Genomic DNA, 230,686 nt, shown 5'->3' on the forward strand with positions numbered 1-230,686 from the left:
GATTGAACTCTCCTGAATCTTGGGCCGGGAGCGCAAGCGCGATCAACGCGTTTCCTCTCTGCAGTGTCCATCATTGGGCGTTGGTCGAGGACCCGCGGAATTGTGCTCCGCAGCTCCCCCTGTGAAATTATTTGGCATTTGTGTTTCCGTCCGCGGACGGGCCGCTGTCTGCGCTGCTCTTACCGGCCGTGGTTCTGGAACTGGTAAGGCCATGCATGTGGGAAAGATAGAATCCTCCGAGAGCTCCAAGCAGAGCGCCTGCGAGCACGATCCAGCGGGTTCCCCACAGATAATCCAGACCCCACCCTATCAAACTCCAGACGATGATTCCGCCAATAATGTAGCTAAAGACGGCCATTCCAGCGTTGTATCCGCCGTTGTTGTTTTCGGCCGACACCCCCGGCGTGGACGCAGCGTTCTTGGGCACGGAGGAACCGTTTTTCGCTGCTCGTTTCCGGTCAGACATCGTTCGGTTCCTTCGGCTCGGGGTCGTTGTAAATCTGAATTCGCGCCTTGCTGAAGCCATAGATCTCGGCGGCCTGCCAGAAGACAACAGTGGCAACGGCACCGATCAGGAACCAGCGTCCGTGAAGCCAGGCGGGTGCTCCGATCACAAACAGGACAACTGCGAAACCCACGACCTTGACAAAATAGGTGGCCACGAACATTCCGATGGCACCGGAGGGGTTGTTGCGGCCCATGAAGTGGCCCACAAGGAGACTGATGGCGAAGAAGAGCATCACCAGGAGGCCGCCCAAAGTACTGGACAGGACGCCGCTGGGGCCGTTCAGGATCACAGCCGGGATACCCGCCAGGATCAGTGCCCCCGCACCGGCAGCTGAACTGAGTGCGAGGAGGCGAAGCCACAGGGACCGTGTGGGACCGGAAACACCAACGGGTCCGCTGCCGGACGCACGTCCGGATTCGGCGTTGGAGGTCATAAGATCCCAATCGTGGGCGCCCTGGGGCTGGGTGGAGGGGCAGCTTGGGCTGCCCCTAAATTCTACACGAGATAGAAATAAATCCGAACGCCGTTACGCGGGCGACTGGTCGCTGTGGCGGCGCAGGTATGGCCAGGCCGTAATCAGGCCCATGACCAGCGTGGCGAAGATGTCGACGGCCAACACAACTTGCCAAGGGAAGACTGCAAAAGCCAATCCCCCGAAGGACAGGACGGCGGTCCAGAGGTACATCAGGATCACGGCCGTCCGGTGCGAGTAGCCGATGTCCAGCAGTTTGTGGTGGAGGTGGCCGCGGTCTGCGGACCATGGCGAACGTCCACGTGCTGTCCGGCGGACGACGGCGAGGCCCAGGTCAAGCAACGGCAGGAACAGCACGGCGAAGGGCAGCAGAATCGGTATGACGGTGGAGATACCGTTGGCGCGGTCGTACAGCCCTGAAGTGATCTGGCCCGTGGAGACGATGCCGGCGGCCGCCATCAGCAGGCCGATCAGCATGGCACCGGAATCGCCCATAAAGATCTTGGACGGGAACCAGTTGTGCGGCAGGAAGCCGATGCAACTGCCAACAACGATGGCGGTGAGGAGGGTGGCCAGGTCCGAGTAGTCCAACAGGACGGCGTTCCGGTGCACCCAGTACGCCGTGAAGAAGAAGGCCGTTCCGCCGATGATGGCCACGCCGGCGGCAAGCCCGTCGAGGCCGTCAATGAAGTTGAAGGCATTCATGGTGGTGACGATGAGCCCGGCCGTCAGCACGACGCGGAGCAGTTCGTTCTCCAGGTAGATCGGCTCCGGAACCCACGGGACAATGGTCATCCGGACGCCCCAGATGGCAACCACGAGTGCCGCGGCGCTCTGGCCGATGAGCTTCACCCACCAACGGATGTCCAGGAGGTCATCCGCGATCCCCACGAGCACGATCAGTGCCGCGCCGGCCAATACGCCCCATGGCGAGAAGTTGTTCCGGTAGATGTCCTTGACGAAGAAGGACTGGCTGGCCACGAGGAGGGCCACCAGCACGCCGAGGAAAATGGCCACACCGCCCAGCCGGGACACGGGCGTCGTATGCATGTCACGGCTGCGGATGGGGGCGTGGAGTTCAAGCCGGTGCCCGATGACCCGGGCCCCCCAGGTGGCTCCGTAGGACACGACGGCAGCCGTCAGCCCCATAAGCAGGTACATAATCATGCGATAGCGGCCGTTTCGTCGGTGTGCGGCGCAACCCTGCGGGTGCGCACGGGCATGGACAGCAGCCCGAACAGGTGGTCCTCGGTCGATGGGCTCACTGGCGGGGAATCTGACTTTCGATAAATGAAACTTCTCCGTCGCCGGGCGCGCAGCAGGCAGTGCTTGGTGCCTTACAGGGCTGTATTACAGTGGACTCTAGTGAAGATACTAGCGCCAACGGCTCCATGGCTTCGCGCCACACTGGCGCATTGCGAGCGGGGAATCCCCTGAAAGCCATGCTGAAAGGAATCCCCATGACCGTCCGGGTTGCAGTTGCCGCCGTGACATTTAACCGTCATAAAGAACTCTCCGTCCTGCTGGACGCCATCAATGCGCAGTCCGCGGCCGTGGACACCATCTGCCTTGTCGACAGCGGCACGGACCCTGCACGCGACGTTGCCGCGCGGCACGGAAATGTCGATTACGTCCGTTCCGAAGCGAACCTCGGCGGGGCGGGCGGCTTTGCCCTCGCCGCGCTGAAGGCCGTGGCCAGCGGCGCCAAATGGGTCTGGATGATGGACGACGACGCCGAGCCGGCAGATCCCGAATGCCTCGCCACGCTGCTGCGTGAGGCTGAGGCCCGCGACCTTGACGCCGTGGTCCCGCTGGTGGTTGCCCCGGGCCATCCCGACCGGTTGTCCTTCTTCTTCCGGCTGGACGGAAAAGTCACCCACGATCGGGCCGAACTGGAAAAAGTAGGCTTCCTGCCCAACGACGGACACTTCTTCAACGGTGCCCTGATCAGGTCCGACGTGTTTTTCAAGGTGGGCCTGCCGGACATGCGCCTGTTTATCCGCGGCGACGAGGTGGACTTCACCATCCGCCTCCGCAAGGCGGGCATCCGGTTCGGCACGGTGACCACCACCGCCATCACCCACCCGCATGCGTTTTCCGAGACGCAGCACGTCTTTGGTGCACGTTGGCATGTGATCGTGCCGGATTCGGCGTTCAAACGTTACTACTACTACCGCAACCGCGGGTACCTGATCCGGCGGTATTTCCGGGTTAAGTCGCTGGTGGCCGACGTCGGCGGCTACCTTGGCTATTTTGCGCAGCGCCGTGACCTGCCGGGACTGCTCGCCTGGGCAAGTTCCTTCACGAAGGGGCTGCGTGCCAAGGGCTTCGCGCCGCTGGAGGACCAGAAGTTCTAGGACACGCGCCGCAGCCGGCGGCGGGCCAGCAGCCACAGCAGCACCCACGGCTCGCCAAACACGCGGTACGCCACGCGGCGGGGATGCAGCAGCAGGCGCCATGCCCACTCAAGCCCGAGCCTCCCGAGCCAGCGAGGTGCAAGCTTCTGGATTCCGGCCAGCTGTTCGATTGCGCCGCCCACCGTGCAGTAAATGGCCGGCGGGAGGGTGGCGAGCCGGCGCTGCAGCACTGATTCCTGCAGCGGCATGCCCAACCCAAGCAGGACGAGCTGGGGCTGCTGCTCCGCGAGCCAGCGCACAGCGGCCGTTTCGACGTCGTCGTTCCAGCCTTCGCCGGGCAGGCCCGCTACCGTGGCACCGGGAACAATGCTCCGGAGTTTTTCGACGGCCAAGGCGTTCGCCTCGGCGCCGGCGCCAACCACCGCAATCCGCTTCAGGCCGGCAACCTTGCCCAGTGACGGCAACCAGTCCGTGGAACCCAGCCGGTACTCCATGACCGGACCCACGGCTTTGCCCGTCCGGCTCCACAGCCAGAGCACCGGCGCCCCGTCGAGGAGCACTACGTCGCTGTCCTCATAGACGGAACGGAAGCCGGCGTCGGAATGTGTCAGCGTGACACTGTGCAGGTTATGTCCGACGACGGTCCGCTTGGTTCCGTCGGCGACGAACCGCGCCAGCACCTCCAGCAGTTCGTCCACCTTAAGCGGTGTGGCGTCCACGCCCAGGACGGGGATGTGCTGGCGTGCCAGGCTCACCCGTCAGTCTCCCGAACCGGCCCGGCCGGCTCTTCAGCGGCCGGCTCTTCAGTTGCTGATTCGGGCGGCAGAGCGACTTCTTCAGATTCTTCCTCGGGCTCAGCCATCGGAATTTCGCCCAGGCCCAAGACGCCCGGAACGTGCTCCCGGAGCTGCTCCAGGGACACTGCGCCGTTGCGCACCACGCGCAGGAGCGGCCCGGTGGTGTCCACGATCGTGGAGGGCACGGCGTCGGTTCCTTCCACCGGCCGGAAACCGCCTTCGAGGTAGACCTCCACGGACTCCGCGAGCTGGGCACGTGCCTCGGCGGCGGTCTGCGCCGGCGGCTGGCCGGTCCGGTTGGCGGAGGACACAGCCAGCGGACCGGTCAGCGTCAGGAGTTCCTGGGCCACCTCGTCGGCGGGCATGCGCAGGGCCACTGTTCCCTGGGTCTCACCCAGGTCCCAGTCCAGTGACGGCTGGGCGTGCAGGATCAGGGTCAATCCCCCCGGCCAGAACGCCTCTGCGAGCTTACGGGCATCAGCGGAAACATCTGTGGCCAGGCCGTCCAGCGCGTTGATCCGGGGAATCAGTACCGGTGGCGGCATGGTGCGGCTGCGCCCCTTGGAGGCCAACAGCATGGTGACGGCCTGCGGCGAAAAGGCGTCGGCGGCAATCCCGTAGACCGTGTCCGTGGGGAACACCACGCACTTCTTTTCGCTGATGGCACGCTGGGCATGCTCCAGGCCAAGGGCGCGCTGATCCTCTGACGTGCAGTTGTAGGTTGTGGTCACTGGCCTATTCTTTCATCACTCGTGGTGCGGACCGGCAAGGACGGCGCTGGTGGCGCGTTCCTTGCCGTTGAGGTCCAGGTGCGTGGTGATCTCCGACCAGGCACCCGTCCGCTGCATCATGCCGGCGATCCAGCCGGCCTGGACTTCCGCGTGTTCCATCACGAAGTAGCCGCCGGGAACCAGCAGCCGGGCGGCCGAGGCAGCCGCCGCCGTCGGAAGTTCCATGCCGTCCGCTCCCCCGCCGTACAGGGCTTCGGGCGGATCGTGCAGGGCAACTTCGGGTTCATTCGGAATGGCTTCGGCGGGAATGTAGGGCGGGTTGGAGATGACGACGTCGAAGGTTCCGTTGAGTTCCGGCAGCGCGTTGCGGAGGTCCCCCAGCACCAGATTGACGCCCAGGGGCGCCAGGTTCCTGGCTGCCCACGCGTGCGCGAACGGGCTGTACTCCACGGCGTGGACTTCGGCGCCGGGCACCTCGTGGGCGATGGAGCCGGCGATCGCGCCCGACCCCGTTCCCAGGTCCACAATCCGGGGGTGCGCCATCCCCTTGACGTGGTCGATGACCAGTTGCACAACGGACTCTGTTTCCGGCCGGGGGATAAAGACCCCGGGCCCGACAGCAAGCTCCAGGTACCTGAAATGCGCCACGCCGGTGATGTGCTGCAGCGGGATCCGTTGGGCCCGTTCAGCGACAAGTTCGGCATAGCCAGCCGGTGCTGGGGTGTCCCCCAGCATCATCGCCCGGAGCCTGCCGAGCCCTACACCGAGCAGGTGCTCCGCCAGGAGTTCCGCATCGACGCGGGGGCTGGGGACCCCGGCGTCCCGGAGGACCACCGTGGCCTCGCTGACGGCAGCCGCGAGGGACTGCTCCGACCCGAGTGTCATGGGCTCGTTTGTCACAGTAACTCTGTTATCACAGGATGCGGCTAGTCGCCGATGGCGTCCAGGCGTGCCTGTTCGTCCATCTCGATGGCGGACTGGATGACCGGTTCCAGGTCACCGTTCATGACCTGGTCCAGGTTGTACGCCTTGTAGCCGGTGCGGTGGTCCGCGATCCGGTTTTCCGGGTAGTTGTAGGTGCGGATGCGTTCCGAACGGTCCATGGTGCGGATCTGGGACTTACGCTGGGCCGAGTTCTCGGCGTCGATGATTTCCTGCTGGTGCGCCAGGATGCGGGCGCGGAGCACGCGCATGCCTGCTTCGCGGTTCTGCAGCTGGGATTTCTCGTTCTGCATGGCCACGACAATGCCGGTGGGAAGGTGCGTGATACGGACAGCGGAGTCCGTGGTGTTCACGGACTGGCCACCGGGACCGGACGAACGGTAGACGTCGATCTTGAGGTCGTTCTGGTTGATGTCCAGCTCTTCAGGCTCGTCAACTTCGGGGAGGACCAGGACACCGGCGGCAGAGGTGTGGATACGGCCCTGCGATTCGGTGACGGGCACACGCTGCACGCGGTGGACGCCGCCTTCGAACTTCAGCCGCGCGTAGACGCCCTCGGCAGGATCGTTCGAGCTGCCCTTGACGGCCATCTGGACGTCTTTGTAGCCGCCGAGATCGGATTCGTTGGCTGAGATGAGTTCAGTCTTCCAGCCGCGGGACTCCGCGTACCGGGTGTACATCCGCAGGAGGTCACCGGCGAACAGTGCGGCTTCGTCGCCACCTTCGCCGCCCTTGACCTCGAGGATTACGTTGCGGGCGTCGTCAGGGTCCCGCGGGATGAGGAGCCTGCGCAGCTTCGCAGAAGCCTGCTCCAGCGCTTCCTCCAGCACGGGGACCTCGGCAGCAAACTCAGGGTCCTCCGAGGCCATTTCCATCGCAGCGGCGAGGTCGTCCTCGAGGGCATGCCACTTGTTGTATGCCTCCACGATGCCATTGAGCTGTGCAGAACGCCGCCCCAGCTTCCGGGCCAGCCGCTGGTCAGCATAAACAGCAGAATCACCAAGCTGCGCCTGGATAGCATCATGCTCATCAAGCAGGCCCTGTACGGACTCAAACATTTCAAAACCTCTTTCGACTCTTACAAGTCTAGTTTCACGGGACTTAACGACGAACCGCCCAAAACATGCCGGCCATCAGGCCGGCATGTCTTGAGCGGTGAGCGCAGCTACTTGTCGAGGTCCGACTTTGCACCAAGCGTTGTCTTCTGGACCTGCATGAGGAACTCGACGTTGCTCTGGGTCTCCCGGATCTTGTTGGTCAGCAGCTCAAGGCTCTGCTGCGTTTCGAGTCCGGAAAGGACGCGGCGCAGCTTCCACATGATCTTGACTTCCTCGGGGGAAAGCAGGTTTTCCTCACGGCGGGTACCGGACGCGTTGACGTCCACGGCCGGGAAGATGCGCTTGTCCGCCAGCTGGCGGGACAGGCGGAGCTCCATGTTGCCGGTGCCCTTGAACTCTTCGAAGATGACCTCGTCCATCTTGGAACCGGTCTCCACGAGCGCGGTTGCCAGGATGGTCAGCGAGCCGCCGTTTTCGATGTTGCGGGCTGCACCGAAGAAGCGCTTCGGCGGGTACAGCGCGGCAGAGTCGACACCACCGGACAGGATACGGCCGGAGGCCGGTGCTGCCAGGTTGTAGGCACGGCCCAGGCGGGTCATGGAGTCCAGGAGGACCACCACGTCCATGCCCATTTCCACGAGGCGCTTGGCGCGTTCGATGGAGAGCTCGGCCACGGTGGTGTGGTCATCGGCGGGCCGGTCGAAGGTGGAGGCAATGACCTCGCCCTTGACGGTGCGCTGCATGTCCGTGACTTCTTCGGGGCGTTCGTCAACGAGCACCATCATGAGGTGGACCTCAGGATTGTTGGTGGTGATGGCGTTGGCGATGGACTGCAGGATGAGCGTCTTGCCGGCCTTCGGCGGGGAGACGATCAGGCCACGCTGGCCCTTGCCGATCGGGGCAACCAGGTCGATGACGCGGGGGCCGATCTTCTTGGGATCCGTCTCCAGGCGCAGGCGCTCGGACGGGTACAGCGGAACCAGCTTGGCGAATTCGACGCGGTCCTTGAGCTCTTCCGGCGTTTTTCCGTTTACGGAGGTGACGCGGACCAGGGCGTTGAACTTCTGGCGGGCGGTCTGCTGGCTGCGGTCTTCGCCGTCACGCGGTGCACGGATGGCACCGACGCAGGCGTCGCCCTTGCGCAGGTTGTACTTCTTGACCTGGGCCAGGGAGACGTAAACGTCGTTCGGGCCCGGCAGGTAGCCGGAGGTGCGGATGAACGCGTAGTTCTCCAGCACGTCCAGGATGCCGGCGACGGGCAGCAGGACGTCGTCCTCGGTGACCTCGACGTCGTCGACGTCCGGTCCCTGGGCGCGTCCCCGACGGCGGTCGTTGCGGTCGCGGAAACGGTCGTTACGGGAGTTGTCCCGGCTGTCCTGGCCGCCACCGGAGCGGTCATTGCGGTCGTTCCGGTCGCGGCGGTTGCGGCGGTTCCGGCGGCTGCCGCCGTCGGAATCGTCGTCGCGGGTGTCCTCGCGGCGGGCACCTTCACGCTGGCCGGCGTCACGGCTGCCTGCGTTGTCGCGGCCACCGTCAGTGGTTTCGCGGGTGGTGGTGTCACGGGCGGTCGTGTCACGGGCACCCCGGGTGCGGCCGCTCTCGCGGCGGTCAGCACGCTGGCCGTCGCCGGACTCGGCACCCTGGGTTTCAGTGCCCTGGGTTTCGGTGCGCTGGGTTTCGGTGCGGTCAGCCTGGCGCTGTTCAGCGGCAGGCTGCTCGGCCGGAGCCTCAGGGGCTTCTGCCTGCGTTGATGTGGCGGCCGCTTCGCCGCGGCGGCGGTTGCGGGTACGCGGCTGGCGGCGTTCGCCGTCAGCTGCTGCGCCGGCCTCAACGGGCGCTGACGCCGGAGCCTCAACGGGTGCGGCGGCCGGAGCTTCGGGGGCTGTTGCCGCGGCGGGGGCCGCGACCACTCCGTCGCTGACAGCGCGGCGGCTGCGTCCACGGCCACGGGCCCGGGTCCCCTCAGCGGCCGGGGCCTCCGAGGTTTCGCTGGCGGCAGCCACCGGTGCGGCAGCGGCCGGGGCTACGTGGTTTTCGGTCGCCCTCTGGGCAGCCTTGGCCGGGGCCTTGCTGGCTGACGTGCCTGCGCGATGGGCGGAAATGGCGGTGACCAGATCCCCCTTACGCATGCGGGATCCACCGGAAATCCCCAGCTGGCTGGCAAGGGCCTGCAGCTGGGCGAGCTTGAGGCCGGCGAGGCCACTGCTCTTGGCGGGTGCGGCCGTTGACGATCCGGCAGCAGAAGTTGATGGTTCCACAGCTGAAGACAGCTCAGTGGTTTCGGTCACGAAGGATCCTTCCCCCTCGACGGCGTCCAGACTGGGAGCTGGACGCGATGATTTTGATCTGGGCTGCAGTTCAGATCTGCAGCCGACATTTTCGGTCTTGCCGGTTGGATTTCGGCCAGCAGGGCCGGATACTGATTCACCTCACGCACCGATTAATGGCGGGGCGCCGGGCTGACGGTTCAGGGGCAGGCAATTCAGCTGCAGATTCCTGCGACAGACCAAGCAGGTGACACCGGAAAATATTGCGCGGTCAGGAGATCACTAACAACTGAATGCAGCTGCCGATCAGATAGGCGGAATTACCGCCGGTGCAAGTCCACCTTAGCACCTTCGACGTCCACTGCCAGCTTCAGCACGCGCCAGCCGATGCCGGGCGTGTTCGCCTCCGTAAAGGACTCAATAAACCCAAGCACCTCGGCGGCTTCGGCTTCGCCGTCGGCGAGAACCAGGACCGTAGGTCCGGCACCCGAAACCACTGCCGCGTGGCCCGCGTTGCGCAATGCCCTGATAAGGGCCGCGCTGGGGCGCATCGCCTCGGCCCGGTAGCTCTGGTGCAGGTAATCCTCCGTGCCGGCGTGCAGAAACTCGGGCTTCTGGGTCAGCGCATGGATCAGGAGCGCAGCCCGGCCGGAGTTCATGGCGGCGGCGTGATGACCCACAGAGGCCGGCAGCAGGGCGCGCGCGGCCTCGGTGGACAATTCGAAATCGGGGACGGCCACGATGGGAATCACTGAACCTGCCACGGTGGCGCACGTGCTGCTGTACCGGTCACTGTCCTGCCATGACAGCGCCAGTCCGCCGAAAATCGCGGGCGCGACGTTGTCCGGGTGGCCTTCCATCTCGCTGGTCAGCTGCAGGATCCAGTCCCGCCCGCGATGCGCCGCTTCGGGCACCATGGCGTTGGCAGCCGAGACGGCCGCCACCACGGCCGACGCCGATGATCCGAGGCCCCGGCCGTGGGGGTTGACGTTCGTCGCCGTGATCCTGAGGCCACCGTGCCGGTAACCGAGCCGGGAAAAGGCAGCCTCCATCGCCCTGACCACCAGGTGGCTGGCGTCGCGCGGCAGCGTGTCCGCCCCCTCGCCGCTGAGCTCGAAGACGAGCTCAGCGGATTCGAGGGTTTCCACCGTCAGGGTGTCATGCAGTGCCAGGGCGAGGCCCAGGCTGTCGTAACCCGGTCCAAGGTTGGCACTGGTGGCCGGGACCCTGACGGTGACGCGCTGGCCTGCTTCGATGACGGGCAGGTCAACGGCGGTGGGCGAGGTGGTTTTCAAGGCTACTTTTCTTCCAGTCCCAGTTCAGCTGCGACTGTCACGACGTCGTTGGAGACCTTGACGGGCTGCACTTCGCTGCCGTCCTCGGTCCGGAGGGCCCACTGGGGGTCCTTGAGGCCGTGGCCGGTCACGGTGATGACGATGGTCTTGCCGGTTGGAACTTCACCGGCAGCGTGCTTCTTGAGCAGGCCGGCCACACCGGCGGCGGAACCGGGCTCCACAAAAACGCCCTCGCGGGCGGACAGCCAGCGGTGGGCATCGAGGATCTGTTCGTCAGTCACGGCGTCGATGAATCCACCGGACTCGTCACGGGCCGCGATGGCACCGTCCCAGGATGCCGGGTTGCCGATCCGGATGGCGGTGGCGATGGTGTCCGGCTCCGTGATGGGGTGCCCCGCCACGAACGGTGCTGCACCGGCGGCCTGGAAGCCCCACATCTGGGGGGTTTTCGTGGACACGGCAGGCAAGGTTCCGGCTGTTTCGGATTCGAACGGCGCCGAGTACTCCTTGTAGCCCTTCCAGTACGCCGTGATGTTGCCGGCGTTGCCGACGGGCAGGACGTGGATGTCCGGAGCATCGCCGAGAGAATCGACAATCTCAAACGCGCCCGTCTTCTGGCCCTGGATGCGGGCCGGGTTGACGGAGTTGACCAGGAACACCGGGTACGACTCCCCCAGCTTGCGTGCAATGTCCAGGCAGTTATCGAAGTTGCCGTCCACCTGCAGCAGCGTGGCACCGTGCGCGATGGCCTGGCTCAGCTTGCCCATGGAGATTTTTCCTTCGGGGACCAGCACGGCGCATTTCAGTCCCGCTGCAGTGGCGTAGGCCGCGGCGGAGGCTGAGGTGTTGCCGGTGGACGCGCACACCACGGCCTTGGCACCGGACGCAACGGCGGCCGTCATGGCCATGGTCATGCCGCGGTCCTTGAACGAACCGGTGGGGTTCATTCCCTCGACCTTCAGGTACACCGTGGAACCGGTGAGCTCGGAGAGCTTCTGCGCGTGGACCAGCGGAGTGCCGCCTTCGCCCAGCGTGATGACCCTGGTGGATTCCGTTACGGGCAGACGGTCAGCGTATTCGCGGATAACGCCGCGCCATTGGTGAGCCACTTAGACTCCTTCTACCCGCAGAACGGATGTCACTGAATTGATGACGTCCAGGCCCTTGACGGCCTCGACGGTGGCTGCGAGGGCAGCCTCGGATGCGCGGTGGGTAACGATCCGCAGTTCGGCAGACTCCACGTTGGACTCTGCGTCCCGGTGGATGGTCTGCCGCATGATTTCGATGGACACGCCATGCTCCGCAAAGAGCTGGGCGATCCTGGCCAGCACGCCGGGCTGGTCAGCGACGTCCAGGCCGATGTAGTAGCTGGTGATGGCGGAGTCGATGGGCAGGGCCGGGACGTGGCCGGTGGTGGTCTCCGTCCGTCCGGGTCCGCCCAGCACAATGCGGCGGGCTGCAGAAACAAGGTCACCCAGGACGGCAGACGCCGTCGGGGTTCCCCCGGCACCCTGGCCATAGAACATCAGCTCGCCGGCGTTTTCCGCCTCGATGAAGACCGCATTGAACGCGCCGCGGACGGCGGCCAGCGGGTGCTCGCGCGGCAGCAGCGTGGGGTGCACGCGCACGGAAACGCCTTCGCCGCCGTCGGCATCCGCGAGCTTTTCGGCGATGGCCAGCAGTTTGATGACAAAACCGGCGTCCTTGGCTGCGGCGATGTCCGCCGCGCTGACGGAAGTGATGCCTTCACAGTGGACGTTCTCCAGGGCGAAGCGGGTGTGGAAGGACAGCGACGCGAGAATGGCAGCCTTGGCGGCGGCGTCGTGGCCCTCGACGTCGGCCGTGGGGTCCGCTTCGGCGTAACCGAGGCGCTGGGCTTCGGCGAGGGCGTCCGCGAACTGGGCGCCGGTGGAGTCCATCTGGTCCAGGATGAAGTTGGTGGTGCCGTTGACGATGCCCAGGACGCGGGTGATGCGGTCGCCGGCCAGGCTGTCCCGGATGGGGCGCAGGATGGGGATGGCACCGGCGACGGCGGCTTCGTAGGACAGCTGCACGCCGGCCTTGTCGGCCTCTTCGTAGAGGGTGGGGCCATCCTGGGCGAGCAGGGCCTTGTTGCCGGTGACTACACAGGCGCCGTTGCGCAGCGCGGAGAGAATCAGCGTGCGTGCAGGCTCGATCCCGCCCATGAGCTCGATCACGAGGTCGGCATCCTTGACCAGGGTGTCGGCGTCGGTGGTGAAAAGGTCCTGCGGCAGGTCCACGTCCCGCTTGGCATTGACGTTGCGTACGGCGATGCCGCTGAGCTGCAAGCGTGCACCGGTACGGGCGGCCAGGGCGTCGGCGTCCTCAATGAGAATCCGCGCAACCTGGGCCCCAACGTTGCCACAGCCCAGCAGGGCTACTTTCAGGGTTCGCAATTCAGTCATTCGGCACTCCCATGTCGCGGTTAAGCAGATCTTCTTCGGTTTCCCCGCGGACAATCAGCCGGGCAGATCCGCCGCGCACCGCGACAACGCCGGGCCGGGCCAGATAGTTGTAGTTGCTTGACAGGGCCCAGCAGTAGGCGCCGGTCCCCGGTACAGCAAGCAGATCACCGGCTGCCACGTCCTCGGGCAGATATACATCTCTAACAACTATGTCGCCGCTCTCGCAATGTTTGCCCACCACGCGGGACAGCTGCGGGGACGCCGCGGACGTACGGGAGGCCAGAATCGCCGAATAATCCGCGTCGTAGAGCACCGGGCGGGCGTTATCGCTCATGCCGCCGTCCACTGACACATAGCGGCGCGGATGCGTAACGTTCTCCTGGCCCGCTTCGCTGGCCGGAGCGTCCACGCGCACGGTTTTAAGGGTGCCCACCTCGTACAGCGTGAAGGTGGTGCTGCCCACGATCGCGCGGCCGGGTTCGATGGAAATCCGGGGAGCGGTGATGCCCAGTTCAGCACACGTGGAACGCACGACGGCGGCCATCGCCTGCGCGACGTCGGCTGCGGGGCGGGGGGTGTCCACCGGGGTGTAGGCAATGCCGTAGCCGCCGCCAAGGTCCAGCTCGGGCATCACGATGGAGTACTTTTCCTGCATGGCGGCGTGGAAGCGCAGGAGCTTCTGCGCAGCGAGTTCAAAGCCGTCCGGCTCGAAGATCTGCGAGCCGATGTGGCAGTGCAGGCCCAGCAGTTCGATGCTGGCGTAGTGTGTGGCCGCAGCCACAGCTTCCTCCGCCGCTGATAGTCCGGCCTGCTCAGTGGAGTCCCCGGCCATGGAGAGGCCGAACTTCTGGTCCTCGTGGGCGGTGGCGATGAACTCGTGGGTGTGCGCGTGGACGCCGGGAGTCAGGCGCAGCATAACGTTGGCAATTTCGCCGCGGGCGGAGGCGATTTTGGCGACGCGGTCCAACTCATCGAGGCTGTCCACCACGATTCTCCCCAGCTTCATATCCAGCGCGCGGTTGATCTCGGCGTCGGACTTGTTGTTGCCGTGCAGGCCCAGGTTTTCGCCCTTGATGCCGGCCCGGGCGGCCACGGCGAGTTCGCCGCCGGAGCACGTGTCCAGCCGGAGTCCTTCGTCTGCCACCCAGGCGGCTACGGCGGTACACAGGAAGGACTTGCCCGCGTAGTAGACGTCCACTCCCCCGCAGATGTCGGCAAAGGCGGCATCAAAGGCGTCTTTGAAGGAACGTGCGCGGGCCCGGAAGTCTGTCTCGCTCATCACAAAGAGCGGCGTGCCGAACTGTGCCTTGAGCTCACTGACGGCGATGCCATCGATGGCGAGCTCACCGGCGTCGTTCTTCCGGACATCTTGCGCCCACATAGGCTCATGGAGCGCGTTCAGGTCCGTGGGAACGGCGAGCCACTCGGGAGCCAGCGGGGATCCGGTGTTGGTGTCCTGTACCGACATCAATTTCACATCCGTTCCGGCGCGGAGACGCCCAGCAGGTCCAGGCCGTTGGCCAGCACCTGGCTGGTGGCGTCGTTCAGCCACAGGCGGGTGCGGTTGACGTCGGTAACCGGCTCTTCGCCCATGGGCGCGATGCGGCAGGCGTCATACCAGCGGTGGTAGGCGCCGGCAATCACTTCCAGGTGGCGGGCAACGCGGTGCGGCTCACGCAGCTCCGCTGCCTTGGCCACAATCGAGGGGTAGCTGCCCAAATAGGAAAGCAGCTCATTTTCCGTGGCGTGGTCCAGCAGGGAGGCGTCAAACGCGCTGCGGTCCACGCCGGCGGCCACAGCGTTGCGGGCCGCGCCGCGTGTACGCGCGTGGGCGTACTGGACGTAGAACACAGGGTTCTCGTTGCTGTGCTTCTTCAGCAGGTCCGGATCCAGGGTGAGCGGGGAATCCGCCGGGAAGCGGGCCAGGGAGTAGCGCACGGCGTCCTTGCCCAGCCAGTCGATCAGGTCCTTGAGCTCGATGATGTTGCCGGCACGCTTGGACAGCTTGGCGCCGTTGACGGAAACCAGCTGGCCGATCAGCACCTCGATGTTCACGTCGGGATCATCGCCCGCGCAGGCGGCAATGGCCTTGAGGCGGTTGATGTAGCCGTGGTGGTCCGCGCCCAGGAGGTAGATCTTTTCGGTAAAGCCGCGGTCCTTCTTGGAGAGGTAGTACGCGGCGTCCGCAGCAAAGTAGGTGGGTTCGCCGTTCGCGCGGATCATCACGCGGTCCTTGTCGTCCCCGAAGTCGGTGGTGCGCAACCAGACCGCACCGCCGTCGTCGAACACGTGGCCCTGCTCGCGAAGGCGGGCGACGGCACTTTCGATGTGGCCGGCGTCGTGCAGTTCCTGCTCCGAGAAGTAGACGTCAAACGCAACGCCAAAGTCGGCGAGGGTGTCCTGGATGTCCTTCATCTGGGCCTTGTAGGCGGCGGCGCGGATGACGGGAAGGGCGGCGACCTCGGTGAGTTCGCGGATATCAGGATGCGCGGCCAGGACGTCATGGCCCAGGTCTGCGATGTACTGGCCCGGGTAGCCGCCCTCAGGCACCGGAAGCCCGTGCAGCCGCGAGTAAACAGAGTTCGCGAACGTGTTCATCTGCGAACCGGCGTCGTTGATGTAGTACTCGGCGGTGACCTCCGCGCCCGAAGCACGCAGCACACGGGCGATGGCATCGCCCAAGGCGGCCCAGCGGGTGTGGCCGATGTGCAGCGGACCGGTGGGGTTCGCCGACACAAATTCCATGTTCACCACGTGGCCGGCGAGCGTGGTGGTGGTGCCGTAGTCCCGTCCGGCTTCCACGATGACCTTCGCCAGCGCACCCGCTGCTGCGGCATCCACGGTGATGTTCAGGAAGCCGGGGCCGGCAATCTCCACGGCAGAGACGCCGTCGATGGACTTCAGGTGGGCGCTCAGGACGGTGGCGAATTCGCGCGGGTTGGTGCCGGCCTGCTTGGACAGCTGGAGGGCGATGTTGGTGGCCCAGTCGCCGTGCTCCCGGTTCTTCGGTCGCTCCACGCGCACCTCATCAGGGACAGCTGATGCGGAAAGCGCGATTTCGCCAGCGGCGACGGCGTCTTTCAGGCAGGCGGATATGGCGAGGGAGAGTTCTTCGGGAGTCACACCTCTAGCCTACCGGGGGCCGCCACGTGGACGAATTTTGGCATGGTGCATGACTGTTTTTCCTCACAGCGGACGCACTGCTGATTCACAGGGTGAACCGTTACGCTGAATCCGACGTTGAGTACACCGTAAGCACCCAGCCCACGAAACGAGCCCCAATTTGAGACCGTCAGTCCGCAAGAGTGTTTTCGTCGGCATCGCCGGCCTGTCCCTCGCCGGAACGGTGGCCGGCTGCGCACCGTCGGCCACGCCCGCGGCGCCCGCCGCGACTTCCGGCAGCACGTCCGGCGCCTCCACTGCCCCTTCCGGCACGGCATCATCGCTGGCCAGCAGCGGCTCCCTCTACCAGGACGGCACCTACAGTGCCGACGGCACCTATGTCTCCCCCAACGGCACCGAGACCGTGGGGGTTGAACTGACGCTCGCCGCAGGCGCGGTCACGGCCGTGAACATCACCCAGCACCCCTCGAACCCGAACACGCGGAAATTCCAGGGCGAATTCGCCGGCGGGATTGCAGCGCAGGTTGTGGGTAAAAGCATCGACGAACTCAATGTCTCCAAGGTGGCCGGGTCCTCTCTGACCAGCGGCGGCTTCAACCAGGCTTTGGACAAGATCAAGGCCGAGGCCCAGTAGGCCGTGCCGGACCCGGAGGATTTCCGCTTCGACGGGATCGGTACCCGCTGGGAAATCTCCACGCCCCGTCCGCTCGATGCCAGTGTCCGCGCCCGGCTGCTCGCCATGGTGGAGAGGTACGACGGCGGCTGGTCCCGGTTCCGGTCCGATTCGACCGTCAGTGCCATGGCCCGCGAGCCCGGGCGGTATGAGCTGCCGGCCGAAGCGGCAGACCTTGGCCGGCTGTACCGCTCGCTGTACGACATCACCGGCGGTGCGATGACACCCCTGATCGGCGGCAGCCTGGAGCGCCTCGGGTACGACGCCGCCTATTCCCTGCGGCCTGCCAGGTCCGCACTGCCGGCACCCCGCTGGGAGGACGTCCTGGCGTGGGACGGCAGTGTGCTGACCACCTCCGCTCCCGTGGTCCTGGACATCGGTGCCGCCGGCAAGGGGCAACTGGTGGACCTTCTCGCTCAGGAGTTGCGCTCCTGTGGCCTGGACTCCTTCGTGATTGATGCCAGCGGCGACCTGCTTCACCGCGGGCCTGATCCGGTGTCCGTGGCCTTGGAGCACCCGTACGATCCGGCGAGGGCCATCGGGACCGTGCCGCTGGCAGGCGGCGCCTTGTGCGCGTCAGCCTCAAACCGACGGGCATGGGGTGACGGCCTGCACCATGTGCTCGATGGCACCACGGGGCTGCCTGTCAGCACTGCGGTAGCCACGTGGACCATGGCGGAAAGCACCATGGTTGCCGATGCTCTGGCCACCGCCCTGTTCTTTGTCCCCGGCAGCGAGCTGGAACGGAGCTTCGACTTCTCCTGGCTGACGGTCTTTTCTGATGGAAGTGCTGCCTACTCAGCCGGATTTGAAGGGACACTGTTCTCATGAGCCCCGTTGATGCCCCCAAGGCAACCGCCGTTTTCGCCGCCGGCCGGCTGGACACCATGTTGGGCAAGTACACGATGTACCGGCTGATCCTCCTGGTGCTGGGGACCCTTGCCGCATACAGCCTCCTGCTGAATGCCCTTGGCTGGCTGACGTTCGGCATCCCGCAGATGCTCGTCCACCTGGCGCTGTGTCTCGGCCTGACCTACGCATCCAACCGCGGGCTGGCTGCCCTTTTCCATGTCCGCCCGCATTCCGAGTCGTCGCTGATCACCGGCCTGCTGCTGTATTTCCTGTTCTGGCCTTCCTTTGTGCCCCTGGATGTGGCCGGAGTTGCGCTTGCCTGTGTGCTGGCCTCTGCGTCCAAATACGCGCTGGCCTGGCGTGGCCGCCACATCTTCAACCCCGCCGCTGCGGGAGCTTTTGTAACCGGGCTGACGGGCCTGAACATCGCGACGTGGTGGGCGGCGACCCCTGCCATGCTGTGGCTGCTGGTCCCGGGCGTCCTCCTGGTGCTCTACCGGACGCGGAAGTTGCTCATGGCGGCCGTGTTCCTTGTGGTTGCCACATCAATCGTTAGCGCTGAGCTGCTGCAGGCAGGGCTGACCCTGGGCAGCGCACTCTGGCAGGCCCTGGCCCAACGGCCCCTGCTGTTCTTCGTCGGCTTTATGCTGACGGAGCCACTCACCCTCGCGCCGCGCCGCTGGCAGCAGCTCGCACTCGCAGCACTCGTTGGTGTGGTCTTCGCGGTGCCGTACAACTTCGGTTTCATCGCCAACTCGCCGGAACTGGCCTTGCTGGTCGGCAACCTACTGGCGTTTCTCATGGGCCAGCGCGGCGGGCTCAGGCTCCGGTTCGCTGGCTCCCGCCCGCTGACGCCGAGCACCACAGAGTTCGTCTTTGAACCGTCCCGTCCCGTCCGCTTTGTGCCGGGGCAGTTCATGGAACTGGATCTGCCGCACGCCAAGTCTGATGGTAAAGGCCGACGGCGGGTGTTCAGTTTGACCAGTGCCCCCGGTTCGGAGACGGTGACGTTTGGCGTCCGAACGGCGGAGCCACTGTCCGCGGCGAAGAAAGTCCTGCTGGACCTGAAGCCTGGCGATGAGGTGGCTGCCACATCCGTGGGCGGAGATTTTGTCCTTCCCCGCGATCCCCGGGCCCCCGTCCTCCTGATCGCCGCGGGCATCGGCATCACGCCCTATCTGGCCCACCTGGCTTCCGGCGCCGCGCAGGACCGGGACGTGGTTCTCCTGCTGCTGGCGCGTAACCCTGCGGAAATTGCGTACGCGGCCGAGCTGCAGGCGTCCGGGGCGCGCATCCTTGCACGCCTCGCCGACGGTGCCGCCCCGCCGTCGTTCATCACCGATGCCGGGACCCTGGAGACGGGCGCTGCCGCCGGCGCCCGGCTGGACGGAGATTCCCTGCAGGCCCTCGTCCCCGACATCGCCGGCCGCGCTGTCTACATCTCCGGGTCACCGGCCAGCGTCGCTTCGCTGCGCCGTGCAGCCAGGAAGGCGGGCGCACGGCGCGTTCACGTGGACTCCTTTTCGGGCTACTGAAGCGGGCCGTTTTTCCTTGCAGGCACCTTCCTGCTAAGCTCTAGGACGTCCCGCTGGCAACGGCAGGATCCCTGAATTGCCCTCGTAGCTCAGGGGATAGAGCGTCTGCCTCCGGAGCAGAAGGTCGTTGGTTCGATTCCAATCGAGGGCACCGGCAAAAACCCCGCCGCTTGCAAAAGCGGCGGGGGTTTCTGCGTTCGTGCCCCGGGTGCGCGCGAACGGACACTTGAGGCCCCAACGAGCTCGCGCGAACGGACACTTGAGGCCCCAACCAGCTTGCGCGAACGGACACTTGAGGCCCCAACGAGCTTGCGCTGGCGGACGCTTGAGGCCCTATGGAGCTTGCACTGGCGGACACGGACCGCATGTGCACAGCGGCGCGTTTGCCGCACGCTGACACTTCAGACTCCGCGGCTGGTGCGTTGCCTCACCACGCAGCCCAGCTACGGTGGCGTGGTGCTCGATGCCCCGGTTGTTTCCAGCGCTGGCCAGGCCGGTGGTTCCCAGTCGGGGTGTTCGCTGGCGTAGTGCCGTCCTGTGGGTGATATCCAGCCCGGTGGTTGATCTTTGGTGGCTGGGGTGGGTGTCCAACCGGTGGTGTGGCGGAGCCTGTGGTGTAGGGGCACGGCGAACCGAGATTTGAGATCCCGGTACCGCCGCCGTGGGCCCAGGCGAGGAGGTGGTCGGCTTCGTTGTCGAGGGAGTGGTTGCTGCAGCCCGGGAACGGGCACTTTCCGTCCCGAAACCGCAACCATTGGCGCTGGGCTTTCGTGAGCCGGTAGCTGGTCCGCCCGATCTCCAGCGGTGCACCGTCGCGCGGGTCGATTGGGACCCGGTGGAAGGATTCGGCGCCGTCGGCGACGAGTTGCCGGGCCATGGACGGCGGGATCGGGCCGTATCCGTCGAGCATGGCTGGCTCCTCAGTGAGGCCCAGCAGCGACATTACCGGAACCGTGATCAAGACCTGCGCCCGCGGCGAGGGAACACCATCAGCAAGACCGCTGCCCATTTCACCACTCCCATCACCGGTGCCGCCGAGGAGCCAGGCGGCGGCGGTGTCGGCGCGGAGTTGGCTGAGGGTCCGGTCCTCATGTGGCCCCTGCAGGGCTCTCGCGGCCGCGGTGGTCCGGTCCCAGATCCCGGCAGCCTGATCGGCGGGAAGGTACGCGGAGAGCCAGGCCATTCCGTCGCGGTCCGGGGCATACTCCACCCGCCGGTCGGCAATGCTGCGGGTGTGGCGCTTCTCGATGCTGACGGGGTGGTGGCGTTCGCGCCAGGTCCGGGCCTTGTGCCGGAACCGCCCGGGAATGAGCTCACCGGCCAGGCACGAACGCGCCGCATTCTCGAGGCCGGGATCCAGGAAATGCGCTTCCAACGCCTGCGCCCCGGCGGGGTCGAGGTTCAGGGTTTCGTCGACCATGATCCGGGCGTGCTGCCACGAAATCTGTCCCGCCTCCAACGCGGACATCGTCAACGGTAGCGTCGATGTAAGAGCGTGTGCCTCCGTGAGCAGGGCACCCGCGGAGCGTTCGCTGACGGTCAGGGCACAGGCGACCTCGGCGACAACGGCCATCTCCTGCCCGCGGTGGTCCTGCGGCGACTCGGCCGGGCCCGCCAGAGCCTCGGCAGCGTCGCTGTAACCGGCAGCCAGCCAGACCTTCAAGGCGGCACTTTTCGCCTCCAACCGTGAGATCTCGGCCAGCCCGTCCAGGAAACCATCCGCCACCCGGCGCAGCGGATCAGCATCCCAGGAACCGGAAGCTTCGACAGCTTCACGGATCACAGAAGCCAGCCCAGCGAAAGAAGCCGCAAGGGCCTCCGCCGTCGCCACAGCTCCTCTGCCATCCATACCCAAATCCTCCCAGCAGGGTCTGACAATGACCGTGAGGATGAACGCCTATGGGTGTGCGTCAGATTTGTAGGTAGCTGGGGGCTGCGGCATGTTTGGGGTCGTGTGTGGCGGTTAGGCGGCTGTGGTCTGGTTGTGGTGGGTGCTGGCGTTTTGGCAGCGCAGGGTGATGATGCTGGTGGCTCCGGGGCTGGACCAGCGCATGCCGGAGAGTTTGAGGCGTTGGCCAACGATTGCTTTGCAGCCGGCTTCGACGGTGCCGGAGCCGACGAACATGCCCAGGCTGCGGAAGCGGGCGTAGCGCATGCGGTGGGCGTTGGTTTGGAAGTAGGCCAGTGCTTTGCGCCGTTCGGTGGCCCTGGGGCCGATCAGTGGATAGATCATTGCGGCGTTGACGATGGCTTCGATGTCGCCGTTGTCCAGTTCGGTCCGTCGTGCCTGGTACCAGTCGTTGGGGTCCTCGGTGATGATGAACGCGAGCAGGTCGGCGAGTCCATGCAGGTGCTCGCGGGCGTGGAAGAGATCAACGATTTGGGTGGCTTCGGGGAAGCGGGCGGTGGCCAGGTTCCAGATCCAGTGCGCCCCGTCGCCGAGCACGACGAGCTGGCGGATGTGCTCGGACCCGCGGCGGCGAGCCTCGGCAGCAACGAGATCGGAGAATTTCTCCACTGGTTCCAGGGTTGCCAGATAGCTCGTTGAGTCCGTGTCCCTCACCGGTCGGTTCTCCCGGTCGAGGCCGGTTTGGGTGAACAGGCAGGCCAGTTTCGCCTCGCGGGTGCGGGCCCGCCCGTCCGGGCCCTTGCCGGCCCGCCCGGCCGTTTCGGCCGGTGTCATCGGCACCCCGGTCCCGTCCACGGCGATGTACAGAATTTCCGGTTCCGGCACCGGCGGCAAGGGCACCACCTTCCTGGCAAGCACCGCCTTTGTGTCGGCGTCCAAGGCGGTGGTGGCCTGGGCCCCGACTGCCTCAGCGGCACGCTCGACCCGTTTGGTGCTCAAGGTAATCCCGGCCAATTCCTTGATCAAGGAAGCGGCCTGGGCGAACGGCACCGCGGCGCCAGTGGTGGCGATCATCGCCCGCAACCCGCCCGAAAGGGATGCTCCGTCCACATCGAGTTCAACATCCCTGGGCACTACCCCTGCCCGGCATACCCGGCAGTGGTAGTACGCCCGCTGCACCCGGACCGGACCGAGCACGGTGTCGATGACCTTGGCGCGGTAGGAGACAAAATCGGCCATATGCCCGGCCCCGCACGGGATGCAGGGGCCGCGGTGGCCCAGGTCTGTGCCCAGCAAGCCCTCCAGCAGGGACGCGCCCAGAGCGGTCATTGCCGTACGGATCGCCTCCTCCAACACGGGCAGGCCGCCGCTGGCACCGGCACCCACACTGCGGGCCGCCACCGCCGCCAGGGACTCAACCTCACGGGCGAAATCGTCCCGGACCCGGCTCAAGAGCCCCCTTTTTCCCCGTCCGTCGCGGCGGGGTCCTGGAGCGGGCCCGCACCCGGAGGCGATGCCGCGGCCGCCGCCGTGACCGGGCGGGCCTCGCAGATCGCTTCATTCACCTCCACGATCGCCTCAGTCAACGACGCGAACCTGGCGTAGGCATCCAGCTCGGCACGGACCTTATCCACCTCCAACGCCGCCAGCTGCCTGCCGCGCCGCTTGCCGCCCGGGCCCGTGCGCGTCCATAACTGCCGTGGCCCATGCCCGGGATGCCCCGGCGCCGCGCACGCACAATTAGGCTTCCCACACCGCCGGTAGTTCTCACTCACGCTGCCCCGGCGGAAATCACCCGTCGCCGCCAGCTGCTCATAGAGCCCGGCACGCTCCGCCTCCATCTCATCCAACGAACCAACCACCACAACACCTCCAGATCTGGTTGTTATATTCACAACCAGACTAGCGCCGCAACGGACTCAAAAGCGATCACCTACATTCCTGACGCACACCCAACGCCTATGTGGATAACTCCGCTGACATCATTCTTGAAGTGCCGGAGCTGGGCGGAACTGGGCGGGGCCTAAGTGTCCGTTCGCGCAGAGGCGTGGGGCTTAAATGTCCCCTCGCGCCCCGGGCCTCAACTGTCCGTTCGCGCTGGATTCAGTGCGCCTTCGTCGGATTGTCGGCGCCCCCTCGTAGGCTGATTCAACGAACTCGAGGGGGTAGACCATGCACATTCCAGCCACATTCTGTTCGATCATTCCGCCTTACTTGCTGCGGCGGTTGGCCCGCCTGGACGAACCGCAGTTTTCAGCCGCAGCGCGGGCAGCCAAGGAAGCGCTGAGCCACGTCCGGTCCGTCCAGTCAGCCCGTGCCCAGCCGGCTCCAGCCGCTCCCCCGGCACTGCGGGACGTCCGCCCGGGCCCGCCCAACAGGAGCGTCTACGATGCCGGCGGTTCCGAGAACCTGCCCGGAAAGCTTTTGCGCAAGGAAGGCGAACCGGCCTCCGGCGATCAGTCCGCTGATGAGGCGTACGACGGCCTTGGGCACACGCATCGCCTGTTTGCCGACGTCTTCGGCCGCAACTCCATCGACGGCGAAGGCCTGCCGCTCGATGCCACTGTGCACTTTGGCAAGCTCTACGACAATGCTTTCTGGGACGGCCGGCAGATGGTCTTCGGCGACGGCGACGGCGAAGTTTTCGAGGGTTTTACGCGGTCGTTGAGCGTCATCGGGCACGAACTCACGCACGGCGTCACCCAGTACTCGGCTGGCCTGGCTTACCGTAACCAGGCAGGTGCCATCAACGAATCCATGTCTGACGTTTTCGGCGCGCTCGTGGAACAGTACCTTAACGGCCAATCCGTGACCGAAGCCAGCTGGCTGATCGGCGAAGGGCTCTTCACGCCTCAGGTTGAGGGATCGGCTCTCCGCTCGCTGAAGGCTCCGGGCACAGCGTACGACGACGACGTGCTGGGTAAGGATCCGCAGCCCGATTCGATGGACTCGTACGTGCGGACCAGCGCGGACAACGGCGGCGTCCACATCAACTCCGGCATCCCCAACCGGGCCTTCTATCTCACGGCAGAGTCCCTCGGCGGCAACGCTTGGGAGGCGCCGGGACGGATCTGGTACGACGCACTGACCGGCGGCTCGCTGCCTGCCACCGCCACTTTCCGGGTCTTCGCGAGGGCGACGGCGGCATCCGCCGTCGACCTGTTCGGCGCCGATTCGCCGGAGCATGACGCCGTGCGGCAGGCGTGGGAAACTGTGAAGGTCAAGCTTTAGTTGAACGCCTGCCTGCCGCGAGCCGGCGGCCAGGCTGCAGGAAAGCCCAGGACCAGCCATGAAGATCAGTGTGGAGCGCAGTGGCGGCATCGCAGCCCTGACCCGCGTCTGGACAGTGCACGCCCAGACCGCGAGCGCCAAAAGCCAGTGGCAACCCATTGTGGAAGCATGCCCTTGGGACGCGGTACCCAAGACTGTCAGGGCTGCAGCCGCGGAAGCGCAAGGAAACCAGCCCGACCGATTTATCTATTCGATCCGGGCCGGCCAGCGCCGGGCGGCGCTGCCGGAGCAGGCTGTCACAGGACCATGGCGCGTGCTGGTGGACAGCACCCGGGCGGCTTCCGAAGACCAACCAGGGCGGCAGGGTCCCGTGCAGGCTTAGCTGTGCTGCCAGCTAGCCTGCCGTTACGAGTTGCCCCCGGAAGGCCCGACGGTAGGACTGCGGGCTGGTGTCCAGCACCTTGGCAAAGTGATGCCGGAGCAGGACGGGGTGGCCAAAGCCGGATTCCCGCGCAACTTCGTCGATGTTCAGGTCAGTGGATTCCAACAGCTCCTGCGCCCGGAGGACCCGCTGCGAGTTCAGCCAGGCAGCAGGTGTCGCCCCGGTTTCGGACCGGAAGCGGCGGGCGAAAGTCCTGGCTGACATGTGGACGCGGGACGCCAACTCAACGACGGTGTGTTCCTGTTCCAGGTTCTGGACCATCCACCGCAGCAACTCTTCCATCGGCGCCGATCCACAGGTAGGCACGGGCCGGTCTATGAACTGCGCCTGGCCGCCGTCGCGGTGTGGCGGAACCACCATGTCCCGCGCAATGGCGGCGGCTACATTGGCGCCCAGCTCAACGCGCACCAGATGGAGGCAGGCATCAATGCCTGCCGCGGTTCCAGCACTGGTGATCAGGTTGCCGTCCTGCACATAGAGCACATTTTCATCGACCAGCACTTCCGGGTACCGGCTTGCGAGCTCCTGGGAGTGATGCCAATGCGTGGTGCAACGCCGCCCGTTCAGAAGACCGGCGCGGGCCAGGGCGAAGGCTCCGGAACAGATGGACATCACCCAGGCTCCACGGGCGTGCGCGGCGCGTAATGCCTCCAGCACGGATTCCGGAACGTCGTCGTCGTTTCCGAACGGGGTCATGATCACGAGGTCCGCGTCCGCGGTGGCATCGAGCCCCAACGGGACATTCATGGAGAGGCCTGATTTCATCCGGACGTTTCCGGGTTCCGGCGTGCAGGCCCGGAAATCGAAGGCCGGAACACCACTATCGCGCCCGGACCCGTCGAAGCCGAACACCTCGTATGCGGTGGCGAACTCGAAGATCGAGAAGTTGGGAACCACGATGACTGCCACTGATTTCAGCATGCTTCCATTGTGGCAGAAATTAGAGCTTTTTGGGCATTTCTGCCACTGTTTCCTGAACATGCACCGGAGCAGCATTGAGTCATGGAAATCTTCGGAATCGCCCTAGTCGTACTGCTCCTCATCGTTCTGGCCGCCACCATCTCAGCGCTCCTGCGTGATGGCCGCGGCCATATCCCTCCAGTCACCTCCGAACAGCCTTGGTCCGCCCTGGACCTGCCCAGCGTCAACTACACACTCCGCATTTTCTGACCCGCAGGCATGCCTCAGGCCGCCATTATTAAACCCATCAGTAGTAACACCAGAGGACCCGGCTCATGAGAGCCGGGTCCTCTCCTTATGTACTGATTTGAGCGGGGCTGACGGCGGGATCAACAGCGGGGCCGACAACGGAGTCGCCAGCAGCAAGCGCGGGAAACAGGCGCCGCCCCAGTAGACTGGCTGCAGCCATGACATTTCATATCTCCTACCCTGCTGAGCTGCCCGTTTCCGAGCGCCGCGAGGACCTGAAGGCCGCCATTGCAGCGAACCAGGTGACCATCATCGCCGGCGCGACCGGCTCCGGCAAGACCACCCAGATCCCCAAAATGTGCCTCGAGCTGGGTCTGGGCGACAACGGCCTGATCGGGCACACCCAGCCGCGGCGGCTCGCGGCCCGCACGGTCGCTGAGCGCATCGCCGAGGAACTCGGTGTGGAGATCGGCCAGGAAGTCGGTTTCCAGGTGCGGTTCACCGGCGAAGTCAGCCGCGCCACCAAGGTCAAGCTCATGACCGACGGCATCCTGCTTGCAGAGATCCAGCGGGACAAGCTGCTGCGCAAATACAACGCCATCATCATTGACGAAGCGCACGAGCGCAGCCTCAACATCGACTTCATCCTGGGCTATCTCAAGCGCATCCTGCCGCAGCGGCCGGACCTGAAGATCATCATCACCTCGGCCACGATCGATCCGGAGCGCTTCGCCAAGCACTTCGGGTCCGACGAGGGGCCCTCCCCCATCATCGAGGTGTCCGGGCGCACGTTCCCGGTGGAGATCCGCTACAGGCCGCTTTCCCAGCCAGCCGGCGGATCGTCCGCCGATGGCGAAGACGCTGAGGCCTCCGACGACGAACTCGAAGAGGACCGCGATCCGCTCGACGCCGTCTGCGACGCCGTTGACGAACTCGCCACCGAGGCCCCCGGCGACATCCTGGTCTTTTTCTCCGGCGAGCGCGAAATCCGCGACGCAGCAGAGGCACTCAACGCCAGGATCCAGTCCAACCGGCGCCTGGCCGGCACCGAGGTGCTCCCGCTGTTCGCGCGCCTGAGCCTGCAGGAACAGCACAAGGTGTTCCACCCCGGCAAAAACCGCCGGATTGTGCTGGCCACCAACGTGGCCGAGACGTCCCTGACGGTCCCCGGCATCAAGTACGTCGTCGATACCGGCACGGCCCGTATTTCCCGCTACTCGCACCGCACCAAGGTCCAGCGGCTGCCCATCGAGCGGGTGTCGCAGGCTTCGGCGAACCAGCGCTCCGGCCGGTGCGGCCGCGTGTCGGACGGCATCGCCATCCGGCTCTATGCGGAAGAGGACTTCGAGTCCCGGCCGCTGTTCACGGATCCGGAAATCCTGCGCACCAACCTGGCCGCAGTCATCCTGCAGATGACGGCCATGGGCGTTGCCCGTGCGCCCAAGGACGTGGAGAACTTCCCGTTCGTCGAACCGCCGGACTCACGGGCAATCAACGACGGCGTGACGCTCCTGCGCGAACTCGGCGCCTTGAATGCCGTAAAACCAGGTGACGCCAGGAGCGGCGGGCTGACCGCCGTCGGACAGCAGCTTGCCCAGCTGCCGGTGGATCCCCGTCTCGGCAGGATGATTGTGGAGGCCGGCAAGCGCGGCTGCGTCCGCGAGGTCATGATCCTGGCCGCGGCACTGACGATCCAGGACCCCCGCGAACGTCCAACGGACAAGCAGCAGCTCGCCGCCGAGAAGCATGCCCGGTTCCTCGATGAGAACTCTGACTTCACCGGCTTCCTGAACCTGTGGAACTACCTGCAGGAGAAACAGCAGGAACTCTCCTCCACCCAGTTCCGCCGCCTGTGCCGGACCGAGTTCATCAACTACCTTCGGGTCAGGGAATGGCAGGATCTCTTCGCCCAGCTCCGCCAGATGGCCCGCCCGCTCGGGATCAGCCTGGACAACAAGCGCCTGGCCGATCCCGTGGGCAACCACGACGGCATCCACATGAGCCTGCTGTCCGGCCTGCTCAGCCACATCGGCATCCTGGACGAGCGCAAGCGCGAATACGCGGGCGCCCGCGGCAGCCGCTTCGCAATCTTCCCCGGCTCGTCGCTCTTCAAGAAGTCCCCCACGTTTGTGATGGCTGCCGAACTCGTGGAGACGAGCCGCCTCTGGGCCAGGGTCGCAGCCAAGTTCGATCCCGTCTGGGCAGAACAGGTGGCGCCGGACCTCGTCAAGCGCAGCTACAGCGAGCCGCACTGGTCCACCAAAATGGGCGCGGTCATGGCGTACGAGAAGGTCACCCTGTACGGAGTGCCCATCATCCCGCAGCGCCGGATCAACTACAGCCGGGTGGATCCTGCGCTGGCCCGAGAGCTGTTCATCCGGCACGCCCTGGTGGAAGGCGACTGGAAAACGCACCACAAGTTCTTCCACCGCAACCGCGCCCTCCTCCTGGAAGTCGAGGAACTCGAAGCCAGGATGCGCCGCCGCGACCTGCTGGTGGACGACGAAACGCTGTTCGAGTTCTACGACGCCAGGATCGGCCCCGATGTTGTTTCCGAGCGGCATTTCGACAAATGGTGGAAGGAGGCCCGGCAGCAGAGCCCGGACCTCCTGGACTACGACAAGTCACTGCTGCTCAACAACGACGCCGATGACCTGGACGAAGCCGCGTATCCGAAGACGCTGCTGCACAAGGGCTTCGAGCTGCCGCTCAGCTACGAGTTCCACCCGGTAGCGCCCGGATCTCCCCCCAACCCGTCCGACGGCGTCACGGCCGAAGTCCCGGTGCTCTTCCTGAACCAGCTCGATGACGCAGCCTTCCGCTGGCTGATCCCCGGCCAACGCGCCGAGCTTGTGGCTGCCCTGATCAAGTCACTCCCCAAGCAGGTCCGCAAGAACTTCGTCCCCGCTCCGGATGTGGCCCGGCAGGCCGTTGCTGCCCTGGATTCGGACTTCGATCCGGCCCACGATGAGCTGGAAGCCTCGCTGGAACTGGCCCTGCGCCGGATCCGCGGCCACGTCATCCCGCCAGGATCCTGGAACTGGGACGCTGTGCCGTCCCACCTGCGGGTGAGCTTCAAGGTTGTCGATCCCCAGGGCAAGGTCCTGGACGAGGGCAAGGACCTCACTGCCCTGCAGGAGCGGCTGGCCCCGGCAACCCGCCGAGCCATCGCAGAATCCCTGGGGGCGACGCCCGGAACCACCGCGCCGCAGGCTCTTGGACAATCTGGAAAAGCCGGCGGGACAGTACCCGTGTCATCGGCAGGCGGAAATTCAACCGGCGGCGGCACAGGCTTCAGGGAGCAGACCGGCCTGACCGAGTGGGCCTTCGGCACAGTGCAGCGGCAGGTCAGCAACACGGTCAAGGGCCACACGGTCACCGGCTATCCAGCGTTGGTGGATGAAGGAACATCGGTGGCGCTGCGCGTCTTCCAGACCTCGTCGGAGCAGCTCGAGGCCATGCGCGGCGGTGTGATCCGGCTGCTCGCCCTCAGGGTACCGGCACCGGACCGCTACGTCCTAGAGCATCTGAACAACACCGAAAAGCTGACGTTCAGCCAGAATCCACACGGTTCCGTATCAGCCCTCATCGCCGATTGTGCCCTGGCTGCCGTGGACAAACTGACCCCGGCGGAACTCCCGTGGGACCGCGAGTCCTTCGACGCCCTCTACGAGCAGGTCCGCGCGGAGCTTATCGATACCGTCTTCAGTGTGACGGCCGTGGTGGAGCGCGTCCTGGCCAGTACCCGGCGGATTGAGAAACAGCTGAAAGGGACCACAAGCCTGGCGCTGATCAGCGCCCTGAACGATGTCAGGAGCCAGCTCGAGCAGCTCGTGTTCCCGGGATTTGTGGCCCGCACCGGCTACAAGCAGCTGAGCCAGCTCCCCCGCTACCTTGCCGCCATCGAGAAACGCCTCGAAAAGCTCCCCGGCAACGTCCAGCGGGATGGCCTGAGCATGGCCGCGGTCCAGCGGCTGGAAGACGATTACGACGACGCCGTGTCGGCCCTGCTGCCCGGGCGCCGGGTGGGTGCCGAACTGACCCAGGTCCGCTGGATGCTCGAGGAGCTACGGGTGAGCCTCTTCGCCGTCGAACTCGGAACGGCCTATTCCGTCTCCGAAAAGCGGATCAGGGCTGTCCTTAATAAGGCGCTCGCGCCGGCGTAGGCCGGCCAGGCAGAGGCCTGCCAGGCAAAGACCTGGAAGGCCGCGCCGGCGCGAGCATCGCGTTCAGCTTGCGGGAACGAACTCCGCGTAGCCCGCGGCACGAAGCCCGGCGCGCAGCATTTCGGCGTTCGCGTCCAGCACTGCGGGGTCCGGGTGCTGGTCCGCCGAGGCGAAATCGAAGTCCGCCATGGTCCTGGACGGCCACACGTGGACGTGCAGGTGGTTGATCTCGTATCCGGCCACAATCAGCCCCGCCCGCTCGGCGGGGAAGACGTCCAGCTGCACGGCACCGATGCGCCTGGCCACTTCCATCACCTTCGCGAGGGTTTCCGGGGACGCATCGGTCCAGCGGTCCACCTCCTCGGTGGGGACCACCAGGGTGTGCCCGTCCGCCAGGGGACCCGTGGTCAGGAAGGCTGCAACGTCAGCCTCCCGCCAGACAAATCGTCCGGGGATCTCGCCGTTGATGATTTTGGTAAACAGGGTGCTCATGCGTCTGCCTTCTTGGCCGGGGTCTGCAGGGTGCTGGTGTCCAGCACAAACCGGTATTTGACGTCGCCTGCCACCATGCGGTCGTAGGCCTCATTCAGCTGGTCTGCGCGCACCAGTTCGATGTCCGCCACCACGCCATGCTCGGCGCAGAAGTCGAGCATCTCCTGCGTTTCGGCGATGCCGCCGATCAGTGAGCCCGCATACGCGATCCGTCGCCGGATCAGGGCCCCCGGATTCACCGGCGGCATGGCGTCGGAAGGCAGGCCCAGCTGGAACAGCGCACCGTCAACGCGCAGCGTGCGGAAGAACGGATTCAGGTCGTGCGGAGCGGCCACCGTGTCGATGATGAGGTCGATAGTGCGGTCCGCGGCGGCCATGGCGTCCTTGTCCCGGGACAGGATCACTTCGTCGGCTCCGAGTTCCAGCGCGGCCGGCACCTTGCCTTCGGAGGTGGTGAAGACCACCACCCTCGCCCCCATGGCCTTGGCGAGCTTCACGGCCATGTGTCCGAGGCCGCCGAGCCCCACGACGCCCACCACGTCGCCTTCCTCCACGTCGAAGTGCCGCAGGGGGGAGAACGTGGTGACACCCGCGCAAAGCAAGGGGGCGACGGCGGCCGGGTCCAGGTTGCCGGGCACACGCACCACGTATCGCTTGTCCACCACCACGGCGGACGAGTAGCCGCCCTGTGTGACGGCATCGCCGTTGCGCGGATCCTTGGCGCCGTAGGTCCCGGTCAGCCCGTTTTCGCAGTACTGTTCCAAGCCGTCCAGGCAGCTCTCGCATTCACGGCAGGAATCAACCATGCACCCGACGCCCACGCGGTCCCCCGGGGTGAAATCAGTCACGGCCGAGCCGACGCGGCTGACAATTCCGACGATTTCATGGCCGGGGACAAGCGGAAATTTCTGGCTGCCCCATTCGCCGCGCGTCGCGTGCACGTCCGAGTGGCACAGGCCGCAGAATTCGATGGCGATCTCGACGTCGTCCGCTTTCGGGGCACGCCGCGCAATAGTCAGGGGTGCCAGGCCGCTAGCAGGGGAAAACGCCCCATAGGCGGCTGCCAGGAGGCCGGTGCCGGGATCGGTGTCCGGGCGTGCGTCCAGATCTGCAGCAGGTGCGGAAACAGCATCGTTCGGCAATACGGGGCGGGCAAGGGGCGGCGGTACGGGGCGTCCTGGGGTCATCCTTCGACGCTACCCCCGCGGGCCGCCGCATCGCCACTCGGCCCGCTGCCCGTCGCCACCGGCAGCGCGGGATTGTTCGACCATTCCGAGAAGGATCCCGGATACAGGGCGGCACGGAATCCGGCGATTTCGAGGGCGGCCACCTCATGGGCGGCGGTCACCCCCGAGCCGCAGTACACGGCCACCGGGACGTCGTCGCGGACACCGAGGTCCTCGAACCGGCGCCGCAGCTCGTCCGCCGGCCGGAAATGCCCGGCCCCGTCCACGTTCTGGGTTGTGGGTGCGCTCCGGGCGCCCGGAATGTGGCCGGCGCGGGGATCAACGGGTTCAAATTCGCCCCGGTACCGTTCGCCGGCCCGGGCATCCAGCAGGACGCCCGTAGCGGGCCAGGCCGCCGCTCCGGCCGCGTTGATGCTGGGCATCCTTCCTCCGGCAGGGGAAACGTCAAAGGAAACATGCCCGACGGCGGCATCCACGGGTCCGCTGTCCAGCGGCAGTCCGGCGTCCCGCCAGGCAGCCAGGCCGCCGTCGAGCAGGTACACGTCCTGGAACCCGGCGTTGCGGAGCATCCACCAGAGGCGGGCGGCGGCCATGTTGCCGCTGTTGTCATAGGCCACCACAACGTCGCCGTTGTTGATTCCCCAGCGCCTGGCAGTTTCCTGGAATTCCGCGTCGGTGGGCAGCGGGTGCCTGCCGCGGGAGGGGGTGGCCGGCGTCGCAAGTTCGGTGGCAAGGTCCACAAAAACTGCCCCCGGGAGGTGGCCCCCAAGGTAGTGTTCGCGGCCGTGCGGATCCCCCAACGCCCAACGGACGTCCAGCACCACGGTGTGCTGGCCGGCGTCGAAGCGCGCCGCCAAAGCAGGGACAGCCATCAGTGGACCCATCGTTCTCCTTGGCAATTGTGGGGTGTGCAGTGCCTGATCCAACTCTAGCTGCGGCAGGGCGCCTGAGACGGAGGGCCGCCGGTAGGCTGGTCCGGTGAAGAACGCGAGCGCGGACCGGGCCTGGGCTGACGAGGCCATCAGAAAAGTCAACGCAGAAAACAACCGGTCCGCCGATACCCATCTCTACTCGGTACCGCTCCCGCAGCACTGGGGCGTCCAGCTTTACCTCAAGGACGAATCCACGCACCGTTCGGGGAGCCTCAAGCACCGGCTGGCCCGTTCGCTGTTCCTCTTCGGCCTGGTCAACGGCTGGATCCGCGAAGGTACCACCATCGTGGAGGCGTCCAGCGGCAGCACCGCGGTCTCGGAGGCATATTTCGCGCAGCTCCTGGGGCTGCCGTTCGTCGCGGTCATGACCCGCACAACGAGCCCGGAGAAGATCGCGCTGATCGAACGGTTCGGCGGCTCGTGCCTGTTGGTGGACCATGCCTCAGAGGTTTATGCCGCGGCGGCGGAAGTCGCGGCCACGTCCAACGGCCACTACATGGACCAGTTCACGTACGCGGAGCGGGCAACGGACTGGCGCGGCAACAACAACATCGCGGAGTCCATTTTTGGGCAGCTGGCGCTGGAGGAACACCCCGTCCCCCGCTGGATCGTGGTGGGTGCGGGCACCGGCGGCACCAGCGCGACCATCGGCCGCTACCTGCGCTACCGCGGCCACGACACCCGCCTTGCGGTAGTCGACCCGGAGAATTCCGCGTTCTACCCCGGCTGGCTGAACGGTTCGGGTGGAGCCAGCACGGGCCTGCCCTCACGGATCGAAGGCATCGGCCGCCCGCGGATGGAACCGAGCTTTGTGCCCGCCGTCATCGACCACATGATCCAGGTTCCCGACGCTGCCTCCATCGCGGCCATGCGGCACCTGCACACCCTCGCGGACCTGCACGCCGGACCGTCCACCGGCACCAACCTGTGGGGCGTCTGGCAACTCGTGGCGGAAATGGTGGCCGCGGGACAGCGCGGCAGCATTGTGTCGCTGATGTGCGACGGCGGCGACCGCTATGCGGGCAACTACTACAATCCGGCGTGGCTCTCAGCCCAGGGCCTGGACCCCGAGCCGCACGAGGAAGTCATCCGCCGGTTTTTCGAGACCGCCAGCTGGAACGCGTAGCGGCTCAGACCTCCACCGATTCCCGCGGGGCAAGGCGGGTGTACTCGGTGCCGTATTTCCGGCCCAGCCGGGCAACATGGGATTCCGCGACCTTCAAGCCTGTTTCGTTGAGCAGCCCATCGTGGATCTGGAACGCACGCGGGGCCCGGACGGCGATGACAAAATCCACCACCTCGCTGACCTTGCTCCACGGCGCGTGGAGCGGAACCAGCAGCGTCTGCACACTGAGACCGTCCGGGACGATGAAGGAGTCCCCCGGGTGGTACACGTTGCCGTCCACCAAGTAGCCGATGTTGGCGACGACGGGAACCTGCGGGTGGATCAGCGCATGCTGTCCACCGAAGCTGCGGACGCTGAAGCCGGCCGCGTCAAAACTGGAACCGGGTTCAACCGTATGGATCTGGGCCGCAGCCTGCGGCGCCTCCTCCCGCAGGTGGGCGGCCACGCCGGCCGGCGCGAAGACCGCCAGGACGTCCGAGCCGCGCAGTGCGTTGACCATGGCCGGCACATCCACATGGTCGCCGTGCTCGTGCGTGATCAGCACGGCCTGCGCCCCCGCCAGCGCTTCGGCCGTCTCGGAGAATGTACCCGGATCCAGCACCAGCACCCGGCCGTCCTTCTCAAGCCGGACGCACGAGTGGGTGTATTTTGTCAGCTTCATAGCGCCAGCCTAGGGTCCGGCCCCAGGCCTGTCCAAGGCTCGCCCGTCGGGGCGCTCCCGGCTGGTAATCTTGATGATTGCCACCGTCCCTCAGGGAAGCGAGTACCTTCATGCCGTTCGGCACCAAAGCTGACGCGACGCCGTCGAACGCTGCATCCGGGGCCGCAACCGGCACCGGCACCGCCAGTGTGCCCGGCAAGGAGCAGCGCGTCACCAAGCAGCGGGTGGCCGTCAGCGCTGCCCTGGACGAACTGGATGACTTCGTCAGCACGCAGGAGCTCTACCGCATCCTGCAGAACAAGGGCGTCTCAGTTTCCCTGGCAACGGCGTACCGGATCCTGCAATCCCTCGCCGACGACGGCCTCGTGGACGTTCTGCGCATCGGCGAAGGCGAAGCCGTTTACCGGCGCTGCGCCGTGACTGGGCACCACCACCACCTGCTGTGCCGCAACTGCGGGAAGGCCGTGGAGGTCGAAGCTCCGGCGGTGGAAACCTGGGCCGCCCGGATCGCCACCGAACACGGCTACACGGAGGTGGCGCACACCGTGGAGATCTTCGGCCTGTGCCCGGACTGCACAGCCCTCAGGGCCGCCGGCAAGCTCTGACGGCCTGCGCCGCCGCGGCCTAACCCGAAGTTACGTCTGTCGTGACGTGCGAAATCCCCGCGTTGGCGGGGATTTCGCTGTTTCCGGGGTTCCTCCTTCTGTCTACTTCAGTGTCAGCGGGACGTTCTGGCCGATCAGGTCGAAGGCCTTGTGCTGGGTGGGGGTGGGCACGGCCAGGGTGGGGATCAGGGGCGCGGTCTCCTCGGCACCGTAGCGGATGTCGTTGCGGGTCAGGGTTCCCAGATGGTCCAGCAGGGAGCGGAAGCTGTAGGCGGGTTCCCCTGTGCCGGTGGTGCGCCTGGAGGCTTTGAGCGCGGCGGCCTCGGAGCGTCGGGCGGGGGCGACGGGATCGGCCGGCTCCGGTCTGTTCTCGTCGGTGAACGTCAACGGTGCCCAGGCTTTCCGCAGGTGCCAGGTCAGGTAGGCGGCCAGCATGCAGATGAACACGTGCGCCCGTACCCGGGTTTCGGTGTAATGGTGGATCGGGCGCAGATCCAGGTCGATGGACTTGATCGAGCGGAAGTCGCGTTCGACGTTCGCCAAGGACTTGTAGGTCGCCACGACCCTGGCCGCGTCCATCCGGGTGTCCGGGATGGTGGTGCGGATGATGTAGATCCCGTCCAGGGCTGCTTCGGCGGTGATTTGTTTCTCGTTGCGGGCGTAGGCGAACGAGGTGTCGCCGATGGTCAGGGTGTAGTGCTTTTCCATCTTGTATCTACCGATGACCTTGCCGGCGCGCACGCCGATCTTCCCGGCGTCCTTGATGCGCCCGGCTTCGGCGGCGGCGGTGATCTTGGCCAGCTCCGCATCGGTGGCTGCGAGCAGTGCGGTGCGTTTGCGGGCCCGTTCGGCGGCCAGGAGCGGGTTGCGGCAGGCGATGAGGCGTTCGCCCGGATAGTCCGGGTGGGTGATCTCGGCCAGGTTCTGCTCGTCGAACAAGCTCATCTGCAGGGGCCCGTCGTCGGCGGCGAGGGCCTGGATCGCCGGGGCGCGCAGCGCGGTGACCCAGCCGAGGCCGCCGAGTTCCTTGAGCTGTTCGATCCGGGCGGAGGTGATCATGCCGCGGTCTCCGACCATCACCATGTCCGCCAGTCCGTACCGGGTTTTGAAGTCCGTGGCGAGGGCCTCGAACGCGGCCGGGTCCGCGGTGTTCCCGGGCACGACGCGCACGGACACGGGCCGGCCGTCCGGGTCGGTGAGCAGCCCGTACTCGATCTGTTCGAGGCCTTTCTTCCCGTCCCGTGAGTAGCCGCGGGCCGCGAGCGGGCAGTGGTGCCCGGTGACCCAGGACGAGGACAGGTCGAACAGCGCGAGCTTCTCCGGGTTGGCCTCCGGGGAGAGGTGTTTTTGGGCCAGGGCCTTCTCGATTCGTTCCTGCCGGCCGGAGAGCCAGTCCATAGCGGCGTATACCTCGTCCGTCGTGGCGCCGGCGACGCCGAGGTCTTCGGCGAGGGTCGTGTCGGCCCACCAGCGGGTGGTCGCCAGCTTCGAGCCCGGCCGGCAGACCCGGGCAATCACCAATGCCAGGGCAAGATCCCGCTGCCCGGACGCCGGCCCGAGCAGAGCAGGCAGGCCGAGGGCTTTGGCCTGGGCGTACACCGCGGCGACGTGGCCGTGCGGCAGGGACCGGGTGATGGTGGCCACGGCGTCCGCGGGCACCAGCTGCCGGCCCTTGAGTCCGGCGTCGATGAAGTCGACCACATGCTCGGGCAGGGCCGAAAGGTTCGCGACGGTTTCGTTGCGGACTTTCCCATCCTCGCGGTAGGTCCGGCGCAGGTACGCCGACCGGTAGGCGCGCTCCTGGCCATGCTTGTCCGTATGGGACTTCGTCACTCTGACTACATGAACCGCTCCGCCTCGCTTCGCCATGACAACATTTTAGAGCGATTTGTACTGCCAGCCTGAAACGACACGACAATTATTCTGACTACACGAAACGGCACAAAACGGGCCTCTCGCCCGGAAACTCAACGAGTCCGGACGAGAGACCCACGTAACTTCGGCCTAACGCATCCCGCTTGACAGTGTCAGCGGGCGTGCACCAGCCGGCCGTTGATGCCCTTCTTGGCCCGGACACTGCCCACGATGCGGCACACCACGTAGATCAGGAATGACAGCGTGGTGACGTAGGGGCTGATGGGGATCCGCCCGCCCAGGGCCAGCAGGATTCCGCCCACCGTGGCAGTGACGGCGAAAACAACGCTGAGCGCCACCACCGCCACCGGAGCGGACGTCACCCGGAGCGCAGCCGCTGCCGGCGTGATCAGCAAGGCGAGCACCAGGAGCGCCCCCACCACCTGGATGGACAGCGCTACGCTGACTCCCAGCAGCACCATAAAGATCAGCGCGAGCGTCCGGACAGGCACGCCGCGGGCTTCTGCCAGTTCGGGATCAACGCTGGCAAAGTTCAGCGGGCGCCAGATGGCTGCCAGGGCTGCGATGACCAGCACGGCGGCGCCGGCGAGGACCTGGAGCTGGACCGTGTCCACGGAGACGATCTGCCCCGTGAGCAGGCCGAATTTGTTGGCGGCACGGCCTTCGTACAGCGACAGGAACAGGATGCCGAGCCCCAGCCCGAACGGCATGATCACCCCAATGATGGAGTTCTTGTCCCGGGCCCGGACGCCCATCAGGCCCAGGAGCAGCGCCGCCGCCACCGAGCCGATCAGCGAGCCAAACACGATGTCCGCGCCGATCAGGAGCGCAAAGGCCGCACCGGCGAAGGAAAGCTCGGAGATTCCGTGGACGGCGAAGGCCAGGTCCCGTTTCATCACGAAAGTGCCCACCAGCCCGCCGAGCAGGCCCAACACGGCCCCCGCCCAGATGGAGTTCTGGACCAGCACCAGCAGCTCGCCGTAGTTCTCGAAGCTGAAGATCGCTCCGATGATGCTGTCCGCATCCATCAGGCCACCTCCCCCACCGTTACGTGGACATCGGCATGGTGGTGCGTGGTTGCGTCGGGCAGGCCGACGACGACGATGCGCCCGTTCGCGTGGATGACCTCCACGTGGCTGCCATAGAGCTCAGACAGGACCTCGGTGGTCATGACCTCTTCCGGGGTCCCCACCCGGAACCGCCCGCCGGCCAGATACAGCACCCGGTCAACGTAATCGATGATGGGGTTGATTTCGTGGGTGACAAAAACCACCGCGCTGTTCTGGGCGTGGCACTGCTTGTTAATCAGCGCGCTGACGGCCTGCTGGTGGTGCAGGTCCAGGGACAGCAGCGGTTCGTCGCAGAGGAGGACCTGGGGGTCCGTGGCCAGCGCCTGGGCCACCCGGAGGCGCTGCTGCTCGCCGCCGGAGAGCTGGCCAACAGGGACTTTGGCGTAGTCACTGGCGCCCACGAGTTCCAGGAGTTCATCGATCCTGCGGTTTGCCCGGGACATGCCCAGCCGCAGGCCCCAGCGGTGGCCGTCCACGCCGAGCCCCACCAGGTCCCTCGCACGCATGGGGGTGTCCGGGGCAAAGGATTTCTGCTGCGGAATGTAGCCGATCAGATTGCTGCCCCGCTCCACCGGACGGTCGCCCAGTGTGGCCCGGCCGGACTGCAGTTCCTGCAGGCCCAGGAGAACCTTGAGGAAACTGGTCTTACCGCTGCCGTTGGGTCCCAGGACGGCGAAGAACTCACCGGGCCTGATGTCCAGGTCGAGATCCTCCCAGAGCAAGCGTTTGCCGAACTGCAGGGACGCCCCACGGAGGCTGACCACCGGTTTCAACTATTTTTCTCCAAAACTTTGCTGACGTTGTCAACATTGTCCGTCATCCACTGCAGGTACGTCTTGCCTTCGGGCAGGGTTTCGCTGAAATCAATGACGGGAACGCCGGCAGCCTCGGCTGCCTCTTTCAGCGCCTGCGTCTGCGGTCCCTCTGTCTGCGCGTTGTAGGCCAGGAACCTGATGTCCTTGGATCCCGCCAGTTCAGTGGCTGCCTTCAGAACGGCTGGCGGCACGTCCGAGCCTTCCTCGATCGCGGCGGTGTAGTCCGCCGGAGTCCGGTTCTCCATCCCTGCCGCCTCGAGCAGGTACAGCGGCACCGGTTCGGTCACCGCAACGGATGCGCCTGTTCCGTTGGCCTTCAACGCGGCGAGCTTGCCGGCCAGGCCGTCCACCCCGGCTTTGAAGGTTGCCGCGTTGGAAGTGAACAGGGCGGCTGAGCCCGGTTCGAGTTCACCCAGCTTGGCCGCCAGTGAATCAGCGAGCTTGCCCATGGCCTCCAGGCTGTACCAGGCGTGTTCGTTGAACTCACCGTGCTTGTGCGCGTGCGCGTCGGCTGACTCGCTCGCCGCCGCCGGGGACGATTCGGCGTGGGCTTCCTCCGGCGCCAGGCCGCCTACCTCCATGGCAGTGAGGATATTGCCGTGCGCAATGTTGCTGTCATCGGCCATCTTGTGGAGGAAGGCGTCGTAGCCGCCGCCGTTCTCGATCACCAGTTCCGCTTTGGAGACCAGCAGCCGGTCCTGCGCGGTGGCTTCGTATGAATGCGGGTCCTGGCTGGTCTTGGTGATGATGGAGGTGACGTTGACTTTGTCCCCGCCGATGATCGTGGCGATGTCCCCGTACACGCTGGTGGACGCCACCACGTCGACGACGCCGGCGGATGACTCCGTGCCGGACGTCGCCGACGGCGCACCGCCTCCGGAGCCGCAGGCGGTGAGCAGCAGGCTCACGCCGGCGAGGGCTGCGAGGGACGTTCGGATGGCGGCGGGGTGGCGCACGGGAACCTCAGTTCAGTACAGGGATGGACTTTTGCGTCTCCAAAAAGCTTACCCCTAAATGTGAATGATTCCTATTTAGGATAGCCCTGCCTGGTCGCCGTTCGGCTCGCCCAGCCTCCTGATGCCGGTGGCCTGGGTGGCGTCGCGGATCTCTCCCACGAGCTGCTCGATCACGTCTTCCAGGAAGAGGACGCCCTGGGTCTGCCCGTCCGCGCCGATCACGCGGGCGAGGTGTGAGCCCGTGCGCTGCATGACGGACATTGCCGTTTCAACTTCGTCGTCCAGCGCGAGGTTGGCGAGCGAGCGGATCCTGCTCTCGGCGATGGGGTGCTGATAGTCCGACTCGGGAATGGACAGCACATCCTTCACGTGGAGGTAGCCGGACAGCATGCCGTCATCGTCCAGCATGGGGAACCGTGAGAACCCTGTCCGGCTGACGGCTTTTTCAAACTCCACCGGTGTGGTGGCCGCCTTCAGCATGACCAGATCGTCCAGCGGAACCATGATGTTCGAAGCCGTGTACTCGGAGAACTCCAGGGCGCCGGTGATCAGGCCCGCATCATCATCCACCAGCCCGTGGCGGGTGGATTCCTGCACGATCGACTGGACTTCTTCGAGCGTGAAGGACGAGTTCACCTCATCCTTGGGTTCAATCCGCAGGAGCTTGAGGATGTGGTTGGCGGACCAGTTCAACGCGACGATCACCGGATTGACCAGTTTGGCAACGAACATCAAAGGCGGCGCCAGCAGCAAGGCAGCCTTGTCCGCCACCGATACCGAGATGTTCTTCGGCACCATCTCGCCGAACGTCACATGGAGGAAGGTCACCACCATCAGGGCAATTGCGAAGGCTGCAACATCGGCAGCCGCCGTCGGCAGCCCCACGGCTTCCAAGGGGGCCGCCATCAGGTGGTGGATGGCCGGTTCGGCCACCTCCAGGATCAGCAGCGAGCACACGGTGATGCCCAACTGTGCGCAGGCCAGCATCAGCGAGACGTTCTCCATGGCGCGCAACGTGGTCTGCGCCCGCTTGGAACCTGCCTCGGCGAGCGGTTCGATCTGGCTGCGGCGGGCTGACATCACCGCAAACTCGGCGCCGACAAAAAACGCGTTGCCCAGCAGGAGCACAACCAGCCAGGCAATTCCCGCCCAGTCGCTCATCGTCCGTTCCTGTCATCCGGAGCGGGCTCCGCCTCAGGCGCCGCCGGATGGAAGCAGATCCGTTCGATCCTTCGGCCGTCCATCCTGGTCACGCTCAGGGTGCCGCCGCCTACCTCGACGGTGTCCCCCACTGCGGCGATCCGGCCCAGTTCGCTCATGACGTACCCGCCCACGGTTTCGTAGGCGGCTTCGTCCGGAACAGTAAGCCCCGGGATCTGTTCGGAGAGCTCGTCGGGGCGCAGCAGCCCGGGGAAGTACCAGTCCCCGGAGGCGCTCTGGAGCAGTCCCGGGCGTACCTTGTCGTGCTCGTCGGACACTTCACCGACGATTTCCTCCACCAGGTCCTCAAGGGTGGCGATGCCGGCGGTTCCGCCGTATTCGTCCAGGACAATCGCGAGTTGGAGGTTACCCTCGCGAAGCTCGGCCAGGAGGGCATCGAGGTGGATGGTCTCCGGCACGCGGAGCACATCGGTCATGATGGCGCCGGCTTCCAGGTTGGCCCGCCGGTCCCATGGGACGGCAACGGCCTTCTTGACGTGGACCAGGCCCTTGATGTCGTCAGAGGAATCCCCGATGACGGGGAAGCGGGAGTACCCGGTGCGCCGGGCGGCGTCCAGGATGTCAGAGACAGGCTGGTCGGCGTCGATGGTTTCCACCCGGATCCGGGGCGTCATGACATCGGCGGCCGTCCGGGCCGAGAAGTTCAGGGTCCGCGCCACAAAGTTGGCGGTCCCGGCGTCGAGCGTTCCCATGGCGGCGGAGCGCCGCACCAGGGAGGCAAGCTCGGCCGGTGTCCGGGCACCGGAAATCTCTTCCTTGGCCTCCAGGCCAAAGACGTTCAGTACCTTGTTGGAGAAGCCGTTGAGCACCACGATGGCGGGTTTGAAGATGGCGGTAAAGACCAGCTGCGGCCGCGCCAGCGCCTTGCCCACTTGGAACGAGAGCGCAATGGCCATGTTCTTGGGCACCAGTTCGCCAAGCAGCATGGACAACAGCGTTGCCAGCGACATGGCTATGACCAGGGAAACGGACGCGGCAGCCGCTTCCGGAATTCCGACGGCGGCCAGCGGGCCCTCGAGGAGGCGTCCTACCGACGGCTCCATCACGTAACCGGTCAAAAGGGTGGTGAGGGTGATGCCGAGCTGGCAGCTGGAGAGCTGGGTTGAAAGGGATTTCAGGCACTTGAGCAGCGGGACGGCACCGGTGTCACCGTTGTCGACGGCACGTTGGACCGTGGGCTGGTCAAGGGCAATCAGGGAAAATTCGACGGCGACGAAGAAGCCGGTGCCGGCGATCAGCAGGAGGCCTGCCGCGAGGAGCAACCACTCCATTCAGCATCCCGCCCGAGAATCGGGAGAAGCGCGGTGATGCCGGGGGAAACTGACCGGCGGAGGATGATCGGCCGAAGCCGATGCTGTTTCCATAGGGGCTCCGGCGGGGCGGCCTGACGGAGAGTGATGGGCGCGTGTTCGGGGTTTGCCGGCTCTGCGGGTGGACTGCGCGGTGCTGTACTTCATGCTCCGCTGACACCCCCCAGGCCGGCACCTAGATTTACTGTCCATAAGAATTTCAGTCTACAGGAGCAGATTGCGCCTTTCGGATGGCCGCCCGGAGGTCCCGGCACACCCGCGCCGGGACGGCTTCCGGACGCCACAATCGGTGATCTCCACGTCATCGCCATGATTTGGGTCACCGTTATTGGCAGTTAACACAGAATGCTCATTAGACTGGCAAAGGTCCGGGTTCAGGACGCAGAGACTGGTTCGAATGTTGTGCTGCGGCACCGTGGCGGCCAGAGAGAAATCAAACTCATGGAAGAGGCGTATTTCAAGTGCCAGAGCAGCCAAGCCACCGTCTACCAGAGGAATTTGGCGGAAACGAGTGGCTCGTTGACGAACTGTACGAGCAGTATCAGAAAGACAAGAACACGGTGGATACCAAATGGTGGCCCCTGTTCGAGTCCTTCGATTCAGGCAGCGGTTCTTCTTCCAACGGAAGCACGGCGGTAGCCGTGGCCCACCCAGCAACCCGCGAAATGCCGGCTGTACCGCCGGCACCTCCGGCTTCTGCAACTGCTGCACCGGCAACGTCGCCGGCCGCACAGCCCGCAGCACCGACCGCCGCCCCAGCGCCGGCAAAGAAAGCTCCCGCTACGGTCGCCCGCGATGGCGCGAAGAAGACCGAGCCCGGAACCGGCGCCCAGCCGATTCCCGCCCAGCTTCCCAAGAACGTCAAGGCACCCACGGCTCCGGAAGAGGACGTGGTCTCCGTTCTTCGCGGCCCGGCCAAGGCCATCGCCACGAACATGGTCACCAGCCTTGAGGTCCCCACGGCCACCAGCGTCCGGGCCATTCCGGCCAAGCTGCTCATCGATAACCGCGTGGTCATCAACTCCAACCTGGCCCGTGCACGCGGCGGCAAGGTTTCCTTCACGCACCTCATCGGCTACGCCGTGATCCGGGCACTCGCCCAGTTCCCCTCGATGAACGTCTACTACGACGAAATCGACGGCAAGCCCAGTGCTGTCCAGCCGGCCCACGTCAACTTCGGCATCGCCATTGACATGCCCAAGCCGGACGGCACCCGCCTGCTCATGGTGCCCAACATCAAGAAGGCGGAGACCCTCAACTTCTCCGAGTTCTGGCACACCTATGAAGACCTGATCAAGCGTGCCCGCGCCGGCAAGCTGACCGCTGACGACCACTCCGGCACCACGGTCTCCCTGACCAACCCCGGCGGCATCGGCACCGTTCACTCCGTGCCGCGCCTGTCCAAGGGCCAGGCTGCCATCATCGGCGTCGGCGCACTGGACTACCCCGCGGAATTCCAGGGCGCCAGCGAGAAGATCATCGCGCACAACGCCATCAGCAAGGTGCTTACGCTGACGTCCACGTATGACCACCGCGTCATCCAGGGTGCAGGCAGCGGCGAGTTCCTCAAGCTGGTCCACCAGCTGCTGCTGGGCGCCCAGGACTTCTACGACGAAATCTTCGAGTCCCTGCGCATCCCGTACGAGCCCGTGCGCTGGAGCCCGGACCTGCAGGTGGACCCTTCCGACCAAATCAACAAGGTTGCCCGGATCCAGCAGCTGATCCACTCCTACCGTGTGCGCGGCCACCTGATGGCGGACACCGATCCCCTGGAGTATGTCCAGCGCAAGCACCCGGACCTCGACGTCCTCACCTACGGGCTGACCCTGTGGGACCTGGACCGCGAGTGGCCCACCGGCGGTTTCGGCGGCGCACCCATGCTCAAGTTCCGCGACATCCTCGGCGTCCTCCGTGACGCCTACTGCCGCACCACGGGCATCGAGTACATGCACATCCAGGAGCCGGAGGAACGCAAGTGGTTCCAGGACCAGCTGGAGCACGCGTACTCGAAGCCCAGCCGCGAAGAGCAGCTGCGCATCGTGTCCCGGCTCAACGCGGCCGAGGCGTTTGAAACCTTCCTGCAGACCAAGTTCGTCGGCCAGAAGCGCTTCTCCCTGGAAGGCGGCGAATCCCTGATTCCGCTGCTGGACGCCATCATTTCCGATGCCGCCGACGACGGACTGGACGAGGTTGCGATCGGCATGGCCCACCGCGGCCGCCTGAACGTCCTCACCAACATCGCCGGCAAGACTTACGCCCAGGTGTTCCGCGAATTCGAAGGCACCCAGGATCCCCGCTCCGTGCAGGGCTCCGGCGACGTAAAGTACCACCTCGGTACCGAAGGCACGTTCACCTCGGAAAACGGCAACGAGACCAAGGTTTACCTCGCCGCCAACCCGTCCCACCTTGAGGCCGTCGACTCGGTGCTCGAAGGCATCGTCCGCGCCAAGCAGGACCGCCTGGACCAGGGCGAGGCCTTCCCGGTCCTGCCCCTGATGGTCCACGGCGACGCTGCGTTCGCAGGCCAGGGCGTGGTTGCCGAGACGCTCAACCTGTCCCAGCTCCGCGGCTACCGGACCGGCGGCACCATCCACGTGGTGGTCAACAACCAGGTGGGCTTCACCACGGCTCCGTCGTCGTCGCGTTCGTCCACGTACTCCACGGACGTCGCCAAGATGATCCAGGCGCCGGTGTTCCACGTGAACGGCGACGATCCCGAGGCAGTGGTGCGCATTGGCCAGCTCGCCTACGAGTTCCGCCAGCGGTTCCACAAGGACGTTGTGATCGACATGGTGTGCTACCGCCGCCGTGGCCACAACGAGGGTGACGACCCCTCGATGACCCAGCCCATGATGTACAACCTGATCGAAGCCAAGCGCTCCGTCCGCAAGCTGTACACCGAGGCACTGATCGGCCGTGGCGACATCACCGAGGAAGAAGCCGAGCAGCTGCTCCGCGACTACCAGGAACGGCTGGAACGGGTCTTCGCCGAAACGCACGCGGCCCAGACCTCGCCCATCCCGATCATCACCGCGGACTCCGCCGCCGTCTCCGACATTGAGCGTCCCATCGCCCAGCAGGCTGACTCCGGCACCAACGCCCCGGCGTCCACTGCCATTTCGCCGGAGACCCTGGCGCACATCGGCAAGGCCCACGTCCAGATCCCCGAGGGCTTCACCGTCCACGCCAAGCTCAAGCAGCTCCTCGAAAAGCGCGAGCAGATGTCCCGCGAAGGCGGCATCGACTGGGGCTTTGGCGAGATCGCGGCCTTCGGTTCGCTGATCATGGAAGGCGTACCCGTCCGGCTTGCCGGCCAGGATTCGCGCCGCGGCACGTTCGTGCAGCGCCACGCAGTGTTCCACGACCGCGCCAACGGCAGCGAGTGGCTGCCCCTGGGCCACCTCTCGGATGACCAGGCCAAGCTATGGATCTATGATTCCCTGCTGTCCGAATACGCGGCCATGGGCTTCGAATACGGCTACTCGGTGGAACGCCCGGATGCCCTGGTGCTGTGGGAAGCGCAGTTCGGTGACTTCGTCAACGGCGCGCAGACCATCATCGATGAGTTCATCTCCTCGGCCGAGCAGAAGTGGGGCCAGCGCTCCTCCCTGGTCCTGATGCTGCCGCACGGCTACGAAGGCCAAGGCCCGGACCACTCGTCGGCACGCATCGAACGCTTCCTGCAGATGTGCGCCGAAGAGAACATGATCGTCGCCAACCCCACCACGGCGGCATCGCACTTCCACCTGCTGCGCCGCCAGGCGTACAGCAGGCCTCGGAAGCCGCTGATCATCTTCACGCCGAAGCAGCTGCTGCGCCTCAAGGCAGCCGCGTCGTCCGTCGAGGACTTCACCACCGGCGCCTTCCGCCCCGTCATCGGTGACCACCAGCAGCTGGCGGCAGACGCCGTCGAACGCGTACTGCTGGTCTCCGGCCGCCTGTACTACGATCTCCTGTCCACCCGGCAGAAGACCGATGACAAGACCACCGCGATTGTCCGCGTGGAGCAGCTCTACCCGCTGCCGCACGAAGAAATCGCCGCGGAACTGGCCAAGTACCCGAACGCGGAGGTTGTCTGGGCACAGGACGAGCCCGCCAACCAGGGACCGTGGCCGTTTATGGGCCTGAACCTGCCGGAGGCGCTGGACCGGCGCGTCCGCCTCGTGTCCCGTCCTGCATCGGCCTCCACGGCAGCCGGCTCCATGAAGCGACACGCAGCCGAGCAGGATTCATTGCTGAAGCAGGCATTTGCACGGAAGTAGTCCCAGTGGCTGCCCGGCCGGACGTCGAAATACCAGACTCCGGCCGGGCAGTTCTGTTTAATGAAGATGGATCATAGCCACGCCGATTGGCCTGAATCGGCACGGACGTAAAGAGGGACTTGTGGAAGACAGGAAGCTGCGGATCGCAGCTGTTGGAGATGAACTGCTGGCCGGGCTGGGCGATCCCAGGGCCCTCGGCTGGCTGGGCCGCGTGTTGGCCCGCACTCCGCAGGACGGCATGGCCATGGAAGCGTATGCCCTCCCCTGTCCCCAGGAAGGAACGGAAGGGCTGGCTGCCCGCTGGCAGGAGGAGGCCGGGCGGCGGTTCGGTGACCAGCACGAGAACCGCCTGGTGATCGGCCTCTCGGGCCGGGACATCGAGTTCGGCCTGTCCACCGCCCGGAGCCGCCTGAACCTGGCCAACATCCTGGATACCGCCACGCAGAACCGGATCGAGGTGTTTGTGGTGGGCCCGCCGCCCACGCTGGACCCGGTACAGAACCGCCGGCTCGCCGATCTGAACACGGCCTTCGCTGACGTCACCACCAGGCGCAAGCACCTCTATGTGGACACGTTCTCCCCGCTGCTGAACCACGAACAGTGGCGCCAGGACCTTGCGGCCAACACCGGCACGCCCGGGCAGGCGGGCTATGGCCTGATGGCCTGGCTGGTTCTCCACCGCGGCTGGTTCCAATGGCTGGGCATGGACGCCCCCGAATAGACCCAACGCTCTCTCACTTAATGCAATAAATCCGCCAACGCTCTCTCACTTTCACCAAGCGCAGAGCGCGGCGAAGAAACTGCGTGGCAACGCCCCGGGCAGGCCCGACTGAGAGAGCGTCCCGGGAAAACCCACATCAAATGAGAGAGCGTCGAAAGTTGTCAAGCTGTGTGGAGTCACTGGGCTAGTTTTTGGGGTTTTTTGGTCTCGGGCAGGTTGATCCCGACGTATTTGGCGGGGGCCGGTGTGGTGGGTCGTTGGCGGAACCTTCCTGGGTGTCGTTCGTAGTAGTCCTGGTGGACTCTGTCTCGCTTGTCCCAGAGCTCTTTCCAAGAGCCGTCGTGGACTTGTGATGGTGAAAACAGTGCGATACCGGAGTGTTTGTGATCGGTGCTGTACCAGTGCACATAGCCGGTGAGGTACTCCCTGGCGGCCTCGAGATCGTCAAAGATCCGGGGGTAGCCGGGCCGGTATTTCATAGTGCGAAAGCCTGACTCCGAGAAGGGATTGTCGTTGGAGACGTACGGGCGGTTATGGCTGAGTTCCACGCTGTGGGCGGTGAGGGTGTCACGGAGCAGGTTTGATTTCATGGCCGGGCCTGAATCGGCATGCACCATGCGCGGGGCACCGTGCCGGGCGATGGCTGTCTCGAACATCTCCGCGGCGAGGTGGTCGGACTCGCGTTCCTCCACCCGCCAACCGACGATCTCCCGGGAGAAGATGTCCATGATGGAGTACACCTTGAAAACCTTCCCCTGCCACTTGGAATAGACGTCGGTGATGTCCCAAGACCAGACCTGGCAGGGTCCGGTGGCCTTGACCACCGGCTTCTCAACCGAACCACGCTTGCCCCCACGCTTGCGCGGGAAGGTTGGGCGGGCCTGCTGATCCTCGTACCCTGCCGCGATCCGCCACCAAGTGCGGTTGGAGGCGAGCAGCACCCCGTTGTCCCAGGCTGTGGCGAAGGCATGGTCAACGGAGTTGCCCTTCTCCCAACCGGCCAGGATGAGCCCCAGGATCCGGTCGTGATGCGCGGTGCTGATCCGGCATTCGTAGGCCCGGTCGGCCTGGTGGATCGGGTCCTGCACCGCAGGACGGGGATTGAACCGGTAATGCCAGGTCCCGCGCGACACGCCCGCCAGCTCGAGCGCTGTCCGCTGGGAGCCGGTGATCACATGCAGCGCCAGGACAAGACTGTTCTCGGCCGCTATGAATCGTTCTGAGCGCTCGTCGGGGTTGTATCGGGCTCTGGCGCGCTCAACTCGTGCAAGAGCCCTATAGCTTTTCCCAGCGCGGAATTCGTATCCTCCAGCTCCTGGACCCGCTTCCGGAGTTTTTCGACTTCGGCACGGTGGCCAGCCATTTCCTTCGCGCGTGCCTTTTCAAACGCGGAGAGCTCACGATTTGTAGGGACCATGCCTCCATGCTCTCGCGGAATCAGGCCACGGTCGATATCGCCCTGGACCATCATCGTGCGCCACCTGCGGAACGTCCAGTCGGAAATGGACTTCGAGGCAAGCCACTGCTTCCTCGTCCCGTGCGGCTGCAAATAGTACTCATGCATGAACTCACGGATCTCTTCACGCGTAAAACCCTTGTTATCAACGGCCATCGCCGGCTCCTTCAATCAACGGTTAATGAATGACTCACAACCAGCTTGACGGAGAGGGCGTTGCCGGAAAACGCACATCAAGTGAGAGAGCGTTTGAGACGGTGCGGTGGGGGCGCATCGGGGATCGGCCCAATCGCGATATATCTTGACGGGTCCAGCGGTCCGTTATATCTTGGGATATCAGTCACGATATATCGCGGTTTTGGAGGATTCATGACAGAGGACAGCTGGACCGTCACAGGTCCGCAAACCATCGATATTGACCACGTCAGGTCGCTGAAGCTGGGCATGGTCCGCGGCAGGTTCGACGTCGTGACCCACGCCGACGCCGTTGCCCGCGTGGAGATCAACGACGTCCAGGGCGATCCCGTGTCGGTGACACTGACCGACGGCAGGCTTGAGGTCCGCCATCAGCTGCACGGCCCCCAGGGCTGGTTCAAGAACCTGATGGGCACGGTCAACCACAACAGCAACAACTCAGCGGTGATCAGCATCGCCCTGCCGGCCGGCGTCGAGGTGGAGGCCGGCACGGTCAGCGGCGATGGCCTCGTCTCGGGAATCAGCGGGCACACTCGGCTCAACACCGTCTCGGGTTCTGTGATGGCAGACGGAACGTCCGGCGAACTTCACGTCAACACCGTCAGCGGCGAGGTCATCGCGCGCAACCACGACGGCGTCCTGACCGCCAAGAGCGTCTCCGGCGAAGTCACCGCATCCGGCCGGTTCAGCAACATCCGGGCTCACACGGTCAGCGGCGACATGAGTTTTGACCTGCTTGGCTTTACCCACGACTTCGGTGCCAATTCAGTCTCCGGCGACCTCACCATCAGGCTGCCCCACGACGTCGGCGTGGACATCGTGGCGAAATCCGCCAGCGGCGTTGTGGTGATTGATGACCAGCAGTACTCCCAGCCCGGCGGCAAGGTGGAAACCATTGCCGGGCCGGACGGCCAGCTGATGCTGGTCCGGACCAACTCGGTGTCCGGCAAGACGTCCATCTTCCATAGCCAGCCGGCCCGCAACGACGACGCTATAAGCCCGGAAGCAGGGCACTGATGCCTCCGGTGTTCGCCCACGGTGCGCTCCGGCTGTACCTTCTCGCACTGCTGGAATCAGGGCCCAAACACGGCTATGAACTGATCAAAGCCCTCAGCGAACGGTTCGGCGGCACGTACTCCCCCAGCGCGGGAACCATCTATCCGCGGCTGGGGAAGCTGGAGGAAGAAGGGCTCGTCGCCACCGAATCTGTTGGCCGCCGCACCAACTACCGCATCACCGCGGCAGGGCTTGCCGAACTCAACAAGCGCCGGGAGGAACTCGCCGGCGTCGAGAACGACATTTCCGCTTCCGTCCGCCGCCTCGCGGACAACCTGCGGGCGGATATCCGCGCCAACATGCGCGGGTTGCGGGCAGACCTGGCGGCCACGGCGGAGGCGGCCCGTTCCACGGCGCGGGCCGCCGATTTCCGGAAAGCCGGCCGCCAGCCTTCGGAGGGGTTCCGGGAGCTGAAGGAAGCGGAGATGCTGCTGCAGGCGTTCCGGGACGATCTGCGCGTGGAACTACGGATGCACGCCACGCGGCAACCGCTCAGCGCCGTCACCCTGGAAACCGTCAGGACCGTGCTGGACCAGGCGCGCATCTCCATCCGCAACTCACTGCCCGGCTGAACCGCCGGGCTCAGCCGGCAGACTGGGCCGCCGGTTGGTATTGCCCCCGGTCACAGCCCGTTTCGGTTTCGCGGCGTGTCCCATGGTGTGCGAGACTTGAGGGCAGCTCTTTTGAGTACCAACATTTAAGGAGGCCAGCTATGAGCAAGCGTGCACGTAAACGTCGTGACCGTAAGCGTGGCGGCGCGAACCACGGGAAGCGCCCCAACACCTAAGCTAAAGCTTGGAAAACGGTTTAAGCGAAGGACCCCGGAAGCCACACGGCTTCCGGGGTCCTTCGTCTTTGCGCAGGTCTTTGGCGCCTGCAGTACTTCTTACGGAATCCCCAGTCAAGCGTCCACGCGGTCACGTGTCCCTGCAGTGCCAGGCGTCCCTTGCGTCAGGCGTCCACCGGGCGGATGGAGTGGATCCGGTCCAGGATGGCGTTCTTCAGGTTTTCCGGAGCGGCCTCCGTGCACGAGCGCTTCACCATGGTGCGGATCACGCATTCGAGGTCGTACTGCTCGGTGCACTCAGGGCACTCATCAAGGTGGGTCTTGATTTCCGTGATGTCCTCGCGGGTCAACGCCCCGTCGAGGTATTCGTAGATGCGTTGCATCCGGGCGTCATCGCAGTCGCCCAATCCCTGGCAGTCGCTCATTTCCTGTTCTCCTGTTTTGTGCTCGCGGCCGTGTCCTGTGATTCGACGGCGCCTTTGAATCCTCGTTCGGCGGCATAATCCGCCAGCATGTCCCGCAACATTTTCCGGCCGCGGTGGAGCCGGGACATCACCGTCCCGATGGGCGTGTTCATGATGTCCGAGATTTCCTTGTACGCGAAGCCTTCGACGTCGGCGAAGTACACCGCCAGCCGGAACTCCTCGGGGATGGCCTGGAGCGCCCGTTTGACGTCCGAGTCCGGCAGGTGGTCCAGCGCCTCAGCCTCGGCCGAGCGCAGGCCGCGGGACGTGTGCGACTCCGCCCTCGCAAGCTGCCAGTCCTCGATGGTGTCCGAGTTCGACTGCAGCGGTTCACGCTGCCGCTTGCGGTAGAGGTTGATGTACGTGTTGGTCAGGATCCGGTACAGCCAGGCCTTGAGGTTGGTACCGGGCTTGTACTGGTGGAACGCTGAGAAGGCCTTGGTGTAGGCCTCCTGGACCAGGTCTTCAGCATCCGCGGGGTTCCTGGCCATCCGCATGGCGGCCGAGTAGAGCTGGTCCACGTACTGCATGGCATCACGCTCAAAACGGACCCGGCGTTCTTCCGCGGACTCGGTGGCCACGTCCACGGGTTGTTCAGCGGGCACAGACTCAGCAGGCACAGACTCAGCAGGCACAGGGACGTCCGCTTCAGGCTGCGTATCGCCGCCTGCCTGCGCGTCGCTGCTGGCGTTGGCTTTGCTGCTTGTTTTGGCTTCGTGTTCGGAGGCCTCATACATGGCCTCGACGGCCGGATCCAGGGTGCTCATTGCGTTCAAGTCTACTGTGACGGCCTTGGCGCGCGGCGTTCCGTACTCCGGAGGATCGGATTCCAGAGTCTGCAGTGCTACGGGTCCGGCGGGCTCAATCCCGTCTTTCAGTAACCTCAAGGGCAACTCCACTCTGTGTCAGGCCATGGTGTTCCAGGCAAATACCTGCCGGGCAATCCGTGGTGAGTCAATTCGTCCGGTGTTCAGCGGACCCGCAATCCATAACCGCTGGCGGCAGGCAAATATTCCCCAAAAGTGCAAGACTAGAACGGACTCCGCCGCATCCGGTGCGGTTCGTCCAGCCAGGAGGAAACCCATGTCCTTTGTCCGTACTCTCGCCCGCCCCATGCTGGCCTCCAGTTTCGTAGTCGCCGGACTGGACAAGCTGAAGAACGCCGATGACACCGCCACCCAGCTCTCGCCGCTCCTGCAGAAGGCAGCCGCGTCGCTGCCGTTCCAGGCCGACGAAAAGATGCTGGCACGCGTGATCGGCGGAACGCAGGTGGGTGCCGGCGTACTGTTCGGCCTGGGCAAGTTCAGCCGCCTCTCGGCAACACTGCTGACCGTCATCTCGCTCCTGAACACCTTTGTGGAATGGCGCAGCGCGGACATCACCACCAAGGAAGGCCGCGAGGCCCGCCGGAACCAGCTGCTCAAGAATATTTCCCTCAGCGGCGGCGCCCTGCTGGCCTCCGTGGACACCGCCGGAAAGCCGGGCCTCGCCTGGCGTGCCGAGCACCTCGCTGCGGACGCAAGGAAGACTGCCGCCGGTGCCCGGAAGACCACCGGACAGAAGCTCCACAAGGCGGACAAGGCCGTGCGCCGCGCGGTGGAACACGCAACGGGGGCGTAAGGACGGATGACCGGTTCCACCCCGCCCGCAGCCACCGACCCACCCAACTCCACGGACGCTGTTCCGCACTGGCCGGCCCCCTTTGCTAGCCGGCCCATCAACGCCACAGTCACGGTGCCTGGCTCAAAGTCCCTCACCAACAGGTTCCTGGTCCTGGCCGCACTGGCTGACGGGCCGTCACGCCTCCGTGCACCCCTGCACTCCCGGGACTCTTCCTTGATGATCGAGGCCCTCCGCCAGCTGGGAGCCACCATCACGGAGGTGCCCGGCGACGGCGCGTTCGGGCCGGACCTTGAGGTCACGCCCCTGAGCCAGGAGGCGCCGTCGTCACGGACGCAGATTGATTGCGGCCTCGCCGGAACAGTGATGCGTTTTGTTCCGCCGCTTGCGGCGCTGCGCAACGGTGTCAGTGTTTTCGACGGCGACCCGCACGCCCGGAAACGCCCCATGGGCACCATCATCGAGGCGCTGAAGGCTCTCGGCGTGGCACTGACCGCGGACGACGGCGGGACCCCCTCGTCGCTGCCGTTCACCGTTGAAGGTACCGGGGAAGTCCGGGGCGGCCACCTGGTTATCGACGCCAGTGCGTCGTCACAGTTCGTCTCGGCCCTCCTGCTGGTCGGCGCCAGGTTTACCGACGGACTCCACCTGGAGCACGTGGGCAAGCCCGTGCCGAGCCTGGACCACATCAACATGACCGTTGCCGTGCTCCGCGGCGTCGGTGTATCAGTGGACGATTCCCTGCCGAATCACTGGGTGGTGGCACCGGGCCCCATCCGCGCTTTTGATCAGCGCATAGAGCAGGACCTCTCCAACGCCGGGCCTTTCCTGGCCGCGGCGCTGGCCTCGGGCGGCACTGTCCGGATTCCGGACTGGCCCACTGGCACCACGCAGGTGGGAGACCTTTGGCGCAGCATCCTGGCGGACATGGGCGCGGACGTCAGCCTGGCTAAGGGCGTCCTGACCGTCACCGGCGGCCCCGAAATCAAGGGCGCGGATTTTGACGAAACCAGCGAACTGGCCCCCACTGTGGCGGCCCTTTGTGCCCTTGCCAGCGGACCTTCACGGCTGACCGGCATCGCGCACCTGCGCGGCCATGAGACTGACCGGCTGGCCGCGCTGGTCACCGAAATCAACCGGCTCGGCGGCGACGCGGAGGAAACCAGCGACGGCCTGGTGATCCGGCCGGCGAAGCTGCACGCCGGCGTCGTGTACAGCTACGCCGACCACCGGATGGCCACCGCCGGCGCCATCCTCGGCCTCGCGGTTCCGGGTATCGAGGTCCAGGACATCGCCACCACGGCCAAGACCATGCCGGAATTCCCGCAGATGTGGGCCAACATGCTCGCCCAGGGCGCGGCTGCAGACGACGCCACGGAAGGTCCCACTGGTGGCACGCAGCACTGATTCCTGGGACGAGTCCGATGTCCGGATCCGGCCCAGCAAAAAGGGCTCCCGGCCGCGCACGAAGGACCGCCCCAGCCACGACGACGCCGTCACGGGCCGCATCATCACCGTTGACCGCGGCCGGTACACCGCCGTCGTCGGCGAAGACTCCGGCGACGAGCGGATCATCATCGCGGCCAGGGCCCGCGAACTCCGCCGCTCCCCCGTGGTGGCCGGCGACTTCGTCTCCCTCGTTGGAGATGTCTCCGGAGAGCCCGACACCCTGGCCCGCCTGGTCCGGATCCAGGACCGCCGGACCCTGCTGCGCCGCAGCGCCGACGACACTGATCCGATCGAGCGTGCGGTGGTGGCCAACGCCGATCAGCTGGTGGTGGTGGTGGCCGCCGCAAACCCTGAGCCGCGCACCGGCTTCATCGACCGTGCCTTGGTGGCCGCCTACGACGCCGGCATCGAGCCGCTGCTGCTTGTCACCAAGGCCGATGTCAAGGATCCCGCGGAACTGTTGTCCAACTACGAGCACCTCGACTTCCCGGTGATCATCAGCCGCACCTCGGACTCAGAGGCCTCCGGTATCGATGCCCGCTCCGACGACGGCCTCTCGGCCCGCCTGGACAGTGACGCAGTTTCGCAGCTCCGCGCCTACCTCGAGGGCAAAGTCTCGGTGATGCTGGGGCATTCCGGCGTGGGCAAGTCCACCATGGTCAATGCGCTCACCGGGGCCGAACGGGCCACCGGTGGCGTGAACGCGGTGACCGGCCGCGGCCGCCACACGTCGTCGTCGGCCCTTGCCCTGAAGCTGACCGGAGCCCCCGCCGGAAGCTGGATCATCGACACCCCTGGCATCCGCTCGTTCGGCCTGGCCCATGTGGACCCGGACCGGATCCTGCGATCCTTCCCGGACCTGGAGCCGGGCACGGATGCCTGCGAGCGTGGCTGCAAGCACAACACCGCGGCCGTCAACTGCGGAGTGGACGCCTGGGTGACTTCTGGTCAAGCGGGCCCCACCGGCCCGGCCCGGCTCGCGTCGCTGCGGCGGCTGCTGGGCTCTGATCCCCGCTTGGTTGGCCAGGAAACCAAGGAACTGGGCAGCATAGGCTAGCGGCGGAACGCCGACGTCCCCAACCCCGCCGCCCCGAGGCGGTAGTTTGGAACCATGATCCAACCCGCTTCGAGCTACAACGATGACCTGCGCCTCGCCCATGTGCTGGCCGATTCCGTGGACGACCAGACCATGAGCCGCTTCAAGGCCCTGGACCTCCACATCGAGACCAAGCCGGACCTGACGCCGGTCACGGACGCGGACAAGGCCGCGGAGGAAGCCATCCGCGGCCAGCTCTCCCGCTCACGTCCCCGCGACGCCGTGCTGGGTGAGGAATTCGGCAGCTCCGGCCACGGTTCCCGCCGCTGGATCATTGATCCCATCGACGGCACCAAAAACTTTGTCCGCGGCGTCCCGGTCTGGGCCACCCTGATCGCCCTCGTGGACGAAGGCGAACCCGTGGTGGGAGTGGTCAGCGCGCCCGCACTGGGCAAACGCTGGTGGGCCGCCAAAGGTTCCGGCGCGTACATGGGCAAGTCCCTCGCCGCCGCAACACGGCTCCGCGTCTCGGACGTCTCCAAACTTTCGGATGCCTCCCTGTCCTATTCCAGCCTGGGCGGCTGGAAGGAACGCGGCAACCTGGATGAGTTCCTGGGCCTGACCGAGGACGTGTGGCGCACGCGCGCCTACGGTGACTTCTGGTCCTACTGCATGGTGGCCGAAGGCTCCGTGGACATCGCCTGCGAGCCCGAACTGAACCTCTACGACATGGCTGCCCTGGTGCCCATCGTGGTGGAAGCCGGCGGCCGCTTCACATCTTTGGAGGGGCAGGACGGGCCGTTCGGCGGCAACGCCCTGGCCACAAACTCCATCCTGCACTCAGAGGTGCTCAAGCGGCTGAACCCGGACCTGGACGATCTCCTCTAGGCACTTTTTGCGAATTATCGACGGCGGACGCCTCCTCAAAGGGGGCGTCCGCCGTCGTATCTTCGACAAATACGCCGTTCCTCAAACGCGCGTAACAAAGTCCTTAACATTGGGCCGGGCTTCTTTTCTGCAGGGCCAGATGTTCTACGCTCTTAACAGGTCACGAGTGCCAGCGCTAAACCCCGGTTTGCTGGCCGGCAACCCTCCATTCGCGGTGGGGTGCCCCGGGTGACGACCAGGCCGGTCCGGAATGGACGCGGCAAGCGCGGATTCCCCGTACCGGGAGTCCTTTTAGAGTGAGGTCTCCGTGACAACTGCCACCGTCTCCCCCGCCAGCGTTTCTCCCAACAACGACGCCCCCGCCAACGCCGCTGCGCTGTTCAACGATGCCGCCGCCATCGCCGGGCGCCCCCTTTCCGCCGTCACCGGCGCGGAAATCCAGGCCCCGCTGATCCAGGGCGGCCATGTCCGGTACGCAAACCTGGACTATGGCGCTTCCGCCCCCGCCCTCTCCGTGGTGTCCGCCTACCTCAACGAGATCCTGCCGTTCTACGCCAGCGTCCACCGCGGCGCCGGCTACGCGTCGCAGATCAGCACCTCGGTGTACGAGAACGCCCGGAACGTCGTCCGCGACTTTGTGGGCGGGCGCCCGGACGACTCCGTCATCTTCACCCGGAACACCACCGATTCGCTGAACCTGCTGGCGGGTTGCCTGCCGGCCACGGACGGGCGCCCGAATGGCGATGTCCTGTACCTGGACATCGAGCACCACGCCAACCTCCTGCCGTGGCAGGGCGTCCCGCACCGCAGCGTCGTCGCCGCGGACACCATCGCGGGGACCATCGAGGTCCTCCGCGCCGAACTTGAGCAGGGCAACGTCAGCCTCCTCGCAGTCACAGGAGCCTCCAACGTCACCGGCGAAATCCTCCCGGTCAAGGCCCTGGCCGGACTGGCCCATGAGTACGGCGCGCGGATCGTGGTGGACGCCGCGCAGCTCGCGCCGCACCGGCGCATCAATATCAGCACCGACGACGTCGACTACCTCGCCTTCTCCGGCCACAAGCTCTACGCGCCGTTCGGCTCCGGGGTCCTGGTGGGCCGCACAGACTGGCTCGACGCCGGCACGCCGCACCTGGCCGGCGGCGGCGCCGTCCGCGAGGCAAGGCTCGACGGCGTCAGCTGGGCCACCGGTCCGGCCCGGCACGAGGGCGGCTCCCCCAACGTCCTGGGCGCGGCCACCCTGGCGCGCGCCACCCAGGTGATCGCGTCCCTGGACCAGGACCGCTGGCACGCCCACGAAGCGGCCATCAGGGCATTCCTGGTGGACGGGCTCGGGAAAATCGACGGCGTCACCGTGCACCAGATCTTCTCGGACACGGACGCTGAAACCGGCACCATCGGCGTGGTCAACTTCTCCGTGGCCGGATACGACGCCGGCCTCGTGGCCGCCTACCTATCCGCTGAGCACGGCGTTGGCCTCCGGGACGGCCGCTTCTGCGCGCACCCGCTCCTCAAGCGCCTCGGCCTTCCTTCCGGTTCGCTGCGGGCCAGTTTCGGCGTGGGTTCCCGGTTGGAGGATGTTCAGCGGCTCCTTGCTGGCCTGGAGCAACTCCGCCAGACCGGACTGGGCTGGGACTACGTGGTGGACGCGGGCCGCTGGGTTCCGGCCAACGACACGCGCACCTACCCGCACTGGGCGCCCAACACCCCGGGCACTGCCGGCGCGGCTCCGTGCCTTGACGACTGACTGACGCTTTCCTTCTCTGATTCCTGACCAGGCGGCTGCCCTGATTCCTGACCGGACCTGAAGTCTGACGAGGCGGCTGCGGCCCATGCGGTAAATTCGAAGGATACCGATGGGCACAGTTGAAGGAGGCCGCACGTGGCACGGGGTGGCCCCAGGCTTGAGCACGGACGCCGCCTGGAACTCGGACAGAGTTTCCAGGACGGCGGCGAACATTACCAGCGTGTACGCCCTGGCTACCCTGCCGAATCAGCGGACTGGCTGATCCCTGCCGGAGCCAGGGACGCGGCGGACGTGGGCGCCGGGACCGGCAAGTTCACCGCCCTGCTGCTTGAACGCGGCCTGGCGGTTTCCGCCGTGGACCCGTCGCCGGACATGCTTGAACAGCTGCGGGCCCACTACCCGGCGGTGGACGCGACACAGGGCACCGCGGAGGCGACAGGGCTGGCCGACTCCTCGTTCGACGTCGTGAGCGTTGCGCAGGCCTGGCACTGGTGCGATCCAATACCCGCGAGCACCGAACTGGCGCGGATCCTGCGGCCCGGCGGAACGCTGGGGCTGATCTGGAACCAGCTGGACACGTCTGTTCCGTGGGTCCACCGGCTGTCCCGAATCATGCACGCGGGCGACGTCTACAAGCCCGGGTTCCGCCCGGTGGTCGGGCCGGAGTTTGAAGGCCTCGAGAGCCATGTGACGCGGTGGGAGGACAGCCTCAGTACGGAAGACATCTTGGAACTGACAAAGTCCCGCAGCTACTACCTGCGCGCCGGCGAAGCCACCCGAAGCAAGGTCCTGGCCAACCTGGACTGGTATCTGCACGAGCACTTGGGGCACGCCGTGGAAGAGGACATCAGCCTGCCGTACCTGACGCTGACGTGGCGGGCCACGAGGGCGTGAGGGGCGCGGACCACCGGGTAGGCTTGGAGGCGTGAAGACCAGCGCGCCCTCCTCCTCGATCGAGGACTACGTCAAGGTCATCTACGGCTTCACGGAGTGGCAGGACAAACCCATTACGTCCTCGCAGCTCGCGCAACGCCTGGGGGTGGCAAACTCATCGGTCTCGGAGATGGTCCGCAAGCTCAAGGACCAGGGCCTGGTGGACCACAAGCCGTACAGCGCCATCACCCTCACGGACTCCGGGGTCCGGCTGGCGTTGTCCATGGTGCGCCGGCACCGGCTCATTGAGACCTACCTCGTGCATGAGCTCGGTTACCGCTGGGACGAAGTCCACGACGAAGCCGAACTGCTGGAGCACGCAGTGTCGGACACGTTTATTGAGCGCATGGCGGCAAAACTCGGCAACCCGCAACGTGACCCGCACGGTGACCCGATCCCCGCCGCGGACGGCACGGTGCTGCTGCCCGAGGCCCACCTGCTCGGCCAACTCGATCCCGGCCACACCGGCCGGATCACCCGCATCAGCGACGAGAACCCTGATTTGCTGCGGTATCTTTCCGCCGAGGAAATCGCTCTCGACGCCGAGGTGGAGGTTGTAGGCCGCAAACCGTTCGGCGGCGCGCTGGTGGTGCGGATCAGCAATGCCGGCCGGAAGCAGGACTTCGATCTCGCGGATGAAGTCACCGCTGCACTCTGGGTCCACAGCGACCACCCCCACGCGGGCTGCACGCTCAGCGACAGCTGAATGACGAACGCCCGCGTGCCGCACTGGCGGGCCTGGCTGGCCGTGGCGGTGGGCGGCCTGGCCGGAACGGAACTCCGGTACGGCCTGGGTCTCGCCTTTCCAGAAACCGCTGGGGCAATGCCGTGGACCACCCTGGCCATCAACGTCACCGGAAGTTTTGTGCTGGCCAGCCTAACCACAGTCTGGATGTCCCGGCCGCAGACTGCATTCTGGCTACGCGCCGGCCTCGGGCCAGGACTCCTGGGCTCATTCACCACGTTCTCTGCGGTGGTTTTCTCGATTGACCAGCTGGCCAGGGGCGGCGAACATTCCGTGTGGATTGCGTACCTGGGGCTGTCCCTGCTGCTGGGCCTGGGCGCCGCGGCCGGTGGCTGGCGGGCCGGGCGGCTGCTCGCCGACCGGCTGCAGGGTGACCGGGCGGGGACAGCGCCGTGATGGGCGCGGTCCTGGTGGGAGTGTTCGGCATGGCGGGCGCCCTGCTGCGCTTCGCCGTCGACAGCTGGTTCGCCCACCGCGAGGGGCTCCGTGCCGCCGTCGGGCCCAGTGGTACGCCGCGGCACTGGCCGTGGGCCACGCTCACTGTCAACGTGGCCGGGTGCCTGATTATGGGGCTGTCCATAGGCATCACCGGACGGCTCGGACTCGCACCCGAGTGGCAGACCGCCGTCGCCACAGGCCTGGCAGGCGGGCTCACCACGTTCAGTTCGTGGACCACCGCCACCGTGCGGCTCCTGAGCGAGTCGCGGTTCGCGGTGGCATCCCTGAACATCGGCGCCAACCTGGCCGCCGGATTTGCCGCTGCGGCTGCGGGCATCGCCCTGGCGTCGTAGGAGACTCTTTCGGGTTTGGCCCGGTCCCGTATCGTTGACTCTGATGATTAGCAGACGCGACGCGGCAATTGCCCTTGATGTACCGATGGAAATGGCCCAGCGCCATGGCATCCCAAAACGACTGACCGAGGCGGAGCTGGGCGAAATCCTCGACAACCCGCCGGCTTGGCTGATCCAGTCGCGGGCCAACCGGACCGGCAAGCGTCCTGTCTGGGTGCACCTGGAATGCGCCGTCTGCGGCTACGAGGAAGCGGCGCGGCCCAAAAAATGGTGGCCGGAATTCACGTATGTGGTGTGCGAGCACCATGCCCCGGATGAGGTGCCGCCGCTGCGGCCGGGCCTCATCAGGAGCGAGTTCGACGGCGTCGGGACCCGTTTTGTGGGAATCGCGGACGTTGCAGTTCCGGACTGAATCGGGGCATTTCATTCGGGGCTGAACAGGCGTATTTTACGAAGTGGGACGCAGCCCGTCCCCCTGTTGTAAGGAGCACGCCATGCCGGACAAGTCACCACACCAGCAGCTGCACAAGAAGCCGGTCAAAACCATCAAGGAAAAACGCGCGGAGAAGAAGGCCAAGAGCCCGATTGAAGGCCCGCAGGACCCGGTAGCGCACCTGAAGAAGCGCCGGTAGCGGTTTACCCGTTCCCGGCCATCTCTTCGGGCACTGCCACAATGTCCACTTCCTGACCGTCCCTCAGCACTCGAATAGGCAGCGGCCGGCCGATCGCATCGGCGAACAGCAGCTTCTGCAGGCTCTCGGCGTTGCTGACGGGGCGGCTTCCGGCTGTCAGGATGACGTCACCTGCCCGCAGGCCCCCACGATCTGCAGGCGAGCCAGCCAGGACCTCCACCACGCGCAGCCCGTCCCGTTGTCCCGTCCTGATCACCGCGCTGGCATTGAGCCGGAAGGGTGTGCTGACAACCCCGAGATAAGCCCGCCTGACACGGCCGTCCTTCAGCAGCGCCGAGATGATGCGCCGCGTGGTGGTGTTGATGGGCACGGCCAGGCCCAGCCCGGCGCCAGCCACTGCGGTGTTGATTCCCACGATGCGGCCGTGGGTATCGGCCAGGGCTCCGCCGGAACTGCCTGCATTGAGTGCCGCGTCGGTCTGGATGACGTCCTCGATCACGCGCCGGTTGCCGCTGGACCACACCGGAATGGCGCGGCCCAGGCCGCTGACTACACCCGCCGTGACTGATCCGGCCAGGCCCAGCGGGTTTCCCACCGCGATGACCAACTGGCCCACCCGGAGCGTCTCGGCATCGCCGAACTGCGCCGGGGCCACTTTCGGTGCCCTGCCGTGGACCACCGCGAGGTCGGACAAGGGGTCCGCCCCCACCAGTTCAAGATCGGTCCGGCTGCCGTCCGCAAAGGACGCGTGGCCTTGCTGCGTCCCGGCCACCACGTGTGAATTGGTGAGGAGGTAGCCGTCTTCCGTGAAGAGCACCGCCGAGCCGGCGCCCATACGGAAACGGCCGTTGCGTCGGTTGCCGGTCATTTCAATGGCCGCAACATGCGGGGTGACTGTCTCAGCCACGCGCATGACGGTCTCCGAATACGAGTCCAGCGGACCGTCGTCGGCCGCTGCTGAGTTGGGTTCCCGCGCCGGGTCCATGGCGCACCTCCTGGCTGGCGTTGCTGCCTCCGGCTTCCAGACCTTATGCTGCGCCGAAGCTTATTGGCGACAACCACGCGGTGGCGCCCCGTAGTCCCGGAACGGCTACGCCGTGGGTGAACAGGGCGGCAAACGCTTAAATGCCAGAAGACCCGGACGCGGGGTCCGGGTCTTCTGGCAATGTCTTGCGACATTCAAAATGTGGAGATGGGGGGAATTGAACCCCCGTCCGATGTTGTGTTAACAGGGCTTCTCCGGGCGCAGTTTGCGTCGGATTTTCTCGGCCCCAGCCCTCCTGCAAACAGGTGGCTGATCCGGGCCCAGTCATCTAAGAGTCCCGTTTGCCCCGATGACGGAGGCAAGCAGCAGTGGCTATCTAAATGACGCCAGGATCCGGGGCAATAGCAACCTCGGGCTGACGGACTGTCTTACTGCTTAGGCAGCGAGAGCGAAGTCAGTGCGGTTTGATTTGGCACTTATTGGTTTGCAGACAGCGTTTACGAGATAATTCTGCATCCTCGGCCCGCTTCACCTGTCGCGACTAACATCGTCGAAACCGATCATCCCCGTATTTTGTTATCAAACCGGCCAGGCTGTGCAGGCACAAATCCCTGCCGGACTATCTAGCATAACGCATGCCCGGCGGAAATCATTCCTACCGGCGGTTGCGTTCCCGGACCTCGCGAAGGGCTTCGCGGTTGTCCTGCTGCTCACGCAGGGTCTGGCGCTTGTCGTACTCCCGCTTACCGCGGGCGATCGCGATTTCCACCTTGGCCCGGCCATCGAGGAAGTACAGCTGCAGCGGAACCACGGTGAAGCCGGACTCCCGGATCTTCACGGAGATCTTGTTGAGCTCCTCACGGTGCAGCAACAGCTTCCGACGGCGGCGTGCGGAGTGGTTGGTCCAGCTCCCCTGGTTGTACTCCGGGATGTGGATGCCCTCCATCCACAACTCGTCGTTGTAGAACGTGCAAAAACCGTCCACCATGGACGCGTGTCCTTCGCGCAGCGACTTGACTTCGGTCCCCATCAGGGCAATGCCGGCCTCATAAGTGTCCAGCACATGGTAGTCATGCCGGGCCTTGCGGTTGGTGGCCACAACTTTACGGCCACTTTCTTTGGGCACGGTGGAACTCCTAGTTCTTGGATCCTGGCTGGCTCCGGCCGGTCCGGCGCGGATTCATACCAGTCTACGGCAGGCGCGGACCGGCGTTACAGCAGCATCATCGGGTCCACGGCAGCCCCGTTGAGCCAGGTTTCAAAGTGTGCGTGGCACCCCGTCGAGTTACCGGTGTTGCCCGAGTACGCGATGAGCTGACCGGCGGAAACCTGCTGGCCGTTCGAGACGACGACGCTGCTGTTGTGGTAGACGATGGTGGTCAGGGAGTTGCCCTGCACCACGCCGTGGGAGAGCTTCACCCGCCAGCCGCCGCCGTCGGCGGAACTCCAACCTGAGGAGAACACCTCGCCGGCTGCCGCAGCGTAGACCGGGGTGCCGCAGGCTGCGCCGAAGTCGATGCCGGTGTGGAGGTACCCGCCGGTGCCATAGAAGTCGATGCTTCCCGGCGGCGTGGCACGCCAGCCGAAGCCTGACGTGATTATCACGTCACCGGAGAAGGGGTGCCGCAGGCCAAAGGCCGACGGCGATCCCGTCACCGGAGCGTACGGCTGGACGGCCTGGCCCTGTGCACGGGCGGCGGCAGCGGCTGCCTCCGCGAGCCGGCGCTGCTCTGCTTCCCACTGCTCGCGGAGCCTCCGGTCACGTTCGGCGATTTCGTTGGCTATTGCGTTCTGGCTTGCTGCAACAGCGGCCATCTGGCTCTGGATGCCTGGTTTCGCTGCCTGGAGTTCAGCGTCAAGGCGGATGGTGTCGGCGATCAGCTGGTCAACCTGGGCCTTCTTCGCAGCCGCCTCGTCACGGGCAGCCTTCTCACGCTCCAAAGCGGCGTCTGCCTTGGCCTTAAGGTCCCTGATCTCCGCCTCAACAGCTTCAAGCCGGGCCTGCGAGTTCACATTGGTGGCGCTTTGCTGGGACAGCTTGTCCATAGCCGCGTTCTGGCTGCGCATGGCCTGGTCCGCGAGGTCCATGGTGTCGGTCAGGCTGCCGCCGTTATTTGGCCCGAAGAACAGGGTCAGGTTCGACGGGACGCCGCCGGACTTGTAAGCCTGGGTGGCGATCTGGCCGATCAGCTTCTTGGTGTCCGCGATCTTCTGCTTGTCAGCCTCAAGTTGCTGGGTAATTTTGGCTTTATTCTGCTGCGCAAGATCAACCCTCGCCGTCAGCGCTTCAACTTCCTTAACCGCACTGGCCACGCGCCCCTGTGCCTCAAGGAGTGCCTGCTGGGCGCCGGGAAGCTGGCCCTGGTAGATCACCAGGTCGCCGGCGGCCTTCGCGATGCGCGAGTCCACGAATTCAAGCGACTGCTGGACCCGGGCGGCCTCAGCCTCAAGGGCTGCCTTCTTGTCGTCGAGCTCATCGGCGTGCGCCATGGGGGCTGACGCACCCATGCTGGCGGCGAGGAGCAGTGCCAGGACGCCGCTGATCAGGCCGGCGCGGCGGCCTAGAGGTCGTCGGCGTTCGGCCCGGCGCCGGGGCGCAGTTCGGTGCAATTCGTTCATCAGGATTCCTTGTTCGGTTTGCACAGCCTAGACCTTCAAATATCTGCGTAAGGTCAAGAGAGACGAAATTCCTGCCAAGGATCCGCCAAGGATCAGCAAGGCAGGCGCAAGAATAAGCGTCTGCCCCGGCGAGATAAACGCCGTGTCCGGATACTGCTTGGAGAGGAATTCGCCCAGGAAGAAGTGCGACACTGCCCACAGCGTGCCCGAGGCCAGGGCGGCGCCGATCACCGCCGCGATCACGCCTTCAAGGATGAACGGCAGCTGGATGACCACCTTGGAAGCGCCCACCAGGCGCATGATCCCGGTCTCGCGGCGGCGGCTGAAGGCCGAGAGCCGGATAGTGGTGGCGATCAGGAGGATGGCGCAGACAATCATCACGCCGGCGATGCTGACGGCCACGAGCGAGGCTGCGTTCATGGCGGAGAAGAGCCGCTCCAGCAGCTGGCGCTGGTCGATGACCGTTTCGACGCCGGGCTGTGAGGAGAACGTCTCGCTGATGATCTGGTATTTTTCCGGATCCTTCATGTTGATCCGGAAGGACGAAGGCAGCTGGTCCGGCGTGACGGAGTCGACGATCGGAGAATTGGAGAACTGGTCCTTGAAGTGCTTGTAGGCCTCTTCCTTGGACTCGAACTGGAAATCGTTGACGTACTGGACCACGGCCGGTGATTCCAGCAGGGTCAGCAGGTTGTCCTGCTGCTCCGGGGTGACCGGCCCTGTGGCGCAACCGGCCGCCGTCGAACCGTCACTGCAGAGGAAGATGGCAACCTGGACTTTGTCGTACCAGTAGCCCTTCATCTGGTTGATCTGGAGCTGCAGCATGCCTGCGGCACCCACGAATGTCAGTGAGACAAAGGTGACCAGGATGACCGAGACCACCATGGAGACGTTGCGGCGCAGTCCGCTGCCGATTTCACCGAGGACAAAGGCGAGCCTCATCGCTGTTCCTCCCCTGCGCCGGGATTGCGCTCCCCGGATGCTTGCGGCACGGTTTCGTCCCGGCCGCTGGCGTCCTTGAGCCGGCGGGACTGGCCCACCACGGGGATCATCGAGGTATACAACGCCTTGGCCTCGTCGCGGATCACGATGCCGTTCTTAAGCTCCACCACACGCTTGCGCATCTCGTTGACGATGTCGTCGTCGTGCGTGGCCATGACCACGGTGGTGCCGTTCTGGTTGATCTTGTCCAGCACGCCCATGATGCCCATGGAGGTGGTGGGGTCCAGGTTGCCGGTGGGTTCGTCGGCGAGGAGGATGCCGGGGCGGTTGACTACCGCGCGGGCAATGGCCACACGCTGCTGCTCGCCGCCGGAAAGCTCATGGGGAAGGCGGTTCTCCTTGCCTTCCAGGCCCACGGTCTTGAGGACTTCAGGAACGGTGTCGCGGATGACGCTGCGGCTCTTCCCGATGACCTGCATCGCGAACGCAACGTTGGCGAACACGCTCTTCTGCGGAAGGAGCCGGAAGTCCTGGAAGACCACACCGATGCCGCGGCGGAGCCTGGGCACGCGCCAGCTGGAGATCTTGGCGACGTTCTGCCCGGCCACGTACACCGCGCCTGAGGAGGCCCGGTCTTCCTTCAGCACCAGCCGCAGGAACGTGGACTTGCCGGAGCCGGAAGCACCGACGAGGAAGGCAAATTCACCACGGTCAATCTCAAGGCTGACATTGTCCAGCGCAGGCCGGGCCGACTGGTCGTAGACCTTGGTGACATTTTCGAATCGGATCATGGCCCTAAGTACCCTGCAGGGCACGGCTGATACAGCCCAGATCTGCAGCCGGCGCGCGGGCATTCGTTTGGGGGAAGTAGAGCCCCGGCTCCTCGACTATACGCAGCCTTTTGGCCGGATTTCGGGGGCTTCGGGGGTGTGTCGCGGGATAGGGCCTACCGGGTAGGCACAGCGGCTACGACTTCTCGGCGTTGCGGTTGTCAGTGCGCCAGCGGATCCCGGCGTCGATGAAGTCGTCAATTTCGCCGTCGAACACTGCGGACGTGTTGCCCACCTCGTGTTCGGTGCGGAGGTCCTTGACCATCTGGTAAGGGTTCAGGACGTAGGAGCGCATCTGATCTCCCCAGGACGCCTTGACATCGCCGGCGAACGCCTTCTTTTCAGCGTCTTCCTGCTCCTTCTTCAGGAGCAGCAGGCGGGACTGCAGGACGCGCATGGCTGCCGCCCGGTTCTGGAGCTGCGACTTTTCGTTCTGCATGGACACCACGGTGCCGGTAGGGATGTGGGTGAGGCGGACGGCGGAGTCCGTGGTGTTAACGGACTGCCCGCCCGGGCCTGAGGATCTGAACACGTCCACCCGGATCTCGTTGTCCGGGATGTCGATGGAGTCCGTGGATTCGATGAGCGGTATGACCTCGACGGCGGCGAAGGATGTCTGGCGGCGGCCCTGGTTGTCGAACGGGCTGATTCTTACCAGTCGGTGCGTTCCGGCTTCAACGCTCAACGTACCGAAGGCATACGGTGCTTTGACTTCAAAGGTTGCGGACTTCAGCCCCGCCTCTTCGGCGTAAGAGGTATCCATCACGGTGGTGGGGTACCCGTGGCGTTCGGCCCAGCGCAGGTACATACGCATCAGCATTTCGGCGAAGTCTGCCGCGTCAACGCCGCCCGCCCCTGCCCTGATGGAAACCACGGCTTCACGTTCGTCGTATTCCCCAGAAAGAAGGGTCACTACTTCGAGGTCTTTCAGCGATTTCCGGATCGACTCGAGTTCGGCGGCCGCTTCGCCCATGGAGTCGGCGTCGTCCTCGTCCTGGCCGAGCTCAACCAGCACTTCGAGGTCATCGATCCGCGACACCAGCCTGTTCAGCCGCTCCAGCTCGGACTGGCGGTGCGATAGGCGTGAGGTGATCTTCTGCGCCGCGGCGGGGTCATCCCACAGGTCCGGCTCGCCGGCGCGTTCGCTCAGTTCGGCGATGTCTTCCTTCAGAGCCTCAACATCACTGACTCGCTCGATGGAGGTGTAGGTGGCGCGAAGAGCGCGGATTTCTGCGGAAAAATCAATATTGGCCATGGTTGTTTAAGCCTACGCTATCCGGCCGGAGTGCCTGACTTCTCCTGACTTCTACGCATCCTGTTAGCGCGTGAGCCGGGAACGGGCCGTGGAGGCAGCTTCGATTCTGATGCCATCAGGCACCAGGAAGTTCACCATCGGCGGGTGGACAACCGCTGAGAGAACCACGACGGCGGTGGACCCGTCAGGGCTGCCGGTCGCCGCTGAAACGGCTAACCCGTCGAACCGGTCCGAGGACGGGCTCCGGGCGATGAAGTCGGCCGCGACAGTGCGGACGCGTCCAGAACCCAAGACGGCTGAGGGGCTCCCGCCCTCTCCCCCGACTTCGCCCAAGGTGTAGCTGTCGGCGGCCGCCAGCGAGGCGCCGTCGGCCAGTGACAACAGCCGCTTGTGTTCGAGATAGACGCTGGAAATGCCGATGACCACTGTGACCACCAGCGTGGCCAGCAGGACGTAGCCGATAATCATGACGATCATCTGGCCGTCCTCGTCCGGTTCCTTGGGCCTGGTTTTTGGGGTCACCGGAACCTGCCCACGAGTTGAGTGGAGGAGGCTTCAACTTCGCTGGCCTGGAGCCTGAAATCGTCGTTGAACGGCACGAAGGGCAGCGGAACTGTGAGGTTGACGGTGACGGTGACGGCCGTGCCCGCGGCGTGGCAGTCGGCAGGGTCGCAGCGGGTGGAGACACGTGCCTGCCCGGCATCGTGGCCGAAGTCCGCGAGGGCGATGAGAGCTGCCTGCTCGGCGGCGGCCTGGGCAGACCCTGCATCCGGCTGGGCCACGAACACCTTCGCAGCCTGGTCAGCGGCGCCGACCACGGCAAAGGACCCACCCTGGATCTGGCCCACGGTGATGATGAAGTAGACCAACGGGACCATCAGGAGCAGCGCGAGGAAGGTGAATTCGACCACCGCACTCCCCTCTTCCCTGCGCTCGTTGCAGAGCGCCTCGCTGAACCTGTTCTTGAGGCGGACGCTGATGTCGAGGCGGGTCCGGAAGGTGTTACGGCTGGATTGCCGCATGGCCCTTCACCTCTAAGACGTCCCGTGGGCCGATGAGCCCGATGACGGGCATGGGAGCCTTGATGGTCACTTCCAAGGTCCGCAGGCCCTGGAACGTCGCTTCGGTAGTACTGATGTCCTGTGCGAAGTCAGCGTTCAGCGTGGTTCCAATCAGCATTGCCGCTCGTTCTTCGGCATCTGACGCTCCCCGGTCCGCGAGCGTTCCATAGCGCGCCCCGGAGGCGGCAGCGTCGATCAGGGTGTTCCGGACGTGCAGAACAAGGGTCAGCTGGATGATCGCCAGGAAGAACATGGTGAGCAGGCCGCCCACCATGACGAAGTCCACCACGGCGGAGCCACGTTCATCGCGGCGACAGCCCAGCTCAGCGCCGATCCGGGACCGGCGCGGTTCCCGGCTGGACGTGCACTGGCTGGCGCCCTGCATGTCTTACTTTCCGACCTTGTCCATGGCCTGGTTGAACATCGTTTCGAGGGCCGGGCCAGCGAGGGCCAGCAACGCCGCCACCAGGACTGCGGACATCAGGGTGATCATTACCCAACCCGGCACGTCGCCACGCTCCGGGTGGTCCTGGACAGACGCGTCGGAGCCCTTCCGGGCGTAACTCCGATCCGACTTGGTACTACTCGCCCATGACCACAGGCCGGCCAGCAACGCAAGGAGCCAGACGCTGCTCGAGATTCCCATGTTTTTCATTTCGGTCCCAATCGTTGTTGAAGTGAAGCGGCGTAAGTGACGTGGTCGTTAAGGGATATGAGAGCTGTGGACATGGTCATGGCTACAGTCCGAGGCTGATGGCCGCGATGCCGGGGAACACCGCGAACACCACTGTCAGGGGGAGGACACCAAAGACCAAAGGAACCATCATGGCGATTTCTTTCTTGCCGGCCGATTCCATGAGGTCCCGTTTTGCCGTGTCCCGGACGTCCTGGGCCTGAGCCCTCAGCACATCTGCCAAGGGCGTGCCCCGCTCGACCGCGACGATGATGCCGTCAACGAACCTGACCAGCGGGCCAAGGTCTGTCCTGGCGGAGAATTCCTGCAGCGCTTCCACCAGCGGTTTCCCTGCCCTGGTCTCGGCAAGAATCTTGGAAAACTCCTTGGCGAGTTCCCCACTGGCACTGCGACAGACCCGGTCCAGTGCACCGGTGGCACTTTCACCGGCACCGACAGCCAGTGCCATCAGCTCGGCAAGGCTGGGGAATTCCGCCATCATCCGGGATTCCCGCCTAGTTATCTGTACACCCAACCAGAAGTCACGGAACAGAAACCCGCCGAGCGCGCTTCCGAGGACGGCCACAACCGCGAGGAAGGGACTGAACCGGCCGGCTACCGCGCCCAGCACCACCGCGGCCAGTGCGGCGGCGAATCCCGCGGCGGCCCAAAGGAGCTGCTCGGCCCGGAAATCTATGGGTGATTTGTTGATGCCGGCTTGGGCGAGCCTGCGGGTCAGCGCCTTTGACCCGAGGTTCAATCTCCCCAGGGCGGCGAGCCCGTCGTGAAGCAGGGGACGCACGATCCGTTCCAGCGGTCCGAATGGCGTGGCGTTCTGCCCGCTGGCCCGCAGCAACCGCGATTCAAGGTTTTGCGATTTCAGCTGCGCCTCGATGCGCTCGACGAATGTGAGCGGCCGCATAAAGGGCAAGCGGACGAAGAGCAGCCACAGGCCCGTCCCGAGGACGATGCCGCACGCAATCGCAGCCGCAGAGATCCCGTTCATCGCAGCACCCGTTCGTCCTGCGGAAGGGCGCCAATGCGGAGCATGATGGAGTAGCAGACCAGCGACACAACGAGCCCGCCGAGGAGGACGCCGGCGCCCATGGGCGTGTTGTAGGCATTCACGGCTTCAGGCCTGGCGGCCAGGAGGAGCATAACGATCCAGGGAGCGGCAACTGCGAGCCTGGCGGCGTTGACAGTCCAGGACTGCCGGGCCTCGAGCTCGCTGCGGGTCCGCGCATTTTCCCGGAGAAATTCCGCGAGCGTGCCCAACAGTTTCCCCAAGTCCGAACCTCCCACTTCACGGGTCAGTCTGAGTGCCTCGACAATCCGGTCGGCTACCGGGTCCGCCAGCCGGTCCTTGAGCTTGTTAAGGGATGCATCGAACTGCCCGCCGGCACGGTAGTCAGCTCCGAAGTCCCGGAAAACATGCCGGAGCTCCTCTGGGCCCTTCTCCCCCAGCTGGATCAGGGCCTCCGGCAGTGAGAGCCCGGCGCGGATGGCTGAGCGCAGGTGGTCCACCACGTCCGGCCAAAGCTGGCGTAGGACGGCGGTTCTCCTGTTCGCCCGCCACCGGACAATGCTGACGGGCAGCCAGGCGCCGAACAGTCCGAAGCAGACGGATATCGGCCATGACCGGCTGACCACAAAGAAGATGAGAGCCACAAATATGCCCAGTCCCAGGCATGACGCGACGAGGCCGGTTCCGGTGACTTTTTCGATTCCGGCAGAGGCCAGCAGGTCCTCGAAGCGGCTGGTCCTGGGCCGGCGCTTCTGCGCCGCCGGCTTTTCCCAGAACGACCACCAGATCAGGAAGAGCCCGGCGCCCGCAAGCACCCCTAAGAGCGGCGCCATCAGCGCGGCTCCAGCAGCGCCGCGACGTCGTACCCTGCGCGGGCAAACTTCTCCGCCGCGGGCATGGAGTTGGCCCGCGGCTGCAGCTGGCCATCCTCCATGGCGAAAACCATGGAGGACTCAATGATGCCGTTTTCCACCCGGCGGCCAAGGGAAAGGATCTCGGTTACCTGGCGGCGGCCGTTGGCGAGCCGGCTGCAGTGGACCACGAGGTCGATGCAGGACGCTACGGTGGGAACCACGAACGCAGACGAGATGTTTTCGCCAGCGAGCAACGGAAGCGTGCAGATCTTGGTGACGGCGTCGTGAGCTGAGTTTGCGTGAACCGTGCACATCCCCGGCATGCCGGAATTTAGGGCGATCAGCATGTCGAGGCTTTCCGCTTCCCGTACTTCGCCCACGACCAGTCGGTCCGGGCGCATCCGGAGGGCTTCCTTGACAAGCCTGCGCAGTGGGATCTCGCCTTCGCCTTCGAGGTTGGGCTGCCGGCACTGGAGGCCCACCACATCCCGGAGCGGGAACTGGAGCTCAAAGATTTCCTCAACCGTAATGACGCGCTCACGGCTGCCGATGCTCGCAGCCAGGCAGTTGAGCATGGTGGTCTTGCCCGCCTGAGTGGAGCCCGACACGAGAATGTTCAGTCCGCTGGATACCGCAGCGCCGAGGAACCGTGCGGACTGCGATGTCAGCGTGCCCAGTTCGACGAGGTGTTCAAGGCGGCTGGCCTTCACCACGAACTTGCGGATATTCACAGCCCAATGACGGCGGGTGACATCCGGAATGACCACGTGAAGCCTGGAACCGTCGGGGAGGGCTGCATCCACAAAGGGCGATGACATGTCCAGTCGGCGGCCGGAACTCTTGAGCATGCGTTCCACGAGATCGCGAACTTGCTGGTCAGTGAGGCTAAGGGAGGTCAGTTCCGACTCGCCGTTCCTGGCGACGTAGATTTCGTTGGGCGCGTTGATCCAGACTTCCTCGATGGTCGGATCGTCCAGCAGCGGCTGAAGGACACCGAACCCGGCCACCGCGTCAAAGACGAATCTGCGCGCGGCCTCCAGCGGACCAATCGGAGGGAGCGGCCCCATGAGGGCGCGTTCGTCGTAGTCGCTGACAGCCGCCTCAACGAGACGACGGACCTCGCCCGCCTGCCGCAACGGATCAAGACCCCGACGGCGGATCAGCTCGCGGACTTCGTCTTCAACGATTCGCACGGCGTCCATATTGTTCCCCAATACAACTGCCGCCCCCGGCGGAGGCAGTTCAACTGGGTACAGCCTAGGGAGCGTACAGCACGCCGCCAAGTCATATGGAGCGGGCTGTGGATAACAATTGGGGACGGGCCCGTCGTAGCAAGTCTCGGAGCGCGCCGGCCTCAACCGACCTGGATGTAACCCATTGGGTTTGAATTCTGCCAGCGCCAGTGGTCTTCGCACATCTGACGCAGGTCTCGGCGAGCAGCCCAGCTCAGATCGGCCAACGCCGCCGACGGATCGGCGTAGCTGACCGCCGAGTCCCCCGGGCGTCGATCTGCAAACTCATAGGGGATGGGCCGGCCGACAACGGCGCCGAAGGCCTCAATCACTTCCAAGACGGACGACCCCTTGCCGGTGCCGAGGTTCCAACGGAATACGCCCTTTTTGTTCGCCAAGTAGCCAAGTGCGGCCAGGTGGCCAGCTGCCAAGTCCATGACGTGGATGTAGTCGCGTACACCGGTACCATCGGCCGTGGGGTAGTCATTACCAAAGACCAGAACCTTTTCCCTGCGGCCCACGGCAACCTGTGCAACGAACGGCAGCAGGTTGTTGGGGATGCCACTGGGATCTTCGCCAATCAAGCCAGATTCATGCGCACCCACCGGGTTGAAGTAACGGAGCAAAGCGATACTCCAGCTCGGGTCAGCAGCTCCCAAGTCAGAAAGGATGTCTTCGATCTGTTCCTTGGTGCGGCCATAGGGGTTGGTGGCGTCCAAGGGCGCTTTTTCGATGAGCGGCACTTCTTCGGACGCGCCGTACACGGTGGCCGAGGAGCTAAACACTAACTGATGGACACCGTGGGCATCCATGCTGTGCAGCAGGTTCAGCGTTCCCACAACGTTGTTCTGGTAATACCAGAGCGGCTTCTCGACCGACTCCCCCACGGCCTTCAACCCGGCAAAGTGGATGACTGCTTCGAAGCCACCCTCGGCGAAGAGTTTGTCGACCGCCTCAGCATCAAGAAGGTCCAATTTCCTGAAGTCGACAGCCCGGCCCGTCAGATGCTCCACTCTCCGCAGTGACTCAGGGTTCGAGTTCATCAAATTGTCGAGCACCACGACGTCGTGTCCTTCTTCGAGGAGACAAAGCGTGGTGTGCGATCCAATGTAGCCGGCGCCGCCGGTGACCAATACCTTCATGCATCACAGCTTATGAGCATCCACCTACCACTACGAATATGGCGGCCCTTCACCTCAACGCGTTCGCACCGGGTATAAGCATTCACATCGGTCACACCGGAAACTCTGGTTGCAGCAGACACAGCAGTGCTAGGGTAAGCGCATTAAGTCCCGATATTCCCAGTTCAGTGTCTCCTGAACTGCAACCCCTAGTGATGCGCCGACGGCAGCGTCTCACTGTCCCCGGAGTCAAAATGAAGCGGAAGCAGTCAATCCATCACCGTCCCCTCCTGCAAATCCTGGGGACAGCAGTCTTGGCTGCTGCTCTCGTGGCGGCCCCAGGGCTGGCAGGCATCGCCGTCGCCATTGATTCAGGTCCGACTCCGACGCCTGACTCGAGTGCCACAGCTTCGCCCAGTCCGGCTCGGGAAGTGACTCCTACCGTCGCCGTTAAGATAGCACCGACCACCGCACCTCCCTCGGCGGACCCGTCCGTTGCTCCGACTACAGTGACTCCCCCTGTACCGCACACGGAATCCGACGCTGCCAAAGCCGCTATGGCTGAGGCTGTGGGCATTGGCGGTGCAGAAATGGGACAGCGGTCCGCCCGGGTGACAGCCTCGTCCCCGTCGGCAAGCCTGAAGAAACTCAGCACCGAGGCCCTGTCCGCGGAGGGAACCTGGATGCCGACATTTGGCGTCCAGGGGCTTGATGTCAGCAGCCACCAGCCCAGCGTGGACTGGCAGCAGCAGTGGAACATGGGTGCGAGGTTCGCCTACGTCAAGGCGAGTGAAGGTAATTACTACACGAGCCCCACCTACGCATCCCAGTACCAAGGCTCACGGAACGTTGGCATGATCCGAGGGGCCTACCACTTCGCCATCCCCAACTGGTCCTCCGGCGCGGATCAAGCACGCTACTTCGTTCAAAACGGTGGGGGCTGGACCGCCGATGGATACACATTGCCGCCAGTGCTGGACTTTGAGTTCAACCCCTACGAGGGCCGTACCATCAACGGCTTCTATTTCGGCAACACGTGCTATGGAATGTCGCCTGCCCAGTTGACGTCTTGGGTCCGTGACTTCGGTTATACCATGCTGTCGATGACGGGTCGCTTGCCCGCAATCTATACCAACACCTCGTGGTGGAGGCAGTGTCTTGGCGACCCTGCAGGATTTGGGGATTACCCACTGTGGGTAGCAGCCTACCCGAGTTCGCCGACCAACAATGCAGGCCCCGTACCGTCCAGCTGGAGCGACTACAGCATCTGGCAATACAGCAGCACCGGCCCGCTGGCCGGTGATTCCAATGTTTGGAATGGCGACTACATGAGCCTGAAGTTGTTCGCGTCGGGGTATGCAGTCGACATGAACGGACCAATTGGTGCCGCGTGGACTGCCAACGGACGTGGCGACGGAAAACTCGGCTATCCCACCAGCGTCGAATTCTGTGGCCTCACGGGAGGCGGCTGCTACCAGTCGTTCCAAGGCGGTGACATCCACTTCAGCCCTGCAACAGGAGCCCAGGCCACATGGGGTGGAATCCGCAGCAAATGGGGCAGCCTGGGCTATGAAAGGGGCAAACTCGGCTACCCCACCAGCGGCGAATTTTGCGGCCTCACGGGAGGCGGCTGCTACCAGTCGTTCCAAGGCGGCGACATCCACTACATCCCTTCGACAGGAGCCCAGGCCACATGGGGTGGAATCCGCAGCAAATGGGGCAGCCTGGGCTACGAAAGGGGCAAACTCGGCTACCCCACCAGCGGCGAAATCTGCGGCCTCACCGGAGGCGGCTGCTACCAGTCGTTCCAAGGCGGCGACATCCACTACACCCCTGCAACAGGAGCCCAAGCAACATGGGGAGGAATCCGCAGCAAATGGGGCAGCCTGGGCTACGAAAGGGGCAAACTCGGCTACCCCACCAGCGGCGAAATCTGCGGCCTCACCGGAGGCGGCTGCTACCAGGCATTCCAAGGTGGAGCGGTCCACTCCACCGCGGGCACTGGTGCCCGCGGTACCGTTGGGGAGATTTTTGCGACGTGGCGCACCCTCGGGTATGAAACAGGCAAACTCGGCTACCCCAGCAGCGATGAAACATGCGGCCTTACTGGCGCTGGCTGCTACCAAGCATTCCAAGGTGGAACAATCCACTACACAGCGGAAACCGGCGCCCATGCCACGATGGGCACAGTCCGGGCTGCCTGGGGCAACCTCGGCTACGAAAACGGGAAACTCGGCTACCCGACAAGCAGCGAAAAATGCGGTTTGAGCGGAGGGGGCTGCTACCAAGCGTTTCAACATGGCACTGTCCACTACATCCCCGGCAGCCGAGGATACGCAACTTGGGGAGGCATCCGCGAGGCCTGGGGCAGCCTCGGGTATGAAAACGGCAAACTCGGCTACCCAACAAGCAACGAAATTTGTGGCCTATCGAGGAGTGGTTGTTACCAAAACTTCCAGGGCGGCGATATTCACTATTCGCCAGTTGTAGGCGCTTATGCCACGGCTGCCGCAATCCGAACGACTTGGGGATCGTTGGGGTATGAAAACGGTAAACTTGGCTATCCCACCAGCAACCAAATTTGTGGCCTGAGCGCTGGGGGCTGTTATCAAGCTTTCCAGGGCGGCACCGTCCATCACATCCCCGGTAGCCCCGCGTACGCTTCGTGGGGGGAAATCCGTGCGGCTTGGGGCAATCTAGGCTACGAAAACGGCAAACTCGGCTACCCAATAAGCAACGAGATTTGTGGCCTTGTAGACGACGGATGCTATCAGGGATTCCAAGGCGGAGCCATTCACTATTCTCCCGGCATCGGCGCGTTTGCAACTTGGGGAGGCATTCGAGCAACTTGGGCAACCTTGGGGTACGAAAACGGTAGACTCGGCTACCCTACGGAAAATGCCCGGTGCAAGCTGACGGATTCCAGCTGTGAACAGAACTTTCAACACGGTTCTATAAGTCATAACGCTACGACGGGGTCTGCTATCACGTTCCGCTAGCTCCAGCCGCGACACCAAGATGGATACGAAGAGGACGGACTACTTTGCAGCAGCAGTCGCAGAGCGACGACAATGCAATTGGGGGCGTCGTTATGTTGGCTGAGGCTGCTAGTGTTCCGTGTTTATGGTTTGTTTACGTTTCATTTTGCCCAATAGATACTCCGCGGATTTTGTCCAGGTGAACGGCTTGGCGTCCTTGTTGTAGTTCTCGATGTACCGCTCCATGGTCTCTTCCAGGTCCTTCACGGAGCTGAAGGTTCCACGGGACGTAACCTTGGCGGGTGATGATCCCGAAGAAGATCTCCACCGTGTTCAGCCAGGAACAGCTGGTCGGAGTGAAGTGCATGGTCACCCGCGGGTTGGCCGCCAGCCAGTCCTTCACGTTCTGATGCTAGTGAGTATCCGCTTTACTCAGGTAAATTTGACGAATGTCGAGGCCGGACTTTCCGCGGACGATTTTGGAGTTCCAGGTACGGTTCGGAGATGAACAGGCATGTCTGGGCTACCTGTTCGAGTGCCGCTGGCCGGATGGCTTCGTGTGCCCCCGGTGCAAAGGGCGCGGTGCTTGGCCGATAGCCACGCGGAGGTTATGGGAGTGATCCGGATGCCATTACCAGGTGTCGCTGACGGCCGGCACGGTGCTGCACAAGACGCATACGGCGCTGCATCTGTGGTTCTGGGCCGCTTACGTGATGACGACCGGCACGCCGGGGATCTCTGCCGTGCAGCTGCAACGGCAACTGGGGCTGAGCCGGTATCAGACGGCCTGGATGATGCTCCACAAGCTGCGCCGTGCCATGGTCAATCCCGGGCGCGAGATGCTGACCGGCGAGGTCGAAGTCGACGAATGCGAGGTCGGCGGCCGTGAGGTCGGGCGGCGTGGGGGCAGGCAGACCGCGGCCAAGGCAAATACTCAGTCGCCGTGGAAGTGCGCGGCCAAGGCTCGGGACGGGTCCGGATGAGGGTCATCCCCGATGCCTCCGGCGAAACACTGACCGCGTTTATCACCGACAACGTGGAGCCGGGGGCCGTCGTTCACACCGACGGCTGGATGGGGTACGCCCGTTTGACCAGGAAGGGCTACATCCATCGTCGCGCTCCCAGCGGGCCGCGAAACGGACCGGAGATCCCGATCCCGTCCTGCCCCGCGTACACCGGGCGATCAGCAACTTTAAGTCCTGGCTGCGCGGAACTCACAGATCTGTGAGCAACGAACATTTGCAGGTCTACATGGATGAGTTCATCTTCCGTTATAACCGGCGCAACACGCCGATGGCGGCGTTCCAGCGGGTGCTCGGACTCGGCACGGAACAGTCTCCGACCACTGACCGCCAGATCATCGAACAGGTCACAGAATCCGAACGAACGACCTGAGCAAAGCGGATACTCACTCTGATGCTTATGGGTGCCGTAGTTGTCGCAAATAATGTGCAGGTGCACGCCGGGGTGGGCATCGGCGACCCCGGCCCAGGAAGTCAACGAACTCGATGTTGGTGTGCCACCAACACCGGCTACGCCCGCGCCACCCAGGAAGCCCACACACTGGCACGGCAGGCCCTGACGGGCAGCGGCGACATCGACCCCACCACCCCCGGCTGCCTCACGATCGCCTGGACCCACTCCCCACGGCGCGGGCCACCGCCGCAATCGGCGAGCTCTGCCAGCACCTCACCATCACCCAAACCCGCTACCCCGGCACCGGCCTCACCCTGCGCTACGAAATCAAAAACCACCCCTGACCCCACACGAAATACCTCACCGTCAGGAGCCCTGAACCCGGACGCCAGAAAGCACAACCACGTCCGCCAACTCGAAGCCCTCGGCTACACCGTCACCCTCACACCCGCAGCCTGACACCCCAGCTTCATACCGCCGCCAACCCGCCAGACCACGGCGGGCCCGTCAGTGGGAGCCCGCCGCAGTCAGGTCACCTCATTTTCGGATTAGGGTGCGGCGTCGGGCCGTGGTACCTCATCTATCGCGATGCGACGAGCCAGTTTGGTCATTGAAATCTCCATATGGCGAAAGCGCTGGTAAGTCGTAGACATGAACACCAGCACCGAAACTATTGTGCCGTAGAGCACCAGGTCAGTCCCCCGGCCCACTCCTAGGAAGTTTGCCACACTGGATAGCAAAGCGGGAAAGAATACCGAAAGAATGGCAACCGCAGCGAAAATAATCAGAAGAATTCGACGGATAGCGAGGTGACGAGCATTTGATCCACCGCGCATTAGGGCAACCGAAACTATTATTACGGCGAGGACTAGGGCGATTTGGACGACTATCAACATGTCAAGAGACCTTACTACTTACTTGAAGAACAGTTCGAAGACGATGTTGACGGCATTCAGGAGGGATTGCCCTTTGGCCTTGGAGTAATCAGTGTAAATGATCTCCACAGGATGCTCAACGTACCGCGGCCGCAATTTCGCCAACTGATGCACGAGTTCGGACGCGTGGGCCATACGGTTCTGAGTTAAGTGAATCTGTCGTGCCACCGTCGGGCTGATCGCCCTTAAACCATTGTGTGCATCGGTGAGGTCCAAGCCAGTAGCTAGTCGCGATTGAATAGCAGCGGTCTTTAGAACTAGTCGCTTAGCTGGCGATAGCTTTGTCCGTTTGTCGAGGAAACGGGATCCGAGGACGATGTCTGCCTCACCGGTCCGGATCCGATTTACCATGGCCCTTGCGTCTTCGATTCGGTGCTGACCATCGGCATCAAATGTGACTATGCAGTCGAGCTCTGGATCCTGTAGCGCGTATTCGAAACCTGTCTGCAACGCGGCGCCTTGGCCCAGATTGATCGGGTGCTGAATGACTACAGCCCCTGCCGTCCTTGCTACGTGCTGGGATCCATCTGAGCTACCATCGTCGATACAGACGACGTTCGGGAACTCCTTCCGAAGTTCCGCTACTACCTCGCCTACGACGGTAGCCTCGTTGTACATAGGGATGACAAACCAAGTGCGACTCACAAGATCTCAGTATTCCACACCCCCAGTCGCAATGAGTGCAGAAGGCGTCGGTAGGCTCGGTTACGATTGTCAAGACGGTCGCGGCAGGCCTCGGCCGTTCCCAGCAAAGCCTAAGGGCGGCAGTCACGCTGCCATCGGAGGTAAACGTCTTCGCACGCCGCAGCCTCAGAGTGCCAGCCGCGGGGATCCAGCCATCCAGTGGCCGCCAGGTTTTCGAGATGTTGGACGAACGCTGACGCATGCAAAGACGGCACTTCGAAGGCACGTCTCGTCCTATGGCAAGCCGCCATGCCAAAGTCCTGTTTGATTCATCGCTATTTGGGCTACATGACCAGCCCGCGACGATGTTCTAATGGACGGGACTAAGGGACCTCAGCAGCGATAGTGAAGAACAGGATGCATATTTTATGAGTTGGTGGGACACCATACCCGCATTTGTACTGACTTTTGTCATTGTCTTCGCCCCCGGAGGCGTGCTGGCGTACTTCATCGGAGCACGTGGTGTGGCCCTGGCGGGGACTGCACCACTTATGAGCGTATCCATCGTCGGTGTGGCAGGTGTTGCGTCTGGACTAGCTGGAATGACATGGAGTGTGGTTCCCGTGCTCCTCACCACCGCCGCAGCAGCCTCAGTTGCTTGGTTGCTCCGTCGTTTCGCCTTTCGTAGCCCCGTTCCCGCGCATGGGTGGGGCGCTTGGCCCGTTTGGGCTGGGGCAGTTTTGGGACTGGCCGTTGGTGCGACCCTCACTGGTCGGCGCCTTCTGCAAGTCATAGGAAATCCAGAGAATTTCGCACAGCGGTTTGACAACGTCTTTCACCTTAACGCCATTCGATTCATAATGGACTCCGGAAACGCTTCATCCCTAACACTTGGCTCCATGACTGGTGCCGAGGGGGGCGGCGCCATTTATCCCTCTGCCTGGCATTCTGTTGCCGCCCTGATCGCACAGCTTTCCGGATCGGACGTAGTTGTGGCGGAGAATGTATTCAACGTTTTCGTCGGCTCCGTGATTTGGCCCGTCGGGACAATCTTTCTCGTGTACCAGATCGTCGGTTCCCGTCCTCTGGCCTTGGCCATTGCGGGCAGCCTTAGTGCAGGATTCGCAGCCTTCCCAATCTCCATAATGGACTTCGGTCCCCTTTACCCCAACATTCTCTCGTACGCTTTGGTCCCCTCAGCAGTGGCCATCGTTATTGGGTTGTGTCGCCTTTCCTACAAAGCGGAATATGACCTTCCCACCTTGTGGTTTCTTATGCTCGTTGCCGTCCCGGGGTTGGCGCTATCGCAAACCAATGGGCTCCTATCCCTGGTCGCCTTCTCTCTTCCGCTAGGCCTCTGGGCTGCGGGGAGAGAGTTTCATAGGACCCGTACGAATTCGGACGGTTCACCTCGGATGGCTGTTGTGGTTACCTTGGCGATTCTCGGGATCATGGCTTTTGTCCTGATATGGAAGTTGCTGCGGCCGTTAGAGAACTATGACGGTTGGGCGCCTTTCACCACGCAGGCTGGCGCAATCGGCGAAGCCGTTACTAACGCCCCAATCGGGCGATCCGTAACGTGGGCCGTTTCATTCTTGGCGATAATCGGCATCTACAGAGTGGTAAGGACTAGAGAGCGCGTTTGGATATTCCTATGTTGGCTTATTCCGGTCGTCCTGTACGTCACGACCGCTTCGTCGCCTAAGGGCCAATGGAGAATGCTCTTAACTGGCGGCTGGTACCAAGACAGCTATCGACTGGCTGCGCTGCTACCCATATTTGCCATTGTATTGGCTACAATCGGAAGCCTTTTCATTTGGGACAGGACAAAAATACCGTCCATTGAGCTCCTCCATCGCCTCGGATTCGAGGGCAGTAAGGGCGGTTCCATTCGCCTTATTGCGCTCCCCGGGACCGTATTTCTTACGTTCGTGGTCGCGGCGACCCAATACGGAACCATGGGTCCCATAACTCTGGAGGCGGCCAAGGCGTACGTCATGGATGCTCAGGCTCCGATAGTTGACTCAGACGAATTGGCTGTTATTCGCCGCCTTCCTTCGACAGTCCCCGCGGATGCAGTGATAGCCGTTAACCCTTGGAACGGTAGTTCTCTAGCCTACGCACTGTCAGGGCGGAAGGTTACGAGCTATCATATGTTCTCCGGAGAAGACCCTCATCGGCGGGTGCTTGAGGAGGGAATTGGCAGCGCGGCATCCGGATCTGCGATATGCGCAATCGCCCAAGAACGACGGGTCGGTTATATTCTAGATTTTGGTTCAACTTTTCTTGCGAATTCTGCTGTATCGAAAGAGTACCCAGGTGTCGTTGACGTCAATCCATCAGGCCCCAGTGAAGTCATCGACAGCCAGGGTCACGCCCGCCTCCTGCGTGTGGCTTGCTAACAGTTTCATAAGCCTTGATCCGGTGGTTTGCCGAGTGTAGCGTATCGTTGATTCCTTCTGGTCTGATTGGTTGGCAGACTAGGCTGTCACCGCCGCCGCCTGCCTGACCGTTTGGTCCCATCACGGTCGGGTCCAATCGGAAGCGGCGTACGCGTCCCTGGCCGGGGTGAACCCAATCCCGGCTTCATCAGGTAACACCGTCCGTCACCGGCTCAACCGCGGTGGGGACAGGAGCCTCAATAGAGCACTCCACATGGTCGCGGGCACTCGGATGACGCATGATGAGGAAACCCGCAAATACGTGGAGAAACGAGAGGCCGACGGACGCACCACCAAGGAAATCCGCCGCACCGCTGCATCAAACGCTACCTCGCCCGACGCGTCTACCGAACCCAGTCCCGACGGGGACCTCGACGGCCGTTTCGGCCGCTTCCCATGCCCCAGGACTCAGGACTCCTGACATAGCCATTTAATTTGTGGGTGACGTTTCCTTGTTTTTGATTTCGAATCGTAGGATTCGGTCGGTGCCGGGGTATCGGGTTTGGGTGGCGGTGAGGTGGGTGCAGAGTTCACTGATCGCGGTGGTTGCCCGTCGGGTCGGGAGCGGATCGAGGCGGGTGGTGAGGTAGCCGTCCTCGCGGGGGTCGATGTCGCCGCTGTGCGTGAGGGCGTGCCCAGGACTCCTGACATAGCCATTTAATTTGTGGGTGACGTTTCCTGGTTTTTGATTCCGAATCGTAGGATTCGGTCGGTGCCGGGGTATCGGGTTTCGGTGGCGCTGAGGTGGGTGCAGAGTTCACTGATCGCTGTGGTGGCCCGGCGGGTCGGGAGGGGATCGAGGCGGATGGTGAGGTAGCCGTCCTCGCGGGGGTCGATGTCTCCGCTGCAGGTGAGGGCCTGCCGGATCAGGGCGTGGGCTTCGTCTTCGCCGCGGGCGTAGCCGGTGTTGGTGCGGACCTCCCTCGCCAGGGTTGACGCGGTGTTGAACGCGGCCATCCGGATCGCGTGGCTGAGGAGTTTCGTTTCGGTCTCCAGGACCTGCTGTCCCGGGGCGATCTCGCCGAGGGGGACCCGGGCCGGGATCTCCCGGTGCGCTGCCTGCACTGCCTCGAAAGCGGTTTCGGCGGCCAGGAGGTCCGCGGTGATCGTGTTGTGCATGGTGTTGGTGAACAGTAGCGTGGAGGTTCCCGGCGGCGGGGTCCGGGCCGCGAGCATCGCCGCGTCGGTGTCTGCCAGGGTCTTTTCATACCGGGTCCTGGCGGCCAGGACTTGCTGGTAGGCCTTGCGTTTGGCCGGGTTCGGTACCGACCGTTCCGGATCATCATCGCTACTGGTGTAGGCGTCGTGGGAATCGAGGGCGAACCGGATCCTGGCGTAGCGGAAGTAGTTTTCCTGCCGCCACCTGGCGCCCATCCGGTAGATGATTTCCCCGGCGGGCATGTCGGTGTTCGTGGTGAGGATATGGATCTGCCGTGACCCGCCGCCGGTGGTGTTCACCTGCCGGCTGAGCTGGCGCATCCCAAACACTTCCCCGGTGGTCCCGACGGGGACCCCGACCTGGGTGTCGGCCGCTTCCCAAGCCCGGGTTTGCCCGTGAGCGTCGGTGTGGGTGACCTCGGTGAACAGGGAGGCTCCGATGTCCTCGGTGGTGCCTTTGCGCCAGGTCAGCACATCAAAACCAGCTGAGCTCATGTGTTGGAAGAGGGCCGGGGACCAGCAGTCGCGGTCAAAACCGACCAACACCCGGCGGTCATCACCAATGATCCGGCGCAGGGCTGGCAGGAGCCGGCGCAGTTCCCCGGTCAGTGCGGCCCCGGGCTCGGCCATGACCACCAGCACCGGGGATCCGGTGGCGTCGGCGACCCAGGTTTCCTCGGTCGCCGGGACCGGGAATTTGAACCTCGTGGAGTGGACCTTCCCGATCTTCCTCGTTCCTTGGTAAGCGCGGACATGCCCGTCGACGTAGAGCACCGCGGCCAGATCCCCGCCCTTGTCACCGCCGGCGTGGAGGTGTCTGGCGGCCATCGCGGTGAGCAGTTCCCCGGCCTTTCCCTGGGTGGCGAGGGCGGCGGTTTTGCGGCGGAGGGTTTTCACTTCCGGGGCCCGGTCCAGGCCCAGGACCCTGCCCAGTGCTGCCGGGTCGATCCGGCTGATCCCCTCGGCGCGTGGTTCCCCCGCCAACGCCTGGAACACGGCGCCTGTGAGGATGCTCTCCAACCCGTAGAACCCGTTCGGTAGCGCCCCGAAGGTCGCCTTTGCGCACTCCAGCAGCCCGGTGTTCTCCAGGGCGGGTAAGGCCAGGAACAGCCCGGCCAACGGCACCCGGGCCGCGGGTGCGAACACCGGGGCCGCGCACTCCAGCAACCCGGTCCGGGCCCAGGCCCGCTCCCCGGACCGGTCCACCGGCGCCGGCAGCACCGGCAGGGTCTCAGCCAGGGACCGGGCAGCGGCGGCTCCGGGTGCTTCCTTCGGGACCGCTGACCGGTCCGGGATGGCATCCGCAGGCCTATCGACGCTCTCGACGGTATCCATGGTCAGCGCCCTGTGGATACTGAAGACGGATACGCCAACCGCGGCGGCAATAGCGCGGAACGAGTCCCCGCCGGCGCGGCGGGACCTGATCTCCGCCACGACGTCCGGGGTCAGTTTGCTCGCCCCGCGCGGGCCGCGCTTCTCCGGCACGAGTCCGGCCACTCCGGAGGCGTTCAGATCCCTGCGCCACAGCCACAAAGTGCCGGGATCGATGCCGAACGCGGCAGCAACGTCCGCCACCGAGGCGGCCTTCATGTCCGCCAGTTTCGCAGCCGCGAACCGCCGCGTGGCCGTGTCCCCCTCGACCCAGGCGTAGATGAGTTGGCCATGGAGGAACACGCGTCCGCCATCGTCATCCTCGATCAGCGACGCCGCCGCGCCAATCGAAACGGCGCCCTGCTCAACAGTTACGGGAAGGGGTGGCTGGGCAGTCATTACACTCATGATCCCACCCTCCCGCAGCCGCATAAATTCTCGTGTTAATTATATAACGAAAAGGGCGAAATGAGACAGTTGCCGGACGTCGAAAACCCTAAGATTCCAAGGTCGGCTGTGCAGCTATCGATCCCATGTCAGGAGTCCTGGGCTCCGGGTCGGAACGCTTCAACGTCCGAGCGATCGCGCAGGTCAAAGCGCCGTGGCGGTCAGCGGGCTGGTAACACGAGATTGTGTGTAGGTCGTTTTAGCGTCAATAGAAATACGCTAATACCGGTGAGCGGTCCTAGCGACAGGCTAAGCACGCATTTCACCTCTAGTCCAACTGGAAGCAACAAAAGGGCCACCGCAACGACGGTCGATGAAAGCCAACCTAAAGAGTACGACCTATGCTTCCCCACAGCGAGCACAGCTGTGCCTAGTAGCGTCAAGATCGAGATGAGGCCGGCCGAAAGTGTCAGGCATGACAAAATGAGCCCATCAACGCGATATCCAGATCCAAAAATTGTCATTATTGAGGGACCGATTGGCCACGCAGCTATGGCGCCGACGAGCGCCAGCGCCATAATCATGAATACAGGTCTCCTTAGTGCCGCGGCGCCTCCACTTCCGGATCTGACCAAGTGCGCGATAGCAACGCCTTGGAAGGCTTGCATTGGCAGCATTATCGGGGCGCGCGTCAGAGATATTGCCAGCAAAAGCGGAGCAGCCGTCTCGTATTGGTCACTTGTCGCCGTGATACGGACAAGCAATGGATAAGAAACAATGAGGGCAGCAGAAGACCCTGCCGAAATCAGAGCATGCCCAGTTTGCCTGAGCAATACGGTCCTGGGAACGTCCGCTCGAGCCTTAGCCGCTGAACGAGCAGATTTTGACACCAACAGCCATCCCAACCAAACCAGAACGGCCGCCAGACTGGCCAACTCCAGCCCCAAAAGGGACGCCCCAATTACAGCGGCAACAGCGATAGCACAAAGTCTGACAAGCGCCTCACCTGTGATGAGTCCGGCGTAGCTTCGCCAGTGCCGCCTGCCCTGGATGGATCCTGCCAAAGCCGCGTGGCCAGAATACACAACTGCCGCACCGGCCAGCGTCAGGACCATGACCAACGAATCCTCAGTAAAAACAAACTGTCCGAATAGCAATCCCAGTACGATTATCACGGTCGCGGTGATGAATCCAACTGTAATGCCGCTCCGCAACACTCCAGCCCCGGGGGACGATAACGACTCTTGGTTCAAGTCTGCAGCCCGGACAGCTCGCGTGGACTCCGCTTGAACGCCACCCAGTATTCCGTAGACCCCGAAGAGCGCGCCCCAAAAAACCAGAAATTGAGAATTCTCTTCTATGGATAACGCACGGGCGGCAATGAAAAGGATGACTAACCCGGACAGCCCAGCGACGATTGATGCAACGCCGATCCCGGATGCCCCCCGCGAATTAATGGTTCCGTCGGGCCGGTCCTTCGCGGGCGGATTTTGTAGTCGGCGTCTCTGGCCCATGGCGTCTTTCTTGTTAACGCGAGAGTGCTGATCGTAGCGCCCGGCTTGCAGGCCCGGGAAGCACGTACATAAGGATGAGACCAATGCTCCATGTAACGTTCTTCCATCGTTGCCGGCTGTCCGTAACACCTAAATGTCCAGCCAACACGTAGCGCTCGCCAAGCACTACACGCACGTAGTTGCTCCAAGGGCGTACGCCTCGGCTGACCTGCTGTGGGTGGATTCTGTATTGGCTAACCAGCGTATCTGCTATCGCTATCCGCCCGTAGCACGCCATTCGCAGCCATAGCGAGTAGTCCTCCATCTGACGCATGTCCGAGTACCCTCCTGCCTTCTGGTAAACGGACTTTCGAAACATTATCGCCGACTGAACCAAAACGTTCTGTCCAAGGAGCTTCACTCGGACGTCTTCCCCTGAATCATGAGCGAAACGACCGATCACGCGGCCACTCTCGTCTATCCATTCCGCTGCGCCTGTTACTGCCACTGCGTCTTTATGATGCTCCAAGTAGTCAACCTGGGACTTCAAGCGGCCAGGAAGAGCAATATCGTCCGAATCTAGCCGGGCGACAAACTCACTTTTGACAGACAGCATGGCCTGACAAAGAGCAAATCCCACCCCTCGAGGCGTACTGTTATGTATCAGCTTGACCCGCGGATCGTGGGCCCAAGCTGGAGTGGGCAGCAGCTCCACTCCGTCGAGCAGCAGGACAAGTTCAACATCGACATCAGTCTGAGCAAGCACGGATTCAACTGCTGACGACAGCCAGCGGTGGATCCGGTTAGTTGGAATTACTACTGCTACTGAAAGTCTTGGGGCCTCGGTCATAAAGCGTCTTTCCTTCGAGATCGAACTGTTACTATAGACGACTCGGAACCGAGCATCAGACAGCCGAACAAGTTTGGTCGTCTAACAATTTGAGACCGATCACAGCATTGCCTCGATCATCGGTCCCAAAAGGCGGCTGAATTCAACGTTAAGATGATTCGCGTCGTAGTAGACGACGACGCCGCCGACCACGCTGTAGCATTTTTGCGCGTCGCAAAAGTAATCGGTTAGATCCACAAGTGTTAAGAGCGAATTCGCATTTCTCTCCGCCGCAAGAACCATTGGATCCTCCGGAGCCGCTAACGTGCGCTCTACCGCGCAGGTTTGAGGACTCTCGGCGTTTAGGAGTACACAATCAGGTGCCCTCACGTCTACGTTATAAGGCGGATCCGCCAAGACGACCACCTCACTTCCGCCCGCCATCCAGGTCTGCCAATACTTACCGAATCCGTCTGCGTACTGTTCGCTTTGCGACCGCCCTGTTCCATCGTCGACCAGCTCTTTGCGGGCAAAAGAAGACGTAAATACATATGCAGGAGCGTCTTTGGCGACGACCTCCTCCAAGGAGCGGCCCCAGGCCCGGCATTCGTTAATACTCTGCTCGTCCCCAACTGCGCCGTAGCCCACATAAGAGACAGCGGCAGGGGGACAGCCCCCCAGGAAACTGATTTTAAGTAGCCATCCGCTCCGCTTGGCCAAATCGAGAATAGGAGCCTGCCATTGTTGGGCGTGCGAATCCCCCACCAGCCACACTGTCGTTGGATTTTCCGCCCCGCCCGTAAAGTCACAAAACTTTGTGGTCCTCTTGTCACCAGCCAAGAGGACTTCTGTGTCTTTTCCACACTCGCTCGGTGTCGTGTAGTAATTGTTTGCCTCGCTCATGGTCGGGGCAAGAGCCGCAGCAAATCTGTCGACGCAGGTGTCTGCTTGTTCCATAGCCTTTGGACCGTAACAGGGCGATTCCTCTTGGTCCCGCATGATCTGCTCAGCCTCGGCGACCTTAAATTGCTGGCCCAGCCAAAGCCCTGCTCCAGCCCCACCCACTAAAGCCATGCCGACCATCATGGCAACGATAGACTTCAGCGCCTGCCTCGACTGAGGGCGATATTGAATACCTTTGTCCTCGACATGTATTTTGGTTGCCCAAGCTAAGGCCACCGATACACCAAGGAGTATCAGTTTGCTCGGCGTGTTCAACTCGTCGTTGAAGACAAAGGGACCGATTACGATCAACGGCCAATGCCACAGGTAGAGAGAATACGATATGTTTCCGAAAAACTGCACCGGCCCCAACGAAGTGAACGGGCTATGCCACTGGCGCGTTCCGGACATACCGCCAGCGATGACCAAAGCTGTTCCGGCAACGGGGAGGAGAGCGGCTATGCCGGGAAAAGCAGTTTCCCCGGTGAAAAGAACTGCACTTCCGAGAATGCCTGCAAATCCCATGAGGGATGCAGCATTTGCCGCCAGTCCGGTAAGTTGAACTCGGCGGGCAGCTAGTGCCAGGCCAGCCCCAACGCCAAATTCCCAAAGCCGCACGGGGGTGTAAAAGTAGGCCTCATGGCGTCCCACCTCTGCTAGATGCGCAGACAATACGAGCGATACCGCCGACAACGCGCAAATTCCGACCGCCAGAACAACCTTGGGGTGGCGCCCGATCCGCACAGCAAGCACTACCAGCGCGACAAGGAGGAGGGGCCAACCGAGGTAGAACTGTTCTTCCACTGACAGCGACCAGAAGTGCTGGGCCACAGTGGCAGTAGCCGTTGACGCCGAATAGTCCACCGCGTTTGCAGCGAGCACCCAGTTCTCCACATAGAGAGCACTTGCAATCGCCTGCGTGGCGGTGTCCGCCCAGCGAGAGAAGGGCAATACGTACCAAGCGGCCACTAGGGAGACAAGCAGGACGAGAAAGGCTGCCGGAAGGAGACGCCTAATCCGTTTGGTATAGAAAGCGGTCAAATTCAGTCGGCCAGTGCCCAGAATTTCCTTCAACAAATGCGTGGTGATGAGGAACCCGGAAATTACGAAGAAAACATCAACCCCGACGTAACCACCCGGGAGGGTTCCTGGCCAGAAGTGACCAAGCACGACGAGGCCCACAGCTAAAGCACGGAGCGCTTGAATATCCGGCCTAAATCCCGCGACTTTCTTGACGGGGCTGGTGGAAGGAGAAGCATCTAAACGCGAGACAGCCCCACTGCCATGCTGAACTGCTTGACTAAGTGTCACGCCTAACGAATACTCCTCCGGGTTCAGTGCGGCCAGCGCACTGCCCGGCCCCCGACATTCTATGTCATCGTTAAGCTCCATCCAAGTCGCCCAGCGCTTTCTCCCCATGTGGGCGGAACACTTTTCCGCCAGACCAAGACGGCGCGAACTGCCTCCCTGTGGCGCCCAGTCCGTCCTTGTATGGTGCTGGTGTCACGCGAGATGGGCATGGAAATTGGCGACAGATCTGACGGGCGATGAAACTCTGGAGGTAACGGCGAAATTCGCTGGCATTTCCCGTTCTGCAGTACGGTGCTCGATATGGGCAGCGATGGAGGGACAGAGCAAACCTCGAGTCCTAGACGTCGAGTTGGCGACTGAGCTGGTGATTCAAGGGCATTTCCGTTGGCGCCTCGTGGTGTTGTAAGGGGGTGCCGGATGAGGGCCGGCGTGGACTGTGGCTGAGGGGCTCTGCCGTGGCCACCAACACCGGTGAAGGGGTCGGCTACCCGCCCTTTGGGCAATAATCGCCAATACTTGGGTCGCCAGGACAGCTTCCTGCGGAGCTTCTTGAATATGCCAGCTGGCAACTGAAGTGTTAACCTTTACCGATGACTGAAAACATCTATCTCGTTGCTTCGGGTGGAAATCCGAACTATGGCGACGAGCTGATTGTCGCGTCCTGGCTACAATTCCTTGCCCGTGTGCGGCCAGGTGCAAGGGTCTGGTTGGACTGTCCTCAGCCAGGTACCGCAAGCGCGCTGTTCTCCGAGTTTCATCCCGATTTACTCACCACAAACACACTGTGGCGCGCCTGCGCCAGTGCCCCTGATCAGTCTGCCCAAGGGGTGTGGGACTACGTCAGCAACATCGTCGCAAACGGCGGCACTCCCATGTACGACGTCGGGCTTATGGCCTTGGGGCGGGCCGATACCATACACCTTCTGGGCGGCGGCTATATCAACGGCGTCTGGCCTGACCATGTTGGGCTTGTTGCGGGAATGGCGGCCGCGCACAAGATTCACGGCTGCAAGCTCTTGGGTTCGGGACTCGGATTAATGCCACTGCCTGAAAACGCGGAACTTTTGGCCAAGACGTTCGCGGACTTCTCCGCAGTCAGCGTGCGCGACAACTTAAGCGCGGATTTCCTCGGAGTCGAGGCTGGCCTTGACGATGTCTTCCTAGGGCTCCTTGCTGAGCTCCGCCGGAGTAGGGAGGTCCGAGTTCAGTCACGTGCAAAGGATGTAATGTTGTGCATCCAAAGCGATATGACTGATGAAGTGACGTTCATGAACCTGCGGGAGAAACTGCGGGTTGTCATCAACGACTCGCTCGAGAACGGACTCTCAGTCGGCTATGTTGAGGCGATTCCGGGGTCGGACCGTCGAATGTACGACGCGCTTGATGGCCTCATCCCGGAGGAAAACTTCGTTCCATTTACACAGGTCTGGAGCGATGGATTGCCCGTTCGCCGTGGACAACAGTGGTACACATCCAGGTTCCATCCACATATGGTCGCGGCGGCCGCGGGTGCGAAGGGCGTGGCCATCGGTATCCTTGACCACTACTACGACATCAAGCATCGCTCATTAATGGATCTTGGTTCCGGCTGGGCCTACGCCGCCGCAAGCAGCGGCGCCGAACTTCCGGAACCCACCGGCTCGCCCGATTTCGAAGCTACGGCGACCCTGTTGGCGGGCAGCAAGAGAACCGAAGCGCTGACTTTGTATCCAGTCCGCTAAGCCGCTAAGTCGGCGCAAAACAAGTAAAGGGGCCCACGGGAGCCCCTTTACTTGTTATGCGATCTAAATTGTTCAGCGAACTGTCCGCGCCATTTTCGGCTTCGGGTCGAACTTGATGCCAGCAAGGATTTGCTTGGCAACCCGAAGCTGCAGACGGCGTCCCACGCCGCCTTTAACCATCCATGCATACGTTGTGACCAAAAACTGCAGCCAAGCGAGCTTGTCATCGTGGTGCCAGCGGTATGACGACTCGTTCCGCGCTCCGTAGAGGAACTTCCATGCATTGGTGGGATTCAGATCACCGAAGTTAACGCCGCGGTTCGTCGGCATGTCGTGGGTGACAAGGCTGTCGAGAATCTGGACACCGGGTCCTTCTGCACTGATCCGGAGGGTGTATTCCATGTCGTCGAACCAGATGAAGTACTCGACCAAGGGCAGTCCGTACTTGGCGATGGACCGGCGGGGAATCAGGACTGAGACGAAGGAACAGTTGGTGATGAGGACCGCCCGCTGGCCCTGGGCGATCAGACGTCCCCAGTCCCAGGTGGCGCCGGCGTTGTTCATTTCGCAAATGGAACCGTCGGTGTAGCGGACCAGCGAGCAACTGTACGGTACGTTGCGTCCTAGCCCCTTCTCAGCTTCCGAGTGCCCGGCGAGAAGCTTCTCCAAGGCGCTTTCCTCGGTGTAGCAGTCATCGTCCATGATCCATACCCAGTCGGCACCGCGCTCGTAAGCACGCTCCATACCGGCAGCGAAACCGCCGGCACCGCCCGTGTTCGAATCCAGGCGGACGATCTCCACCCGCGGATCGTCATTGTAGACAGCGAGCAACTGTGGTGTGGAGTCCGTACTGGCGTTGTCGATGACGATCAGCCGGTCAACGGGCCGGGTCTGGGCGAGGATCGAGTCGAGAACCCTTCCGAGCTTGTCAACACGGTTGTAGGTGACGACTACGGCTGCGACCTGGTCGGTCATGCTTTCCATCCTTCGTAAAGTCCTGTGGTCCATTCCCGCGCTTCCGGGAGTTCCTTCAGAGCGGCGATTTTCTGCCTTTGTTCTTCCACGATCTGTTCACGCAATTCCTCCGAGGCCATGATCGCCTTGGTGCGCTGGACAGCCTCCCTGATAAACGCGAGAGGTTGCCTCGGCACCAGGACCTTGTCCGACACAAGGGAAGCCTGCGAGCCGACGTCGGTCGACAGTACTGCCACGTCCTGGGCTGTCGCTTCAAAGGTCGTGAGTGTGAGCCCCTCATTGTCCGAGGAAATCACCAGGAGGTCTGAGTCGGCCAGGGTGTCGTCCACGGAACGCGGCGGCTGACGCAGCTCAAGACAGTCCGAAAGCCCGTACTTCGCAACAAGCCGCGAGGTCTCTTCAGCCAGGGCCCCTGATCCGTGCAGGATGAAGCGCACGTCCTGTTCGGTGGAGCGCCGGAGCTGGGCGGCATAACGGAGGAAGAGATAAGGGCGTTTCTGCTGGCTGAGCCGCCCGACGAAGGACACCGTAAAGGGCCGCTCCGGGTCCTTCTCGGCCTTCGGGGCAGCCGACACCTCACTGAGTCCGTACAGCGGAGCGAGGGAAACCCGTTCCTTCGGGACGTCCCGCTGCAGGACCATGTAGTCCCTCAGCTGCGGCGAAATGACGTGGTGCATGTCAATGGCGTTGGACAGCTTGACGGCCAGTTCGACGAAGCCGCCGGTCCGCCACTCGATGACGTGCAGCGAGTCGACCGTCCGGATCCCCGGATCCATGGCCTTGAACCACGGGAGGCGGTGGTACAGCCACCCGTTGTGGTGGACGTGGATACCGCGAACCGAGAACTTCGTCAGCAGTGCCAACAGCAGTTCGGATTCTTCCTCGTCTGAAATGGGAAGGTTCACCGGCAGGACCAGCGCGCCGTCCAGTTCGGGGCGCACAATCCAGGGCTGGGCCGACTCACGGTCAGTCAACACGATGGGCAGGAAGCCGGCCTCGCGGGCCAGCGCGATGGTTTCAATGGCCCATCGTTCCGCCCCTCCCATTTCCAGCCAATGCAGCCCGAAGATGATTGCCGGCTCGCCGTCTTCGGACGGGCTGCGCAGCGGCGCGGTGGATTCGATCGGAGCCATCCGCTGCGGCCGGCGGTTCGGTGTGAGGCGTATTTCGTGGTAGTCAGTCAGTCCCTGGCGCAGGGCGTCGAAGGCGATCGGCGCGCCAAACCGGGCAAGACGAAGCACTTTGGCTTTTCGGCCCGGGCGGTCGTAGAAGGTTGCTCCCCCTTCGGCGCGTTCCCCGCCCAAATCGATGACGAGGGGAACGACCGGCGAATCGGCAGACGCCGTCGTCGGAACCGTGCTTTTGACGCCAACCGTGCAAACGACGGTACGGTTCGGTTCCCACTCGTGCCGGTGGCAGGCGTAGCCGGTCAGCCGGGGAAACTCGCCGTCCGGTGCTCGGAGGACTATGACCTTGAATTCCCGGCCGGGCTGGATCAGTGAGTGATAGTTCAACCCGCCAACAAGCAGGCCAATTTCCCGATCGGAGAGTCGGGCCTCTCCGCCTGCCAGGCCAGAACCGCCGTCGTCCAAAACTTCGAAGAGCTTACGGGCCCTACTCATCTGCACTCCCTACTGCAATCGTGTTCATGTCAGCCTCGTATCAGCTTTCCCGGAGAAGGCGGACGGCTTCCCCGATTGGCCCGTCTGCAACCTTCTTGCCCTGCCGCAGCACGACGCCTCTGTTACATACCTTGCTCACCATATCGAGGTCATGACTGACGACAACGAGGGTACAACCGGACTCTCTCAGTTCCTGGATGCGTGCCAAGCACTTCTTCTGGAAAGGCTCGTCTCCCACGGAGAGGATTTCGTCGATCAGGAAGACATCCGGGTTGGTGTGGACAGCGACAGAAAAAGCCAGGCGCAGGAACATGCCGGATGAGTAGAACTTAACCTCAGTGTCGATGAACTTTCCGATTTCGGAAAACTCAACGATTTCGTCAAAACGCGCTTCTGTTTCCTTCTCGGTCATTCCAAGAAGCACGCCGTTGAGGAACACGTTCTCGCGGCCTGTCAGGTCGGGGTGGAAACCGGCTCCCACCTCAATGAGGCCAGCGACCTTGCCGCGGGTCCTGATGCTCCCGCTGTCCGTACTCATGACGCCGGAAATGAGTTTGAGCAGCGTCGATTTGCCCGACCCGTTGAAACCGAGCAGCGCAACCGACTCCCCGACCCCAACAGTAACGTCCACACCTTCCAGCGCCATGAACGTCGAGGAGAGATCCCCGCGGCGTCCCTTGAACAGCCAAACAACGGTCTCCTTTAGGGACCGAGTGTGCCGAAGGTTAAAGCGTTTCGATACCTTTTCAACAATGATTGCTTCTGCAGCCATCACAACTCCTGCGCAAATCTGCCCTCAAGGCGACGGAATACGGTCTGGCCAATTGCGAGGAGCACCAACGAAATCAACAACCCGACCGGCAGCCACAACGAAATGAGGTTATCCGGCATTCTGGCGCCGTCGGCGGCACTCCGCACGGCCCCCGTGGGTGCCCAGAACGCAAAGTGGAACAGTTCGACGGCAATAGTCATCGGGTTGAGTTGGTAGAAAAAGTAGAACGTCTCTCCCAGAGCGTCCCGGACCAGGTACCAAGCGTAAAGGACAGGCGAAAGCCAAGTGGCCATCATGAGCATCAGGTCAACGATATTTTCTGAGTCTCGGAACATCACGTTGGCGGCAGCAAACAGCAGGCCGAGTCCAAGGGACAGCATGGCGACAATGACGAACGCCCCAACGGCACCAAGGATCTGCACGATGCTAGGGGTCCATCCAAAGAAAAAGCAGGCCGTGAGAAGGATTAGGAACTGTGGCAGGAAGTGCACCATGGCCACCCAGACGGACGCCACCGGAAATAGCTCACGCGGCAGGAATATCTTCTTGACAAGGGCCCCATTAGCAACAATGGACCTTGTGGCGTTGCTGAAGGCTTCCGAAAAGAAATTCACCAAGATGATGCCGGAGAACATGTAAATGACGAAGTTGGGCTGCTTGTTCAGGCCAAGGAAGACACCCAGTGCGAAATAGAAAACGATGAATTGAACGCCCGGTTTTACGTAGCTCCACAGCAGGCCCAGCACCGAGCCCCGGTAGCGGACCTTGAGTTCCTTCCGCACGATAAGCCGGAGCAATTCACGGCGCCGAAACACGTCGAGGAGGCCGCCGCCCTTGTCGGGAGCAGCCAGCAGCTCAGCGCTCATGCGTCTACGCCTCCGCTTTCAAGCTTCGCTCCGCCTTCGAAGTGAGGCCGAATCTGGTTGTCGAACATGGTCAAGGCTGAGCCTATGGCCATGTGCATATCGAGGTATTTGTACGTGCCAAGCCGTCCGCCAAAGAGAACGTCCTTCTCGGCTGCGGCAAGGTCGCGATACTTCAGCAGGCGTTCCCGGTCTGTGGGCGTATTGATCGGGTAGTAGGGCTCGTCGCCCTTTTCCGCGGCACGGGAGAATTCGCGCATGATGACGGTCTTTTCCGTCTGGTACTCGCGCTCGGGGTGGAAGTGACGGGGCTCAATGATCCGCGTGTAGGCCACCTCGGCGTCGTTGTAGTTGACCACCGACGTTCCCTGGAAATCGCCGACGTCGAGCACTTCCTTTTCGAAATCGATCGTGCGCCACGAGAGGTCGCCCTCTGCGAAGTCGAAGTAACGGTCCACCGGACCCGTGTAGATCACGGGGATGTTGCCGACGACCTTGTCCTTGCTGTATTCGTGCGACTCGTCGAAGAAGTCGGTGTTGAGCCGAACTTCGATGTTCGGGTGTTCCGCCATCTTTTCGATCCAGGCCGTGTAGCCGTTAGTCGGCAGGCCCTCATACTTGTCGTTGAAGTACCGGTTGTCGTAGTTGTAGCGTACCGGGAGGCGGGAGATGATGCCGGCGGGCAGGTCCTTGGGATCGGTCTGCCACTGTTTGCCGGTGTAGTGCTTGATAAACGCCTCATAGAGCGGCCGTCCGATGAGCTGGATGCCCTTGTCGTTCAGGTTCTGCGGATCCGTCCCAGCGAGCTCGCCGGCCTGTTCCTGGATCAGAGCCTGCGCCTGGCCCGGCGTCAGGTTTGCGCGGAAGAACTGGTTGATGGTGGCCAGGTTGATGGGCAGTGAGTAGACCTCGCCCTTGTGAACGCCGTAGACCTTGTGGACGTACTTCGTGAAACTCGTAAACCGGTTCACGTACTCCCACACGCGTTCGTTCGAAGTGTGGAACAGGTGGGCGCCGTAACGGTGCACCTCGATCCCGGTCTGCTCTTCCTTTTCGCTGTACGCGTTCCCACCGATGTGGTGGCGGCGGTCGAGGACGACCACCTTCAAGCCGAGCTCAGTGGCGGCCTGTTCTGCGATTGTCAGGCCGAAAAAGCCAGACCCTACGATGACGAGGTCAGCGGTCACAAAATCTCCTGGTTCGAATGCGGGCAGCGCAATGTTGCGGATTGTCTGCTGCACCAGCCTACCCGAGACCCCCTCGTGACCGACTAATCCGGCAGCTCAGTCCTTATCCACATACGGCACCTCGCCCCACGACACCGTCCCGCGTGATGGCTAGCTTGGAGACAAGCTGACCGTTAGGACTTCACATCATGCCGCTGCACTGCACGCTCGTTCGGAGCCCGGGCGCAGCTATCCAGGAGCCACCCCTGGAGCTGACCATCGAGGGGCCGCACGGGGCTGCCGGTGCGGAACTGCAGGCCGCGCTGACGGCAAGCTTCGGGACCGGGATTGTGTCTGTCAGCGGCCGGGATATCCGGTCGCTCACACTCGGACGGCCTCCGCTGGTCAACGGGGCCACACTCGTCGATGGAGCGGACCTGACGGTGCGCAGGTCCCGGCCACGCGCCTCCGAGGCTCCGGCGTCACTGGCATTGGCGGTCCACAGCGGTGCGGGCGCGGGGACGGTTGTGCCCCTGCGGCGCGGTACGTACACCATCGGCCGCAGCAACGCCGAGATCACCATCCCCGACGCCGACCTTTCGCGGGCCCACGCGCGCCTGGTGGTCACCGAGACAGCTATCACGATTGTTGATCTGGACAGCGCCAACGGCACCGACGTGGACGGCGAGCGCGAGCGGAATGCCGTGATTTCGACCGGCTCCACCATTCGTTGCGGCAGCTCCACCATGTCGTTGGTGTTCCTTGAGCGCTCCGGTGACGGCCTGGCCGACGCGGGGATGGATGTCCACGAGCCGCTGGTTGTCAGCCGCCGCGACGATCCCATGAACCGCGCGGCCCTGCTGCTGACGGCTGTGCTGCCGGTGGTCATCGGCGTGGGCCTTGCCGTCATGACCGGAATATGGATCTTCCTGGCCTTCACCGCCGTCTCCGCGATCTCCATCCTGGTGCCGGTGATCGGCGGACGCAGGCAACGCCGCGAGCTCGCTGCCGCGGTCAGGAGCGCTGTCACCCATGACCAGGAACGACGACGGCGGGCCGCGCCGCCGCTCTCGGAACTGACCATCGGGGGTGCTGCAGGTAAGGACCGAGCCGCGCCTTTCACCAACGAAGGCATCTGGCTGCGGCTGGGCCAGGCCATTCAGCCGGCCAACATCCGGTTCGAGCCCACCGATCCTGGCCGCGCAATTCCTTCCGCCGGCATGGTGCCACTCACGCTCAGCCCGGCCAGGCCCCTCACCACCGTCCGCGGGCCACGCGCCGCCGTCGACGGGCTGGTGCGCTCACTCCTGATGCAGCTCGCCGGCTATCCCCTGGGCCGAAATACCCGGGTGGTCATCCACGGCAGGGCGGCGCAGCTCCCCCTCTCCGCAAGATATCTGGACGGTGTCACGCTTTCCAGTAACTCCAGTACCCTCGGGACCCTGCTCAAGCGAGGCTTCGGGCCTGCACACGGACACGGCCTGCTCCTTCTCATGGACGGCACCGAGTCCTCGGCCAGGGTCACCGCCACGGCCTTGGCACACGGGTGGCAGGTCATTCATGTCCCGGAAGGTGGGACCGTGCTGGCGACTGCCGACGTGGAACTCGGCGAACGTTCTTCCGTGTTCCATGCCGGTGACGACAGCATCCGGTTCGCCCCTGATCTGGCCCCTGTTGACGTCTTCAACAGGTTTTGCCGTAGCGTGGCGCGGGAGGCCACCCAGCCCGACTGCGCAGGACGGACCATCCCCATGTCCTGCCGGCTCGCAGAGCTGCTCCCCCACTCCACGTCCGACACATCCAGGCGATGGTCAACAAACAGCAGCAGTCCAGTGCTTGCCGTTCCCATCGGGCGCAGTCTTGAGGGTGTCCGTACCCTCGATCTTCAAAACGACGGGCCCCATCTGCTGGTCGCCGGGACCACCGGCTCGGGCAAATCCGAACTCCTGCGCAGCCTGACCGTTGCCCTCGCCCTGAGCTACGCGCCGGACCGCATCAACTTCCTCTTTGTGGACTTCAAGGGCGGCTCGGGGCTAGGACCCCTGACCGGACTCCCGCACTGCGTGGGAATGCTCACCGACCTGAGCAGCCATGAGCTCGAACGCGCGCTGCAGTCCCTCCGCGCCGAGATCAGATTCCGGGAAGAGCGCCTTGCGGCAGTTCAGGCACCGGACCTGATATCACTCCGGGCAACGTCGGCAGGCCGCGCGTCGCCGCTCCCCCACCTCGTGATTGTCATCGATGAATTCCGGATGCTGGTGGAGGAGGCACCCGAATCACTCAGGGAACTCATGAGGATCGCGGCCATCGGCCGCTCCCTGGGCATCCACCTGATCATGGCCACGCAACGGCCCCAGGGCGCGCTGACGGCCGACATCCGCGCCAACGTAACCACCAGCATCGCGCTGCGCGTCCAGTCGGAGATGGAATCGGTGGACATCATAAATTCGAAAGCCGCGGCCGGGATCAGCGTGGATACGCCGGGCCGGGCCTATCTGGCCCGCGGAACGGAGGCTCCTCTGGAGTTCCAGGCCGGATCGCTGACAGCCGGGGCCATCCGGTCCGAACCGGCCGGAGTCTCGGTACGATTGGCCTCCGAGTACATTGATGCCCCTGCCGTACCGGAGGGTGCCACATCCGCCGTCCATGAACCGACGCCTGCCGAGGCAACCGCCCCGTTGATAGCTTCCATGTCCGGGTTGTGGGAGGCCATGAACCGTCCGGCCATCCGGAAGCCGATTGCCGCGCCACTCCCCTGGCTGCTCCCCGAACCGGCAGGCTCGCCGGACCTCGAGTCCGACGACGGCGGGACCACCAGCTGGTCCGTAGCGCTCGGCCTGATGGACCTGCCCGCGGAACAGCGAACTGCACCATTGGTCTGGGAGCCTGCCGGCCACGGACACCTGGCCCTTGTTGGCGGACCGGAATCAGGAGTGGCCGAGGCAATCCGGCTGTCCGTCCTCCGGTTGGCGTCCCACACCCTGGAATCGCACTTGTATGTGCTGGATCCGGACAGTTCGTTCGTGGGATTGGCTTCCCACTGCCGGGTGGGCGCCAGGGCAGGACTGCACGAGCTTCGGCGCGCCGTCCGCATCCTGGAACGTCTTGCACGGGAGCAGTCACTCCGGCTGGGACGTCCCGCCGCTGACGACGACACACCGCTCGTGCTGGTGATCGCGGGCTGGGGATCCTGGCTCTCGGCCTTACGTGCAGGGCCGTTGGCGTGGGCCGAGGACGTTCTCCATGACCTTGTCCGTGACGGAAGCCGGGCCGGTATCACGGTGATCATCTCCGGACAGCGGGAACTGGTTACTTCCAGGTTCTTCGCAGCCGTTCCCAACCGCGTGTACTTCCCGACCGGATCCAGCGACGACAGCCGGATTGCCTGGCCGAAACTTCCACCGACAGCGCCCGTGGTGGGAAGGGGCGTGGCTGTGGGCGCGCTGTCGAGTGGGCGAACGGCCGTTTGCCAGTTCTACACAGCTTCCGGCGGTGAGGCACGGGATCCAGGGGCAGCCCACGCGCCAGAGCCTTCCCTCCAGCGTCGGCCATTCCGCGTTGAACCCCTGCCAGCCGTGGTACCTGCAGTCTGGATCCATGACCGGACGGCCGCTCAGATCCCGGCAGGGCTGAAAGCCAAGGGCACGCACGGGCATCGTGTCCTCCGCATCGGGGTGGGAGGCGACGAACTTGAACCGGTATCTGTCAGGGTGCCGGCGGGCGGAGTGCTGGCTGTGCTGGGCGGACCGTCGTCGGGCAAGTCGTCATTTCTCCGGCTCCTGCCGACGGTCAATCCTGAAGCTGGACCATGGCTCCGGCCGGAGCAGGCCAGCGATCCAAGGGCCTACTGGTCCAGGATCCTGCGCCAAGCGACCGCTGGCGGTCTGGAACGGAATTCAGTGGCCTTGGTTGACGATGCGGACCTGTTGCCGCAGGACGTCAACCGCGACCTTGCCGACCTCAACACGCTTGGAATCACGGTGGTGATGACCGCGGGGTACAGTCCGATCCTCGCCCAAAGTGTTCCGCTGGCGCTCCAGGCGCGGAACCTGGGCGGCGGCATCCTGATCGCGCCCCGGACCTTCATGGACGGCGACCTCTTAGGAGTCCGTTTCGAGGCGGAACCGAACCCGCCACCGGGACGGGGCATTCTCATCCAAAACGGCCGCGCCACGGCCGTCCAGCTGGGCTGGATACCGCCGGACCAGTCGCTGGACGGATTGGCCGCCTAGAAAGCCGGTAAGGCCTAGAACGCCGGAGGCGGGCCGCCTGTCCGGGATGCATAGCTGATGACGCGTTTGTCGAACAGGAGCACTATGACCGCAAGTGCAGGGACCACCATGGCAATCCCCGCCCAGATGACGCCGCCGGTAAGGGTCGGGACGCCGATAGTAAGGACAAACAACTGGGCCACCAGCGCCGCTGCCCGCGTCCACCGGCGCCCGCGGAAGAGGAAGTGCCCCACCGAATAGAGCCAGGCCGAGAAAGCAAGCAATAGGCCCAGGGTGAAAACGGCTCCCCAAAAAGACAGGACCGGCGCACCGGTCAGGAGTTCGTAGCCATACCAGGCGGCGGCAGCCAACAGCGCGGTGGCCTCGGCCGCAACAACGAGCGCTATCGCCACAATGCCGCGCGGGCGCGTGGAAGGCGACGGTTCTGCAGGGTTCATGGGGGGTCTTGACACACTGGCACACTACCGGAGATAGTCGGACAGTGGCGGGGGTCTGCAATGCCCGTGTGATGTATCGCTCAGCTATCCGGGGATTTCAAGCTGTATTACCCCTTGTTTACACAGCGTTAACATGACAGGCTTGACTGAGATGACCAAGGGGGCCCCTCAGGGCCCTTTTCCTTTGTAGCTACTAGTGAATTATTTCACAAACGGCTTATCCCAGAATTGGAGCAACTGATCAGCATGGATTGGCGTAACCGCGCGGCGTGCCTCGACAAGGACCCGGAACTGTTTTTCCCCGTAGGAAACACAGGGCCTGCCCTCCTCCAGATTGAGGAAGCCAAAAGCGTTTGCCGCCGCTGCCCCGTCATTGACACGTGCCTCCAGTGGGCGCTGGAGTCCGGCCAGGACGCCGGAGTCTGGGGCGGCATGAGCGAAGACGAACGCCGCGCCCTGAAGCGCCGCGCGGCACGCGCCCGCCGCGCTTCGTAGGTCCACGCACCGACAGCCTCACATGATGATGGCCGCAACCCTTCAGGGTTGCGGCCATCATCGGTTAAGTCACCGGCCAGGTCACCGGGCTACCTGGCCGCCAGGCTGAGGCGGATCTGGACAGCCGTTCCGCCGCCGTCGCGCGGGTGCCACGCGATGGAGCCGCCCAGCTCGCTGGTGACCAGCGTGCGGACAATCTGGAGCCCCAGCCCCTCGACGTGCGGCGTGTCCGGCAGTCCCACACCGTCGTCGGCAATGGTGACGGTCAGCAGTTCCTCGCCGTCTTCCGCTTCGGAACGGTCCGCGATGAGCCAGACGGTGCCCGTCCGTCCTTCGAGGCCATGTTCGACGGCGTTGGTCACCAGTTCGTTGATGACGAGTGCCAGCGGGGTGGCGAAGTCGCTGGGCAGTTCGCCAAACAGTCCGGACCGCTCGGTCTTGACCTGCTGCGACGGCGAAGCGACCTCCGCGGACAGCCTGAACTGGCGGCCGATCAGCTCGTCGAAGTCAACGCTCTGCGCCAATCCCTGTGAAAGAGTCTCGTGGACCAGCGCGATGGTGGCAACACGCCGCATCGCCTGCTCCAGGCCCTGCTTGGCTTCGTCGCTGACCATCCGGCGGGACTGCATACGCAGCAGGGCTGCGACGGTCTGCAGGTTGTTTTTCACGCGGTGGTGGATTTCCCGGATGGTTGCATCCTTGGTGACGAGTTCCATCTCCCGGCGCCGCAGTTCCGAGACATCCCGGCACAGCACCAGCGCACCAAAGCGCTGCTGCTCATCCCGCAGCGGGATGGCCCGCAGTGACAGGCTCACACCACGGGATTCAATCTCACTGCGCCACGGCATCCGCCCGGTCACCACCAGCGGCAGCGTCTCGTCCACCAGCCGCCGGTCCTTCAGGAGGCCGGCGGTCACCTCGGCCAGGGAACGGCCTTCCAGCGACTCGCCGTCGCCGAGCCGCCGGAAGGCCGATACCCCGTTGGGGCTTGCGTACTGCACAATTCCTTCGGCATCGAGCCTGATCAGGCCGTCCCCAACGCGCGGCGCGCCGCGGCGCGAACCGGTGGGCGAGGCAAAGTCAGGCCACAGCCCCAGCGTTCCCATCCGGAGGAGATCGTAGGCGCACTGCCGGTACGTCAGCTCCAGTCGGGACGGCATCCTGGAACTGGACAGGTCCATGTGGGTGGTCACCACAGCCAGCGTCCGGCCGTTGCGGACCATCGGCACAGCCTCCACCCGCAACGCCATGTCCGTGCTCCAGTTGGTCTCGCTGGACCGCTCGATGGCCCGGCTGCTCCAGGCCTTGTCCACCAGCGGCTGCAGGTCCTGCCGGATGGGCTCGCCCACAAAGTCGCCGTGGAACACGGTATGCGTGGTGGACGGCCTGACGTGCGCCAGCGCCACATAGCCGTGATCTGGGTGCGGGAACCACAACGCCAGGTCAGCGAAAGCCAGGTCAGCGACCATCTGCCAGTCGCCCACCAGGAGGTGCAGCCATTCGGCATCGCCCGGCCCGAAATCAGCGTGTTCCCGGATGGGGTCCGTAAAGATTGCCACTGCACCTCCAGTTGCGACGCCGGGATTCCTAGCGTCGGACGATTGACCTCAAGAGCCTCAATGCTACCGACAGTGAGGCCATATCGTCGGCCTCGAGCGCGTTGACCTCGTCAAACATGCTCTTTGCCCTGCCCAGCTGCTCGGCATTCTGGCGTTCCCAGTCCTTCAGCCTGTCCTCCGCCGAGTCCCCGGACGCTGTCGACTCCAGTACCGCCGTCGTCATGTCCGAGACTGTGGAATAGAGGTCGTCCCGGAGCGCGGCCCTGGCCAGTGCCTGCCACCTGTCCTGGCGCGGCAGGCTGCTGATCCGTTCCAGCAGCGAGTCAGCATGGAAGCGGTTGAACACTGTGTAGTAGACCGCCGCGATCTCCTCCACCGGCTCCTTGCGGGCATGGACGATCTTGGCGATGTCCAGCAGGACAAAGCTCTCGAAGAGTTCCGCCCACCGGAGGGCTAGCCCCTCCGGAAGTTCCCACGCGCGCGCGGTCTCCAGCCAGTCCGCAACACGGTCACGGTCATCGCCACGCAGGTAGTCCAGGAGCCGGCCGCGCATCGGTTCCAGGAGCGGCTTGAATTCGGCCACGGTCTCGGCGATGGGCCGCGACGAGCCACCCTGGGCCAGCAGCCACCGGACGGCGCGGTCCAGCAGACGGCGGATGTCCAGGTGGACGGTGCTCCAGTGTTCGGTGGGGAACGACGCCGGCAGGCTGTTCAGCTCCCCCACCATGGTGTTCAGGTCGAAGATCTCGCGGAGCGCCACGAAGGCCTTGGCCACAGCCACCTCCGTGGCCGAGGTTTCCTCCATGGTGCGGAAGGCGAACGTGATGCCGCCCATGTTGATCATGTCGTTGGCCACCACCGTGGCAATAATCTCGCGCCGCAGCGGATGGGTTTCCAGCTCGGCATCGAACCGTTCGCGCAGCTGCTGCGGGAAGTACGCCCGCAGCGTCCCGCGGAACCACGGATCGTCGGCGAGGTCGCTGTCACGCAGCGCCGACGCCAGCTCGATCTTCGCGTAGGCCGCCAGCACCGAAAGCTCCGGTGACGTCAGCCCCTGCCCCTGGTCCAGCCGCTCCCGCAGCGTTTCCGTGCTGGGCAGCGCTTCAAGGTCACGCTTCAGGTCCGCCGACTTTTCCAGCCAGTCCATCTGGCGCTCATAGCTGGGGCTCCACTCGGCCACGCGCATCCGGTCGTTCAGAAGCAGGATGTTCTGGTCCACGTTGTCTTCGAGGACCAGCCGCCCCACTTCGTCCGTCATGGAGGCGAGGAAACCCGCCCGTTCCTCCGGGGTCAGTTTGTCCGCGGCCACCATCCTGTCCACAAAGATCTTGATGTTCACTTCATGGTCGGAGCAGTCGACGCCGGCCGAGTTGTCGATGGCGTCAGTGTTCAGGATGACCCCCTGCAGGGCGGCTTCGATGCGGCCGCGCTGCGTCATGCCCAGGTTTCCGCCTTCGCCCACCACCTTGACCCGCAGGTCTTTGCCGTCCACTCGAATGCTGTCGTTGGCCTTGTCACCTACGGAGGCATTGGTCTCGGTGCTGGCCTTGACATACGTCCCGATCCCGCCGTTGTACAGCAGGTCGGCGGGGGCGAGCAGGATGGCGCGGAGGAGCTCCGGCGGGCTGAGCTCGGTGGTCGCCTCGGGCAGGCCCAGTGCCGCCCGGACCTGCGGCGAGACCGGAATGGACTTGGCCTGGCGGGCGTACACACCGCCGCCTGCGCTGATGAGGGATTTGTCGTAGTCGTCCCACGAGGACCGCGGCAGTTCGAACAGCCTCCGCCGTTCCACGAACGACGATTCCGTTTCCGGTGCGGGGTCAAGGAAGATGTGCCGGTGGTCGAAGGCTGCCAGCAGCCGGATGTGCCGGGACAGGAGCATGCCGTTGCCGAACACGTCGCCGGACATGTCACCCACACCCACCACGCTGAACGGCTGGGTCTGGGTGTCCACGTCGAGCTCGCTGAAGTGACGTTTGACAGACTCCCAGGCGCCACGGGCCGTGATGCCCATGGCTTTGTGGTCGTAACCCACCGAACCTCCGGACGCGAACGCGTCACCAAGCCAGAACCCGTATTCAGCGGCCAGCCCGTTGGCGATGTCCGAGAACGTGGCCGTCCCCTTGTCCGCCGCCACCACGAGGTAGGAATCGTCGTCGTCGTGCCTGACAACGTCCGACGGCGGCACAACAGTTTCGCCCCCGGCTCCGGTGACGAGGTTGTCAGTGAGGTCCAGCAGACCCCGGATGAACGTCTTGTAGCTTTCAACACCCTCCGCCATCCAGGCGGCACGGTCCACGGCGGGGTCGGGCAGCCGCTTGGCGAAGAAGCCGCCTTTGGCCCCGGTGGGAACGATCACCGCGTTCTTGACGGTCTGCGCCTTCACCAGGCCAAGGATCTCCGTCCGGAAATCCTCGCGCCGGTCAGACCAGCGCAGGCCGCCGCGGGCCACATTGCCGAAACGGAGGTGGACACCCTCGACCCGAGGGGAATAGACCCAGATCTCGAACATCGGCCGCGGGAAAGGCAGGCCCTCAATCCGGGCAGGATCGAGCTTGAAGCTCAGGTGCGTCTTGTACTGGTAGTAGTTGGTGCGGAGGGTCGCCTCGACCAGGTTCGCCAGGGTCCGCAGCACACGGTCGGCGTCGAGCGTTGCCACCTCGTCTATAGCAGCGGACAGCTCGCCGCGGACTTTCCCCTGTGCCGCAAGGCGCTCAGCCCCGCTCAGGGCGGGATCGAACCGGGCCTCGAACAGCGCCGTCAGCGCCTTGGTGACATCGGGATTGGCGAGCAGAGTGTCCGCCATGAAGCCCACCGAGTTAGTGTTCCCCATCTGCCGCATGTACCGGGCATAGGCCCGCAGGACCGTGATCTGGCGCCACTGCATCCCCTCACGCAACACCAGCCGGTCAAAACTGTCCGACTCGACAGCGCCTGACACGGCGGCACCGAACGAGTCAGCCAGCAGCTGGCCGGTAGCCAGCGGATCAATGCCTGCAGGGTATTTCAGCCCAAGGTCATAGAGGAAGAAATCCCGCTGGTCAGCCGTCTCGATCTCAAAGGGCCGCTCATCGAGCACCTCGAGTCCCAGATTATGGAAGAACGGCAGGATCTGGCTCAGGCTCTTGGGCTCCAGCATGTACAGCTTGACGCGGGCATCCTCCTCCAGGACTTCACCGGCACCTTTGGGCAAATACACGTGGACGCCCGGCCGTTCCTGCCTGGCGCCGGCTAACCGCTCGGCCTCAGCCCCGTACTTCTCAAACCGGGCGATGTCCTCCAGCGCGTCCTCAACCTCGTAATCCACCCGGTAGCCGGCGGGAAAAGCCTCCGACCAGATCGCGGCGAGCTCCTTCGCCTGCTCATCGGCGCCGCGTTCCCGCAGGACTTCGCCAATGCCCTCACTCCACGAACGTGCAGCGCGGACCAGCCGCGCTTCAAGCTCATCGGCGTTGACGTGGCTGATCTCGGCGCCCTTGGGCAGTCGGATCCGGAAGAACAGGCGGGCGAGGGCCGATTCGGTCATCCTCGCCTCGTAGTCGATCGACTCGGCTTGGAACGTTGAGCGCAGTTCCTCCTCGATGCGGAGCCGGACATTGGTGGTGTACCGGTCGCGCGGAAGGTAGACCAACGCGGACATAAAGCGGCCGTAAATGTCCGGCCGGAGGAACAGGCGGGTCCGCCGCCGCTCCTGCAGCCTTTGGATGCCGGTGGCGGTGGCGGCCAGGTCCTCGGTCTCGATCTGGAACAGTTCGTCGCGGGGGTACGTCTCCAGGATCCCCAACAGGTCCTTGCCGGAGTGGGAGTCCGGCGGGAAGCCGGCGTTGCCCAGCACGGCGTCCACTTTCTCGCGCACGATGGGGATGTTCCGGACGGAGCCGGCATAGGCGCTGGTAGCGAACAGGCCGATGAAGCGGCGCTCGCCGTTGACGTTTCCTGCCGCGTCGAAACTCTTTACGCCGATGTAGTCGAGGTACGCGGGACGGTGGACGGTGGACCGTGAGTTTGCCTTGGTGATCACCAGCGCGCGCTTTTCCCGGGCCTTCTTTCGGCCGGCGTCGGTGAGGTGCTGCATGTGCGGAGCACCCGGCTTCGCCCGGAGCAGCCCGAGCCCGCTGTCTTCGCGCAGTTCCAGTACATCTTCACCGTCGACGGTGACGAGGTCGTACTCGCGGTATCCGAGGAAAGTGAAGTTGCCGTCGTCGAGCCAGCGCAGGAGATCCTGCGCCTGCCGCAGTTCGGCGATCTGGGTCGGGTGGGACACCTGGTCCAGGCTCGCGGCAATCTGCAGGGCCTTGTTGCGCATCTTGGGCCAGTCCTCGACGGCGGCGCGTACGTCGCCCAGGACCCGGTCCAGGCCCTCCAGCAAAGACGCCCATGCCCCGCTGGAGACACGGTTGATTTCGACGGCGATCCAGGACTCCATGTGGGAGGCGTTTTCGCCCTGTGCGATGAGGTGGGACACCATGGGCATCGCCGCGGTATCACCGCTGGAGATCCCGATGTGGGAGGGGACGCGGTCCACTTTAACCAGCTCCCCCGTTTCCCGCTTCCGGGTCACCACGAACAGCGGATGAAGGACAAGCCCGATGGCGGCGTTCTGGCGCACAAGCTCGGCGTTGACCGAGTCAACCAGGAAGGGCATATCGTCCGTAACGACATAGACGACGCTGCTGTCCGCCTCGTTAACGATGGAAACCTGCGCCTGGCCCGGCTGCCGGTTCGCGGCCAAACCGCGGTGGGTTTCCGCCCGGCTGGCCAGCGCCTCCGGGGAATAGGTCCGGGCATCCTCTTCGGCCAGATGCTGGTAGTAATCCGCCAGGAATCCCTCCCGGTCACCAATAGCCAAGGCTTGATCCTCCACGCTGGATCCAGACGACATCGACAAACGCCTCCATCACAAGTTTGATGCTGCACCGTTGCAGCTCCTACGGCGAGCCTAACCCTTTCGGCGACGGCTCGGTGTGGAAGAAAATACAGAGGATCGCGAAGATCGCTGGACGGGTGCACAAACCAATTCGGCGATTGCCCGCCTGAGCCTGGAATCCGGCGCCGTTTCGAGCAGCAGAGAGCCGCCGAGCAGCGCCGCATCAGCTGCCGGGCTGTCCGCCGGCAGGAAGACCGCGATCTGCGACGACGGACCATACCGCTCCCACGCATCCTTCAGCTGGCGTTCCGGGGATCTCCCCACCGCCGCCGCGCGGACCTTGTTCATCACCACAACAGGCGATGCGTGCGGAACTGCCAACTCGAGCTCCGCGAGTCCGCGGACCAGCCGGGGAACCCCCACCGGATCGGCGGCCCCCACGGCATAGACGGTGTCCGCCAGTTCCAGGCTCCGCAGGGTCGCGGCATTCCGGCGCGGAGCCATCGTGTCGAAGCTGAGTTCCTCGTCCGCTTCCAGGCAGAAGCCGGTGTCCACAACGACGACGTCGGCAACCTCCTTCGCGCGTTCCAGCACCAGCGACAGGGCTGCTGCCCGCAATTCGGTCCACCTGTCCGCCCGGGTGATCCCGGTCAGGACCCGGAAGGTCCCAAGCTTGGTGGTGACCGGTGTGGCCACCTTTAGCAGCGCATCGGCGTCGAGCAGTCCCTGGTCCGCAAGCCGGCAGGCCTGCGCGATCCCTGCAGACTCATCCAGCAGGCCCAGGACGGCCGCGATGCTGGCCCCGTAACTGTCGGCGTCGACGAGGAGCACGGACTTCCCATCCGCAGCCAGTTCCCCTGCGATGTTGGCCGCCACGAACGTACGGCCGGGTGAACCGGCAGGACCCCACACGGCGATGATCCTGCCCTCGCCCGAGGCCAGCGGCAACTCCGCCTGGTCTGCGGGACGCTGACGCAACGCAGCGCTGGTGTCCCCCAGCCCGCTCCCGAACGTGGCATCCTTGGCGGTGCCGGTCAGCTGGGCAACAGCCTCGGCAATCCTGCCCGCCAGGGCGGCAGACTCCACTCCGGTCAGCGCGGAGGCCACACCGATACCGCGCAGCCTGGCGGCTTCGTCGGCGTCATCCGTGAGGGCGATGATCGCCACGCCCACGGCACCGAGCCGGTCAACGAGCGAGGCAGTCAGGCCCTCGCAGCCATCTGCCACAACCGCCGCCCGCGCCAGTCCGCTCTGGCAGGCGGCCAGCAGTTCCGTCAGTTCGGCGCAGCGCCGGACCACCGTGACGGGACCATGGAGCCGCTCCAACCCGCCCACCACGTCCTCGCGGGCCTGGCCCACAGTGACCACGGGGATGCTCATGAGGTCCCGCCGCCCGGGTTCCACACCACTGAAATCTTGGCCTGGTTCGCCTGCGCGCCGAGGATGGCCGGCATCTGGCCGTCGGCAACCAGCACCATCAGCACCGTGTTGCGGGAGGACCCCAAAGCCGTGGAACCGGCGGTCACCTGTGCAATTTCCGCGCCGGGCAGCAGGAGCTTCGGCTCGCTGAAACCGTTGCGGGCATCCGGCAGGGCAACCCAGACGTCCACCCGGGTCCCGGCCACTGCCTGTGGCGGCAGCGCTTCATCAATGGTCACGGCCACGGGCTTGCGGTCCAGCGCATCCACGGTGGCCAGACTTTCCTTGGGCACCAGCTGGTTCTTGCCGATTCTTTGGACTGCCACCAGCCCGTCCGGGAGCCCAGCTTCAACGGTGACGTAATGCTGTTCGGTCTCACCCAGGCGGACCTTGGCCCGGACCACATTGTCCGCAGTCAGCTTCTCACCCACGGCAATGGAGTCCCGGGCGGCGTAAACCTCGGTGGTCTGGTCAGCGCTGCCAACCAGCGAGATCACTCCCACCACTGATGCCAGGACCAGCAGCACGCCAACCAGCAGCCGGGGATCCTTCCACGACGGCGGTTTCAGCCTGGCACCCGTAGTAACAGCATCGTGGCTCATGCTTTTCTCCCCCTAGATCCGGTCCAGTCGGCTGGCTGCGCCCGGACACCTCATTGTTGCGGCATGGGCCCCGGAACAAAAGTCAAAAGGCCAAACAACATCAAACTGTGGATAACCGCACCAGATGACGTCTTCAATGGCAAAATGGAGCTATGCCCAGATTCCTAACTCTCGCCGATGTTGCTGAACAGCTACAGATCAACTCGCCGGCGGCCTACGCCCTGGTCCGCAGCGGAGAGCTGAAGGCCATTCAGGTGGGTGGCCGCGGGCAGTGGCGCGTCGAGGAAAAGATGCTGGAGCAATACATCGAAGAGCGGTACGCCGAGGCCAGCCGCATGATCCAGGAAGCCAAAGCCAAGCACGCCTGATCCGTTACAGTTCCCCTGCACTCCGTGACCGCAGGGCACCCAGCGCCGCAAACGGAATCGTGGCAACCTGCCGGACCTGTGATGCCCGCCGGGACTCCCCGGGACTGACCAGCGCCAGGTCCAAAAAGTCACTGCCCACCCGGTCGATGACTCCGGCCAGCCCCGTATCCCTTTCCGGTACGTGGCGCAGAATGACTGCCAGTTCGGCCCTGTCCCGCGCCAGGCCCCGCAGCGCATGTGCCAATCCGATCCGGCGCCGCACCTGCGAAGTCTCGGCCACGGACACGCGCCCCAAGCCCGCATAGCGCGCCACCGCGCCGTACGGGACCAGGACCTGGTGGCGCAACTCGTTCAGAACCAGGGCGTCGGCGCCGGCATGGCTCAGGGTTCCTTCGAAGACGCGCCCACACGCCAGGTGCACGGCCACGTGGCTGTCCAGGGAACCCCGCAAGCGGTCAGCCAGAGCCACGGAGGCTGTTTCCGCCCGTGCCCGCTCAGAGATCTCGGCATCAACGGCCAGCCGCTCGCCCTCGGCGAACTGTGCCTCCATATCACTGAACAGAGCATCCCAACGCATGGGGCCAAGCGTAGGGTGCGGCTTCATTCGCGGTCAATTCATCAACAACATCACTCCAGTCTCTGGACAAATCCATCACAGCTGCGTCAAACTGATCTTAGATTCATCAAACAGCATCAAACTGCATCAAACGGATGATAGGAGCACCATGACGGCAGGTACAGCACGCGGGCTCCGCGCGGACGCCGTCATGGCGGTGTCCATCCTCCTGCTGGGATTCTTCCTCTGCGTTGCCGGCGGGGGCATGGTGAATCGGTGGCAACTGTCCACAGCACGCCGGCAAGCCCCGGACGTTGATGACCTGCTTGGTGCCGTGGCTGTTGCCGCGGGCCTGACCATCGTGGCGTGGTGGATCTTCTCGATGATTTTGGCGTCAACAGCTGCCGTCCTGGACAGGTGCGGCCGGCGGCGGGCCGCCGACAGGGCAGGCAAGTGCTGCCCGGCATTTATGCGGCGGCTCGCTGTGGCCGCACTGTCGGTGCAGCTGCTGTCGGCACCTTTGGCTCACGCAGCCGTCCCGCCGGCGGGACCGGCCTGGGTGCCTACGCAGGATGTGGCGGTCAATGAATTAGTGGTCCAGAACGTACCGGTCCACGGCGTGGCCGTCCAGGCCCAGTGGTCCCCCACCGTCGACCTCCGGCCGATCCCGGAACCAGAGGGCAAAGTCCCTGCGAACACAGGAGAACAGACCAGCCAAGCTCCGGCGGCTACGGTCCGGCCCGACTGGCGGCCCAGCCCGCCGGCCCCGGACCCCGGCCTGCTGGCGGCCCAGCCAGTCCGGGCGGAACAGGGCACGCCGCCGGAATTGACTGAGGTCACGGTGCTGGCAGGCGACACCCTGTGGGACATCGCTTCCCGCCACCTGGGCCCGGCGGCTTCGGATGTGGACGTCGCCCTGCACTGGCCCCGCTGGTACGAGGCCAACAAAGCCCAGATCGGCGAAAGCCCCCATGTCCTGCTGCCCGGGCAGATTTTGAAAGCACCTTCCACGGCCTAGCCGACATTCCGACATTCCGACATTCATCAGGTCACGACTAAGGGGAATCACATGTACGCAGTTACGCCAATCCGCTCCGCCACGGTCAACCCGGGCCGGGCGGCGGCAGTCCGCCAAGTTCCCCTGCGCACCACTACCGCACCGGTCGCGCCGCTGCATGCAGCAGACGAGACCTCCGAAATCCTGGCGATCACCCGCAGCACAGTGCAGGCGGCCATGGAAGTCCTTGCCGGCATCCGGCCGATCCACCAGCTTGCCCGCCGGCTGGATCCGCGCTGCCTCGCCGTGCTGCAGCACCGTGCGGCCCTGATCCGCCGCGAGCAGGCGCGATCCGCTTCGCCGGCCCTGGCCCGGCTGCACAAGAACTCCGTGGTGCGCTCTGTCCGCGCCTGCGAGGTCGGCCCCGGCATTTACGAGGCAAGCGCCGTGGTGGTTGACGATGTCCGCGCCCGCGCTGTGGCGGTCCGGCTTGAACGCAGCAAGCAGGTCTGGCGCGTCACTGAGTTCATCGTCGGCTGAAGTGCTTACCCACGAATGCAGAAGTGCCCGGAACCGAGGCTCCGGGCACTTCCTGTCGATCATCGCGCTGAGGTCAGCGGCGCTTTTTCTTGGCCGGACGCTTGGTGGCGTCCTGCGCTGCAGCCTTGGCCGGGTTTCCGGACCGTGACGAGACACGGCCCTCCACCCGGGTCTGGGATGCGCCGTCTTCGCCGGGTGCCGTGTACTGCAGCTGGGCGGGTTTCTTCGGAGCCTCCAGGCCGGCGGCATGGATCTGCGGCTCAACATGTTCGGTGTGGCCACCTGCTGCGTCGGCCACCACCACATCCTGGGCCGGAGTGACCTCAACTTCAAGGTTGAACAGGAAGCCGACGCTTTCCTCCCGGATGGCCTCCATCATGCTCTGGAACATGGTGAAGCCCTCGCGCTGGTATTCCACCAGCGGGTCGCGCTGTGCCATGGCGCGCAGGCCGATGCCTTCCTTCAGGTAGTCCATCTCGTAGAGGTGTTCCTGCCACTTGCGCCCGATGACCGACAGCACCACGCGGCGTTCCAGCTCGCGCATGCTCTCTGCGCCGATGGTCTCTTCCCGGGTCTGGTAGACGACGCGGGCGTCGGAGAGCAGCTCCTCCTTGAGGAATTCAACAGTGAGCCTGGACTTGCCACCGGCTTCCTCGATGATCTCTTCCGCTGTGACGCTGACGGGGTAGAGCGTCTTGAGGTTGGTCCACAGCTGGGTGTAGTCCCAGTCGTCGCCGTTGCCTTCGGCCGTGGCGGCGTCGATCAGGGCGGTGATGGTGTCCTCCACAAAGAACTGGACCTTCTCGTGCAGGTCGTCACCTTCGAGGATCCGGCGGCGGTCGCCATAGATGGCTTCGCGCTGGCGGTTCAGGACGTCGTCGTACTTGAGGACGTTCTTGCGCTGCTCGGCGTTGCGGCCTTCAACCTGGCCCTGCGCAGACGCGATGGCCCGGGAAACCAGTTTCGATTCCAACGCCACATCATCCGGGACGGAACTGTTCATCAGCCGTTCGGCCGCGCCGGAGTTGAAGAGCCGCATCAGGTCATCGGTCAGGGAGAGGTAGAAGCGTGATTCGCCGGGGTCGCCCTGACGGCCGGAACGGCCACGGAGCTGGTTGTCGATGCGCCGGGACTCGTGCCGCTCAGTTCCCAGGACATACAGCCCGCCGAGGTTCAGCACTTCCTCGTGTTCGTCCTTCACGGACTGCTTGGCCGCCTCGAGGGCAGCCGGCCAGGCGGCCTCGTACTCCTCGGAATTCTCTTCCGGGTCCAGCCCGCGCTTGGCGAGGTCAGCCACCGCGGTGAATTCGGCGTTGCCGCCCAGCATGATGTCAGTGCCTCGGCCTGCCATGTTGGTGGCCACCGTGAGCGCACCCTTGCGTCCGGCCTGCGCCACGATGGCCGCTTCACGGGCGTGGTTCTTGGCGTTCAGGACTTCGTGCCGGATGCCCTCCTTGGCGAGCAGCCCGGAGAGGTATTCGCTCTTTTCGACACTCGTGGTGCCCACAAGGACCGGCTGGCCCTCTGCGTGGCGCTCGGCAATGTCCTTCACGACGGCGTCGAACTTCACCTTTTCGTTTTTGAACACCAGGTCCGACTGGTCGAGCCGCTGCATGTCCCGGTTGGTGGGGATGGCCACCACGCCGAGCTTGTACGTGCCCATGAACTCCGCGGCCTCAGTCTCGGCCGTGCCGGTCATGCCTGCCAGCTTGGAGTACATGCGGAAGTAGTTCTGGAGTGTTACCGTGGCCAGGGTCTGGTTTTCGGCCTTGATCTCCACGGCCTCTTTGGCCTCGATGGCCTGGTGCATGCCCTCGTTGTAGCGGCGCCCGGCCAGGATGCGGCCCGTGTGTTCGTCAACGATCAGCACTTCGCCGTCGAGGATGACGTAGTCCTTGTCCCGCTTGAACAGTTCCTTGGCCTTGATGGCGTTGTTCAGGAACCCGATGAGCGGAGTGTTAGCGGATTCATAGAGGTTCTGGATGCCCAGGTAGTCCTCCACCTTTTCGATGCCACTTTCGAGGACACCAACGGTGCGCTTCTTCTCGTCCGCCTCGTAGTCCTCGCCGGCCTTCAGTCGCTGCACCACCTTGGCAAATTCGCTGTACCACCGGTTGGTGTCGCCCTGGGCAGGGCCGGAAATGATCAGCGGCGTGCGGGCTTCATCGATGAGGATGGAGTCGACCTCATCAACAATGGCGAAGTTGTGGCCGCGCTGGACCAGTTCTGATTGGTCCCACGCCATGTTGTCGCGCAGGTAGTCAAAGCCGAATTCGTTGTTGGTGCCGTAAGTGATGTCCGCGGCGTACTGCTGCCGGCGCACCGCGGGATCCTGGTTGGACAGGATGCAACCGCTGGTCAGGCCAAGGAAACGGTAGACCCGGCCCATAAGATCTGACTGGTATTCGGCCAGGTAGTCGTTCACCGTGATGACGTGGACGCCCTTGCCGGTGAGGGCATTAAGGACGGCCGGCGCGGTAGCCACGAGGGTCTTGCCTTCGCCGGTCTTCATTTCGGCGATATTGCCCAGGTGGAGTGCGGCGCCACCCATGAGCTGGACGTCAAAGTGACGCATGCCCAGGGTGCGGGATGAGGCCTCGCGCACGGCAGCGAAAGCCTCCGGGAGGAGATCGTCCAGTTGCTCACCGTCCTGGTGGCGGGCGCGGAGGTGGTCAGTTTCCTCGCGGAGCTCAGCATCCGTGAAGGTTTTGAACGAGTCTTCGAGCGCATTGATGGAGTCAGCATAGTTCCGCAGTTGCCGCAGGGTTTTTTTGTCACCCGTGCGGAGAAGTTTTTCGATAAGTGATGCCACGTGAAGATACTCCCAGTCTTATGCTGCCGAATTCTGGCGTTTTTAGTCTACGGGAGAGACACAGGCCACGCGGCCGGTGTTCCCTGAGAGCGGAGCGGACCGGCGCGGTGATTCAGGGCGCCCGCGAGGGACTCCGCCAGGTCCCCGACCGGGCTGACCACAATGTCCCCCAGCTCCAGCCATTCGGCCATCAGTTCCAGCTCGGCGGCGAGTTCGACGGCGGTCGCCGGCGGTGCGGCCGGCTCACCGTATGCGGACCTGACCAGCAGTTTGCCTGCCGCCCGGTCGGCCTTGAGGTCCACCCGGGCCGCTATGGTGTCACCCAGGAGAAAAGGCAGGACGTAGTACCCGAAGCGCCGCAGGTGCGCTGGCGTGTAAATCTCGATCCGGTAGTGGAACCCGAAGAGCTCCTCAAGCCGGCGCCGCTCGAAAACCAGGGAGTCAAACGGACTGAGCAAGGCCCGCCCTCCCGCCCGCCGCGGCATGGCGGCATCGGCATGGAGGTAGACATTCCGGTCCCAGCCTGCGACAGCCACCGGCTCCAGCCTCCCTATGCTGACCAGATGGTCCACGGAGTCGGCGGCCGCCTTGCCCGGTGTACGGAAGTAGTCCGCGAAGCACTTCACGGTTCCGATGCCATGGGCCTGAGCGGCCGCGTCGATGAGGCGGTGCATGGCTTCAACAGGGTCCGGGGCGGCTTCGAGGGCCAGCCGGGGCGGCAGCACCCTGCCGGTCAGCGTGTACTTTCGCTCGAACTGTTCGGTTCTGGACGCCGCGGAAATGATGCCCGCCTCGAACAGGTCTTCAAGCACGCGTTTGACGGCGTTCCAGTTCCATCCCCAGTTCTCGTCCCGCCGGTCCTCCACGTGCCCGATGTTCGCCGTCAGTTCCACCGCTGTCATGGGCCGCCCGGCGGTAAGGGCGTCGAGGACCTTTCCGGCCACCGCGTCGCGCAGCTCCGGGTCCAGTTTGGACGCACCCACCCACGTGCGTTTCTGCCACAACCGGAGGTCTTGGAAGTGCTCGGGCCGGATGAAGCTGGCCTCGTGCGCCCAGTACTCCATCATTCGCCTGGGCGGCGAGCCGGCCATCCGCTGAAGAATGGTGCGGTCGTAGTTGCCGAGCCTCGAAAAGAAGGGCAGAAAGTGACTGCGGGACAACACGTTGACGGAATCGATCTGGACAAGCTGGATCCGGGCAAAGGTACGGCCCACCGTCCGTGAGGTCACGGGGCCGGCGGGCCGTCCTTTGTCGAGTCCCTGAGCTGCCAGGGCGATCCGCCGGGCCTGGTTAAGGCTCAGCGTCGCTGGCACATCAGTCCTTTCAGTGAGGGGTGTGAACCGCCCTAGACTTTTGCGGCCTCGTCATCGGAGCGGTAGGCGAGGATTTTTTCTTCGACGGGGGTGTCCCCCGGTTCGCATTCGTGGTCCAGGGTGATCACGCCGTACGTCCAGCCCCGGCGCCGGTAGACCACCGAGGGCGTGTTGGTGGCCTTGTCCACGAACAGGTAGAAATCGTGGCCCACGAGCTCCATATTGTCCACCGCATCGTCAAGGGTGAGGGAGGCGGCAGGGAAAACTTTGCGCCGGATCAGCACCGGGGAGTCCCCGGCCGGAATGTCGTTCTCGACCTCGTAGGGCGAACGTTCGACTGGTGCTGCCTGGGGTTCGCTGCGATGGCTCGCCTCGACATAAAGGGGCTCACTGGTACTTGCGGGTTCCAGTGACGCGGTGGCCTCGCGTACTGCCTTGGGGGTGTGGCGCCCGTGGTGGACCTTCTTGCGGTCCTTGGCGCGGCGGAGGCGTTCAAGCAGCTTGGTGTAGGCGAGATCGAACGCAGCGAATTTGTCTGCGGCGCTGGCTTCGGCACGGATTACGGGTCCCCGGCCCAGGACCGTCACTTCAACGGTGAGCTGGTCGCCGGTCTGGCGTGCATTCGTTTCCTTGGAAACCTTTGCATCAACCCGCTGGACCTTGTCGCCAAGTGACTCGATCTTCGAGATCTTCTCACCGGCGTATTCGCGGAAGCGGTCTGAGACCGTCAGATTTCGTCCGCTTATCATAAACTCCATGGTGCCCTCCAAATGACTTCGGTGACACGACGGCGGCACTTCCCATGGGCCGATCTGCTTGACAGTCGAGCCCCTTTCCGAGCCGCCATCGAAAGGTACAACTTGTTCTTGGTACCCACAACCGACGTTAGTTCATAGCCACCTGTTATTCATCCTTTCTTGGTTTATTTTTTTCTAAGACGGGCCGCTTTCGGCCAGCTCCCGCGACCGGCGATTCGCCGCCAGCTGAATCCGGCGGGCGTGTCGCGGCGAGGACCACCGCACCCACCACCACGGCGCCGCTCAGATGGAGCGCGCGGGCTGCTTCCGCGAGTGTGGCCCCGGTGGTGAGGACGTCGTCGACGATGATGCAGCGGCGGCCGGCCACCCGCGCGCACTGGCGTCCCGGGACCTTCATGGAGCCCCTGACCCGGCTCGCCCGGGCACCACGGCCGAGTCCTTTCTGGCCGCCAGGCAACTGCTCCAGCGCGGCGCGGCGCCGCGATTTCCGGATCACGTCAACCACCGGTGTTCCGGGATTGGTGGTCCCCCGCTGCAATGCTGCAAGCAGGAGGTGAACCGGGCTGAACCCCCGCTTGACGTAGCCGGCCGTGCTGCTGGGCACCGGAACCAGGAACACGCCGTCGACGCCGGCCACGGCCGCCGCAATACCCTGCCCCAATCCGCGCGCCAGGACTGACGTGAGCTGGTGCTGGCCATGGCTCTTGAACGAAAGCACGGCCTGCGCCAGCTCCTCGCGGTACACCCCCGCCGCCACCACCGGAAGGATCAGGCCGCCGTCGACGTTCATCAGGGCCGGTGCCTGCTCCTCAGCCCGGAACGGATGCCTGGTCAGCAGGCGGACCTGGCGTTCGCACACCACGCACAGGGCCAGGTCCTCCGCACCGCAGCAGACGCAGTCCACGGGGACGGCGAGTGCCAGCAGCTCCGCGGCGGCCGCGCCCATCTGGTCTGCGGCCCGCAGCCACCGGCGGCGGTGACCGCCGCGATGCTTGGCGGCCGGCAGGGGAGGCGGCAGGAGGTCCGGATCGGTCACACCCCATGGTGGCCTGCGTGACGCGGCCCCGGAACCCTGAGGCCGCGCTATGTGGAAAGCTACCCGGGGAATGAGGGGTCGATGGGACCCTTGAGCTGGGGCGACCAGCCGTTGCCCAGCCGCTGGAAGATGCCCTCGGCAGACTGGCCGTAGATCTCCTCCAGCCCGTTGCCGGCGCTGAGCCACACCAGGCCGGGCCACGGCGCCAACTGCTGGGGCTGTCCGGATGTGAGGGACAGCAGCTCCGGCGTGACATTGGAGCCTGCCGAGGCTTTCATCACGGCGACCGTTGTGTCGTTCACCCAGACGCCCTGGTCCGGATCACCGGAAGCCACCAGGGTGATCGGGGCAGTCAGTTCCCGGGGTGTCCCGTCGGCGTTCCGGATGATCCCGGCAATCTGCACCTTTGTCTTGCCGTTCTGTTCCGAAATGACCAGCGCCCGGACACCCTCGCGTGAGATCCGCAGCTCCTTGACGGTCCGTCCGGCCAGCCAGGACGGCGTGAGCGTAACGGTGGGAACGGCGGCACCTTCGGCAACTCCGATGGGCCGGTAGGCGACCACCTCGGCACCGCCGGTAGCTCCCGGCCCGGCGGCCCACACCCAGTCATAAATACTGAAGGACGGATGCGTGATGGTGCTGCGCGTTGTCAGCGCGCGCGCGGGCTGTCCCGGCACCATGCTGTACAGGGTCGTCCGGCTTTCGTTGAGGAAGGCAACGGTCTGTGACACCGGGGATTCCGCCGGGTAGCGGGGCCCGAGCGAGGAAACAGGCTGCATATCCGGCAGCGGGGACACCCTGTTGTTCTCGTAGCGAACCAGCTCATTGCCGCTGACGGCGATCTCGCGGACCGGCACGTTTTTGTCCCGCACCGGGGGCAGCACCGAGCCGTTGTCTTCGACCCGGACCAGGTCCTGGTTGGCATGCAGCTCCACATTAACGACGTCGGGCTGGCTGCGGAACGTGAGCGAAAGCTGCGTCTGCATCCGGAGCCTGTCCTCCGTGGACGCCTCGGTGAGCTCCTTGGCCGTGAGGTCCACCTGCGCAGCTCCCGCCACCACCGGAACCGATTCGCGGGCAAGTTTGATACCGGACGGGAAGGCGCTCACCACCGCGCCCCGAAGGTACGGCGCGGGGCCGGCAAGCAGGGCGCTGGTCATTGCTTTGACGGTCTTGTTCCTAATGAACCAGCGGACGTCAGGCACGGCATAGGTGAAGCTGGGATCGTAGAAGTAGATAGGGTAGGCGCCGTAGATGACCTTAAAGGTTTCCTCCGGGATCGCTGTTCCGTCCGGGATGGCCGAGATCCGCCATTCGCCGTCCACCTGGGTGAGCGTGGCCGGGATGTTCTCGATGGTGCCTTCGGGCATCTGCGTGGCGATGCCGTCAACATCCACGCTGTAGGCAACGTCCAGCTGGTAGTTGTAGACGTTGTCGACGCCGGTGCCCACCACTTTCGCCTCGCGGTACACCAGCGCGCGCTGGTCGGGTTTCCAGGCCACTGACGCTGCCTGAGTCAGGTATTCGCGGGCCACCGCGTAGTCGCCCTCGTAGCCGGTGCCGGCACGGTAGAAGTAATCAATGATGTTTTCCGGAGTGGCGCCGGGCTGGGGCGCGGCCGGGAGGAACACCGGCGCGTTGACGTTTCCGGCGCTGCCTTCCGCGCTCTTCCCCACCGGCCCGGCGGTGGGAATGCGGGCGCATGAGGCCAGCAGCAGGATGACGGTGAACAGCACGAAACTTCTCTTCAGCACTCCCCGCACTTTTGGTCCCGTCATGAAGACTCCTTCGGTGTTCCGGGTCCCAGGACGAGCACGTTCTTCGCATGGGGCACGTCGGGGAGGATGATGTCCTCCGGCTCAAGCTGCACGGGTGAGCGGTCGATCTCCGCGCCCTGGCGCAACGGAATGGTCAGCCGGAAATTGGCTCCCCTGCCCTTGTTTCCCCAAGCTTGCAGCCAGCCGTTGTGGAGCTTGGTGTCCTCCATCGCGATGGACAGGCCCAGGCCGCTGCCTCCGGTGGTGCGTGCCCGCGCCGGATCCGCACGCCAGAACCGGTCAAAGACCCGGGCGGCCTCGGCCGGAGTCATGCCGATCCCCTGGTCCCGGACGGCAACTCCCACCGCTGACTGGTTGGCCGCGACAGTTACGGTGACCGGCCTGCCTTCGCCGTGCTCCACCGCATTCAGAATGAGGTTCCGCAGGATCCTGTCGATCCTCCTGGTGTCCATTTCCGCCACAATTCCCACGGCGGGCGCCCGGAGGATGATCTCCGAGCCGTATTCGGCCGCGACGGGCGCTGCCCCGTCAATGACGTGGGCGATCACCTGCAGGATGTCCTCGGGCTCGGCGTCGAGCATGGCCACGCCGGCGTCGAAGCGGGAGATCTCGAGCAGGTCTGCCAGCAGGGACTGGAACCTCTCCACCTGGTTGTACAGGAGTTCGGCGGAGCGCTTGTTGATGGGGTCGAAGTCGTGACGGGCGTCGTACAACACTTCCGCGGCCATCCGGACGGTGGTCAGAGGCGTGCGGAGCTCGTGGGAGACGTCGGAGACAAACCGCTGCTGCATCTGGGACAACATGGCCAGCTGGGTGATCTGCTCCTGGAGGCTGGCGGCCATGTGGTTGAACGATGCCCCGAGTCGGGCCACTTCGTCCTCGCCTTTGACCACCATCCGCTCCTGCAACTGGCCGGCCGCGAGCTTCTCCGACACCAGGGCGGCATGGCTGACCGGGCTGACAACATTGCGGGTGACGTACCAGGCGATGGCCCCGATCATCAGCACCAGCGCGGCCCCGCCGGCCAGGAGAACCCCCTGGATTTCGTCGAGCGTCTTTTGGGCAGTGTTGACGTCATAGATCAGGTAGAGCTCGTACACGGTGCCGTTGAAGGTCACCTTGTTGCCTACGGCGATGCCCGGCCTGTCCTCGGTTCCCACCGGGATAATGGTGGAGGCCCAGTACTGGTCCTTGCCCGATTCCTGGACCGCCGTGCGGAGTTCAGGCGGGATGACGCTGACGGTCAGCTGATCGGACGCCCGGGACTCCACCCAGCGGTTCCGGGGCTTGGTCTGTTCGGGCATGGCCTCAAAAACGTACCGCCGCTGGATCACGGAGCCGCGCCCCTCCACCGCGTTCAAGGTGTCGTACACCAGGGTGATGACGCTGGACTGGTCCGTGACCTGGGCACCATCGAACGTGTCCTGGACCTGCTTGACGTAGTAACGGGTTTCGGATTCGGCCTGGGTGAGGCGCTCCTGGAACAGGTTGTTGGCGATCTGGTTGGACAAGTAGGCGCCCACGGCGCCAAACGATGTTACGGCCAGCAGCAGGGTGGTGAGGACGGTCCGGAACTGCAGGGACCGGCGCCAGCGCCGCCGCAGCGACTGCCCGGCATAACGGACCGCAGGGAAGAAACGGGTCACACCGATCCGGACCAGGCGGCCCACCCGTAGCCCCACGATTACTCCACGGCGCCGCCAGATCCGAGCCCGGAACGGCAGCGTTGCCAGCTCCGACGGCAGTGCATCCGTATGCTCCGGGCCCTTGGCTGCTGGAAGGTCCGGGGCGCGGTGCGCATCTGGTCCTGAAGGCTCAGGAACCTGCTTTGTAGCCGACACCACGAACCGTCAATACAACTTCGGGAGCTTCCGGATCCCGCTCAATTTTTGACCGTAGGCGCTGGACGTGGACGTTGACCAGCCGGGTGTCCGCCGCGTGGCGGTAGCCCCAGACCTGCTCCAGCAGCAGTTCGCGGGTGAACACCTGCCAGGGCTTCCGCGCCAGGGCCACGAGGAGGTCAAACTCCAGGGGCGTCAGGGAAATCCGCTCATCGGAACGCTTCACGGTGTGGCCGGCCACGTCGATGGTGATGTCTGCGATCCGCAGCGTTTCAGGCGCTTTCTGGTCGCCGGGCCGGAGGCGGGCGCGCACGCGTGCCACGAGTTCGGCGGGTTTGAACGGCTTGGGCACGTAGTCGTCTGCGCCGGACTCAAGGCCACGGACGACGTCGGACGTATCCGACTTGGCGGTGAGCATCACGATGGGCACGTCCGATTCGGAGCGGATCTGCCGGCAGACCTCGATGCCGTCCACGCCGGGGAGCATCAGGTCAAGCAGCACGAGGTCCGGCTTCGATGAACGGAAAATATCCAGCGCCTGGCTGCCGTCGGCGCAAAAGACCGGCTCAAAGCCGTCATTGCGCAGAACAATCCCAATCATTTCGGCCAGCGCTTCGTCATCGTCAACTACCAGAATGCGTGCCTTCATAGCTACATGTTCCCTTATTGATCAGGGTTTGTCCTGTTGAACGGCCTTACGGCATGGCGCCACGCTATGACGCCCGACGCCGGAACTATAGGCTGGCAAGACGCGGACAGTCCCGCGCGGGGGGAAGGAACAGGGGTGCCACACCAGGATCCGAACATGCAGCAGCCGCATCCTGCCGGCGAGGGTGGGCGGGGCCAGTCGCCAGGAAGCCAGCCTCCGTGGGGGCCGCAGCCCGGCCCGGCACAGCCGCCTTGGGGCGCCCAGCCGGTATGGGGCGCCCAGCCGGTATGGGGCGCTCCGCCGGGTGGCCCGCCGGCGTGGGGTACTCCGCCGCACAATCCCTACGGCGCGTCGCCGCCCTACCAGCAGCCGCGTTATGTTGCCCCGCCCAAACCCGGCATCGTTCCCCTGCGACCGCTGATGTTCGGCGAGATCCTGGACGGTTCCTTCCAGGCGATCAGGCGCAATGCCAAGGCCATGCTGGGCGCCGCGCTGCTGGCGCAGACCCTCGTCGCAGTGCTGACGGCAGTCCTTACGGCATTTTCCGCCACGTCCGCGGCGTCCCTGGAGACCTGGGCGCAGGGCCTGGCGGAGCAGGACCGGGTCCCGCTGGTGGTGACCTTTGCGTCCCGTGTCCTGCTCGTCCCGGTGCTGACCGTTTTTCTGTCGGCGGTGCTTCAGGGCGCCATGGTGGTTCCGGTAGCCAGGTCCGTCCTTAACCGCCCGACTGGCTTCAGGCAGATGTGGTCCCTGACCCGGTCCCGCGCGTGGGCACTGATCCGCCTCGCGGTGCTGCTGGTTGGCGGCGGGCTCCTGACGGCGCTGCTGTTTGTGGCGCTGGCCGTGCTGCTGGTCAGCACGGTGGGTGGAGTGGGCGCCCTGATCCTGATCCCGCTGGGGCTGGTGTGCCTTGTGCTGTACGTCTGGGTCTACATCAAGCTGATGGTGGCTCCGGCCGCCGTGGTGGTGGAGGAGCTCGGGGCCGTGGCCGGCATACGCCGCTCGTGGGAACTCACGAGTAACAGCTGGTGGCGGCTCCTGGGCATCACGCTGGTGGTGGGCATTATGGTGGGGGTCATCGCCCAGGTGGTCATGATTCCCGTCACGCTGCTCACCGGCTTTTACACCGGTGTGGTCTCACCGCACGGCGGTGCCGAGCAAGCGGTCACAACGGCCGTGGTGGCGGGCGTTGCCACGGCCGTGGTCACCGCCGTAGTCGCTGCGGCGGGTTTTGCCTTCCAGACCTCCGTGATGGCGCTGCTCTACCTCGACCTCAGGATGCGCCGGGACGGACTGGATATCGCCCTGCTCCGGCTGCTGGAATCGGGCGCGGATCCGGACGGTGTCCCGGGCCGAGGCGTCCCGGTCTACCGGGCAGGACCCGGCCAAGAACCGCGGCCGCCCTACGGGGCACCGCCCTACGGGACACCGCCAGGCGGGACATGGCCGGATGGCCGCTGAACCGCCAGTCCTGCCTGGCCGGGACGAGGCCCGCCGCTGGGCCGAAGAAGAACTTGCCAAGGCGGAATACCGTGACGCGGCCCCCGGCTGGCTGGACAGCGTGTGGGCGGACATCCTGGACTGGCTGCGGTCCCTGGACGGCGGTTCCGGGCCGGAAACCAGCGGGGCGGCGCCGTGGATCGGCGTGGCCATCGCGGTGCTGATCGGCGCCGCAGTCATCCAGGCCCGCCCGCGCCTCAACGCGAAAGCCAAGCGCGCCGGAGAGGTGTTCGACGCCGACGCAACAGTCAGTGCCGGGGCCTATCGCGGGCGCGCCGCGGCCGCAGCCGCAGCAGGCAACTGGAGTGCCGCCGCCGTGGACTGTTTCCGTGCGCTGGTGCGCACGGCCGAGGACAGGGCGGTGTTCGACGCGCGGCCGGGCCGGACCGCGGACGAGGTGGCGCACGAACTGGCCACACCTTTTTCGTCAGAGGCCGGCCGCCTGAAGGACGCTGCCCGGACTTTCGACGGGATTCGCTACGGAAATGAGTCCGCCCGCGAGGCCGACTATGCTGCTGTGCGCGAGCTGGACATTGCCCTGCAGTCCCTCACACCGGCGAGCGCCGCCCTGCCCGCTGAACGCGACGAGCCGGCGGTTCCGCGATGACGCAGAGTCCCACGACGCAGAACCCCTCGCCGGATCGCCTGACGCCCAACCTTCTGACGCAGGGCGCACCGGAGACGCAGCCGGATTCCGCCCCTCCGGCGCGGCCCGGCGCCGGGTCCGGGGGCGGGTTCGGGGCCTGGCTTCGGCGGAACCGCGGCAGGGCGGCGATCGGTGCGGCAGCCGCCGTCGGACTGGCGGTGGTCATTTCCACCCAGCTGGCGCCAAAGGGCGATTCCCTACCCCTATCCGTCCACAACGTCGGGCCGGACGGCGCCAGGGCGGTCAGCGAGGTCCTGGGCCGCCACGGAGTCGCGGTCCAGGATGTTGAATCCTTTGACGCCGCCACGGCGGCACTCGCGGACCGGCCAGGTGCCACCCTCCTCCTGTACGACCGGAGCGGATTCCTGGACCAATCCCGGCTGGAGGAGCTGACCGCACGTGCGGGACGGGTGCTGCTAGTGACGCCGCGGCTAGCCACGCTGAAGGCCCTCGCTACCGGCATCAGCCAGGCCGGCGTGGTGCCGGACTCAGCGGCGCTCCTGGAACCGGGCTGCGGGCTCAGCGATCCTGCGGCCGCAGGTGCGGTTTCCGGAACCGGCGGGTTCCTGTACGACGGCGGCACGGCGTGCTACCGTCCGCCGGGCAGCGCCGCCGGGCTGCTGGCCGGCACGGACGACGGCGGCCTGACGGTCCTGGGCAGCACCGCTCTCCTCAACAACGGCGGGCTTGCCGACCACGGGCATGCCGCGCTGGCCCTGCGGACGCTGGGCAGCTCAAAGGACCTTGTCTGGTATCTCCCCGGGCTGGGCGATGCGGCCGCTGCGGAGTCAACGCAGACACTGGATGACCTCGCCCCTGACTGGGTGGCTTTCCTGGGGCCATGGCTGGTCTTTGTGGCCGTGCTGGCCGTCATGTGGCGGGGTCGCCGCCTAGGCCCGCTCGTCTTTGAACCACTCCCCGTGGTTGTCAAGGCTGTGGAGACCGCGGAAGGCCGTGCCCGCCTCTATCAGGATTCCCAAGCACTGGACCGGGCGCGGGACAACCTTCGGGCGGGCACCCTGGTTCGTCTGGCGCAAGCCCTTCGACTGGGATCCCAGCCCACTGTCGAGGACGTCGTGCAGGCAGCGGCCCGGCACCTGGGCCGGCCGGCCACCGATATCAGCGGCCTGATCCAGGAACACCCCGGGACAGCAACCAGGCTGGTGCAATGGTCACAGGAACTGGACAAACTAGAGAACGAGGTCAGGACCCGATGAACGAACCGTACGGCGCCCCGCAGATCATGGAATCTTCCCCGCAGACGCTGGATACCGCCCGGCAGCATGATCCCGCCCGGCAGGCACTCCTGGATGTCCGCCACGAGGTGGCCAAGGCCGTGGTGGGCCAGGATGCCACCGTTACCGGACTCCTGATCGCGCTGCTCTCCCAGGGCCATGTGCTCCTCGAAGGTGTGCCCGGCGTGGCCAAGACACTCCTGGTCCGTGCCCTGTCCGCCGCGCTGAGCCTGGACACCAAACGCGTGCAGTTCACCCCTGACCTGATGCCCGGCGACATCACCGGCTCGCTGGTCTATGACTCGCACACCTCGGAATTCAGTTTCCGCGAGGGGCCGGTCTTCACCAACATCCTGCTGGCCGACGAAATCAACCGGACACCGCCGAAAACGCAGGCCTCCCTGTTGGAGGCCATGGAAGAGCGGCAGGTCTCGGTGGACGGGATGTCCAGGCCGCTGCCGGCGAACTTCCTGGTGGCGGCAACCCAGAACCCCGTGGAGTATGAGGGAACGTATCCCCTGCCCGAAGCCCAGCTGGACCGGTTCCTGCTCAAGCTCACCATGCCGCTGCCCGGCCGGACTGACGAGGTGGAAGTGATCCGGCGGCACGCGTCCGGCTTCAATCCCCGCGATCTTGCTGCCGCCGGTGTCCGGCCGGTGGCCGGCGCCGAGGACCTCACACGGGCGCGCCAGGCTGTGGCCACCGTCGCCGTCGAACCGGAAATCATCGGCTACATCGTGGACCTGGTGCGCGCCACCCGGCAGGCGCCGTCGTTCCAGCTGGGCGTCTCGCCCCGCGGCGCGACTGCACTGCTTAATACGTCCCGTGCCTGGGCCTGGCTGTCCGGCCGCAGCTTCGTCACCCCCGACGACGTCAAGGCACTGGCGCTGCCGTGCCTGCGCCACCGGGTTGCCCTGCAGCCTGATGCCCAGATGGACGGGGTCCGAGTGGACGATGTCCTGGGCAGCATCCTCGCGTCCGTCCCCGTCCCCCGCTGATCCGCTTGCATATGGCGCTCTCCGGACGGTTCGTGTTGCTGGCACTGCTGGGCCTGGTGCCGGTGCTGCTGTTTCCGGGCTGGGGAACGGTTCTGGGCGTGGTCGTGGCACTCGCTGCCCTCCTGGGCCTGGACCTTGGCCTGGCCGCTTCCCCGCGGGCCATCAGCATCACGCGCGCCGAGCCCGGCATCGTGACGCTGCACGGCACGGCCGCTTCGGTCCTGACGCTGCGCAACAGCGGCCGGCGGCCCCTGCGCGCCACTGTTCGGGACGCGTGGCAGCCGTCTGCCGGGGCCGTGAATCCGGTCCAGGACCTGGCCATCCCCGCCCTGGAGAGCATCCGGATGACCGTCCGGTTACAGCCGGCCCGCCGTGGCGACGTGGGCGCCCGGCACGTCACGGTGCGCTCCCATGGACCCCTTCGGCTCGCGGCACGCCAGCGCACGTTTGACTCCGCCGGTATCCTGCGGGTCCTGCCGCCGTTCCATTCCCGCAGGCACCTCCCGTCGAAGCTCAGGAAACTCCGCGAACTCGACGGCAAGGCCGCCGTACAGATCCGGGGTGCCGGCACCGAATTCGACTCGCTGCGTGACTATGTCCGCGGGGACGACGTCCGGTCCATCGACTGGCGCGCAACCGCCCGCCGGTCCGCCGTCGTCGTCCGCACGTGGCGCCCGGAACGCGACCGTCGCGTGGTGATCATGCTGGATACGTCCCGCACGTCAGCGGCGAGGATCGAGGACGAACCAAGGCTGGATACCGGCATCGAAGCGGCGCTCCTGCTGGCGGTACTGGCCGAGCGTGGCGGTGACCGGGTGGATTTCCTAGCGTACGACCGCCGTCCGCGGGCCAGGGCCGGTTCCGCCACCACCGGCAATCTCCTAGGCCAGCTGGTGCAGGCAATGGCGCCCCTCGAAGCTGAACTGATCGAGCTTGACTGGTCCAGCCTCCCCGGCCAGATCCGGGCGGTCTCCGCCCACCGGTCCCTGGTGGTGCTGCTGACCTCGTTGGACGGCGGCGCGCCGGAGGAGGGGCTCATTCCCGTGGCCGCGCAGCTCGCCCAGCAGCATGTTGTGGTGGTGGCCGCCGTCCGTGATCCGATGCTCGGGCAGATGCTGCGTGAACGTGAAAACGCTGCCGGTGTATTCCGGGCAGCAGCGGCTGAACGCGTGCTCCTGGAACGGGCGGCGGTCAGCGCCGAGCTCCGGCAGCACGGGGTGGAAGTGGTGGATGCGGAGCCACACCAGCTGCCGCCGCAGCTTGCCGACATGTACATCCGGCTCAAGGCTGCCGGTAGATTGTGAATCACTGCAGCGCCGCTGACGGTACCGTCCAGGAGGTCACGATGAACGTCCCCATTTACCAGCAGGCCCTGGGCGAGGACTTCCACCGGCTGCAGCCTGAGCTCCAGGAGTACTTTTCGCTGGCGCCCGGTTCGGGGCACTACGGCGTCGGGGACGGCGTGTTCGACGTTGTGGGCTGCCGGCAGGCGTGGCTGCGGCCGCTACTCAAGCTGACCTCCGGGGAGGAGGCGTTCTTCCCGGACTACGGTGAAGGCATCCCGTTCCGGATTGAAAACCATGCGCACCAGGATCCGTTCGGCCGCTCCAGCCTGACTGCCCGGCGGGAAATCCGCTTCCCCGGGCACGTGCGGATCTTCCAGGACACCACCAGCCTCGTGGATTCCGACGGCGGCCCGCGGCTGGTGGACTACCTGGGCCGTTTCCGGCGCATGGTGACCGACCTCAAGCTCAGTGTGACGAACGAAGGTAGGCTGCGCGGCGTTTCCGAAGCGTCCCGGCTGTTCCTGGGCCCCCTCCGCCTGCCGCTTCCGGCCACCGTCGATGCCAAGGCCTACGCCGAACAGTGGTGGGACGGCGCCGCAGGCGAGCACGGACAGCACCGGATCCAGGTCAAGGTCATCCAGCCACAGATCGGGCAGGTACTGGTCTATGCGGGCGGTTTCGACTACCGCCTGCGTCCCTACATCGGCGGCAGTTCGGCGCAGAGTTTCCTGCCCCGCTACGCCCAGCCGGACCGGTGGGAAAACCGGACGTAGCTGTTAGCCGTGCGCGCGCTGGTTCAGGCCGTCGGCCACCTGGGTGAGCCGGCCCAGCACCGCTGTGGCGGTGGCCGGCGTGTGGCCGGCAAGTCCCGCCGAGGGGGTGACCCGGATACTGCCGAGGGACGACGCCGGCAGCCCCAGCTGGTGCCACGGCCGCCAGACTGACTCAACGACGTCGGCCACTTTGGGCAGCGTGCCGCGGCCGACGTCCAGGGCGCCGGCCCAGATCCGCTTGCCTGCCTCCACTGCTATGGCCAACTGCTCCCACTGCCGTGTGGTCAAGGCCTTCAGGGGAACGGCCAGCCCGTCGGCGCCGGCGGCAATGATCCGGTCGATCGGGGCCTCAATTTCAGGCACCGAGACAACAATTTCGGCGGCGCCCGCCTCACGGAGCGCCTCGATCACCACCTGCCAGGACTCGGTGACCTCCTGGCCACCCACCGCCCGCAGCGTGCGGTAACCGCTCGACGTCGGAATAGTGCCGGCGAGTACGGCGGCGATATCAGGCTCGTCGACCTGAACCACCAGCCGCGCGCCCGGAACCGCGCTGGAAATCCGGGACAGGTAGCCGCCAACCCCTGCGGCCAGAGAGTCGGCAATGTCCCGGCGGGCGCCGTAATCGATCAATGCCCGTTCGCCGTTGTGCAGGTGCAGGCCGGCGGCAATGCTCAGCGGACCAACCAGCTGGAGCTTGATCTCGGGGGCGGGGGTGTCCTCAGCGCCGGCAACGTCTGCCAGGACGTTGATATCGGTGGACAGGGCCGACGCCGCCCGGCGGTAATCCTTGCCGGGACGGTCCACCAGCCGCCAGCCATACGGCTGGACATCCACGGCCAGTTCAACCAGGAGTGCGGCCGTCCGCCCCAAGGCATCCGAGCCGACGCCGCGGTCCGGAAGCTCTGCCAGGAACGGCAGGTGCGGGCTGCCGAGCTCGCCGCGGATGATTCGGGCGGCCTCCACGGGGTCCTCCCCCGGCCAGGGCCCAAGCCCGGTGGCGGTTACTTCCACTCTGCAGCGGCCTGGTGGTCCTCGGCGATGGCTTCATGATGGCGGATGACTTCGCCGATGATGAAGTTCAGGAACTTCTCCGCAAAGGCGGGATCGAGGTGTGCATCCTCTGCCAGCCGCCGGAGACGGGCGATCTGGGCCGATTCCCGGCCCGGATCCCCGGCAGGGAGCCGGTGCGCGGCCTTGAGGAAGCCCACTTTCTGGGTGGCCTTGAACCGTTCGGCCAGGAGGTACACCAGGGTCGCATCGATGTTGTCGATGCTGGAGCGGATGGACAGCAGTTCCGCCATCACCGAGTTGTCCACCTGGCCTGCCAGCGAACTCGCGGCGGCATCGTAGGTGTCGGTGTCGGGAACATCGTGGTTTTGCTGCGTCATGGTCCAAGTCTATGGGCAGCCGCGGAAAACCCTTCCGGTGTTAAGCGGCGGACGGACACCCCGCCTGGTCGGGCGGGATGTCCGTCTTTTCGTGCCTCGACTGGGGGTCGCTGGCGGTGCCTACTGGGCCAGCAGCGCCCGGTGCGCTTCCCGCCGTCGGGCCTGTTCGTCCGGATCAGGGACCGGCAGGGAGGCAATCAGCCGTTTGGTGTAGTCGTGCTGAGGCGCGCCCATCACCTGGCTGCCGATGCCCTGTTCCACCAGCTTGCCCTTGTACAGGACGCCCACCCACTGCGACAGGATGTCCACCACCGCGAGGTCGTGGCTGATGAACAGTGCCGCAAACCCGAACTCGGCCTGGATTTCCTTGAAGAGTTCCAGGACCTTTGCCTGCACGGAAACGTCCAGGGCCGACGTCGGCTCGTCAGCGATGAGCAGCCGCGGGTTCAGGATCAGAGCCCGCGCCAGCGACGCCCGCTGGCGCTGCCCGCCGGAGAGCTCGTGCGGGTACCGTTCAGCGTACGACGCCGGCAGCTGCACCGATTCGAGCAGCTGGGCAACGCGTTTGCGCGCCTGCGCCGGGCTCGGGTTGGTGTGGATGATCATGGGCTCCGCTACGCAGTCGCCGATGGTCAGCTGGGGGTTGAAGGACGCGGCCGGATCCTGGAACACAAAGCCAATATCCTTCCGGAGGGGCTTGAACGTCCGCTCCTTGAGGTTCAGCATCTCGTAGCCAAGTACCTTCAGGCTGCCGCCCGTGGTCCGGTTCAGGCCCGCGATGGCCCGGCCGATGGTGGTTTTCCCCGAGCCGGATTCGCCCACCAGTCCAAAGACTTCACCCGGGGACACGGTGAAGCTGACCCCGTCCACGGCCTTGAAGGCCGGGGTTCCCAGCCTGCCGGGGTACTCGATGGTCAGGCTGGTTGCCTCCACCAGCACCGGCGAGCCCTGGTGCGCGCGTTCCCGCAGGCCCTCCGACGCCGAGTTCCGGCCCAGGTGGGGCACTGCGGCCAGCAGCTTCTTGGTGTAATCCTGCTTGGGTTCGGCAAACAGCACCCGAACCGGCGCTTCCTCCACGACGTCACCCTGGTACATCACCACCACGCGGTCCGCGAGGTCTGCCACCACGCCCATGTTGTGGGTGATCAGCACGATCGAGGTCCCGTATTTGTCCCGAAGGTCCCTGAGCAGCTCCAGGATTTCGGCCTGGACGGTGACATCGAGGGCCGTGGTGGGTTCATCGGCCACAATGAGTCCCGGGTTCAGGGCCAGCGCGGCGGCGATCACCACGCGCTGCTTCTGGCCGCCGGAGAACTGATGCGGGTAGTAGTTGACCCGATGCTCCGGATCGGGGATCCCCACTTTGCGCAGCGCCTCAATGGCACGGGCCTTGGCGTCCCTGGCCGAGACCCGCTTCCCGCCGGAACCGCCGGCGTGGGCACGGATGCCCTCGGTGATCTGCCAGCCCACGGTGAACACCGGGTTCAGTGCCGTGGAGGGCTCCTGGAACACCATGGCCACATCGCGGCCGCGGATCTGCCTCAGCTTCGCGGCGCTGACGCTGATCACGTTGTTCCCGTTGATCAGGACAGCCCCGCCGCTAGTGGCTGTCTCCGGCAGCAGCCCGAGGATGGTTTTCGCGGTCACGGTCTTGCCCGAGCCGGATTCGCCCACGATGGCCAGGACTTCGCCGGAGCGGACGTCCAGGCTCACATCCTTCACGGCGTAGACGTCTCCGCCATCGGTGGCGAACGTGACTTTGAGGTGGTCGATGGCAAGGACGGGCTGGTTGGCCTGCCTGGGCTGGTCAGATACCGAATCAATATTGATGGTCAAAATCCTCTCACATCCGCTGAGATGGCGGCCTGCGCGGCGGGGGTTGAGGATCCCGGGCCGCCCTTGACGCCTGCAGCCTTGCGTCCGCGCAGGCGCGGATCGTTCAGGTCATTGATGCTTTCGCCCACGAGGGTTAGGCCCACTACCGTTAGGACGATGGCCAGGCCCGGGAACACGCCGGTCCACCAAATGCCGGACGAGGCATCGGACATCGCCTTGTTCAGGTCAAAACCCCATTCCGCGGCGGAGCTTGGCTCGATGCCGAAGCCCAGGAAACCCAGTCCGGCCAGGGTGAGGATGGCCTCGGAGGCGTTGAGCGTGAAAATCAGCGGCAGGGTGCGGGTCGCGTTGGCGAAGATGTGCCGGCTAATTATCCTGGCGCTCGAGGCGCCGACAACCTGGGCTGACTCCACAAACGGTTCGGCCTTGAGGCGGATGGTTTCCGCGCGGATCACGCGGAAATACTGCGGCACAAACACCGCCGTGATGGCGAACCCGCAGGCGAGGATTCCGCCCCAGAACCCTGACTGGCCCTTGTTGATGGCAATCGACATCACGATAGCCACAAGGAGTGTCGGGAAGGCGTAGATTGCGTCAGCGATCACCACCAGCACGCGGTCCAGCCAGCCGCCGAAGTAGCCGCTGACCAGTCCCAGGAAAACGCCCAGGAAGATGGACATCAGCACGGCGGCAACAATTACCGCCAGCGCTGTCTGCGATCCCCAGATCACCCGGGACAGCACGTCGTAGCCGCTCACAGTTGTTCCCCACAGATGCTTACCTCCGGGTTCGGCCTGTGCCGGGAATGAGCCAGCGTCATCGGAGATCTGTGAATATCCGTAGGGCGCCAGCAGCGGCGCAAAAACAGCGGCGAGCACAAATACAGCGCAAAGCACGACGCCGGCCAACAGCATGGTGCGTTGCAGCCCAACGCTTTGGCGGATGTGGGACGAGACCGGCAGCCGGTCCAGCAAGGACTTCTTTTTCGGTTCCAATACTGTGGTGCTCATCAGTACCTCACCCGCGGATCAATCAGGGCCGCGGCAATATCCACTACGAAATTCGTGACCGCGACAATCACGGCCAGCAGCATGACGATGCCCTGGACGGCCACAAAGTCACGCGCAGTGAGGTACTGCGCCAACTGATAACCGAGGCCCTTCCACTCGAACGTGGTTTCAGTCAGCACCGCACCGCCGAGCAGCAAAGCAATCTGCAGACCCATCACGGTAATGATGGGGATCAGGGCCGGCTTGTAGGCGTGCTTTGTCACCAGTCGGTATTCGCTGACTCCCCGGGACCTGCCTGCCTCAACATAGTCCTTGCCCAGCGTCCCGATCACATTGGTGCGGACCAAGCGGAGGAAGACGCCGGCGGTCAGAAGACCCAGCGCAACAGCGGGAAGTACCGCGTGGTGGACGATGTCGCCAAAGGCTGACAGGTTGCCGCTGCGCAGTGCGTCCAGCCAGTAGATACCGGATGGCGCTGCCAGCCTGCCCATCGCCAATTCCGTGGTGGTGGAAGCCCGGCCGGCCACAGGGAACCAGCCCAGGGCCACGGAGAATGTGAGCTTCAGCACGAGGCCTGCAAAGAAGACCGGGGTGGCGTAGCAGAGGATGGCGAACAAGCGCAGGAATGCGTCCGGAACCTTGTCCCGTTTGTGGGCGGCAAACATTCCCAGCGGAATGCCTACGAGCAACGCCACCACAAGTGCATTGATGCTGAGTTCGAGGGTGGCGGCGCCAAATTTGGCGAGCATCTCGATGACCGGCCGGCCATCGGAAATGGTCCGGCCGAAGTTGCCAGTGGCGATGTGACCAAGGTACTCCACGTACTGAATGAAGAGGTTCCGGTCGTAGCCAGCTTGGTGTATCAGGGCGTCAATTTGGGCTTGCGGGAGGCGTCCGCCCTGGGAAGCCGTAATGGGATCGCCGGTGATCCGCATCAGGAAGAAAACCAGGGTGACGAGGATAAAAATCGTCGGGAAAATGAGCAGGAAGCGGATCAGGATATATTTCCCCAGGCCACCTCCCGCAGATTTGGATTTGGGGGCCGCAACCGTAGGCGGCGGCGCATCTATCAATGTGGCCATGCTGTCCCTGCTTGGTGTGGAACTGGAAATTGTGGAGCCAACACGTAGGAGGCAGGGCCGGTCGGCCCCACCTCCTCACGCGGGTGTTTGGTGTTACCTGGAAACCAGGCCGCTACTTGGAAACCGTGCCGAGCCGGAACTTGAACGACGCGTCCAGGGTGGAATCCACGCCCTTAACGCTGGTCCCTGAAACAGCAACCTGGGCCCCCTGCAGCAACGGCAAGGTGGAGATGTCCTTGGCGAGGAGGTTCTGGACCTCCTGGATCGACTTTTCACGTTCCGACTTGTCGGCCGTGACCAACTGCTTGGCGATCAGCGTTTCAACTTCGCTGTTGGAGTAGTGGTTGTTCATAAAGCCACCGCCCACAAAGAAGGGTGTCAGGTAGTTGTCCGCATCGCTGAAGTCCGGGAACCAGCCCAGCTGGAAGACGGGGTAGCTGTCCTTTTTCGACGCAGAGTTGTACGTGACCCACTCGGTGGACTGGAGATCCACCGTGAACAGTCCGCTCTTGTCCAACTGGTCCTTGACCATGGCGTATTCGTCACCGGATGACTTGCCATAGTGGTCTGGGTTGTATTGCAGCTTGATGTTCACGGGGCTGGTGATACCGGCGTCGGCCATGACCTTCTTGGCCTTGTCCAGGCTGGGTTTGCCGGAACCGTCGCCGTAGGCCTGCTTGAATGATTCGTTGGCTCCCACAAATCCGGACGGAACGTTGGACCACATCGGCAGGTAGGTGCCCTTGTAGACCTGGTCGGAGATGGCCTGGCGGTCAATGAGGTTTGCGGTGGCCTGCCGGACGGCCAGCGCCTTCTTCGGATCCGCTTCCGGGGTCTTGGCGCCGAAAGGCATGGTGTCGAAGTTGAAGACGATGTACCGCATCTCGCCGCCGGGTCCAACATGGACCGTGACGTTGGAGTCCTTCTTGAGGTCATCGATGTCCGTGGCGCTCAGGCTGCGGTTAGCAACATCAATCTGCCCGCCCTTGACCTCCAATTTCATGTTGGTCTGGTCGGTGTAGTACTTGATGGTGGCCCCTGCGTTGGCGGGCTTGCCCAGGACGCCCTTGTAGTCGGGCCACGCCTTCAGGCTAACCAGCGTGTTCTTGTTGTATGAGTCGATAATGTATTGGCCGTGGAAGGCGTTGGCCTTGACAATGTCCTCGTCGCTGAGGAGTTTGTCCGCCGGGAAGACTTCATCGTCAACGATGACGGCTGCCGGGCTGGTGAGAATCTGCGGGAACGTTTGGTCGTTGGCGTTCTTCAGGGTGAAAACCACGGTGCTGGCATCAGGGGCAGCGATGGAATCAATATTGGACAGCAGCGATGCCGGTCCGTCGGGATTTTTGATTGCGACCTGGCGGTCAAACGAGAACTTCACGTCCTTGGAATCCAGCACGTGCCCGTTGGCCCATTTGAGATCGTTCTTCAGCTTAACGGTGAACTCGGTGGACTTCGTGAACGACGACGATTCGGCCAGGTCAGGCACGGGGTCGGCTCCACCAGGCTTGGAGTTCAAAAGGAACGAGTAAATCTGATTCATCATCATGAACGAACCGTTGTCGTACGAGCCGGCCGGATCCAGGGCAGTTACCTTGTCCGTGGTGCCATACCCAATGACGCTGCTTGCATTTTCCGACGCTGTGCTGCCACCGCCGCCACCTGATGGACCCGTGCATGCCGTCAACGCGAAGGCGGAAACGCCTGCGAGCGCGATTGCGCTACGCAAGGCTTTAGTGCTCTTGGTCATCTGTGAACTTTCTGTTCGATGAGTACGCGCTCGCCGCCCGCAAATGGGTGTATTGGCTTGAGCGGGCAGCGCGCTGTCTTGATGCCTAGATTCAACCAGACGCCGGACTCATCAACCGGCTATTTTGTGAGTTGAGACACAAAATTTACCTGACCAGGGTAAATTTGCTCCGCCTCAGAGCTCCGCGCGCTGCAAAGAACGGGCGGCGTCGATGGTGGCCTGGCCCAGGACGCGGCTGCCCTGGTAGAGGACCACCGTCTGGCCGGGCGCTACACCGCGCAGCGGACTGGTCAGCGTGACCAGGAGTTGAGGCGCGTCCTCGCCGGGCAGCATGCGCGCGGTTGCCGGCACGGGGTCCCCGTGGGCGCGGACCTGGGCATAGCAGTCGAACTCGGCGCCGGTTTCTATTTCCGCGATGGGCAGGCCGGCCCACGAGACCTTGATGCCGCGGATCTCGTCAATGGCCAGGAGAGCCTGGGGCCCCACCACCACCTTGTTCTCCTTGGGCCGGATCTCCAGGACGAACCTGGGCTTGCCGTCCGCTGCGGGTGTGCCAAGCTTCAGGCCGCGGCGCTGGCCCACGGTGAACGCGTTGGCTCCCGGGTGCTCCCCCACCTTCGTGCCGGTCTCGTCCACGATATCGCCGGTGGTCATGTCGATCTTTTCGGCCAGCCAACCCGCGGTGTCGCCGTCGGGAATGAAGCAGATGTCGTGGCTGTCGGGCTTGTTGGCAACGGAAAGCCCGCGGCGCTCGGCTTCCGCCCGCACCTCAGCCTTGGAAGGCGTGTCAGCCAGCGGGAACATGCAGTGCTTGAGCTGCTCGTGGGTCAGCACACCCAGGACATAGCTCTGGTCCTTGGCCCAGTCCGCGGCCCGGTGAAGTTCGGGGTTGCCGTCCGCGTCCTTGATGACCTTGGCGTAATGCCCGGTGCAGACGGCGTCAAAGCCCAGGGCGATGGCCTTCTCCAGCAGGGCGGCAAACTTGATCCGCTCATTGCAGCGCATGCAGGGGTTGGGTGTCCGACCGGCAGCGTATTCGTCGATGAAGTCCTGGACCACATCTTCCTTGAAGCGCTCCGAGAAATCCCAGACGTAGTACGGAATGCCCAACACATCGCAGGCCCGCCACGCATCGCGCGAGTCCTCGATGGTGCAGCAGCCGCGGCTGCCCGTCCGCAGGGTGCCGGGCATCCGGGACAGCGCAAGGTGAACGCCGACGACGTCGTGCCCGGCTTCAACGGCACGTGCTGCGGCAACGGCGGAGTCAACTCCACCGCTCATGGCTGCTAGAACTCGCATGCTGGCTTTCTTTAGGGTTCGGGGGATGCCGGCAAAGGGCGGCCGCCGTTCAAACCGGCGGCCGCAGGGATAGCACAATGCCTGCCGCACCATTCTATCGCCACGCCGAATCCTACCCAAAAGACCCTTGACCCTGCCGACCATCCATTCTAAAGTCAGGATTAACAGTTTTAGACTTCGAGCACGCACCAGCGGGAATCGGGCGGACATGGCTGAGGACACTGTTTCCACGGGGCACATCGTGATTGCTGGCGGCGGACTGGCCGGGGCCACCGCCGCCAAGACCCTGCGGGCAGAAGGGTTCGCGGGCCCGGTCACCATCATCGGCGCCGAGCGCCATCACCCCTACCTGCGGCCGCCGCTGTCCAAGGAGTATCTGCTGGGAAAGGCCGCCGAGGATGCCGTCCCGGTGGTGCCGGATGGCTGGTACGCGGAGAACGACGTCGGCCTCCGCCTGGGTGCCCGCGTCACCGGCATCCGGCCGGACGCCAAAACTGTGGAGCTGGACGACGGAAGCACGCTGGCATACGGCTCCCTGCTGCTCGCCACCGGGGCGACGCCCCGCACCCTGCGCCTGCCCGGAACCGATCTATCCGGCGTCTCCACCTTCCGCACCCTGGATGACAGCCGGCGGTTGCGCAGCGCCCTCGCCGCGGGCGGCAAAAACGTGGTGATGATCGGCTCCGGCTGGATCGGCATGGAGCTTGCTGCGGCTGCCGCCACGTACGGCAACTACGTCACGCTCCTCGGTTTGGAAGAGATCCCCCTGGCTTCGGCCATCGGCCCCGACCTCGGACGGTTCTTCCGCGGCCTCCACGAAGCCAACGGCGTGAGCTTCCGGCTTCCCGCCTCGGCGCGGGAAATCACCGGCGACGGCGGGGCTGCCACCGGGGTGGTCACCGATTCCGGGGAAGTGATCCCAGCGGACCTCGTGGTCATCGCCGTCGGTGTGGTTCCCGAGACGGGACTCGCGCAGGCTGCCGGCCTCGCCCTGGACAACGGGATCCTCACGGACGCCTCGCTCCGGACCAGCGCGCCCGGCATCTTTGCCGCGGGCGACGTCGCCAACGCCCTGCATCCTTTCACCGGCCAGCACCACCGCAGCGAGCACTGGCACAACGCCCTGACCGGGGGCAAGGTGGCCGCCAGGGCCATACTGGGCCACGACGCCGTCCTGAGCACAATCCCCTATTTCTACACCGATCAGTTCGACGTCAGTATGGAGTACTCCGGATTCCCCTCCCTCGCTGCGGGCGCTGAGCCGGTGATCCGGGGGTCGCTGGAGGACAAGGAGTTCATGGCGTTCTGGCAGCAGGATTCCCGGGTGGTGGCCGGGATGAGCGTCAACTGGCCACGGAAAGTGCAGCCTGGCGCGCAGAAGACCATCAAGGCCCTCATCTCGGCCAGGACGCCAGTTACAGCGAAGCGGCTGGGGGACAGCTCCGTTGGGCTCGATCAGCTCCTGCCGGAGGAAGCCTGACGCGCTACCGTTCCCGCAGTCTGGATCGAGGATTCATGCCCGGCCATCCCTGCCTGGCGGGCGCGTTGGTACGCGCCGGGGAGGGCTGCCAGCAAGGCATCCACGTCCGCGTCGGTCGAGGCATGTCCCAGCGTGAAGCGCTGCGCACCGCGGGCGGTCTCCTCGTCCAGCCCCATGGCCAGCAGCACGTGGGACGGGCGCGGGACACCGGCCGTGCAGGCTGATCCGGTGGAGGATTCCACCCCCGCCAGGTCCAGCAGGAACAGCAGGGAATCACCTTCGCAGCCGGGGAACGTGAAATGCGAATTGCCGGGCAGCCGCCCCTCCCCCGGGGCGCCACGGAGTGCAGCCTCGGGCACCCGCTGAAGGACGCCGTCGATGAGCCTGTCCCGCAGGGCCGCGATCCTCGCGGACTCGGCGGCAAGCTGTGAGGTGGCGGCCTCGGCGGCAGCAGCGAAGGCGGCGATGGACGCCGTGTCCAGCGTCCCGGAGCGCACGTCGCGTTCCTGGCCGCCGCCGTGCTGCACCGGGGTCAGCTTGACGGCCCGCCCCAAGAGGAGGGCACCTACGCCCACGGGTCCGCCGATCTTGTGTCCGGATATGGACATTGCGTCCAGTCCGGAGGCTTTGAAATCCACCGGCAGCGAGCCGAAGGCCTGTACGGCATCCGAATGGACCGGAACGCCGGCGGCATGCGCCAGCTCCACCATCCTGTGCACCGGCTGGATGGTGCCCACTTCGTTGTTGGCCCACATGACCGTCACGAGCGCTATGGTCTCAGGGTCCCGGGCCAGCTCGGCGGCGAGGACATCAAGGTCCACAACACCCTCGCTGTCCACCGGAAGCCACGTGACGATGGCGCCTTCGTGCCGCTCCAGCCATTCCACGGTGTCCAGCACGGCATGATGCTCGACGGCGGAGCAGAGGATGCGCCGCCGTGCCGGGTCTTCGCCGGAACGGGCCCAGTACAGGCCCTTCACGGCAAGGTTGTCCGACTCAGTGCCCCCGGACGTAAAGATGACCTCGGAGGGATGGGCGCCGGCCGCCGTCGCGATGGCCTCCCTGGCATCCTCCACGGAGCGGCGGGCACGCCGGCCCGAGCCATGCAGGGACGAAGGATTGCCGGTGCGGGAAAGTTCCCGCGTCAGGGCTGCCAGCGCCTCGGCAGAAAGTGGCGTGGTGGCTGCATGATCGAGGTAGACGGGCACGCCTCAATTCTAGCGGCGCCACGTGCGGCGCACCCGCAGCCCGTCCTATCAGGCGTCAGCGCGGGGTGATCCTGGCGCAGCACTGGCCCGGCTCACTGTTCGGCGCCACCCGCTCTTCCGGCTCCCCGCACGCCGCTGCCGCGCCCTGCAGGAATGACCCGTTCATGGCGCAGACCACGTCCGGGTGCCCGTCCGAGAGCCGGTGGAACGGGCAGTTCACCAGCACAAAGCCGCCCGCGCCATCGGGCCGCGGCTCGTAGCCCTCCCCCGCGATGAAGTCCGCCAGGCTGGCAGCACCGGAGGCCATGGCCTTGCCCTTACGGTACGACGTGGCCAGCAGGGAGTCATGCACCGCGGCGCCGGTCGCCGTGGAATGCTCGATCGCTGCGGCCAGCAGCTCACCGGCGAGATCGTAGTTGCGGTCAGGGACCGAGGCCCCGACCTCGCTCGTTGCCTGCCGGTACGTTTTCGCCGGCCGCCCGGAGCCGGGACCCGACTTCCCGGCAGCCTTGTGGAATTCCACCGCCAGGAGCCCGTCCTGGACCAGCCTGTCGAGGTGGAAGGATGCCGTGCTCCTTGGCAGCCCCAGGGCCAGGGCGGCGTCATCGCGTCCGACGGCGGCATCCGAGGCGGCGATCAGCTCAAAGAGCTGCCGGCGCTTCTCGTCGCCCAATGACGCGACTGCCGCCATGCGGCGGCCCCACGGAAGTCTGCGCACGCTGTGCCCCTAAATCTAAAAACAACATCCATTGCTTAATGGTGTCGATCTTTCTAAAATAATGATACCTACTTTTAGAAGGAGTCCACCATGACAACCAACGCGAAAATCAACGCAGGCGGTCGGCTTCAGGCGATGGCACCGGACCGGCAGGCGTTTTTCCTGCTGCGCACCGTCTTCACCGTCGCACCGATACTCTTCGGCCTGGACAAGTTCACCAACATCCTGACGGACTGGACCATCTACCTCGCGCCGGTTGCCACCACCGTGGTGCCGGTGTCGGCGCAGACCTTTATGTACATCGTCGGCGTCGTTGAGATCATCGCCGGCATTGCGGTGGCGGTCCGCCCCCGGTTCGGTTCCCTGCTGGTGGCCGTCTGGCTGTTGGGAATCATCATCAACCTGCTGGTCCTGGGCAGCTTCTACGACGTGGCCTTGCGGGACTTCGGCCTGCTTGTGGGCGCGCTCGCCCTGAACCGCCTTTCCCCCGCCGGGTCCTGGCGCCGGCCGGGCAAGTAACCGGCCCAACAGTAACCAGCACGGCTAGTTCGACGGCGGGACCACCAGGAGGCGTTCCGCGACGTCGGCCCGGGCGGCTGCCAGTGTGGCGTCGTCCGGGCAGGCCACGGAAATGTAGACCGATGATGCGGCGGTGCCGAACACCCGTGCCATAACAGCCGTGGACCTGACGCCCGGTTGGCCGGGTTTCTCCAGCACCAGCACCTCGGCCGATGGCCCCGGTTTGCCAGGCTCGCCGCCCCACCGCAGCGTCGCCGTCTTCAGGTAGCCGGGCAGGATGCTCGGGTCCAGGTACGTGAAGAGGCCAACGGTTGACTCTTTGTCGTCCTGGAGCGCCAGCGGCGCCTGGTTGGTGCGGATCTTGGCCGCCACCAGGCAGCCATCAGCCTTCAGGTACTGGCTCTCGCCGGCCACGTCCTCCTTGACCTGCTGCCAGCCGGGCGCTTCCTTGAGTCCGTCGGAGATGCCTACCGGGACCCCTGCGGCCAGGGAACCGCCCGCGGAGAACGGCATGTCCTTGGCGGCCACCGCTTCTGCGTCGTGGCCGGGGGTAATGGTGGGGGTGGCCAGGGCGGTGACGGTTGGTTCCGCTTTCGGGGCGGCCGGATCGGGGACGCCAATACTGCAGCTTCCCAGTGCTGTCACACCAAGCAGCGCCCCCGCCACGAGTACAGCCGCAGCCAATGCCTTCACGTCCACCCCAATATGTTCGCCCGGACGGCCAGCCTGCCGTCATCCCCAAAGAGTCTAGACGCCGGTCGCCGCAGCTACGCCAGCACCCGGACGGCGCCGGGGACCACCTCGATGGTGAGGGGCAGCGAACCGATCCTCTCGCCGTCGGCATAGGCCTTGATGTTCGCGGCCGAAATCCGCACTTTCCGGACTTGCCGGATCTCCACGGCCGGGTGGCCGAGGTGCCGGCCGGAGAAAACCTTGGGAAACACCGCCAGGAAGGACGCCCTCGACAGGGGTTTGACGATGAACAGGTCCAGGAGCCCGTCGTCGACCCGCGCCTGAGGCGTGATCCGCATGCCGCCGCCGATGGACTGGCAGTTGGCCACGGAAATCAGCATGGCGCCCTGCCGCCAGGTGTCGCCGTCGTCGGACGCCGTGAAATCGGTAACCGTGTAGTCAATGGCACGGAAGGTGGCCAGCTCGCGCACCATCGCCAGGTTGTAGCGGGACCGCCCGCGCGGCCACTGCCATGCGTTCGCCCTGGCATTGACGGCGGCATCGAAACCTGCCGAAACCACGCCGGCAAACCATCGCGGCGGGCCGTCGCCCGTGATCCTGCCCAGGTCCATGGGCCGGCCAGCTGTCACCAGGGCCGCGGCGATCCGACTGCAGGCCGCGGGGACGTCGTCGAGCGGTATACCCAGCGTCCTGGCCGTGTCATTGCCGGTTCCGCTGGGCACAATCCCCAACGGCACGCGGTCCCACGCTGAGCCCGCCAGCACATTCACCGCCATGTGCACCAGGCCGTCGCCGCCCACCACCACAAGCGCATCAATGCCCGCCGCCAAAGCGGCCCGCACCGCCTCTTCAAGCCCGACGGCGGTTTCCGCCCGCAACTCCAGTACGTCTTCCCCGGCCGAATGGAAATAGTTGACGGCCGCTGCGCCCGCGGTGCTGCGTTTACCGAAGGAAGCCTGCGGGTTGACGGCGACGGCGATCCTCATGGGCTGAATTATGCCAGCCACGGGAACCACGGCGGCCTGCGCAGACGTTATGTGGACAGGCCGTAAAATGGGGCCCACCGGGCTGCCTGCCGTGGACTGGCCAGACGAAGAAAAAGGATGAGTGCTTGACCGAGAGCAGCAGCTCCTACTACGAGGTGCTCCGCGTCGCGGTGACTGCCACCGACAAGGAGATCAAGGTGGCCTACCGCCGGGCCGCGCGAACGGCCCATCCTGACCACGGCGGGGACGCCGCCGCCTTCCGCCAGGTGACAGCAGCGTACGAAACGCTGATAAACCCCACGCGCCGGAAGGCCTACGACCGCTCGTATGCTGCGGGTACTGCCCGTAACGCTGCCGGTGCGGGCGATTCCGAAGCGCATTTTGATGCGCCGGCGGCGGGCAGCCACGCCTCGGCCACCGTGCACAGGCCCACTACGCCCCGGAACACCGCCGGCGACCCACCCCTTTTCGTCCCGCCCTATGATGCTGCGGCCTTCGAGGCGTCCGGCACCGTGCCGCTCATCCCCTTCGCCCAGGCCAGCCAGCAGGTCCACGGGATGCCGCGAAAACGGGGTATTTTTGGCGCCGATGCCCGGATCCAGCGCGAAATGCGCACCGTCCAGCTCATCACCCGGCAGGTCCTGCCCGCGATTCCTGCGGCCCGGCTGGTCAACGGCCTGCAGTCCCCCGCCGATAACAGCCACATCGACCACGCCCTCCTGTCCGGCTACCGGCTGGCCCTCATCGGGTCCATGCTCCTTCCCAAGGGCGCCTATGCCTGGGACGGACAGACGCTGAAACACGGCGGACGCTCCATCGCGCCGCCGCAACTGGCCCACGTTGTCAGGTCCATGCAGGACATCTTCCCGGAACTGAACGTCACCGGCTGGACCGTCATCCACAGCCCAGACGGCAACCTCCACGAGCCCGTCATCGACCGCCTCCGGCGGACAGCAGGCGCGTCCGAAACCATCCAGGTGGTGAACGCGGCGGGCCTGGTCCGCGGCCTCAAGCATTTCCTCTCCTCCGGACCCACGCCCAATACCGTCAATGTGTCCGTGCTGGCCAGGCTGCTTCGCGGCATGCACTGAACCGTTGACCCGGATTGGTTGACTAGGATTGGACGGTGTTCCGAATCCTCTTCTACGCCCCCGAAATCCCCGGCAACACCGGCAATGCGATCAGGCTGGCGGCCATAACCGGCGCCCAACTGCACTTGGTGGAACCCCTCGGCTTTGATTTCTCCGATGCCAAGCTCCGGCGCGCCGGCCTGGACTACCACGACCTGGCCGTCGTCACCGTCCACAAAAGCATCGAGGATGCCTGGCGCGAACTGCAGCCGGAGCGGGTGTACGCCTTCACCTCGGACGGCACCGCCAGCTACGCGGACATCGCCTACCGCCCCGGAGATGTGCTGATGTTCGGCCAGGAATCAGTAGGCCTGCCCGAACACCTCAAGAGCGATCCCCATGTCACGGCCACCGTGCGCCTTCCAATGCTGCCGTCCCTGCGCTCGCTGAACCTGGCCAACGCGGCGTCCATTGCGGTCTACGAGGCCTGGCGCCAGCAGGGATTCTCCGGCGCCCAGGTTTGAGCGCCCGCGGCCCATCCGCACGGCTGTCCGCACCGAATCACTCCTGACAGCAATTCCAGGGTGAGGAAGGGAGCGGCAGGTGACACTGCTAGTGAGGAGGCTGGCGGCGCCGTCGGCTTTCCCCTTTCCCGGGGGCAGCACCGGCCGCGATGCTCAGGTTTCACCGCCGGGCGACTTATGCTGGGTAGTGATGGAAACTCCCAACGCGCCAAACTCCGAGGCCACGCCCGCAGTCACAGACTCACCGGCGGATCTCAGCCAGCGCTTGGCCGGGCTGCTCGCCCGCATAGCCGGCGGCGACCAAGCCGCGTTTGCCGAGTTCTACCAATTGACATCCCGCAGGGTGTTCGGCATGGCGCGGCGTGTGCTCATCGATCCCGAACTCAGCGAAGACACCACGCAGGAGGTTTTCCTCCAGGTCTGGCAGAACGCGGCGAAGTTCAACCCGGATGCAGGGAGTCCGCTCTCCTGGCTGATGACCATTTCGCACCGCCGGGCCGTGGACAAGGTCCGTTCCTCGCAGTCGGCCACCGACCGTGAGGCCAAGTACGGCGCCAGCAGCCAGGACGTGGACCACGACTCCGTCTCCGCCGAGGTGGACAGCAGACTCGAGGCCGAGGCGGTGGTCCGGTGCCTGGAAACGCTGACCGAAACACAGCAGGAATCCGTGCGGCTGGCCTACTACGGTGGCCTCACCTACCGCGAAGTCGCGGAAAAGCTAAACGCAGCAGTACCCACCATCAAGTCCCGCATCCGCGACGGACTGATCCGCTTGAAGACCTGTCTGGGGGTGAGTTGAGATGACAGAAATGAATAGTCAGGGAGGCACCCGCCGTCCCGGCTCGTTCGGAACTGAGATCGCCGCCGACCTGGATTCCGGGCGGGCCGTGGACCTCGCGGAGCTCTATGCCCTGGACGCGATCAGCGATGCCGAACGCGCCGCCATTGACCGCTACATCTCCGCCGCGCCCGACGCCGAACGCACCGCTTTCTTTGAGCGTGTCCGCCAGGCCAGGGAGACCCTCGCGACGTCCTTTACGGCTGAGACCGAGCCCCCCGCGGATCTTTTCGCCCGCATCGTGTCGCAGTTGCCGTCCCTCGCGCAGCTGCCCGCCGATGCGCCCATAACAGCTGAACCCGCCACCGCTGCCACGCCGGCCGCACAGCCGCCGGCAGAAGCCCTGGATGAGCTCGCCGCGGCGAGGTCCCGCAGGGAGGAACGACGCCGGCCTGCCGGCGCCCGCCGCTGGCTCACCGCAGTGGCAGCCGCCGCCGTGATCGCCCTCGGTGGCGTGGGCGTGGGCGCCTACATCACTGACCAGAACGACCCCGTGAACCAGGTGGTCCGGGCCGACGACGTCCGTGAGGCCTCCGTACCCGTCTCCGCCGGCGGCACCGCCACGGTGCTGATTTCGTCGTCGAAGGATGCCGTGGTGGTCAAGATGAACGGTGTACCCGCGCCGCCGGCCGGCAAGGTCTACCAGATGTGGCTGATCCCCAAGGACGGCTCGGCACCGGTTTCCCAGGGCCTGATGGACGAGGCTGCCCTGTCCAAGCCAGCCGTGGTGAAGGGCATCGCGTCCGCCGCAGCGCTCGGCATCACCGTGGAGCCCGTGGGCGGTTCTGCCACCCCGACGTTCCCCACCGTGGCTGCGGCACCGCTGGGCGCCTAAGCTTCCGAGTGGCGGCTGTGCCAGGGCCCAGCCGCCACCGAGGCAACACGTCCTAGAAGCCCGCGATGGTCCCCGGGCCGTTGACGGCAACCACATGGAACGCTTCGGCGCTGCGGCCCTCGGCAAAGCCCGCACGCCGTGCATTCAGGTGCATGCCGTTCCGCACCGCTGCTTCCATGGCCGCAACGTCAGGATGCTGGCTCACGTGCACGTGGATCGCGTCGAGCTTGGCTTCCACGTGGTCGGTGACATCCACAAAGTGGTTTTCCCGCTCTTCCGGTCCGGCATAGAGCCACAGCCACGGCAGCTTGTACGCCGCGAGTCCTGCCGCAGCCAGCTCCGGATAGGCGAACGGGTTTTCGACCGCAGGGTAGGCAGCCCGGGTCACGGCTTCCCCCACGGCAAGGTGGTCCGGATGGCTCTTCTGCAGGCGGTTCCAGTTCCGTTCCGGATGCATGGCAAGCACGACGTCGGGACGGATTTCCCGGATCAGCTTCACCACACCTTTCATCACCTCGTGCGTCGGTTCCAGGTAGCCGTCGCGCTCATGGAGGTAGTGGATGTCGCTCACACCCACCAGTTCGGCGGCCCGGCGCTGCTCGGCCGCCCTGAGGGCAATGATCTCCGCCCGGTGCGCCGGGTCGAAGCCGCCCGCGTCGCCGTCGGTCAAGATGCAGTAGCTGACCTGGATTCCCGCCGCCGTCCAGGCGGCGATGGTGCCTGCTGCACCGAAGTCGATGTCGTCCGGGTGGGCGGCGAAACAGAGCACCCGCCCAACCCGGTGGATGTCCGGGTTGAACGGGCTCTGTGCTGAGGCAGCGGAGAGGGCCAAGGTCAGCCTTTTCGCTTCTTGATCTCTTCGGTGGCCTGCGGAAGGACGTCGAAGAGGTCCCCGATGATGCCAAAATCGGCGATTTCGAAGATCGGTGACTCGGCGTCTTTGTTCACGGCCACGATGACCTTCGCGGTCTGCATCCCGGCCTTTTGCTGGATGGCACCGGAAATGCCCGCGGAGATGTAGAGCTGGGGCGACACGGTCTTGCCGGTCTGGCCCACCTGGGCGTCATGGCTGATCCAGCCGGCGTCCGTGGCTGCACGGGAGGCTCCGACGGCTGCACCGAGGGCGTCCGCAAGCTGCTCCACGGGACCGAAGTCGCCGTCCACTCCGCGCCCGCCGGCCACCACGATGCGGGCGTCTGCCAGATCCGGGCGGCCGCTGGCCGCCTTCTGCTCGCGGGCGGTGATGCGGGCCGCCGTAGCCGTGCCGTCCGCCGGTACTTCTACGGTGGACGTCTCCGGGGCGGAAGCCACGGACGCGGGCTCGGGCGTGACGTTGTTGGCCTTCACCGTCAGCACGGAAACCGGCGTGGTGGTCCTGGCAGCGGTGGTGTAGGAACCCGCTAGGACCGACTTGTGCGCTGTGCCGTCGGCGTCGACCGCCACAACGTCGGTGATGACGCCGGCGTTGAGCCGGATGCCGAGCCGCGCCGCGATCTCTTTGCCTTCGGGCGAGTTGTCCAGGAGGACCGTGCCTGCGCCGGCGGCACCGGCGGCGGCCGCCAGATAGGCTACCTTCGCCGAGACGAGGTAGTCATCCAGGTCCTGGGTGGAGGGCCGGAGAACGGCGGTGACGCCATATTCGGCGAGTGTGGCCGAAACATCCTGATGCAGATCGCCGTTCAGGGCAACAGCCGTCTCTCCGAGGGAGCGTCCCAGGGTGAGCAGTTCGAGGGTGCTCTTCTTCAGGGCATCGCCGGGGTTGTCAATAAATACGAGTACGTTTGCCATGTCTGTGATCCCTCTTAGAGCAGCTTCTGGGCGGCCAGGAAGTCGACAAGCTTGATGCCGGCGTCCCCGTCGTCGGTGATGATGGTTCCGGCGGTGCGCGGCGGGCGTTCCTCTGCAGCGGTCACCGTGGTCCACGATCCGGCGTGGCCCACGTGCGCGGGATCAACTCCGATGTCTGCCAGGGACAAGGTGGTGATGCTCTTGCGCTTGGCCGCGATGATGCCCTTGAAGTTGGGGTAGCGCGGCTCGTTGATCTGGTCCGTCACGGAGACCACAGCGGGCAGCGTTGCCTCGACGGTCTCCGAATACGTGTCGGCATCGCGGCGGGCGGTGAGCCGGCCGCCGTCGACCGTCAGGGAGGACGCGAAGGTGACCTGCGGCAGGCCGAGACGCTCGGCGAGCTGGGCCGGGACCAGGGAGGTTTCGCCGTCGGTGGACGCCATGCCGGTGAGGACAAGGTCCACCGGGGCGCCGGTGCCGATATGGCGGATGGCGGCGGCGAGAGCGAGCGAGGTGGCGGCAGCGTCTGAGCCGGCAAGGGCACTGTCCGTGAGGTGCACACCTTCGGTGGCGCCCATCTGGAGTGACTTCTTCACCGCGTTCACTGCACCGGCCGCGCCCATGCTGAGCGCAATGACCTTGTTGCCGGCTTTGGCGCCACCGCGGGCCTCAGCCAGCTGCAAAGCGGCCTCCAGCGCGTATTCGTCCAGCTCGGAAAGGATGCTTTCGTCACGGTCCGTCGTGTAGCCCTCGCCGGTGAGGTGACGGTCAAACTGTGCGTCCGGTACATGCTTGACCAGGACGATGATCTTCAATGTCTCTTCCACTGTGTTTACAGCAGCCTTCCATGCTTGTGGACAGCCAGCCGGATGGGGTCATGGCCTCGGAACGCCCGGGGTACGGGTAGATCCTAGCTAACCATATAGCCGTCCGCCGTTGCCGTCCCGTTAACGCCTGTGTCACGGCGCTGCCCGGGCGCGCAGGGGACACGTACGACGACGGCGGCACAGGACGACGGCGGCGATCACCTTTGGTGACCTCCGCCGTCGTCGTCGTTGATTGTTTGCCATGCGCTGTGCTGATCAGGCTTTATTGGTCCGCCGCGGTGCCGAGCGTGACGTCCAGCGTCTGCTCCTGGCCGTTGCGCAGGACGGTGAGCTTGACAGTGGAGCCGCCGGCCTGCTCACGGACGGCCGCTGTGAGCTGGTTGGGCTCGCTGATGACCAGGTCGTTGAACTTGATCACCACGTCGCCCACCTTGATACCGGCCTTAGCGGCAGCTGAATTCGGCTCGACCGTTGCCACGTCGGCACCTACGGAGAAGCCCGAGGACGAGCTGCTGGACGCCTTTTCCTTGACGCTGACGCCCAGCTGGCCGTGGGAGGCCTTGCCGGTGTCGATGATCTCCTGTGCCACCCGTTTTGCGTGGTTGATGGGGATGCTGAAGCCCACTCCGATATTTCCGCCGGTGGTCGAAGAATCGGAGCCGGCGGACGCGATGGCCACGTTGACGCCGATGATCTCGCCCTTGCTGTTGACCAGGGCACCACCGGAGTTGCCGGGGTTGATGGCGGCATCAGTCTGGATCACGTTGATGGAGATGGATCCCTGGTTGGCGGTGCTTTGGCCTTGGCCACCGTTTGGAGGGGCGAACTGGAAGCCCTGATCGCCGCCCTGGGAAGTGTCGCCTTCCTTCGGTGCCGCCGAGGACGCAACGCTGATGGTCCGGTTCAGGGTTGAGACGATGCCGTCAGTGACTGTGCCCGTGAGGCCCAGCGGGGAGCCGATCGCAATCGCGGTGTCGCCAACGTTGAGCTTGCCGGAGTCTCCGAGGGTGGCCGCTGTCAGACCGGACGCGTCGTCCACCTTGATCACGGCAAGGTCAGACAGGGGGTCGGTGCCCACCAGCTTGGCCTTGAGGACCTTGCCTGCGCTGGTGCGAACCTCCAGGGCTGCGTTGGCGCTCTGGCCATCGAGGGTCACCACGTGCGTGTTGGTCAGGATGTGGCCTTCGTTGTCCATAACGATGCCGGAGCCCGTGCCGCCCGCGCTGCCGCTCGTGGCGCTGATGGTCACCACGCTGGGCGACGCCTTGAGCGCCGCGGCCGTGATGGCGTTGACGTCGTCCTTGTTGTTGACTATGACGGTTCCCGGCTGGCTGCTGCTGCTCGACGCCGACGGAGAGCCGTTGTTGAAGAGGTTGCCCGAACCGACCGTGGCCACGGTACCACCCACAAGGCCGGCGGCCAGGATGCTTGCCACCAGGGTCCCGACGCCGAAGGACGGTTTGCGGCGGGGTGCGTCAGCCGGGTTCGGACCAGCGTTGTAGTGGCCTGCATATCCCGGAACAGCTGAATGCGCTCCATGCTGGCCGTACTGCTGGCCGCTAGGCTGGACGGCGCCGTACGGACCGGGGGTCGGCTGGCCCGGTCCTTGCTGGCCTGGCGTCTGCTGGCCCGGCGTCTGCTGGCCCGGTGTCTGCTGGCCGTAGAACGGCTCGCGGGGAGGATAAACCGGACGAGGTGCATCAGGCAGCGGCTGCGTGGGGTTCCCGGGGGCCCCGGAGCGGTCCAGCTGCTCGGTTGGATTAGTCTGACCGACAGCGTCGCTGCGGACCTCCGCAGAGTTCTGGTCCGCATTCCGGTTCTCATCCGGATTGCGGTTCTCCGGCGCTGCACCCTGGGTTGGGTTCTCAGTCATTGGACTTCCTTTCATCCTCGTCTGCATTAACTATGTACCGTCTGGCTGGAACTGGGGCGAACGTTGGCTGGGAGGTTGCTGGGAGACGTAAAATCCCTGCACGCCAGCGCTTTCGGGGGGTTTCGCTGGTGGCATATTCGTCCGTGTGGACGCACCATAAGGTGCACCATAGAATCAAGAGGAATTGCCACAGCGACCTGCGGCTTTACACCACGCGTGGGGGCGCTGCTGCATTCTGAGACGTTGATTCGTCCCGAATCGGTGTCAGGCGTGCTGAAGGGTTGCACAATGCGGTCAAAGTTCAAACGTATTCTCGCCGTGATCGGCCTGACCGGGCTGCTCGCGGTTCCTGCTGGCGCAGCCTGGGCCGAAGATCCGGTGACTCTGGATCCCTCCTCCAAGATTGTGGACTCCGCCGGGGTTCTCGGTTCGAACAAGGCTGGTGTGCAGGAAGCCATCAAGAAGCTTGGGACCGACCACGCCACCGTGCTGCATGTCGTCGCCGTCAAGAAGTTCGAAAACCCAACCGACCGGGAAGCGTGGACGGACGAGGTAGCCAAAAAGGCCAGCCTGGGACCTAATGCCTTGATTTTTGCGGTGGCTACGGACACCAGACAGTACATTCTGAACAAGCCCAACGGCAGCAAGATCACCACTGCCCAAATCGAAAACATCAAGAGCAAAGCCATTGGCCCGCAGTTGGCCAATGACAACTACGCCCAAGCGGCCATTAACGCCGCAGCAGCCATCGGCGATGCGGCAGGTGGCGGCAGCGGCAACGTCCCCTCCGGTGACGGCGCCGGCGTGGCCGTCCTCGTTGGAACCGGCGTTGTGGCCGCCGGTGGAGCCGGTGCATACCTGTACTTCCGGAACAAGCGGAAGAAGGCAGCCCTGTCATCCAGCACCAGCTATGGTCCCCAGGGTGCCGAGCTTGATCCCCTGGCTTCGCTCAGCATCGAGGAACTCCGGCGCAAGAGCGGTTCCCTCATCATCGAGGCCGACGACGCCATCAAGTCCAGCGAGCAGGAGCTCGGCTTCGCGGAGGCCCAGTACGGCGATGCCGCGGTGGGGAACTTCACGAAGGCCCTGGCCGAGGCCAAAGCCCACATGTCTGAATCCTTCAAGCTCCAGCAGCAGCTTGATGACCACATCCCGGATACGGAAGAACAGCAGCGCAGCTGGCTCGGGGAAATCATCCGCCGTTCAGAGGCAGCGCTCGGCTCGCTCCAGGAGCAGAAGGCCGACTTCGACGCGCTCCGGGAGCTCGAGAAGAACGCCCCGCAGGCACTGGCAGCCATCAGCGCCGGAGCCCACGAAGCCGATGCCAAGATCGCCAGCGCCGAACAGTCACTGACGGTCTTGCGCGCCAAGTACGCGGACAGCGCGCTCGTGCAGGTCGCTGACAACATCACCCAGGCCAAGGAACGCCTGGCCTTTGTGCAGAATGCCACCGCCACCGCCCAGGAAAAGCTCACCGAAGGCGAGGGCAGCCTGGCCGCGGTCGCCGTGCGGGCATCTGAAGAGAGCCTGCACCAGACCAACGTTCTGCTGGACGCCATCGCCAAGGTGTCCACCAGCCTGGACGAAGCCCGGAACGGCCTGGAGGCTGCCGTCGTCGAAACCTCCCAGGACCTCGCGCAGGCGAAGGCCATGATCCAGTCCGGCGAACACCCCGAACTGGCCGGACCGGTAGCCGGCGTTGAGGCGGCCCTGGGCCAGGTCAAGGCCGAAATCCAGGGCGGGAAGATCGATCCCATCGCTACCCTGCAGCGCGTCGAAACGGCGCACCAGGCCCTGGACCAGTCCCTCACCGGCATCCGGAACCAGCAGGACCAGGCCCGCCGCGCGCAGGCGTCGCTGCAGCAGACCATCATGTCGGCGCAGGCGCAGATCAGTGCCACCTCGGACTACATCACCGCCCGCCGCGGCGGCGTAGGCACCGAGGCCCGCACGCGGCTCGCCGAGTCCCAGCGCAACCTCGACTACGCGCTGTCCATCTCCCGCAATGATCCCGTCACTGCACTGACTTACGCCCAGCAAGCCCATGCCCTCGCGGCCCAGGCAGCGCAGCTGGCCCAGGCCGACGTCGACAACTTTGGTGGCTACGCCAACCAGGGCTTCGGCGGCGGCATGTTCGGCGGGCGCGGCGGAGGCGGTGGCGGCCTCGGGGGCGCCATCCTTGGCGGTATCCTCATCAACTCCATCCTCAACGGCGGCAGCGGCGGCGGCTGGGGTGGAGGCCACAGCGACGGCGGCGGCTGGGGCGGTGACTCCGGCGGCGGCGATATGGGCGGCGGCTGGGGCGGCGATTCCGGCGGCGGCGGGGACTTCTGACCATCAAAGGCTAGGCGCCGACAGGAACCAACCTGCCAGCGAAAAAAGCGGTACAACAACTGTTCACTGATCTCAGTGGCCACCATTGAGCAGGACGAAAGGTAACACCATGGTTAAGCAGTCCATTTTCGGCCGGATCGCACAGCTGGCAAAGGCCAACATCAACACCTTGCTGGACAACGCTGAGGATCCGCAGAAGATGCTGGACCAGATGGTCCGGGACTACACAAACAACATTGCGGAGGCTGAGTCCGCCGTAGCCCAGACCATCGGCAACCTGCGTATGCTCCAGGATGACTACCGCGAGGACGTCAAGAACGCCCAGGACTGGGGCAACAAGGCCCTCGCCGCGTCACGCAAGGCTGACGAATACCGCAGCGCCGGGGATGTTGTAGACGCCGAGAAGTTCGACAACCTCGCGAAGGTAGCGCTGCAGCGCCAGATGTCCGCGGAAAGCGAAGCCAAGGGTGCTGAGCCGAGCATCGCCTCGCAGACCGAGGTAGTAGACAAGCTCAAGTCGGGCCTGGACCAGATGAAGGGCAAGCTCAACGAACTCACCAGCAAGCGCAACGAGCTGGTTGCGCGCTCCAAGACGGCCGCCGCACAGTCCCAGGTGCACGATGCCATCAAGAGCATCGACTTCATGGATCCCACCAGCGAAGTTGGCCGCTTCGAAGAGAAAATCCGCCGCGAAGAGGCCAAGGTCCGCGGCCAGCAGGAGCTTGCCGCGTCGAGCCTGGACGCCCAGTTCAACCAGCTGGAAGACCTCGGCGAGCAGGTGGAAATCGAGGCACGCTTGGCAGCCCTGAAGTCCGGCAGCGCCAAGCCGGCCATCGGCGCTGCCGGTGCCAGGACTGAGTCCACGGTCGACGAAGCCGACTTCGACAAGCTGTAGCCAGCCGCGTCCACCGCTGAGCGGGCAGCAAGGCCGGGGTTCATCACGAACCCCGGCCCTTGCTGGCCTGTCTCACATTCGCATGTCGAGCATGGCCGGTGTCCCTGTCGCATGGGAGTCCCTAAGCCGGCGCCCAACGCCTCAGGTCTGCGGCCGTACGACCAGGACAGGGCAAGCCGCGTGCCGTACACACTGCTCACTCACGGAGCCGAGCAGCAACCCGGCGAGACCGCCGCGCCCGCGGGTTCCAACGACCAGCATGCGGGCGTCTTGTGAGAGGGCAATGAGGCTCGTTGCGGGAGCGGCATGTACGGCGCGGTAAGTAACCGGAACCATGTGAAACGTCCCGACGATGGTGCTCGAGTCCTGCACAAGTTCGTCGTGGACCGCAGCGGAATACTCATCAAACGAAGACACATACCCGAACTCCCAATGGGATGGCCGCGGCGCGGTCGCGATGGACCACGCCCGCACGACGACGACGGGGACGGACAGCTGTTCGGCGAGCCACAGGGCCATGGCCAATGCGTTGTCCGCACCCTTGGATCCGTCGTGCCCGACCACAATGCTATCTCTCGGTGCTGGTACCGGATTTGTACTGTTGATCGCGCCTTCAAAGCTCATTGACGGTTCTCCTTACCGTTTGGGGTGGGGCGGCCGTGCCGCCCCACGGCAGGCTCCGTGTGACGTGCCCGGCCCTACCGGGCTAAATACTCGTCGTGCCGCCGATGCGCTTCCGCTACCTGCTCACGGATCCTGTCGACGTCCTTGGCTTTGTTGCGGTATTTCAGGTCCATTGCCAGGATTTGGGCTTCCTCCTCGGTCAGCAGCAGGTAGATCCGCTCGCGCTCGGCAGGATCAGCGGTGTAGTCAAGGTCAAGGTAGCTGACCGCATGTCGGCGCGCGTTGTTGATGGAGGTCTGGGCTTTGCCCGCCTTGCTCAGCAACGAGACCACCACGGTAACGATGAGCGCTCCAATGATGACACCCAGGGACAGGCCCGTGGTGAATTCCACGACCGGGACCGGTTCGCCGCCGTTGATGAACGGCAGGTTGTTCTCATGGAGGGCATGGAGCACCAGCTTGACGCCGATGAATGCCAGAACGATCGCCAGGCCGTAGGAGAGGTAGATGAGCCGGTCCAGCAGCCCGTCTATCAGGAAGTACAGTTGGCGCAGTCCCATCAGGGAGAACGCGGTGGCGGTGAAGACAATGTACACATTCTGGGTCAGCCCGAAGATCGCGGGTATGGAGTCCAGCGCGAACAGTATGTCAGTGCTGCCGATCGCGACCATGACCAGCAGCATGGGCGTGAGCGCCTTCTTGCCGTTGTGCATGGTGAACAGCTTGTCGCCGTCGTAGTGCTCTGTGGTGTGGAAGCTCCTCTTGGCCAGGCTGATCATGAAGTTGTCCGCCTGCTTCTCGCCGTGGGGTTCGGGTTTGAGCAGATTGCCTGCAGTGATCAGCAGGATCAGGCCAAAGATGTAGAACACCCAGGCGAAGGAATTGATCAGCGCCGCGCCCAGGAAGATGAACCCGGTCCGGGCGATCAGCGAGAAGACGATGCCGAACAGCAGCACCTTCTGCTGGTCCTCGCGGGGGACCCGGAAGCTCGCCATGATGATCAGGAAGACAAACAGGTTGTCAACTGAAAGAGCCTTCTCCGTGATGTAGCCGGCGAAGTACTCCGACGCCATGGTGGTACCGCCGAAGAGCAGAACCAGGATGCCGAAGAGGACGGCAATGCCCACGTAAATGGTGGACCAAAGGGCTGCTTCTTTCAGTGTGGGAACGTGCGCCTTGCGGATGTGGAAGAAGTAGTCGAAAGCGAGCAGAGCCAGGATGACGACGATGGTGATGCCCCAGATGAGGGGGGAAACAGTCATGTGGGCCTGCTTTCGTCAGGTGGTGGCCGCGCACCCTTAGCCATGCGATAACCCTTTCATCTGCACTACGTCCTCGGCTGCTGGCACCAAGCTCGGTTTAAGGCTGCCGAGCACGGACGGGCGTCCGATTGTGGGACTCCTACAATGGTCCCACTCTCGTTCACATCCTTGGAACTGAGACGCCTCACCAGTCTGTATCCAACCAATGGCGCAGGGGTCGAAGGCTCCGCATGGCTTCCACGAACCGTGGAAGCATCCCGACGTCGAGGACTACCCCGCGCCCGTGGTGGGACTCCCCGAGTCCAGGGAGCGCGCGCTGGCGACGTACCAGAAGCTTCGGGCGGACCAGCAAGGCCAGGACAACGTCACCGGCGCGGAAATCAGCGGCTGACTTTGCCCATCAGGGAGGCGATGGGGCGAAGGAAGAGCGGACGGGCGAGGAACCAGGCTGCCACCATGGCTGCGACCGAGGCGACGAAGACCCAGAAGCCGAACCAGCCGGCGTCGTCGCTGCCTCCGTACATGTGGTTCAGGTTCCGGAGTGCCCCGGTAGCGAGGACCAGGAAGACGTGCACGACGATGAAGGCCACGAAATAGATCATGACCGGGAAGTGGATGGCCCGCGCGAGTTCTATGGGGTAGGCCTTGTTCAGGGCGGTGGCCTTCTTGGGCCAGGCGGAGGATGTCCGGATGCCGGAGATGAAGGCAAGCGGTGCGGCGATGAAGACAGTGGCGAAATACGTCAGCAGCTGGAGCGCGTTGTAGTTGACCCAGCCGTTGTCGGTGGGCCAGTTCAATGAGGCGTACTGAAGCGCTGCGGAGAGGGCATTGGGGATGACGTCCCAGCTGGTGGGCACGATCCGCATCCATTGTCCGGTGGCGAAGAGCAGGATGGCGAACACCAGGCCGTTGAGGAACCAGAGCACGTCCAGCGTCAGGTGCAGCCATAGTTCCAGGGTGATCTTGGTGGGCGCGTTCCTGGTCTTGATCAGCCCTTTGTTGTTGCGGGTCCAGTGGCCGCTGGGCCGCGTGGTGGTCCGCACCTGCCAGCCGGTCCTGATGATGAGCAGCAGGAAGAAGCCGTTCAGGAAGTGCTGCCAGGCCAGCCACGCCGGGAATCCCACGGGGGCGCCCTCAGGCAGTTCCGAATGGCCCGGATAATCAGCCAGGAACGACGCCACCGCCGGAAGGCCGGTCATCCACTTGGCCAGCAGCACCACGAGCACCAGCGCTACGAGAGCGGCAGGAACACCCCAGTAGAGTCGGGACCGCTTGCCCGTCGCGGAGCCGGGCTTCTTCGTGGGTGTGGACATCGAACAACATTCCTCTCGAGAATGACTGACCAGGTGCTCAAATGGCTTTGCGAACGAGAATACTAGGAACCACGAGTAATCGGGCAAAAGAAGACCCCGGCCGGCGTAATGCCGGTCGGGGTCTTCTACATGGTTGCGGGGACAGGATTTGAACCTGTGACCTCTGGGTTATGAGCCCAGCGAGCTACCGAACTGCTCCACCCCGCGTCGCTTGATCAACACTACCGTACTTTGGAGTAGGTAATTACCACTCGGGATTGATGGCCCCAACAACCGCCAAGTTGCCTCTTTGGGGCGGGTCCGCTTAAACCAAAAAGTCCGGATTCTGTTTCCAGAATCCGGACTTTTCGCCAGTTGCGGGGACAGGATTTGAACCTGTGACCTCTGGGTTATGAGCCCAGCGAGCTACCGAACTGCTCCACCCCGCGTCGCAAGATCAACTCTACCGTTCGGCGAACGGGAGGCCAAATCCTGGTGGCGTGATGTGCGTCTCGCTGGGTCAACCCCTTAGTTGCTGGCCGCCGGCGAGGGCGTCGCCGTCGGTGTGGCTTCGGGCGACGGCGTCGCCTCGGGCGCCGGCGTGGCTTCAGGGGCCGGCGCCGGGATCTTGCCCTCGGCGTCAATGGCCTTCTGCAGGGCCGCCGCGAGCTTCTTCTGCTCTTCCCCGTAGGCTGCAAAGTCGCCAGCCGCCAGGGCTGCCTGGCCCGCCTTGATGGCGGCGTTCGCCTCATCCAGCGCGGCCTTCAGGTCAGCCTGGGCGCCTGCACTCACCGGCGGTGTGGTGCCAGGAGCAGGCGGGGTCTGGCCGGTGTTGCCGGAGTCGCCCGCGGCAGCGCCGGAGTCGCCGCCGAAGAGTTGCTTCAAGGCACCGTCCAGGGTTGGCGCAAAGCCGACCTTGTCACCGAAGGCCACCAGCACACGCTGCAGCGTCGGGTACGAAGTCTCGCCGGTGGACTTGAGGTACACAGGCTGCACGTACAGGATGCCGCCGCCCACAGGCAGTGTCAGCAGGTTGCCGTTGAGCACCTCGGAGGCACCCTGCCTCAGAAGGTTCAAAGCCTGCGACACCGTGGGATCGGAGTTGAACTTGTTCTGCGCCTGGCCCGGTCCCGGAACCTGAATCTCAGGCGGAATCTGGAGCAGCCTCAGCTTGCCGTAGCTCTCAGCCTTGACGCCTTTTTCTTTTCCGGCGTCAGAGTCGGCCGTCAGGAAGCCGTAGAGGACGTTCCTGGCGGTGCCGTTGACGATCTGCGGGATGAAGGACGAGGTCAGCTGGAAGGCCGGCTTTTCCTGGTCAGGCATCTGCAATGACATGTAGAACGGCGGCTGCTTCACGTCGGTGTCCACGGTGGGATCGTTGGGAACGCTCCAGACATCCTTCGCCTGGTAGAAGCTGCCCGGATCGGTGACGTGGTAGCGGCCCAGGAGTTCGCGCTGGACCTTGAACAGGTCCTCCGGGTAGCGGACGTGGCTCATGACGTCCCCGGACATCTCCGAGTATGGCTTCAGGGACGTGGGAAAAACCTTCTGCCACGCCTTCAGGATGGGGTCCTGGTCGTCCCAGGCATACAGGGTCACCGACCCGTCATAAGCGTCCACGGTGGCCTTGACGGAGTTCCTGATGTAGTTCACCGAGCTGTTCGGCAATGCAACCGTCCGGCCAGAAGTGGTCTGGGAGTCCGCGGTGGCAGCCGAGAGCTGTTCCTGCTGCGAGTACGGGTAGTACTGGCTGGTGGTATAACCGTCCACAATCCACTTGACACGGCCGTCAACCACCGCCGGGTAGGCGTTGCCGTCAACGGTCAGGTACGGCGCGACCTTCTCGATCCTGTCCCGCGGGCTGCGGTCATAAAGGATCTGGGATTCAGGATTGACACCGTCGGACAACAGCAGATCCGAGGACTGGAACTTGATGGAGTAGAGAACCTTGTTGAAGAAGCTGCCCACGTTCGGCCCGCCGTTGCCGGCGAAGGTGTATTGGGTTTCCCCCGCGCCGGAGGGCCTGTCCTGCTCGCGGGGAGATGCTCCCTCCGGCGCACCGACAATGGAGTACTCCGGGGAATTCTCGCCGAAGTAGATACGGGGCTCGTAGGTGGAATCATCACCCAGGACACCGGTGGAGGGAATGCCGGATTGGAGGAACTCCGGCTTGCCATCCACGGTGAACTTGTTTCCCTTGGCCGCGACAACTCCATAGCCGTGGGTGTAGACAACGTGCTGGTTGAGCCAGCCCTGCTGGTTGGTGGCGACGTTCGCCGGGTTCAGCTCGCGCACGGCGATGACGGTGTCCTGGATCTTGCCGTCAACTTCGTAGCGGTCGACGTTCAGTGCTTCCGGGAACTGGTAGTACGGGCGGTACTGCTCCAGCTGGGAGAAGGCATCGGAGATCAGGTTGGGGTCCAGGAGCCTGATGTTGGCAGTGGTCTGGGCGTCCGGAGCCAGTGCCCCGGTGGTGGCCGTGTTGGTGGCGTCATAGCGGTCCACCTGGATCTGGTCCAGGCCATAGGCAGCCCGCGTCATCGCGATGTTGCGCTCAATGAAGTCCCGCTCGTACGTCTCCTCGGAAGGCCGCACCTGGAACTGCTGGATGACCCACGGGTACACACCGCCGGCCAGGATTGAGGTGATGATCAGCATGGCCGTGCCGATGACCGGCAGGCGCCAGCGGCCGATGACCGCGGCAACGATAAAGAGGATGGCCACGAGGCCAGCCGCCACGGCAAGGATCGCCTTGGTAGGGATTACTGCGTTGACGTCCGTGTACAGCGCACCGGCCCAGCGCCCGCCATCACTCTGCAGCGCGGCATAGCGGTCCAGCCAGAAGTTCGCGCCGAGCAGGATCAGGAAGGCTGCGCCGGTTACCGCGAGGTGGATCTGGGCCGCGCGGCTGGTGAACACGCCGCGTTCCATCAGCCGGATGCTGCCGTAAAGGTAGTGGGTGAGGATTCCGGCGATGCCCGCGACGACCACCACGCTGATGAGGAACCCCGTGATGAAACCGAGGAAGGGAAGCGTCATCAGGTAGAAGCTGATGTCCAGGCCGAATTCAGGATCGCTCTGGCCGAACGGCTCCTGGTTGAAGAACAACAGCACCTTCTGCCATTGGCTGGCGGCAGCGCTGCCCGCGAACAGTCCGAACAGGATGGGCAGGCCCACCATAACAACGCGGCGGACCGGTTCAAGCTGGGCCTGGTAGCGGTTCAGGTTATCGCGCATCTCGGAGTCCGGCGCGTACACAGGCCTTGCATGGTAGGCAACCCGGATGGCAAAAAAGACGGCCACGAACATGAGCGCGAAGCCGGTAACGAAGATCCCGATCCGGGCGAGGTTTTCCGTCACAAACACTTCGAAGTAGCCGAGCTGCCGGTACCAGAGGACGTCAGTCCACACGTTGGCGAAGAAGATGAAGCCCACCACTGCGATGGCAACAACGATCAGCGTGGGCGTTAGGGCCCCGCGTCGCGAGGGGGGTCTTCCGGGCGGGATGGGGCTGGTAGGACGGGACAAACTCGGTACCTCATAGCTGGTCGTCAGGTTTACATAACAAGCGTGCGTGCGGTTGACGTCCGGCCCCGGTCAAGCGTGTGGCAACGTCCGTCATATCTGCCACGAGTGGCGGTAAAGCTTAGTTCCTGGCCTCAGTCTAGTTGCTGGTGCAGACCGGCAAAGCGCCCGTGTCCTGGCCCGATCCGGCGAGTTCGACGGCGCGGCGCGCCTCCGCAATGTTCTCCACCTTGAACACCTGCAGTCCCTCCGGCACGTGGCCCACAACGTCGCCGCAGTTTTCAGCCGGAGCGAGGAACACCGTGGCTCCCCCGGCGCGCGCGCCCAGCATCTTCTGCCGGATGCCGCCGATGGGACCTACCGTGCCGTCAGGGGTGATGGTCCCCGTTCCGGCGACGTGTTTGCCGCCGGTCAGGTCCCCCGGCGTCACAGTGTCGATGATGCCCAGCGAAAACATCAGCCCGGCGCTGGGTCCGCCAACCTTGTCCAGGGAAATCTTCACGTCGAACGGGAACGTGAACAGGTACTTGAGCATGACTCCGAGAATGTAGCGGCCCGCACCGTTGTCCATGGGGGTGATGGTCTGCGTGACGGATTCCCCTGCGCGCTGCACCACCAGGCTGGCCGGCGCCCCCTGGCCGGCGGCAAGTTCCTCCTGCACAACGGCGAGCGATGTGATGGGTTTGCCGTTGATCGATTCGAAGAGGTCGCCGTTTTCAACCTTGCCGGCCGACGGCGAACCGTCGGGGAGCCCCGCGGCCTGGAGCTGCTGGCCGAAGGGAATGTCGAGCTCCTTGAGTGCCGAGGCGACGGCGTTTTCCTGCGACGAGGTCATGGCCACGGAGCTCTGTTCGTCCGCCTCCTCCTTCGTGGTGCCGCTGGGGTACAGCAGCTCCACCGGGTGAACGGACTTGGACCCGTCCAGCCAAGCGGTGAAGGCACCCAGGATGCTCACGGGGCCGTTGGGGCCGCCGTCGACATAAACGGTGGTCAGGTCCAGATGTCCCTCGGCGGGATAGGTCTCGTGGCCCGTGACGCTGATGACGGGGCTGCCTTGGCTCTGGCCCAGGGTGTTGAAGGTGGGTCCGGGTGACTCCACCACATATGGCACCGGGACGGTGACAGCCGCGATCCCCAGCCCCAGTGCCAGGACACCGGAGAGCATCATCACGGACACCCGCCGGTCCCCCGGCGGGGCGCTGCGGGGGGCAAACTGCCCGGTTGGCACGGCGTCGGCAGGACCCGGTACAGGTGCTGGGGCACCCGCTGTGGCGCCGGCGTCGAGCCCTGGTGCGTGGTCCTCATGCGGATGATCGCCGCGGGTTGTAGTCACTGAATCAACACTACGCGGTGCCGCACCCGGCCAGCTCTTTGCCTACAGCGAACGTAACGCCTGTCCGGCAGACAGCCGCCCCGGCCCGGGGTACCGTGAAGTGAACAGTCACACCGACGATCGGCGGGATCATGACCTCCAACCCACTCAATCCGTCCAACGGCGACGATACGCCGAAGGATCCGTTGACCGAGATGCTGCAGAACCTGATGGGCGGCAAGGGCATGGAAAACTTCGACCCCGCCGAACTCGCAAAGGCAGCCGGCCTGCCGAACGACCCCAATCTCCTGGCCCAGATGTTCTCCCAGGTCCAGGCCATGATGAGTGCCCCTTCCGAAGGGCCCGTCAACTGGCAACTCGCGCACGAGAACGCCCGCCGGGTTGCCGCCAGCAGCGCCGACCCGTCCGTCACGTCCCTGCAGACCCGCGAAGTCGACGAGGCCCTGCGGCTGGCCGAACTGTGGCTCGACCCCGTGACAGACTTGGCTGCCACCGGCCTGATCGGCCGTGCGTGGTCACGCGCCGAGTGGGTGGAAGCCACCCTCGGAACGTGGAAGCGGCTGACCGAGCCCGTGGCCAACAGCATCGCCAACGCACTCTCCAGCGCCATGACCGAACAGATGCCCGAAGAGATGAAGTCCATGATGGGCGGGGCCTCTTCCATGCTGCAGAACATGGGCGGCGCGATCTTTGGGATGCAGCTCGGCCAGGCTATCGGTGCCCTGTCCGCCGAGGTAGTCAGCTCCACGGACATCGGTGTGCCCTTGGCGGATCTGGAAATGGCGCTCCTGCCGGCCAACGTGACGAAGTTCGGGGAAGGCCTGAGCCTGCCGGAGAACGACATCCGGCTGTTCCTGGCCGTCCGCGAGGCAGCCCATGCGCGGCTGTTTGTCCAGGTTCCCTGGCTGCGCGGCCACCTGCTCGGCGCCATCGAGGCTTACGCCCGCGGCATCCATATCGACACTTCCAGGATTGAAGAGCTGGCCCGTGACCTGGACCCCAGCAACCCTGAAGGCATCCAGGAAGCGCTGTCCCAGGGTGTGTTTATGCCGCAGCGGACCCCTGCCCAGGAGCAGGCGCTTGAAAAACTTGAGACGGCGCTGGCCCTCGTTGAAGGCTGGGTGGACGAGCTCACCGCGTCGGCCACGGAGAAGCTGCTGCCCTCCGCCGGCGCGCTACGGGAAACAGTCCGGCGACGCCGTGCCACCGGCGGTCCGGCGGAGCACGCTTTCTCTTCCCTGGTGGGACTCGAACTGCGTCCCCGCCGCCTGCGCGAGGCTGCCACGCTGTGGGCCACCCTGAAGGACGAGCGGGGCATTGCCGGACGCGATGCGATCTGGCAGCACCCGGACCTGCTCCCCACCGCCGCGGACCTCGATGACCCCCAGGGCTTCAGCGGCCGCCGCCAGCTGGCCGAGGCCAGCGACAGCGAAGTGGACGACGCCCTGCAGAAGCTGCTGAGCGGCGGCTTCGACAACGCTCCGCAGGATGATTCCGACGCCGGCGACGGGGAAGAGCCCACCGGCGACGGTGGGCAGCCCAAGAGTTAGCCAGGCCGCATGTTGCTACGGCGGCGACATCGTCCTTAGCGGCGCCAATTTGGCCTCCAACTTCATGCGGCACGGCCTGATCGACGAATTCCGGATTCGCGACGGCACTGGCTAGTCGGCGTCGGCTGGCTCTGAATCGTTGCTGCCCGCGGTCAGCCCCCGGGAGGTGGCGAACGAGACGCCTTCCAGGAAGGCCTTGGCCCGCATCGTATCGGGGTATGCCTCCAACAGCTTCCAGAACGCGGCGTTGTGCCCCGCCACCAGCAAATGCGCGAGCTCGTGCAGCAGGACATAGTCAATGACCCACTGCGGCATGGGCCGGAGCTTGTCGGAGAGCCGGATGGATCCTTCCGACGGCGTTGCGGAGCCCCAGCGCGAGTTCTGGTTGCTGACCCAGCGGACCGACGTCGGGACCGCCCTGCCGCCGAAGTACCGGGCCGAAAGGTCCGTGGCGTGGGCAGCCAGTGCAGTATCCGTGGCCGGCTGTTTGGTTCCTTGGCGGGAACGCCGCTCCCCCTGGCGGTGCAGCTTCTCCAGCATGCGGTGCACCCATTCAGACTCCTGCGCGGCGGTGAACCGGGCCGGAATGGCCACCACTGCCGTCCCGTTCTCCCAGAAGGCAGCCACCGTCCTGGTCCGGCGGGCCGACCGCCGCACCTCAACCGGTGCTCCGTCCGCCGTGGTGCGAGGGAGGGTGTCCAGTCCTGCCGGTCTGCGGGTCACAGGGCGGCGCTTTCGAGGAGCACGCGCAGCACGTCTTCGCCGTAGCGTTCCAGTTTGGACGGACCCACGCCGGCCAGTGCCGCCAGTTCCTCCAACGTGGACGGCTTGGCCTCTGCGATGGCCGTCAGCGTGGCATCCGTGAAGACCACAAACGCCGGCACCTCGGCCGCCAATGCGATTTCCTTCCGCCATTGCCGAAGGGCATCGAACGTCTGTTCTTCGTAGCTGGGCGGACAGTCGTTGCAGCGGCCCACCTTGCGTTCGGCGCCGCTGGCCAGCATGCTCCCGCAGACCCTGCAGGTGGCAGGGGCAGCGGATTTCCGGCGCGGCGCCGGCCCTTTTCCGCGGGCGCTGGAGCTGGCCACTGAGTTGGGCCGTAGCCCGTCGAGGAAGCGTGAGGGTTTGCGGTTGGCCCGGCCGCCGGGCGTGCGTGCCGTGGACCAGGACAGGGACAGGTGCTCGCGGGCGCGCGTAATGCCCACGTAGAGGAGCCGGCGCTCCTCATCCACGGATTCGGGTGTGTCCGCGAAGGAAATGGGCATCAGGCCTTCGCAGAGGCCCACCAGGAACACGGCGTCCCATTCGAGGCCCTTCGCTGCGTGCAGCGAGGCCAGCGTCACGCCTTGGACAGTGGGAGCATGCTGCGCCAGCGACCGCTCCTGGAGTTCATTAACAAAGTCACCGAGACTGAACTGCCCGCCGCGGACGTGGACCAGCTCGTCCGCGAGTGCCACCAGCGCTGCCAGGGACTCCCAGCGTTCGCGCAGCGCGCCGCCGTTGTGGGGCGGGGCGTCCGTGTAGCCGAGTGAGGCCACGATATCGCGGACCAGCTGGCCGAGCGGTTCCGGCGTCGCGGTTTCAGCGACGGCCCTGGTTGCCGCGCGCAGCTGGAGGATGGCGTCCCGCACTTCCTTGCGGGCGAAGAACCGCTCACCGCCGCGAAGCTGGTAGCTGATGCCGGCCGCGGCGAGCGCCTGTTCGTAGGCTTGGGACTGCCCGTTTGTGCGGAAAAGGACAGCCACCTGGCTCGCGGGAGTGCCGGCGTCGAGCAGTTCCTGGATCTTGATGGCCACTGTGGCGGCTTCGGCTTCATCGTCGGTGCATTCGGTGAACTGCGGGACGGGCCCCGCCGGCCTCTGGGCCACCAGCTGCAGCGGAGCCGCCCAGGCAGCATCGGCCACCGGTCCGCCGCTGCGCCGTGCGCCAAGGAGATCGTTGGCCAGCTTGACCACCTGAGGGGTGGAACGGTAATCCCGGATCAGTTTCACCACATTGGCTTCAGGGTACAAGGCCTTGAATCCCAGCAGGTGTTTGGGGGAAGCGCCGGTAAACGAGTAGATCGTCTGGCTCGCATCGCCCACAACGCACAGCTCGTCCCGCCCGCCAAGCCACAGTTCCAGGAGGCGCTGCTGCAGCGGAGAAACGTCCTGGTACTCATCCACGACAAAATGCCGGTACTGCTCGCGGACGGTGGCCGCGACTTTCTGGTCCTCCTGCAGAATCCCTACCGTGATCAGCAGTACGTCCTCGAAGTCGATGACGTTGCGGTCGGTCTTGACGTCCTCATAGGACTGGAAGACCCGCGCGACGGCCGTGAGGTCGAACCCGCCCGGGGTTCCCCTGCCCTGCGCGTTCTCCAGGTAGTTTGCCGGGGTCAGCATGGAGACCTTGGCCCACTCGATTTCGGAGGCGAGGTCCCTGATGGACGCGCGGTCAGTGCTGAGCCGCAGGCGGCGGGACGCTTCGGCGATCATCTGGGCCTTGTGGTCCAGCAGGTTGGGCAGGGTGCCGCCGACCGCCTGCGGCCAGAAAAACTGCAACTGCCGCAAGGCTGCGGCATGGAAAGTCCGCGCCTGCACATTGCCCACGCCGAGGTCCCGTAGCCTGCTGCGCATTTCCGCGGCGGCCCGGGCCGTGAACGTCACGGCGAGGAGCCGCTGGGGGCTGTACACGCCTGAGTGCACGCCATAGGCAATCCGGTGCGTAATGGCACGGGTCTTGCCGGTGCCGGCACCGGCGAGAACGCACAGCGGCCCGTTCAGCGTGCTGGCAACCTCGCGCTGTTCAGCGTCAAGTCCCCCAAGGATTCGTTCCTCAAGGGACTCTGCACTGTCAAAATTCTCTGTGGTCACTTCTGCTGCTCTGTTGTCGCGACTGCCACATGCTGGCGTCTGGCCAATGGTGATGCCTGTTCCGGGTGTCAGGTGTCCGTGCGGTCCATGATCCGGCCGCCATACCAGTGCTCAATCAGCGAGCGTGCAATGGACAGCCGGCTGGAGATGGTGATTTCACCGGTGAGCACGGCGTCCTGGAGTTCCTCCCGGCTGAACCAGCGCGCACGGGTTACCTCCACGCCGTCGGGCTTTGCCACGGCGTCTTCGGTGATGGCGGTAAATCCAAGCATAAGGGAGGCCGGGAACGGCCACGACTGCGAACCCAAGTACTGGCATCCGGTCACCCGGACGCCCACTTCTTCGTGGATTTCCCTAACGACGGCCTGTTCCAGGGATTCGCCTGGTTCGACGAATCCGGCCAGCGTCGAATAATTCTTCGCGTCAACCGGTCCGCCGCCACCGAGCAGCAGCCGTCCATCCGGCCCCACCACCGTGACGATGATGGCCGGATCGGTGCGGGGGTAGTGTTCCGAGCTGTCCTGGGGGCAGCGGCGGACCCAGCCGCCGGCCTCCACGGCAGTTCGGGCCCCGCAGCGCGGGCAATGCGTATGGCCGGCGTGCCAGTTCGCGATGGCGCTGGCCTCGACGAACAACGCTGTATCAGTGGGGTTCAGGACGGCGGCGATGTCACGGAAGCCGGCCCACTGCGCGTTGGCCGGGATTCCGGCAGTGCCGGGCTCGGCAGGTTCAGGAAGGATAACAAGGACCATTTCGGTGCCCGCGGCAAGGTCCGAGCCGTCCAGCGCGGCGCCAAGGTAGATGACCTGCTCTGGGGCTGAGCCACGGTCCCGCAGGTCAGCCAGCAGGTTTTTGGCTGCCGGCAGAAGAAGCTGGTTACCCTGCACCAGTGCCTGCCGCCCGGCAAGGACCACTGCCCGAGTGTGCCCGCTGTCCAGCAACTCCTCGACCATGCCTGGCCGGACACGGTCAGCGGAGCCGCGGTCCACGGCAGCCGGGAGGACCGGCAATACGGTATCGAACAAGTGGTTGGCCGGCAGCTGGGCTGCCTGCGGCTGGTAGGCCGGTATAGCGGACTCCGCATGACTCATGTGTCCACCGTACTGACTCGGACTGACAATTTACATTCGGAGGGGACATTAGGCGGGACATGCGGCGTGGACGTCCGGACAGGGTGCGGAAGCCGACTTTTGCAGCATATCTGGAGACTCGCCGCCGCACATCGTTGTCTTGGACGCCACTCAATCTACCGTGGAACGGTGAGAAGAAAACCGATCGAACTGGCAGCCGTTGCAACCGCGGCAGTCCCCGGGCTGACCCCAACCGCCGTTAGCTCCGCTGCGGACGATCCCGCGGATTTCGACTCCGCGCTGCTGCTGGATTCGGAAGACAAACAGTGGCGGGTCAGGTCCCCGCGGCACGCGGAAGCCAGCGCCAGGCTCGAGACGGAGTTCCTGGTCCTCCGGGCATTCGCACCGGCCATCCGGGCCGAACTGCCCTTCCTGATGCCTACGGTGGCCGGCAGCGTCCGGCTGGGCAGCCTCAGCACCTTTGTTTACTCGCATCTGGCCGGGAGCACGCAAAGTGTGGAAGAACTCACCGCGGGTCCGGCCGAGCTTGCCCGGGAAATCGGGACAGCGCTGGCGGCCATCCATGATCTTCCGCACTCGCTGGTGAGCAACGCGGACCTGCCCAGCTACACGCCCAACGAATTCCGCCAGCGCCGGCTCAACGAGCTCGACCAGGCGGCCACCACTGGAAAAATCCCGGCGTCGCTACTGCTCCGTTGGGAGCATGCCCTTGAAGACGTTTCGCTGTGGCGGTTCAACCCGTGCGTTGTCCACGGTGACCTCCATGAGGACAACCTGCTCGTGGAAAGCGGCCGTGTCACGGCGGTTACGGGCTGGACGGACCTTCGGATCGGGGATCCCGCGGACGACTTCGCGTGGCTGGTTGCCTCGAACGAGCAGGATTTCGTGGACGCAGTTCTTGCCAGTTACACCGGCAGCCGCCGCGACGCCCCGGACCAGCACCTGCTCCGGCGGGCTGCCCTTTCTGCCGAGTTCGCGTTGGCGCAATACCTGGTCAAGGGAATCGCTGCCGGCGACGCCGGGATGGTTGCCGAAGCCGAAGGCATGCTGGCAACCCTCGCGGCCGACGTCGAAGAGCACGGCGGCCAGGCCATCAGTGTCGAGCCGCTGCCGGCTCCGGCTGCCCCGGCCGATGACGCCGCCCAGTCCGCTGCGGACCTTTCCCTGGCGGTGAACGTGGCCGAGATTCCGGCGGTGACAGTCGTCCCCGTGCCCGTCCCGTCGGTGGAGCCGGTTCCGGTGCTGCCGGCAGTGGAAGTCAGCCCTATCCCGGCCGAGCCCGTCCGGTCCGAAGAAGGTCCGGCGGACGAAAACTCTGCAAACGAGGATCCGGCCGACGAGCCGTCAGTACGCCCGTCCGCCGAGGACACGTCCACCGCCGCCATCAGCATCGTCGACGTCAGGAAGCACTGACCTCAGGAAGCAGTGACGTCGAGGGCCGCGGCCACGATCTGTTCGAGCTCCTCAGCCGACCCAAGATCGTGCGGCCGGACCACTTGGTTGTCGGCAACGTAGAAGAAGGCGGCCCTGACGTCCTCCACTGCCACGCCCTTGAGCCGTGCCCAAGCCAGCCGGTACGCGGCGAGCTGCACCGATTTGGCCCTCAACTGGGCGGCTGAGGGCCGGCGGCCGGTTTTCCAGTCCACCAGGTCCCACCTCCCGTCCGCGTCCTGGAAGACGGCGTCTATGCGTCCGCGGACCACCACGTCGCCCACCCGCGTTTCCACCGGCACTTCGACAAATGCCGGCGACCTGTCGGCCCATTCCGAGGCTTTGAAGGTGGCCACCATGGTGTCGAGGTCGTAGGCGGCGTCAATATGGTCGTCGGAGCCGGGGGCCTCGCCAAGATCCAGCATCCCGGCTGCGCCGAAGTACTCTTCAACCCAGGCGTGGAATGCTGTCCCCTTCCGCGCCGACATGCCGGGTTCACGCGGAACAGGCCTTCGCAGCCGGCCCACAACTCCCGCCGGGTCCTCGCCGAGGTCAACCAGCGTGGACGCAGAGATGTGGCCGGGCAGGTGAACGTCCTGCCCGGAGTCGCGCCTGGAACGCCGTTCCAGCAGCAGGGCAGCTTCCCTGGCCCAGCCCGCCGCGTTGCCCCGGAGCCTTGGCCCGGACTCATTGGCGGATGCAGGCTCAAGGCCAGGCTCTGAGTCCTCGGAAACCAAGGGCTCCAAGGCTGCCCGGACGCGCGCCGCGGCGCCCTCCATGGCGAGCCGTCTGCCGGGAACAACCCGCAGGCGCTCCCCGGTGCGCGCATCCACCGGTCCTTCCAGGGGGTCATAGGGCCATCCGGCCACTTCAGTTTCCGTGGTCAACGGGCTCTTTTCAGGCAGGGAGGCTTCGTCCACTGACGCCGGGTGCACCGTGGCGGCACAGATTTCCGCGGCGTCCGCCGGGGCGGTGCTGGGGCCGGAGCCGACAAGCTGTTCCAGTTCAGCGAGGAACGGTGACATCTCGGCCCGGCCTGCCCTGGAACCCACCCATGCCGCACTGGCGACCCAGAGGACGTGCTTTGCCCTGGTGTAGGCCACGTATGCCAGGCGGCGCTCCTCTCCCTCGCCGTGGACCTGGACGGCTGACTTGAAGTCCTTCTCGGCATCCAGCCAGCCCTTCTGGTCCGGCTGGTCGGTATCCCATTGGGGCAGATCCGAACGGTCCCCCCGCAGCGGCCACGGAAGGGCCGCCGCGCCGCTGCTCCAGCGGGAGTCCTTGTTGCTGGGAAAGGCGCCGGCGTTGAGGCCAGGAACAAAGACGACGTCCCATTCCAGGCCCTTTGACGCATGGACGGTGAGCAGCTGCACGGCCTCGCGATTGATATCCGACGGCGGTGCGTCAAGACCGTTTTCCTCGGCAGCGGCAGCTTCAAGCCAGGCAAGGAACGCCAGGATATCCACCCGGTGCGAGGTCCGCAGGAAGCCGGCCGCCGCGTCCTGGAAGGCATCCAGGTTTCGGCGGGCCTGGTGGATGCTGGTTCCCGGGCGCGCCGCCACTTCGATGTCGAGCAACATGGCGCGTTCCACCTCCCCGAGCAGTGTGGTGAGGTCGTCCCCGAGGTAGCCTCGCAACTGCCTCAGTTCCGTCGAGAGCCTGCCGAGGCGGTCGCGGGCCGCTTCGGTCAACGACCGGCCGTTCGAAGAGATCCAGTCTTCGCGCGGCAGCCAGTCCAGCGCTTCGACCAGACTGGCACCGTCAGTCAGGTCGCTTTCGATGACGGCCTCGTCGGACGCATCTGTGGGCCCATCCTCCGGCGTGGCAGCGTCGGCCGGGCGGCCACGACGGCGTGCGAGCTGGCTGGACCAGTCGCGGAAGGCCATCAGGTCTGCCGGCCCGATCCGCCAACGCGCTCCTGCCAGGAGGCGCATCAGGGAATCAGAGCGTCCGGGATCAGCAAGCACCCGTAGCGTGGCCACCAGGTCAACGATTTCGGGAGTGTCGAGCAGCCCGCCGAGCCCCACGATTTCGTACGCAATCCCCCGCGCCTCGAACTCCCGCCGGATGGTTTCCATCTGGGCGCGGCGCCGGCAAAGGACAGCCAGTGCCGGCGGCACCGGTGTGCCGTCGGCCTCACGTTCAAAGTCCGTGACCCGGTACTTCAGGACGTCCCCGGCAAGTGCGGCCGCTTCGTCGAGGTCTGTGCCGAAGCGGCCCAGTACCACCTGCCCCTCCACCGCGAAGGGACTGGGCTGCAGTGGCGGCACATTCGCCGCTGCGGAAGCCGTGCCCCCAGTGGTGCCCGCAGGGCCGCCGCCGGCAGGGGCCTTCTGGGCCTCGGCGCGCCCCAAGGCCTCTGACATGATGTTGGCGGCGGACAGGATGGCCCGGCCGTTGCGCCACGCCGTGGTGAGGTACGACGTAGGGGCCGGTACGAAGCGTCCCGGCCCTTCCTCCCCGTCCACACGGACCGGGAATTCACGGACAAAGTGGAAGAGCTGACCCGCCGAAGCACCCCGGAAACCGTAAATCGACTGGTTGGGGTCCCCCACCGCGGTGACCGCGTGGCCCTCGCCGAAAAGCCGCGAAAACAGGACCAGTTGGGCGTACGACGTGTCCTGGAACTCGTCGAGGAGCACCACTTTGTAGCGCTGGCGTTCCAGGTCCGCGGCCAGCGGGATTTCCCGGGACACACGGGCCGCAAGTGCCACCAGGTCGCCGAAGTCCAACGCCCCCCGTGACTTCTTGGCGGCGGCGTAGCGGCCCACCATGTCAGCCACGCTGGCCCGGGTGCGCAGCATCGCGGCCAGTTCACCGGCGGCCTGGGGGGCGTTCTTCTTTGCTCCGGCCACGTAGGGAAGTTCGTCGAACTCCGCAAGGTGCGCCAGAAGCCAGGCCTCGACGTCGGCCGGTTCCTGCAGGTGCTCTGCGCACTCCCCCGCGAGCTGGATGACTGCCTTGACCAGCGTGGACTTGGCTGACTTGAAGTGGCTGTAGTCGCCGTCGAACGCTTCCACCACGTCGCTGGCTAGTTGCCAGGCCTGGGCCCCGCCGAGCAGTACAACGTCGCGTTCCACGCCAAGCCGCAGCCCGTAGTCAGAAACGATGCCGCTGGCGAATGAGTGGTAGGTGGATACTTTGGGCTCAAGGGCGTCGCTGCTGAGCAGCCCCTCGGGGAACACGTCATGCCGTGTGTCCTGGGCAGCGACGCGCTGTAATGCGGCGAGCTTGGCCCGGATCCGGGTGGCCAGCTCGCCGGCCGCCTTCCTGGTGAAGGTAACGCCCAGGACTTCCTCCGGCCTGACCCAGCCGTTGGCAACGAGCCACACGACGCGGTCGGCCATGGTGGCCGTCTTGCCGGAGCCGGCTCCCGCAATCACCAGCCGGGGAGCCAGCGGTGAGGAAATGATGGCGGACTGTTCGGGGGTCGGCGTGTTCTTTTCGCCCAGCAGCCTGGACAGCTGCTCGGGGCTGAACAGGGGCTCTGGAACCTGGGGCTGGCTCATTCGGTGACCTGCTTTCCGCGGACACAGAGCGGACAGACTTCCGGGAGCCTGCAGCCGTGCCCCCCGTGGCTGCTCTTTGCCGGGTCATGCCTGGCTTCGAAGCTGCTGCCGGACATAACCGCGGCCGCATCGGTGACCATGTCCAGCGCCCAGTTGTCCTGGACCTCCAAGGGATCCTGTTGCTGGACACCGGGGCTTTTGGTAGTTGTTCCGAGCTGCGCCAGCACTGCGCCTCCAGGCACGTTTGCACCGACCTGTACCTCCGCGAAACCGCCGGCGAGGACGGCCGCCTGGTAGGCCCCCAGCTGGGGGTGGCGGGACAGCTCGGTCTTGCCGGGCTGCCTTTTGCCCGTCTTGAGGTCCACAATGACCAGCCGTCCTTCGGCATCGATCTCCAGCCGGTCAACCTGGCCGCGGAGCACGGCGGCGCGGGGAAGGCCGGTCCCGCCGGCCCCGTCTCCGGTGGACTGGGCATCGTCCTGCCCGGCGTCCGCCGGCGGAACGTCGGGCAGCCGGACCTCAAAGTCCTGCTCGACGCCCAGCAGGCTGCGGCCCTCGCTCCGCATCACCAGGACGTACTGGGCGAGCTTGCGCACCATGGTTTCGGCACGCTGGAAGTCGAGTTTGCCTTCCCAGTTGTCCTTCATCCCCAGGGTTGGCCACCGGCGGATGAGTTCGGCGACGTACTCGCCCCCGGAGGCTTCCGGCAGGTCCTGCGCGATGGCGTGGACCAGCGTGCCAAGGCTCCGGGCGAAATCGGTGGCGGCCTCGCCCCCGGCCGCCTGCACAAACCAGTCGAGCGGTGATTTCTGCACGGATTCCACCTTCGACGGCGAGACGTAAACGGTCCCTCCGGGCGGGACAACCGGCTCCGACGTCGTTAAAGGAGGCAGGCCCCACCAGCTGTCCGGATGCGCTCCCGGGACCGCCGGTTCCGCGGCGGCAAGTCCGGCCAGGACCCTGGCGGCCTCGGCGGCTTCGGGCTCGTACTTTCCCTCCAGCTGCGCGTATTGCCGCAGTTCTGCCACCAGGGCACGCAGGGTCATGGGCCGTTCCACCGGTGTGAACCCCCTGCCCTCGGCGCCCGGCTCCAGCGGCGCCACATAATCGAGGAAGGACGACGGCTGGTCATCCTCGGATGAAACAGCGGTGCAGATCAGCATCTCGCAAGCTCTGGAAACGGCCGTGGAGAAGCTTCGGAGTTCGTCGTAGCGGATTTCCCGCAGCCGGCTCAGCGGGTCCAGCTGCAAGGCATAGCTGACGCCGTGTTCGACGGCGTCGGCGTACAGGCTGCTGCCGAGCAGCTCACCGCGGAGCCGGGTATTGGGCCAGACGCCTTCCTGCAGCCCCGCCACAATGACCACGGGCCACTGCCGCCCGGCAGAACTGGCCGGGGTCATCAGCTCGACGGCGTCGTCCACCTGGGCGCGTGCGGCCAGGGTATCCATGGGCAGCTCCTGGTTTAGGAGGTACTCGAGGAACTGTTCCGGCCCGGCGCCCGGCATCTGGTCCACGTAGCGCTCGGCTGTATGGAAGAGCGCCATCATGGCATCGAGGTCCCGGTCGGCGCGGGCTCCGTGGGAACCGCCGGTGAGGGCAGATTCGGTCCAAGCGTTGGCCAGTCCGGTGGAGTGCCACAGGGCCCAGAGCACGGACTCGGCATTGGCTCCGGGCTCGGCGGCTGCGCTCCGCCCGGCCTGGATCATGCGCGCGGTCCGGCGCGCGGAACGGCCTTCCAGGCCGAGCGTCGCCAGGGCGCCGGGCTCCGATAATGCCTCAACGAGCAGGGCGTCACTGGTCCGGCCGCCGCCGCCCAGCAGTTCCTCCCGCCTGAGCGACTGGCGGAGCCGGCGCAGTTCAATGGACGTGGCACCTCCGATGCGCGATGTCAGCAGCGCGACGGCGGCCTCCGGAGTCAGCAGCTCGGGATCCAGCGCAATGGCGTAGGCGTCCAACAGCGGGCGCACGGCCACTTCATCACGGACCGCGGACTCCGCCACCGGAACGCGCACCGGGATCCCCTGGCCCGTGAGGTAACGCTGCAGCTCACTGAGCTGGCCGCCGTTACGTACAATCACAGCGATCTCGGCCAGGTCGCGGCCATGGTTGACGTGCTGGTCCAGGATGCGCTGGGTAACGTACCGCAGTTCGTGGACAGGGGACGGTACCAGATGCGCTTCCACCGTGCCGGCGGGGTGTGGTTGGGGTACGACGACGGCGGTGGGCCCGTGCGCGGTTCCGGCCAGGGGTTCGGGCTGCTCAAGCCGCCTGGCCAGCTGGCCGCCCGCACGCTGCGAAATGCGGCCCGCGACGCCGAGCCAGGCTTCCGCGATGGCGGGGGCATGCCGATGGGTGTGCCACAGCGGCCGCTCGATGACGCCGGCCTCCCTCGAAAGCAGGCGCGGCAGCTCCGCGACGAGGTCGGGCCTGGCCCCGCGGAAGCCCTGCACCACGGTGTCCGGGGAGAAGGCGACGTAGCAGTCCTTGCCCGCGGCAATGTCCGCGAGCAGTTCGAAAACGGCGGGGTTAGCCTCCTGCACATCGTCCACCAGCACCAGCTGGAGACGGTCCCGTTCCGCGGCGAGGAAGTCAGGCGCGTCCTGGAGGATCTGCCGTGCCGTGGTGATGATGCCGGCGGGGTCGAAAGCCTCCGGCATGCGCAGGTCCAGGACGTCCCGGTACTCGGCGTACAGTGCCGCCGCAGCGATCCAGTCGGGCCGGCCGCAAAGGTGGCCCAGCTCTTCCAGGTCACCGGCGGTCCGCCCGGATTCGATGATCCGGTCGAAAAGTTGGCGTACCTCGTGGCGGAAGCCCCGCGTCTCCAGTGCCGCTTCCAGGTCCGCAGGCCACGGTAGTTCCAGTCCGGGCATCCGGTGGCCCTCCAGGAGTTCGCGGATGATGAGGTCCTGTTCCGGGCCGGACAGGAGGCGCGGCGCCCGCGGCAGCGGAAGGATTCCCTCAGCCTTAGCCCGGCGGATCAGGTCAAACGCATAGGATGCCCAGGTCCGGGCCGGCGTGGTGCTCAGGCTCCTGTCCAGCCGTGCGGTGAACCGGTCGCGGAGTGAGTCGGCGGCGAGGCGTCCGGGTGCCAGGATGAGGATCCGCTCCGGGTCCACGCTGTCCTGCAGGGCCCGACGGACGGCCGCTTCGATCAGGACCGTTGATTTTCCGGTTCCCGGTGCGCCGGGAACCAGGACGGGCCCGGAGCCGTGGGGCACGTCGACGGCGTCGCGCTGGTCCGCGGACAACGCCGGGACGTCGGCGTGCAGCTGCCGCGGCGGGAGTAGACGCAGGCCCGTTCCGCCGGAACGTCCGGCCGCGGGCCTGGCTGACGTGCGTGTGGACTCGGCGGGGTCAACGACGGGGATTGTTACGGTCACACAGACATTTCATCATCAGCCACCGACAATCTATGCAGCCGCCGCTCCAGTTGCTCCGCAATAGCGTCAATCCGGTCGAAGTCGTCCTCGCCCGGTGCCCAGCGTGCTGCCATCAGGTCCACCCGCCACTTGCCTTCGCCGGTGCGCAGGAAAGCATCGTGGTTGCCGAGCAGCGGCGTCCCCTCCTGCAGGTAGTGGCGGAGGGCTTCGGCCTCGTGGCCTTCCGGACCCTGGCCGCTTGCCTTCAGGATGCGCCACCACGCGACCTGGCTGCCGTAATGGCTCATGGCGTGGCCCACCTGCCGCGGACCGCCGGACCCCAGCAGCTCGGCCACATCGCCGTACGCCAGCGCGGTTCCGGGTGGAACCAGCTCGACCAGCGCGAGCACCGCCTCAATGTACTCAGTCCGCATGCATCAAGGTTACCGGCAGTGGCGCTGCACGATCCTGTCGGTGCTGGCCGGTAGCGTTGAAGCATGACCACCTGGAACACCCTTCCCCGCGCAGCCTTCGATCTTGAAACCACCGGACGGAATTCGCGTGCCGCGCGTATCGTCACGGCGTCGGTGACAGTGGTGGACCACAAGGGGGACGTGATCACCGAACACGAATGGCTGGCCGATCCCGGCGTCGAAATCCCTACCGAGGCCAGCGACATCCACGGCATCACCACGGAGCAGGCCCGGCGTGAGGGACGGCCGGCCCGTGAAGTCACCGGGGAGCTCGCAACTGTCCTGCAGGACCTGTTCGACGCCGGCATTCCGGTCATTGCCTTCAATGCCAGCTACGACTTCACCGTCCTGGCCGCCGAGTCCGCCCGCTACGGCGTCCGGCAGTTGAGCCGGTTCCCTGTCCTGGACCCGTTCATCATGAATAAGCAGGTGGACCGGTACCGCAAGGGCAAGCGCACGTTGACGGCCTTGTGTGAGGAATACGGCATCACGCTGGACAACGCCCATACGTCGGCCGCGGATGCGTTGGCCACGCTCCGGATGCTGGATGCGATGGCCATCAAGTTTCCCAAGCTCAAGATGCCGGCCAGCCAGCTTCACGAACTGCAAAAGGACTGGGCTGTCAGCCAGGCGGCGGACTTCCAGAACTACCTGCGCAAAACCAAACCGGCCGCCGTGATCGAAGGGGAATGGCCCGTCCTGCCACCGGAAGACGCCAGCGGCGGCGACTTCTAGCTGAGAGCTAACTCACAATTAGCCCGTAACCGCCGACCGGGGCCGCCGGAACGCACAGATTCGGCCGCGCGGGCAGCATTCATTCATCAGATGTTCAGGAAGAGTTTCCTTCAGCAATTAATTCGGCCCCGCGCGCAGGTGAGCACGTTTTTATTCGGCCGAAAGCGCTGAAAGCCGGAAATGAGATGATTAAGTTCAGCGGTAATCCCGCCCCGGCCGGTATTTGGGAGCAAGGCGCCAGGCGTCACACGCTCAGCCTTCGGCCCGGTTGAACTTATGACTCTGATGAAAGTGACTTTCTCATGAAGACCAAAGCCATGAAGTGGCTGTCCAGCGTCCCCGTCGCGGTTGCCCTTGCGGTGTCGCTGGCCGCCTGCGGTGGCGGGACTGCCCAGCCGAGCGGCACGCCCACTGATGCCCTCGCCGGCAGCGACCAGCAGACGCTGGACAAGTACACCACCGCCGACGTCACGCCGCTGGACAAGATCGACAAGACCAAGCTGGGCCTCAACACCGAAGGCAAGCTTGAGGTTGGCACGCTGTCCGACGCCCCGCCGAACATCTTCATCGACCCGGCCGGCAAGTTCACCGGCTACGACAACGAGCTGCTGCGCGCCGTTGCCGGCAAGCTTGGCCTCGAGGTCGAATTCGTGGCCACCGACTTCTCGGCGCTGCTCTCCCAGGTACAGACCAAGCAGTTCGATGTGGGATCGTCCTCGATTTCCACTACTGACGCCCGCCGCGCCAACGTGGGCTTCACCAACGGCTACGACTTCGGCTTTATGGCCGTGGTGGCCAAGACCGACAGCGACGTCAAGGGTTTCGCAGACCTGGATGCCAATGTCCGCATCGGCGTTGTCCAGGGCACGGTCCAGGACGACTACGTCACCAACACCCTGAAACTCGAGCCGGTCCGCTTCCCGGACTACGCCACCGTGTACGCCAACGTGCGCAACGGCCAGATCGATGCTTGGGTGGCACCTTCCCAGCAGGCAACCGGCCAGGTGAAGGAAGGCGACGGCACCGTCATCGCCGAGTCCGTAGTCAACACCCAGAACTTCACGGCCTACGCCGTGAACAAGGACAACAAGCCCCTGATCGACGCCCTGAACTCCGGGCTGGACGCCGTTATTGCTGACGGCACGTGGTCCAAGCTGACCAAGGAATGGTACCCGGACCGCGAGACCCCCGCCGACTGGAAGCCGGGCAGCAAGGCTGCTCCGGCTCCCCAGAGCTGATCCGGGCCTAACCGCATATGGATCTCCTGGAGCAGCTTGGTGATACGTTCCTCAACTGGGAGGAAATGGCGAAAGTCATTCCCTCCCTCCTCATGGTGGGCCTGCCCAACACCCTGATCCTGGCCGTGACATCAGGCATCCTCGGCTCCCTGCTGGGGCTGGTGCTGGCGCTGATGGGTATATCCCGGAATCCGGTGGCCCGCTGGGCGGCGAGGATCTACACCGACCTGTTCCGGGGCCTGCCCGCCATCCTGGTGATCCTGGTGATCGGCATCGGGCTCAGCCCCATTGCCCGGGAACTTACCGGCAACCGCAACCCGTATCCGCTCGGGATCCTGGCCCTGACCCTGATCGCCGGCGCCTACATCGGTGAGATCTTCCGCTCCGGCATCCAGAGCGTGGAGAAAGGCCAACTGGAAGCCTCGCGGGCCCTGGGGTTCAGCTATGGCAACTCCATGCGCCTGGTGGTGGTGCCGCAGGGCGTCCGCCGCGTGCTGCCCGCCCTGGTGAACCAGTTCATCTCACTGCTGAAGGATTCCTCCCTGGTGTTCATGCTGGGCCTTGCGTCCTCGGACCGCGAGATCTTCCGGATCGGAAACGATGCCATGGCCAACACGGGGAATCTTTCGCCACTGGTGGCCGCCGGCCTGCTGTATCTGATCCTGACCGTGCCGCTGACGCACTTCGTGAACTTCATCGACAACCGGCTGCGTACCGGCCGGCCGGAGAAGAAGGAACCGGACGAGTTGGCGGCACCTATCGGCAAGGGGGCACGGGCATGACGGAATTTACTTCCGGCACCCTGACCGGCAAGAACCTGCACCTTTCGTTCGGGCATAACCACGTGCTCCGCGGCATCGACCTCCACGTGGAGAAGGGCACCACGGCTTCGGTCATTGGTCCGTCCGGCTCCGGAAAGTCGACCCTCCTGCGGGTCATGAACCGGCTGATCGAACCGGACCAGGGCGACATCCTACTGGATGGTCGGTCTGTCCTGAAGGACAACCCGGACGAGCTGCGCCAGCGGATCGGCATGGTCTTCCAGCAGTTCAACCTGTTCCCGCACAAGACCGTGCTGGACAACGTCTCCCTCGCGCTGCGCAAGCTCCGGAAGCTCTCCAAGGACCAAGCGAACGCCGAGGCCCTGGAGCAGCTGGACCTGGTGGGCCTCAAGCACAAAGCTGATGCCCGTCCGGCCAACCTGTCCGGCGGCCAGCAGCAGCGCGTTGCGATTGCCCGCGCCTTGGCCATGAAGCCTGAGGTGATGTTCTTTGACGAGGCCACCTCAGCCCTCGACCCCGAGCTGGTCAAGGGCGTCCTGGCGCTGATGACCGACCTCGCCAAGGGCGGCATGACCATGGTGGTGGTGACGCACGAGATGGGCTTCTCCCGCAACGTTTCAGACACTGTCACGTTTATGGACGCCGGCATCGTGGTCGAATCGGGTCCGCCCGAGCAGATCTTCACGGCGCCGGCCACCGACCGGCTGAAGGGCTTCCTTTCGGACGTGCTGTAGTCGCACCAACAGAAAATCCCCGTCTGCCGGACGTTTCCCCCACGCATGGTGCGGGGATTTGTCCGGGAGGCGGGGATTTCTGGCTTAATGCCGTTGCCGGCGCTGGAGAGCGTACGACGGCGGAGCTAGCCTTTGGCGGCAGCTGCGGCCTTTGCTGCGGCCGGGAGGGCGTCAAAGATCCGGTTCATCGCGGCGTCGTCGTGGGCTGCCGAGAGGAACCAGGCCTCGAAGACCGACGGCGGCAGGTAAACGCCGGCGTCCAGCATGGAGTGGAAGAACGGCGCGTACCGGAAGGTTTCCTGGGCCTGGGCGTCAGCGTAGTTGTGGACGCCGTTGGCGGAGGTGCCGAACGCCACGGAGAAGAGGTTCCCGGCGAACTGGATGGAGTGGTCCACGCCGGCGGTTTCCAGTGCAACGGACAGCGCCGAGGAGAGCTCCAGTGAGCGGGCGTCCACGAATGAGTAGACGTCGCGGGTGGCGTGCGTCAGGGTGGCTACGCCGGCTGCCATGGCCACGGGGTTCCCGGAGAGTGTGCCTGCCTGGTACACCGGGCCGAGGGGCGCGAGGTAGTCCATCACGTCGGCACGCCCGCCGAGGGCCGCCGTCGGCATTCCGCCGCCGATGACCTTTCCGAAGGTGAGCAGGTCAGGGGTCCACGGCTCCGTTGCGTCAGCAGCGCCGCCGGTGAGGCCCCAGTAGCCTGAGTATCCGGTGCGGAAGCCGGTGAGCACTTCGTCCACGATCAGCAGGGCGCCGTGCTCGCGGGTGATGCGGGACAGCCCGAGGTTGAAGCCCTCCCCCGGTGTCACCACGCCCATGTTGGCGGGGGCGGCTTCGGTGATGACGGCCGCGATGTTCGGCCCGTGCGCAGCGAAGGCGGCTTCGACGGCGGCGAGGTCATTGTAGGGCAGGACCAGCGTTTCGGCGGCTGTGGCTTCGGTGACGCCGGCCGAGCCCGGCAGCGCCAGGGTGGCAACACCCGATCCGGCGGCGGCAAGCAGCCCGTCCAGGTGGCCGTGGTAGCAGCCGGCGAACTTGATGATGAGGTTCCGGCCGGTGAAGCCGCGGGCCAGCCGGACTGCGGTCATGGTGGCCTCGGTGCCGGTGGAGACCATGCGGACGCGTTCGGCGGCCGGCACGCGCTCCTGGACGATGGCTGCCAGGTTGGCCTCGTCCGGGGTGGACGCGCCGAAGGAGAGACCGCGGTCCACCGCGGCGTGCACAGCCTCCAGGACGGCCGGGTGGGCGTGTCCCAGGAGGGCCGGGCCCCACGAGCAGACCAGGTCGACGTATTCCTTGCCGTCGGCATCGGTCAGGTAGGGGCCCTGGGCCGACACCATAAACCGCGGGGTTCCGCCCACCGAACCGAAGGCACGGACGGGTGAGTTGACGCCGCCGGGCATCAGGGTCTGGGCACGGGCGAAGAGGGCTTCGGAGCGAGTCATGCCCCTATTCTTCCATCCCCTGCGGTGGCATCCTGCCTCAGCGATCCGCGATCATGTCCGCAACGCGGGGCGCCACCTTGGAACCGAACAGTTCGATGGAGCGCAGCATCTGCTCGTGGGGCAGCGTGCCGCTGCTGTACTTCATCTCGAAGCGGTCCGCTCCGAGGGTGCCCTTGAGCCGGGCGATCTTCGCCGCCACCGTTTCCGGGGAACCAACAAACAGGGCGCCGTCCTCGTCTGCAGCGGCTTCGTACTCGCCGCGCCCGGCCGGTCCCCAGCCGCGCTCGGCCCCGATCTTGTTCCGGGTGGCGAGCCAGTGCGGGTAGTACTCCTCGAGGGCCTGCTCGTCAGTCTCGGCCACATAGCCGGGAGAGTGCACGGAGAGTGCCTGCGGTTCCTTACCGGCTTCGGCCAGGGTGCGCCGGAAGAGATCGGCGTAGGGACGGAAGCGCTCGGGTTCGCCGCCGATGATGGCCAGCACCATGGGGTATCCGTAGGAGGCCGTACGGACGACGGACTGCGGTGAGCCGCCCACGCCGATCCAGGTGGGAAGCAGGCGCCCTTCCACGTGCGGGTAGACCATCTGGCCGCGAAGCGACGCCCGGGTGCGGCCGTCCCAGTTCACCGGGTTCTGGGACCGCACGCGGTCAAAGATGTCCAGCTTCTCCTCGAACAGGGCGTCGTAGTCGCCCAGGTCGTAGCCAAAGAGCGGGAAGGACTCGGTGAACGAACCCCTGCCCAGGATCACTTCGGCGCGGCCGTTGGAGAGGGCGTCGAGCGTGGCGAAGCGCTGGAAGACGCGGATGGGATCATCCGAGCTCAGGACCGTGACCGCACTGCCGAGCCGGATGTTTTCCGTGGCCGTGGCGATGGCCGCCAGCACCACGTCCGGCGCGCTGACGGCGAAGTCCTTGCGGTGGTGCTCCCCCACGCCGAAGGAGTGGAGTCCGACGGCGTCGGCCATCTTGGCCTGTTCCACCACCTGGCGCAGCACCTGGGCGTGGTGCTTGGGTGCGCCGTCAGCAGCCAGATCCACGTCGCCGAAGGTGCTGACGCCCAGCAGGATGGTGTCCGCGGGGACGGGGGCGGTGGGGTTGCCCGGGGTTGACGGAGGGGTTACGGAAGGCTCGCTATTTTCATGCATACGCATACAAACCACGGAGCGTCCGGAAACATTCCCTGCCGCGTCAGAATTCCCACCGGTCAGGACTCCTTGAGCCAGCCGGCAACTTCGGAGGCCCAGTAGGTCAGCACGGTGTTGGCGCCGGCCCGCTTGATGCCGAGGATGGATTCCGTGATGGCGCCCCGCCGGTCGATCCAGCCGTTGGCGGCGGCGGCCTCGATCATCGCGTATTCACCCGAGATCTGGTAGGCCGAGACGGGCACGGGGCTCATGGCGGCGACGTCGGCCAGGATATCCAGATAGCTCATGGCCGGCTTCACCATGACCATGTCTGCGCCTTCCTCAAGGTCCAGTTCCACCTCGAGGATGGCTTCGCGGCGGTTGGCGGCGTCCATCTGGTACGTGCGGCGGTCGCCCTTGAGCTGCGAGTCCACGGCTTCCCGGAAAGGGCCGTAGAAGGCGGAGGCGTACTTGGCCGCGTAGGCCAGGATGACGGTGTTTTTGTGGCCCGATTCCTCGAGGGCCTGGCGGATCACAGCGATCTGGCCATCCATCATGCCTGAAGGCCCCAGCACGTGGGCTCCGGCATCGGCCTGGGCCACGGCCATCTGGCCGTAGATCTCCAGGGTGGCGTCGTTGTCCACATAGCCGTCGGCGTCCAGGACGCCGCAGTGGCCGTGGTCCGTGAACTCGTCCAGGCAGACGTCGCCCATGATGACCAGGTCATCGCCCACCTCGGCGCGGACGTCGCGGATGGCCTTGTTGAGCACGCCGTCCGGGTCCAGGGACGCGGTGCCGCGGGCATCGCGCACGGCGGGAACGCCGAACAGCATAATGCCGCCGACGCCCAGTTCCACGGCTTCCGCGGCGGCCCGCTTGAGCGAATCGGTGGTGTGCTGCACCACGCCGGGCATGGAGGAGATGGGCGAGGGCTCGCTGAGGCCTTCGCGGATGAACGCGGGCAGGATCAGGTCAGCAGGCGCCAGGCGGTATTCGGCGGTGAGCCGGCGCATGGCGGGCGTGGTGCGGAGGCGTCGCGGGCGGTGGTTCGGAAAGCTCATCGGGTGTTCCCTTCGTTGGCGAATACGGTGCCCAGCGCGGCCACGATGCCGTCCGGGGTGGGGACTTGGGCGGTGGCAGCAACCGTGATGCCGAGGGCGGCAGCCTCCGCCGCCGTCGGGCGCCCGATGGCGATGAAGCGGCACGTTCCCAGCGGCAGGAGGGTCGCGGCGATGCGCCGTGCGGCGCTTGGCGAGGCGGCCACGACGGCGTCGATGGTCCCGGCGTCGAGCTCGCCGCGCGTCTGCACCGGAGTGAGCTCGCGCGCGGTGTTATTGGAAACTCCGACGGCGGACGGCAGTTCCGCGTCCAGGCGGAGTCCCGGCCGGGCCGGGTAGTCCACGGTGTGGTAGGCCACAACAGCGGTGACGTCGGCCCCTTTGTCCGCCAGGCCATCGCGCAGTGCAGGCGCCGCGATGTCTGCCTGTGGCAGCAGCACGCGCGCCGGGGCCGCGGTCCAGAGGTCCACGAGCCCTTCGGCGGACTGGATGTCCACCGGGGCGAGCGCCACGGGAATGCCCGCGGCCTCCAGGATCCGCCGGGAGGACGGCCCGATCGTGGCCACGCGCGTTCGCCCCGGCACCAGTGCAGCCGGCGTGCTCCCGCGCTCGGCGGCCTTTTCCACGAGCATACGCACGGTGGTGATGCTGCTGACCACCAGCCAGTCGAAGGCACCGGCCACCAGGTCATCCAGCGCGGCATCCAGGGCCGGCTGGTCCGCGGCCCGTTCAAAATCGATGAGCGGCAGGACCAGCGGCTCGGCCCCCAGGCTGCCGAGCAGCGCGGCCAGCGGCCCGGCACGGTCGGCGCTCCGGGTGATCAGGACGCGCCGGCCACCCAGAGCGCCCGCCAGATCATCGGGAGGCGGCAAGGTCCGCGATCTCCGCGGCGCCGGCGGCCAGCAGGAGCTCGGCCACCTCGATGCCGAGCAGTGTGGCACCGACCTCGGTGAGGCCGTCCGTTGCCTTCTTCTCACGCACGGACCTGGTGCCGTCCACGGCGCACACCGCCGCCTCAAGGTACAGCATGCTGCCCTTGCGGTAGGCGAAGGCACCCACTGGGGCGGCGCAGCCGGCCTCGAGACGGGCCAGCACGGCACGCTCGGCGGTCACGGCGAGGCGGGTGTCCTCATCGTTGAGCGCGGCCAGGGCCTGCGCCAAAACACCCTGCGAACCCTCGGTGGAACCCGCCTTGCGCGGGGCGTCAGCCGTCCGGCATTCGATGGCCAGCGAACCCTGCCCCGGCGCCGGCAGCATCACGTCCATCTCGAAGAATTCGCTCACGGCATCAAGCCTGTTGATCCGTTCCAGTCCGGCCGCAGCGAGGACGACGGCGTCAAGGTCGCCGGGGGCGTCTTCCGCGTTACCGGGCAGTCCGGGGACGCGGCCCAAACGTGTGTCCACGTTGCCGCGGATGTCCTGCACGTCCAGGTCCGGGCGGGCGGCGCGCAGCTGGGCCGCACGGCGCGGCGAGCCGGTGCCCACCTTGGCGCCCTGCGGCAGATGCGCCAGCGTGAGGCCGTCGCGGGCGCACAGCACATCGCGGACATCAACGCGCTTGGGCGTTGCGGCGATCGTGAGACCCGGTGCCGCACCCACGGGAAGGTCCTTGAGCGAATGCACGGCAACGTCGCAAGTCTCCTGCAGCAGGGCATCGCGCAAGGCGGCGACGAACACTCCGGTGCCGCCCATCTGGGACAGCGAGCCGGTCTTGACGTCACCCTCGGTGGTGATGCGGACCAGTTCCACGGGGAAGCCTCCGACGGCGGCCAGCTGGTCCGCCGTCTGCTGGGTCTGGGTCAGGGCGAGCTTGCTGGCCCTGGTTCCGATGCGTACGGTCACTTGGCGCCCTCCGCAACGGGGTAGGCCGCGTGGCCGGCACCGATCGTGGAGCCGTTCTCCGCGATGACGGGCTTGGCACCGCGGAAGTTCTCGGAGCAGCCGGCCGGGAGGACGTCATACCAGGGACCGAGTTCGGTGGCATGCGGGCGTTCGGCGATGTGCTGCTCCACGGTGCGTTCGCAGATCAGGTCCACGAGCCCGGAAACGAAGGTGGCGTGGGTTCCCGGCGTCGGCACGCGGGTGGCCGCAATGCCCAGGTTCCTGCACGTTTCAAGGGCCTCGGTGTCCAGGTCCCAGGCAACTTCCATGTGGTCGCTCACGAAGCCGAGCGGCACAATGACGGCGCCCTTGAGGCCTTGCTCGGCAAGGACCTCGAGGTGGTCGTTGATGTCCGGTTCCAGCCAGGGGATGTGCGGGGCTCCGGAGCGCGACTGGTACACGAGGTCCCATTCGACGTCGGGGGCGACGGCGGCCATGATGGCGCGGGCGTTGGCCAGGTGCTGGGCAACGTAGGCGGAGTCGCCCTCGAATTCACGCGGCTCGTCAACCGAGGCTCCGGCAGCTTCGGCGTCACGGGTCGGGATGGAGTGCGTGGCGAAGAGCACGCGCACGGGCGCGTCAGGAATGCCGGCGGCGGCCAGTTCGGCACGGACCTTGGTCAGCCCGGCTGCGGTTCCTTCCACGAACGGCTCAATAAAGCCGGGGTGGTCGAAGTAGGCGCGGACCTTGTCCACCTCGAGCTTGCCGTCCAGGCCACTCTCCGTCAGGGCGATGCCGATGTCCTCGCGGTACTGGCGGCAGCTGGAGTAGCAGGTGTACGCGGAGGTGGTGAGCATCAGCAGGCTGCGGTGGCCGGCGTCGTAGGCGTCCTGCAGGGTCTGAGGAATGTAGGGGTCCCAGTTGCGGTTGCCCCACAGCACGGGAAGCTCAATGCCGCGGGCTGTGAGCTCCGCTTCCAGGGCGGCCCTGAGCTCTCGGTTCTGCTGGCTGATGGGGCTGATTCCGCCGAAGGCGCGGTAGTGGTGCGAAACCTCTTCGAGGCGATCGTCCGGGATGCCCCGGCCGCGCGTCACGTTGCGCAGGAACGGAATCACGTCGTCCTGGCCTTCGGGGCCACCGAAGGAGGCGAGGAGCACGGCGTCGTACTGCTTGGGAGCCTGGCGGAAGCGTTCGGTGACGGGGTTCAGCGCAGTGGAGAAGGAGAGCCCGCTCATGCGAGGACCTCGGCGACCTCGGCTGCCGTGATGCGGCGGCCGGTGTAGAACGGGATTTCCTCCCGTACGTGGTTGCGTGCTTCGGTGGCGCGGAGGTGGCGCATCAGGTCCACGAGGTCCACCAGTTCGGGGGCTTCCAGTCCCAGGATCCACTCCCAGTCGCCCAGCGCGAACGAGGATACCGTGTTGGAGATGACCTGCGGGAACTCGCGGCCCAGCATGCCGTGGTCTCGCAGCATCTTGCCGCGTTCTGCGTCGGGCAGGATGTACCACTCATAGGAACGCACGAACGGGTAGACGCAGAGCCATTCGGCCGGGGCCACACCACGTGAGTAAGCGGGCGTGTGGTTCTTGGCGAACTCGGCTTCCCGGTGGACGCCCATGGCGGACCAGACAATCTCGGTTCCGGCGAAAAGTGTGCTGCGGCGGATGTCGCGGATGGCCTGCTGCAGCGCTTCGGGCTTCGGGCCGTGGAGCCACACCATGACATCGGCGTCGGCGCGCATCGCGGAGACGTCGTAGCTGCCGCGGTGCGTCACGCCGGCCTCGGCCAGGCGGACCAGCAGGGCATCGAAATCGGCGGCAGCGTCGGCGCTGCGCACCAGTTCCTCAGACCGCTTGAAAACAGTCCAGAGAGTGAAGAACTGCTCGGCTGATTCGGTTTTAGTGACAGATTCGGCAGAAGTGTGGCTCATGGTTACCAGTTTGCCCCTTCCACACCGCCAAGTCGAAACCGGCGACTTCTACAAGACGTAGAAGTGCTGAATGTCACAGGTTCGGCGCCGTGTGGGTCTTGAGCCGGTTCGCCACCGACATCAGATCTTGCGGATCCGGGCAAAAAGGAGTCCAGCGGCTCCGGCGGACCCCACCAGTCCCACGCCAAGCCAGACCTTCGCGGGTTCGGCCGCCGCGGCGGCTGCCGTGGCGGATGCCATGTTGTCCCGGCTGGCAGGTGCGTTTCCGTGCCGCCCCGGTCCCGAAACAGGAGTGGCGTTGGCGCTCTGGGCACCCTGCGACGACTGGTCCGCAGTGGGCTCGCCGGCCTGTCCGGCATCCTGCGTCCCGTCGGCGGGGGCGCCGGGCTGGCCGTTCGGCTGCGTGCCTGCCTTTGAAGCGGCGGCATCCGGGGACGTGCTGAGCGGGGCCGGAGCACTCGACGGCGGGACGGTGCCTTGCGCAGCCGTGCCCTTCGGAGTTGTGCCCTGGGGCGCCGGGCTGGCAGACGTCGTCGGCGCGGTCGACGTGGGGGCCGTGGACGTCGGGGCGGGAGACGGTGTAGCCGTGGCCGTCGGAGCGGAAGATCCTGAGGGGGCGGGAGTCGGTTCCGGTGAGGCCTTGGCCTGTGCGCCGGTACCGCCCAGAAGGCCATTCAGCAGGCCGCTGACCCCGGCGAGGCCCCCTTCGGACGCAACGTCGGCGGACCCTGTGGGTTCGGCGCTGCCGTCAGCCGCCTGGGATGCCGGAACGCCGGCGGACAGGACCAGTACCGCTCCGACGGCAGCCGCTGCAGCGCCACGCCGGAGTCCCCCATGGATACTGGTCCGGGAACGGGAAATTTCGGACCTGTAAGTAACCATAGGTATCGACCCTAGCCACATCAGGGGGCGGATGGAAAACCGGAAACTGCGCCCAGGAGGGGTCCCTTGCGTGCCCATCTACGGCTGAACAGGGGCGATGGTCAGCTGAGCAGGCTGCGAATTTCTTTTCGCGTATCAGCCACCACGGCGGCGAGTCCGTTGCCGGCAACCCACCCGCCCACAATGCCGAGGCCGGCCTCTGCCGCGCAGAGCTTCCTGACCTCGGCCACCCGGGCCTTGTGTCCTACGGCCGCGAACGGCAGGGCCCCTTGCCACCTGACAACATCCCAGCCGACGACGTCGGTCCCCTGCACCGGGACGTCCAGCAGGGACGAAGCGTCATGCAGGGCAGCAGCCAGGAGTTCGGTGTCGAGGGCAGGGGCGGCGCCGCCGGTATCCGGGGTCCCGGTTGCCAGCCTCCCGGGTTCCGAAGCTTCCAGCCGGCCGTACGAGAGCCGCAGCACGTGGGTCCCGGGACCTGCGGCAGCGGCCAGCCAGTCCCACTTCGCGGTTGCATGCGTGAGGGCTTTAGCCTGGATGCCCGGCGTCTGGGGCGCTACCAGGATCCCGGTACCACGCGGCCGGCGGTCAAGTTCGGGCAGGTCCACCACCAGGGTGACGAGCTGGACATCCGGCCCACTTTCGGGGCTCCTGCCGGCGAGGGCGGGTACGGCCGCCTGAAGCAGCCCCACCGCGGCCGGGCCGGGCAGCGCCACCACCAGCAGGGCGCCGTCGTACGCTGCGTCACCGGCGGTGACCCGCCACCCGTCCGTCGTCCGTTCGACGGCGTCCGCGGCTGTTCCGCTCAGCAGCGTGACCCCGCGGCTGCGGAGATCGCTGAGAAGGGCCCACACCAGGGTGTGCATCCCGCCGTTGAGGCCGGCGACGGCGGAGCCCGCCTTCGCGACGGACGGCCGGGTGGAACCGCGCCGCTGGGCGGCCACCGCGGCCGCGAGGGAACCGTGCTCACGGATTCCCGCCCGGAGGCCAGGGGCCACCATGTCCACGTCCAGGAGACCGGGGTCCGCGGAATGCACGCCGCCCACCACCGGGGCCACGAGCCGCTCCAGCACCCGGCGGCCCATCCGGGCCCGCACCAGCGCCGCGACGCTGGTGACGTCCGCCGACGCACCGATCGAAGCCGGCAGGTACTTATCCAGGGACGCCCGCAGCGAACCCACAAACCCCAGCGACCGCCTGACCTCCGGGTCCCAGGGGTTGGCCGGAATGCCCAGGACTCCCGTCTTCGGCAGTTCGCGCGGGCCGTCCGGAAGCTGTACCCAGGCACCGCCCGGGCGGGGCGCCACAACCTTGTCGCCGAGTCCAAGTTCATCCGCAAGCTCAGCCACGGCTGAGGAGCGTGTGGCGAAGGACTCTGCCCCGCTGTCCAAGGTGAGGCCGGCCACCACATGGCTGCCCACGCAGCCGCCCCAGGATGCTGTGGCTTCGAGGACGGTCACGGTGCGTCCGGCAGCTGCCAGCTCCCGTGCGGCCAGCAGGCCGGAGATGCCGCCGCCCAGGACAAGGGCGGTCTGGGCCGGCGTCGCGGAACTGCCCACGGTCCTACTCCGGGGAAATGGAGTGGATGAGTTCTACAACGCGGGTCAGCACCGTGGGGTCGGTTTCGGGTGGCACACCGTGGCCAAGGTTGAGCACGTGGCCGGGCGCAGAGGCGCCTGCTGCAATGACTGCACGCACATGGGCTTCCAGCACTTCCCAGGGCGCGGACAGCAGCGCGGGATCGATGTTTCCCTGCAGTGGCACCGTTCCGCCCAGGCGCCGGTTGGCCTCGTCCAGCGGAAGGCGGTAGTCCACGCCCACCACGTCCACGCCGACGTCGCGCATGGCAACGAGCAGTTCGGAGGTTCCGGTACCGAAGTGGATCAGCGGCGCGCCGAGGTGGCGGACGTGGTCCAGCGCCCGGGCCGAGGCCGGTGCCACGAACTTGGTGTAGTCGGCCAGTCCCAGCGATCCTGCCCAGGAGTCAAACAGCTGCCCGGCGGAGGCGCCGGCTTCCAGCTGGGCGCGGAGGAACATTCCCGAGGCGTCGGCGGCCCAGTTGGCCAGCGCCGTCCAGGTTTCCGGGTCTGCGTGCATCATGGTGCGCGGGCCGAGGTGGTCACGGGAGGGTTTGCCCTCCACCATGTAGGCGGCAAGGGTGAACGGGGCCCCGGCGAAGCCGATCAGCGGGGTCTTGCCCAGCTCGGCGACGGTCAGCCGCACGGCTTCGCGGATCGGTTCCAGCGCCTCCCAGGTGAGCTGCGGCAGGGCGGCCACGTCTGCAGCCGTGCGCACCGGCTTGTCCAGCACGGGGCCCACGCCCGGCACAATGTCCACGCCAACGCCGGCCAGCTTGAGCGGAATGACGATGTCGGAGAAGAAAATGGCAGCGTCCACGTCGTGGCGACGGACGGGCTGCAGCGTGATTTCAGCCGCGAGCTCGGGCCGCAGGCAGGAATCCAGCATTGCCACGCCTTCGCGCACTTTCAGATACTCCGGCAGGGAGCGCCCGGCCTGCCGCATGAACCACACCGGCCGCCGCGACGGCTTGCCGCCACGGTAAGCCGTGATGAGCGGCGAATCTGCGGTGCGGCCATCCATCAGCGGATGGTCGGCAGCAAGGGCACCGGCAGCAGACACGGCATTGGACACGGCGGAGCTGGAAGTCATGCCTTTGATTGTGCCCAAAATTGGCCCTAAAAGATAACGACAGCCTGTCACCTGGAGCCGCCCCGGCCGCACCGTGGCAGGAATCACGGCCCTCCACCGCCCGTGGCCGATTGGCGGGTTGTTCTACCGGGCAACGAAAAAGCTATGATTGATCTGCTGTGGTTCTTTTTTCATTGGTGGCTACACACGCCGACATCGACCTTGAGACCGTTGCTCAACTGAGCAACGGTGCTTCCGGGATCGCCACATCCGCACTCTCCGGATCGCCGGCAGTGACGGGTGCGGTGGTGCTTGCCACCTGCAACCGGTACGAAATCTACGGCGAAGCGCCCCACGCTGACGATGTTGAGGCTGCCCGCGCCGCCCTCGTGTCCGAGATCAGCGGCCTCAGCGGACTCAACGAACAGCTCGTGTCCCGCTCCTTCAGCACGCGCACCGGCCCCGAAGTCAGCCAGCACCTTTTCGCCGTCAGCGCCGGGCTGGACTCCGCCGTCGTGGGTGAACGTGAAATCGCCGGCCAGGTCCGCCGCGCCCTCATCACTGCCCAGCACGAGGGCACGGCCAGCTCCGGTCTGGTTCGCCTCTTCCAGGCCGCGTCCAAAACGGCCAAGGATGTCGGTGCGCAGACCGCCCTCGGTTCCCGGGGCCTGTCCATCGTTTCGGTGGCACTGGATCTGGCCACCGATCTTTCCGAGAGCCCCGACTGGTCAGCGAAGAAGGTGGTGGTGTTCGGCACCGGCGCCTATGCCGGCGCCACCATGGCGCTGCTCCGCGAACGGGGCTGCACCGACATCTCCGTGTTCTCCTCGTCGGGACGCGCCGAAGCGTTCGTCGCCACCCGCGGCGGAATGGCGCTGGACAGCGATTCCCTGCCGCTGGCAGTTGCCGCGGCTGACGTTATGATCGGCTGCAGCGGCTCCGACACCAGGGTTGAGGCCGGCGAACTTGCCGAGATCCGCGCCGAGTCCCCCCAGCCGCTGATCGCGATTGACCTCGCCCTCACCCATGATTTTGACCCGGAAGTCGGCCAGCTCGACGGCGTTGAGCTGCTCACACTCGAATCCGTGCGGTTGGCGGCACCCCAGGAACAGGCCGAGTCACTCACCCAGGCCAGCGGCATTGTGTCCGGCGCGGCCCAAGCCTTCGAACAGGAACGGGAAGCCCGCTCGGTGGATTCGGCGATCGTGGCGCTCCGCAGGCACACCATGAACGTCCTGGACGCGGAAATGGAGCGTGTCCGCGCCCGCCACGGCTGCACGGCCGCCGCTGAGGAAGTGGAGTTCGCCCTCCGCCGGATGGTCAAGCAGCTGCTGCACGTGCCCACTGTCCGTGCCCGTGAGCTCGCCGCCAACGGCCAGCAGGACGACTACGTGTCCGCGCTCGAAACCCTGTACGGCATCACCGTGGAGCAGCCTGCTGCCGCAACACCGGCGGAGTGCCCCGTGGACCACCGGGGCCTCGAAACCGCCTGACCCCCAGCGACGCTCTCTCACTTATTGCACGTTTCTCAACGACGCTCTCTCACTTATTTCAGGTTTCTCAGCGACGCTCTCTCACTTCCTTCAAGGTAGTGAGAGAGCGTCGTCGAATTAGGGGCGAAAGGTGAGAGAGCGTCGTATGGTCAGTAGATCGGCTTCTGCGGCTCCACGTCGCGCACCCAGGCCAGGATTCCGCCGTCGAGGTGGCTCACCCGCTGGTAGCCGGCCTTCCTCGCGGCCTCCAGCACATTCGCTGACCGGGTACCGGCCTTGCAGTGGAACACAATGTCCTTGTCCTGCGGGAGTTCCGCCCAGGCCTCCCCCGCGAGGATTCTGCCCTGCGGGATCAGCACCGAGCCGTCGATGCTCACGATGTCGTGTTCGCCGGTTTCCCTGACGTCCACCAGCTCGAAGTCCTTCAGGCCTGCCTTCCGGGACGCCAGCATGGTGGCCAGCTGGGTCGCCGTCACCGTGTGCTCGGTGTCCGCGGAAGCGGCTGGGGTGATGCCGCAGAACGCTTCGTAATCGGTCAGCTCCGTAATGGGTTCCGCCGCCGGGTCTTTGGACACGCGGATCTCGCGCCAACTGCCGCCCAGGGCATCAAACAGTGCCACCCGGCCCAGGAGTGAACGCCCGACGCCGGTGATCAGCTTCACCGCCTCGGTCACCATGAGGGCACCCACACCGGCGCAGAGCATGCCGAAGACGCCGCCCTCGCCGCAGGAGGGCACGGATCCGGCCGGCGGGGCCTCGGGATAGAGGTCCCGGTAGGTGGGTCCGTGCTTTTCCCAGAACACGCTGACCTGGCCGTCGAAGCGGAAGATCGATCCCCACACATAGGGCTTGCCGAGGATGGCGGCGGCATCGTTGACCAGGTAGCGGGTGGCGAAGTTGTCCGCCCCGTCCAGGATCAGGTCGTAGTCCGCGAACAGCTCCAGTGCGTTGGAGGCATCCAGCCTGACGTTGTGCAGCCGGACCTCCACGAGCGGGTTCAGTGCGGCGATGGCGTCCCGCGCGGATTCGATCTTGGGCCGTCCGACGTCGGCGACGCCGTGGATCACCTGGCGCTGCAGGTTGCTGAGGTCCACATCGTCGTCGTCGATGATTCCCAGGGTCCCGACGCCGGCTGCCGCCAAGTAGAGCAGCGCGGGCGAGCCCAGTCCACCGGCGCCGATGACCAGCACCCTGGCGTTCTTCAGCCGCCGCTGCCCCACCGCTCCGATTTCGGGAATGATGAGGTGTCGCGAGTAGCGTTCCACCTCGGCCGGCGTCAGTTCACCGGCGGGCTCCACCAGCGGTTTAAGCGAGACAGAGGAATCATTTACGGTCAAAGTCGAAGCCATACTTCAATGTATGCCCCGAGATACCGCCCGGTCATATTACCGCGCAGTATTGTGTAAGTAACGGCAAGGGAAAGTAGGGCAACTGTGGTCCATGAAGCACGGGCTGACCGGGCGTCCGGCGGGGAACCGCCAACACCTCAACGCACTGCAGGCCAGCGGTCCGCCCGGCTTCCCCGGGACGAGCGCCGGGCGCAGCTCCTCGCGGCGGCCCAGGAGGTTTTTGTCGCCAACGGCTACCATGGCGCTGCCATGGATGAAATCGCCGAAACGGCCCATGTCAGCAAACCGGTGCTGTACCAGCACTTCCCGTCCAAACGCGAGCTGTATCTTGCCCTGCTGGACAGCCATCTCGCGTCACTGACGGACCTGATGCTCGGTGCATTGAGCTCCACTACCGACAACGACGAACGTGTCCAGGCCGTGATGCGTGCTTACTACCACTTCATCGCCAGCGACGACCAAGCGCACCGCTTGGTCTTCGAATCGGACCTCATCAACGATCCCGACGTCAGTTCACGCCTCGAGACATTCAACAAAACCTTCGCGGACGCCGTTGCCCGCGTGATTGCCGAGGACACCAAACTTCCCCCGCTGGAGGCGCAGCTCCTGGGCCGCGGCCTGGCCGGCATGGCCCAGGTCAGCGCCCGTTATTGGCTCGAAACGGACGGGAACCTGGACCTCGATGTGGCCAGTGACCTCATTTACCGTTTAGCTTGGCGCGGAATCTCTCGCTTCCCCAAAGAGTCCTAGACTACAAATAAGAGAACCCAAGAAACTTTGATTGGCTGGGAGGCCCCCTTTTGGAAATTAAGATCGGCATTCAGAACATCGGCCGCGAAATCGTCCTGGAATCGGCTCAGGATGCTGACACTGTAGCCACGGTCGTTGAAGAAGCCATCACCAAGGGCACCGACCTCCGCCTCAAGGACGACAAGGGACGCATCATCATCGTTCCCGGCAACGCCCTGGGCTACGTGGAAATCGGCGCCGAAGAGGCCCGCAAGGTCGGTTTCGGCCAGTTCTAGCACGTCCGCGGCCAGCCGCCTTGGCGGCTGGCCGCTGCTTTCCGAGGAGATTCCATGCTTTCGCTGACCATCGTTGTCCTGGTCACAGCGGCCGCAGGCTTTATTGTCTGGGCCAATGACAAGCGCCACACCCGGTACGGCACCGGGTTGCCCGCCGGAGTTGCCGTGGTGGTCGGTACGGTCAGCTGGATCATCTTCATCGCGGCAGGTTTTGGCTACCAGCCCGGCCTGACGTGGATTCCCTGGGTTCTGCCCATGGCGCTCGGCACCGTCGCTGCCGTCGGGACGGTCATGTACCTGGGCCGGACGCGCGAAAGCCACGATACGCAGCGGCTGACGGAGGCGCTCAAACTGTAGTTTTGGGCCCGTTCCTTAAGTACCCGTGACCACCACCCAGCAGGGTGGTGGTCACGGTCCTTTAGCCGGCGGCTTAACCCACCGGCTGGGCTGTGGCGCCGAGCCGGGCGGCAGCAGCACTGACCGCCGCAGCAGCAGCGGCATCCCGCTCCGTGACCTCGCCGCCGGCGTCGTGGGACGTGTAGCGCAGATGCACCCTGTTGTAGCGCCAGTCAAGGTCCGGGTGGTGGTTCTGCTCTTCCGCCAGGCGTCCGACGGCGGCAATCAGTTCCAGTGCGGCGGCCGCCGTCGGCGTCTTGTAGACAGCGACGAGCCCGCCCAGCCGGTACTGCCAGTTGGGCAGCCCGGCCAGGACGGCGTCGATCCGCTCCTGCGTGAGTGTATCTTCCTTGCCGGCCACAGCGTCCTCCTTGGCTCGTCCGGTGAGCCCGCCCCTGCGTTGGTCGAGGGCGCCAGGCGTGGAGTAAGCGGCCTAGAGAAACTCTGCCCGGCCTTCCATGGCCGATGACGCAAGGGCGTGCTCGCGGCGCGGAATCCTGCCGGCCGCTTTCGCCAGCCTACCGGCGATGACGGCGTGTTTGAAGGCCTCCCCCATGAGTGCCGGGTTCTGCGCACGCGTGACCGCAGTGGCCAGCAGCACGGCATCACAGCCAAGCTCCATGGCCAGCGCGGCGTCGGATGCCGTGCCGATGCCGGCGTCCAGCACCACGGGCACCGAGGCGCGCGAGACGATCAGTTCGATGTTGTGTGGATTCAGGATTCCCAGGCCGGTGCCGATGGGCGCACCGAGCGGCATAACCGCGGCGGCACCCAGGTTTTCCAGCCGAAGGGCAAGGACCGGGTCATCGTTCGTGTAGGCGAATACTTTGAAGCCCCGGTTAACGAGCTGTTCCGTAGCATCCACCAATTCGACGGCGTCCGGCAGCAGGGTCTGTTCGTCGGCGATGACTTCCAGCTTGATCCAGTCTGTTTCCAGCGCTTCGCGGGCCAGTTCCGCCGTCATAACCGCGTCCCGGGCCGTGAAGCAGCCGGCAGTGTTGGGCAGGATCCGGATCCCGTGGTCCACCAGGAGCTGGAAAAGGGACCCCGATTCTGCCGGCGAATAGCGCCGCAAAGCCACCGTGGTCAGTTCGGTTCCGGAGGCCAGCAGGGCGGCGCCCAGCCCGTCGAGGCTCGGGGCGCCGCCCGTGCCCATGATGAGGCGGGAGCCGAGCTCGACGCCGTCGATCACCAGCCGGTCAGTGTCCTCGGGCCGGTTTTGTGTGGTGATGTTGCTGGTTACTGTCATGGTGTCAGCCTCCCTGGACTGCTGTGACCAGTTCGACGTCGTCACCTTCGGCGAGCGCCGTGACGAACCACTGGCTGCGGGGTACTACTTCGGAGTTGTGGGCGACGGCGACGCCAAGTTTCTGCCCATCTGTCGCCTGGCCGTTGGCCGCGAGAGGACGGCCGGTGATCTGGCTGATGAGCGTCGTGATGGAGGCGTCCTCCGCCACGGAATGGCGCGAGCCGTTAAGGGTGATGTTCATGCTGATTCCTTCTGTGGGTCGAGATCCTTCGTGCTGATGTCCTTGCGCAGGGACTGTGTGCCGGCTCCGTGGTGCTTTCCTGAAAAGCGGGCCGGGCTGAGGGCCGCCCATCGCGGGTCGGTCCGGCCGTCCAGCAGGTCCCGGCAGATGGCCGCCGCCGCTGGAGCAAGCAGCACTCCGTGGCGGAAAAACCCGGTGGCAACGATCAGCCCGGCAATGTTCCCTGTGTTCCCGCTGCCCGTGATCCCGCTCCCCGTGTTCCCCTCCGCTAGGGAGGAAGCCGGTACGCGGCCGAGGAGAGGTGCGTTGTCCGGGGTCGCCGGCCTGGCCCGTGCCGTGCATTCCAGGAGTTCAAGCTCCGACACTGCCGGCACCAGGACCTGGGCGTCCCGCAGCAACTGGTAGACACCGCCGGCCGAGACAGCTGCGTCGCCCGTCCCTGCGAGCGCGTCCTCTCGCTGCGTTGCCCCGATCACCACGGTGCCGTCCTGCCGGGGAACGATGTAGACCGGCACGCCATGGACCATTCCGCGGACCGTCGAGGTGAGGAGCGGGCGCAGGTGCCGTGGAACAGCCAGGCGCAGGATGTCACCGTAGACGGGCCGCAGGGGTAGGTGCAGTCCATCCGGCAGGCCATCCAGCGAGGCCGCCTGCAGTCCGTTGGCCACGATGGTCTCCCGGGCCTGGACCGTTCCGCCGTGGGCGAGCTTCACGCCGCTGACGCGGCCGTCCTCCCAGAGAAGGGCTGCAGCCCGTTGGTCAACGGCGAATCCCCCGCGGGAACCTGCCACGGCGGTTCCTGCTCCCGGTTCGTGGACGGCCAGGACTTCCTGGAGGCACGCCACAAGTTTCCGTGGATCCACCTGGTGGTCGGCGGGAATGTCCAGGGCGCAGGATATGGCCGGGCTGAGCAGGGATTCCCTGGTCCTGGCCGCACGGACAGTCAGCAGTTCCACCATCAGGCCGCTGGCCTGCTGCACGGCCCGGAGGTCCATCAGCGCGCGGCGGTCCGCAGCGTCCGCGCCGATGGCGAGGGTCGGCGTCGTCAGATATCCGGTATCGCCAGCCCCGGCCAGGGCGAGGCCTGCCGCGAAGGCAGGCCAGAGGCCGGAGGAGGCAAGCATCAGCTCAAGGAGGTCTTCCTCCTGGTAATGCAGTTCGCTCACGGGGGCAAGCATGCCGGCGGCTGCCCAGCTGGCGCCGTTGCCCGGCGCGTCATCGATCAGCACAACCGAACGGCCGGACCGCCGGGCCTCCCAGGCTATGGCGTGGCCGATGACTCCGCCGCCGATGACTGCCACGTCGGCGTGCAGGACGGCAGGGTGCGTGATGGGGACGCTGGCTGATTCACGCCCACGTGAGTTGTTTGTTGCGGGGGGCATATGGTTCCTTCCCTACGCCGGTACTAGCCGGATCAGGTCAAGCGGTCGGCTCTGACGCCCTCTCAGCCCGGCCGCTTTGTGACGGCTGCAACGGGCTCCCGCAGTACTCGCCCAGTTTAGGGGAATTAGGCTTGTTTCCATGAACGCGCAATCCTTCGCCGCTGCAGGCACGCCCTCCGCCACCTCGTCCACTCCCGAAACCTTAGCCGGAACAGTCCCCGCCGGCGGCATAGTCACCGGCCTCCCGCACAGCGCAAGGCTGTACCTGTGCACCGACGCGCGCCGGGACCGCGGGGACTTTGGCGAGTTTGTGGACGCGGCCTTTGCCGGCGGCGTGGACATCATCCAGCTCCGCGACAAGGCGATCGAGGCGGCGGAGGAGCTGGAGCTGCTGGCCGTGCTTCGGGCCGCGGCCGAACGCCACGGGAAGCTGTGGGCCGTCAACGACCGTGCCGATATCGCGCTGCTGTCCGGCGCCCCCGTCTTCCACATCGGGCAGAAGGACCTGCCGGTCGCTTCCGCCCGCACCCTGCTCGGCCCGCCCGCAACAATCGGGCTTTCCACGCACACTGCCGAGCAGATCGAAGGCGCCATCCGGCTGTCCGGCGGGCTGCCTGCCGAACACGGCCTGGACTACTTCTGCGTTGGACCGGTCTGGGCCACGCCCACCAAACCCGGCCGGGCCGCCGTCGGCCTTGACCTGGTGCGGTATGCGGCCGAAGCAGTCCGCGCCGCCGGTGGCACCCAGGCCACGCTGCCCTGGTTTGCCATCGGCGGCATCGACCTCGGCAACGTGGAGCAGGTGGTGGAGGCCGGCGCAGGCAGGATCGTTGTGGTGCGTGCCATCACCGATGCCTCCGACCCCGCGGCTGCGGCCGCGGCACTCCTTGCCGCCCTGGACGCGGGCGCGTCCTGACAATCCCCCGCGTGGCGGACGGCGGGCGTGCACGATACGTGGAAATCGGGCTAACCTGATTTTCGTGTCACATCATAGGTTGGCCCCGAATGTCCACGAGCAGACCAACGACCTCGCGGCGGCGCTGAGCGCCCTGCGGACCGAGCTGGAACTGCCGGGTCCATACCCGGCGGAGGCGGTCCGGGACGCGCAAGCGGCAGTGGCCGCACACGAGTTGCCGGGTGCTGACCTGACGGACGTGGACTTCCTCACCATCGATCCGGCGTCGTCCACTGACCTGGACCAGGCGCTGTTCATCGAGCGCGCGGGCACCGGCTACCGGGTGCGGTACGCCATCGCCGACGTGCCGTCCTTTGTCCGCCCCGGCGGCGGACTGGATGCGGAGACCCGGCGCCGCGGCCAGACGTTCTACGCCCCCGACGGCCGGATCCCGCTGCATCCGGAGGTCATCAGCGAAGGGGCCGGCAGCCTCCTGGCCGGGCAGCTGTGTTCCGCCTTCGTGTGGGATTTCGGGCTGGACGACGCCGCTCAGGTCTCCACCGTGAGCGTCCGGAGGGCCAGCATCCGCAGCCGGGCCAAGCTGAGCTACAAGGGAGTCCAGGCCGAACTCGACGCCGGAACGGCCGGACCTGTCCTGCAGCTCCTGAAGGAAGTGGGCCTCAAGCGCGTTGAACTGGAGCGGCAGCGTGGCGGCGCCAGCCTGAACATGCCTGAGCAGGAAATCGTGCAACTGCCCGACGGCGGCTACCGGATTGCCGCCGCGCCGCAGCTGCCGGTGGAGGACTGGAACGCCCAGATTTCCCTGATGACGGGGATGGCGGCGGCAGACCTCATGCTGGCAGGAAAAGTGGGCATCCTGCGCACCATGCCCGCCCCGGACGAGCGCTCCCTGCGTCACTTCCGCCTCCAGACCGAGGCCTTGGGTAAGCCATGGGACGGCAAAATCAGCTACGGCGAATACCTCCGCAGCCTTGATCCGACAGAGCCCCGGCAACTGGCCATCCTGCACTCCGCCGGAATGCTGTTCCGCGGCGCCAGCTACACGGCGTTTGACGGCACAGTCCCGGAAGCCGCCATCCAGGCCGCCATCGGCGCCGCCTACGCCCACACCACGGCACCGCTACGGCGTCTTATCGACCGCTTTGTCCTGGTGATTTGCGAAGCCCTGAGCAACGGCAACCAGGTACCGGACTGGGCGCGGGAAGCCCTGCCGTCCCTGCCGGAGATCATGGCCGGATCCGACCAGCTGGCATCGCGGATGGAACGCATGGCGCTGGACACTGTGGAGGCTGCACTCCTGGTCAACCACGTGGGCCAGGAATTCGATGCGATCGTCATTTCCGGCTCCAAGCCGCAAAAAGACAACGGCAACGGCGGCGGGAAAAACGGCAACGGCTCAAAGAACGGTGCCGCAAAAAACGGGAACGGCCCCTCGGGGATCATCCAGATCGCCGAACCCGCCGTGACGGCCCGGTGCGGCGGCGACCTGGAATCCGGCACCAAGGTGCGGGTCCGCCTGATCTCCTCCGATATTGCTGCCCGCGAGGTCCACTTCGAGCTGCTGGCCTGAAGGGTTTCCGCCCTGCCTGATCGGCCCAAAGCCGGGATTCATGGTCCGTACGGCTAGACTGAAGAAGTAGATATGGATGCCCGGTCGTTGATTTCCTTGATTTTGAATTCAACAAGCCCGCCCCTACGCGATCTTGAGATGCACCCGTTGGTCACCAGTGCCAGCATTTTGACAGCCCGCGATCGGCTTCCACTGGATTTGCTTGCGCGCTTCGAGCGTGCTCCGGAACGGCCACGTTGGCCGGCCCGTTGAGCAGGCAGCGCCAATGCCCAAATGAATAAGGAAACTCCCCTGTGAGTGAATTGCATACCCACCAGATCCTGACTGACGACTCCGGCATCGAGACGATCGAACCCGAAGAAACCATCATCTCGGACGAGAAGCCGCACGAGATCGAGGAGAAATCCTTCGCTGACTACAACGTCCGCGCCGACATCGTGGAGTCCCTTGCCGACGCCGGGATCACCCACCCCTTCCCCATCCAGGCCATGACCCTGCCGGTGGCGCTTTCGGGCCACGACATCATCGGGCAGGCCAAGACCGGCACCGGCAAGACCCTCGGCTTCGGCATTCCCGCCCTGCAGCGCGTAATTGGTCCGGACGACGCCGGCTACGACAAGCTCGCCGTTCCCGGCGCACCGCAGGCCCTGGTCATCGTGCCCACCCGCGAGTTGGCCGTCCAGGTGGCCAACGATCTCCAGAACGCGTCCCGCAAGCGCAACGCCCGCATCACTACCATTTACGGCGGCCGCGCCTACGAGCCCCAGGTCGAGGCCCTGCAGCAGGGCGTCGAAGTTGTTGTCGGTACTCCCGGCCGCCTCATCGACCTGTTCAAGCAGAAGCACCTCGTCCTGAAGAACGTCAAGATGGTCATCCTTGACGAGGCCGACGAAATGCTGGACCTCGGCTTCCTCCCGGACGTGGAAACGCTCATCGCCGCCACGCCTGCGGTCCGCCAGACCTTGCTGTTCTCCGCCACCATGCCGGGCCCGGTCATCGCCATGGCCCGCCGCTACATGACGCAGCCCACCCACATCCGGGCCGCTGATCCCGACGACGCGGGTCTCACCAAGCGCGACATCCGCCAGCTCATCTACCGCGCCCACAGCATGGACAAGATCGAGGTTGTTGCCCGCATCCTGCAGGCCCGCGGCCGCGGCCGCACCATCATCTTCACCAAAACCAAGCGCACCGCCGCGAAGGTTGCCGAGGAGCTCGTGGACCGTGGCTTCGCCGCCGCCGCCATCCACGGGGACCTGGGCCAGGGCGCCCGCGAGCAGGCCCTGCGGGCCTTCCGCAACAACAAGGTGGACGTCCTGGTGGCCACCGACGTCGCCGCCCGCGGCATCGACGTCGACGACGTCACGCACGTTATCAACTACCAGTGCGTTGAGGACGAGAAGATCTACCTGCACCGCGTGGGCCGCACCGGCCGCGCCGGCAACAAGGGCACCGCCGTGACTTTCGTTGACTGGGACGACATGCCGCGCTGGGGCCTGATCAACAAGGCCCTGGGACTCAGCGTCCCGGAGCCCGTGGAAACGTACTCCTCCTCCCCGCACCTTTACGAAGAGCTGGACATCCCTGAAGGCACCAAGGGCCGCCTGCCCCGCAACAAGCGCGTGCTGGCCGGCGTCGACGCCGAGGTCCTTGAGGACCTGGGCGAGACCGGCAAGAAGAACACCCGCCCCAGCGGTGGGCGCGACGGCGGGCGCGACAGCAACCGCGACGCCGGCCGCACCGGTGGTCGCGACAGCACCAGCCGCCGCACCGGCGAGCCCCGCGGACGCTCCGGTGAGCGCCGTCGTCGTACTACCGACACTGCAACCGCCGGCACCGGTCCCGCCCCGGAGCAGGTTGCTGCGGCACCGGCCGAAGGCGAAGTGGACCCCCGTGCCCGCCGCAGCCGGACCCGCACCCGCCGCCGCAACGGCGAAGTGGTGGCCGGCGCCGACACCCGCGCGCAGCCCGGCAGCACCGAGGCATAACAGCCCCGATGACTGACACCGTCTGGGCGCCGGACGGCAGCAACCTGGTGGTTCACGCGGACAACGCGGAGTTCCTCCCCTCGCTGCCGGACGGCGCCTTCACCTTGATTTACGTTGACCCGCCGTTCAACACCGGCAGGGTGCAGAAGCGCCAGGAAACGCGGATGGTGCTGAACACCGACGGCGACGGCGACCGCGTGGGCTTCAAGGGGCGTTCCTACGACACCATCAAGGGCGCCCTGCACCGGTACGATGACGCCTTCAGCGACTACTGGTCGTTCCTGGAACCCCGGCTGGTTGAGGCATGGCGGCTGCTGGCCGACGACGGCACGCTCTACCTCCACCTGGACTACCGCGAAGTCCATTACGCCAAGGTGATGCTTGACGCGATCTTCGGCCGGGAGTGCTTCCTCAACGAGATCATCTGGGCCTACGACTACGGCGCCCGCGCCAAGTACCGCTGGCCCACCAAGCACGACAACATCCTCGTGTACGTCAAGAACCCGGCGAAATACCACTTCGACAACGCCGAGGTGGACCGCGAGCCGTACATGGCGCCCGGCCTGGTGACACCGGCGAAGCGGGAACTCGGCAAGCTGCCCACCGACGTGTGGTGGCACACCATCGTCTCCCCCACGGGCAAGGAAAAGACCGGCTACCCCACGCAGAAGCCCGAGGGCCTCATCCGCCGCGTAGTGTCGGCGTCAAGCCGGCCCGGTGACTGGTGCCTGGACTTCTTCGCCGGTTCCGGAACCCTCGGCGCCGTGGCGGCCAAACTCGACCGGAAGTTCGTCTGCGTGGACCAGAACCAACCGGCGATCGATGTGATGTCCAAGCGGCTGGGCGCCAAGGCAACCTTTACGTCGTTCCCGCCCAACTAGGTCGCATTAGATGTCGTTATGGGCGCCCATAACGACATTAAATGCGACCTACTTGCGTCAGTGGCCTCCCACACAGCCTCCCAGCAGCTGGATGCCGTGCTCGGTTTGCCGGTTCATCAACACAGAACCCTTGGAATTGCAGATGGCGTTGACCAGCAGGGCGTGGCCGTCGCCGCTCTGGAAGTTGCCTTTCTGGCCGATGGGGAAGTCCGGGGCCATCGCCTTGAGCGTTCCCGGCGGGACAAATGCCCAGACTTCAGCCTCTCCGGGGAAGACACTGGGGAGCCAAACCCAGTTTCCGTTGATAACAGGTCCCGCGGTACAGTCGGCGCCGCAGGCAGCGGGCGGCCTGCTGACGTTGACGCAGTCCAGCGCATTGGCGGCGGTGGGAACAAACATAAAGGCGGCAGCAAGCCCAGCTGCAGCGAGTGACTTTCTAAACATGGTTTCTCTCCGTCTACCGTTATGGATAGTGCATGACGACGAGACCTTGATGGCAGTGCAAACCGCCGCTCCCCAGCAAGGGCAAGAATACTCAGAGATGACGATTAGTCAATACGCTAGCGTAACCCCCGGGCGACTCCCCACGGGCCTTTGCCATTGCCGTTGACAGGCACCATGGCGTGCCACAGAATATCCGGAGCCGGCCCTCCCAACCGGGCCGGCTCGCCTAAGGGAACATACCGCGGCGTCTGGCTCAAGGAACAGGGGTCCACCATGGCCGGTGTGAGCAAAACACGGAGGACCCGCCACTCCCGGTTCATCCCGGTGGGGATGGCCGCAGTGCTGTTGTTGACCGGCTGCACCGCCACGCCTGACGGCATTCCACCCCGCACAAACCCACCAAGCCCAACCGCTGCAGCCACATCGCCAGCCGCCGCTGCCGCGCAGTGCGTTTCCGATGTCGCCACGGTTATCGCAGCCCCTGCTTCAACGGGAGCGGCACTCCCGGCATCCCTGGCAGCCTCCCTCGATGCCGCAGCACGGTCATCCTTCAAGGAAGCAGCCGCCCCCGGAGCGATTGTTGGCGTACGCACGCCCGAAGGGATCTGGACCAGTTCGTACGGTTTCGCGGACCCCACCACGAACGCAGCCATGTCCCCGGACATGCACCTGAGGATCGGCTCCGTCACCAAGACATTCACCGGCACGCTGATCCTCCAGCTGGCCGAGGACGGCAAGCTGTCGCTCAATGACACCATCGACAAGTTCTACCCGGGTATTCCGAACGGAAACACGATCACCCTGAAGATGCTGGCCAACATGACCAGCGGGATCGCCAGCTACTACACCCAGGCCTTCCTGGACGTCTATTTCGCGCATCCGGAGACGATTTTCACGCCGGATCAGCTGGTTGCCTACGGTGTCTCGGCCTCGCCCATCTTCAGCCCAGGCGAGAAATTCAATTACTCGAACACGAACACGGTCCTGTTGGGCAAGGTGATCGAGAACGTGACCGGACAGCCCATTGCGGACGTCCTCCAGCAGAGGATCCTGGCGCCGCTGGGGCTGAAGGGCACCAGCTGGCCCGGCGACTCACAGGCCATTCCGGCGCCGCACCCGCAGGGCTATACGCTCCAGGGCAGCGGTACGCCGGAGAATCCTGCCAATGCCACGAACTGGAACCCCTCCTTTGGGTGGACTGCCGGGGCAATGATCTCCACCGTGCAGGACCTCTTGGTGTACGGCCGGGCACTGGGCACCGGGCAGGGCCTCCTGTCCCCGGCGACCCAAGCTAAACGCCTGCGGTCCTTCCCGGAACCGGCCGGCTACGGTTTCGGCTTCGCGTGCGTTGGCGGGTGGGTGGGCCACACCGGCGAACTGCCCGGCTTCAACGCCACCCTGTACTACGACACTACGTCGGACACCTCGGTGGTGGTTCTCGTCAACAGTGACATCGCCTCGGGAAGTTGCAGCGAGTCATCGACGCTCATCGACAATCCGGAAGACCTCCCGTGCTCGTCCCCGGCCACCCGCATGTTCGTCGGACTGTCGACGGCCCTGGGGCACCCCTTTGTCCCGAACCCCGGCAGGTAGTACGTCTCAGCGCACCACCGGAGTCCCCGTGCCCAGCTCCTCAATCCGAGCCAGCACCTCCGCAGTGGTGAGATTCTCCCCCAACAGGTTGGGCTTGCCGGTGCCGTGATAATCAGAGGAGCCCGTAATCAGCAGCCCGTGCTTGGCTGCGAGGCCCCTGAGGAATTCCCGCCCCTCCTCGGGGTTGTCGCGGTGGTCGATCTCCAGGCCAACCAGGCCGGCGTCGATCATGTCGCGGTAGGTGCGCTCCGCCACGATCCGGCCCCGGCCGGACGCCACGGGATGCGCGAACACGGGAACACCACCAGCGGCACGGACCAGTTCGACGGCGGTGGCGGGATCGGGTGCGTAGTGCTGGACAAAGTAGCGCGAATGGGATGTCAGGATGGACGTGAACGCCTCCGAGCGGTCCGCCACCACGCCGGCCGCCACCAAAGCATCAGCGATGTGCGGCCGGCCCAGGGTGGCCCCGGGAGCCACGTGGTGGATGACGTCGTCCCACGTCAGCGGGTAGTCTTCGGCGAGCAGGGTCACCATGCGTTCGGCCCGGGTGAGGCGCGCGTCCTTGGCCTTGGTGATCTCGTCAAGCAGCCCAGGGTGGGCAGGATCGTGCAGGTAACTCAACAGATGAACACTGATGCCTTGCGCGGTCCGACACGAAACCTCCATGCCGGGAACCAGCGCCACCCCGTTTTCCAGCGCCGCGAGGGATGCTTCGGCCCAGCCGTCCGTGGAGTCATGGTCGGTCAGTGCCACCACGTCCAGGCCCGCCCGGGCAGCCGAAGCCATCACGTCGGCGGGGGTTTCGGTGCCGTCCGAAACATTCGAGTGGGCATGCAGGTCAATCCTCACTTCCCCAGCCTAGTTGACCGCGTCGCTCGGGTATTGGCCCTAGTCTCGGTGCTGGTGAGACGATGGTGCCGTGAACGATGCCGAAAATACCCTGAACTCTGCCTCCCAGCCCCTCGACGAGCGCGTCAACAACCGCTCTCAGCGGCCCAGTTCCGCTGCCTTCAAGGCCTTTATGGCCAGCAATTGGGCGCCTTCCGAGCAACACCTTCCGGTGCTCGACGCCGTGGCCCACTACGCCGCGGCCCGGCGCAAGGCCATCTCGGAGAAGTTCAAAGGCGAACGCCTGGTCATCCCCGCCGGTCCGCTGAAGGTCCGCTCCAACGACTGCGATTACAGGTTCCGTCCGCATTCGGGGTTTGCGCATCTCACCGGCCTGGGCCTGGACCACGAGCCGGACGCCGTCCTCATTCTGGAACCCGCCGGTGAAGGAAAGGGCGACGGCGGCAGCCACCACCGTGCCACGCTGTTCTTCCGACCGCTGGCCGGCAGGGACACAGAACAGTTCTACGCTGACTCCCGTTCCGGCGAATTCTGGATCGGTGCCCGGCCCACGCTTGCCGAGTTTGAAGCGCGGCTGGGCCTGGCCACCGCCCACATCGATGGACTTGAGTCCGCGATCACCAAGAACGTGGGCGCCCCGGAGATCGGCGGCATCTCCATCCGGCTGGTCCGCAAGGTGGACGAGAACATCGACGCCCTCGTGGATACCGCCCGGTACAACACTGCCAAGGACCCGGACAACCTGGACCTCGCCGTCCTGGATGCACTGGATGAAAAGCTTTCCGAAGCGCTGTCCGAACTCCGCCTCCTGAAGGATGAGTGGGAAATCGAACAGATGATGACGGCGGTAGCGGCGACCGTTGAGGGCTTTGTGGAGGTAGTCAAAGCCCTGCCCCGCGCCCTGACCCATGCCCGTGGCGAGCGTGTCGTCGAAGGTGCGTTCTTTGCCCGTGCCCGCGAGGTAGGCAACGAACTGGGCTACGACACCATCGCCGCCGCCGGCAACAACGCCACCGTCCTGCACTGGACTCGGAACACCGGCAGGATCAACGCCGGCGAGCTGCTGCTGCTGGACGCGGGCGTTGAAGCGGACTCGCTCTACACCGCGGACGTCACCCGGACCCTGCCGGTCAACGGCACGTTCACCGCAGTCCAGCGCAAGGTCTACGAGGCAGTCCTGGATGCCGCCGACGCCGGATTCGCTGCTGCCCAGCCGGGTGCCAGGTTCCGGGACATCCACACCGCCGCCACCAATGTGTTGGCGGAACGCCTCGCCGAGTGGGGACTGCTCCCGGTGAGTGTCGAGGAAGCCGTCGGCCCCGAAGGCCAGCAGCACCGCCGCTGGATGCCCCACGGCACCAGCCACCACCTCGGCCTGGATGTCCACGACTGCGCCCAGGCAAAGCGCGAACTGTACCTCGACGGGATCCTTACGGAGGGCATGGTCTTCACCATCGAACCCGGCCTGTACTTCAAGAACGAGGACCTGGCCATCCCGGCGGAGTACCGCGGCATCGGGGTGCGGATCGAGGACGACATCCTGATGACGGCCGACGGTCCGGTGAACCTCAGCGCCGCGCTGCCCCGCAAGGCCGACGACGTGCAGTCCTGGATGGCAGGCATCTACCAGGAACTGGACGCTGGTTTGGCAACCGGAGACATCCGCTAGAAGCAGTTGCGTCCAGCGCATCACCGCCGTGATGCGCTGGACGTCCATACCCTTGGGTGAAGCTCTCATAACAGTTTTGGCAATCGCTTGCCAAAAGTTGGCGCTGATGAATACCCTAGCCGCAGAGAAAGAAAATCGTAGACTGAGTTTTAGTCTCGGGTCTCTGCCGCAATGTATGTCTTCAAAGGAGAAGTCTCATGGGTATGTCTAAACCGCGTCGCATTGGCACTATCGCCGCAGCGGCCATTTCCGTCCTTATGCTGGCCGCATGCGGCGGCTCGGGCGGCACAGGCGGTACCACCTCCGGCGCCACGGGCGGCAAGGTGGACGGCACTGGAAAAACGCTTAACGTCCTGATGAGCGTCACCGCACAGTACCCTCAGGAACAGCAGGCCTGGTTCAAGGAAATGAGCGCCAAGTTCAAGGCGGAAACCGGAGCCGACATCCAGTGGGAAACGTTCGCCAGCGCCAATGACGAGATGACCCGGATCCAAACGTCAGTCGTCTCGGGCCAGGGTCCTGACGTCTACGGGCTCGGTACTACGTTCACCCCCACGGCTTACTCCACCGGGGCGTTCGTGAAACTCGGTGACAACGAATGGAACCAGCTTGGCGGCAAGGACAAGTTCGTTCCCGCGGCGCTCGGCATTTCCGGTCCGGACGAAGGCAACCAGATCGGTATCCCGTTCGTAAGCCGGCCGTTCGTGATGGCCTATAACACCGAGCTGCTGGCAGCTGCCGGGATCGAAAAGCCTGCCACCACCTGGGATGAATTCACCGAGCAGGCAAAGAAGCTCACCACGGGCGACCAGTACGGTGTTGCCGTGGCCTACAAGGACAACTTCGACCCCTGGAAGTACATCTGGGGCATGTCCATCCAGGCCGGCAACCCCATCATTGACGGAACCGAGGTCCGTCTCGATGACCCCATCACCAAGAAGGCTTACGAGACCTACTTCGGCTGGGTGACCAAGGACAAGGTGGTCGATCCCGCCTCCGTTGGGTGGGCCAACCCGCAGGCCCTGGCCGCCTTCGCAGCCGGCAAGGCAGCGTACTTCCCCATGACCTCGCCGCTGTCCATCCCCGCCCTCGATGCCTCGGCCGTCAAGGGCAAGTACAAGTATGCCCTGATGCCCACAGTTCCCCCGGGCGAGACCTCCAACCCTTCGGACGGCAAGCCTGCCGCCAGCATCCTTTCCGGTGACAACCTCGTGGTAGCTGACTACTCGAAGCAGAAAGACCTCGCCTTCGCGTTCATCAAGATGATCACCGACAAGGATGTCCAGCTCAACTACTTCAAGGTCTTCGGCCAGCTTCCCGCCAACCAGGAAGCCGCAAAGGAACTTGCAACCAACGAAGTGATTGCGCCGGCCCTTGAGTCGGGTGCCAAGTCCGTTGCGACGCCGTTCAGCGGCGCGTGGGGCGATGTCCAGCTGTCACTGACCAACGTGGTTGTCCAGTCCATTCCGGATCTTTCCTCCGGTGCCGTCAGCGACTCCAACCTGTCCCAGCGGCTCAAGGACGAACAGGCCAAATCGCAGACCGCACTGGACCGGGCCAAGAAGTAAGACCGACCCACCAACTGCGGAAGGTTACGGAAAATGGCTAGCAGCGTTACCGAGCCCCGGCCATCGGACAGCAGTCCGGTGGCCGGGGCGTCCGCCGGACCCGGCGAAACCACACCCCCTGGGAAGCGACGAAAGGGGCTCAGCGAGAGGAACCGGCCTCTTTGGCTCCTGATCCCCGGCGGACTGCTGATGACGATTGTCATCCTCGTCCCCCTGGCCATGGGCATCTGGATGTCCCTGATCGATCTGGATCAGTACACCCTTCGCCAGTGGGTCAGTGCCGAATTCATTGGCATTCAGAACTACATTGAAGCGGCACTCAGCAGCGAGTTGCTCCGCTCCATCTGGCTCTCTGTTTCCTTCGCGGTGATTTCCACGGCGGTGACCGTCCCGCTGGGCGTGGCCGCCGCCGTCGTCACCCAAAACGCCTACCGCGGCCGTGCCCTGGTGCGCTCCGTGTTCCTGATCCCCTACGTCCTGCCGTCGTTTGTGGTGGCCAGCGTGTGGCGGACCATGCTGCAGCCAGATGGCATCGTCAACGTGACCCTGACCAATATGGGAATGGGCGGCGGATTGTGGCTTAACGGCCCGAACGCGTACTGGACACTGGTGTGGGTGGAAATCTGGGCGGCCTGGCCGTTCATCTACCTGCTGGCACTGTCCGGCCTGCAGGCGGTGGACCACGAGGTCCACGAGGCGTCGGCACTGGACGGGGCACTGTGGTGGAACAAGCTGCGGTACGTGATCTTCCCTTACCTCAAGGGACCGGTTTCGCTCGCCTTCCTGCTTGCCACGTTGAACCACATCAACAACTTCACCCTCCCCTATGTCCTGTTTGGTGCGCCGGCACCGTCGGATGTGAACGTGTTGCCGATCCTGGTTTACGTCACCAGTTTCCAGAGCTTCCGGTTTGGCCTCAGCGCCGCCATGGCGGTCGTTTCGCTGATCCTGATCGCGATTCCGCTCTTCATCTACCTGCGCGCAGTCCGGCTTGATGTGCACGAAGGAGGAAAGAAGTGACCATCGACGCGGCAAACCCGATCGAGCAGCAGAAGAAGCAACCCATCCGGCGTGACGCAGCCCTGGAGGTTACACGCCTCATGCCGAGGCCGCTGCTGGCTACGCTCACCGTCCTGCTCTGCGCCCTGGTGCTGGTTCCTATCCTGTATATCTTCCTGGCCTCGCTGAACACGGACGTGGGCGTCGCCAGCGGCGAGTTCTGGCCAAGCAGCTTCTCGTTGGACAGCTACACCAAGATCTGGGATTCCGTGGGGCTGGCGAAAGCCATCGGCAACAGCCTGATCGTCTCCGGAGCCACGGCAGTCGTCTCGGCCATTATGGCCATCGGCACGGCTTATGTACTGGTGCGGTTTGAGTTCCGCGGGCGCCTGACGGTGCTGCGCGGGCTGCTGGGCCTCCAGTCCGTCCCGGGCACCCTGATGCTCCTGCCGGTCTTTGTGCTTTTCTCCTCCGCAGGCACTTACTTGGGTGTGACCGTCATCGGCACGCTCTGGGGCCTGTTTATCGCCTACCTGACGTTCGCCTTGCCGTTCTCAACCTGGGTGATGGTCACCTACCTCCGCGGCCTGCCGCGGGAATTGGAGGAAGCGGCACGCATCGATGGCGCTTCCAACCTCGGGATTCTGTTCCGGATCATCATTCCGCTCAGTTGGCCGGGAATCATCGTTTCCGCGATTTTCGCCTTCCTGCTGGGCTGGAATGACGTGCTGTTCGCGTCAGTGTTCACCCGCCCGGACACGCACACAGCCGCAGTTGCGCTGCAGGTGTTCGCGTCCGCGGTTGAGGGCGGAGCAATCCCTGTGTACTCGCAGTTGATGGCAGCTTCGCTGGTTTGTGCCGTCCCCGTGGTGGTGCTGTACTTCATGTTCCAGAAGTACCTCGTTGGCGGCCTGACAGCCGGCGGCGTCAAGTAAGACAGCCTTGAACCACAAACAACTCCGCCCGGTACAGCAACTGCGGTACCGGGCGGAGTTGTTTGTGTACCGCGGGCCTTGCTCCGCGGCCACGGATAAAACAGGCCTCCGGCGGCGTGGCCTACGGTGTGGATTCGCCGGAGTCCTTGGCGGAGTCAGGCTGGGTCTGCGTCCGGGACCGATCTGCGGCGGGCTGTTCTGAGCCCGACTGTTCCGTGCCGGACTGGCCTGTGGTGGCCTGGTCTGTGACGCGGACGCCGTACTGTGGCCGGCCGTCAGGGAGGTCCGGGTAGCGAACGGCGGCCGCAGGGGCCTGCACTGGCTGGGCCGCTGCCTCCGGCTGCGTGCCCTGGTCCGGCCCGGCGCCCTGGGGCGTCCCTTGGCCCGGAGCACCAGCGCCCTGCTGTCCGTAGGGGTCATTCCAACTGGCAGGGCGTGCGGGCGCCGGACCAGGCTGATTGCCCTGCTGGCCGGGCTGCTGACCCGGCTGGCCGTATTGCTGGTGGTAGCCCTGCGGATTGTACGGGGCGGCAGCTGCGTCCGAGCGGGTCATGGGCAGTTGCTGGAGCAGCCGGCGCGCTTCATGGGCGGCTTCCACCGACACCACAACGTCGTAGTTGGTGGCCACCACCTGGCTGGTGGAGGTGAAATCCCGCTTTCCGCGCTGCATGGCATACGTGACGATGCCGAACAGCATAAAGAAGGCAGCCCCCATCAGCACAGACGCCAGGATGGAGAAATAGCCGGGCGACGGTGCGAAGAACGAAAGCATCACGCCAACGAAGAGGCCGAACCACATACCGCTGAGGGCCCCGGAGAGAGCCACCCGAGGGTAGCTCAGGCGACCGGTCACCCGCTCAACCATCTTCAGCTCGTTGCCCACGATCGAAACCATGTGGACCGGGAACTGCTGGTCGGCGAGGTAGTCCACCGCCTTCTGGGCGTCCAAGTAGGAAGTGTACGAGCCTACGGTGTCGCCGGTGGGCACCGTGCGGGCGTCGTCGGGCCCGTTGGGGCCACCGGCCTTTGGAGCACCAAAAATGTTTGACATACACCCATTCTTGCCCATCAGCATGTACGCCGCCTGTAAATTCAGCTAAAAGAGAGCAGACTCGGTAGCCTGTAGACGTGAGCACAAATCTTTCGCGCGTCTTCGTGGCCCGCCTGCTGGGTCTTGACGTCTTCGACCCTTTGGGCGACCGCCTGGGCAGGTTGCGCGATGTGGTGGTGCTCTCGCGTGGCAGCCGCGGCGCCCCGCACGTGGTGGGCATCGTCGTCGAAGTTCCCGGCAAAAAGCGGGTCTTCGTGCCGATGACACGCATTACCTCCATCGACCAGACACAGATCATCTGCACGGGCCTGGTGAACCTCCGGCGCTTTGAGCAGCGCGGTGCGGAGACGCTGGTGGTTGCGGAAATGTTCGACCGCCGTGTCACGCTCCGGGACGGCAGCGGCGACGCCACCATCGAGGACATCGCCATGGACCAGCACCGGTCCCGCGACTGGTTCGTGAGCAAGCTGTTCGTCCGCAGGGGCCATTCCCTGTCCCCGCTCAGCCGGCTGCGCCGGAACGAGACCATGATCATCGACTGGGCCGACGCCCTCCAGGGCGCGCGCACCGAACCACAGGCAGCCACCCAGTTCGTGGCCAACCACGAGGACCTCAAACCCGCAGACTTCGCCGAGGCGCTGCAGGAAATGAGCGACAAACGCCGATTCGAAGTGGCCAGCGAACTCCAGGATGAAAGGTTGGCCGACGTCCTGCAGGAGCTGCCCGAGGACGACCAGGTGGAAATCCTGTCCGCCCTTGACGTCCAGCGCGCGGCCGACGTCCTGGAGGAGATGGATCCCGACGACGCCGCCGACCTCCTCGGCGAACTGCCCACAGCCCAGGCGGAACAACTGCTCCAGCTTATGGAACCCGAAGGCGCCGAGGACGTCAGGCGGCTCCTCGAATACGACGAGGACACCGCTGGCGGCCTGATGACGCCTGTCCCGGTGATCCTTCCCCCGGAGGCAACTGTCGCAGAGGCCCTGGCCCACGTCCGCCGTGAGGAACTCTCTCCCGCCCTCGCTTCGTCCATCTTCATCGCCCGGCCCCCGTTGGAAACCCCCACCGGCCGGTTCCTGGGCGTAGTCCACATCCAGCAGCTGCTCCGCTATCCGCCGCCGGAACCCCTGGGCAACCTCGTGGACAAGAACCTTGAACCGGTCTCCGACCAGGCCCACATCAGCGAGGTGGCGCGCACCCTCGCCACCTACAACCTGAACTGCCTTCCCGTGGTCAATGACGCTGGCCGGCTCGTGGGGGCGGTGACTGTTGATGACGTTTTGGATCATCTGTTGCCGGATGACTGGCGCGCCTATGATGGCGAAGCCCCGATAAGAAAACTGGGAGGCCGCATTGGCTGACACCGGCGCCCCCAAGAGTCCCGGCAGCCAGCGCGGCCAAGGGAAAGCAGCAGCAAAGGGCGGGCTCGATACGCCCCTGAGCGGACGCCAGCGCATCCTGCCCAAGTTCTCGCCTGATCCGGACGCGTTCGGCCACGCCACGGAAGGCTTCGCCCGGTTCATGGGCACGCCGACCTTCCTGGTCTACATGACAGTCTTCGTTGTCATCTGGCTGGTCTGGAACACCTTCGCGCCCGAGGAATGGCAGTTCGACTCCCAGGCCCTGGGCTACACTCTCCTGACCCTTATGCTTTCGCTGCAGGCTTCGTACGCGGCCCCGCTGCTGCTGCTGGCCCAGAACCGCCAGGATGACCGCGACCGGGTCTCCCTCCAGCAGGACCGCCAGCAGGCGGCACGCAACCTGGCCGACACCGAGTACCTCACCCGGGAGCTGGCTTCACTGAGGATCGCGCTGCGCGAGGTTGCCACCCGCGACTACGTCCGGGCGGAACTGCGATCGCTTCTGGAAGACATGCTCGAAGCGCAGGAGGAATTGCGCACTCACGATCCTTCCGGAGTCGGCAGCCATGAGTCCCCGCGTGAGAAGGTCAAGGAAAAACTGAAGGAAAAGCGCGACAAACAGCGGCACCCCCGCACGCAGCAGATTCCCAAGGTCAACCCCAACCACGCCGCCACGGACCAGGCAGCCCAGGAGGGCGCCGGCCCGAAGCACACCCCTACCCCCGAAAGCTGAGCCTGCTGCGAATGAGCGCCCCCCTGGAGCAGGCAGTCCACGCTGCACTGGCCACTGTGATCGATCCTGAGCTCCGCCGTCCCATCACGGAACTGGGCATGGTGGAGTCCGTGGACATCTCTGCGGACGGCAAGGTCAGGCTGGCCGTCCTGCTTACCATCGCGGGCTGTCCCCTGCGCGGGACCATTACTGCCGACTCCGAAAAGGCGCTTTCGGCAGTTCCGGGCGTGACCGCCGTCGAGGTTGAACTGAAAGTGATGAACCAGGCCCAGCGGGACGCCCTGAAGGAACAACTCCGCGGCGCCTCCGGCCAGCGCGGGATTCCGTTCAACGAGCCGGGGTCGCTGACCAAGGTGTTCGCGGTGGCCAGCGGAAAGGGCGGCGTGGGCAAGTCATCCCTGACGGTCAACCTGGCCTGCGCCCTGGCCGCCCAAGGGCTCCGGGTGGGCATCGTGGACGCCGACGTGCACGGCTTCTCGGTTCCGGCCCTGATGGGCATCACGCAGGCACCCACCCGGGTGGACGACATGATCCTGCCGCCGGTGGCCTACGGCGTGAAAGTGATTTCCATCGGCATGTTCGTCGCCGGAAACCAGCCGGTTGCGTGGCGTGGGCCGATGCTCCACCGGGCCCTGGAACAGTTCCTGACCGACGTCTACTTCGGCGACCTCGATGCCCTGTTCCTCGACCTGCCGCCCGGCACCGGTGACATCGCGATTTCGGTGGCCCAGTTGCTGCCGAAGGCCGAGATCCTGGTGGTCACCACGCCGCAGGCCGCAGCTGCCGACGTCGCCGAACGCGCCGGCGCCATCGCCACCCAGACAGGCCAGACGGTGGCCGGCGTCATCGAGAACATGTCGTACCTTGAAATGCCCGACGGCGGCAGAATGGAGCTATTTGGCAGCGGCGGCGGGGCGGTCCTCGCCGAAAGACTCACGACGACGGTGGGCAAGGAAGTGCCGCTCCTGGGACAGATTCCGCTGGACATCCTGCTGCGGGAAGGCGGCGACGCCGGCGCACCCATCGTGCTTGGCCGGCCAGAGACTCCGGCTGCCATTGCACTCACCGAAATTGCCGGAAAACTTGCGGCCAGGCCGAGGGGCCTGACGGGGATGAAGCTGGGGCTGCAGCCGCGTTAATACAGAGCTGCCAACCAGAGGCGATGGGGCCTAGGTGGCTTCGGTATCGAACGGCGCGGGTTCGCCCGGCGGCAGCGACTGGACCACACGTTCCGGACGGGAGGAAGCCGCCCCGCCTGTGGCAACCGCCCCTGCACCGGCGACGGCAGCGACCGCGGCCGGAGCGCCGGCACTGACGGGTTTGGCGTCGTCGTCCAGGAGGGCTTCCTTGATGATGCGCCGCGGATCATACTGGCGGGGATCGTATTTCTTCCAGTCGACATCGTCAATGTCGATGCCCACTTCTTCCTTGATCTGCTCCCGTGCACCGGAGGCCATCCGGCGGACTTCCTTCACGAGATTCGCAAGTTTCTGGGTGTATTCGGGCAGGCGCTGGGGACCGATCACCAGGATACCGATGATCAGCAAGAGGAAGAACTCCGGACCGTTGATTCCAAACACTTTAGGAAGATTACCCTCTCCAGAGCCCCGCTGACGATTCCTGCCCGCCAGCGTCGCAAAGTGCCTGCATCACGGAGCCAGGATCGCCCCGAGTTTGCGGATTCCCCGCTCCATCCGGGCGCCGGGGGAGTCGTCCGCCGCGGTCACCGCGGACGCGGCAGGCGCTGTGCTGGCACCCGCGTTAATTCCTTCCACGGCGAGGACGCTGAGCCGCTGCAGCACTGGGACGGCGTCATCGGCCTGCTCCGCCGGGAGGTCGGACTTCACCGTGAAAATGCCTGCCGTGGTCTCAACGGTGGCCGTCCAGGGCGCCAGGCTGCTGACCAGCAGCTTCCCCTCGTTCTGACCGGCGATCTGCTCGGCGTCCGCGGGATGCTGTTCCACGATGGTGGCATAGTGCCGCCCATCGGACAGGTGCATTTCCACCGCTGGCCGCCCATTGAGCGTTATGGCATTGGCGCTCCGGACGTGGAAGCCGAGTGACGCCAGTTCCGGACAGACCCAGCCTTCCGAGCGAAGGGCCAACAATTGCTGGGCACTGAGCTCCCTGCCGTCGGCCGGCAGCTGGGCCGTATGCTGCACCAGGCTCCCGCTGATGGCCGTTTGGGCGACAGGCAGGCTGTCCCCCGCCAGCGCAAACGCGCTGACGGCAAGAATTCCAGCGGCTGCGGCTGTCCCGCCGGCGGCAAGTGCCAAGACTCTCGCGGCCCGGTACTGGCTCGGGGCTGGCTCCGGCGCGGCCGCGAGCAGCTGCGTCCTGACCAGCAGCCGGGCCGTCAGGTCCTCGCTGGCAGGCGGCACGGCCGCGTCACGGAGGCGCTGGATGTACTGGCGTTCACGCTTCAGCGCCGCCGCACATTCTGCGCAGGTCTGCACGTGGTCGGCGCCGCGGTGATGCCGGCGGCCGAAGGGGTTCTGGGGCGTCATGGTGCCGATCAGAGGATGCTGGCGATGCGCGGCAGCGAAAGCTTCGGCTTGCGTCCTTGCTGAGGCCGGGGATCGCGGTGGGCCAGCTTTTCGCGCAGCATGGTCCGGCCCCTGTGGATACGGGAACGGACGGTACCCAGCTTGACACCCAGTGCAGCGGCCACTTCGTCGTAGGACAGGCCCTCCAGATCGCAAAGCACGACGGCGGCGCGGAAGTCCGGGGGCAGCTCTTCCAAGGCAGCCTGGACATCGAGGTCCAGGTTGTTCAGTTCAAAACTCTGTTCCGGTCCGGGCTCCCGCCCGGGGATCCGGGACTCGGCGTCCTCTGCCAGCGCGTCAAACCGGATGCGGGTTTTCCGGCGCGCCTGGTCCAGGAACAGGTTGGTGGTGATGCGGTGCAGCCAGCCATCGAGTGTCCCTGGCTTGAAATTCTCCAGTGACCGGAAGACGCGGACGAACACCTCCTGGGTGAGGTCCTCGGCGTCGAACTTATTTCCGGTCAGGCGGTAAGCCAGCCGGTAGACCTTGGCGGAGTGGTTGGCCACCACTTCCTCCCAGGTGGGCCTGACCCATGCAGCAGCGGAAACTTGCGTTGCAGGGACAGGTGCCATATCTGATGCTGACATCGTCCACTCCCATCGTGGATTGCTATCGCCCGGATACTTTTGACATCTCTGGTTCGGCGCCGATCACCACACGGATGAGCGGATATCCATCATTTCAAAGTTGGCTGGGAATTTCCTGACCGGCGCGTTTCTTCAGCCAAAGGCGCAACGATTCCCTTCCGCGGCTGGCACCCCCGCACACAGTAGGCTGTACTAAACACTCCCCTGCCGCCCAGAAAGCGAATCACATGAGCGCCGACAAATCCACGAGCTGGTCCTATGCAGAAGATCTGCCCGCAGAGGATGAGGTCATGCTTCGTGCCAGGGAGCGCTCCTTCGAACTGGGCGTGACGCCCATCGGCGCAGGTGTTGGTGCGGTCCTGACCGTGTTGGCTGCGGGTTCGAAGGCCCAGACCGCCGTCGAAATCGGAACAGGCGCAGGCGTCTCGGGGGTTTGCATCCTGCGGGGGCTTGGACCGCAGGCCGTGCTGACCACCATCGACGTGGACGTGGAACATCTGAAGGCGGCACGTGAGGCTTTTTCAGAGGCTGGCAGTCCGGCCAACCGCACCCGCACTATTTCCGGCCGCGCCGGCGATGTCCTGCCGCGCCTGACCGACTCCGCTTATGACATGGTGTTTGTCGACGCCGACAAGCCCGGCCTGCCCGGCTACATGGAACAGGCCGTCCGGCTCCTGAAGGCCGGCGGGCTGCTCATCATCAATGACGCGCTGGACAAGGACCGCGTGGCCAATCCGGCCGTCCGGGAGGCCAACACCGTTGTGCTCCGCCAAGTGGGTAAAACGATCCGCGACGACGACCGCCTGGCGTCCGCGATGCTTCCCACCGGCGACGGACTGCTGGTCGCCGTCAAGAAGTAAATCCGCAGGAAAAAGCCAGGGTCCGCAGCCGGTTGGCTGCGGACCCTCGCCCTGCGGGATTATTCGGCAACGCCGAACAGGATTATTCAGTCACGCCGACGAGGCATTCCTTAAGGTTGGCCGCCTCCGCAGCGTTCAGTTCCACCACAAGCCGTCCGCCGCCTTCGAGCGGTACGCGCATGATCAGGCTGCGGCCCTCTTTGGTGACTTCCATAGGGCCGTCGCCGGTGCGTGGTTTCATAGCCGCCATGAGGAATTTCCCCTCCATTTAGTCCCAGGACATATCAGCCCGGATGGGCTGTGTCCGCACGGTCAAATCAAGCCGCTATGGCGGCCCGTACTGATGCCGCCATTGCTGAACATTTCTGAATGCTTTTGTCCCTGCTTACTTACTATTATCCCGTAATGACCCGCGCGTAGCTAATCGATGGAGATTTACGGCCGCGTCGGATTCCCTAATCCGGTGGCCAGGCGCCGCCCGCGATCACGGCGGATAATCGCCGCCGCCCGGAAGCTGCGCCCATGCCCACAGCCAGACGATCCACACGATCTGGAGCAGGACAAACATGGTCAGGACCGTGCCGCGGTAGGCCTTGGACCGGGACAGCAGCGCGGCAGCCAGGGCCAACGGAAACAGCGGAAGCAGCATCCGGAAAGTACTGGTCTGGGGGTGGAGGAACAGCAGGAGGTAACCCACATAGCAGGCGCACCACAGGCGCATTTCCACGCCGAGCCGGACCACCGGCGGGGAGAACAGCAGGAGCGCAAAGAGACCCGCAAAGACGAAGGGCGCCACGATCCCCAGAACGGGACCAAAGAGGTCGACGCCGGTGTCGAACCAGGGCTTGAACGGCACCAGGTCGTGGCCCCGCCACACAGTTTCGGTTTTGGTGTACGCCTCAATGTCTCCAGTGGCGGCCCAGGCCGCTGCCGGCCACAGCAGTGCTGAGGCCCCGCACACAACGGTAAGGCCCGCCAGGGAGGCCAGCTCCCCCAGGCTGTGGGTGCCCGGCCGCTCCCCGCGCCGCCGTTCCACGGCTCGCCAAAGGAAGAGGAGCCCCACCATCGCGGCAAAGGGAACGCCCACCGGACGGGAGAGGCACAGCAGCAGCACCACCGGCATGGCCGCGACATAATGCCGCCTGATGACGAGCAGCAGCGCCGCGGCCAACAGGAAAACCGTCAGCGGCTCCGCATACGGGACCTGGAGAATGGCGGACACCGGAAAGCTCGCGAAGAACACCACGCCCCAAAGCGCCGCAGCGTGCGAAGCCTTGTGCCTGAACAGGCAGTACACAGCCAGCGCCGCCCCCAACCCCGACAGCATGGCGACGACCGTCAGTGCCGCGGCAGGGCTGGCTCCGGTCAGCCCTGCGAGCGCACGGCCCAGGGCCGGGAAGAGCGGGTAGAACGCCCACGCGTTTTCCTGCACGTTACCGGCGGCATCCGTTGGAAGCGGTGCGGGATAACCGTCGGTGATGATCCGGCCGTACCATCGCGCATCCCAGATGTTGATGAAGTTCCAGTAGTCAGGGACGGCCGGAAACCACGGGTTGGGCCCCTGGTGCAGGGCTGCGGCCATAAAGATGCAGGCGCTGACCAGACGGGAAGCGGCATACAGGACGGCAACCTGCAGCCACCAAGGCCAGCCTTGGACCGCACCCGCGGCGCGGGCGCTGAATGCGGTGATCAACGCCGTCGGGCCTGTCCGGTCCCCCGTGTCAGTGCTCAAGCGCCGGCCTCCGGGTGCGCCGCCCGTTCTGCTTCCAGCAGCCGTGCCCTGAGCCTGCCCATTTCTTCGTCTTTGGCCGCGATCTGGTCCCGCAACTCGTCAAGGACCTGGTCCACCTGGTCCATCCGGTACCCACGCAGGCCGAGGGAGAAGCGGACACGGTCGACGTCGGCCGGGGCAGCCTCTGCCGGCAGCAGCACCGGCGGAAGGTTGGCCGGCGGCTGTGCGAACCCCGGGTAGAGAACCGGATTCTCCGGGACCTCGGCGCCGGCGGCACGTTCACTGCTCCGGCGGAGGCTGCGCAGGATGCCGCGGCGGCCACCGGCGCCTGCCCACAGGGTGGCGGCGATCAGCACGATGGCGAGGTAGACCAGGAAAAAACTCACAGCACCCATCGTGCCAGATATGGGGCCGCGTCCTATTCGGGCCGTTGCTCTCCGTTCGTGGGAATCGGGGGTGTCCCGTGGAGCACGAGTTGGACCGCTTCGGCGGGATCGTCGACCACCTGAATGAGGTCCAGGTCCTTTGCGGAGACCATTCCTTCCGCCACGAGGGTGCCCTTGATCCATTCGATCATCGGCCCCCAGAAGTCGACGCCGAGGAGCACGATCGGGAAGGAGGTCACCTTCCGGGTCTGGACCAGGACCATGGCTTCAAAGAGTTCATCCAGCGTTCCCAGCCCGCCGGGAAGAACGATGAAGCCCTGGGCGTATTTGACGAACATGGTCTTCCGGGCGAAGAAGTAGCGGAAGTTAATGCCGAGGTCCACCCACTGGTTCAGGCCCTGCTCGAAGGGCAGTTCAATGCCCAGGCCGACGGAGACGCCGTTGCCTTCCACAGTGCCGCGGTTGGCGGCCTCCATGGAGCCCGGGCCGCCGCCGGTGATGACGGCCACGCCCGCGGCTGCCAGCTTCCGGCCTACCTCCATGCCCATTTCGTAGTACGGGCTGCCAGGTTTGGTGCGCGCCGAGCCGAAAACACTGACGGCGGGCCCCAGATCGGCAAGCGCGCCGAACCCCTCGACGAACTCGCTCTGGATCCGGAGGACACGCCAGGGGTCTGAATGGACGAACTGTCCTGCGCCTTTGGTATCAAGCAGACGCTGGTCAGACATTTCCACAGCCGCCTGCTTGCGACGGAGTTCAAGGGGCCCCTTACGGCGCGGCTGGGAGGTTTTGGCCGGATCTGCGTTGATGCTCATCCCCCTAGGCTAATGCCAAGGCCAGCGTGCCTGTGGCAGGTATCTCTTGAATCACGATCCGCGCGAACTTGCCGTGATTCACCTCATAACCGGGCAATGTTCGCTAGATTCTTCTTATGACTACTCATGTGCCCGGCGATGCGCTCGTCTCCCTGAATGGTGTGAATAAGCATTACGGTCAGTTGCACGTTTTGAAGGACATCAATCTCCACGTCCGCAAGGGCGAAGTGGTGGTGGTCATTGGCCCGTCAGGCTCAGGAAAGTCCACGTTGTGCCGTGCCATCAACCGTCTGGAAACCATCGACGACGGCAACATCGCCATCGACGGCAAGCTCCTCCCAGCAGAAGGCAAGGAGCTCGCCCGGCTGCGGGCCGATGTCGGCATGGTGTTCCAGTCATTCAACCTGTTTGCCCACAAGACCATCCTGGAGAACGTGACCCTGGGACCGATCAAGGTCAAGGGCGTGCCCAAGGCGCAGGCGGACAAGGAAGCCATGGCGCTGCTGGAACGCGTGGGTGTGGGTCACCAGGCTCCCAAGCTTCCGGCCCAGCTGTCCGGCGGCCAGCAACAGCGTGTTGCCATCGCCCGGGCACTGGCCATGAAGCCCAAGGTCATGCTGTTCGACGAGCCCACCTCGGCCCTGGACCCGGAAATGATCAGTGAGGTCCTGGACGTCATGGTCCAGCTGGCCAAGGAAGGCATGACGATGATCGTGGTCACCCACGAGATGGGCTTTGCGCGCAAGGCCGCTAACCGGGTGGTCTTCATGGCCGACGGCCAGATCGTGGAGGACACCAAGCCGGAGGAATTCTTCACCAATCCGAAGAGTGACCGCGCGAAGGACTTCCTGTCCAAACTGCTCACCCACTGATTTTCCATCAACGAACACACACTCCAGTTCGCACCCAGGCCGTGACCCACGGCCGACCAATGAAAGGAATGTCATGAAGGCATTTTTGACCCGGAGGAAATCCCTCCTGGTAGCAGCATCCGCAGCCCTGGCGCTGTCCCTGAGCGCATGCGGCGGCGGACCCGGAACCACCGGCGACCCCACCGTTGCCGAGAAGCCGACCTTCGCTGCGGGCTCCACCATGGCGAAACTCTCCTCAGCCGGAACCATCAAGATCGGCACCAAGTATGACCAGCCCCTGTTCGGCCAGGTGGGCCTGGACGGAAAGCCGATCGGTTTTGACGTCGAAATCGGCAAGCTCGTTGCCGCCAAGCTCGGAATCGCCGCGGACAAGATCGAATGGTCGGAGACTGTTTCCGCCAACCGGGAGCCGTTCATTGAACAGGGCCGGGTTGACCTGGTCATCGCCACCTACACCATCAATGACAAGCGCAAGCAGGTTGTCAGCTTTGCCGGCCCGTACTACGAGGCCGGCCAGGCGCTGATGGTCAACAAGGACGACACCTCCATCAAGAAGCCGGAGGACGTCAAGGGCAAGAAGGTCTGCTCCGTGACCGGCTCCACCCCGGCAGCCACCATCGTGGAGAAGTACGGAGCAATCCTCGCTCCGGCTGCCACTTACTCGGCGTGCCTTGAGCCCCTGCGCAACAAGCAGGTCGAGGCCATCACCACGGACAACGTGATCCTGGCCGGGTTTGTGGACAAAGAGCCGGACGCCTTCAAGCTGGCCTCGGACGAAACCTTCACCAAGGAGCCCTACGGCATCGGCCTGAAGAAGGACGACACCGAGTTCCGCAACTGGATCAATGACCAGCTGGAAGCGTTCGGCAAGGACGGGTCCTACAAGAAGGCCTGGGAAGCGACCGCCGGCACCGTCATCAAGACTGCCCCGGAACTCCCCGCCCTCAACCGTTACTGAGTAACACCAGGCGGTTGCCGGAGTCCGCTCACCGCGGCTCCGGCAACCGCCGCTCCCATCTTCGCTCCCGTCCACGACACCCAGCCGAAGGATCCTATGGACGCCATCATCGAAAGCCTGCCACTTTACTGGGAGGGCTTTCTCCGAACCCTTTTCCTGTCTGCCGTATCAGGAGTGATCGCCCTGCTGCTGGGGACGTTGCTGGCTGCGGCCAGGGTCTCCCCCGTTGCAGCTCTCCGCGGCTTCAGCATGACCTACGTGGAAATCCTGCGGAACACCCCGCTGACCATCGCCTTCTTCTTCGCAGCAATCGTCCTCCCCCGCCTCGGAGTGACGTTCCAACAGTTCGAAGTGGCGGCCATCATCGCCCTGAGCGCCTACACCGCAGCCTTCATCGCTGAAGCTGTCCGCTCCGGTGTCAACAGCGTTGCCGTGGGACAGGCCGAAGCCGCGCGCAGCATCGGCATGAAATTCAGCCAGGTCCTGACCCTGATCATCCTTCCGCAGGCCCTGCGTACGGTCATCCCGCCGCTGATCAATATCCTGATCGCCCTCGTCAAGAACTCCTCCGTTGCCGGCGCCTTCTTCGTCCTGGAGCTGTTCGGCTACGGCAGGCAGCTGGCCAACTCCCACGGTGACCAGGTGCTGGCTGTCCTCCTCGGCGTTGCCTTCTTCTACCTCCTGATCACCGTTCCGCTGGGCATCCTGGCGAGCACCGTCGAACGAAAGGTGGCGATCTCCCGATGAGCTCAGTTCTTTACGACGCCCCGGGGCCGAAGGCCCGGCGAGTCTCCCTGATTGGTTCCATAGTCGGCTCCGTGCTGATCCTTGGCCTGCTCGCCTGGATCATCATGACCCTGGCACAGCAGGGAATTTTTGAGGGGCGCCGCTGGGCCATCTTCACCAGGGCGGACGTCTGGACGCTGCTCGGGAACGGAATTGGCGCAACACTCAGCGCGGCCGCCGTAGCAGCAGTCATCGCCTTTCCGCTGGGACTGCTGCTCTGCCTGCTGCGGATCTCAGACGTCGCGGCCATCCGGATTCCCACCCGGATCGTACTGGAGTTCCTCCGCGGCATGCCCGTTGTGCTCATGATGTTCTTTGTTTTGCTGGTGTTCGGGACCAACCAGTTCATCGCAGTCGTGGCCGGACTCGTCCTGTACAACGCGGCTGTTTTCGCGGAGATCATCCGCGCAGGCATCCAGTCCCTCCCCAAGGGCCAGCGGGAAGCCGGCCTGACCGTGGGCCTGACCAGCTTCCAGTCCAGGATGATCATCGAACTTCCGCAGGCCGTCCGCCGCATGATGCCGTCCCTCGTGGCTCAGCTTGTGGTGCTCCTCAAGGACACCTCCCTGGGCTACATCGTGGCGTACGGGGAGCTGCTGCGTGCGGTCCAGGTGATGGCCGACTTCCTGGGTACGCAGTTCCTGTTCCCGATCTTCTTTGTGGCCGCCGCGATCTATATCGCCATCAACATCTGCGTTTCCCGGATTGCAGTCTGGATCGAGCGCCGCGGGTCCACGAAGGCCGCCGGCGGCGTCGCCCCGGCACCAACCGCAGTGGTCGCACCGGAACTGCCGGAAATACGGGAACCCAAGTAGCCACACCCGAGCTCACGCAAAAGGTCCGGAACCCTTCAGGGGTACCGGACCTTTTCGTGTGGAGCCTGTTGTTGGTGCTTTTGCTTATCGCGGGCTACGCCGCGAGCCAGCTCCGCAGCACCCCCAGGCACTCACGGATGGCGTCGGCGTCGACATGTTCGTTGTCCTTGTGCGCCAGCAGCGGATCGCCGGGGCCGAAGTTCACTGCCGGGATCCCCAGTTCGCTGAAACGCGCGACGTCGGTCCAGCCGTATTTCGGTTTCGGCTCGGCTCCGACGGCGGCCACGAAGGACGCGGCGGCAGGGTGGTTCAGTCCCGGGCGCGCACCGGCGGCAGCGTCCGTGCGGACCACAGCGAAGCCCTCCAACAGTTCGCGCACATGCGCCTCCGCCTGGTCCGGGGACTTGTCCGGCGCGAAGCGGTAGTTGATTTCCACGACGCAGCGGTCCGGGATGACGTTGCCGGCCGTGCCGCCGTTGATCTTCACGGCGTTGAGGCTCTCGCGGTAGTCGAGGCCGTCCACGTTGATGGTCCGCGGCTCGTAGGCTGCCAGCCGGGCCAGGATGGGTGCCGCTGCGTGGATGGCGTTCCTGCCCATCCACGCACGGGCAGAGTGGGCTGCCTCCCCCACCGTGGTGGCCTCAAAACGGCTGGTGCCGTTGCAACCACCCTCGACGGTGCCATGCGTCGGCTCCAGGAGGATGGCAAAGTCGCCGTCCAGGAGGCTGCCGTGGTTGCGGACCAGGCGGCCCAGACCGCTCTTGACCGCTTCCACTTCCTCGTGGTCGTAGAACACAAACGTGACGTCCCGCTGGGGCGCCGCGCCGCCGTCGAACATCGTGGCCGCCAGCGCGAGCTGCACGGCGACGCCGCCCTTCATGTCCGTGGCGCCGCGTCCGTAGAGCACGCCCTCCCCCGGGATACCTGAATCCCAAGTGGCCGGGACGGTGCCGCGCGCGCCTTCCGTAAGCGGCAACGGCACGGTGTCCAGGTGTCCGGCGAGGATGACGCGTTCCGTCCTGCCCAGCTCGGTGCGAGCGATGATGGAGTCGCCGTCGCGGACCACGTGGAGCTCGGGGATGGCCCGCAGTGCGACTTCGACGGCGTCCGCCAGTTCCGTCTCATTCCCGGACACACTGTTGATATCTATCAGGGCGGCGGTCAGCACGGACACGTCCTGGCGGAGGTCCAAAGGCACGGTGGTCGGTTCAGGCGCGGTTTCGGCAGTCACGTTGCCAGTCTAGTTCGAACCCGATGCCCGCCTCTCGCTAGACTGGGGGCATGACTGAGACCGCTACCTCCGCCGCGCCCGAGAACCAGAACGCAACTTCCGAAGACCGCTCCGCCTACGGCTTCGGCCTGGCAACAATCGCCAGCGCCACCGGCGAGGCCACCGTCCTGGACGTCTGGTTCCCGGCACCGGCCCTGGGCGTCGCAGCCGATAACCTGCGCGCCGTGGAGAATGCGGACGAAACCCTGGTCCAGCTCGCCGAAAGCGGCACCGACGCTGACCGCGGGACCGAGCAGAAGGTAGTCTTCGTCCAGATCAACCTTGATGAAGCTCCGGCCGACACCGCAGACGCATACCTCCGGCTGCACCTGCTCTCCCACCGGCTGGTCCGGCCCAACACCATCAACCTGGACGGCATCTTCGGCAAGCTCCCCAACGTCGTGTGGACCAACTTCGGCCCCGCCGCCGTGGAAGGCTTCGAGCTGACCCGCGCCAAGCTTCGCCGCCGCGGTGCCGTCACCGTCTACGGGGTGGACAAGTTCCCCCGCATGGTGGACTACGTGGTGCCCTCCGGTGTCCGGATCGCCGACGCCGACCGCGTCCGCCTCGGCGCCCACCTCGCCGAAGGCACCACCGTGATGCACGAAGGCTTTGTGAACTTCAACGCCGGCACCCTGGGCGCGTCCATGGTGGAAGGCCGCATCTCGGCCGGCGTGGTCGCGGGCGACGGCAGCGACGTCGGAGGCGGCGCGTCGATCATGGGCACCCTCTCCGGCGGCGGCAAGGAAAAGATCGTCATCGGTGAGCGTGTCCTGCTGGGCGCCAACTCCGGCGTCGGCATCAGCGTCGGCGACGACTCCGTGGTGGAGGCAGGCCTCTACGTCACGGCCGGCACGCGCGTGCGCGTTCCCGGACCCAAGGACGAGGTAGGCGAGGACACCGCCAAGATCGTGAAGGCTGCGGAACTGTCCGGCATCCCCAACCTCCTGTTCCGCCGCAACTCCACCACCGGCGCCGTCGAGGCGCTGCCGCGCAAGGGCCAGACGGTGGAACTCAACGACGCCCTCCACGCCAACTGACCCGCCCGTGGCACGTGGACGCAGTTTTGTTCGCCCCACAGTGCTGCTGCTTACCCTGGCGCTGGCGGGCGCCGGCATCTACACAGCGGTCTCCTTCTTGCAGCGCTCCGAAACCCTGGTCTCGGAGCGCTGCAAGGCCGACGTCGGGACCCAGAGCGCTGAGCTGGCAACGGACCAGGCGGTTAATGCCTCACTGATTACAGCGGTGGCGGTGCAGCGCGGTCTGCCTCCCCGGGCAGCCAGCATCGCCCTTGCCACGGCCATGCAGGAGTCCAAGCTGCGCAACATCGCCCATGGCGACCAGGCCGGACCTGACTCCCGCGGACTTTTCCAGCAACGTCCCTCGCAGGGGTGGGGAACCGAGGCCCAGGTCATGGACCCGTACTACGCTGCCAATGCTTTCTACGATGCCCTGGTCAAGATTCCCGGCTATGAGTCCTTGGAGATCACCGACGCCGCCCAGCGCGTCCAGCGCTCGGCCTACCCCCTCGCCTACGCCCAACACGAAGATATGGGCCGTTCCTTCGCGTCCGGCCTGACCGGCCAGACGCCCGCCTCCGTGCTGTGCACTTTGCGCGCCCCGCAGGAACCGGGCGTCCCCGCCGCCGTCGAGTCCGAACTCGCCCAGGCGTATGGGCCGCTCACCATGACCACAGAGAGTGAATCCCTCGTGGTGGAAGCTGACGGCAGCCAGGCATGGTCAGTGGCGCAGTGGGCAGTTGCCAACGCCAAGGGCCTGGCGGTGACGCGCGTGGATATTGCCGGCCGGAGCTGGGACCGTGAGGATCAGGGCGGCTGGCAGGAATCCGACGCGCCCGCCGGCCAAGTCCGAATTACTGTGGCACCGGCGGGCACCGGCAGCTGACTGCCTTAGTGCTGATGCCGCCTGCTGACGGCCCGGGTGCTGACCGCGCCGGCTCAAACCAGGATGTCCACCACGGGCTGGACGTAGCTCCGGAAGAGCTCCGGCGCGGACATGAGGTTGTGGCTCATGATGATCTTGTCCGGCTCCAGGTACCACGCCCGCTGTTCGTTCAGCGGCAGTTCGATGATGGTCAGGGTGAAGTCCCGTGACCCCCGGCCCACTTCCATCAGGCGGTCATCCACCATGTCGCCCAACAGCTGGTCCGAACCGCTGGCCACGCGTTCGGCTTCGAGCCTGACGTATTCACTACGGCGCTCCCGTGCCCAGGTCAGGGCTGACCCGAAATGCGCCTGCAGGACACGCTGGAGGGCCGGGGAGTTTCCGAATTCGCCAAAATCCGGCGGGGACAGCTCCGGTGACGTCTTGGGGTGCGCTTTCAGCAGCTGCTCCCACCAGGCTTCCCATTCGGTCTTGAGTGCGCTCAGCCCGCCGACGTCGGACGTGAGATGCGAGTGGTCGGCATGGCGGATCTTCGGCGCGGCATGCGACAACGCAGGGTGGCCGGCGCCGTCGAGTCCTGCCGCATCACGGACAAAGAGCGCGATCATCAGAGGCCCGGACGTATCCGTAGTGATCTGCCAGCCGGAATCACCTGTGTGATGCATCCCTATTCCTCCTGTGGCCTGCCTGTACCGGCCTGACCAGCCGGTTCCGCTCCCCCGGTTCCCAGTCTATTCCCGATGCCACCGGACGGTAATGTCAGGCGGCCAGGCTTCTCAGGTGCCGGTCCAGGACGTCATGGCACATTTGTGCCGTCATCCAGGCGGGCTGCAGGAGGGCGTGCATGCACAGCCCGTCCAGCGTAGCCAGCAGCCTCTCTGCCTCGACCGCCAACGACTGCTGCCCGTCGCCGTCGTCCGGTACCAGTGCCGTGATGACCTGCCCGACGACGGCAGCCACCTCCCGGTGGCTCCGATCGGCCTCGGCCGCGAGGAAGGGACGGATCCTGGCCGCGTTCTTGAAGGCCATCCACACACAGGCGTCCACGGCACGTTCCTCGTCGAGCGGGAGAAATTCACCCAACAGGGTTAAAACCGCCTCACGGTGCGGGCCGGTCCCGGGCTCGCTGGCGGCCAAAGCCGGCAAAGCCGCGGTGAGCCGGCCCGTGATCCGGTCCACAACGGCGGCAAAGGAATGGCTGAGCAGTTCGTCACTGCCGGCGAAGTAGTGCCGGACGGAGCCCACGGCGAGGCCCGCTTCGTCCGCCACCTCCCGCAGTGACGCTCGCTCGAGGCCGTCGACGGCGATGATCCTGAAGACCGCTTCAACAATCTCTGCGCGCCGGGCTTCGGCATCTACAATTTTGGGCACCCCTATTATTTAGCACACCTGTGCTTAAATCCATGCATCGTCGGAATTGGGATAGCGTGGGGGCATGAAAATTCTGGTCACAGGCGGCACCGGGTACATCGGTTCGCACACAGTCTTGTCCCTGCAGGAAGCCGGCCATGATGTGGTGGTGATCGATAACCTGGTGAACTCCAGCGAGGAGTCGCTGCGCCGGGTAGCCGAACTCAGCGGTAAGACCGCGGAATTCCTCAACGTCGACCTGGTGGATGAGGCCGCCGTGGAAGGCGTCTTTGCTGCCCACACCATCGACGCCGTGATCCACTTTGCCGGGCTCAAAGCCGTGGGTGAGTCGGTCAGCGAGCCACTCAAGTACTACTACAACAACCTCGTGGGCACGCTGAACCTGATCCGGGTCATGGACCGCCACGACGTCCGCTCCATCGTCTTCAGCTCGTCCGCCACCGTCTATGGTGAGCACAATCCCATCCCCTACGTGGAGAAGATGGAGATCGGTGCCAACAACCCGTACGGCCGCACCAAGGAACAGATCGAGGACATCCTCGCGGACCTGGGCGCCGCGGACAGCCGCTGGCACATCGCCCTGCTGCGCTACTTCAACCCCGTGGGAGCCCACCCGTCCGGCCGCATCGGCGAGGACCCGCAGGGCATCCCCAACAACCTGGTGCCCTTCATCGCCCAGGTGGCCGTGGGACGCCGCGACAAGCTCATGGTGTTCGGCGGCGATTACGACACCCCTGACGGCACCTGCCTGCGCGACTACATCCACGTCGTCGATCTCGCCGAAGGCCACGTGGCAGCCCTCAACCACGTCGCGGACCGCTCAGGCGTCTACCGCTGGAACCTTGGCTCCGGGAAGGGGTCCTCGGTCCTGGAGGTCCTGCGGTCCTTCGAGAAGGCCGTGGGCCAGCCCATCCCGTACGAGATCACCGGACGGCGCGGAGGCGACCTCCCGGCGTTCTGGGCCGACGCAACATCCGCCCTGGCCGACCTGAGCTGGTCCACCACCAAGACCGTGGACCAGATGTGCGAGGACCACTGGCGCTGGCAGAAGAACAACCCCCTCGGCTACGACTCCTAGCATCGATTGCTCCGTAACCGCCCTTTAGGACGCTCAAAACGGCGCAGGGCCCACGCCGGCAGGGTTCCCTGGCCGAGCTTGCGAGGCGAGGGCGCCGGTGGGGATCAATCGATGAGAGTACGACGGCGGCCGGTCACCTTCGTGGAGAAGG

202 protein-coding genes, 3 tRNA genes, 1 other RNA gene, 5 pseudogenes and 2 riboswitches (1 of these 213 cut by a window edge) are annotated in these 230,686 nt (G+C 65.1%); of the genes and pseudogenes, 83 read left to right on the forward strand and 128 right to left on the reverse strand.

Annotated features, from left to right (window positions below):
* The 4 genes from atpB to AC3IT0_RS13985 form a co-directional block, all read right to left on the reverse strand.
* Positions 1–46 carry the start of a F0F1 ATP synthase subunit A gene (atpB, locus tag AC3IT0_RS13970; RefSeq protein WP_056349417.1) on the reverse strand. The gene continues 755 nt to the left of window position 1, outside the view, so the window shows 46 of its 801 coding nt (coding positions 1–46); its start codon is at positions 44–46; its stop codon lies off the left edge, out of view.
* 81 nt (positions 47–127) lie between these two features.
* The gene (locus AC3IT0_RS13975; RefSeq protein ID WP_489320357.1) at positions 128–466 is read right to left on the reverse strand and encodes a hypothetical protein; all 339 of its coding nucleotides are present in this window, start codon (positions 464–466) and stop codon (positions 128–130) included.
* Positions 459–941 (reverse strand): Cg1360 family ATP-synthase-associated protein, encoded by a 483-nt coding sequence (locus AC3IT0_RS13980; RefSeq protein WP_489320358.1) that lies wholly within the window; start codon positions 939–941, stop codon positions 459–461. The genes AC3IT0_RS13975 and AC3IT0_RS13980 overlap by 8 nt, the downstream gene beginning before the upstream one ends.
* A gap of 93 nt (positions 942–1,034) precedes the next feature.
* A complete protein-coding gene (locus AC3IT0_RS13985; protein ID WP_489320359.1) occupies positions 1,035–2,147 on the reverse strand; it encodes an MraY family glycosyltransferase in 1,113 nt (370 codons plus the stop codon).
* Between the two features lie 293 nt (positions 2,148–2,440).
* Between AC3IT0_RS13985 and AC3IT0_RS13990 the strand changes: the two genes are divergently transcribed.
* Complete coding sequence (locus AC3IT0_RS13990; RefSeq protein WP_489320360.1) at positions 2,441–3,337, forward strand: glycosyltransferase; 897 nt, start codon at positions 2,441–2,443, stop codon at positions 3,335–3,337.
* On the opposite strand, the gene AC3IT0_RS13995 is transcribed toward AC3IT0_RS13990, so the two are convergent.
* The 10 genes from AC3IT0_RS13995 to argS form a co-directional block, all read right to left on the reverse strand.
* Complete coding sequence (locus AC3IT0_RS13995; RefSeq protein WP_489320361.1) at positions 3,334–4,092, reverse strand: WecB/TagA/CpsF family glycosyltransferase; 759 nt, start codon at positions 4,090–4,092, stop codon at positions 3,334–3,336. The genes AC3IT0_RS13990 and AC3IT0_RS13995 overlap by 4 nt on opposite strands.
* A complete protein-coding gene (locus AC3IT0_RS14000) occupies positions 4,089–4,865 on the reverse strand; it encodes an L-threonylcarbamoyladenylate synthase (RefSeq protein ID WP_489320362.1) in 777 nt (258 codons plus the stop codon). The genes AC3IT0_RS13995 and AC3IT0_RS14000 overlap by 4 nt, the downstream gene beginning before the upstream one ends.
* Before the next feature lie 15 nt (positions 4,866–4,880).
* Positions 4,881–5,750, reverse strand: coding sequence for a peptide chain release factor N(5)-glutamine methyltransferase (gene prmC / locus AC3IT0_RS14005; protein WP_489320363.1), 870 nt, complete (start codon positions 5,748–5,750; stop codon positions 4,881–4,883).
* 41 nt (positions 5,751–5,791) lie between these two features.
* Positions 5,792–6,865: a peptide chain release factor 1 gene (gene prfA, locus AC3IT0_RS14010; protein WP_489320364.1), complete on the reverse strand. Its 1,074-nt coding sequence runs from the start codon at positions 6,863–6,865 to the stop codon at positions 5,792–5,794.
* Positions 6,866–6,972: 107 nt separating this feature from the next.
* Positions 6,973–9,153 (reverse strand): transcription termination factor Rho, encoded by a 2,181-nt coding sequence (rho, locus tag AC3IT0_RS14015; protein ID WP_489320365.1) that lies wholly within the window; start codon positions 9,151–9,153, stop codon positions 6,973–6,975.
* 299 nt (positions 9,154–9,452) lie between these two features.
* A complete protein-coding gene (thrB, locus tag AC3IT0_RS14020; RefSeq protein ID WP_489320366.1) occupies positions 9,453–10,427 on the reverse strand; it encodes a homoserine kinase in 975 nt (324 codons plus the stop codon).
* 2 nt (positions 10,428–10,429) lie between these two features.
* A complete protein-coding gene (gene thrC / locus AC3IT0_RS14025) occupies positions 10,430–11,536 on the reverse strand; it encodes a threonine synthase (RefSeq protein ID WP_056349448.1) in 1,107 nt (368 codons plus the stop codon).
* Positions 11,537–12,853 (reverse strand): homoserine dehydrogenase, encoded by a 1,317-nt coding sequence (locus AC3IT0_RS14030; RefSeq protein ID WP_489320367.1) that lies wholly within the window; start codon positions 12,851–12,853, stop codon positions 11,537–11,539.
* A complete protein-coding gene (gene lysA / locus AC3IT0_RS14035) occupies positions 12,846–14,321 on the reverse strand; it encodes a diaminopimelate decarboxylase (protein WP_489320368.1) in 1,476 nt (491 codons plus the stop codon). The genes AC3IT0_RS14030 and lysA overlap by 8 nt, the downstream gene beginning before the upstream one ends.
* Positions 14,322–14,326: 5 nt before the next feature.
* On the reverse strand, positions 14,327–15,976 hold the full coding sequence (gene argS, locus AC3IT0_RS14040; RefSeq protein WP_489320369.1) for an arginine--tRNA ligase: 1,650 nt from the start codon (positions 15,974–15,976) through the stop codon (positions 14,327–14,329).
* Between the two features lie 160 nt (positions 15,977–16,136).
* Here argS and AC3IT0_RS14045 point away from each other — a divergent pair, with 160 nt between their 5' ends.
* From AC3IT0_RS14045 to AC3IT0_RS14060, 4 genes are all read left to right on the forward strand, one after another.
* On the forward strand, positions 16,137–16,610 hold the full coding sequence (locus tag AC3IT0_RS14045; RefSeq protein ID WP_489320370.1) for an FMN-binding protein: 474 nt from the start codon (positions 16,137–16,139) through the stop codon (positions 16,608–16,610).
* Between the two features lie 3 nt (positions 16,611–16,613).
* The gene (locus AC3IT0_RS14050; RefSeq protein ID WP_489320371.1) at positions 16,614–17,480 is read left to right on the forward strand and encodes an FAD:protein FMN transferase; all 867 of its coding nucleotides are present in this window, start codon (positions 16,614–16,616) and stop codon (positions 17,478–17,480) included.
* Positions 17,477–19,036: a ferredoxin--NADP reductase gene (locus tag AC3IT0_RS14055; RefSeq protein WP_489320372.1), complete on the forward strand. Its 1,560-nt coding sequence runs from the start codon at positions 17,477–17,479 to the stop codon at positions 19,034–19,036. The genes AC3IT0_RS14050 and AC3IT0_RS14055 overlap by 4 nt, the downstream gene beginning before the upstream one ends.
* A 78-nt stretch (positions 19,037–19,114) precedes the next feature.
* Positions 19,115–19,187: transfer RNA gene (locus tag AC3IT0_RS14060), tRNA-Arg, on the forward strand.
* A gap of 334 nt (positions 19,188–19,521) precedes the next feature.
* On the opposite strand, the pseudogene AC3IT0_RS14065 reads toward AC3IT0_RS14060, so the two are convergent.
* From AC3IT0_RS14065 to AC3IT0_RS14080, 4 genes and pseudogenes are all read right to left on the reverse strand, one after another.
* Positions 19,522–20,885: pseudogene (locus AC3IT0_RS14065) on the reverse strand (HNH endonuclease signature motif containing protein); the annotation flags it as partial.
* A 114-nt stretch (positions 20,886–20,999) separates the two neighbouring features.
* Positions 21,000–22,337 (reverse strand): ISKra4 family transposase, encoded by a 1,338-nt coding sequence (locus AC3IT0_RS14070; protein WP_489320373.1) that lies wholly within the window; start codon positions 22,335–22,337, stop codon positions 21,000–21,002.
* Positions 22,334–22,519, reverse strand: coding sequence for a hypothetical protein (locus tag AC3IT0_RS14075; RefSeq protein WP_489323898.1), 186 nt, complete (start codon positions 22,517–22,519; stop codon positions 22,334–22,336). The genes AC3IT0_RS14070 and AC3IT0_RS14075 overlap by 4 nt, the downstream gene beginning before the upstream one ends.
* Before the next feature lie 42 nt (positions 22,520–22,561).
* Positions 22,562–22,726, reverse strand: a pseudogene (locus AC3IT0_RS14080) (DUF6788 family protein); the annotation flags it as partial.
* A 331-nt stretch (positions 22,727–23,057) separates the two neighbouring features.
* Here AC3IT0_RS14080 and AC3IT0_RS14085 point away from each other — a divergent pair.
* Together AC3IT0_RS14085 and AC3IT0_RS14090 are read left to right on the forward strand one after the other, a co-directional pair.
* Positions 23,058–24,116 (forward strand): M4 family metallopeptidase, encoded by a 1,059-nt coding sequence (locus tag AC3IT0_RS14085; RefSeq protein ID WP_489320374.1) that lies wholly within the window; start codon positions 23,058–23,060, stop codon positions 24,114–24,116.
* Positions 24,117–24,174: 58 nt separating this feature from the next.
* Positions 24,175–24,498 (forward strand): protealysin inhibitor emfourin, encoded by a 324-nt coding sequence (locus tag AC3IT0_RS14090; protein ID WP_489320375.1) that lies wholly within the window; start codon positions 24,175–24,177, stop codon positions 24,496–24,498.
* Between the two features lie 12 nt (positions 24,499–24,510).
* On the opposite strand, the gene AC3IT0_RS14095 is transcribed toward AC3IT0_RS14090, so the two are convergent.
* A complete protein-coding gene (locus tag AC3IT0_RS14095; RefSeq protein WP_489320376.1) occupies positions 24,511–25,479 on the reverse strand; it encodes a GlxA family transcriptional regulator in 969 nt (322 codons plus the stop codon).
* Positions 25,480–25,560: 81 nt separating this feature from the next.
* On the opposite strand from AC3IT0_RS14095, the gene AC3IT0_RS14100 reads away from it, so the two are divergent.
* Entirely contained in the window at positions 25,561–25,728 is a 168-nt protein-coding gene (locus tag AC3IT0_RS14100; RefSeq protein WP_489320377.1) for a hypothetical protein, read from the forward strand.
* Positions 25,729–25,925: 197 nt separating this feature from the next.
* Complete coding sequence (gene hrpA / locus AC3IT0_RS14105; protein WP_489320378.1) at positions 25,926–29,873, forward strand: ATP-dependent RNA helicase HrpA; 3,948 nt, start codon at positions 25,926–25,928, stop codon at positions 29,871–29,873.
* 63 nt (positions 29,874–29,936) lie between these two features.
* Here the strand turns inward: hrpA and AC3IT0_RS14110 are convergent, their stop codons facing one another.
* From AC3IT0_RS14110 to AC3IT0_RS14120, 3 genes are read right to left on the reverse strand one after another with little or no spacing between them, the layout of a single operon-like run.
* Positions 29,937–30,365, reverse strand: coding sequence for an HIT family protein (locus AC3IT0_RS14110; RefSeq protein ID WP_489320379.1), 429 nt, complete (start codon positions 30,363–30,365; stop codon positions 29,937–29,939).
* Entirely contained in the window at positions 30,362–31,552 is a 1,191-nt protein-coding gene (locus AC3IT0_RS14115; RefSeq protein WP_489320380.1) for an NAD(P)-dependent alcohol dehydrogenase, read from the reverse strand. Before AC3IT0_RS14115 ends, AC3IT0_RS14110 begins: the two co-directional genes overlap by 4 nt.
* Positions 31,549–32,436 carry a sulfurtransferase gene (locus tag AC3IT0_RS14120; protein WP_489320381.1) on the reverse strand — a complete coding sequence of 296 codons (888 nt, stop codon included), beginning with the start codon at positions 32,434–32,436 and terminating at the stop codon, positions 31,549–31,551. Before AC3IT0_RS14120 ends, AC3IT0_RS14115 begins: the two co-directional genes overlap by 4 nt.
* Before the next feature lie 94 nt (positions 32,437–32,530).
* Here AC3IT0_RS14120 and AC3IT0_RS14125 point away from each other — a divergent pair, with 94 nt between their 5' ends.
* Positions 32,531–33,610, forward strand: a complete 1,080-nt coding sequence (locus tag AC3IT0_RS14125) for a PLP-dependent cysteine synthase family protein (protein WP_489320382.1) — start codon at positions 32,531–32,533, stop codon at positions 33,608–33,610.
* Between the two features lie 4 nt (positions 33,611–33,614).
* Here AC3IT0_RS14125 and AC3IT0_RS14130 read toward each other — a convergent pair whose 3' ends face one another.
* Positions 33,615–34,271 carry an MBL fold metallo-hydrolase gene (locus AC3IT0_RS14130; protein ID WP_489320383.1) on the reverse strand — a complete coding sequence of 219 codons (657 nt, stop codon included), beginning with the start codon at positions 34,269–34,271 and terminating at the stop codon, positions 33,615–33,617.
* 110 nt (positions 34,272–34,381) lie between these two features.
* On the opposite strand from AC3IT0_RS14130, the gene AC3IT0_RS14135 reads away from it, so the two are divergent.
* The gene (locus tag AC3IT0_RS14135) at positions 34,382–34,876 is read left to right on the forward strand and encodes a Fur family transcriptional regulator (RefSeq protein ID WP_489320384.1); all 495 of its coding nucleotides are present in this window, start codon (positions 34,382–34,384) and stop codon (positions 34,874–34,876) included.
* A 102-nt stretch (positions 34,877–34,978) separates the two neighbouring features.
* On the opposite strand, the gene AC3IT0_RS14140 is transcribed toward AC3IT0_RS14135, so the two are convergent.
* The 6 genes from AC3IT0_RS14140 to AC3IT0_RS14165 form a co-directional block, all read right to left on the reverse strand.
* Complete coding sequence (locus AC3IT0_RS14140) at positions 34,979–36,745, reverse strand: IS1634 family transposase (RefSeq protein ID WP_489320385.1); 1,767 nt, start codon at positions 36,743–36,745, stop codon at positions 34,979–34,981.
* Between the two features lie 158 nt (positions 36,746–36,903).
* Positions 36,904–37,779: a metal ABC transporter permease gene (locus AC3IT0_RS14145; protein WP_489320386.1), complete on the reverse strand. Its 876-nt coding sequence runs from the start codon at positions 37,777–37,779 to the stop codon at positions 36,904–36,906.
* On the reverse strand, positions 37,779–38,594 hold the full coding sequence (locus AC3IT0_RS14150) for a metal ABC transporter ATP-binding protein (RefSeq protein WP_489320387.1): 816 nt from the start codon (positions 38,592–38,594) through the stop codon (positions 37,779–37,781). Before AC3IT0_RS14150 ends, AC3IT0_RS14145 begins: the two co-directional genes overlap by 1 nt.
* On the reverse strand, positions 38,591–39,592 hold the full coding sequence (locus tag AC3IT0_RS14155; RefSeq protein ID WP_489320388.1) for a metal ABC transporter solute-binding protein, Zn/Mn family: 1,002 nt from the start codon (positions 39,590–39,592) through the stop codon (positions 38,591–38,593). Before AC3IT0_RS14155 ends, AC3IT0_RS14150 begins: the two co-directional genes overlap by 4 nt.
* Before the next feature lie 75 nt (positions 39,593–39,667).
* The gene (locus AC3IT0_RS14160; RefSeq protein WP_489320389.1) at positions 39,668–40,753 is read right to left on the reverse strand and encodes a hemolysin family protein; all 1,086 of its coding nucleotides are present in this window, start codon (positions 40,751–40,753) and stop codon (positions 39,668–39,670) included.
* Positions 40,750–42,084, reverse strand: a complete 1,335-nt coding sequence (locus AC3IT0_RS14165) for a hemolysin family protein (protein ID WP_489320390.1) — start codon at positions 42,082–42,084, stop codon at positions 40,750–40,752. The genes AC3IT0_RS14160 and AC3IT0_RS14165 overlap by 4 nt, the downstream gene beginning before the upstream one ends.
* Positions 42,085–42,584: 500 nt before the next feature.
* Between AC3IT0_RS14165 and AC3IT0_RS14170 the strand changes: the two genes are divergently transcribed.
* Both AC3IT0_RS14170 and AC3IT0_RS14175 read left to right on the forward strand, forming a co-directional pair.
* Positions 42,585–46,385: a multifunctional oxoglutarate decarboxylase/oxoglutarate dehydrogenase thiamine pyrophosphate-binding subunit/dihydrolipoyllysine-residue succinyltransferase subunit gene (locus AC3IT0_RS14170; protein ID WP_489320391.1), complete on the forward strand. Its 3,801-nt coding sequence runs from the start codon at positions 42,585–42,587 to the stop codon at positions 46,383–46,385.
* A 121-nt stretch (positions 46,386–46,506) separates the two neighbouring features.
* On the forward strand, positions 46,507–47,106 hold the full coding sequence (locus AC3IT0_RS14175; protein WP_489320392.1) for a GDSL-type esterase/lipase family protein: 600 nt from the start codon (positions 46,507–46,509) through the stop codon (positions 47,104–47,106).
* 176 nt (positions 47,107–47,282) lie between these two features.
* Here the strand turns inward: AC3IT0_RS14175 and AC3IT0_RS14180 are convergent, their stop codons facing one another.
* Together AC3IT0_RS14180 and AC3IT0_RS14185 are read right to left on the reverse strand one after the other, a co-directional pair.
* The gene (locus tag AC3IT0_RS14180) at positions 47,283–48,281 is read right to left on the reverse strand and encodes a transposase (RefSeq protein ID WP_489320393.1); all 999 of its coding nucleotides are present in this window, start codon (positions 48,279–48,281) and stop codon (positions 47,283–47,285) included.
* A 32-nt stretch (positions 48,282–48,313) separates the two neighbouring features.
* A complete protein-coding gene (locus AC3IT0_RS14185; protein WP_489320394.1) occupies positions 48,314–48,718 on the reverse strand; it encodes a hypothetical protein in 405 nt (134 codons plus the stop codon).
* Positions 48,719–48,931: 213 nt separating this feature from the next.
* Between AC3IT0_RS14185 and AC3IT0_RS14190 the strand changes: the two genes are divergently transcribed.
* The 3 genes from AC3IT0_RS14190 to AC3IT0_RS14200 all read left to right on the forward strand — a co-directional run bounded on the left by AC3IT0_RS14190 (position 48,932) and on the right by AC3IT0_RS14200 (position 50,600).
* Positions 48,932–49,774, forward strand: coding sequence for a DUF4097 family beta strand repeat-containing protein (locus tag AC3IT0_RS14190; RefSeq protein WP_489320395.1), 843 nt, complete (start codon positions 48,932–48,934; stop codon positions 49,772–49,774).
* The gene (locus AC3IT0_RS14195; RefSeq protein ID WP_489320396.1) at positions 49,774–50,385 is read left to right on the forward strand and encodes a PadR family transcriptional regulator; all 612 of its coding nucleotides are present in this window, start codon (positions 49,774–49,776) and stop codon (positions 50,383–50,385) included. Before AC3IT0_RS14190 ends, AC3IT0_RS14195 begins: the two co-directional genes overlap by 1 nt.
* A 140-nt stretch (positions 50,386–50,525) precedes the next feature.
* The gene (locus AC3IT0_RS14200; protein WP_369299106.1) at positions 50,526–50,600 is read left to right on the forward strand and encodes a 50S ribosomal protein bL37; all 75 of its coding nucleotides are present in this window, start codon (positions 50,526–50,528) and stop codon (positions 50,598–50,600) included.
* A 164-nt stretch (positions 50,601–50,764) separates the two neighbouring features.
* On the opposite strand, the gene rsrA is transcribed toward AC3IT0_RS14200, so the two are convergent.
* Positions 50,765–51,025 (reverse strand): mycothiol system anti-sigma-R factor, encoded by a 261-nt coding sequence (gene rsrA / locus AC3IT0_RS14205; protein ID WP_185260958.1) that lies wholly within the window; start codon positions 51,023–51,025, stop codon positions 50,765–50,767.
* Entirely contained in the window at positions 51,022–51,831 is an 810-nt protein-coding gene (locus AC3IT0_RS14210; protein WP_489320397.1) for a sigma-70 family RNA polymerase sigma factor, read from the reverse strand. The genes rsrA and AC3IT0_RS14210 overlap by 4 nt, the downstream gene beginning before the upstream one ends.
* Before the next feature lie 316 nt (positions 51,832–52,147).
* On the opposite strand from AC3IT0_RS14210, the gene AC3IT0_RS14215 reads away from it, so the two are divergent.
* The 11 genes from AC3IT0_RS14215 to AC3IT0_RS14265 all read left to right on the forward strand — a co-directional run bounded on the left by AC3IT0_RS14215 (position 52,148) and on the right by AC3IT0_RS14265 (position 60,905).
* Positions 52,148–52,684, forward strand: coding sequence for a DoxX family protein (locus tag AC3IT0_RS14215; RefSeq protein WP_489320398.1), 537 nt, complete (start codon positions 52,148–52,150; stop codon positions 52,682–52,684).
* Between the two features lie 6 nt (positions 52,685–52,690).
* The gene (aroA, locus tag AC3IT0_RS14220) at positions 52,691–54,091 is read left to right on the forward strand and encodes a 3-phosphoshikimate 1-carboxyvinyltransferase (RefSeq protein ID WP_489320399.1); all 1,401 of its coding nucleotides are present in this window, start codon (positions 52,691–52,693) and stop codon (positions 54,089–54,091) included.
* Positions 54,075–55,190 carry a ribosome small subunit-dependent GTPase A gene (gene rsgA, locus AC3IT0_RS14225; protein ID WP_489320400.1) on the forward strand — a complete coding sequence of 372 codons (1,116 nt, stop codon included), beginning with the start codon at positions 54,075–54,077 and terminating at the stop codon, positions 55,188–55,190. Before aroA ends, rsgA begins: the two co-directional genes overlap by 17 nt.
* Before the next feature lie 54 nt (positions 55,191–55,244).
* On the forward strand, positions 55,245–56,057 hold the full coding sequence (gene hisN, locus AC3IT0_RS14230) for a histidinol-phosphatase (protein ID WP_489320401.1): 813 nt from the start codon (positions 55,245–55,247) through the stop codon (positions 56,055–56,057).
* Positions 56,058–56,215: 158 nt separating this feature from the next.
* A riboswitch (SAM riboswitch) is annotated at positions 56,216–56,329 on the forward strand.
* A 35-nt stretch (positions 56,330–56,364) separates the two neighbouring features.
* Entirely contained in the window at positions 56,365–57,804 is a 1,440-nt protein-coding gene (locus AC3IT0_RS14235; RefSeq protein ID WP_489320402.1) for an aminotransferase class V-fold PLP-dependent enzyme, read from the forward strand.
* Between the two features lie 135 nt (positions 57,805–57,939).
* Positions 57,940–58,698, forward strand: coding sequence for a class I SAM-dependent methyltransferase (locus tag AC3IT0_RS14240; protein ID WP_489320403.1), 759 nt, complete (start codon positions 57,940–57,942; stop codon positions 58,696–58,698).
* Between the two features lie 31 nt (positions 58,699–58,729).
* Positions 58,730–59,443 carry a metal-dependent transcriptional regulator gene (locus AC3IT0_RS14245; protein ID WP_489320404.1) on the forward strand — a complete coding sequence of 238 codons (714 nt, stop codon included), beginning with the start codon at positions 58,730–58,732 and terminating at the stop codon, positions 59,441–59,443.
* The gene (locus AC3IT0_RS14250) at positions 59,444–59,878 is read left to right on the forward strand and encodes a fluoride efflux transporter FluC (RefSeq protein ID WP_489320405.1); all 435 of its coding nucleotides are present in this window, start codon (positions 59,444–59,446) and stop codon (positions 59,876–59,878) included.
* Complete coding sequence (locus tag AC3IT0_RS14255) at positions 59,878–60,273, forward strand: fluoride efflux transporter FluC (protein ID WP_489323803.1); 396 nt, start codon at positions 59,878–59,880, stop codon at positions 60,271–60,273. The genes AC3IT0_RS14250 and AC3IT0_RS14255 overlap by 1 nt, the downstream gene beginning before the upstream one ends.
* A gap of 43 nt (positions 60,274–60,316) precedes the next feature.
* The gene (locus tag AC3IT0_RS14260) at positions 60,317–60,685 is read left to right on the forward strand and encodes a hypothetical protein (RefSeq protein ID WP_056343264.1); all 369 of its coding nucleotides are present in this window, start codon (positions 60,317–60,319) and stop codon (positions 60,683–60,685) included.
* Positions 60,686–60,767: 82 nt separating this feature from the next.
* Positions 60,768–60,905, forward strand: coding sequence for a hypothetical protein (locus AC3IT0_RS14265; protein ID WP_185260969.1), 138 nt, complete (start codon positions 60,768–60,770; stop codon positions 60,903–60,905).
* A 4-nt stretch (positions 60,906–60,909) separates the two neighbouring features.
* Here the strand turns inward: AC3IT0_RS14265 and AC3IT0_RS14270 are convergent, their stop codons facing one another.
* The 15 genes from AC3IT0_RS14270 to galE (AC3IT0_RS14340) form a co-directional block, all read right to left on the reverse strand.
* Complete coding sequence (locus AC3IT0_RS14270; RefSeq protein ID WP_489320406.1) at positions 60,910–61,890, reverse strand: S1C family serine protease; 981 nt, start codon at positions 61,888–61,890, stop codon at positions 60,910–60,912.
* A gap of 199 nt (positions 61,891–62,089) precedes the next feature.
* Positions 62,090–62,458: a transfer-messenger RNA gene (ssrA, locus tag AC3IT0_RS14275) on the reverse strand.
* Between the two features lie 87 nt (positions 62,459–62,545).
* Positions 62,546–63,016, reverse strand: coding sequence for an SsrA-binding protein SmpB (smpB, locus tag AC3IT0_RS14280; protein ID WP_426990276.1), 471 nt, complete (start codon positions 63,014–63,016; stop codon positions 62,546–62,548).
* Positions 63,017–63,102: 86 nt separating this feature from the next.
* Entirely contained in the window at positions 63,103–64,509 is a 1,407-nt protein-coding gene (locus tag AC3IT0_RS14285; protein ID WP_489320407.1) for a M23 family metallopeptidase, read from the reverse strand.
* A gap of 27 nt (positions 64,510–64,536) precedes the next feature.
* Positions 64,537–65,451 carry a permease-like cell division protein FtsX gene (gene ftsX, locus AC3IT0_RS14290; protein WP_489320408.1) on the reverse strand — a complete coding sequence of 305 codons (915 nt, stop codon included), beginning with the start codon at positions 65,449–65,451 and terminating at the stop codon, positions 64,537–64,539.
* A complete protein-coding gene (ftsE, locus tag AC3IT0_RS14295) occupies positions 65,448–66,242 on the reverse strand; it encodes a cell division ATP-binding protein FtsE (protein ID WP_489320409.1) in 795 nt (264 codons plus the stop codon). Before ftsE ends, ftsX begins: the two co-directional genes overlap by 4 nt.
* 175 nt (positions 66,243–66,417) lie before the next feature.
* On the reverse strand, positions 66,418–67,536 hold the full coding sequence (gene prfB, locus AC3IT0_RS14300) for a peptide chain release factor 2 (protein ID WP_489320410.1): 1,119 nt from the start codon (positions 67,534–67,536) through the stop codon (positions 66,418–66,420).
* 63 nt (positions 67,537–67,599) lie between these two features.
* The gene (locus AC3IT0_RS14305; RefSeq protein WP_489323804.1) at positions 67,600–68,013 is read right to left on the reverse strand and encodes a pilus assembly protein TadG-related protein; all 414 of its coding nucleotides are present in this window, start codon (positions 68,011–68,013) and stop codon (positions 67,600–67,602) included.
* A gap of 41 nt (positions 68,014–68,054) precedes the next feature.
* Positions 68,055–68,558 carry a hypothetical protein gene (locus AC3IT0_RS14310; RefSeq protein WP_489320411.1) on the reverse strand — a complete coding sequence of 168 codons (504 nt, stop codon included), beginning with the start codon at positions 68,556–68,558 and terminating at the stop codon, positions 68,055–68,057.
* Positions 68,539–68,871, reverse strand: a complete 333-nt coding sequence (locus AC3IT0_RS14315) for a TadE family protein (RefSeq protein WP_489323805.1) — start codon at positions 68,869–68,871, stop codon at positions 68,539–68,541. Before AC3IT0_RS14315 ends, AC3IT0_RS14310 begins: the two co-directional genes overlap by 20 nt.
* 114 nt (positions 68,872–68,985) lie before the next feature.
* Complete coding sequence (locus AC3IT0_RS14320) at positions 68,986–69,252, reverse strand: hypothetical protein (protein WP_489320412.1); 267 nt, start codon at positions 69,250–69,252, stop codon at positions 68,986–68,988.
* Between the two features lie 82 nt (positions 69,253–69,334).
* Complete coding sequence (locus AC3IT0_RS14325) at positions 69,335–70,276, reverse strand: type II secretion system F family protein (RefSeq protein WP_489320413.1); 942 nt, start codon at positions 70,274–70,276, stop codon at positions 69,335–69,337.
* Positions 70,273–71,127, reverse strand: a complete 855-nt coding sequence (locus AC3IT0_RS14330) for a type II secretion system F family protein (protein WP_489320414.1) — start codon at positions 71,125–71,127, stop codon at positions 70,273–70,275. The genes AC3IT0_RS14325 and AC3IT0_RS14330 overlap by 4 nt, the downstream gene beginning before the upstream one ends.
* A complete protein-coding gene (locus AC3IT0_RS14335; RefSeq protein ID WP_489320415.1) occupies positions 71,127–72,350 on the reverse strand; it encodes a TadA family conjugal transfer-associated ATPase in 1,224 nt (407 codons plus the stop codon). The genes AC3IT0_RS14330 and AC3IT0_RS14335 overlap by 1 nt, the downstream gene beginning before the upstream one ends.
* A 152-nt stretch (positions 72,351–72,502) precedes the next feature.
* Positions 72,503–73,522, reverse strand: a complete 1,020-nt coding sequence (galE, locus tag AC3IT0_RS14340) for a UDP-glucose 4-epimerase GalE (protein ID WP_489320416.1) — start codon at positions 73,520–73,522, stop codon at positions 72,503–72,505.
* A gap of 662 nt (positions 73,523–74,184) precedes the next feature.
* On the opposite strand from galE (AC3IT0_RS14340), the gene AC3IT0_RS14345 reads away from it, so the two are divergent.
* The gene (locus AC3IT0_RS14345; protein WP_489320417.1) at positions 74,185–76,500 is read left to right on the forward strand and encodes a GH25 family lysozyme; all 2,316 of its coding nucleotides are present in this window, start codon (positions 74,185–74,187) and stop codon (positions 76,498–76,500) included.
* A gap of 277 nt (positions 76,501–76,777) precedes the next feature.
* Here the strand turns inward: AC3IT0_RS14345 and AC3IT0_RS14350 are convergent.
* Positions 76,778–76,891, reverse strand: a pseudogene (locus tag AC3IT0_RS14350) (IS630 family transposase); the annotation flags it as partial.
* Positions 76,892–76,928: 37 nt separating this feature from the next.
* Here AC3IT0_RS14350 and AC3IT0_RS14355 point away from each other — a divergent pair.
* Positions 76,929–77,874, forward strand: a pseudogene (locus AC3IT0_RS14355) (IS1595 family transposase).
* Between the two features lie 21 nt (positions 77,875–77,895).
* Complete coding sequence (locus AC3IT0_RS14360) at positions 77,896–78,354, forward strand: hypothetical protein (protein ID WP_489320418.1); 459 nt, start codon at positions 77,896–77,898, stop codon at positions 78,352–78,354.
* Between the two features lie 89 nt (positions 78,355–78,443).
* Here AC3IT0_RS14360 and AC3IT0_RS14365 read toward each other — a convergent pair whose 3' ends face one another.
* Together AC3IT0_RS14365 and AC3IT0_RS14370 are read right to left on the reverse strand one after the other, a co-directional pair.
* Positions 78,444–78,791, reverse strand: a complete 348-nt coding sequence (locus AC3IT0_RS14365) for a DUF2304 domain-containing protein (RefSeq protein ID WP_489320419.1) — start codon at positions 78,789–78,791, stop codon at positions 78,444–78,446.
* 18 nt (positions 78,792–78,809) lie between these two features.
* Positions 78,810–79,448 carry a glycosyltransferase family 2 protein gene (locus tag AC3IT0_RS14370; protein WP_489320420.1) on the reverse strand — a complete coding sequence of 213 codons (639 nt, stop codon included), beginning with the start codon at positions 79,446–79,448 and terminating at the stop codon, positions 78,810–78,812.
* Between the two features lie 434 nt (positions 79,449–79,882).
* Here AC3IT0_RS14370 and AC3IT0_RS14375 point away from each other — a divergent pair, with 434 nt between their 5' ends.
* On the forward strand, positions 79,883–81,856 hold the full coding sequence (locus tag AC3IT0_RS14375) for a DUF6541 family protein (protein WP_489320421.1): 1,974 nt from the start codon (positions 79,883–79,885) through the stop codon (positions 81,854–81,856).
* A gap of 82 nt (positions 81,857–81,938) precedes the next feature.
* Positions 81,939–82,321, forward strand: a pseudogene (locus AC3IT0_RS14380) (transposase); the annotation flags it as partial.
* Between the two features lie 231 nt (positions 82,322–82,552).
* Here the strand turns inward: AC3IT0_RS14380 and AC3IT0_RS14385 are convergent.
* The 3 genes from AC3IT0_RS14385 to AC3IT0_RS14395 all read right to left on the reverse strand — a co-directional run bounded on the left by AC3IT0_RS14385 (position 82,553) and on the right by AC3IT0_RS14395 (position 89,467).
* Complete coding sequence (locus tag AC3IT0_RS14385; protein ID WP_489320422.1) at positions 82,553–84,823, reverse strand: putative transposase; 2,271 nt, start codon at positions 84,821–84,823, stop codon at positions 82,553–82,555.
* 1,515 nt (positions 84,824–86,338) lie between these two features.
* Entirely contained in the window at positions 86,339–87,154 is an 816-nt protein-coding gene (locus tag AC3IT0_RS14390; RefSeq protein ID WP_489320423.1) for a glycosyltransferase, read from the reverse strand.
* A gap of 99 nt (positions 87,155–87,253) precedes the next feature.
* Positions 87,254–89,467: an acyltransferase family protein gene (locus AC3IT0_RS14395; protein ID WP_489320424.1), complete on the reverse strand. Its 2,214-nt coding sequence runs from the start codon at positions 89,465–89,467 to the stop codon at positions 87,254–87,256.
* Between the two features lie 509 nt (positions 89,468–89,976).
* Here AC3IT0_RS14395 and AC3IT0_RS14400 point away from each other — a divergent pair.
* Positions 89,977–91,107 (forward strand): polysaccharide pyruvyl transferase family protein, encoded by a 1,131-nt coding sequence (locus tag AC3IT0_RS14400; RefSeq protein WP_489320425.1) that lies wholly within the window; start codon positions 89,977–89,979, stop codon positions 91,105–91,107.
* Between the two features lie 72 nt (positions 91,108–91,179).
* Here AC3IT0_RS14400 and AC3IT0_RS14405 read toward each other — a convergent pair whose 3' ends face one another.
* The 5 genes from AC3IT0_RS14405 to glf are packed head-to-tail and all read right to left on the reverse strand — an operon-like array spanning position 91,180 to position 96,526.
* Entirely contained in the window at positions 91,180–92,082 is a 903-nt protein-coding gene (locus tag AC3IT0_RS14405; RefSeq protein ID WP_489320426.1) for a glycosyltransferase family 2 protein, read from the reverse strand.
* On the reverse strand, positions 92,079–93,704 hold the full coding sequence (locus tag AC3IT0_RS14410) for a glycosyltransferase (RefSeq protein WP_489320427.1): 1,626 nt from the start codon (positions 93,702–93,704) through the stop codon (positions 92,079–92,081). Before AC3IT0_RS14410 ends, AC3IT0_RS14405 begins: the two co-directional genes overlap by 4 nt.
* A 40-nt stretch (positions 93,705–93,744) precedes the next feature.
* On the reverse strand, positions 93,745–94,476 hold the full coding sequence (locus AC3IT0_RS14415) for an ABC transporter ATP-binding protein (protein ID WP_489320428.1): 732 nt from the start codon (positions 94,474–94,476) through the stop codon (positions 93,745–93,747).
* Positions 94,476–95,342 carry an ABC transporter permease gene (locus tag AC3IT0_RS14420; RefSeq protein WP_489320429.1) on the reverse strand — a complete coding sequence of 289 codons (867 nt, stop codon included), beginning with the start codon at positions 95,340–95,342 and terminating at the stop codon, positions 94,476–94,478. Before AC3IT0_RS14420 ends, AC3IT0_RS14415 begins: the two co-directional genes overlap by 1 nt.
* The gene (gene glf / locus AC3IT0_RS14425; RefSeq protein ID WP_489323806.1) at positions 95,339–96,526 is read right to left on the reverse strand and encodes a UDP-galactopyranose mutase; all 1,188 of its coding nucleotides are present in this window, start codon (positions 96,524–96,526) and stop codon (positions 95,339–95,341) included. Before glf ends, AC3IT0_RS14420 begins: the two co-directional genes overlap by 4 nt.
* Positions 96,527–96,714: 188 nt before the next feature.
* Here glf and AC3IT0_RS14430 point away from each other — a divergent pair, with 188 nt between their 5' ends.
* The gene (locus AC3IT0_RS14430; RefSeq protein ID WP_489320430.1) at positions 96,715–100,737 is read left to right on the forward strand and encodes an FtsK/SpoIIIE domain-containing protein; all 4,023 of its coding nucleotides are present in this window, start codon (positions 96,715–96,717) and stop codon (positions 100,735–100,737) included.
* 14 nt (positions 100,738–100,751) lie between these two features.
* Here AC3IT0_RS14430 and AC3IT0_RS14435 read toward each other — a convergent pair whose 3' ends face one another.
* Positions 100,752–101,174, reverse strand: a complete 423-nt coding sequence (locus AC3IT0_RS14435; protein WP_489320431.1) for a hypothetical protein — start codon at positions 101,172–101,174, stop codon at positions 100,752–100,754.
* Between the two features lie 246 nt (positions 101,175–101,420).
* Between AC3IT0_RS14435 and AC3IT0_RS14440 the strand changes: the two genes are divergently transcribed.
* The gene (locus AC3IT0_RS14440) at positions 101,421–101,669 is read left to right on the forward strand and encodes a WhiB family transcriptional regulator (RefSeq protein WP_207614664.1); all 249 of its coding nucleotides are present in this window, start codon (positions 101,421–101,423) and stop codon (positions 101,667–101,669) included.
* 89 nt (positions 101,670–101,758) lie between these two features.
* Here AC3IT0_RS14440 and AC3IT0_RS14445 read toward each other — a convergent pair whose 3' ends face one another.
* The 4 genes from AC3IT0_RS14445 to AC3IT0_RS14460 are packed head-to-tail and all read right to left on the reverse strand — an operon-like array spanning position 101,759 to position 110,116.
* A complete protein-coding gene (locus AC3IT0_RS14445) occupies positions 101,759–103,228 on the reverse strand; it encodes a sensor histidine kinase (RefSeq protein WP_489320432.1) in 1,470 nt (489 codons plus the stop codon).
* A 28-nt stretch (positions 103,229–103,256) separates the two neighbouring features.
* A complete protein-coding gene (locus AC3IT0_RS14450) occupies positions 103,257–108,110 on the reverse strand; it encodes an NAD-glutamate dehydrogenase (RefSeq protein WP_489320433.1) in 4,854 nt (1,617 codons plus the stop codon).
* 57 nt (positions 108,111–108,167) lie between these two features.
* Complete coding sequence (locus tag AC3IT0_RS14455; RefSeq protein WP_489320434.1) at positions 108,168–109,475, reverse strand: CpaE/TadZ family protein; 1,308 nt, start codon at positions 109,473–109,475, stop codon at positions 108,168–108,170.
* Complete coding sequence (locus AC3IT0_RS14460) at positions 109,472–110,116, reverse strand: hypothetical protein (RefSeq protein WP_489320435.1); 645 nt, start codon at positions 110,114–110,116, stop codon at positions 109,472–109,474. The genes AC3IT0_RS14455 and AC3IT0_RS14460 overlap by 4 nt, the downstream gene beginning before the upstream one ends.
* Positions 110,117–110,268: 152 nt before the next feature.
* Here AC3IT0_RS14460 and AC3IT0_RS14465 point away from each other — a divergent pair, with 152 nt between their 5' ends.
* The gene (locus AC3IT0_RS14465) at positions 110,269–110,484 is read left to right on the forward strand and encodes a helix-turn-helix domain-containing protein (protein WP_489320436.1); all 216 of its coding nucleotides are present in this window, start codon (positions 110,269–110,271) and stop codon (positions 110,482–110,484) included.
* 4 nt (positions 110,485–110,488) lie between these two features.
* On the opposite strand, the gene AC3IT0_RS14470 is transcribed toward AC3IT0_RS14465, so the two are convergent.
* Positions 110,489–111,061, reverse strand: coding sequence for a hypothetical protein (locus AC3IT0_RS14470; RefSeq protein ID WP_489320437.1), 573 nt, complete (start codon positions 111,059–111,061; stop codon positions 110,489–110,491).
* A 148-nt stretch (positions 111,062–111,209) separates the two neighbouring features.
* Between AC3IT0_RS14470 and AC3IT0_RS14475 the strand changes: the two genes are divergently transcribed.
* Positions 111,210–112,058 (forward strand): LysM peptidoglycan-binding domain-containing protein, encoded by an 849-nt coding sequence (locus tag AC3IT0_RS14475; RefSeq protein ID WP_489320438.1) that lies wholly within the window; start codon positions 111,210–111,212, stop codon positions 112,056–112,058.
* Positions 112,059–112,109: 51 nt separating this feature from the next.
* Positions 112,110–112,577 carry an Rv3235 family protein gene (locus AC3IT0_RS14480; protein ID WP_489320439.1) on the forward strand — a complete coding sequence of 156 codons (468 nt, stop codon included), beginning with the start codon at positions 112,110–112,112 and terminating at the stop codon, positions 112,575–112,577.
* A gap of 73 nt (positions 112,578–112,650) precedes the next feature.
* Here the strand turns inward: AC3IT0_RS14480 and secA are convergent, their stop codons facing one another.
* The 7 genes from secA to mtrA all read right to left on the reverse strand — a co-directional run bounded on the left by secA (position 112,651) and on the right by mtrA (position 122,764).
* Positions 112,651–115,389, reverse strand: coding sequence for a preprotein translocase subunit SecA (secA, locus tag AC3IT0_RS14485; protein WP_489320440.1), 2,739 nt, complete (start codon positions 115,387–115,389; stop codon positions 112,651–112,653).
* Positions 115,390–115,436: 47 nt separating this feature from the next.
* Positions 115,437–116,702 carry a winged helix-turn-helix domain-containing protein gene (locus tag AC3IT0_RS14490; protein WP_489320441.1) on the reverse strand — a complete coding sequence of 422 codons (1,266 nt, stop codon included), beginning with the start codon at positions 116,700–116,702 and terminating at the stop codon, positions 115,437–115,439.
* A 32-nt stretch (positions 116,703–116,734) separates the two neighbouring features.
* On the reverse strand, positions 116,735–117,460 hold the full coding sequence (hpf, locus tag AC3IT0_RS14495) for a ribosome hibernation-promoting factor, HPF/YfiA family (protein WP_489320442.1): 726 nt from the start codon (positions 117,458–117,460) through the stop codon (positions 116,735–116,737).
* Between the two features lie 145 nt (positions 117,461–117,605).
* A complete protein-coding gene (locus AC3IT0_RS14500) occupies positions 117,606–118,496 on the reverse strand; it encodes a ComF family protein (RefSeq protein ID WP_489320443.1) in 891 nt (296 codons plus the stop codon).
* A 59-nt stretch (positions 118,497–118,555) separates the two neighbouring features.
* Positions 118,556–120,274 (reverse strand): LpqB family beta-propeller domain-containing protein, encoded by a 1,719-nt coding sequence (locus AC3IT0_RS14505; RefSeq protein WP_489320444.1) that lies wholly within the window; start codon positions 120,272–120,274, stop codon positions 118,556–118,558.
* Positions 120,271–122,118, reverse strand: coding sequence for an MtrAB system histidine kinase MtrB (gene mtrB / locus AC3IT0_RS14510; RefSeq protein WP_489320445.1), 1,848 nt, complete (start codon positions 122,116–122,118; stop codon positions 120,271–120,273). Before mtrB ends, AC3IT0_RS14505 begins: the two co-directional genes overlap by 4 nt.
* A complete protein-coding gene (gene mtrA / locus AC3IT0_RS14515) occupies positions 122,090–122,764 on the reverse strand; it encodes an MtrAB system response regulator MtrA (RefSeq protein ID WP_489320446.1) in 675 nt (224 codons plus the stop codon). The genes mtrB and mtrA overlap by 29 nt, the downstream gene beginning before the upstream one ends.
* Positions 122,765–122,899: 135 nt before the next feature.
* On the opposite strand from mtrA, the gene AC3IT0_RS14520 reads away from it, so the two are divergent.
* The 6 genes from AC3IT0_RS14520 to AC3IT0_RS14545 are packed head-to-tail and all read left to right on the forward strand — an operon-like array spanning position 122,900 to position 129,202.
* A complete protein-coding gene (locus AC3IT0_RS14520; protein ID WP_489320447.1) occupies positions 122,900–124,225 on the forward strand; it encodes a DUF7847 domain-containing protein in 1,326 nt (441 codons plus the stop codon).
* A complete protein-coding gene (locus AC3IT0_RS14525) occupies positions 124,215–124,871 on the forward strand; it encodes a DUF4129 domain-containing protein (protein WP_489320448.1) in 657 nt (218 codons plus the stop codon). Before AC3IT0_RS14520 ends, AC3IT0_RS14525 begins: the two co-directional genes overlap by 11 nt.
* On the forward strand, positions 124,868–126,127 hold the full coding sequence (locus AC3IT0_RS14530) for a DUF4350 domain-containing protein (RefSeq protein WP_489320449.1): 1,260 nt from the start codon (positions 124,868–124,870) through the stop codon (positions 126,125–126,127). The genes AC3IT0_RS14525 and AC3IT0_RS14530 overlap by 4 nt, the downstream gene beginning before the upstream one ends.
* Before the next feature lie 26 nt (positions 126,128–126,153).
* Positions 126,154–127,143, forward strand: a complete 990-nt coding sequence (locus tag AC3IT0_RS14535; protein WP_489323807.1) for an AAA family ATPase — start codon at positions 126,154–126,156, stop codon at positions 127,141–127,143.
* Between the two features lie 11 nt (positions 127,144–127,154).
* Positions 127,155–128,447: a DUF58 domain-containing protein gene (locus AC3IT0_RS14540; RefSeq protein WP_489320450.1), complete on the forward strand. Its 1,293-nt coding sequence runs from the start codon at positions 127,155–127,157 to the stop codon at positions 128,445–128,447.
* 41 nt (positions 128,448–128,488) lie between these two features.
* Complete coding sequence (locus AC3IT0_RS14545) at positions 128,489–129,202, forward strand: DUF4166 domain-containing protein (RefSeq protein WP_489320451.1); 714 nt, start codon at positions 128,489–128,491, stop codon at positions 129,200–129,202.
* 3 nt (positions 129,203–129,205) lie between these two features.
* On the opposite strand, the gene AC3IT0_RS14550 is transcribed toward AC3IT0_RS14545, so the two are convergent.
* The 7 genes from AC3IT0_RS14550 to mnmA all read right to left on the reverse strand — a co-directional run bounded on the left by AC3IT0_RS14550 (position 129,206) and on the right by mnmA (position 137,552).
* Positions 129,206–130,168 carry a uroporphyrinogen decarboxylase/cobalamine-independent methonine synthase family protein gene (locus AC3IT0_RS14550; RefSeq protein ID WP_489320452.1) on the reverse strand — a complete coding sequence of 321 codons (963 nt, stop codon included), beginning with the start codon at positions 130,166–130,168 and terminating at the stop codon, positions 129,206–129,208.
* Positions 130,169–130,206: 38 nt separating this feature from the next.
* Complete coding sequence (locus tag AC3IT0_RS14555) at positions 130,207–130,593, reverse strand: chorismate mutase (RefSeq protein ID WP_056343785.1); 387 nt, start codon at positions 130,591–130,593, stop codon at positions 130,207–130,209.
* A 120-nt stretch (positions 130,594–130,713) separates the two neighbouring features.
* Positions 130,714–132,429 (reverse strand): ABC transporter ATP-binding protein, encoded by a 1,716-nt coding sequence (locus tag AC3IT0_RS14560; protein ID WP_489320453.1) that lies wholly within the window; start codon positions 132,427–132,429, stop codon positions 130,714–130,716.
* A complete protein-coding gene (locus AC3IT0_RS14565; protein ID WP_489320454.1) occupies positions 132,426–133,439 on the reverse strand; it encodes an ABC transporter permease in 1,014 nt (337 codons plus the stop codon). The genes AC3IT0_RS14560 and AC3IT0_RS14565 overlap by 4 nt, the downstream gene beginning before the upstream one ends.
* Positions 133,439–134,521 (reverse strand): ABC transporter permease, encoded by a 1,083-nt coding sequence (locus tag AC3IT0_RS14570; RefSeq protein ID WP_489320455.1) that lies wholly within the window; start codon positions 134,519–134,521, stop codon positions 133,439–133,441. Before AC3IT0_RS14570 ends, AC3IT0_RS14565 begins: the two co-directional genes overlap by 1 nt.
* A gap of 112 nt (positions 134,522–134,633) precedes the next feature.
* Positions 134,634–136,271, reverse strand: coding sequence for an ABC transporter substrate-binding protein (locus tag AC3IT0_RS14575; RefSeq protein WP_489320456.1), 1,638 nt, complete (start codon positions 136,269–136,271; stop codon positions 134,634–134,636).
* 174 nt (positions 136,272–136,445) lie between these two features.
* The gene (gene mnmA, locus AC3IT0_RS14580) at positions 136,446–137,552 is read right to left on the reverse strand and encodes a tRNA 2-thiouridine(34) synthase MnmA (RefSeq protein WP_489323808.1); all 1,107 of its coding nucleotides are present in this window, start codon (positions 137,550–137,552) and stop codon (positions 136,446–136,448) included.
* 226 nt (positions 137,553–137,778) lie between these two features.
* Here mnmA and AC3IT0_RS14585 point away from each other — a divergent pair, with 226 nt between their 5' ends.
* A complete protein-coding gene (locus AC3IT0_RS14585; RefSeq protein WP_489320457.1) occupies positions 137,779–139,050 on the forward strand; it encodes an NAD(P)/FAD-dependent oxidoreductase in 1,272 nt (423 codons plus the stop codon).
* Here AC3IT0_RS14585 and AC3IT0_RS14590 read toward each other — a convergent pair.
* Both AC3IT0_RS14590 and AC3IT0_RS14595 read right to left on the reverse strand, forming a co-directional pair.
* Complete coding sequence (locus AC3IT0_RS14590) at positions 139,026–140,258, reverse strand: cysteine desulfurase family protein (protein WP_489320458.1); 1,233 nt, start codon at positions 140,256–140,258, stop codon at positions 139,026–139,028. The two genes, AC3IT0_RS14585 and AC3IT0_RS14590, sit on opposite strands and share 25 nt — an antisense overlap.
* A gap of 55 nt (positions 140,259–140,313) precedes the next feature.
* Positions 140,314–140,976, reverse strand: coding sequence for a helix-turn-helix transcriptional regulator (locus tag AC3IT0_RS14595; RefSeq protein WP_489320459.1), 663 nt, complete (start codon positions 140,974–140,976; stop codon positions 140,314–140,316).
* Positions 140,977–141,066: 90 nt separating this feature from the next.
* Between AC3IT0_RS14595 and AC3IT0_RS14600 the strand changes: the two genes are divergently transcribed.
* Positions 141,067–141,495 (forward strand): hypothetical protein, encoded by a 429-nt coding sequence (locus tag AC3IT0_RS14600; RefSeq protein WP_489320460.1) that lies wholly within the window; start codon positions 141,067–141,069, stop codon positions 141,493–141,495.
* 24 nt (positions 141,496–141,519) lie between these two features.
* Here the strand turns inward: AC3IT0_RS14600 and AC3IT0_RS14605 are convergent, their stop codons facing one another.
* Positions 141,520–142,194: a hypothetical protein gene (locus AC3IT0_RS14605; protein WP_489320461.1), complete on the reverse strand. Its 675-nt coding sequence runs from the start codon at positions 142,192–142,194 to the stop codon at positions 141,520–141,522.
* A 68-nt stretch (positions 142,195–142,262) separates the two neighbouring features.
* Positions 142,263–143,174, reverse strand: a complete 912-nt coding sequence (locus AC3IT0_RS14610; protein ID WP_489320462.1) for a diacylglycerol/lipid kinase family protein — start codon at positions 143,172–143,174, stop codon at positions 142,263–142,265.
* Between the two features lie 125 nt (positions 143,175–143,299).
* Between AC3IT0_RS14610 and AC3IT0_RS14615 the strand changes: the two genes are divergently transcribed.
* The 4 genes from AC3IT0_RS14615 (at position 143,300) to AC3IT0_RS14630 (ending at position 146,441) form a co-directional block, all read left to right on the forward strand.
* Positions 143,300–144,265 (forward strand): J domain-containing protein, encoded by a 966-nt coding sequence (locus tag AC3IT0_RS14615; RefSeq protein WP_489320463.1) that lies wholly within the window; start codon positions 143,300–143,302, stop codon positions 144,263–144,265.
* 35 nt (positions 144,266–144,300) lie between these two features.
* The gene (locus AC3IT0_RS14620; RefSeq protein WP_489320464.1) at positions 144,301–144,768 is read left to right on the forward strand and encodes a tRNA (cytidine(34)-2'-O)-methyltransferase; all 468 of its coding nucleotides are present in this window, start codon (positions 144,301–144,303) and stop codon (positions 144,766–144,768) included.
* A gap of 190 nt (positions 144,769–144,958) precedes the next feature.
* On the forward strand, positions 144,959–145,567 hold the full coding sequence (locus AC3IT0_RS14625; RefSeq protein WP_489320465.1) for a sigma-70 family RNA polymerase sigma factor: 609 nt from the start codon (positions 144,959–144,961) through the stop codon (positions 145,565–145,567).
* Between the two features lies 1 nt (position 145,568).
* Complete coding sequence (locus AC3IT0_RS14630) at positions 145,569–146,441, forward strand: anti-sigma factor (protein WP_489320466.1); 873 nt, start codon at positions 145,569–145,571, stop codon at positions 146,439–146,441.
* 52 nt (positions 146,442–146,493) lie between these two features.
* Here the strand turns inward: AC3IT0_RS14630 and AC3IT0_RS14635 are convergent, their stop codons facing one another.
* The 4 genes from AC3IT0_RS14635 to AC3IT0_RS14650 form a co-directional block, all read right to left on the reverse strand.
* On the reverse strand, positions 146,494–147,273 hold the full coding sequence (locus AC3IT0_RS14635) for a PIG-L deacetylase family protein (RefSeq protein WP_489320467.1): 780 nt from the start codon (positions 147,271–147,273) through the stop codon (positions 146,494–146,496).
* A 2-nt stretch (positions 147,274–147,275) separates the two neighbouring features.
* Positions 147,276–148,229 carry an electron transfer flavoprotein subunit alpha/FixB family protein gene (locus tag AC3IT0_RS14640; RefSeq protein WP_489320468.1) on the reverse strand — a complete coding sequence of 318 codons (954 nt, stop codon included), beginning with the start codon at positions 148,227–148,229 and terminating at the stop codon, positions 147,276–147,278.
* A gap of 14 nt (positions 148,230–148,243) precedes the next feature.
* Positions 148,244–149,044 (reverse strand): electron transfer flavoprotein subunit beta/FixA family protein, encoded by an 801-nt coding sequence (locus tag AC3IT0_RS14645; RefSeq protein ID WP_489323809.1) that lies wholly within the window; start codon positions 149,042–149,044, stop codon positions 148,244–148,246.
* Between the two features lie 274 nt (positions 149,045–149,318).
* Positions 149,319–150,929, reverse strand: a complete 1,611-nt coding sequence (locus AC3IT0_RS14650; protein WP_489320469.1) for a S1C family serine protease — start codon at positions 150,927–150,929, stop codon at positions 149,319–149,321.
* 288 nt (positions 150,930–151,217) lie between these two features.
* Between AC3IT0_RS14650 and AC3IT0_RS14655 the strand changes: the two genes are divergently transcribed.
* Together AC3IT0_RS14655 and AC3IT0_RS14660 are read left to right on the forward strand one after the other, a co-directional pair.
* Positions 151,218–153,263 carry a TPM domain-containing protein gene (locus AC3IT0_RS14655; protein WP_489320470.1) on the forward strand — a complete coding sequence of 682 codons (2,046 nt, stop codon included), beginning with the start codon at positions 151,218–151,220 and terminating at the stop codon, positions 153,261–153,263.
* 109 nt (positions 153,264–153,372) lie between these two features.
* On the forward strand, positions 153,373–154,158 hold the full coding sequence (locus AC3IT0_RS14660) for a PspA/IM30 family protein (protein WP_489320471.1): 786 nt from the start codon (positions 153,373–153,375) through the stop codon (positions 154,156–154,158).
* Between the two features lie 141 nt (positions 154,159–154,299).
* On the opposite strand, the gene AC3IT0_RS14665 is transcribed toward AC3IT0_RS14660, so the two are convergent.
* Together AC3IT0_RS14665 and AC3IT0_RS14670 are read right to left on the reverse strand one after the other, a co-directional pair.
* Positions 154,300–154,782: a universal stress protein gene (locus AC3IT0_RS14665; RefSeq protein ID WP_489320472.1), complete on the reverse strand. Its 483-nt coding sequence runs from the start codon at positions 154,780–154,782 to the stop codon at positions 154,300–154,302.
* A 74-nt stretch (positions 154,783–154,856) separates the two neighbouring features.
* Positions 154,857–156,044 (reverse strand): TerC family protein, encoded by a 1,188-nt coding sequence (locus AC3IT0_RS14670; RefSeq protein WP_489320473.1) that lies wholly within the window; start codon positions 156,042–156,044, stop codon positions 154,857–154,859.
* Positions 156,045–156,249: 205 nt separating this feature from the next.
* Between AC3IT0_RS14670 and AC3IT0_RS14675 the strand changes: the two genes are divergently transcribed.
* A complete protein-coding gene (locus AC3IT0_RS14675) occupies positions 156,250–156,435 on the forward strand; it encodes a hypothetical protein (protein ID WP_489320474.1) in 186 nt (61 codons plus the stop codon).
* On the opposite strand, the gene AC3IT0_RS14680 is transcribed toward AC3IT0_RS14675, so the two are convergent.
* From AC3IT0_RS14680 to AC3IT0_RS14700, 5 genes are all read right to left on the reverse strand, one after another.
* Entirely contained in the window at positions 156,425–157,357 is a 933-nt protein-coding gene (locus tag AC3IT0_RS14680) for a cytochrome b/b6 domain-containing protein (RefSeq protein WP_489320475.1), read from the reverse strand. The genes AC3IT0_RS14675 and AC3IT0_RS14680 overlap by 11 nt on opposite strands.
* A 130-nt stretch (positions 157,358–157,487) precedes the next feature.
* Positions 157,488–157,564 (reverse strand) — tRNA-Met (locus tag AC3IT0_RS14685).
* A gap of 147 nt (positions 157,565–157,711) precedes the next feature.
* Positions 157,712–157,785 (reverse strand) — tRNA-Met (locus AC3IT0_RS14690).
* A 79-nt stretch (positions 157,786–157,864) separates the two neighbouring features.
* On the reverse strand, positions 157,865–160,864 hold the full coding sequence (locus AC3IT0_RS14695; RefSeq protein WP_489320476.1) for a UPF0182 family membrane protein: 3,000 nt from the start codon (positions 160,862–160,864) through the stop codon (positions 157,865–157,867).
* Between the two features lie 136 nt (positions 160,865–161,000).
* Complete coding sequence (locus tag AC3IT0_RS14700; protein ID WP_489320477.1) at positions 161,001–162,194, reverse strand: YlbL family protein; 1,194 nt, start codon at positions 162,192–162,194, stop codon at positions 161,001–161,003.
* 131 nt (positions 162,195–162,325) lie between these two features.
* On the opposite strand from AC3IT0_RS14700, the gene AC3IT0_RS14705 reads away from it, so the two are divergent.
* The gene (locus AC3IT0_RS14705) at positions 162,326–163,744 is read left to right on the forward strand and encodes a zinc-dependent metalloprotease (protein WP_489320478.1); all 1,419 of its coding nucleotides are present in this window, start codon (positions 162,326–162,328) and stop codon (positions 163,742–163,744) included.
* 111 nt (positions 163,745–163,855) lie between these two features.
* Here AC3IT0_RS14705 and AC3IT0_RS14710 read toward each other — a convergent pair whose 3' ends face one another.
* From AC3IT0_RS14710 to nudC, 3 genes are all read right to left on the reverse strand, one after another.
* Positions 163,856–164,467 carry a M48 family metallopeptidase gene (locus AC3IT0_RS14710; RefSeq protein ID WP_489320479.1) on the reverse strand — a complete coding sequence of 204 codons (612 nt, stop codon included), beginning with the start codon at positions 164,465–164,467 and terminating at the stop codon, positions 163,856–163,858.
* Positions 164,464–166,599, reverse strand: a complete 2,136-nt coding sequence (locus tag AC3IT0_RS14715) for an ATP-dependent DNA helicase UvrD2 (RefSeq protein ID WP_489320480.1) — start codon at positions 166,597–166,599, stop codon at positions 164,464–164,466. The genes AC3IT0_RS14710 and AC3IT0_RS14715 overlap by 4 nt, the downstream gene beginning before the upstream one ends.
* A 68-nt stretch (positions 166,600–166,667) precedes the next feature.
* Complete coding sequence (nudC, locus tag AC3IT0_RS14720; protein ID WP_489320481.1) at positions 166,668–167,690, reverse strand: NAD(+) diphosphatase; 1,023 nt, start codon at positions 167,688–167,690, stop codon at positions 166,668–166,670.
* A 168-nt stretch (positions 167,691–167,858) separates the two neighbouring features.
* On the opposite strand from nudC, the gene AC3IT0_RS14725 reads away from it, so the two are divergent.
* On the forward strand, positions 167,859–169,103 hold the full coding sequence (locus AC3IT0_RS14725; protein ID WP_489320482.1) for a macrolide 2'-phosphotransferase: 1,245 nt from the start codon (positions 167,859–167,861) through the stop codon (positions 169,101–169,103).
* A 2-nt stretch (positions 169,104–169,105) separates the two neighbouring features.
* Here the strand turns inward: AC3IT0_RS14725 and AC3IT0_RS14730 are convergent, their stop codons facing one another.
* The 3 genes from AC3IT0_RS14730 to AC3IT0_RS14740 are packed head-to-tail and all read right to left on the reverse strand — an operon-like array spanning position 169,106 to position 176,423.
* Entirely contained in the window at positions 169,106–172,630 is a 3,525-nt protein-coding gene (locus AC3IT0_RS14730) for an ATP-dependent helicase (protein ID WP_489320483.1), read from the reverse strand.
* Positions 172,627–176,010, reverse strand: a complete 3,384-nt coding sequence (locus tag AC3IT0_RS14735; RefSeq protein WP_489320484.1) for an ATP-dependent helicase — start codon at positions 176,008–176,010, stop codon at positions 172,627–172,629. Before AC3IT0_RS14735 ends, AC3IT0_RS14730 begins: the two co-directional genes overlap by 4 nt.
* Positions 176,007–176,423, reverse strand: coding sequence for an MGMT family protein (locus AC3IT0_RS14740; RefSeq protein ID WP_489320485.1), 417 nt, complete (start codon positions 176,421–176,423; stop codon positions 176,007–176,009). The genes AC3IT0_RS14735 and AC3IT0_RS14740 overlap by 4 nt, the downstream gene beginning before the upstream one ends.
* 63 nt (positions 176,424–176,486) lie before the next feature.
* Between AC3IT0_RS14740 and AC3IT0_RS14745 the strand changes: the two genes are divergently transcribed.
* The 4 genes from AC3IT0_RS14745 (at position 176,487) to AC3IT0_RS14760 (ending at position 179,951) form a co-directional block, all read left to right on the forward strand.
* On the forward strand, positions 176,487–177,197 hold the full coding sequence (locus AC3IT0_RS14745; protein WP_489320486.1) for a 3'-5' exonuclease: 711 nt from the start codon (positions 176,487–176,489) through the stop codon (positions 177,195–177,197).
* 302 nt (positions 177,198–177,499) lie between these two features.
* Entirely contained in the window at positions 177,500–178,435 is a 936-nt protein-coding gene (locus tag AC3IT0_RS14750; RefSeq protein ID WP_489320487.1) for an ABC transporter substrate-binding protein, read from the forward strand.
* Between the two features lie 17 nt (positions 178,436–178,452).
* On the forward strand, positions 178,453–179,217 hold the full coding sequence (locus tag AC3IT0_RS14755; RefSeq protein ID WP_489320488.1) for an amino acid ABC transporter permease: 765 nt from the start codon (positions 178,453–178,455) through the stop codon (positions 179,215–179,217).
* On the forward strand, positions 179,214–179,951 hold the full coding sequence (locus tag AC3IT0_RS14760) for an amino acid ABC transporter ATP-binding protein (protein ID WP_489320489.1): 738 nt from the start codon (positions 179,214–179,216) through the stop codon (positions 179,949–179,951). Before AC3IT0_RS14755 ends, AC3IT0_RS14760 begins: the two co-directional genes overlap by 4 nt.
* Positions 179,952–180,076: 125 nt before the next feature.
* Here the strand turns inward: AC3IT0_RS14760 and hemL are convergent, their stop codons facing one another.
* The 10 genes from hemL to hemE form a co-directional block, all read right to left on the reverse strand.
* Positions 180,077–181,396 (reverse strand): glutamate-1-semialdehyde 2,1-aminomutase, encoded by a 1,320-nt coding sequence (gene hemL / locus AC3IT0_RS14765; protein ID WP_489320490.1) that lies wholly within the window; start codon positions 181,394–181,396, stop codon positions 180,077–180,079.
* A gap of 37 nt (positions 181,397–181,433) precedes the next feature.
* Complete coding sequence (locus AC3IT0_RS14770) at positions 181,434–182,540, reverse strand: LLM class flavin-dependent oxidoreductase (protein WP_489320491.1); 1,107 nt, start codon at positions 182,538–182,540, stop codon at positions 181,434–181,436.
* A gap of 59 nt (positions 182,541–182,599) precedes the next feature.
* The gene (gene hemB, locus AC3IT0_RS14775; RefSeq protein WP_489320492.1) at positions 182,600–183,580 is read right to left on the reverse strand and encodes a porphobilinogen synthase; all 981 of its coding nucleotides are present in this window, start codon (positions 183,578–183,580) and stop codon (positions 182,600–182,602) included.
* Entirely contained in the window at positions 183,577–184,449 is an 873-nt protein-coding gene (locus AC3IT0_RS14780; protein ID WP_489320493.1) for a uroporphyrinogen-III synthase, read from the reverse strand. Before AC3IT0_RS14780 ends, hemB begins: the two co-directional genes overlap by 4 nt.
* Positions 184,433–185,419 (reverse strand): hydroxymethylbilane synthase, encoded by a 987-nt coding sequence (hemC, locus tag AC3IT0_RS14785; protein ID WP_489320494.1) that lies wholly within the window; start codon positions 185,417–185,419, stop codon positions 184,433–184,435. Before hemC ends, AC3IT0_RS14780 begins: the two co-directional genes overlap by 17 nt.
* The gene (locus AC3IT0_RS14790; protein WP_489320495.1) at positions 185,416–186,633 is read right to left on the reverse strand and encodes a ferrochelatase; all 1,218 of its coding nucleotides are present in this window, start codon (positions 186,631–186,633) and stop codon (positions 185,416–185,418) included. Before AC3IT0_RS14790 ends, hemC begins: the two co-directional genes overlap by 4 nt.
* Entirely contained in the window at positions 186,630–187,328 is a 699-nt protein-coding gene (gene hemQ, locus AC3IT0_RS14795; protein ID WP_489320496.1) for a hydrogen peroxide-dependent heme synthase, read from the reverse strand. The genes AC3IT0_RS14790 and hemQ overlap by 4 nt, the downstream gene beginning before the upstream one ends.
* A gap of 120 nt (positions 187,329–187,448) precedes the next feature.
* Positions 187,449–188,210, reverse strand: coding sequence for a hypothetical protein (locus AC3IT0_RS14800; protein WP_489320497.1), 762 nt, complete (start codon positions 188,208–188,210; stop codon positions 187,449–187,451).
* A gap of 101 nt (positions 188,211–188,311) precedes the next feature.
* On the reverse strand, positions 188,312–189,769 hold the full coding sequence (locus tag AC3IT0_RS14805) for a protoporphyrinogen/coproporphyrinogen oxidase (protein ID WP_489320498.1): 1,458 nt from the start codon (positions 189,767–189,769) through the stop codon (positions 188,312–188,314).
* Positions 189,770–189,773: 4 nt separating this feature from the next.
* Positions 189,774–190,880: a uroporphyrinogen decarboxylase gene (hemE, locus tag AC3IT0_RS14810; protein ID WP_489320499.1), complete on the reverse strand. Its 1,107-nt coding sequence runs from the start codon at positions 190,878–190,880 to the stop codon at positions 189,774–189,776.
* A gap of 158 nt (positions 190,881–191,038) precedes the next feature.
* On the opposite strand from hemE, the gene AC3IT0_RS14815 reads away from it, so the two are divergent.
* The gene (locus AC3IT0_RS14815) at positions 191,039–192,352 is read left to right on the forward strand and encodes a glutamyl-tRNA reductase (protein ID WP_489320500.1); all 1,314 of its coding nucleotides are present in this window, start codon (positions 191,039–191,041) and stop codon (positions 192,350–192,352) included.
* Between the two features lie 149 nt (positions 192,353–192,501).
* Here the strand turns inward: AC3IT0_RS14815 and moeB are convergent, their stop codons facing one another.
* The gene (gene moeB / locus AC3IT0_RS14820) at positions 192,502–193,701 is read right to left on the reverse strand and encodes a molybdopterin-synthase adenylyltransferase MoeB (protein WP_489320501.1); all 1,200 of its coding nucleotides are present in this window, start codon (positions 193,699–193,701) and stop codon (positions 192,502–192,504) included.
* Between the two features lie 84 nt (positions 193,702–193,785).
* On the opposite strand from moeB, the gene AC3IT0_RS14825 reads away from it, so the two are divergent.
* From AC3IT0_RS14825 to AC3IT0_RS14835, 3 genes are read left to right on the forward strand one after another with little or no spacing between them, the layout of a single operon-like run.
* Complete coding sequence (locus AC3IT0_RS14825; RefSeq protein WP_489320502.1) at positions 193,786–194,451, forward strand: TetR/AcrR family transcriptional regulator; 666 nt, start codon at positions 193,786–193,788, stop codon at positions 194,449–194,451.
* Between the two features lie 50 nt (positions 194,452–194,501).
* A complete protein-coding gene (locus AC3IT0_RS14830; protein ID WP_354251332.1) occupies positions 194,502–194,726 on the forward strand; it encodes a DUF3107 domain-containing protein in 225 nt (74 codons plus the stop codon).
* A gap of 54 nt (positions 194,727–194,780) precedes the next feature.
* Complete coding sequence (locus tag AC3IT0_RS14835; protein WP_489320503.1) at positions 194,781–195,083, forward strand: hypothetical protein; 303 nt, start codon at positions 194,781–194,783, stop codon at positions 195,081–195,083.
* A 73-nt stretch (positions 195,084–195,156) separates the two neighbouring features.
* Here the strand turns inward: AC3IT0_RS14835 and AC3IT0_RS14840 are convergent, their stop codons facing one another.
* The 4 genes from AC3IT0_RS14840 to thiO all read right to left on the reverse strand — a co-directional run bounded on the left by AC3IT0_RS14840 (position 195,157) and on the right by thiO (position 197,994).
* Positions 195,157–195,483 carry a 4a-hydroxytetrahydrobiopterin dehydratase gene (locus AC3IT0_RS14840; protein WP_489320504.1) on the reverse strand — a complete coding sequence of 109 codons (327 nt, stop codon included), beginning with the start codon at positions 195,481–195,483 and terminating at the stop codon, positions 195,157–195,159.
* A gap of 72 nt (positions 195,484–195,555) precedes the next feature.
* Entirely contained in the window at positions 195,556–196,371 is an 816-nt protein-coding gene (locus AC3IT0_RS14845) for a thiazole synthase (RefSeq protein WP_489320505.1), read from the reverse strand.
* 4 nt (positions 196,372–196,375) lie between these two features.
* Complete coding sequence (thiS, locus tag AC3IT0_RS14850; protein ID WP_489320506.1) at positions 196,376–196,612, reverse strand: sulfur carrier protein ThiS; 237 nt, start codon at positions 196,610–196,612, stop codon at positions 196,376–196,378.
* Positions 196,609–197,994 carry a glycine oxidase ThiO gene (thiO, locus tag AC3IT0_RS14855; protein ID WP_489320507.1) on the reverse strand — a complete coding sequence of 462 codons (1,386 nt, stop codon included), beginning with the start codon at positions 197,992–197,994 and terminating at the stop codon, positions 196,609–196,611. Before thiO ends, thiS begins: the two co-directional genes overlap by 4 nt.
* Positions 197,987–198,106: riboswitch (TPP riboswitch) on the reverse strand. Its footprint overlaps the gene before it by 8 nt.
* Positions 198,107–198,133: 27 nt before the next feature.
* On the opposite strand from thiO, the gene thiE reads away from it, so the two are divergent.
* The 4 genes from thiE to AC3IT0_RS14875 all read left to right on the forward strand — a co-directional run bounded on the left by thiE (position 198,134) and on the right by AC3IT0_RS14875 (position 203,349).
* On the forward strand, positions 198,134–198,910 hold the full coding sequence (thiE, locus tag AC3IT0_RS14860) for a thiamine phosphate synthase (protein WP_489320508.1): 777 nt from the start codon (positions 198,134–198,136) through the stop codon (positions 198,908–198,910).
* A 64-nt stretch (positions 198,911–198,974) separates the two neighbouring features.
* A complete protein-coding gene (locus tag AC3IT0_RS14865; RefSeq protein ID WP_489320509.1) occupies positions 198,975–200,480 on the forward strand; it encodes an RNB domain-containing ribonuclease in 1,506 nt (501 codons plus the stop codon).
* Positions 200,481–200,773: 293 nt separating this feature from the next.
* The gene (locus tag AC3IT0_RS14870; protein WP_489320510.1) at positions 200,774–202,468 is read left to right on the forward strand and encodes a DEAD/DEAH box helicase; all 1,695 of its coding nucleotides are present in this window, start codon (positions 200,774–200,776) and stop codon (positions 202,466–202,468) included.
* A gap of 8 nt (positions 202,469–202,476) precedes the next feature.
* The gene (locus AC3IT0_RS14875; protein WP_489320511.1) at positions 202,477–203,349 is read left to right on the forward strand and encodes a DNA-methyltransferase; all 873 of its coding nucleotides are present in this window, start codon (positions 202,477–202,479) and stop codon (positions 203,347–203,349) included.
* Positions 203,350–203,406: 57 nt separating this feature from the next.
* On the opposite strand, the gene AC3IT0_RS14880 is transcribed toward AC3IT0_RS14875, so the two are convergent.
* Positions 203,407–203,793 carry a hypothetical protein gene (locus AC3IT0_RS14880; RefSeq protein WP_489320512.1) on the reverse strand — a complete coding sequence of 129 codons (387 nt, stop codon included), beginning with the start codon at positions 203,791–203,793 and terminating at the stop codon, positions 203,407–203,409.
* A gap of 273 nt (positions 203,794–204,066) precedes the next feature.
* Here AC3IT0_RS14880 and AC3IT0_RS14885 point away from each other — a divergent pair, with 273 nt between their 5' ends.
* Positions 204,067–205,386 (forward strand): serine hydrolase domain-containing protein, encoded by a 1,320-nt coding sequence (locus AC3IT0_RS14885; RefSeq protein WP_489320513.1) that lies wholly within the window; start codon positions 204,067–204,069, stop codon positions 205,384–205,386.
* Positions 205,387–205,392: 6 nt separating this feature from the next.
* Here the strand turns inward: AC3IT0_RS14885 and AC3IT0_RS14890 are convergent, their stop codons facing one another.
* Positions 205,393–206,238 carry a PHP domain-containing protein gene (locus AC3IT0_RS14890; RefSeq protein WP_489320514.1) on the reverse strand — a complete coding sequence of 282 codons (846 nt, stop codon included), beginning with the start codon at positions 206,236–206,238 and terminating at the stop codon, positions 205,393–205,395.
* 70 nt (positions 206,239–206,308) lie between these two features.
* On the opposite strand from AC3IT0_RS14890, the gene AC3IT0_RS14895 reads away from it, so the two are divergent.
* The 4 genes from AC3IT0_RS14895 to AC3IT0_RS14910 all read left to right on the forward strand — a co-directional run bounded on the left by AC3IT0_RS14895 (position 206,309) and on the right by AC3IT0_RS14910 (position 211,409).
* Positions 206,309–207,907 (forward strand): aminopeptidase P family protein, encoded by a 1,599-nt coding sequence (locus AC3IT0_RS14895; protein ID WP_489320515.1) that lies wholly within the window; start codon positions 206,309–206,311, stop codon positions 207,905–207,907.
* A gap of 203 nt (positions 207,908–208,110) precedes the next feature.
* On the forward strand, positions 208,111–209,475 hold the full coding sequence (locus tag AC3IT0_RS14900; protein ID WP_489320516.1) for an ABC transporter substrate-binding protein: 1,365 nt from the start codon (positions 208,111–208,113) through the stop codon (positions 209,473–209,475).
* Between the two features lie 33 nt (positions 209,476–209,508).
* Positions 209,509–210,495: a carbohydrate ABC transporter permease gene (locus AC3IT0_RS14905; protein ID WP_489320517.1), complete on the forward strand. Its 987-nt coding sequence runs from the start codon at positions 209,509–209,511 to the stop codon at positions 210,493–210,495.
* Positions 210,496–210,575: 80 nt separating this feature from the next.
* On the forward strand, positions 210,576–211,409 hold the full coding sequence (locus tag AC3IT0_RS14910; RefSeq protein WP_489323810.1) for a carbohydrate ABC transporter permease: 834 nt from the start codon (positions 210,576–210,578) through the stop codon (positions 211,407–211,409).
* 121 nt (positions 211,410–211,530) lie between these two features.
* Here the strand turns inward: AC3IT0_RS14910 and AC3IT0_RS14915 are convergent, their stop codons facing one another.
* Positions 211,531–212,460, reverse strand: coding sequence for a YflT domain-containing protein (locus AC3IT0_RS14915; RefSeq protein ID WP_489320518.1), 930 nt, complete (start codon positions 212,458–212,460; stop codon positions 211,531–211,533).
* Positions 212,461–212,537: 77 nt separating this feature from the next.
* Here AC3IT0_RS14915 and AC3IT0_RS14920 point away from each other — a divergent pair, with 77 nt between their 5' ends.
* Genes AC3IT0_RS14920 through AC3IT0_RS14930 form a run of 3 tightly spaced genes read left to right on the forward strand, consistent with a single transcriptional unit; the run spans position 212,538 to position 215,693 of the window.
* The gene (locus tag AC3IT0_RS14920) at positions 212,538–213,821 is read left to right on the forward strand and encodes a magnesium transporter MgtE N-terminal domain-containing protein (RefSeq protein ID WP_489320519.1); all 1,284 of its coding nucleotides are present in this window, start codon (positions 212,538–212,540) and stop codon (positions 213,819–213,821) included.
* A complete protein-coding gene (locus tag AC3IT0_RS14925; RefSeq protein WP_489320520.1) occupies positions 213,814–214,554 on the forward strand; it encodes a DUF1003 domain-containing protein in 741 nt (246 codons plus the stop codon). Before AC3IT0_RS14920 ends, AC3IT0_RS14925 begins: the two co-directional genes overlap by 8 nt.
* An 11-nt stretch (positions 214,555–214,565) precedes the next feature.
* Entirely contained in the window at positions 214,566–215,693 is a 1,128-nt protein-coding gene (locus AC3IT0_RS14930; RefSeq protein WP_489320521.1) for an Mrp/NBP35 family ATP-binding protein, read from the forward strand.
* Positions 215,694–215,723: 30 nt separating this feature from the next.
* Here AC3IT0_RS14930 and AC3IT0_RS14935 read toward each other — a convergent pair whose 3' ends face one another.
* The 3 genes from AC3IT0_RS14935 to sigE all read right to left on the reverse strand — a co-directional run bounded on the left by AC3IT0_RS14935 (position 215,724) and on the right by sigE (position 217,687).
* Positions 215,724–216,134 carry a twin-arginine translocase TatA/TatE family subunit gene (locus AC3IT0_RS14935; RefSeq protein ID WP_489320522.1) on the reverse strand — a complete coding sequence of 137 codons (411 nt, stop codon included), beginning with the start codon at positions 216,132–216,134 and terminating at the stop codon, positions 215,724–215,726.
* A 69-nt stretch (positions 216,135–216,203) separates the two neighbouring features.
* On the reverse strand, positions 216,204–217,061 hold the full coding sequence (locus AC3IT0_RS14940) for an anti-sigma factor (protein ID WP_489320523.1): 858 nt from the start codon (positions 217,059–217,061) through the stop codon (positions 216,204–216,206).
* Positions 217,062–217,069: 8 nt separating this feature from the next.
* Positions 217,070–217,687: an RNA polymerase sigma factor SigE gene (gene sigE / locus AC3IT0_RS14945; protein WP_489320524.1), complete on the reverse strand. Its 618-nt coding sequence runs from the start codon at positions 217,685–217,687 to the stop codon at positions 217,070–217,072.
* 227 nt (positions 217,688–217,914) lie between these two features.
* Here sigE and AC3IT0_RS14950 point away from each other — a divergent pair, with 227 nt between their 5' ends.
* Positions 217,915–218,547: an O-methyltransferase gene (locus AC3IT0_RS14950; protein ID WP_489320525.1), complete on the forward strand. Its 633-nt coding sequence runs from the start codon at positions 217,915–217,917 to the stop codon at positions 218,545–218,547.
* Positions 218,548–218,629: 82 nt separating this feature from the next.
* Here AC3IT0_RS14950 and AC3IT0_RS14955 read toward each other — a convergent pair whose 3' ends face one another.
* The 4 genes from AC3IT0_RS14955 to AC3IT0_RS14970 form a co-directional block, all read right to left on the reverse strand.
* Positions 218,630–218,797, reverse strand: coding sequence for a DUF3117 domain-containing protein (locus AC3IT0_RS14955; protein ID WP_009357720.1), 168 nt, complete (start codon positions 218,795–218,797; stop codon positions 218,630–218,632).
* Between the two features lie 234 nt (positions 218,798–219,031).
* Complete coding sequence (locus AC3IT0_RS14960; RefSeq protein WP_489320526.1) at positions 219,032–220,279, reverse strand: hypothetical protein; 1,248 nt, start codon at positions 220,277–220,279, stop codon at positions 219,032–219,034.
* Complete coding sequence (locus AC3IT0_RS14965; protein WP_489320527.1) at positions 220,276–220,674, reverse strand: DivIVA domain-containing protein; 399 nt, start codon at positions 220,672–220,674, stop codon at positions 220,276–220,278. The genes AC3IT0_RS14960 and AC3IT0_RS14965 overlap by 4 nt, the downstream gene beginning before the upstream one ends.
* Before the next feature lie 23 nt (positions 220,675–220,697).
* The gene (locus tag AC3IT0_RS14970) at positions 220,698–221,480 is read right to left on the reverse strand and encodes an LOG family protein (protein ID WP_489320528.1); all 783 of its coding nucleotides are present in this window, start codon (positions 221,478–221,480) and stop codon (positions 220,698–220,700) included.
* A gap of 116 nt (positions 221,481–221,596) precedes the next feature.
* Here AC3IT0_RS14970 and AC3IT0_RS14975 point away from each other — a divergent pair, with 116 nt between their 5' ends.
* From AC3IT0_RS14975 to AC3IT0_RS14990, 4 genes are all read left to right on the forward strand, one after another.
* Positions 221,597–222,352 carry an amino acid ABC transporter ATP-binding protein gene (locus tag AC3IT0_RS14975; protein ID WP_489320529.1) on the forward strand — a complete coding sequence of 252 codons (756 nt, stop codon included), beginning with the start codon at positions 221,597–221,599 and terminating at the stop codon, positions 222,350–222,352.
* A 73-nt stretch (positions 222,353–222,425) separates the two neighbouring features.
* A complete protein-coding gene (locus AC3IT0_RS14980) occupies positions 222,426–223,310 on the forward strand; it encodes a glutamate ABC transporter substrate-binding protein (RefSeq protein ID WP_489320530.1) in 885 nt (294 codons plus the stop codon).
* Between the two features lie 96 nt (positions 223,311–223,406).
* Positions 223,407–224,057, forward strand: a complete 651-nt coding sequence (locus tag AC3IT0_RS14985) for an amino acid ABC transporter permease (RefSeq protein ID WP_489320531.1) — start codon at positions 223,407–223,409, stop codon at positions 224,055–224,057.
* The gene (locus tag AC3IT0_RS14990) at positions 224,054–224,911 is read left to right on the forward strand and encodes an amino acid ABC transporter permease (RefSeq protein ID WP_489320532.1); all 858 of its coding nucleotides are present in this window, start codon (positions 224,054–224,056) and stop codon (positions 224,909–224,911) included. The genes AC3IT0_RS14985 and AC3IT0_RS14990 overlap by 4 nt, the downstream gene beginning before the upstream one ends.
* A 94-nt stretch (positions 224,912–225,005) precedes the next feature.
* On the opposite strand, the gene dapE is transcribed toward AC3IT0_RS14990, so the two are convergent.
* Positions 225,006–226,142 (reverse strand): succinyl-diaminopimelate desuccinylase, encoded by a 1,137-nt coding sequence (gene dapE, locus AC3IT0_RS14995; RefSeq protein WP_489320533.1) that lies wholly within the window; start codon positions 226,140–226,142, stop codon positions 225,006–225,008.
* A 50-nt stretch (positions 226,143–226,192) separates the two neighbouring features.
* On the opposite strand from dapE, the gene dapD reads away from it, so the two are divergent.
* Positions 226,193–227,221: a 2,3,4,5-tetrahydropyridine-2,6-dicarboxylate N-succinyltransferase gene (dapD, locus tag AC3IT0_RS15000; RefSeq protein ID WP_489320534.1), complete on the forward strand. Its 1,029-nt coding sequence runs from the start codon at positions 226,193–226,195 to the stop codon at positions 227,219–227,221.
* A 7-nt stretch (positions 227,222–227,228) separates the two neighbouring features.
* Positions 227,229–228,086 (forward strand): hypothetical protein, encoded by an 858-nt coding sequence (locus AC3IT0_RS15005; RefSeq protein ID WP_489320535.1) that lies wholly within the window; start codon positions 227,229–227,231, stop codon positions 228,084–228,086.
* 53 nt (positions 228,087–228,139) lie between these two features.
* On the opposite strand, the gene AC3IT0_RS15010 is transcribed toward AC3IT0_RS15005, so the two are convergent.
* Together AC3IT0_RS15010 and AC3IT0_RS15015 are read right to left on the reverse strand one after the other, a co-directional pair.
* Complete coding sequence (locus tag AC3IT0_RS15010) at positions 228,140–228,751, reverse strand: hypothetical protein (protein WP_489320536.1); 612 nt, start codon at positions 228,749–228,751, stop codon at positions 228,140–228,142.
* 94 nt (positions 228,752–228,845) lie between these two features.
* Positions 228,846–229,457 carry a TetR/AcrR family transcriptional regulator gene (locus AC3IT0_RS15015; protein ID WP_489320537.1) on the reverse strand — a complete coding sequence of 204 codons (612 nt, stop codon included), beginning with the start codon at positions 229,455–229,457 and terminating at the stop codon, positions 228,846–228,848.
* Between the two features lie 64 nt (positions 229,458–229,521).
* Between AC3IT0_RS15015 and galE (AC3IT0_RS15020) the strand changes: the two genes are divergently transcribed.
* The gene (galE, locus tag AC3IT0_RS15020; protein ID WP_489320538.1) at positions 229,522–230,535 is read left to right on the forward strand and encodes a UDP-glucose 4-epimerase GalE; all 1,014 of its coding nucleotides are present in this window, start codon (positions 229,522–229,524) and stop codon (positions 230,533–230,535) included.
* Positions 230,536–230,686 lie beyond the last annotated feature (151 nt).

Source organism: Pseudarthrobacter sp. KH_020_B (assembly GCF_057840185.1).

Coding starts and splice junctions, on each gene's coding strand:
- AC3IT0_RS14470 (WP_489320437.1), bottom strand. CDS start 111,061: ATGCGTTGGGATGCTCTGTTCAGTGATATGGAGGCACAGTTCGCCGAG.
- AC3IT0_RS14880 (WP_489320512.1), bottom strand. CDS start 203,793: ATGTTTAGAAAGTCACTCGCTGCAGCTGGGCTTGCTGCCGCCTTTATG.
- mtrA (WP_489320446.1), bottom strand. CDS start 122,764: ATGAAGGCACGCATTCTGGTAGTTGACGATGACGAAGCGCTGGCCGAA.
- AC3IT0_RS14345 (WP_489320417.1), top strand. CDS start 74,185: ATGCCGACATTTGGCGTCCAGGGGCTTGATGTCAGCAGCCACCAGCCC.
- thiE (WP_489320508.1), top strand. CDS start 198,134: ATGAACGCGCAATCCTTCGCCGCTGCAGGCACGCCCTCCGCCACCTCG.
- AC3IT0_RS14930 (WP_489320521.1), top strand. CDS start 214,566: ATGAGCGCCCCCCTGGAGCAGGCAGTCCACGCTGCACTGGCCACTGTG.
- AC3IT0_RS14190 (WP_489320395.1), top strand. CDS start 48,932: ATGACAGAGGACAGCTGGACCGTCACAGGTCCGCAAACCATCGATATT.
- AC3IT0_RS14625 (WP_489320465.1), top strand. CDS start 144,959: ATGGAAACTCCCAACGCGCCAAACTCCGAGGCCACGCCCGCAGTCACA.
- AC3IT0_RS14030 (WP_489320367.1), bottom strand. CDS start 12,853: ATGACTGAATTGCGAACCCTGAAAGTAGCCCTGCTGGGCTGTGGCAAC.
- AC3IT0_RS14210 (WP_489320397.1), bottom strand. CDS start 51,831: ATGAGCACCCTGGATCCGGCCGTCGAGGCCATGTATGAGGCCTCCGAA.
- AC3IT0_RS14965 (WP_489320527.1), bottom strand. CDS start 220,674: ATGGGTGCTGTGAGTTTTTTCCTGGTCTACCTCGCCATCGTGCTGATC.
- AC3IT0_RS14670 (WP_489320473.1), bottom strand. CDS start 156,044: ATGACTGTTTCCCCCCTCATCTGGGGCATCACCATCGTCGTCATCCTG.
- hemL (WP_489320490.1), bottom strand. CDS start 181,396: ATGACTCGCTCCGAAGCCCTCTTCGCCCGTGCCCAGACCCTGATGCCC.
- AC3IT0_RS14705 (WP_489320478.1), top strand. CDS start 162,326: ATGACCTCCAACCCACTCAATCCGTCCAACGGCGACGATACGCCGAAG.
- AC3IT0_RS14480 (WP_489320439.1), top strand. CDS start 112,110: ATGTACGCAGTTACGCCAATCCGCTCCGCCACGGTCAACCCGGGCCGG.
- AC3IT0_RS14555 (WP_056343785.1), bottom strand. CDS start 130,593: ATGACGCAGCAAAACCACGATGTTCCCGACACCGACACCTACGATGCC.
- AC3IT0_RS14165 (WP_489320390.1), bottom strand. CDS start 42,084: ATGGAGTGGTTGCTCCTCGCGGCAGGCCTCCTGCTGATCGCCGGCACC.
- AC3IT0_RS14980 (WP_489320530.1), top strand. CDS start 222,426: ATGAAGGCATTTTTGACCCGGAGGAAATCCCTCCTGGTAGCAGCATCC.
- AC3IT0_RS13980 (WP_489320358.1), bottom strand. CDS start 941: ATGACCTCCAACGCCGAATCCGGACGTGCGTCCGGCAGCGGACCCGTT.
- AC3IT0_RS14305 (WP_489323804.1), bottom strand. CDS start 68,013: ATGATCGTCATGATTATCGGCTACGTCCTGCTGGCCACGCTGGTGGTC.
- AC3IT0_RS14790 (WP_489320495.1), bottom strand. CDS start 186,633: ATGAGCGGGCTCTCCTTCTCCACTGCGCTGAACCCCGTCACCGAACGC.
- AC3IT0_RS14660 (WP_489320471.1), top strand. CDS start 153,373: ATGGTTAAGCAGTCCATTTTCGGCCGGATCGCACAGCTGGCAAAGGCC.
- AC3IT0_RS14630 (WP_489320466.1), top strand. CDS start 145,569: ATGACAGAAATGAATAGTCAGGGAGGCACCCGCCGTCCCGGCTCGTTC.
- AC3IT0_RS14910 (WP_489323810.1), top strand. CDS start 210,576: ATGCCGAGGCCGCTGCTGGCTACGCTCACCGTCCTGCTCTGCGCCCTG.
- AC3IT0_RS14455 (WP_489320434.1), bottom strand. CDS start 109,475: ATGAGCATCCCCGTGGTCACTGTGGGCCAGGCCCGCGAGGACGTGGTG.
- AC3IT0_RS14845 (WP_489320505.1), bottom strand. CDS start 196,371: ATGACAGTAACCAGCAACATCACCACACAAAACCGGCCCGAGGACACT.
- AC3IT0_RS14540 (WP_489320450.1), top strand. CDS start 127,155: ATGGCGCTCTCCGGACGGTTCGTGTTGCTGGCACTGCTGGGCCTGGTG.
- AC3IT0_RS14990 (WP_489320532.1), top strand. CDS start 224,054: ATGAGCTCAGTTCTTTACGACGCCCCGGGGCCGAAGGCCCGGCGAGTC.
- AC3IT0_RS14265 (WP_185260969.1), top strand. CDS start 60,768: ATGCCGGACAAGTCACCACACCAGCAGCTGCACAAGAAGCCGGTCAAA.
- AC3IT0_RS14270 (WP_489320406.1), bottom strand. CDS start 61,890: ATGGACCCGGCGCGGGAACCCAACTCAGCAGCGGCCGACGACGGTCCG.
- AC3IT0_RS14610 (WP_489320462.1), bottom strand. CDS start 143,174: ATGAGGATCGCCGTCGCCGTCAACCCGCAGGCTTCCTTCGGTAAACGC.
- AC3IT0_RS14395 (WP_489320424.1), bottom strand. CDS start 89,467: ATGGAGCTTAACGATGACATAGAATGTCGGGGGCCGGGCAGTGCGCTG.
- hemE (WP_489320499.1), bottom strand. CDS start 190,880: ATGACTTCCAGCTCCGCCGTGTCCAATGCCGTGTCTGCTGCCGGTGCC.
- AC3IT0_RS14885 (WP_489320513.1), top strand. CDS start 204,067: ATGGCCGGTGTGAGCAAAACACGGAGGACCCGCCACTCCCGGTTCATC.
- AC3IT0_RS14100 (WP_489320377.1), top strand. CDS start 25,561: ATGGAAATCTTCGGAATCGCCCTAGTCGTACTGCTCCTCATCGTTCTG.
- hrpA (WP_489320378.1), top strand. CDS start 25,926: ATGACATTTCATATCTCCTACCCTGCTGAGCTGCCCGTTTCCGAGCGC.
- thiS (WP_489320506.1), bottom strand. CDS start 196,612: ATGAACATCACCCTTAACGGCTCGCGCCATTCCGTGGCGGAGGACGCC.
- aroA (WP_489320399.1), top strand. CDS start 52,691: ATGACCGGTTCCACCCCGCCCGCAGCCACCGACCCACCCAACTCCACG.
- AC3IT0_RS14055 (WP_489320372.1), top strand. CDS start 17,477: ATGAGCCCCGTTGATGCCCCCAAGGCAACCGCCGTTTTCGCCGCCGGC.
- AC3IT0_RS14900 (WP_489320516.1), top strand. CDS start 208,111: ATGTCTAAACCGCGTCGCATTGGCACTATCGCCGCAGCGGCCATTTCC.
- AC3IT0_RS14330 (WP_489320414.1), bottom strand. CDS start 71,127: ATGGCGCCGCTCTTAGGGGTGCTTGCGGGCGCCGGGCTCTTCCTGATC.
- galE (WP_489320538.1), top strand. CDS start 229,522: ATGAAAATTCTGGTCACAGGCGGCACCGGGTACATCGGTTCGCACACA.
- AC3IT0_RS14285 (WP_489320407.1), bottom strand. CDS start 64,509: ATGAACGAATTGCACCGAACTGCGCCCCGGCGCCGGGCCGAACGCCGA.
- AC3IT0_RS14915 (WP_489320518.1), bottom strand. CDS start 212,460: ATGTCAAACATTTTTGGTGCTCCAAAGGCCGGTGGCCCCAACGGGCCC.
- AC3IT0_RS14415 (WP_489320428.1), bottom strand. CDS start 94,476: ATGGCTGCAGAAGCAATCATTGTTGAAAAGGTATCGAAACGCTTTAAC.
- AC3IT0_RS15010 (WP_489320536.1), bottom strand. CDS start 228,751: ATGCATCACACAGGTGATTCCGGCTGGCAGATCACTACGGATACGTCC.
- AC3IT0_RS14650 (WP_489320469.1), bottom strand. CDS start 150,929: ATGACTGAGAACCCAACCCAGGGTGCAGCGCCGGAGAACCGCAATCCG.
- AC3IT0_RS14450 (WP_489320433.1), bottom strand. CDS start 108,110: ATGTCGTCTGGATCCAGCGTGGAGGATCAAGCCTTGGCTATTGGTGAC.
- AC3IT0_RS13985 (WP_489320359.1), bottom strand. CDS start 2,147: ATGATTATGTACCTGCTTATGGGGCTGACGGCTGCCGTCGTGTCCTAC.
- AC3IT0_RS14665 (WP_489320472.1), bottom strand. CDS start 154,782: ATGAGCTTTGAAGGCGCGATCAACAGTACAAATCCGGTACCAGCACCG.
- AC3IT0_RS14145 (WP_489320386.1), bottom strand. CDS start 37,779: ATGGATGCGGACAGCATCATCGGAGCGATCTTCAGCTTCGAGAACTAC.
- AC3IT0_RS14600 (WP_489320460.1), top strand. CDS start 141,067: ATGACAACCAACGCGAAAATCAACGCAGGCGGTCGGCTTCAGGCGATG.
- AC3IT0_RS14320 (WP_489320412.1), bottom strand. CDS start 69,252: ATGAAAAACATGGGAATCTCGAGCAGCGTCTGGCTCCTTGCGTTGCTG.
- AC3IT0_RS14570 (WP_489320455.1), bottom strand. CDS start 134,521: ATGGCCACATTGATAGATGCGCCGCCGCCTACGGTTGCGGCCCCCAAA.
- AC3IT0_RS14310 (WP_489320411.1), bottom strand. CDS start 68,558: ATGCGGCAATCCAGCCGTAACACCTTCCGGACCCGCCTCGACATCAGC.
- AC3IT0_RS14110 (WP_489320379.1), bottom strand. CDS start 30,365: ATGAGCACCCTGTTTACCAAAATCATCAACGGCGAGATCCCCGGACGA.
- AC3IT0_RS14970 (WP_489320528.1), bottom strand. CDS start 221,480: ATGAGCATCAACGCAGATCCGGCCAAAACCTCCCAGCCGCGCCGTAAG.
- hemQ (WP_489320496.1), bottom strand. CDS start 187,328: ATGAGCCACACTTCTGCCGAATCTGTCACTAAAACCGAATCAGCCGAG.
- AC3IT0_RS14875 (WP_489320511.1), top strand. CDS start 202,477: ATGACTGACACCGTCTGGGCGCCGGACGGCAGCAACCTGGTGGTTCAC.
- AC3IT0_RS14090 (WP_489320375.1), top strand. CDS start 24,175: ATGAAGATCAGTGTGGAGCGCAGTGGCGGCATCGCAGCCCTGACCCGC.
- AC3IT0_RS14770 (WP_489320491.1), bottom strand. CDS start 182,540: ATGCATGAAAATAGCGAGCCTTCCGTAACCCCTCCGTCAACCCCGGGC.
- AC3IT0_RS14905 (WP_489320517.1), top strand. CDS start 209,509: ATGGCTAGCAGCGTTACCGAGCCCCGGCCATCGGACAGCAGTCCGGTG.
- AC3IT0_RS14085 (WP_489320374.1), top strand. CDS start 23,058: ATGCACATTCCAGCCACATTCTGTTCGATCATTCCGCCTTACTTGCTG.
- AC3IT0_RS14195 (WP_489320396.1), top strand. CDS start 49,774: ATGCCTCCGGTGTTCGCCCACGGTGCGCTCCGGCTGTACCTTCTCGCA.
- AC3IT0_RS14255 (WP_489323803.1), top strand. CDS start 59,878: ATGGGCGCGGTCCTGGTGGGAGTGTTCGGCATGGCGGGCGCCCTGCTG.
- AC3IT0_RS14140 (WP_489320385.1), bottom strand. CDS start 36,745: ATGGCGAAGCGAGGCGGAGCGGTTCATGTAGTCAGAGTGACGAAGTCC.
- AC3IT0_RS14215 (WP_489320398.1), top strand. CDS start 52,148: ATGTCCTTTGTCCGTACTCTCGCCCGCCCCATGCTGGCCTCCAGTTTC.
- sigE (WP_489320524.1), bottom strand. CDS start 217,687: ATGTCAGCATCAGATATGGCACCTGTCCCTGCAACGCAAGTTTCCGCT.
- AC3IT0_RS14460 (WP_489320435.1), bottom strand. CDS start 110,116: ATGAGCCACGATGCTGTTACTACGGGTGCCAGGCTGAAACCGCCGTCG.
- AC3IT0_RS14955 (WP_009357720.1), bottom strand. CDS start 218,797: ATGGCGGCTATGAAACCACGCACCGGCGACGGCCCTATGGAAGTCACC.
- AC3IT0_RS14680 (WP_489320475.1), bottom strand. CDS start 157,357: ATGTCCACACCCACGAAGAAGCCCGGCTCCGCGACGGGCAAGCGGTCC.
- moeB (WP_489320501.1), bottom strand. CDS start 193,701: ATGGCTTCGACTTTGACCGTAAATGATTCCTCTGTCTCGCTTAAACCG.
- AC3IT0_RS14420 (WP_489320429.1), bottom strand. CDS start 95,342: ATGAGCGCTGAGCTGCTGGCTGCTCCCGACAAGGGCGGCGGCCTCCTC.
- hemB (WP_489320492.1), bottom strand. CDS start 183,580: ATGAGCTTTCCGAACCACCGCCCGCGACGCCTCCGCACCACGCCCGCC.
- AC3IT0_RS14655 (WP_489320470.1), top strand. CDS start 151,218: ATGCGGTCAAAGTTCAAACGTATTCTCGCCGTGATCGGCCTGACCGGG.
- AC3IT0_RS14365 (WP_489320419.1), bottom strand. CDS start 78,791: ATGTTGATAGTCGTCCAAATCGCCCTAGTCCTCGCCGTAATAATAGTT.
- AC3IT0_RS14545 (WP_489320451.1), top strand. CDS start 128,489: ATGAACGTCCCCATTTACCAGCAGGCCCTGGGCGAGGACTTCCACCGG.
- AC3IT0_RS14940 (WP_489320523.1), bottom strand. CDS start 217,061: ATGACGCCCCAGAACCCCTTCGGCCGCCGGCATCACCGCGGCGCCGAC.
- AC3IT0_RS14130 (WP_489320383.1), bottom strand. CDS start 34,271: ATGAAGCTGACAAAATACACCCACTCGTGCGTCCGGCTTGAGAAGGAC.
- AC3IT0_RS14160 (WP_489320389.1), bottom strand. CDS start 40,753: ATGAGCGACTGGGCGGGAATTGCCTGGCTGGTTGTGCTCCTGCTGGGC.
- AC3IT0_RS14095 (WP_489320376.1), bottom strand. CDS start 25,479: ATGCTGAAATCAGTGGCAGTCATCGTGGTTCCCAACTTCTCGATCTTC.
- AC3IT0_RS14575 (WP_489320456.1), bottom strand. CDS start 136,271: ATGACCAAGAGCACTAAAGCCTTGCGTAGCGCAATCGCGCTCGCAGGC.
- ftsE (WP_489320409.1), bottom strand. CDS start 66,242: ATGATCCGATTCGAAAATGTCACCAAGGTCTACGACCAGTCGGCCCGG.
- prfB (WP_489320410.1), bottom strand. CDS start 67,536: ATGGCCAATATTGATTTTTCCGCAGAAATCCGCGCTCTTCGCGCCACC.
- AC3IT0_RS14525 (WP_489320448.1), top strand. CDS start 124,215: ATGGCCGCTGAACCGCCAGTCCTGCCTGGCCGGGACGAGGCCCGCCGC.
- AC3IT0_RS14260 (WP_056343264.1), top strand. CDS start 60,317: ATGATTAGCAGACGCGACGCGGCAATTGCCCTTGATGTACCGATGGAA.
- rsrA (WP_185260958.1), bottom strand. CDS start 51,025: ATGAGCGACTGCCAGGGATTGGGCGACTGCGATGACGCCCGGATGCAA.
- AC3IT0_RS14835 (WP_489320503.1), top strand. CDS start 194,781: ATGCTTTCGCTGACCATCGTTGTCCTGGTCACAGCGGCCGCAGGCTTT.
- thiO (WP_489320507.1), bottom strand. CDS start 197,994: ATGCCCCCCGCAACAAACAACTCACGTGGGCGTGAATCAGCCAGCGTC.
- AC3IT0_RS14375 (WP_489320421.1), top strand. CDS start 79,883: ATGAGTTGGTGGGACACCATACCCGCATTTGTACTGACTTTTGTCATT.
- dapD (WP_489320534.1), top strand. CDS start 226,193: ATGACTGAGACCGCTACCTCCGCCGCGCCCGAGAACCAGAACGCAACT.
- AC3IT0_RS14535 (WP_489323807.1), top strand. CDS start 126,154: ATGGAATCTTCCCCGCAGACGCTGGATACCGCCCGGCAGCATGATCCC.
- AC3IT0_RS14760 (WP_489320489.1), top strand. CDS start 179,214: ATGACGGAATTTACTTCCGGCACCCTGACCGGCAAGAACCTGCACCTT.
- AC3IT0_RS14390 (WP_489320423.1), bottom strand. CDS start 87,154: ATGACCGAGGCCCCAAGACTTTCAGTAGCAGTAGTAATTCCAACTAAC.
- AC3IT0_RS14115 (WP_489320380.1), bottom strand. CDS start 31,552: ATGACCCCAGGACGCCCCGTACCGCCGCCCCTTGCCCGCCCCGTATTG.
- AC3IT0_RS14730 (WP_489320483.1), bottom strand. CDS start 172,630: ATGAGCCAGCCCCAGGTTCCAGAGCCCCTGTTCAGCCCCGAGCAGCTG.
- prfA (WP_489320364.1), bottom strand. CDS start 6,865: ATGTTTGAGTCCGTACAGGGCCTGCTTGATGAGCATGATGCTATCCAG.
- AC3IT0_RS14505 (WP_489320444.1), bottom strand. CDS start 120,274: ATGACGGGACCAAAAGTGCGGGGAGTGCTGAAGAGAAGTTTCGTGCTG.
- AC3IT0_RS14440 (WP_207614664.1), top strand. CDS start 101,421: ATGGATTGGCGTAACCGCGCGGCGTGCCTCGACAAGGACCCGGAACTG.
- ftsX (WP_489320408.1), bottom strand. CDS start 65,451: ATGAGGCTCGCCTTTGTCCTCGGTGAAATCGGCAGCGGACTGCGCCGC.
- galE (WP_489320416.1), bottom strand. CDS start 73,522: ATGAAGGTATTGGTCACCGGCGGCGCCGGCTACATTGGATCGCACACC.
- AC3IT0_RS14750 (WP_489320487.1), top strand. CDS start 177,500: ATGAAGACCAAAGCCATGAAGTGGCTGTCCAGCGTCCCCGTCGCGGTT.
- prmC (WP_489320363.1), bottom strand. CDS start 5,750: ATGACACTCGGGTCGGAGCAGTCCCTCGCGGCTGCCGTCAGCGAGGCC.
- AC3IT0_RS13975 (WP_489320357.1), bottom strand. CDS start 466: ATGTCTGACCGGAAACGAGCAGCGAAAAACGGTTCCTCCGTGCCCAAG.
- AC3IT0_RS14370 (WP_489320420.1), bottom strand. CDS start 79,448: ATGTACAACGAGGCTACCGTCGTAGGCGAGGTAGTAGCGGAACTTCGG.
- AC3IT0_RS14740 (WP_489320485.1), bottom strand. CDS start 176,423: ATGCGGACTGAGTACATTGAGGCGGTGCTCGCGCTGGTCGAGCTGGTT.
- AC3IT0_RS14325 (WP_489320413.1), bottom strand. CDS start 70,276: ATGAACGGGATCTCTGCGGCTGCGATTGCGTGCGGCATCGTCCTCGGG.
- AC3IT0_RS14640 (WP_489320468.1), bottom strand. CDS start 148,229: ATGGCAAACGTACTCGTATTTATTGACAACCCCGGCGATGCCCTGAAG.
- nudC (WP_489320481.1), bottom strand. CDS start 167,690: ATGAGTCATGCGGAGTCCGCTATACCGGCCTACCAGCCGCAGGCAGCC.
- AC3IT0_RS14250 (WP_489320405.1), top strand. CDS start 59,444: ATGACGAACGCCCGCGTGCCGCACTGGCGGGCCTGGCTGGCCGTGGCG.
- AC3IT0_RS14185 (WP_489320394.1), bottom strand. CDS start 48,718: ATGGCCGTTGATAACAAGGGTTTTACGCGTGAAGAGATCCGTGAGTTC.
- AC3IT0_RS14530 (WP_489320449.1), top strand. CDS start 124,868: ATGACGCAGAGTCCCACGACGCAGAACCCCTCGCCGGATCGCCTGACG.
- AC3IT0_RS14800 (WP_489320497.1), bottom strand. CDS start 188,210: ATGGTTACTTACAGGTCCGAAATTTCCCGTTCCCGGACCAGTATCCAT.
- AC3IT0_RS14565 (WP_489320454.1), bottom strand. CDS start 133,439: ATGAGCACCACAGTATTGGAACCGAAAAAGAAGTCCTTGCTGGACCGG.
- AC3IT0_RS14315 (WP_489323805.1), bottom strand. CDS start 68,871: ATGGTGGGCGGCCTGCTCACCATGTTCTTCCTGGCGATCATCCAGCTG.
- lysA (WP_489320368.1), bottom strand. CDS start 14,321: ATGTCGGTACAGGACACCAACACCGGATCCCCGCTGGCTCCCGAGTGG.
- AC3IT0_RS14360 (WP_489320418.1), top strand. CDS start 77,896: ATGCTTATGGGTGCCGTAGTTGTCGCAAATAATGTGCAGGTGCACGCC.
- hpf (WP_489320442.1), bottom strand. CDS start 117,460: ATGGAGTTTATGATAAGCGGACGAAATCTGACGGTCTCAGACCGCTTC.
- AC3IT0_RS14950 (WP_489320525.1), top strand. CDS start 217,915: ATGAGCGCCGACAAATCCACGAGCTGGTCCTATGCAGAAGATCTGCCC.
- AC3IT0_RS14585 (WP_489320457.1), top strand. CDS start 137,779: ATGGCTGAGGACACTGTTTCCACGGGGCACATCGTGATTGCTGGCGGC.
- AC3IT0_RS14475 (WP_489320438.1), top strand. CDS start 111,210: ATGACGGCAGGTACAGCACGCGGGCTCCGCGCGGACGCCGTCATGGCG.
- AC3IT0_RS14755 (WP_489320488.1), top strand. CDS start 178,453: ATGGATCTCCTGGAGCAGCTTGGTGATACGTTCCTCAACTGGGAGGAA.
- hisN (WP_489320401.1), top strand. CDS start 55,245: ATGATCCAACCCGCTTCGAGCTACAACGATGACCTGCGCCTCGCCCAT.
- AC3IT0_RS14975 (WP_489320529.1), top strand. CDS start 221,597: ATGACTACTCATGTGCCCGGCGATGCGCTCGTCTCCCTGAATGGTGTG.
- AC3IT0_RS14120 (WP_489320381.1), bottom strand. CDS start 32,436: ATGGGTCCACTGATGGCTGTCCCTGCTTTGGCGGCGCGCTTCGACGCC.
- AC3IT0_RS14410 (WP_489320427.1), bottom strand. CDS start 93,704: ATGAGTAGGGCCCGTAAGCTCTTCGAAGTTTTGGACGACGGCGGTTCT.
- AC3IT0_RS14405 (WP_489320426.1), bottom strand. CDS start 92,082: ATGACCGACCAGGTCGCAGCCGTAGTCGTCACCTACAACCGTGTTGAC.
- mnmA (WP_489323808.1), bottom strand. CDS start 137,552: ATGAGCGGTGGAGTTGACTCCGCCGTTGCCGCAGCACGTGCCGTTGAA.
- AC3IT0_RS14745 (WP_489320486.1), top strand. CDS start 176,487: ATGACCACCTGGAACACCCTTCCCCGCGCAGCCTTCGATCTTGAAACC.
- AC3IT0_RS14335 (WP_489320415.1), bottom strand. CDS start 72,350: ATGGACGCCGTGCGAATCGTTGAAGACGAAGTCCGCGAGCTGATCCGC.
- AC3IT0_RS13990 (WP_489320360.1), top strand. CDS start 2,441: ATGACCGTCCGGGTTGCAGTTGCCGCCGTGACATTTAACCGTCATAAA.
- AC3IT0_RS14430 (WP_489320430.1), top strand. CDS start 96,715: ATGCCGCTGCACTGCACGCTCGTTCGGAGCCCGGGCGCAGCTATCCAG.
- AC3IT0_RS14385 (WP_489320422.1), bottom strand. CDS start 84,823: ATGACTGCCCAGCCACCCCTTCCCGTAACTGTTGAGCAGGGCGCCGTT.
- AC3IT0_RS14435 (WP_489320431.1), bottom strand. CDS start 101,174: ATGAACCCTGCAGAACCGTCGCCTTCCACGCGCCCGCGCGGCATTGTG.
- AC3IT0_RS14675 (WP_489320474.1), top strand. CDS start 156,250: ATGGCGCAGGGGTCGAAGGCTCCGCATGGCTTCCACGAACCGTGGAAG.
- AC3IT0_RS14135 (WP_489320384.1), top strand. CDS start 34,382: ATGCCGTTCGGCACCAAAGCTGACGCGACGCCGTCGAACGCTGCATCC.
- AC3IT0_RS14465 (WP_489320436.1), top strand. CDS start 110,269: ATGCCCAGATTCCTAACTCTCGCCGATGTTGCTGAACAGCTACAGATC.
- AC3IT0_RS14985 (WP_489320531.1), top strand. CDS start 223,407: ATGGACGCCATCATCGAAAGCCTGCCACTTTACTGGGAGGGCTTTCTC.
- AC3IT0_RS14400 (WP_489320425.1), top strand. CDS start 89,977: ATGACTGAAAACATCTATCTCGTTGCTTCGGGTGGAAATCCGAACTAT.